Raw genomic sequence first — 228,668 nt, 5'->3', positions numbered from 1 at the left:
GGAGGCCCTCACGCACCTGAACCTCGACGACCCAAACAGCAGATCCCACTACGTCATCCCGCTGAATCGTGAAAACACTCGAACCATCGACCGGCGCGGCGGCACCGTGCTGCACTCGAGCCGCGTCAATCCCTCCAAAATACAAAAGCTGCCCGATCATCTCGTCGACAATGATGTTCCGGTCTCGCTTAGCACCGACGGCGGCGTCGCGACAAAGACGTGGGACCTCACCAGCCGGGTGCTCGCTAACCTTTCGGGACTTGGCATCGAACACCTGATCGCCATCGGCGGCGACGACACGCTCAGTTATGCGGCCAAGCTCAACGAACTCGGCGTCAAGATCATCGCCATCCCGAAGACGATGGATAATGACGTCCGCAACACCGAGTACTGCATCGGCTTCTCGACCGCGATCACCCGCGCCAGCGATGCCATCCAGCGGCAGCGCACCACCGTCGGCTCGCACGAGCGAATTGGCATTTTCCGCGTCTTTGGCCGCGATGCCGGATTTACGGCACTCTACACCGCGTATGCGACCTCGATACGATGCGTCATACCGGAGTATAGGGTCGACCTCGACAAGCTGATCCAGTTGCTCATCGAGGACAAGCGCGCCAATCCAAGCAACTACGCGCTGATCGTACTCAGCGAGGGAGCTCAGTGGGAAGGCTACAAGCTGCGGGAATACGGCGAGCCTGACGCCTATGGTCACCGCAAGAAGGCCAACGTGGCGGAATCGCTTGCCGACGAGATCAAGCAGCGCACCGGCGAGGAGACGATCACCTCCGATCTCACCTACGATCTGCGATCGGGCGATCCGGACTTCATCGACAAGCTTGTGGCCCTGACTTTCGGTAACATGGCCTACGATGCCATGCTGGAAAGCAAGACCGGCCTCATGTCGGCGCTGGTCGAGGGCCGCTACGACCTCGTGCCCATCCCTGACGCCAAGCTCGGTCCGCGCAAATTGGACGTTGCGAGCAGCTACAACACGGAGCGCTACCGCCCCCTCTACGCCAATAAGCAGGGGCTGCCGATCTTTCTTAACCGCGCGTCTTAGCGTGCCGGACCGGGCGAGCCCGCAGTAAGTCCAGCCGATGTCTGTTCTGCCGCTGAAAGCGGAAGTCAATTCAGAGGGCTCACGCTGACGGCCGCCAAGCTGGTCGAACCCGCTGCGCCACGCTGAGCGGCGAGCAGAAGGCGCGCTTCAACGCGCTGCAACAGGTCGCAAACCCGTGAGGCCAGCGCTCGTGACCGCCGTAGGTGCGCAGCACCTCGTCCATCGGCTTGCCCTACCAATTGTTGGAGAAGATCTCGATCTCCGAGAAGCAGGATTTCTCTTGAGGCTGCCTGCGTCGGAACATCGCAGCGCCGGCCGCCGCCAACAACGAACCATTGCGCCAACCATGCGTTGAAAATCGCGGGCGATTTCGAGCTGGGAGCACGATCATGCTTCCGCGTGGCGTTTGCTTGACGGCGCTTTTGGTTGGCGTCTCGATGCTGGCGACGAGCGTCGGCGCGTCCGCCCAGGGACACGGAAGAGGTGGACCACCGGGGCCGGCCGCAGCGCCGGCGGCCCGGCCGGCAGCGCCACCTGCGATGGCTCGACCGGCGGCGCCGCCCGCGATGGCGCGTCCCGCTGCGCCGGCATTTCATCCTCCGGCCATGCCGCAGCGACCGGCCATGGCGCCGAATCCGGCGCCTCGCATGACCTCACCGCCACCGCGCCCGGCCCCGTCCTTCGCTGCACCGCCACCGCGAGCCGCCCCGCACGTGGCGGCGCCGCGACCTGAATTCCATCGCGCGCCGGCAGCCCCGCAACGTCCGGCGATGGCACCGCAGCCGACGCCGCAGATCGCCGCCCCCTCGCGCCCAAGCGCACCGTCGGCCGCGAGCGTGCGGCCGGAACAGCCGCGCGAGACGCTGTCGCGCCAAGCCTCGGAACGCCAGGGCCGCATCGACCACCTGCAGCAGCGTGTGCAGACATTGCAGTCGCAAAAGCCGGAAGGCGCAAGAGCGCAACGCGAGCAGCAGCGGTTGCTGCAGTCGCAGAACAGGCTGCTGGAGCGCGAGCAGCTCGTACAACAGCGTGAGCAGCACGTCGAGCAGCGACAGCGCGAGATGCTGTCGCGCCAGACCGCGGAGCGCCAGACCCGCATCGATCGCCTGCAGCAGCGTGTGCAGACATTGCAGTCGCAAAAACCGGAAGGCGCACGCGCGCAGCGCGAGCAGCAACGGATACTCCAGACGCAGAACCGCTTGCTCGACCGCGAGCAACGCGCGCAGCAAAGCGATCTGGCGCGCCAGCAGAGGCTGGGACTGCAGGTCCCCGCTGCAACAGTTGCAGCGGCTGGCGCCGCGCGCGGGCGGTTTGGCGCGCACTTCCGCGAGCGGCCTCTTGCGCAAACCCAGGCGGCCCTCGTCGCCCGCCACGGCGGCTGGGCTCCCCGGCAGGCCTGGCGACACCGCCATCACGCGGTGTTCGTGGCATGGCTTGGGCCCGTGTTCTGGCCCTACGCCTATTCCGACATTTTTGACTACACGTTCTGGTCCTATGCCTACGAGCCCGGCTATTGGGCGTACGCGTATGACGACTTCGTCGACACCGTGTTCTGGGGTGGTGACAGCCCCTATTCCGCTTATGCCAGCACCAACCCGTTTGACTATCCGCAAGCCGGTGGCGGCACCCGCGCGCGCCAGCGCGCCAGCGTGAGCCCGCAAACGCTGCAGCAATTGTGCGGCACACCGGACAAGGGCGTCACTGCTTGGCCGCTCGACGATATCACGCGCGCGGTGCGGCCGACGCCCGAGCAACGCGCGCTGCTCGACGCGTTGAAGACCGCGGCGGCCAACGCTGCCGGTGTGTTCAAGGACTCCTGCGCTGATACTTATGCACTGACCCCGCCTGGCCGCTTGCGAGCGATGATGAACCGCGTCAGCGCGACGCTGGATGCTGTCAAGATCGTGCGACCGGCACTGGAGACTTTCTACAACTCGCTCAGTGACGAGCAGCAGGCCCGCTTCAACGCGCTCGGCCCCAACATCGGCGACCGCTCTCCTCGGCAGCAGGAAGCCGGTGCCCAGGAAGGCAGTGCCGAAGGCTGCGGCGATCCGAAGTCCGGCCTGACCCAGTTGCCGATCCAAAGGATCGAGGCTGTGCTCCATCCCGCGGGCAAGCAGAAGGAGGCGCTCGACCGTCTCGGCGAAGCGACGGCGAAGGGTGTTGAGGGCCTACAGGCAGCCTGTCCGAACGACGTGCCGCTGACGCCGGTCGGACGGCTGGAGGCGATGCAGCACCGGCTCGAGGCCATGCTTCAGGCAGCCAAATTGGTCGAGCCCGCCCTGGACGAATTCTATGCCACGCTGAGCAGCGAGCAGAAGGCGCGCTTCAACACGCTGCAACAGCTCGCAGGCCCGTGACGGCAGCGTCGCATTCTCTCGTTGCGATGTGAGCAGCGGCCGAGCGACGCGGGATGCCATCATCGCCCTGTTTCACAGTTCGACGAGAACATGCGTGTCCGGGCCGCTTCTCCCCGCGAAAAGTGCGGCGGCACGGAATGCAAACAACCGCCTCGTCTTGACCTCACGCGACGGAAATCGTCTTCGGTCCAGCGTCATTCGCGGTTGGGATCGCTTGGACCCGCTCTTTCTCATCCGCGCTATTGGTGTTGCATTGCTGGAAGTGAGCAGACAACTCAAGATCGGCCAGGTGGTCCCAGTATTCTGCTTCTGCGAGCAGCTTCCATTTGTTCATGCTGTTGTAAGCGGCCTGTTGGCGGCACAGCGAACCCATCGCACGCAAGCGCTGCACTCTCTCCACTGCCTCCACTGCGAACCTCCCTTCGCGCCAGCTTGTTTACAAGCGGATTTATGTTGTCACAATTTCGCAGATTGAATTGACGTTTGATAGTCCGGTGTTTGACGGTCAATCGATGATAGCGCAATCGTCTGACTTTTCGCTGATGTGAGCAGCTCCAGCCCTGAGAGCTGGTCGAGTTCTCAGCGCCGCAGCCCCTTCGGCCAGCGCCGTACGCGGGCACGCAACAAGACTGGCGTCGGATGACGGGTTCCCAAGTCGCAGATGCATTCCATTTCAGGACTGAAATCTTAATTGTCAGCGGCCTTCCCAGGATAGTGGTTAGCTGGCGATCAGACCGGGCCGGGCAAGGTTTGATCCCGAAACTATTTTGGCCCGGCACATTGGACTGCAAGACCGCCTTCGGGCGGTCTTTCCTTATCGCCGCAATAGAACGGGGCCGGGGCTGGATCACGCCGGGACCTCCGGCACGCCGATCACAACAATGGCCCCGACGATTGCACGTCGGGGCCATCCAAGATCATCAGGCGTGGGTACATCCGCCGTGCCTGCCGATCGTTGATGCCACTGATTACCGCATCCGATCTGGCGCAGACCGTGGCGAGGCTGCGGCATCGGGATGATATCATTCTGCCTGAAAGCTGACGGCTGTCCACCTCTCGTTGGTGGTACTCCAACCGGCTCGCTGTTAGGTGCGTCGCACGGACTGAATTCCAACCAAATCCAAAGCGCACAGCACCGCTGCGGTAGGCTGCTTCGTGTGGGCCGCCCGGGTTGGAAGCTGCGCCGACAGCGGTATCGTTCCGGCCGAGGCCGAGCGCCATCCGCTTGGTCGTAATGGATGCACATCAGGCCGAAGGCGACCGCTATTGAACCCGAAACGGACTCTTGTCAGGCACGAGTCGCGGTCCGAAAAGGGCCACAAGGAGACGTACTCAAGCGACGCCGCCGTCGGGGCCCTCAACCTAGCTGGCGCTTTTTTGAATGGCGGTTGGCAGCGTGTCGGATTTGTGCTTTTTGCAATATGCGACAACTTTTTCGGAATTCTTTTGCAGGCGGTCGTAGTCCAAAACGTTATTGTTTGCGGCCGCGTTATAGTAGCCGCTCATGAAATACCTTACGAAATCCCGGTCTGCTGAACCGTATCCTAGCCAATTTCCGCAAGTGATCTTGTTCATGTCCAGCTTGATCTGAGCCGCGGCTGGCGCTGAGGCCGCGCCTATCAAAATCACAGAAACGACAAGAGTCCTGCATTTCATAGCGATCCTCCAAAGTCCCGATCCGTCAATTTTTGCCTACCGATTGTTGCAAGCCATACATAACGCTTTCCGCCGGATGGTATTGGCACCATGCCTTTACGTTGGCGATATTCTGTTGATGCAAAGCAAGATCCACAAAGGTCCTGTTGTTCTGATAACTGAACCAACCGCTCATCCAGGCAGAAAACTTATCTGACTGTGACTGCGGCATAGCAAGATATTGGCTACATATGATCTTGCCCATATCAATGGTTACCTGCGCATTCGCAACGATTGGAATTATCGAGACAGCAAGCGTCAGACTGATCAATCTACATCTCATCGAGGTCATCCTTGATGCTGATCTACCGGGATCTGGAGAGGGCTGCCGCCACAAGGACGCAAGAGAACGGTCTCTCGCGCCGCTCATGTTGATCTGGATCAACACAAGTCCGCTTGGGGTCAATCGCGTCGGTTTGCCCCTCAGCCGGCGACTTCTGGTTCGCGCCGGAATCCGGACATGTCGCTGCGCCAACCGACAACGCGCCGCGACAGGTCACAGGCCCGTAAGGACCGCGCGAGTGGGAACTACACCACCGTCCTGTGCCGCTCGATGCAGGTGCGCAGCACCTCGTCCATCGGTTTGCCCCACCAGTCGTTGGAGAAGATCTCGATCTCCGAATAACCGGCATAGCCTTGCGCTTCGACAGCGGCGCGCGCCGATTTGATGTCGATGACGCCGTCGCCCATCATGCCGCGGTCGTTCAGGATGTCCCTGGTGGGCACCAGCCAGTCGCAGACATGGAAGGCCAGCAGGCGATCTCGGCCGGCGCGCGCAATCTGCTCCATCAGCTCCGGATCCCACCAGATGTGATAGACGTCGAGCGCGACGCCGAGCATGCCGCTGCGGCCGGGGTCGAGCCGATCGCAGATGTCGAGCGCCTGTTTCGTCGTGTTCACGCAGGCGCGGTCGGCCGCATAAGCCGGATGCAAGGGCTCGATCGCCAGCGGCAGCTTTGCCTGTCTGGCGTAGTCGAGCATCTCGGCAAGGGCTTCCTCGACCTGACCGCGCGCTGCGACGATGTCCTTGGACGCCTCGCTGCCCGGCCGCGAATATTGCGGCAGGCCGCCGGCGACGAGAACGATGCAGGGCGCGCCCAGCGCCTTGGCTTCATCGACACAGCGCCGGTTGTCGTCGCGCACTTCGCCCCGGCGCGATGCGTCCGAGGTGAACATGCCGCCGCGGCAATAGCCGGAGAGATCGAGCCCGGCGTCGCGCACCGCGCGCGCAGCGCGATCGAGACCGACGGAAGCGACCTGGTCGCGCCAGGGATCGATGGCGCGGATGCCATGCCTTGCACAGGCCTCGATGATCTCGACGAGGTCACCCTGCTTGCGGACCGTCGCCGTGTTGAGCGACAGCCAGCGATGGTCGGACGAGAAATCGCGCATCAGTCTTCCAGTCCGTGCGAGGCCAGCACGGTCTTCATCCGCCGCATCGCCATTTCAGGATTGACGAGCAGGCCGGCCTGATCGGCAAGCCGGAACAGCTCGGCCAGATGCAGCATCGAGCGCGCGCTCTCCTGTCCCCCGACCATGGTGAAATGATCCTGGTGGCCGTTGAGATAGGCCATGAACACGACGCCGGTCTTGTAGAAGCGCGTCGGCGCCTTGAAGATGTGGCGCGACAGCGGCACCGTCGGGCCCAGCACGTCGTGGAAGCCGGCTTCGTCGCCGGCAGCTAGCCGCGACAGCGCGTAGGACGCTGCAGGCGCGATCGCATCGAAGATGCCGAGCAGTGCGTGCGAAAAGCCCTGGTCGTCGCCGGCGATCAGCTCCGCGTAGTTGAAATCGTCGCCGGTGTACATCTTGATGCGCTTGTCCAGGCGCCTGCGCATGTCGATCTCGCGCTGCTTGTCGAGCAGCGAGACCTTGACGCCATCAACCTTGGCCGCGTTGTTGTTGATGATGGCGACCGCAACGTCCATCGCCTTGTCGAGGTCCTTGCTGCCCCAATATCCGGTCAGAGCGGGATCGAACATATCGCCGAGCCAGTGGATGATCACGGGCTCGCGGACCTGCGACAGCACGCGGTTATAGACCTTGGCGTAATCGTCGGCGCTGCGGCCGAGTTTTGCCAGAGCACGCGACGCCATCAAAATGATGCGGCCGCCGACCTTCTCGACGGCCGAGAGCTGCTCCTCATAGGCACGGATGACGTCGTCGAGGCTCTTCGCATCCTCGACAGCGAGATGGTCCGTACCCGCGCCGGAGAACACCAGTGCGTTGCGCCGCTTGGCGGCACCGACCGAACGCGTGATCAGCTCCAGCGAGGTCGGCCAGTCCAGCCCCATCCCGCGTTGCGCGGTGTCCATGGCTTCGGCGACGCCGAGGCCGAGGTCCCAGACGTGCTCGCGGAAGGCGATGGTCTTGTCCCAGTCGACGGCAGCCGAAAGCCAGGGATCATTGTCCGCAAAGGGATCGACAACCGTGTGCACGGCCGAGAACGCGATGCGGTTCAGCGTGCCTTCAAGTTTAGCGGGAAACGTTCGCGAGGCCGCGAGCCGGTAGGTCTCGATCGAACGATCCGCCTTCGGCAGTTTCAGGGACAACGACGACATCGGCTGGACGGGCTTGTTCATGACTTCGAACCTCTCTCCGTCATTGCGAGGAGCGAAGCGACGAAGCAATCCAGACTCTTGCCGCGGAGGCAGTCTGGATTGCTTCGTTTCGCTCGCAATGACGGCTCAACATTGAGACTTATCCAATCTACCTCAGGCCTTGATCGGGGCGACGTCGATCCAGCGCCGCTCCTTCCAGCTCTTGAGCGCGCATTCGGCAAGCTGCACGCCCTTGACGCCTTCGAGCAGCGTGAACTTGTAGGGCGCGTCCTCGTAGACGTGGCGGATGAACATCTCCCACTGCTCCTTGAAGCCGTTGTCGTAGGTGACGTTGTCCGGCAGCTTCTGCCAGTCGCCGTAGAAATCGTGCAGACGCTTCTCATCCGGATTCCACACCGGCCGGGGCGTCGCCTGCCGCGCCTGGATCATGCAATCCGACAGGCCTGCGACCGCCGAGCCGTGTGTGCCGTCGACCTGGAAGGTGACGAGATCGTCGCGATAGACGCGTGTCACCCAGGACATGTTGATGTGGGCGATGACGCCGCCCTCGAGCTGGAAGGTCGCGTAGGCGGAATCATCCGCGGTCGCCTTGTACTTCCTGCCCTGCTCGTCAAAGCGCTCGGGGATGTCGGTGTTGCCGATGCAGACCACGCTCTGGACGTTGCCGAAGAGGTTGTCGAGCACGTAGCGCCAGTGGCAGACCATGTCGAGGATGATGCCGCCGCCGTCCTCGTCGCGGTAGTTCCAGGACGGCCGTTGCGCCTCCTGCCAGCCGCCTTCGAACACCCAATAGCCGAACTCGCCGCGCACCGAGAGGATGCGGCCGAAGAAGCCGGAATCGCGCAGGAAGGCGATCTTCTTCAGGCCAGGCAGGAACAGCTTGTCCTGTACCGTGCCATGCTTGACGCCCTTGGCGTTGGCGAGCTTGACGACCTCGAGTGCCTCTTCGAAGTTCGTCGCGATCGGCTTCTCGCAATAGACGTGCTTGCCGGCATTGATGGCCTGGGTCAGAAGGCCGGGCCGCGCCTGCGTGGTCGCGGCGTCGAAGAACATGGTGTCGTTCTTGTCGGCGAGCGCCGCATCGAGATCGGTGGTCCAGCGCGCGATGTTGTAGCGCTTGGCGAGGGCTTCGACCTTGTCGGCGCTGCGGCCGACCAGGATCGGATCGGGCATCACGCGATCGCCGTTCTTCAGCCGAACGCCGCCCTGATCGCGGATCGCGACGATCGAGCGGATCAGATGCTGGTTGAGCCCCATGCGGCCGGTGACGCCGTTCATGATGAGGCCGAGGCGTTGGGTGGTCATGCCGATTGCTCCTGAAGTGATTTTGGCTGTTCGAGCGGGGCGAGCGCCGACCAGTCCGGATGGACCGACGTCGCAAAGCCCGTTGTGGTGAGCGATCCCGTCAGGAGATCGCCGTCGTGAATGGAGAGCCGGATGCCCCGCCCGGCATCGGCGTAGAGATCGGGATGCGCGGCGGCGAAGGCCGCAGCTTCAGCGGCGGGCGTATCGCCGAAGCCGTCGACATAGTGGTGGCCGTTGCGCTCGGCATGGGTGACGCCGATGAAGGCGCCGAGCGCGAGATCCTGCTGCACGGCAAGACCCGCCTGGCAGGTCAGGTCCTCGCCGGTCACGAAGAACCGCGCGCCGCCCGCGCTCCATTTCGCCGCGCGCGTCGCATTGACGATGGACTTGTAGAGGCCCTTGCAGGATTTCGAGGAGATGCCGCAATAGCCGAGCGCACGCGCCGCCGGGAAGGCATCGTAGGAATCATCGGCCTCGTCGATGATGAACCCGTGCGCCGCGAGCGAGCCAAGCGGCGACTGCCGGGTCATGTCGCGCGGCATCGGTTGCTCGACATAGAGCAGCCGTGACGCGATCGGTCGTAACGCTGCATCGTGGTCGAGCCGGTCGGTCAGCGCATGCAGTGCGGAGAGATCGGCATACTGCTCGTTGGCGTCGAGCGTCACCTTGCAGTCACGCCCCAGCGTATCGAGCTCCTTGCCAATACGCGTCAACCGGGCTGCATCAGCCACGAAATCCCCTGATAGCTTCAGCTTGAAGTAATTGGCACCGGCGTTCTCGCGCGCATCGGCCACACCGCCCTCACCTTCGACGGTATCGTCGAGGCCCACGGTGTGCCTGATGGCAACGCACGACAGCGGCTTTCGGCCCGCGAGAAACTGCGCGATATCCGTTTCCTTCAGGTCAGGCGACAGCCGCGCATCGATGCCGGCAATGTTGCCGGCCATCCCGTCGAAAAAGTTGGTCTCGGCGGCGCGGAGCAGCGCATCGAGGATCGCCTTGTCGATTTCCGCGGGGCCATAAGCCGCTGCAAGCGCCGGAATATTTTTCTTTGCACAAGTCGCGATCTGGGCACCGATGCACGAGGCATGCAGATCGAACGCCGCCAGGAATCCAGTCCGCGCGAGATAAAGGCCCCGCGCAATCTCCAGCGAGCGCCGCAGGCCGTCGACCGTCTGCGCCGGCGACAGCTCCGGCCGCTTGTCGAACCATTTTGGCACCAGCAGCTCGGCACTGGCGCCGACCGCAGCGCCCTTGCCCTCAACCTCGATCTCGACCCGCACGTACAACTGCGGCGTCGCGTTGATCGTGATCGCGCCGAAGCGGAACGGCCGCGCGAAATGCACGGGACGTTCGAAGAAAGCGATGTCTCGCAGCTTCAGGCGCGGCGCCATGATCGTCAGTCCAGTGCACCCTGTGAGAAGAAATGCTTGCGGATGCGTTGCACGAGCTCGGTGAAGACCGGATCGGCCATCACATCGAGCGAGCGCGGGCGCGGCAGCGGCACGTCGTAGATCGCCGCGATCGCGCCCGGCCGCTCGGTCATGACCAGCACGCGGTCGGCGAGGAACACGGCCTCCGGGATCGAATGCGTGATCAGCAGCACCGTCTTCCTGGTCTCGCGCTGGATCCGCATCAGCTCGACATTCATGCGTTCGCGCGTCAGCGCGTCGAGTGCGCCGAACGGCTCGTCCATCAGCATGATCTTGGGATCGTGCACCAGCGCACGGCAGATCGAGGCGCGCTGCTGCATGCCGCCCGAGAGCTGCCAGGGCAGCTTCTTCTCGAAACCTTCCAGGCCGACCAGCTTCAGCAGCGCCTTGGCGCGATCGAGATAGTGTTGTCGTGGCAGCCGCTTCATGTCGATCGGCAGCATCACGTTCGCGAGGATGTTGCGCCAGGGCAGCAGCAGCGCGTTCTGGAAGACGATGCCGACATTGCCGTGCGGCTTCGTGACCTTCTCACCCTCGACCAGGACCTCGCCTGATGTCGGCGGCAGCAGGCCCGAGATCAGCTTGAGCAGCGTGGACTTGCCGCAGCCGCTCGGGCCGACCACGACGAAGAACTCGCCGTCGTTGATGAGGAAATCGAGCGGACGCAGCGACGGCACGTCGCCGTCGCGCGTCCGGTAGGTCTTCGACACGCCGGATAGTTTGATGCCCGACGCATCGCCGGCAGCCCGGTCGCTCACCAGTCTCAGATGCGCGGCCTGCTGCACGGTTTCGCTCACGACTGCGGCTTGCTTCACGATCCGCTCTTCGGCAGATAATCGTTGGTGTAAAAGGCCTTCGGGTTGTCCTTGGCCTTGGCATCGAGCCCGCCATATTCAACCATCAGGTTCACGCTGTCGGTCATGTTCTGGTCGGTGACCTGGAACGGCCGCTTGCTCTTGGTCTCGGCGGTCCGGTAGAGCGGAATGGTCAACTCAAAGCCCTGCGTCAGCGTGTCGATCTTGCCGCCCTTGGGGTTGGCATCGAGGATCGACTGCGCGGCCGCCTTCGGCTCCTTCTCGGCGGCTTCGACCGCCTTGGTCGTCGCCGACATGAAGCGGCGAACGAGGTCGGCATTGGCCTTTACATAGTCGGAGTTGGCGATGATGCCGGAGGAGACCATGTTGATGCCGTAGTCGGCGAACTTGATCGGGAACACGTCCTTGCCGGTGGCGTCCTTGATCTTCATCGACTGGTCCATGACGTAGCCGAGCAGGAGATCAGCCTGGCCGTTGATGACGGCGTTGAGCTTGGTCTGGCCGTCGCCGGCGACGGTCTGGAAATCGCTCTCCTTCAGGCCGGTCTTCTTCAGGAACAGCGGCCAGATCTGGGTCATGGAATCGGCCGGCGTGATCGCCACCGTCTTGCCCTTGATGTCCTCGGGCTTTTTGATGTTCTTGTCGGCAAAACCCATGGCGGACATCGGACTGGTCTGCAGCAGCACACCGGTCGCGACGACGGGTGCGCCCTTGATCGCGGCGCGCATCATGGTGGGGACGTCGACATAGCCGAAGTCGGCGGTCTTGGCGGCGACGGCCTGCGTGGTCGCAGCCGAACCGCGGCCTTCCTGGATCTCGAGATCGATGCCTTCGGCGGCGTAAATGCCCTTGGCCTTGCCGTAATAGAACGGCGCGTGCTCGCCATAGACGTACCAGTTCAGCATCAGCACGACCTTGTCGGCTGCCTGCGCCGGCATCGCCGCAAACACCATCAGCGCAGCCGAGACAGCTCCTATCCACCGCTTCATTGTTTCTCTCCCTTGCCCTTGTTGCGTCGGCCGTTGATGGCCGTTCGTTGCCTTGGTTCTTGTTACGAGGCGAAAATCACGTCTTCACGCTGGCTGACATGCCAGGGAATGACCAGCTTCTCGATCCGGTCCACGATCCAGAACAGGATCACGCCGAGCAGCGCCAGGATCACCAGCGCTGCGAACATGGTCGGCAGGTCGAAGGTGCCGATCGAGCGCTGCATGACGTAGCCGATGCCGGAATTGGAGCCGACGAATTCGCCGACGACAGCGCCGACCACGGCAAGCGTGACCGACACTTTGAGGCCTGAGAAGATCGCCGGCAGCGCATGCGGCAGGTTCACCGCGCGAAACACCTGGAAGCGGCTGCCCTGCATGGCGCGGGCGAGATCGACCATGTCAGGATCGACCGATTTGAAGCCCTGCACGGCGGAGACCACCACGGGGAAGAAGCCGAGCAGGAAGGCGGAAATCACTTTGGGAATGATGCCGAAGCCAAACCAGACCACGAACAGCGGCGCGATCGCGATCTTCGGCACGGATTGCGAGAACACCAGCAGCGGATAGACATAGCTCTCCACCGTCTTCGAGCCCGCGATCAGCATGGCGACGGGAATGCCGAACAGCGCCGACAGCAGGAAGCCGCAGACGGTGGCATAGGTGGTCGGCCAGGACTGGCGCAGCAGTTCCGGCCATTCGGTGCGCAGCACGGCGAGAACATCGCCCGGCGCCGGGATCTGATAGGCGGGGATCTTGAACAGGCGGATCGCAAGATCCCAGGCGACGACGATGAAGACCAGGAACAGGAACGGCCGGACCCACGCCGCATTCAGCATCTTGGACACCGCACTCTGCGGCTTGACTTCAGCCACGTCTCGCTCCCGGCATTCTTCTTCGTTCGGGGGAGAAATTAACTCGTTGGATAAATACTGTCCAGAGCTTTCCCTGTGACGTTTTGTGCCGGTTCCCCGTCATGCCCGGGCTTGTCCCGGGCATCCACGTCTCTCCTACACGCAGACGCACGTGGATGGCCGGGACAAGCCCGGCCATGACGATTCTGGAAAGTCTGGAAGACTAAACCGTCTGCGCCACCGCGCTGCGCGACTTCGGCGCCTTGGCGATCTCGAACAGCGCGGTCGATCGCCCCGTCAGCGCGGCCAGCACGAGGCCGACCATGTGCGAAAGCCGCTCGTCCTTGGCGTCCTTGGCCAGCAGATCGCGGCCGAAGATCACGCTCAAAGTGGCCGAATTGGAGAGATAGAAGAAGCAGAGCCCGGCGATCGAGATGTAGAGCTGCACCGGATCGACCGCGACCTGGAAATCGCCGCTGTCGACGCCGCGCAGCACCACGGTGCGGATCATCTCGACGAAGGGCGAGTGCATCGACTTGACCTTGGTCGAGCGCTTGAGGTGCTTTGCGCGTGCGAGATTCTCGGTCTGGAGCAGCGACAGGAATTCCGGGTTGCGCAGGAAGTAGTTCCAGGTGAACTCGATCAGCCGGCGGATCGCTTCGGGCGGATCGAGATGCTCGAGATCGAGCCCCCGCTCCTCGCTGCGGATCTTGTCATAGGCGCCTTCGAGCACCGCGAGATAGAGCTCGTCCTTGTTGCCGACGTGATAGTAGAGCATGCGCTTGTTGGCGCCGGCCTTGGCCGCGATGCGGTCGACACGCGCTCCGGCGAGGCCGTGGGCCGAAAACTCCTGCTTGGCGGCTTCGAGAATGCGCAGCCGCATCCCCTCGGGGTCGCGCTGCCATTTCAGAGTTCGCTTTGCCTTCGCCAAACCGGTTGCTCGCTGGGTGGTCTCGATACGCGTGTAACACGCGGGCGAGCGTTTGAGAACGCAAGGATGTTTGCTCCGTCATTCCGGGATGGTCCGAAGGACCAGACCCGGAATCTCGAGATTCCGGGTTCGATGCTTTGCATCGCCCCGGAATGACTCCGTTCTACTCCGCCGGCTTCGGCGAGCGCTCCAGCAGCACCGTCTGGATCCCGCAGGTGCCGTTCCGCACCGTCATGATCCGCGTGCCCGGCTTGCGGCCGTTGCGCACCTCGGTGACGTCGAGGCCGGCGGCGAGCAGGCGGGCGCGGGTGGCGTCGATGTCGGCGACCCGCCAGCTCAGGCCCCAGAGACGGTCATGCAGGGAATCTCCGCCTGCCACGGGGCGGCGCACCACCTCGACGATGAGGTCGCCGCAGCGGAAGAACATCAGCTGGCCCCAATCCTGGTGCGAGCGGTCCAGTGCGAGATCAAGGCCAAGCCGCGCGCCATAGAGCGCGGCGGCGCGGTCGGAATCCTCGGTGGTGACCACGACGTGGTCGAGCCCATCGATCGGCGCGAGGTCGGTCGCAGCCGACAGCGGCCGCTCCTCGGCGAGCTCGAGGAAGAACATGCGCACGCCGCGCGTCAATTCGGTCGCGGCACGCGTGCGTTTCCAGTGCAGGACCGCGCCGCTCGCGACGTCGCTGCTTTCGACCTCGGCGACCGGATCAGGCCTCAAGGCCACCCGCTCCAGCCGCCGGTGCATCTTGCCCATGTCTGCGACACGAAAGCACAGGCTGGCGAGCACGCCCTCGCGGTCGTCGAGCAGCGCGCGGATCCGGTCCGCCGCAACGTTAAAGCCGCTCGGCGCCATCAGCTCGATCGTCATGTTCGCAAGCGTGAACAGCACGCGGTCGGCGCCCTCGCCGGAATTCTGCCAGGCCGGCGCGCGCCCGAGCAGCGTCTGATACGCCGCCTTGGCCGCACCGATATCCCTCACCAGGGCGACGACGTGATCGAGGCCAGTGATCATCATTCCCCCCTTGATCGACCTGGAACCATGTTCCGAAGGACGGCGTTTGTCCGGGCTTGGCATGGACCGGTGATGGTCGTATTCCGGCCCCATGCCGACCTCAAGCGCTCGGGCGGCAGATTTGCGAATAATTTCAGCGTCCCAAGAGCGGAACCGGTGTTAGAGTAAGCCCGCCGGCCGGGACCACCCAGCGCATCACGGACAACCAATGCAGGCTCTCTTTATCGGTCAGACCTATATCGACGTCGTCTTCATCACCGACCACATGCCGACCGGCGACGAAAAGCACGTGGCAACGGACTACGCGGTCTCCTTCGGCGGCAACGCGGTTACGGCGGCGTTCTGCTGCGCCAAGCTCGGCATCGTGCCCGATCTCATCGCCACGGCGGCCAATGACTGGCTGGGGCGCATGTTCCAGGACATGTGCGCGAAATACGCGATATCGCTGCACGGGCGGAAGGTGAACCAGTCCTCGCTGTCCTTCATCATGCCCAAGGACGGCAAGCGCGCCATCGTCCGCTGCCGCGACGACGAGCACATCCATCCATTCCCGATGCTCAATCTCGGCGGCTGCCGCGCCCTGCACATCGACGGCCATCAGCCCGATGCCGCGATCCACTATGCAAAGGTCTGCCGCGAAGCCGGCATCCTGACATCGCTCGACGGCGGCGGCCTGCGCACCAACACGCATGAGCTGCTCGCATTCATCGACGTCGCCATCGTCGCCGAACGCCTGTGCGAGCAGATGGACCTGACGCCCGAGAAGATGCTCGACTACCTCAAGAGCCGCGGCTGCAAGATCGGCGGCGTCACCATGGGTGAGAAGGGCCTGCTCTGGTACAATGAAACGGGTGCGGTCGAGGTCATGCCGGCGATGCCGATCCCGCGCGAGCGCGTGATCGACACCAACGGCGCCGGCGACGTCTTCCACGGCGCCTATGTCTATTCCTACCTCGCCCATCCCGGCAAAAGCTGGCGCGAGCATTTTGATTTTGCCCGCGCCGCCTCGACCTTCAAGATCCAGCGCCTCGGCAACGAGGCCGGGCTGCCGACCCTTGTGGACATCGCCAAAGTCAGGCACGAGTTCGAAGTCAGGGTCTAGACTTCGAAGAGGTTGTTATGGGGCGCGTCTTTATCGCCGGCAGCATCAACATGGATGTGGTGGCGACCGCCGATCGCCACCCGAAAGTCGGCGAGACCGTCGCCGGCCGGCAGGTGCTGTATTTTCCCGGCGGCAAGGGCGCGAACCAGGCCGTCGCGGCGTCACGACTCGGCGTGAAGACCACGCTGATCGGCCGGCTGGGCAAGGATTCGTTTGGCGCTGAGTTGCGGACGTTCCTCGGTGCGCAGGGCATCGATCTCGGCTCCGTCCGCGACGCCGACACGCATAGCGGCACCGCGATCATCACGGTCGCGGCCTCCGACAACACCATCGTCGTCATCCCCGGCAGCAATGCGCTGGTCAGTGCGGATGACGTCGCGGATGCGCCGCTGGCGAAAGGCGACGTCGCCGTCAGCCAGTTCGAGATTCCGCTGCCGACCATTGCCGCCTTCTTCCAGCGTGCCCGAAGCGCCGGCGCGACGACGCTGCTCAACCCGGCACCGGCGCAAAAGATGTCCTCCGAGTTGCTGGCGCTCGTCGACATCCTCGTGCTGAACGAGACCGAGCTCGGCTTCCTCGCGGGCGTCGAGCTTTCGGAGGACGATACTGCGGCGCGCATCATCGAGGTCGCGCGAAAACTTCAGGCGCGTGCGGACCAGACCATCTGCATCACGCTCGGCAAACGCGGCGTGCTCGCGCTGGCAGGCGGCGAGGAGTTTGCGGTGCCCGGCCGCGCGGTGAAGGCGGTCGACACCACAGGTGCCGGAGATTGTTTTGTGGGCGCGCTCGCGTCGCAGCTTGCGAGCGGCGTGCAACTGCGCGCCGCCCTCGCTTTCGCCAACGCAGCCGCCTCGATCAGCGTGCAGCGGATGGGCGCAGGTCCCTCGATGCCGACGGCCGCGGAAGTCGCCGCCGTCGTCAATGCCGGCTGATCAGGCCAGCGCGCTCTTCAGGTCGAAGCCGTCATCCGCGGCCTGCTCCGGCGTGATCGAGCGCTCCAGTCCGAACAGGCGGCGGCCGAACATGTGGTCGCCGGCACGGTTGACCGACTCGATGCCGAGCAGTCTGTCGCCCTTGTAGCAGAACGCCGAGAACGCTTTCTTCGCGGGATCTCCGCGCAGCACGACGCGGTCGTAGCCGGTGGTCAGCCCCGCCATCTGGAGCTTGTCGTCGCCCTGGTCGCTCCAGAACCAGGGATGGCTGTCGTAGGCCTTGCGGTCGCCGGTCAGCCGCGCTGCGAGGCAGCGGGCGTGATCGGTGGCGTTCTGCACCGATTCCAGCCGCTGCGATCCGCCAAAGCGCGGACTGGCGAACAGCGCGCAGTCGCCGATCGCGGAGATGTCAGGATCGGACGTCGAGAGATATTCGTCGACGATGATGCCGGCGGCGACGGGAAGCCCCGCCTCCGCCGCAAGCTCGATGTTCGGCAGCACGCCGACACCGACCACGACGAGGTCGGCCGGCAGATGCCTTCCATCGCTCAGGGAAACGCCGGTGACCTTGCCACCCTCAGCCTCGATCGAGGTCGCCTGCACACCGAGGTGAATGCGAATGCCGGCCTCGCGATGCCGCGCCTGAAAATACTCCGAGACCTCCGCCGTCACCGCGCGCGCCATCACGCGCGGGGCGAGCTCGAGCACGTCCACCTCGAGGCCCTTGATCCGCGCGGTGGCCGCGAATTCGAGGCCGATGAAGCCGGCGCCGATCACCACGACACGCGACTTCGACGGCATGATCTGTCGCAGCGCCTCGCTGTCGTCGAGGATGCGCAAGTATTTCACGTCGGGCAAATTCGCATTGGGCAAATCAAGCAGCCGGTTGCGCGCGCCCGTGGCCAGCACGAGGTGGCCGTAAGGCAGCGTCTCGCCCGATGCGAGATGCACCTTGTGGCCGGCGCGATCGATCGACACCGCGCGACCCGCGATCAGCTCGATCTTCTGATCCTGGTAGAATTTCTCCGGCCGGAACATCAGGCTCTCCGGCCCGGCCGAGCCCTTGATATAGGCCTTGGACAGCGGCGGCCGCTGATAGGGCAGATGCGCCTCGTCGTTGATCAGGCAGACGCGATCGGAAAAGCCCGCCTGGCGCAGGGATGCCGCGACCTGGTAGCCGCCATGGCCGGCCCCGACAATGATCACCGGACCACCCGTCATTGGAACAGCCCATTTCCGGAGACACGAGCGTCACCCATGTCGTCTCCTCTCTCGCTGATATTGGCTTGGCTTGCCCAGGAGGAGCCGGCGCTCGTGTCCGTTCCTAAACGAAGGCGGCCCATTTGAGCCCATCATTCCGTCCCGCGCAAGAGCGACATGCGGGGCACTGGCGGCCGGGGATTGTCACCCCCGACCTTCTGCGATTTAGTTGCAGCAACGACCTCATGCCGGGGATATTCCAGATGCCAGCTCCCGTCTCCAAACCCGACGATCCCGCCCTGCTGCGGATCGACGGCCCGATCGCAACCATCACGCTCAACCGCCCCGCCGCGTTCAACTCGGTCAACCTTGCAATCGCGCAGAAGCTCGAACAGCTCGCGACCTATCTCGAAGGCGCCGACGACATCAGGGTCGTCGTGCTCGAAGGAGAAGGCCGCGCCTTCTCGGCCGGCGGCGATCTGCAGACGATCGGCGCTGCGGCCGAAGCCGGCACGGTCACGCCGGTCGTCGGCGAGCTGCTGAAGCACTATCACGCCTTCATCGAGATCATCCGGCGGATGCCGAAGATCTCGCTGTCCAGCGTGCACGGCTCGGCGGCCGGCGCCGGCATGGGCCTCGCCTTCGTCACCGATCTCTGCATCGCCGCGGAGGATGCCAAGTTCACGCCGGCCTATGCCAAGATCGGGGTGTCGCCGGACGGCGGCTCGACGGTCGGGATCGTCGGTACGGTCGGATCGCGACGTGCGCTCCAGATCTTCCTGTCGGAGGACAATTTTACCGCGCAGCAGGCCCATGAATGGGGCCTGGTTGCGAAGGTGGTCCCCGCTGCGGAGTTGAAGGCCGCCACGCGAAAACTCGCCGAGCGCCTGGCGCAGAATCCGCCGGCGGCGATCGCCGGCACCAAGTCGCTGGTCTACCAGGCCGCGACCACGCCGGTGAAGCAGCAGCTCGATGCCGAGGAGCACAAGATCATCATGGCGATGAACACGGAGGATTTCCGCGTCGCCGTGAAAAAATTCACGAGCAAGGGCAAGTGAGCGCGCCGGCACCGGCGCGCTCGTTCTGCGGCCTGCGCCATGGCGCGACCGACTGGAATAGGCAGGGGCTGTTTCAGGGACGAACCGACAACCCGCTGAACGCGGACGGCCTTGCGCAGGCGCACGAGGCCGCGGACATGTTGCGCGGTACCGGCATCAGCCGAATCGTCGCGAGCCCGCTGGTGCGCGCGGCACGAACGGCCGAGATCATCGCGGACGCCATCTCGGTGCCGCTCTCGATCGACGACGGCATCATCGAGTTCGATTTCGGAAGCTTTGAGGGCCTCCCTGTCCGCGACCTCATGATTAAGCACGGCGTCAACTCGGCGACGGGCCTCGTCTCGATCCTGCCCGCCGACGGCGAAAACTGGGACGCCATGACCGAACGGTCGCTGGCTTGCGTCTCCGCATGGCTCGACCGTCATCCCGACGACGACTTCCTGTTCGTCTGCCACGACGCGGTGATGCAGGGAATGGCGAATTCGCTGTGCGGCAGCTATTTCAAGAACAGCCACGGCACGCCGTTTCGCTACCTCCGCGAAGGCAAGCAATGGCGCGTCGAGCAACTCGTCACTTAGGACAGATGTAGCCCGTCCCTGCCGGCGATTTGAAGCACCCGACCGACTCCGGCAGCACGTGCTGCGGCAGCCACAGCACCACGCTCGGGAAATAGATCGCAAACGCGATCGTGGCCAGGAACACCACATAGATCGGCAAGGCGGCGCGCAAGGCCTTGGCAAAACTGATGCCGACGAATTTCGAGGCCATCAGCAGCACCAGGCCGTATGGCGGCGTGATCAGGCCGAAGGCGAGCGTGGCGATCAGCACCACGCCCATGTGCACGGCGTTGATGTCGCCGGCCTCGGTCAGCGCGTTGACCAGCGGCATGAAGATGATGATGGTCGGCACCGGCTCGATGAAGTCACCGACCACGGTGAAGAGCAGCACCATCAGCAGCATGATCAGATGCGGATCGTTGCCGGCGATCGAGGTGATCCACTCGGCGATATAGGTCGCACCGCGCAGATAGGCGAGCATCCAGCCGAAGGCGTTGGCGGCGCCGATGGTGATCAGCGGCAGCGAGAAGATCAGGCCGGCGAGACAGAAATCGTAGGGGATCTTCCTGATATGGCCGCGATTGAGCGCGGGGATCACCACCACCACGATCCAGACCACGGCGACGACGCCGGCTTCCGTCGGCGTGAACCAGCCGGTGAGGATGCCACCGAGCAGGATGACCGGGATCATCAGCGGCAGCGCCGCATCGCCTGCGGCGAACGCTACCTGCCGCAGCGGCGCGCGTGGCTTACGCAAGCCGGAGGGGCCGAAGAAATAACAGTAGATCATCAGACCGAAGCCGATCATCAGCCCGGGCACCACGCCCGCCATGAAGAGGCCGGCGATCGAGACGTTGCCGACCGCGCCATAGACCACCGCCGTGATGCTCGGCGGCACCAGCGCGGCGATGGTCGAGGCGGACGCGATGATCGCCGCGATGAAGGCGGGCTCGTAGCCCTCGCGCTTCATCGGGCCGCCCAGCGCACGGCTCATCACGGCGACGTCGGCGGTGGTCGAGCCCGACATTTCCGAGAAGAACATGCTGAAGACGACGACGACCTGCGACAGCCCGCCCCTGATATGTCCGACCAGCGACACCGACAGATTTGCGATCCGCACCACCACATTGGCCGAGCTCATGAGCTCGCCGACCAGCAGAAAGAACGGGATCGCGAGCAGCGCTTCGGAATCGACGCCGTCGAAGATCTTCTGGATGATCGCGGCCAGCGAGACATCCGACAGGATCGCACCGATGAAGACGCCGGCCATCAGCGAGAACGGCACGGGCACGCCGAGATAGCCGAACGACAGGAAGCAGATCGACATCAACGCCAGGACAATTGGTGCGCTCACGGCTGCGCCCTCATCTGCACGTCCGTGATGACGGGCGCTCCGTCCTCTTCGGGCGGCTCGCGATGGTCAAAGCCGTTGCGCAAGCCGTTGACGAGCTGCTCGATGGTGAACAGGCCGATCAGCACGCCGGACAGCGGGATGATCGCATAGAGCGAGGCGATCGGAGTGCCCGACGGCAGGCGAAAACTGCCGAAGCCGCGAAGATAGTTCTGATAGCCGTACCAGACCAGGCAGAAGGCGACGCCGAGCACGACGAGACGAATGATCACTTCGACGATCAGCCGCGCCGTGCCGTGCATCGCTTCGGAGATCGCCGTGAGATAGAGGTGATCGTTGCGCCGGGTCGCCACAGCGGTCCCGACGAAGATCGCATAGATGAACAGCGTCGAGGTGACTTCCTGAAGCCATAGCCAGGGGTGGCCGATGGTGCGCGTGACGATGTCGGCGGTGACCGACAGCGAGAAGCCGAAGCAGAGCACGCCGCAGAGGATCATCAGCGCAAGCTCGAGCCAATCGAGCCAGCGCCATTTCAGGTGGCGTTGCCGTTGTACCAGCAGTTTGTCGGCGATGGCCATTGTTGCTCCCCGCTGCAGCTTTCCGTCATGGCCCGGCTTGTCCCGGCCATCCACGCACCTGGTGCGGGCTCGAAGGAAGAACGTGGATGCCCGGGACATCTGGCGCGAAGGCGCGCTTCGCGCTTCTGCCCGGGCATGACGACTTTGCTGGAACTAATTGACCGACCGGATCAAATTCTTGATCTTCTCGGCATGCGGGCCGAGCTCCTTGGCGAGCTTGTCGAGATAGGGATCGGCGATCACCGTGAAGCTCTTCTTGTCGACATTGTCGACGACCTTCACGCCCATCTTCTTCAGCTTCTCGGCCGCCGTGCGCTCAAGGTCGAACGCCTTCGCGGGCTCCTTCGTGCTGATCTCGTTGGCCGCCGCCTGCACCCATCCCTTCTGCTCCGCCGACAGGCTCTGCCAGAGCTTGTCGGAGATGAACACCAGCGCGTTGTTGGCTTCGTGCTCCGTGATGTTGAGGACCGGGGCAACCTCGTAGTGCTTGTTGACGAGGTAGACGTTGATGCTGTTCTCGGCGACGTCGACGACGCCGGTTTGCAAGCTCGTGTAGACGCTGCCGAACGGCATATGCACGGTCTGGGCGCCGTAGGCCGGGAACATCATATCCTCGGTCGCGGTCGCCTGGACGCGGATCTTCAGCCCCTTGATGTCGCCGACATTGTGGATCTCCTTCTTGGAGTACATGTGACGCACACCCTGCGAACCGGTCGCAATCACGTGCAGGCCCTGCGTGGTCTCGTCGATCATGGTCTTGAGCGCTTCGAACACGCGGGGATCGGCCAGCCCCTTGACCACGTGATTCTCGTCGCGGAACAGGAAGTGCAGCGACATCACGCCGGCCTGCGGGGAGATCGTCGCGGTGTTGGCCGAGGAGATGATCGCGAATTCGATGTCGCCGGCCTTCACGAGCTGGAGCACCTGCGGCTCCTGCCCGAGTTGCGCGCCCGGATATTGGTCGATGATCATGGTGCCCTTGCTCAATTCCTTGAGCTTGTCGGCAAAGAGGTCGCCCGCGATGGAATAGCCGGTGTTGCGCGGCTGATCATAGGCAAAGCGATAATGCTTCACCTCCTGTGCCCCGGCCCCGGTGACGAAAAGTACGGCGGCCATGGCCACCAACCCACGCATGGATCGTGCAATCATCGTTTCCCCCTGTTTTATCGCCCGCCGCTTGTGCGGTCTGAGCGGTCGTTCGGGTGGTTCGTCACCCCTTCCCAGTCTGCTTCCCAGTCCTCTGCATGAAATCGAAGTCGCAGCCCTCGTCGGCCTGCATGATGGTCTCGTTGAACAGCCAGGCGTAGCCGCGCCGCGCCTCGTCCGGCGCGGCGGCCGGCTTCAATGCGGCGCGCCGACGCTCCAGCTCGACGGCATCGACCAGCAACTCGATGCTGCGCTTGGCAACATCCAGACGGATCATGTCGCCGTTCTTCACCAGCGCGAGCGGTCCGCCGACGGCGGATTCCGGCGTGATGTGAAGCACGATGGTGCCGAACGCGGTGCCGCTCATGCGCGCATCCGAAATGCGCACCATGTCCTTGGTGCCGCCGCGCGCGAGCTTCTTCGGGATCGGCAGATAGCCCGCCTCCGGCATGCCGGGCGCGCCCTTGGGGCCCGCGTTGCGCAGCACCAGCACGTCGTCGGAGTTCACGTCGAGATCGGGATGGTCGACCCGCAGGGTCATGTCCTCGACGGATTCGAACACCACCGCGCGCCCGGTGTGCTGCAACAGCTTGGGGCTCGCGGCCGACTGCTTGATGACGGCACCGCGCGGGGCGAGATTGCCGTGCAGGACGGCAAGGCCGCCTTCCTTCTTGATCGGATTGTCGCGCGGACGGATCGCATCCTGGCCCGGCACGTCCTCCGCATTCGCGACGACATCGCGCAGCGTCTGGCCGCTGATGGTCTTCGCGTCGAGATCGACGAGATCGCCGAGTTGCGCCAGCAATTTCGGCACGCCGCCGGCGTGGTGGAAATGCTCCATGTAGTGCTCGCCCGACGGCTTGAGGTCGACCAGCACCGGCACTTCGCGGCCGATCTGGTCGAACACCTCGAGATCGAGGCGGTGGGGCGAGCGGTGCGCCATTGCCGTCAAATGGATCAGGCCGTTGGTCGAGCCGCCGATCGCCTGGAGCACGACCTGCGCATTCCTGAACGAGGCCGGCGTCAGCAATTCGCTCGGCTTCGGTCCCTTGGTCTTGGCCATCTCGGCGGCAACCCTGCCGCTCGCTTCGGCCAGGCGAAAGCGTTCGGCATGCGGCGCGGGAATCGTCGCGCTCATCGGCAGCGACAGGCCCATGGCTTCGATCATGCAGGCCATGGTCGAGGCCGTGCCCATCACCATGCAGGTGCCGACCGACGGCGCGAGGCGGCCATTGACCGCCTCGATCTCGGCATCGTCCATTTCGCCGGCGCGATACTTGCCCCAAAGACGGCGACAGTCGGTGCAGGCGCCGAGCACCTCGCCCTTATGGTGGCCGACGACCATGGGACCGACGGGAATGACCACAGTCGGCAAATCGGCGCTGATCGCGGCCATGACCTGCGCGGGAAGGGTCTTGTCGCAGCCGCCGATCACGATCACCGAATCCATCGGCTGCGCCCGGATCATCTCCTCGGTGTCCATCGCCATCAGGTTGCGCAGATACATCGAGGTCGGATGCGCGAAGCTCTCGGCGATCGAGATGGTCGGAAACACGAACGGCATCGCGCCCGACAGCATCACGCCGCGCTTGGCGGCCTCGATGATCTGCGGGACGTTGCCGTGGCAGGGATTGTAGTCGCTATAGGTGTTGGTGATGCCGACGATCGGGCGCTCCAGCGCGTCGTCGGAATAGCCCATGGCCTTGATGAACGCCTTGCGCAGGAACAGCGAGAAGCCGGCATCGCCATAGCTCGTCAGACCCTTGCGCAAACCACTCGTCATCATGCCACTCCTTACGTTGCCATTGTGGTACAGCCTGCCCCTCGATTGTCAATAAGATTGGTCCATTTCGTCGCACTTTCTGGCCTCTAGCGGCGCATACTGCACGAATTATTGACAATCCATCTCTTCCCTGCTCCACAAGGCGAACCGGCCGAAGCCGGAGGCTGAGGACATGTCCGACATTCGCACCGCTGAGGCACTGCCGGTCCGGCGCGACGATCCGGACAACGTCGTCGCGCGGCTGGAAGAGGACATCATCTTCGGCCGCCTGCCGCCGGGCGCGCGCCTCACCGAGGACGCGCTGATGTCGCGCTACGGCACCTCCCGGCACTTCGTGCGCCAGGCGCTGGTCGATGCGGAGCGCCGCGGCATCGTCCGCCGCGAGAAGAACGTCGGCGCCACCGTGCGGTTCTATTCAACCGAGGAAGTCCGGCAGATCTACGAGGTCCGCGAGATGCTGACGCGGCAGGCCGCGCTGATGATCCCGCTGCCCGCGCCGCAAGCCCTGATCGACGAGCTGACCGCACTGCAGCGGCAATATTGCGCGAAGGCCGATGTGCAGGATCTGCGCGGCATCCACGAGGCCAACGACGCCTTCCATCTCGCGCTGTTCTCGGCCTGCGGCAATCCGTATCTCGTCCGCTCGCTCCAGGACTACATGAACCTGACGCTGCCGATGCGCGCCAAGAACCTCGCCGATCGCGATGGCCTCGCGCAGTCGCGCCGCCAGCACGAGCTGATGATCGAACTGTTGAAGGGCCGCGACAGCTGGGCGCTGGCGCAGCTGTGCGTGGATCACATGCAGTTCAGCAAGGCGGACTATCTGGCAAGGATCGCGGGTGAGGAGACGCGGCGGTAGAGCTTCGCTTCGACGTCTCAGGAGCTCGCGACCGGCTGGCGCGCGACGAGGACTGTGCCGATACATTGCAGCACGATTTCGCGCTTTTGATTACGGAGATGGATCTGGTTGCGGACGACACCCCTGTCGGGATGCGACTTGGTTTCGCGCTTCTCCAGAATCGTCACATCAAGACCAAGCTCGTCTCCCGGGCGCACCGGCGTGGGCAACCTGAGTTCATCAAAACCGAGCCCGGCCAGGACACGAAGCGAAAACGGCTGTGTCTTGCTCAACAATGAAATGAGGATTGCGAAGGTGTGAGCACTTGATGCCGTCAACCCCGCAAAGACCGAGCGTGCGGCAGCTTCCTCATCTACATGGAAGGGCTGCGGGTCGAACTTCTTGGCAAATTCAATGATCTCGTCCTTCGATACCTGATACGGGCCCGCCGTCCGCAATCTGCCGACCTCAGCCTCGTCGAAATACAGGATGGCCATCAACGCCTCCCAAGCGCTGGCTGGATGTGATGCAACTCTACCCGTCCCACCGCTCAAGCTCCGCAGTTGGCGCGGATCGGCGCTAACGCACATGCACGTTCAGTACCGCCTCAGCAGACCGCGATCCACGCCGGCATCGCCATAGTCGGCGCAGGCCCTTTTCGGATCCCTGACCAAATCCGTCCGGACGCGCCTGAACGTCTTGGCGGCCGCGTCCGAAACCTCGGGACGAAATTTACCGGGATCGTAGCTCTCGCCGTCGCGGGCCTTGATGGCGGCGGCATAGGCGTCGATCATGGCCATCGCGGCCTCGGGGCTGCCGAGCAGCCGGGCGCCGAGCTGAACGCCCCCGGCGCCATCGACCTCGTAACCGTCGCATCGCTGCTCCAGCACGACGGATGCGGTCACGAGCTGGTCGAGGAATGTCGCCTCGGCATCGCTGAGGGCTGCGGCTCGCGCCGGTCCTGAAACGATCATCGCGAGCATTGCGACGGCTGATGGCGAGATTTTCAAGCGCGGCCCTGACGACCCATGACAAGCCCGTACAGGAAGAGGAGGATGATGGCTCCGACGACGCTGCCGATGAAGCCGGCGCCCTCCCCGAACCGATACCATCCCACGGCCTGGCCGAGCCACGTCGCGACGAATGCGCCGACGATTCCCAAAACCGTCGTCAGGATGAACCCCGAGGGCTCGGACTTGTCGCCGGGCATGATGAATTTCGCGACCACGCCGACGATAAATCCAATGATAATCGTCCAAAGGATACCCATGTCCATCGCTCCATTCGGTCGGTTTGCACATCAACGTCTGAAGGAATGCGTGATCGCTTGATGGGCCAGACGATCCCGGGAACGACGTTGATCTAGATCAATGGGCGGAAGCGGCCGGGCCGAAAGCTGGTGCCTGCTCTCTTGCGCGGGAAGGCGCTCAATGCGCTCCGCAATGCGAAGCGGATCAGTGCATGGCGATCATTGGCGAGATCACGCACACCACGACCTACCGCTATGCAAAGCCGGTGAGGTTCGGCACGCACTGGGCGATGTTCCTGCCGCGGCGCGGCGCCTCGACCCGGCTGCTTCGCTGGTCCGCTGCGACCAGCCTGCCGTCAAAGGTGCATTGGGTCACCGACTCCCGCTCCAATGCCGTCACGGTGATGGACTTCAGCGAACCCGGCAGCGAGCTGACATTCACGTTCAGGGTTCGTGGCGTCTATTTCGGCATCAAGGGTCTGGAGACATTTCCGCTGGAGCCCCGGGCCGAGGAGGTCCCCGTGCAGTACACCCCGGACGAATGGACCGACCTTGCCGGTTACCTGCGCCCGCATGCCGACGATGCAGACGGCAGTCATGCGGCGTGGACCAAGAGCTTCGTTGCCGGCGATCAGGATCGGACCGCCGACGTGCTGCGCCGAATGCTCGGCATGTTTCGCAGCGACTTCAACTATCGCGGCCGAGAGGCCGAAGGCACACAGTCACCCGGCGAAACGCTGCGCACGAAATCGGGCACCTGCCGGGACTTCGCCTGGCTGATGATCGAGACGTTGCGCCGGCTCGGCTTCGCCGCGCGCTTCGTCAGCGGTTATCTCTATGATGCGGCGCTCGATGGCGGCGCCGTGGGCATGACCGGCTCCGGCGCGACCCACGCATGGGTGCAGGTATTCCTGCCCGGCGCCGGCTGGCTGGATTACGATCCCACCAACAGCTTGAGCGCCGGCTTCGACCTCATTCCGGTGGCCATTGCGCGGCATCCGGGCCAGGCCGTGCCGTTGGCCGGCTCGTGGTTCGGCGATCCCGGCGACTATTTGGGCATGTCGATCAATGTCGCCGTCAACAAGATCGGCGAAATGCTCGATCCTTCGGAGGCGTAGGCTACCGAGACAGGCGCGGCGGTCGCTGACCATGGCATTTTATCGCAACAGCACGAAGGGACATGGGCCGCTCGACGCCGTCGCCGTCCCGTTTGAGGCCCTGAAGGGCAGGATCCGGCAACTTTACGAAGGCGACACGTTCGGCTGCATAAAATTCCGATACGCCCTGCTCGCGCTGGACATCGTCACGGTTCTGTTCATCATCGCGACCTCGTTCCTGCCCCGCAACAGGGCCATCGAGTCGCTCGATGTCGTGTTCGGCGTGCTGATCCTTGCGGATTTCGCCGCACGGATGATCATCAGCCGTCAGCCGCTGCATGACTTGGCGCGACTTTCGACCTGGACCGACATCGTCGTCATCATTTCGTTCCTTGCGCCGCTCGCCGGAGAGGCCGGCGGCTTCCTGCGCGCATTTCGAACATTGCGGCTGCTGCGCGACTACCAAATGGTGGCGCGACTCCGGATCGACAGCCCCTTCTTCCGGCGAAATGAGGAAGTGGTCTTTGCCGTCGCGAACCTCGGCGTGTTCATCTTCGTGATGACCGGGATCGTCTACGAGACGCAGAAGTCTCACAATCACCAGATCGCCAACTACGCCGACGCGCTCTACTTCACGGTCACCGCACTGACCACGACCGGCTTCGGCGACATCACCTTGCCCGGGACCGTCGGCCGCCTGATCACCGTCGTCATCATGATTTTTGGCGTGACCCTTTTCCTGAATCTCGCCAAGGCCCTGCTCGCGCCTTCCAAGGTGCGCTTCCCCTGTCCGGTCTGCGGCCTGCAGCGGCATGATGTGGATGCCGTGCATTGCAAGGCGTGCGGGACCATCTTGAACATTCCCGATGAAGGAATGGACTAGGCAGCATGCCGGCGAGCGCCCCGGAGAGGCCCCCTCACCTCATGACTGGGGAGAGGGGCATGGCATTTCAGCGCTTATTCCAATCAATGATCCGGCTCGCGTCGCCGTCGAACTCGTTGCTGCAGAAGGCGCCGCCCTGGTAATGGTCGCCGACCGGATCCGGCTTCAGCTTGGCCTGCTCGGCCATCGCGTGCTCGCGGAAATCCTCGGCGCGGCCGGTGGGGCGATAGCCGAATTCGTAGGCGCGGTGGTTGTCCCACCAGGCGCGCTCGTTGAGGGAGGCGCCGTAGAAGACCTCGAAATGGATGTCGGGATGTTCGAGCCCGATGCGGCAGAGCTGCACGAGGTCGTCGGGCTTCAGCCAGATCGAGAGCCGGCGCTGGTCGAGCGGCATGTCGCCGAAATTGCCGATGCGCAGGCAAGTCACCTTCAGGCCGTGCTTGTCGGCGTAGAGCGCACCGACGGCCTCGCCGAACACCTTGCTGACGCCATAACGGCCGTCGGGGCGCGGGGTGACGTCGGTCCCGATCTTGTGGTGGCGGGGATAGAAGCCGACGGCGTGGTTGGACGAGGCGAATACCACGCGCTTGACGCCCTTGCGGTAGGCGGCCTCGAACAAATTGTAGCCGCCGATGATATTGGCCTGGAGGATTTGGTCCCAGGTGCCTTCGACCGAATAGCCGCCGAAATGGATGATGCCGTCGACGCCTTCGCAGATCGCCTCGCACTGCGCGAGATCGGCGAGATCCGCCGCCTTGAATTGTTCGTTCGCGCCGAGATCGGCGGGCGGCTTGATGTCGGAGAGCAGGAGATCCGGATAGATCGGCGGCAGCAACTTTCGCAGGCTCGTGCCGATTCCGCCCGAAGCTCCCGTCATCAAAATACGCGGCATGTCTTCCCTCGCCTGTGGTGACCGATTTGCGGTCACATGTCTCTAATGATAGCAGGATTGTCCAGAGGGAACGAAACGAGAGAATCGACATGAATGAGGCATCGTCCCACTCCCCGGATTTTCGCCAAGGCTGGCGGCCGGCGACCTATTACCCCGATCCGGCGATAAAGGCGCTGGACCCCCGCTTCGAAAAATACTGGCTGAAGCTGTCGGCCGTGGAGCGGCTGGCGACCGGCCTGCGCTGGGCCGAGGGTCCCGTGTGGTTCGGCGACGGGCGATATCTGCTCTGCAGCGACATCCCGAACCAGCGCATCATCAAGTGGGAGGAGGAGACCGGCGCGGTCTCGAACTTCCGAAAACCCTCGAATTTCGCCAATGGTAACACCAGGGATCGCCAGGGCCGGCTGGTCACTTGCGAGCACGGCGGCCGTCGCGTGACCCGCACTGAGCATGACGGCGAGATCACCGTGCTGATGGATCAATTCAATGGCAAGCGGTTGAACTCGCCGAACGATGTCGTTGTTAAATCGGACGGCTCGATCTGGTTCACCGATCCGATCTTCGGCATCCTCGGCAATTACGAGGGCTACAAGTCCGAGCCCGAGATCGACATGAACGTCTACAGGCTCGACCCGGAGACCCGCAAGGCCACCGTCGTCGCCGAGGGTGTGCTTGGGCCGAACGGGCTCGCCTTCTCGCCGGACGAGAAAATCCTCTACCTCATCGAATCCCGCGGCGTGCCGACCCGCAAAATTCTCGCCTATGACGTTTCACCTTCCGGCGACAAGCTTTCGAACAAACGCGTCTTCGTCGATGCCGGCCCCGGCACGCCGGACGGATTCCGCGTCGACATCGACGGCAATCTCTGGTGCGGCTGGGGCATGGGCGATCCCGAGCTCGACGGCGTCGTGGTGTTCGCGCCCGACGGCGTCATGATCGGCCGCATCGCGCTGCCCGAGCGCTGCGCCAATCTCTGCTTCGGCGGCGTCAAGCGCAACCGCCTGTTCATGGCGGCGAGCCAGTCGATCTACGCGCTGTATGTGAACACGCAGGGAGCGTTGGGGGGATAGGCGCTCCCCAAGCGACGGTCCTGTAGGGTGGGCAAAGCGTAGCGTGCCCACCATTCCTTGCCGACTCGTGGTGGTGGGCACGTCGCTACGCGCCTTTGCCCACCCTACGAAATCTCTCCGCCGTCATTGCGAGCGAAGCGAAGCAATCCAGAATCTCTCCGCGGAGACAGTCTGGATTGCTTCGTCGCTGCGCTCCTCGCAATGACGGAACGAAAAACGCCGGAGCGGTTGCCCGCTCCGGCGCCGTGTTGTTCAGGCTAAGGCGCTTACGCCGCGTTGAAGCCCGCAACCGCCTTAACTTCGAGGAAGTCCTCGAGGCCGTACTTGCCCCACTCGCGGCCGTTGCCGGACTGCTTGTAGCCGCCGAACGGCGCGGTGCGGTCGTTGGGCACGCCCTGGAGATTGACGTTGCCGGCGCGGATCTGCCGGCCGACGCGCTTGGCGTTCTCGACCGTGTCGGCGGTGACATAGCCGGCAAGGCCATAGGGCGTGTCGTTGGCGATGTGCACGGCGTCGGCTTCGTCCTTGGCGCCGATGATGGTCAGCACCGGTCCGAAGATCTCTTCACGGGCGATCGTCATGTCGGGCGTGACGTCGGCGAAGATGGTCGGACGGACATAGAAGCCCTTGTTGACGCCTTCGGGCAGGCCCGGGCCACCGGCGACGAGCGTTGCGCCCTCGTCGATACCCTTCTTGATCAGGCCCTGGATCTTGTCCCACTGGCCGCGGTTGACGACCGGGCCGATGGTGGTGCCTTCGGCGCGCGGATCGCCCGCCTTGGTCTTGTCGGCGACAGCCTTCGCGATCGCGGCGACTTCCTTCATCTTCGACAGCGGCACGATCATGCGCGAGGGCGCATTGCAGGACTGGCCGGAGTTGTTGAACATGTGCATCACGCCGCCGGTCACCGCCTTCTGCAGGTCGGCGCCTTCGAGGATGACGTTCGGCGACTTGCCGCCGAGCTCCTGGCTGACGCGCTTCACGGTCGGCGCGGCGCGCTTGGCCACGTCGATGCCGGCGCGGGTCGAGCCGGTGAACGAGATCATGTCGATATCAGGATGCTCGCTCATGGCGGCACCGACCTCGGGGCCGAGGCCGTTGACGAGGTTGAACACGCCCTTCGGCACACCCGCTTCATGGAGGATTTCCGCGAAGATCAAAGCCGAGGTCGGCGTGAACTCCGACGGCTTCAGGATCATGGTGCAGCCGGCGGCAAGCGCGGGCGCGACCTTGCAGGCGATCTGGTTCAGCGGCCAGTTCCAGGGCGTGATCATGCCGACCACGCCGATCGGCTCGCGCAGCACCATGGCGGTGCCGACGGGCTCCTCGAAATGGTAGTTCTTGAGTACGTCGAGCGTGGTCATGAGATGGCCGAGGCCGGCGCCGGCCTGGAGCTTCTCCGCCATCGGCAGCGGCGCGCCCATCTCGTCGGACACGGCGGCGCCGATTTCCTTGAGGCGGCCCTTGTAGATCTCAATGACTTTGGTGAGCAGCGCGACGCGCTCCTCGCGGCTGGTCTGGGAGAAGGTTGCAAAGGCGCGCTTGGCAGCAGTGACGGCCTTGTCGACGTCAGCCTTGGAGCCCAGCGCAACCTCGTACATCGCCTCTTCCGTCGCGGGATTGACCACGGCGGTGGACTTCTTGACGGCGGGATCGACCCAGGCGCCGTCGATGTAGAATTGCATGCGATTGACCATCGTTAACCTCTTCTTGGGGGCTTGGAGGGGGCGTTTCGGCAGGCATCCTTGCACGAAAGCGCCGGCAATTGAACCCGCCATATGCGGGGCCAGCGTTGCGGCGGACGGAGGATATATGAGCCGATGGCGGGAACGAGGCAAGGCTCCCTCAGATGTCATTCCGGGACGCGCCCTTGGCGCGGGCCCGGAATCCATACTCCCGATCGTGGTTATGGAATCCGGGCTCGACGCTACGCGTCGCCCCGGAACGACGGGATAGTTACCTCGACTACACCGCCATCTTCCGGTGCAGCACCGGTGCGCCGGTGGTGAGACTTTCCGCCGCATCGATGATCGCATTCGCATCGATGCCGTAATGGCGGTAGAGGTCCGCGATGGTGCCGGTCTGGCCGAACTGCTCCACGCCGAGCGCCTCGGCGCGATGGCCGCGGACGCTGCCGAGCCAGCCGAGCGCGGAGGGATGGCCGTCGATCACGGTCACGATGCCGCAGTCGCGCGGCAGCGGCGCCAGCAGCTTTTCGATGTGGCTGAGATGCTGCACGCCGCGACGATCGCGCCGCAATTTCCGTGCGGCGGTCCAACCCGCATGCAGGCGATCCGCCGAGGTGATCGCGAGCAGGCCGATGTCGCGGCGGCTCTCGCCGATGAAGCCGGTCGCCTCGATCGCTTCGGGCGCGACCGCGCCGGTATAGGCGATCACGAGTTCGGCATTGGGCCCCGGCTTGCGCAGCCAATACGCGCCGTCGGTGATGCCCTGCGCAAGCTCCGGCGTCATGATCCGCTGCGCCTGCTCGATGCTGCGCGTCGAGAGCCGCAAATAGACCGAGCCACCCTCGCCCGGATCGCGCTGCATGTGATCGAAGCCCCACGCCATGATCACGGCGAGCTCGTCGACGAAAGCCGGCTCGAACGAGGCGAGCCCGTCCTGCGCCATGCCGATCAGCGGCGTCGCGATCGACTGGTGCGCGCCGCCTTCAGGCGCGAGCGTGATGCCCGAGGGCGTCGCTGCCACCATGAAGCGCGCGTCCTGGTAGCAGGCGTAGTTCAGCGCATCGAGGCCGCGCTCGATGAAGGGATCGTAGAGCGTGCCGACCGGCAGCAGCCGCTCGCCATTGATCTGGTGCGACAGACCGAGCGCCGAGAGCATGATGAACAGGTTCATCTCGGCGATGCCGAGCTCGAGATGCTGGCCCTTGGGCGAGAAGTCCCAGTTGAACGTGGAGGGAATTTTCTCGCTGCGGAATAAGTCCGCCTTCTCGCCGCGCGCGAACAGGCCGCGCCGGTTCACCCACGGACCGAGATTGGTCGAGACCGTGACGTCGGGCGAGGTCGTGACGATGCGCCTCGCCAGCTCGCTGTCGCCGCGCGCGATCTCGTTCAGCACGAGGCCAAAGCCCTGCTGGGTGGACATCTGCGGCGACGGCTTGAACGCGAGTTGCTGGGGCACCTCGATGACCGGCGCGGTCAGCCGGCGGCCGTCCCGGTTGAACGGCACGCGCGCGAGGAAGGCGTCGAGCTCGGCAGCGTCCTGCGCGAGGCCTTCGTACTTGTCCCATTCGTGGCCCGGACGGATGTTCTGGCTCTCGCGATATTTCTCCATCTGCGCGACCGTCATCAGGCCGGCGTGGTTGTCCTTGTGGCCCTGGAACGGCAGGCCGACGCCCTTGATGGTGTAGGCGATGAAGCAGACCGGGCGATCATGGTCGATGGATTCGAATGCCTCCAGCATGCTCGCCATGTCGTGGCCGCCGAGGTTCGACATCAGCGCCAGCAGCTCCTCGTCGCTGCGCCTGTCGATCAGCTTGGTGATCGGGCCCTGATCGCCGATCTCATCGTGCAGATGCTTGCGGAAGGCGGCGCCGCCCTGAAAGCACAGCGCCGCGTAGAGCGCATTCGGGCAATTGTCGATCCAAGCTTTAAGCGCCTCGCCGCCTGGCTCGGCAAAGGCTTCACGCATCAGGCGGCCATATTTCACGATCACCACGTCCCAACCGAAATTGCGGAACATAGTCTCGAACTTTTCCCAGAGGCCCTCGCGCACGACGGCGTCGAGCGACTGGCGGTTGTAGTCGACCACCCACCAGGTGTTGCGCAGGCCGTGCTTCCAGCCTTCGGCGAGCGCTTCGAAAATGTTGCCCTCGTCCATCTCGGCATCGCCGACGAGGGCGATCATCCGCCCCTCGCGGCGATCCTTCATCCAGCCATGCGACTTGACATAGTCCTGCACCAGCGAGGCGAACAGCGTCTGCGCGACGCCGAGGCCGACCGACCCGGTGGAGAAATCGACGTCGTCGACATCCTTGGTGCGCGAGGGATAGGACTGCGCGCCCTTGTACCCGCGAAAGTTCTCCAGCTTCTCGCGGGTCTGCCGGCCGAACAGATACTGGATGGCGTGGAACACCGGGCTCGCATGCGGCTTCACCGCGACGCGATCCTCAGGGCGCAGCACGCTAAAATACAGCGCCGACATGATGGTGGCGAGCGAGGCGGACGAGGCCTGGTGTCCCCCGACCTTGAGCCCGTCCGCATTGGCGCGGATGTGGTTGGCGTGATGGATGGTCCATGACGACAGCCACAGCGCCTTGCGGGCCAGCGCGGTCAATGTGTCCAGACGGGCGGTATCAACGGGCATGGCAATGGCTCCCGGAAACAGGTGATCACGATGATACGCCTGCGGACGGCGCCAAACTTCTCAATTTTTCGCGCCATGCCTCAAAATATTGGGATATCTTACCAATGGATCCTCACTTCAGACAGGTTTCATCCCAATGCCGGACCTCGACGCCATCGACCGGAAAATCCTCGCTTTGCTCCAGAACGACAGCCGGCTGACCATGCAGGAGCTGGCCGACAAGGTCGGGCTCTCGGTGTCGCCCTGCCATCGCCGAGTCAAGCTGCTGGAGGAGCGCGGGGTCATCAGCCGCTACATCGCCACCGTCGACCAGAAGGCGCTGGGGCTGCATGTCAGTGTTTTCATCTCGATCAAGCTGGCGCGGCAGAAGGAGGAGGATCTCAATCGTTTCGCCCGCGCGATCTCGAAATGGGACGAGGTGCTGGAGTGCTATCTGATGACCGGCAACCGCGACTATCTCCTGCGCGTGGTGGCGGCCGACCTCGCCTCCTACGAGACCTTCCTGAAGACCAAGCTGACCCGGCTCGACGGCATTGCCTCGATCGAGTCGAGCTTTGCGCTGAGCCAGGTCAAATATTCGATCGCCCTGCCGGTCTGACGGCGCCGCCGGCCTATTTCGGAACCGGTGTCACATGGGCGCAATAAACCCCGCCGATGGTCACGGGCGACAGGCACCCTGCCGAAAGAAGGACCCATGACCGCATCCGATCGCACCCCTGAAATGGCCAAACGCGAGCGCATCATCCGGGAAATGACCGACGATCTCGACGAAGAGCTGGAGATGGAGCTCGATGACAGCAGGCTCGACGAGCTGCTGGACGAGACGGACGCGCTCCGCCCGACGGTGGATCGCAGGCTCTATTTCCGGGAATTGCTCCGCCTCCAGGGCGAACTGGTCAAGCTCCAGGACTGGGTACAGAGCGAGAAGAAGAAGGTCGTGGTGCTGTTCGAGGGCCGCGACTCCGCCGGCAAGGGCGGCGTCATCAAGCGCATCACCCAGCGCCTCAATCCCCGCATCTGCCGTGTCGCGGCGCTCCCCGCCCCGAGCGAGCGCGAGCGCGAGCGCACGCAATGGTATTTCCAGCGCTACGTGTCGCATTTGCCGGCCGGCGGCGAGATCGTGCTGTTCGACCGCAGCTGGTACAACCGCGCCGGCGTCGAGCGCGTGATGGGCTTCTGCTCCGAAGAGCAGTACCAGGAATTCTTCAAGACGGTGCCGGAGTTCGAGCGGATGCTGATCCGCTCCGGCATCATCCTGGTCAAATACTGGTTCTCGATCACCGACGACGAACAGCAGTTCCGCTTCACCATGCGCATCAAGGATCCACTCAAGCAGTGGAAGCTGAGCCCGATGGACGTCGAGGCGCGCAGCCGCTGGGAAGCCTACACCAAGGCCAAGGAGACGATGCTGGAGCACACGCATCTGCCGGACTCGCCGTGGTGGATCGTCGACGCCGTCGACAAGAAGCGCGCCCGCCTCAACTGCATCGCGCATCTGCTCAGCCAGATGCCGTACCAGGAGGTCGCCCGCGTGCCCGTGGTGCTGCCGCCGCGCGTCCGCAACCCCGACTATCACCGCGGCCCGATTCCGCCGGAGATGTACGTGCCGTCGAAATACTGACGGAAGTCTCGCAGGGTGGGCAAAGGCGCAGTGCGCCGTGCCCACCACGCGTCCGCGTTCGTGGTGAGAATGGTGGGCACGCTTCGCTTTGCCCACCCTACGGCACCGTCACCGCCACGGCTGCACGATGATCTTGGTATGCGCCTCGGGGTTGGCGAGATCGGCGAACGCCTTCGCGACGCCGTCGATGCCCACTTCAGCGGTCACCATCGCGGCCGCATCCACCTGCCCTTCCGCGATCAGGCGCAATGACGCTGCGAACTCATCCGGCGTGTAGCCGAGCACATATTGGACGTTGAGCTCCTTCATGATGCCGAGCATGGGTTCGCTCCTGTCGGTCTCCATGCAGACGCCGACCACCACGATGCGTGCGTCACGCGGGGCGCCCTCGAACACCTGCTGCAACAGGCCGGGCACGCCGACGCATTCGAAGATGATCGCGGGCTTCAGCGCCGGCAGCATGGCCTGGAACGGCGGCCGCGCCGCCTTCTCGGCCTCCGACATCTGCGCGTGCTCGGCCCAGGTCGCGTAGGGCTGCGACACCCTGGGATCGACGACGATATCGGCGCCCAGCTTTGCAGCGAGCGCACGCCGTGCCGGCGAATAATCGGCGGCGACGATCGGGTGCAGACGCTTGATCCTCAGCGCTGCGATCACCGCGAGGCCGACCGGGCCGCAGCCGATCACGAGCGGTACCTCGCCGCCTCGGATGTTGGCTTTCGCCACGGCGTGGACGCCGACGGCGAGCGGCTCGGTCAGCGCCGCATGTTCGGGCGCGAGACCGTTGGGCACCTCAAGCAGCAGGGGCTCGCTGAGCAGCATCGCCTCGGCATAGCCGCCGATATTGTCGTTGGAATAGCCGATGCCCTCGATGCCCTGCGGCGTCACGAGCGCCGGGAGCGAGCAGACGCGGGTGCCGGGCTTGAGCTTGCGCGCGGTTCCGGGACCGTAATCGACGATCTCGCAGCAGAACTCATGGCCGAACACGACGTCGCGGGCGAGGTCCATCGGCTTGCGCCCGGTCTTCTTCGCCATCTCCACCATGCGGGGAGCATGCTGGCGCGCGTGCAGGTCGGAGCCGCAGATGCCGCAGGCGAGCGTCCTGACCAGCACCTGACCGTTACCGGGCTTCGGCTCGGCCATCCGGTCGACGACAATCTCACCGTTCCTGAAAATCGCAGCGCGCATCCGGCTCCTCCCGTGTTGTTGGAGCCGTTGATAGCACGAAGCGGAAGCCGCGAACTTGCGTCAAGGGTTCGGGGAACGCTCTTCCAGCACCAGCAGTTGGGCGCGGCGGATGCGCTCGCGATGGGCGATGTAGAGACCGCTGGCGACGATGAAGGCAGCGCCAGTGACGGTCCAGACGTCAGGCACTTCGCCGAACAGGAAGAAGCCCAGAATGCTGACCCACAGCAACTGTGTGTACGAGAACGGCGCCAGCACCGAGGCATCGCCGTAGCGATAGGCCAGCACGATGATCCACTGGCCCACGGTCGACGCGACGCCGATCACGATGCCGAGCCCGATCGCGGTCCAGCTCGGCGTCACCCAGACGAACGGCACCATCAGGCTGAGGATCGCAACGCCCGTGAGCGCCGAATAGGCCATGGTGGTGAGGACGGCTTCGCGCCCACTCATCATGCGCGTCAGGATCAGCGCAGCCGCCCAGCAGAACGCCGAGATGATCGGGAAGAACGCGGCGGCGTGAAACGCATTGGAGCCCGGACGCAGGATGATCATCACGCCGATGAGACCGATCGCGGTCGCGATCCAGCGGCGCATGCCGACCTTCTCGCTCAGGAAGATGATCGACAGCGCGGTGACGAACAGCGGCGAGACGAAGCCGGTGGCCGAGGCTTCCGCGATGGGGAGGAAACGGAGTCCGGTGATGAAGAACAGCGACGAGCCGAGCAGCGCCGCGCCGCGCATCAGCTGCAGGCCGAGGCGATCGGTGTGCATCGCATGCAGCGGCGAGCCCGGCAGCATCACCGGCGTGAACATCAGCGCGAACGTGACGAAACGGATCCAGGTGATCTCGATCGACGGCAGGCTCGTCGACAGATACTTCGCGGTGACGTCGGAACAGCCGAGGAATACCGTCGACAGCAGCACCAGCGCGATGCCTTTGAAGGGATGATCGACACGCGCAGGCGCGCGGCGAGCCTCCTGCTTCTTCTCCGGCACGGGCATGGGAATACTGTCGAGCCTTGCGGCTACGGCGGGCGGCGGTGTCACGGCTGGAACCTGGAAAAACGACGATTCGGGAACGGTCGTAAAAAACGACAATTGCGCCGCTTTCACAACTTCCGAAAACAGGATGCCGATATGCGCTGACGACCGCGCGTCAATACTCCATTAATAATAGGCGTTTGTGCACTACAGCATGGGCAGACTGCGCGGCTTCGGACCGCGCGGAAACACCGCATCGAGCGCCGAAATCTCCTCTTTCGTCAGCACGAGATCGCCGGCCGCCGCATTCTCGCCGGCATGTTCCGCGGACGAGGCCTTCGGGATCGCGAACACCGTAGTTGCACGGGTGAGGAAGCTCAGCGCGACCTGCCGCGGTGTCACACGACGCGCCTCCGCGATGCGTGCCAGCACCGCGCCTCCCTTGCTGTTGCTTGCGGGAAAATCGTCGTGGCCGAACGGAGAGTATGCGACGACGGCGACGCCATGCGTCTCGCACCACGGGATCACCGCATGCTCGATCGCGCGCTCCTTGAGATGATAGAGCACTTGATTGCACGCGATGCGGCCCTCGCCGGAGACGTCGAGAATCTCGTCGAGATCGTCGGCGTCGAAATTGGAGACGCCCCAGGATTTGATCTTGCCGGCCTTCACCAACTCCTCGAACGCGGCGACGGTGTCCTCGAGCGGATAGGAACCGCGCCAGTGCAGCAGATAGCAGTCGAGACGATCGGTCTTCAGCCGCCTCAGCGAGCGTTCGCACGCCGTGATGGTGCCGCCGCGCGAGGCGTTGCTCGGCAGCACCTTCGAAACCAGGAACACCTCATCGCGGCGGCCTGCGATCGCATCCGCGATGACGAGCTCGGCATCGCCGTACATCTCGGCGGTGTCGATGTGGGTCATGCCGAGATCGAGCCCGCGCTGAAGCGCCGCGACCGCGCGCTTGCGGTCGCCATGATCGAGATACCAGGTGCCCTGCCCGATGACGGAGACGTTCGCGCCGGTCTTGCCGAAGGGTTTTGTGTTCATGTCAAAGCTCACAATCCGCTGATATCCGCAACCAGCACGCTGCCGGTCCCTGACTCCGTGATATAGAGCCGATCCTTCTTCGCGCCACCGATGGCGACATTGGTGCAGCTCGGCCCCGCGCACGACTTGATCCGCGCGATCAGCTCTCCGTTCGGCGCGAACACGAAGACGTGGCCGAGCGAGGCGTGGCCGACGAACAGGCGACCGGCCGCATCCATGGTCATGCCATCAGGACCGCTGGTGCCGAACAGCGAGCAGAAGCGGCCGACCTTCGACACGCTGCCGTCCTTCATGAACGGCAACCGCCACACCGCATTGTCGCGGGTCATGGCGACGAACAGCACGGTTTCGCTGGGGTCGAGCACCAGGCCGTTCGGGCTGATGCCGGTGTCGAGCAGGCAATCGAGCCGGCCGCTCGGCGTCAGGCGATAAACACGGCCGCTTGGGTCGTGCAGGCCGGTCTGGCCCTGATCGGTGAACAAGATGTCGCCGTTGGAGGCGAGATGCAGATCGTTGCAGCCACGGAACGATTCCGAATTGCGAGCGGTCAGGACGGGCCTGATGCGCCCTGCCCCGGCGTCGAGCTCCATGATGCCGTGCATGTAGTCGGCCACGAGGATGCGGCCGTCGGCGGCGATCTTCAATCCGTTCGGCCAGCCGTCGTACTCGATCACAAGCGACCACGCGCCATCAGGCGCGATGCGGAAGATGCGGCCGAAGGGAATGTCGACGATGTAGAGGTTGCCGTCCTTGTCGAACGACGGCCCTTCGACAAAACTATCGGTCGGCACACCCGGGCGGTTGGCCTCCGCCCAATCGGTCCGCACGCCCTTGCGGCGGAATTGGTCCGGCATGGTGGAGAAGATCTTGGTTTCGATCAGGCGCGGCGGCGTTTCCAGGTACATCATTGTTGTTTTTGTGCATGTGGAGGGGGAGTGCGCGGGAACATAGGGCACAATCGCGGGCGCGTCGATTGGGCGAAGGGCATGGCTGCGTCCACGTCACTCTCGTGTCCCGGACGCGCTGCAGCGTGAAACGCTGCTGCGCAGAGCCGGGACCCAGAAAGGCCAAACACTCTGCTGCTAGATCGGCCCCGGCTCTGCAGCATATCACTTCGTGCTGCGCAGCGTCCGGGGCACGAGACCGCCTCCCAGCCTGGAGAGATCCCTACCCTGCCGCGACCTTCGCCTGCTTCACCCGCACTTCCGTCGTCGCGATCAGCCGCTTCAGCTCGGGGATACATGACCCGCAATTGGTGCCGGCCTTGAGCTTGGCGCCGATCTCGGCCGCCGTGCGCGCGCCGCTCGCGATGGTGTCGCAGATGGTGCCGCGGCCGACGCCGAAGCAGGCGCAGACGATGGGGCCGCTCGAGGCCGCGCCCTCCGTCGATTTGCCTGACAGCAGCATGCGGCGCTGCTCGTCGGTGACGTGGTCGGCCACGAACAGGCTCTTCACCACCTCCCAGTCGCCGGCATCATGCGCGGGGCCGACGAACAGGCAGGTCTCGATGCGGTCGCCTGCGAACGAGGCCGCGCGATAGACGCCGCCGCCGAAGTCGCGATAGTCGGCGACATCCTCGCCGGCGACGCCGTCGAGCCAGGCCGGCCAGCGCGACAGGTCCGCATTGTCGGCGAAGAGATAGCCGAAGCCGCCCGTAACCGTGACACGGGTCCACATCAGGTTCGGCGGCAGATCGAGCTGTTTGCGCGACAGCGCAAAGCCGCGGAAGACGTATTCATAAGGCGAGATCGCCGCCGGCGTGGCTTTCGACTCCGGCTGGCCCGAGAACGGATCGGTGAAGGACTGCACGAGCGCCCCGACGCGGCCGTGCGAGGCGTTCATCGCGCTCCAGTGGATCGGCGCGAACAGCGTGCCGCGCTGCTGACGATCACTGACGACGACCTTCAGGATGCACTGGCCGTAATCGGTGGTGATGCGGGCGTAGCCATCATGCAAGATGCCGTATTTGCTGGCATCATCAGGGTGGATTTCGACGAACGGCTCCGGCAGATGCGCGCCGAGACGCTGGCTGAGACCCGTGCGCGTCATGGTGTGCCACTGGTCGCGGATACGTCCGGTGTTGAGCCGCAGCGGGCGCGACGGTCCGGTCTCGCCGCGCAGTGACGGCACCTCCGGCGCGATGAAGCGGCCCTTGCCGTCATTGGTGAAGAAGCCGCCGCTCGCGAAGAAGCGCTCGCTCGACGCCTGACCCTCGCGCACCGGCCACTGCACCGGCTTCAACGCATCGAACGCTTCATCCGACAGCGAGGTGAGCCCGCTGATGTCAAAATCGCGGCTACCATCGTTCTCGAACGCCGAGAGCGCCGCATGCTCGCGAAAAATATCGGCGGCCGACTTGTAACTAAAGCTGTCGCCGAAGCCGAGCCGCTTTGCGGTCTCGCTGAGAATCCACCAGTCCGGCCGCGCCTCGCCCGGCGCCGGCAGGAACGAGCGCTGGCGCGAGATGCGGCGCTCGGAGTTGGTCACCGTGCCCGACTTCTCGCCCCAGGCCAGCGCCGGCAGCAGCACATGCGGGCCGGCCTCGACCGTGTCGTTGGAGAGCACGTTCTCGGAGACGACGAACAGCTCGAGCTTCTTCAGCGCCTCACGCACGAAATCCGCATCGGGAAGCGACACCGCGGGGTTGGTGCCCATCACCCACAGCGCCTTGACCTCGCCGCGGTTGATCGCCTCGAACAACTGCACCGCCTTCAATCCCTCATGAGTCGCGATGCGCGGCGCCTTCCAGAACCGCCGCACGCGATCGATGTCCGGCGGCGTGAAGCTCATGTGTGCGGCGAGCATATTGGCTAGGCCGCCGACCTCGCGGCCGCCCATTGCGTTGGGCTGGCCAGTGAGCGAGAACGGCGAGGCGCCCGGCTTGCCGATGCGCCCTGTGGCGAGATGGCAGTTCAGGATCGCGTTGACCTTGTCGGTCCCCTGCGCCGACTGGTTGACGCCCTGCGAGTAGAGCGTGACGACGCGCTCGGTGTCGCGGAACATCTTGAAGAAGGCGGCGACGTCCTGTTCGGACAGGCCCGTCGCCAGCGCGGTCGCGGTGACACTGCCGGCGATGTTGCGCGCGCGTGCCAGCGCGTCATCGAAGCCCGACGTCTTCTGCGCGATGTAATCCTGGTCGAGCGCGCCATTGTCGGCGAGGTGGACGAACAGGCCGGAGAACAAGGCGGTGTCGGTACCGGGCTTGAGGCCGAGGAACAGATCGACGTCGCTGGCGGTGTCGGTCCGGCGCGGATCGATCACGATCATGCGCGCGCCGCGCTCCTGCCGGTTCTTCAACATGCGCTGGAACAGCACCGGATGACACCAAGCCGCATTCGAGCCGACGAAGACGAGCAAGTCAGCCTGGTCGAGATCCTCGTAGCAGCCCGGCACGGTGTCGGCGCCGAAGGCGCGGCGATGGCCGGCCACCGAGGACGACATGCAGAGCCGCGAATTGGTGTCGACATTGGCCGTGCCGACAAAGCCCTTCAACAGCTTGTTGGCGACGTAATAGTCCTCGGTCAGGAGTTGGCCCGAGAGATAGAACGCGACCGCGTCGGCGCCGTCGCGCGCCACGATGTGCTGCATGCGATGGGCGACGTGGTCGAGCGCATCGCTCCAGGCGACGCGCTCCAGCACGCCCTTGCAGCGGATCATCGGATAGAGCAGCCGGCTCTCCAGCCCGATGGTCTCGCCGAGCGCCGAGCCCTTCGAGCACAGCCGGCCGAAATTGGCGGGATGATCCGGGTCGCCCGCGATCGCCGCGCCACCGTTGCCGTCGGGCGTCGCCAGCACGCCGCAGCCGACGCCGCAATAGGGACAGGTCGTCTTGGTGGCGCGGAGCGTGGGATCGATCGCCGTCATATCGAGCTGCCTTATCAAGCCGCCTTGGAGGGACGCGCCAGCGCGCGGCCGAACATCATGTCGGTGCGGATCGCCGTCACCTTGTCGCGATTGCGGATCAGCTCGAGATACCAGAGCGCATCGACGGTATCGCCGATCAGCACCGCGCCGGTGAGCCGGCCGTCGGCGATGACGAGCTTCTTGTAGGTGCCGCGCCTGCGGTCTGACAGCACCAGGCTCTCGCTGCCGTCCCCGCCCATGAAGTCGCCGGCGGAGAAGACGCTGACGCCGGAGACCTTCAGATTGGTCGAGACCACGCTGCCCTGATAGGCGGCGGGACGGCCGGCGAGATGCCGCGCCAGCACGCGCGCCTGCTCGTAAGCGGGCTCGACCAAGCCGTAGCAGGTGCCGCGATGCTCGGCACATTCGCCGAGCGCGTAGATGTCGGGCGAGGCCGTCTGCATCTCGTCATTGACGACGATGCCGCGGTTGACCGCGATGCCCGCCTCTTTGGCAAGCGCCACATTCGGCCTGATGCCGGCGGCGAAGATCACGGCATCCGCCTCGATGCGCGTGCCGTCGGCGAGCTCGACGGCTTCGACATGGCCGTCGCCGTGAATGCGGGCGGTGGAGGCATTGAGCAGGATGCGGATGCCCTTGCGCTCGACCAGCGTCTTCAGCAGGTCGGCCGCCGGCAGATCGAGCTGGCGTTCCATCAGCCGGTCCATCAGGTGCAGCAGCGTCACCGGCGCGCCGGCTTTCGCAAGGCCATAGGCCGCTTCGAGCCCGAGCAGGCCGCCGCCGACCACGACGACGCGTTTCTTCGCCGCAGCCAGCGTCAGCAGCAGATCGACGTCGCGCGTATCGCGAAAGGTGTGCACCCCGGTGAGATCGGCGCCCGGCACGTTGAGCCGCAGCGGCGTCGAGCCGGTGGCGAGCACGAGCTTGGAATATTCCACGCTCTCTTCACCTTCGATCTTGAGCTCGCGGCGGCCGGTGTCGATCTCGGTGACACGGTAGCCGTAGCGCACGGTGACGCCGCGATGGCGCCACCAGTCGGCCGGCCTCAGCTCGATCTCGTGCGAGCCGGTCTCGCCGGCCAGCACGGAGGAGAGCAGTACGCGATTGTAAGCGAGCCGCGGCTCTTCGCCGATCACCGCGACCGCGTAGCGGCCGAGCGAGGTCTTGGCGAGCTCGTCGACCAGACGCGCGGCCGCCATACCGTTACCGACGATGACCAGCGGTTCACTCACAAGGCATCTCCTATTCGGCGGCCTGCGCCTGTGCGCCGTAGGCCTCGGAAATCATGTAGCCGGACAGGACGCCGTAGGCGTCGGTCCAGGCCGTGGCGAGTTCGGGCGTCCAGGCCTCGCCGAGGCCCTTCTCGAGGGTCCAGAGCAAGGTCGCGCCGACCACCGGATAGTGCTCGGCCTTGGCGCCATAGGCGACGTGACGCTTGGCGAGCGCCGAGGCCGCGGGAAGGATCGTCTCGAGCTTCGACAGGCCGCCGACGACGGCGGCGAGCATGCCCATCAGCTTCTTGCGCTGCTCGGTCATGTCCTCGGGAAACATCGCGCGCACGGACGGCGCCACCTCGAACAGGCGATCGTAGAACAGCACCGCAGCGGCCTCTGAAATCGGCGCGACCTTGGAAAAGCTCTGCTGGATGAGGGTGATTTGCTCGGGCGTCATGATGTTCTCCTGTCTGTTTCGGTCTGCCTTTGTCCGCGCCGTTGCGAACAAGGTTCATGGGTCAAACGTCATCAGAGAGTCTTCTCCCCGCGTACGGGGAGAAGCGACATTCGTGCCAAACTCAGACTCGCGCTTCCGCGAGGCTTGACGCGCCCTCATCCTGCGGGCTGCGACGCAGGTAGAACCACCAGGTCAGTCCGAGGCAGGACGCGTAGAAAGCGAGATAGATCGCGAGCGCGAGCGACGGCCCACCGGTCATGGCGATCGACTTGCCGAAACCGGTCGGGATCAGATAGCCGCCGACCGCGCCGATCGCGCCGATGAAGCCGACCGCCGCACCGCTCTCGATGCTCGCGGTCTTCAAGGCCGCCGCGCGCGCCGCATCGCCCTTGCCGCGCACCCTGAACAGGTTCTGCTCGCGGAAGATCGAGGGGATCATGCGGTAGGTCGAGCCGTTGCCGATGCCCGTCGTCACGAACAGGATCAGGAACATCGCAAGGAAGCCGGTGAAGTCCTTGTGCCCGACGAAGTAGAGCACGCCGACCGTCGCCGCCGCCATCGCGATGAAATTCCAGAAGGTGAGGATGGAGCCGCCGATCTTGTCGGCGAGCAAGCCGCCGAGCGGTCGCGACAGCGAACCGACCAGCGGCCCGAGGAACGCGATCGAGATCGAGATCGCCGGAAACTGCGTCTTGATCAGCAGCGGGAACGCCGCCGAGTAGCCGATGAAGGATCCGAACGTTCCGATATAGAGGTACGCCATGATCCAGGTGTGCTTGCGCTTGACCACGGCAAGCTGGTTCTTGATCGACGCCTTGGCCGTGGTCAGGTTGTTCATGAAGAACACCGCGCCGAACACCGCGATCGCGATCGGCAGCACCCACATCAGGCCGGCGTTCTGGAGGAAGATGCCGTCGACGGGGGACGCCTGGAACAGGTTGATGACCGCGAGCGTCATCAGGATCGGGGTCAAGAGCTGCACGCTGGAGACGCCGATATTGCCGCCGGCCGCGTTCAGCCCCAGCGCCCATCCCTTCATCCGGTCAGGGAAGAAGAAGGAGATGTTGGTCATGCTGGAGGCGAAATTGCCGCCACCGAGACCCGCGGTCGATGCGATCAGCAGCATCAGCCAGAACGGCGTGTCGGGCTGGCTGACGAAATAGGCGAGCGACAGCGTCGGGATGAACAGGATAGCCGCGCTGAAAATGGTCCAGTTGCGGCCGCCGAAGGTGGTGACCGCGAACGTATAGGGGAAGCGCATCAATGCGCCGATCAGCCCCGGCACCGCCACGAGCTGGAACAGCTGGTCGGTGGTGTAGTGGAAGCCCGCCTGCGGCAGCTTGGTGGTGACGATGCTCCAGATCAGCCAGACGGAGAAGCCGATATGCTCGGCCACGATCGACCAGATCAGGTTGCGCCGGGCGATCACTTTGCCGCCCGCATTCCAGAACGCCTCGTCTTCGGGGCGCCAATCAGAAATCCACGTCGGATTTCGAGTCGGATTCGTCGTCATTGATAATCCCTTCTAGGCTCACCGCTGCGTCGTTGCAGGCTCAGCCTCCACGCGGAGGCGCGCGCCGAGGCCATGCCCCGGTGGCGAGTTCACGATGCTGATTGATGATGTTGAGGGACGTCGTCGTTGGCGTCGGAAAAGGTATTTCAATTTCCGTGCCAATTGCGCGCGTTCGGGAAATACAGGGAATTCAGGGGCTTGTTCGCATTGCCCGAAATTCTTCCAGGTGTATTTCGCTCGCAAATTTTGCGATTCGCTCAATCCTTGTGCGGCGCACAAGGATTGAGCGAGGTGTCGATTATTTAGGCGCGCGGATCTTCCGCGTTAAACCTTCGTTTACGCGGCCTCGACGAAGCGATGACGCTCGTAGAGGAATTCGAGCACGCGGTGGCGGCACTTCAAATAAGTGGAGTTGGTCGCGAGATCGAGCCGCTTGCGGGAGCGTGCGAGCGGCACCTCCAGCACCTCGCCGATGCGCGCGCTCGGCCCGTTCGTCATCATCACGATGCGATCGGATAGCAGCACCGCCTCGTCGACGTCGTGGGTGATCATCAGAATGGTGTTGCCGAGCTTCTGATGCAGCGCCATCACCGAGTCCTGCAGATGCGCGCGGGTCAGCGCGTCGAGCGCGCCGAACGGCTCGTCGAGCAGCAGCACCTTCGGTTCCATCGCCAGCGCCCGGGCGATGCCGACGCGCTGCTTCATGCCGCCGGAGATTTCCGAGGGACGCTTGTCCCTGGCGTGGGCCATCTGCACCAGGTTGAGATTGTGCATGACCCAGGCGTCGCGTTCGGCGCGGGACTTGGTCCTGGCGAAGACCTTGTCGACGCCTAGCTTGACGTTCTCGTAGACGGTCAGCCACGGCAGCAGGCTGTGGTTCTGGAACACCACGGCGCGATCGGGACCCGGCGAGTTGACCTCGCGGTTCTCGAGCAGCACGCCGCCGGTGGTGGCGCCGGTCAGGCCTGCGATGATGTTGAGCAGGGTCGACTTGCCGCAGCCGGAATGGCCGATGATCGAGACGTATTCGCCCTTCTCGATCGTTAGGTTGATGTCTTTCAGCACCTCCGTGGTGGCGGCGCCGCGGGTAAAGACCTTGTCGATATGGTCGAGCTTCAGATAGGCGGTCATGTGCCCTTCTCCCTCAGTTCTGCGCCGTGCCGCGGGTGACGATCTTGCCGAGGCCCGCGATCAGGCGGTCGAGCACGAAGCCGACGATGCCGACATAGAACAGCGCCAGGATGATCTCGCTGATATGCGAGGAATTCCAGGCGTCCCAGATGAAGAAGCCGATGCCGACGCCGCCGATCAGCATTTCGGCTGCGATGATGGCGAGCCAGGACAGGCCGATGCCGATGCGCAGGCCCGTGAAGATGTAGGGCGCCGCCGCCGGGATCATGATCTTGCCGAAGAACTCGAGCGGATTGAGCTGCACCACCGCGGCGACGTTGCGGTAGTCCTGCGGGATGTTGCGGATACCGACCGCGGTGTTGATGATGATCGGCCAGATCGAGGTGATGAAGATGACGAAGATCGCCGACGGCTGGCCGTCGCGGAACGCCGCGAGCGACAGCGGCAGCCAGGCCAGCGGCGGGATGGTGCGCAGCACCTGGAACAGCGGATCGAGCCCGCGCATCGCCCAGACCGACTGCCCGACCAGCACGCCGAGCGCGATGCCGGCGATGGCAGAGAGCGAATAGCCGAGCGCGACGCGCTGGAGACTGGCGGAGAGATGCCAGAACAGGCCCTTGTCGATGCCACCATGATCGAAGAACGGATCGAAGATCAGCTCCTTGGTGTCCTTGAACACCTTTGACGGCGGCGGCAGCGCCGAGCCGGCGCGGCGGCACACCAGCTCCCACACCAGCGTCAGCAGCGCGATCACCACCAGCGGCGGAATCACGCGCACGGCGGTCTCCCTCGCCATACGCGCGTAGGCCTCGCTGCGCGGCGGACGCTTGAGCGTCATCGCGACGACCGGCGCGGCGACACCCGCAGGCGTTGCGGTCTCAACCTCAATCTTCGTGGCAGGCATGTTCATTGAAAATCCCTCTCCGGCTTCAAAGGACGACGCGGCCGCCCGACGGCGGCCGCGGGCTCCATCAGACTTCGACGCGCTTGATCGCGAGCGATTTCAGATAGGCAGCCGGATTTTCGGGATCGAACACCTTGCCGTCGAAGAAGGTCTCCTTGCCGCGCGAGGTCGAGGCCGGGATATCGGCGGCCGCGACGCCAAGCGTCTTGGCCGCATCCTTCCAGAGGTCCTCGCGGTTCACCTTGGCGATCAGCGCCTTGGTGTCGAAGCCGGCCTCGTACTTGCCCCAGCGGATGTCCTCGGTGAGGAACCAGAGGTCGTGGCTCTGGAACGGATAGGAGGCCTGGTCTTTCCAAAACCGCATCTGCTGCGGCGAGTTGTCGACGACGCGGCCGGTGCCGTAGTCGAACTTGCCCTTCATGCGGTCGGTGATGTCCTCGACCGGGCAGTTGATCCACTGCCGCTTGGCGCAGATCACCGCGGCCTCTTCGCGGTTCTCGACCTTCTCCGCCCATTGCTGGGCTTCCATCACCGCCATCAGCAGCGCCTTCGCCGCCTTCGGATATTTGTCGACCCAGGCCGCGCGCATGCCGAACGATTTTTCGGGATGCTTGTCCCAGAGCTCGCCGGTAGTGATCGCGGTGTAGCCGATCTCCTGATGGATGAGCTGCAGGTTCCAGGGCTCGCAGACGCAGAAACAGTCCATAGTGCCAACCTTCATGTTGGCGACCATCTGCGGCGGCGGGACCACGATGGTTTCGATGTCCTTGTCGGGATCGATGCCGCCGGCGGCGAGCCAGTAGCGGATCCAGAGATCATGCGTGCCGCCCGGGAACGTCATCGCGGCCTTCACGGCCTTGCCGCCGGCCTTCTTCTTCTCCAGCGCCGCCTTGAAGGGCGCGGTGTCGATTCCGACCTTGAGGTCGGCATATTCCTTGGCGACCGAGATGCACTGACCGTTCAGGTTCAGGCGCGCCAGAATGTACATCGGCGTCGGCTGGTTGTTCTGCGTCACCTTGCCGGAGGAGATCAGGTACGGCATCGGGGTCAGGATGTGCGCACCGTCGATGCCGTTACCTTCGGAGCCGAGCACGAGGTTGTCGCGCGTGGTGCCCCAGGAGGCCTGCTTCTGCACCTCGACGTCGGGCATGCCGTATTTGGCGAAGATGCCCTTCTCCTTGGCGACGAACAGCGGGGTTGCGTCGGTGAGCGCGATGAAGCCGAGCTTGGCGCCCTTGACCTCGGGGCCTGCGTCCTGCGCGAAGGCGCCGGCGGGGAAATTCAGCTTGGCGGCGGCGAGAAGAGCGGTGGTGCTGCCGGCGGCCTTCAACAATTGACGGCGGCTCAGGCCCGAGGGCTGGCGGGTGCGCTTGGTCATAGGCAGTGTCGTCCTTTGCATCGTTGCAGAATTGATGGCGTCAGTGCGCGCGAGCGGCCCGTCCGTCCGTGACGCCAGAAAGAGGCGCATGCGAACGCATGGCGGGGGAGACCCCCGTCTGGTGGCGTCGGCAAATCGGATGAGAAGTCTCGCGGGACGGCTTCAATGGCGTCGGCTTGAATGATTCAAGCTTCATGCCAAGCCCGTCACTTCAAAAAATGTCGAAAAATGAATGGGTTATTGACGCCGCGCCAGACTGTCGCAGGACTGCTGCGCACGCGGAACTTGCGGATTGCTCATTCCTTGTGCGCCGCACAAATCTTATGCAGTCGCCCAAGCAAAAGGCCGTGCGTCCGCAAAAGCCGGATCAACGCGCGCAGCATCCGATTGATATCGCTCGACTTTTCCATCGCACCCACACGGCACGCAACTTGCTTCTTCACCGATGTCAACGAAGACTGCGGCTTGCCGCATTGTTGCAGCCTCTGGCGGCTGCATCCCGGAAGCTCAACTGCTTCGCGGCCCTCCCGGCTCAGTCCTCGTGACGCGATTCCCAAGGCTTCCAGACATTCCATAGCCCTCGTGCGCGGCAGAGCTGTCCGCACGGCCAATGATGTTCAGCTGCGCTCTCTCGGGCGTGTCGATCTCACTTACGAAGCAAAAGGAACCATTGATGTCGTATCTCGCGCCTTCGGAATTCGTCACCAAGATGGTGGATGCGGGCGAGTCCAAGATCTTCATGTCCACCCGGGATACTGCCATCCGCGCCTTCATGGCCGGCGCCATCCTCGCGCTCGGCGCATGGTTCGCCATCACCATCAACGTGAACACCGGCCAGCCGCTGATCGGCGCGATACTGTTTCCGGTCGGCTTCATCATGCTGTACCTGCTCGGCTTCGATCTGCTCACCGGCGTGTTCGTGCTCTCGCCGCTCGCCCTGATCGACAAGCGTCCCGGCGTCACGCTTGGCGGCGTGCTGCGCAACTGGGGCCTGGTCTTCGTCGGCAATTTCGCCGGCGCCTTCACCGTCGCCTTCATGATGGCCTTCGTGACGACGTTCGGCTTCACGCAAGACCCCGACAAGGTCGGAGCGGCCATCGGAAACATCGGCGAAGGCCGAACGCTCGGCTATGCCGCGCACGGCGCGGCCGGCATGGCGACGCTGTTCATGCGCGGCATGCTGTGCAACTGGATGGTCTCGACCGGTGTCGTCGGCGCCATGATCTCGACCTCGGTCCCCGGCAAGGTCATCGCGATGTGGATGCCCATCATGCTGTTCTTCTACATGGTGTTCGAACATTCCGTCGTGAACATGTTCCTGTTCCCGTCGGGCCTGATGCTCCATGCCAAATTCTCGATCATGGACTATCTGATCTGGAACGAGATCCCGACCGTGCTCGGCAACCTCGTCGGCGGCCTCGCCTTCACCGGCATGACCCTCTACGCCACCCACGTCATGACCAAGCCGAAGCGCCAAGTCGGCAAGGCCGCGCCGACCCGCGTTGCGGCCTGATACGTCTCGACAGAGGAGCCTCACCCGACCAGGGTGGGGCTCCCTTCGCCTGGTGATGACGATGACCCCCGGACTCCTGATCTCTGTCGGCCAGCACTCCGACAAGGGGCGCAAGCCCGTCAATCAGGATTTTCACGGCGTCCTGATTCCGGAAGAGCCGCTCCTCAGCCTGAAGGGCATCGCGGCCGTTCTCGCCGACGGCATCTCCAGCAGCACGGTGAGCCAGATCGCCAGCGAGTCGGCGGTCAAGAGCTTCCTGATGGACTATTACTGCACGTCGGAATCCTGGACGGTGAAGACCTCCGCCCGCCGCGTGCTGGACGCGACCAATTCCTGGCTGCACGCGCAGACGCGCAAGAGCCAATATGCCTATGACCGCGACAAGGGCTATGTCTGCACCCTGACCGCCATGGTCATCAAGGCGACCACCGCGCACATCTTCCACGTCGGCGACTGTCGCGTCTACCGCGTCGCCGGCAGGGCGCTCGAACAGCTGACCGACGATCACCGCATCATCGTGTCGTCGGAGCAGACCTATCTCGGCCGCGCGCTCGGCATCAATCCGCAGCTCGAGATCGACTACCAGACGGTCGAGATCGAGGCCGGTGACACCTTTATCCTGGCAACCGACGGTGCCTACGAATTCGTCGACCAGCGCTTCATCACCAGCGCACTCGGCGAGCACGCAGCCGAGCTCGACGGGGCGGCAAAGGCGATCGTCGAGGAAGCCTACCGGCGCGGCAGCGACGACAACATCACCGTCCAGATCCTGCGCATCGACGCGGTGCCGCAGCGCGAGCCGGCCGGCATCTTCAATCAGACGTCGCAGTTGCCGCTTCCGCCACTGCCGGAGCCGCGAGCGGTCTTCGACGGCTACAGGATCATCAGGGAAATCCACGGCAGCAGCCGCAGTCATATCTATCTCGCCGTCGATGTGGAGACCGAGGCGCCGGTCGCGCTCAAGCTGCCGTCGATCGATTTGCGCGACAACGCCGCCTATCTCAAGCGCTTCCTGATGGAGGAGTGGATCGCGCGCAGGATCGACAGCCCGCACGTGCTGAAGCCGCTGTCACAGTCGAGACGGCGCAGCTACCTCTACGTCGCGACCGAATTCGTCGAGGGGCAGACGTTGAAGCAGTGGATGACCGACAATCCGCGCCCCGATCTCGAAACCGTCCGTGGGCTGGTCGAGCAGATCGCCGCGGGGCTGCGCGCCTTCCACCGCATGGAAATGCTGCATCAGGACCTCAGGCCCGACAACATCCTGATCGACAAGACGGGCACCGCGAAGATCATCGACTTCGGGTCGGTCAGGGTCGCGGGCGTCGCGGAGGCGGCGCCGCAAGACGAGGCCGACGACATCCTGGGAACGGTCCAGTACACGGCGCCGGAGTATTTTCTGGGACAAGGCGGCTCGCCGCGCTCCGACATGTTTTCGCTGGCCGTGATCTGCTACCAGATGCTGACGGGAAAGCTTCCCTATGGCACCCAGATCGCCAGGATCCGGCGCAAGGCGGACGTGCGCAGACTGCAATATCGCCCGGCCGACGACGACCGCAACGTGCCGGCCTGGGTCGACGGCGCGCTGAAGCGCGCGCTCCATCCCGATCCCTACAAGCGGCACGAGGACCTGTCCGAATTCGTCTTCGAGCTTCGCACGCCCAATCCGGCCTATCTCGACACGCGGATCACGCCGCTCCTGGAGCGCAGCCCGCTGATGTTCTGGAAGCTGACCACGGCAGCGCTGGCGTGCGCCGTCGTGGTGCTGCTGGCGCTGCTGCACGGGCGATAGGGCGCAGACGTCCGCTTCTAGTGGCCAAGTGGAAACATTATCGTTCGTCAGAGCATTGCCGCTGGTGACCCATATGCGACATCGGCCAAATAGCCCAAACATCGCGCGATTAGCCGGGTTTAAAGGTTGATTGCGGCTAGACGTTTTTACGCTCGACTATGCCGTCGCGACGGCGTTGAATCGGCTACGCGGGCTCTTTTGTTTCAAGGAGGGAGGACCGAAAAGTGAAGACAACGATCATCGCACTTTGTGCCGCCGCTCTCATCGCCGCCGCACCAGCCGCGCTTGCGCAGGGTGTACCAGGCAAAGCACTTGGTCTGCAGCATAAGATCTCTAAGAGACATCACGCGGGCGTCACCGGCTACGCTCCGCTGCATGAGCCGCAAACAATGGGATCGAAGAAGGGCTATCCGGGAGCTTTCGGTTACGCGCCTAACGAACCCAGTCGTTTGGACAGAAATCTCGAAGCGTCCAGACAAGCTGGTGGTGGCGGCGGCGGTGGCGGAGGGAGTGGCATGTGACCCCACGCGCTGCACGAACCGACGGTATCGGTCCTGCTTGATCGGGACGCTCCGGGGGCGTTAAGGCCGGCTCGGCTCGCGTGTTCTTTATGTTCGCAGTATGTTTTTTGTTGGCCCAACCCGGACATCCAGCGAGGTCCGCTGTTGATCAGCTACCAGAAGCACAGCGGACGTCGCACGCGCCCTGACCACCGAGCGGCCGAATGTGCGCTCCAGCGGGGAGCTTTCACGCCGGCTCCTCGGCCTTCACCCCCAACGGCTTCGGCGCCATGCCGCCGCCTGGCTTGAGGTGGAATTCGTAGGTCATCAGATGCCACTGCCCGCTTGCCTTGGAGCCGTCGGGCATCGCGGGATCGTTGCGCGGCTCGACCTTGGCGACGAGGTCGTCCTTGACCCCGAACACCACGTCGGAATCGAGATATTTGTCGCCGTCCATGAAGACGTGGGTGATCAGCGGCTCATAGCCTTTCGCATTGACCAGGAAGTGCACATGCGCGGGCCGCATCGGATGGCGCTTGGTCTGCATGATCATCTCGCCGACCGGCCCATCGGTCGGGATCGGATAGCTGCACGGCAAAATGGTGCGGAAGAAGAAGCGGCCGTCGCTGTCGGTGATGAAGCGCGCCCGCGCCGAGGCACCGACCTCGTCGTAGTTCGGTTTCTGTGAATCGTAGAAGCCGTCATCGTCGGCATGCCAGACGTCGACGGGAACGCCCGCAAGCGGCTTGCCCTTGAGGTCGGTAACGCGGCTCTGCACGAACATCCGCTCGCCGGTCTGATTGTTCGGTGAGATGTCGGTGCCGTGGGCCGTGACCTTGTGCTCGCCGACATAGAACGGGCCGAGCACCGTGGTCTGGGTGGCGCCCTCGCGATCCCTGTGGTTGACCGCGTCGACCAGCATGGAGACCCCGAGCACGTCGGACAGCAGGATGAATTCCTGCCTTGTGTCGGTGCATTTGTGGCCGGTGCGGGTCAGGAAATCGATGGCGTATTCCCATTCCGGGAAGGTGAGACCGGTCTTGCTCACGTAATCGTGCAACGACTTCACCAATTCCTGGAGCAGGAATTTTACCCGCGCATCAGGCGTATTGTCGAAGCTCTTGACGACGGCTTCGGTGAGTTCGGTCTCGTTGAACTGGGTCATGGTGCGTTTGCCCTGAGTTTTCTCGTTGGCCCGGACGGGCTCCTTGGAGGCGTTCCAGAGTGCAGCCTACACCAGTCGGCGGGGCCGCGTTAAGCGCAACCGGCTTGGAATGGGGCCGGCATTTCGCTATCAACTTTCCGACAAAACGCCCGGAGGAACTGATGCTCGCCCCTACCCCCGCCTCGCCCGAATCCGTCGGCATGTCCAAGGCTGCGCTCGACCGCGTCGATGCGCATCTGAAGAGCCGCTACATCGATGCCGGCCGCTTTCCGGGCACGCACCTGCTGGTCTACCGCCGCGGCAAGGTCGCCCACAGCTCGGTGCAGGGCTTTGCCGACGTCGAGCGCAAGGCGCCGGTCAAGGACGACACCATCTACCGCATCTATTCCATGACCAAGCCGCTCACCAGCGTCGCCTTCATGATGCTGGTCGAGCAAGGCCTCGTCGCGATCGACGAGCCCGTCGCCAAATACATTCCGGAATGGAAGGATCTCGGCGTGTTCGTCGCCGGCACCGCGCCGGCCTTCCTGACCCGGCCGCCGTCCCGGCCAATGCTGATCGTCGACCTGCTGCGGCACACCGCCGGCCTCACCTACGGCTTCCAGCAGCGTTCCAACGTCGATGCCGCCTATCGCTCCGAGAAGATCGGCGAGGTCGAGAAGTCAGGCACGCTGCAGAGCATGATCGAGGCGCTGGCAAAAATTCCGCTGGAATTCTCGCCGGGCGACTCCTGGAATTATTCGGTGGCGACCGACGTGCTCGGCTATCTCGTCGGAAAGATCTCCGGGATTCCCTTCGAGCAGTTCCTTAAAACGCGCATCCTCGATCCGCTCGGCATGACCGACACCGATTTTCACGTGCCGGCCGCTAAGGCGCATCGCTTCGCGGCCTGCTATTCAGCCGATCCGGGTGGCGGCATGACCTTCCATGCCGGCCAACGCCGCGAGGGCCTGACGCTCCAGGACGATCCGACCAAGAGCTCGTTCCTGTCGCCGCCCTCGTTCATCTCGGGCGGCGGCGGGCTATGCTCGACGGTCGCCGACTATCTCACCTTCTGCCGCGCGCTGCTCAATGGCGGCGAACTGGGTGGCGTCCGCCTGCTCGGGCCGAAGACGCTGGCGCTGATGACGAGCAACCACATTCCGGGCGGACGCGCGCTGCCGGAAGTGTCGCGTTCGCTGTTCTCCGAAGCCACCTATAACGGCATCGGCTTCGGCCTCGGCTTCGCCGTGACCATGCGCCCGGCGGAGACGCTGATCGCCGGCAGCCCGGGCGAATATAATTGGGGCGGCGCGGCCACGACCTCGTTCTGGATCGACCCGGCCGAAGAGCTGATCACCATCTTCATGACGCAGGTGCTGCCGTCGAGCGCCTATCCGCTCCGGCGCGAACTGCGCAGCATGGTCTATGCCGCGATCACCGAGAGCAATCTGTAACGCAAATGAAGGGACCCCGCGGCCACCGGGCCGCGGGTCAGCTCACTTCAACATCTCCGGCACGATCAGGCGCGGCAGGAACAGCGACACGCTGGGCCAGATGATGACGGCTGCCAGCACGAGCAGCATCGGCACCAGCATGATCACCGTATCCTTCAGGGCGTAGCGCAGCCGCACGCCAGCGATCGAACAGGCGATCATCAGGCACAGTCCGTAAGGCGGCGTCACCAACCCGAAAGCCAGTGAGACGATCGAGATGATCGCAAACTGGACCGGATGCAGATCGACGGACCTGGCCAGCGGCTCGAGCACGGTGCCGACAATGACGATCGCCGGGATGGCATCGAGAAAGCAGCCGACGACCAGAAAGCAGAAGGCGATGAAGAAACCCGCTGTGACCGTGCCCATGCCCCAGGTCGAGACATTGGCCAAAAGCTCCTGCGGAATCTTGTAGTAGGCCAGCAACCAGCCGAATGCGCTCGCAGTCCCCACGCAGAACAGCGCAACGCCGGCAAGGCGTCCGGTGTCGAGCAGCGCCTTGTACAGTTCGCGCCAACCGGTCTCGCGATAGAAGAACGCCGACAACGCCACGGAATAGAGCACCGCAACGCAGGCGGATTCGGTCGCGGTGAACCATCCAAGCAGGATGCCGCCGACGATGATGAACGGCGTTATCAGCGCCGGTATCGACCGCCAGATCGCGCAGCGCATGTCCCGCCAGCTATCCTTCGGATAGGTCGGATAGCCCCGTCGCACGGCGTAGACATGCACGGTCGCCATCTGGGCGCCGGCAATCAGGAGGCCCGGGATGATGCCGGCCAGATACATCGCGGCGATCGACGTCGAGATCAGTCCGCCCCACACGATCATCAGGATCGACGGCGGGATGATGACGGCGAGCACCGCGGACACCGCGGTGATGGCGATGGAGAACGAGAGATCGTAGCCTTCCTTGGTCTGGGCATCGATGAAGATCTTCGACTGGCTCGCCGCATCGGCGGTCGAGGAGCCGGAGATGCCCGCGAAGAACACCGAGAGCACAACGTTGATCTGCGCCAGCGATCCCGGCCAGTGTCCGACCATCGAACGCGACAGCGCGACCAGCCGATCGGTGATGCCGCCGATGCTCATCAGATTGGCGGTGAGCAGGAAGAACGGCACTGCCAAGAGGATGAATGAATTGTAGGCGTTGAAGGTTTCCTGCGCGAGCATCATCATCGAGAGGTGAGGCTCGATCAAAAGAATCGGCACGCAGGCAAGGCCAAGTGCGAAGGCAACCGGCACGCGGACGACCAGCAGGCCAACGAAAACCCCGAACAGGACGATCGCCGCCTGTCCGGCGGACAGAACATTCCCGCTCATGGCTTCACCCCGACCAGAATCCGCGCTTCGTCGAGAATCTGCTCGCCCGCAAACACGATCCACGTTACGCCGGCCACCGGCCAGGCGACGTGGATCAGCCAGAGCGGCAGATCAGCCAGCTCCGACGTCCTGTTCCAGGCGAACCGCGTGAATTCGAGACCGGCCCACACAAATACAAATGCAAGCGCCAGCACGCCGAAACGGGCGAGGATTCGCACCAGAGCCTCCGACCGCCGTGACAGATCGGGCCAGACGTCAACCTCGAAATGCTGGGCCTCCCGGATGCCGACCATGGCGCCGATCATGATGGTCCAGACGAACAGGAAGCGCGCCATCTCCTCCGTCCAGATGTAGGAGGGAATGAGCGGGGTGTAGCGCGATATGATCTGCAGCGTCACCGGGATGACCAGAATGCCGACACAGGCCGCGAGCAGGATTTCGAGCAATTTCGCATAGGCCGCCGTTGCTCGGCGCCATAGCGACGGGTTCGCCGCAACAGGTATTTCGGTCATTGGAGCTCCGCGGTGGCAATCATCACCAAAGGGGCAAGCCGCAAGGCTTGCCCCGATATTGCGTCGGTAGACATGGAGAGGTCAGGCGACGTTGATCTTCTCGAAAATGCCTTCCGCGCCGATTTCCTTGGCGTAGGTGGCCATCACGGGGTCGGCGAGTTTCTTCATGGCGTCCCGCTCCTCGAACGGAACGCGCTTGAGCTTGCCGGCCTTCTCAAGCGTGTCGAGCTTGATCACCTCTTCGCTCGACTCCAGTTGACGGCCATAGTCGCCGGCTTCCTTGCCGGCCTTCATGATCGCGTCCTGCAAATCCTTCGGCAATGTCTTCAGCGTCTTCACCGAGAAGCAGATCGGCCGTATCGAGACGGCGTGCTGGGTCAAATTGAGATGCGGAGCCACTTCGTAGAACTTCATCGCCTCGACACCGGCGGCTTCGTTTTCGCCGGCCGATATCACACCGTTCTGGATCGCGTTGTAGATTTCGTTATAGGCGATCACCGTCGGGCTCATGCCGACCGCCGCAAAGGTCTTCGACCAGATCGGCGCGCCCTGCACGCGAACCTTGAGGCCCTTGAGATCGGCGAGATTCTTGAGCGGCTTGTTGGCGAAGATATTGCGGATGCCACCGCCGGAATAACCGATCAGGACGACCTCGGCTTTCGCCGCGACTTCGTCGGCGATCGGCGCCAGGATATTGGCTTCGACGACCTTGTTCATGTGATCGATGCCCTTGAACACGAAGGGCGCATCGATGAAGGGAGCCGCCTTGGCGAAGGTCGACATGTGAGCCGGCGAGACGATGCCGTAATCGACCGCTTTGCCCTGCGACATATACTCGAAATACTGCTTCTCGAGGCCGAGCGAGGAGTTCTTGTGCAGGGTGAAGTTGACGGGCTTGCCATAGTACTTCTTCACCAGCTCCTCGAACCGGATCAATGCCCGGTTGAAGGCGTGGTCGTCGTTGAACTGGACCGCGCCGTTCAGCGTGATCGGCGCTTGCGCCCTGAGGATCGACGGCATGCCAATCGTGGCCGCCGCAGTGGTCGCACCGATACCAGCGAGAAATGATCTGCGCTTCATCGTCTCCCCTCCCTGTGATGCTCCGCCCCTGTAACCGGGCCGTGAGCGCAGCCGGTACGCGGCCGGCATTCGGGGAGGGTATGAAAAACTGCGGCGGGACGGAAGCCAATTCGCGTGCCCTGGAGGTACTCTTCGTCGCAGGGCCATTTCTGCGCGACCTGTTGCACTGCAACTCGCGCGCCCCTGCCGGCGCGCGGCAGGCCGTATGGGCGGCCTGCCACTCTCGCAGGAGACGGAAGACGTGCGGACCTGCGCGCGGCCCGCCGGACGCGAAAATCGTGGCGCGGTGCAAGTCTCGCCCGTATGGTCTCCCCAAAATCATAATCCGGCGCCGCTGCGCTGGAACCGGGACGCCCGCGTTTGTCAAAGCTCACTCTGCCGGTCCGGCTCGCTCTTCTGGTCACGGGAACGATGTTGCCGCTGATCGTCTTTGCGGTTGGGATTGCCTATTCCAACTACCGCCAGGACCGCAGCGACGCGACACGACGCGTGCTGGAGACGGTGCGAAGCATGCGCCTCGTGCTCGATTCAGAAGTGCTGCGGATGACCGGCGGCTTGCAGGTGCTGGCGCTCAGCAACGCCCTGCAAAGCGGCGACTTCGACGACTTCCGCCGGCTGGCGACCGGGTTCATCAGCCAATATGGTGAGGACAGCGTCCTGCTGGTGGCGGATGGGAGCGGGCACCAGCTATTTTCGACCGTCACGCATGAAACGACAAACCTGCCGCCCCGCAACAATCGCGACATCGTCGAGCGGGTCTTTGCGAGCAAGTCGCCGCAATATTCCGACCTGTTCACCGGCTCGACCAAGAACCGGCCGATCGTGACCGTCGAGGTTCCCGTGCTGCGCAACGATGAGGTCGTCTACGCGCTCTCCTTCAGCCCGCCGATCGCGACATTCCAGAAACTGGTCGAGCAGCAGCGGCCGAACGATCAGTGGACGGTGTCGCTGCTGGACACCAAGGGTCGCGTGTTCGCGCGCGCGCCAAATCCTGCCGAGACGTTCGGCAAGCAGGCCTCCGGCGCGCTGAACGATGCGATGGCCCGGACGCCGGAGGCGACGCTCTCCAGCGTTTCGCTCGACGGCGTCGCGCTGTCCTCCGCCTATACGCGGTCACGGCTGACCGGCTGGACGGTCGTGGCCGGTGTCGCCGAGAGCTCGCTGATCGCCCCGCTCTGGCGCGACATCGCGATTACCAGCCTGATCGGCGGCATCCTGCTGCTGACCGGCCTGACCTTCGCGGTGCGGATGGCGACGACGATCGCGCGCGGCGAGATGCTGCACAATCTGCTGATCGAGGAGCTCAACCATCGCGTCAAGAACACGCTGGCCTTGATGCAGGCGATCGCGGTGCAGACCTTCCGAAGTTCAAGCCGGGACGAGCGGACCAAGTTCGAGGGACGGCTCGGTGCGCTCGCCGAGGCGCATAATCTCCTGAGCCAGGAGAAATGGGCGGGCTCGGAGCTGAGGGATGTGATCGCGCGCGTGCTCCAGCCGTTCCTGCTGAGCAATCCCGATCGCATCCGCATGGCCGGCCCCGCCGTGCCGCTGTCGCCGCGGCTCGCCGTGGTGCTGTCGATGATCGTGCACGAGATCGCCACCAACGCCGCGAAATACGGCGCGCTGTCGAACGAGACCGGCCGGGTCACGCTGGATTGGGAGGTCATCGCCGACACGCCGAAGTCGCGGCTGCGGCTGATCTGGAGCGAGATCGGCGGACCGCCGGTGACGGAGCCGGTGCAGCGCGGTTTCGGCTCGCGCCTGATCGAGCGCAGCGCGCGCGACCAGCTCGGCGGCGAGGCGACGGTCGACTTCCTGCCGCGCGGCGTCGTCTGCACGGTGATGTGCGTACTGGACGAAGCGCGGTGAACGGATTGAAGGAACATTGGCAATGAAGATCACCAAGGTGCGCTCGCACATCCTCGAAGCAAAGCTCTCGCAACCCTTCGCCTATTCGCGCGCCTGGTACGACACGCGCACCGCGATGCTGGTCGAGATCGAGACGGATGACGGCCTGACCGGCTGGGGCGAATGCTACGGGCCGGCGCGGATGACGGCGGCGGTGGTACAGAGCATCGCGCCCTGGCTGATCGGCGAGGATCCGCTGCGCACCGACGTGCTGTGGCAGATGGTCTACGCCCGCTTGCGCGATCACGGCCAGAAAGGTGTCGTGATCCAGGGCCTGAGCGGCATCGACATCGCGTTGTGGGACATCAAGGGCAAGCATTTCGGCGTGCCCGCGCATCAGCTCCTCGGCGGTGCCGCGCGCAAGGAGGTGGCCGCCTACGCGACCGGGCTCTACCGGCGCAAATCGGGCGATCCGCTCAAATACCTGCCGGAGGAAGCGGCCGGCTACGCCGCGGAGGGTTTCCGCGCCGTGAAGCTGAAGGTCGGCTTCGGCATCGCCGAGGATGCCGCGGTCACCCGCGCGGTGCGCGAGGCGATTGGCCCGGATGTCGCGCTGATGGTCGATGCGAACCACGCCTATGACGCCGTTGCGGCGATCCGGCTCGGCCGCCTGATCGAACGCTACGACATCGGCTGGTTCGAGGAGCCGGTGCCGCCGGAGGACGTCGCGGGCTATCGCGCAGTGCGATCCGCGCTGACGATTCCCATCGCCGGCGGCGAATGCGAGTTCACGCGCTTCGGCTTCCGCGACCTGTTCGCATCGCATGCGCTGGACATCGCCCAGCCCGACACCTGCGCGGCCGGAGGCCTCTCCGAATGCAAGAAGATCGCCGACATGAGCGAGGCGTTCGGCATCCGCTACAATCCGCATGTCTGGGGCACCGGGATTGCGATCGCGGCCTCGCTGCAGCTTCTCGCCGTGCTGCCGTCACACACACCGACCTCGCTTGCGCCGATCGAGCCGATGCTCGAATTCGACCGCACCGAGCATCCGATCCGGCAGGCAATCCTGAAGGAGCCGCTCGAGCACGAGAAGGGTGTCGTGCGGGTGCCCGACAGACCGGGGCTGGGCATCGAGATCGACCGCGAGGCGCTCGCGCGCTTCGCGGTGAGCTCCTAACCGATCGTCTGCAACGCCGGGAACGTCTCGAGCAGCCAGATGCTGACATTCGAGACCGCGCCGGTGAGGAAGCCGATGCCGGTGATCACCATCAGGACGCCCATGGCGCGCTCGACATTGACGAGTTGGCCCTTCATCCGCGCGAACAGCTTCGAGAACTGCTCGATCATCAGGGCGGCGATCAGGAAGGGAATGCCGAGGCCGGCCGAATAGACTGCGAGCAGGCCCGCGCCCTTCGTCACCGTCGCCTCCGCCGCGGCGATCGAGAGGATCGCGGCGAGGATCGGGCCGATGCACGGCGTCCAGCCGAAGGCGAAGGCGAGGCCCATCACATAGGCGCCCCACAGGCCGACAGGTTTGGGCGCGGTCAGGCGCCCCTCGCGCATCAACAGGCCGATCCGCGTCAGCCCCAGGAAGTGCAGGCCCATGATGATGATGACGATGCCGGCGAGGATCGACAGCTCGGCCGACCAGGCACGGATCAGTCCGCCGATCAGCGAAGCGCTGGCGCCGAGCGCCACGAACACCGTGGAGAAGCCGAGCACGAACAGGAGCGCCGACATCATGATGGCGCGCTTGGACGCCGAGGCCGGCTCCTTGTTCTCGACATGCTCGATCGTGGCGCCCGTGAGATAGATCAGATACGGCGGAACCAGGGGCAGAACGCAGGGAGAGAGGAAGCTGACGAGGCCGGCAATCAGCGCCGCCGGGATCGAGACATTTTGCATGATGCAGTCGGAGCCATCTCAGGCTCTTTGGCCGCGCGCCGGGAATGCGCGCGGGCGGGAGCCGAACCGGCTCTGGTGTAGCCGATGCCGGGGAATGCGCACAACAGAGGCGCACGAAACCAGGCTCCTCCCGATGCCGCCTGCGATCACAGATGCGGCATCGGGACGCGCACAAACCTCGCCAAAAAGCGAGACTCGGCGGCGCGGCTACTTCACCACGCGGAGCAGCGGACGCCGGGGCTGGTCCTGCGTCTGCTTGGAGGGGGGCTGCGGTTCGCTTCCAGCGCTCCGCAGCATTTCGTCGCACAGCGCCTTGAGATCGGCACTGTCAATTCCTTTGAGTTTCATCCGCACGTCGAGGATGACGATGGACAGCAGCTCGGCCGACTCGCGGTTGTTGCTCTCGTTGAGAACCTTGCGGCACTCCTCAAGCGTTTCCAACACCGACTGCAACTGTTCGTCTGAATGCGACACCGGCGTTCTTTCCGTTAGTTCGGCCTGCGAGACGTGTTTGTGGAAATCCCCTCGGCCCCCATGGGATACCGAGAATAACACGAGGCGCCGACGCCTCCGAACATGATTTCAGTATGATTTTGCCGGGAAACCGTGGTTCCCGCGAACATCGACCCGCTGCGCGGGACGCCATTATCGTCGTGGCCGGGAGTCGAACGCGCGGCATCGGATGATCGACCCATTCCGCGCGGCGATAGCTCGCGCGCAAGGACTGCCGTGACGGAAAGCGCCGACAATCCTGCAGCCATATTAGGGCTCGCAACGGAACTCACGCCACACCCCTCATTCCAACGACGGTCGCCCGATTCGATTCTCAGCCTTGGTAGCACTCGGATACCACCGATGAGGTGGTAACGATGGCGTTCAAAAGTCACCGTTCCCCAACCCGCAGTGGTTGTGGTTTGCGCCCAATTCTGCCAGTTTAGCAACCCGAAGGGACTTGTATGCACTCCTTGGCGGAAAGGGGCGTTCCACTGGAGGAACGCCCAAAGATCAACATCAGCGGCCTCTCCGATTGGGATGCGGCCCGCATATTCTTGGAAGTCGTTCGATGCGGCAGTTTTCGCTCGGCGTCTGAACGCCTGTCGCTGTCGATCAACGCCGTCCGCCGCCGGATTGATGATTTCGAGCGCCAGACCGGCACCACCCTGTTCACCCGCGACGTCCACGGCACGCATCTGACCGATGAAGGTGCACTGGTGGTCTCCGCCGTCGAGCGCATGGAGGCGGCTGCCTTCGACGTGCTGCGCACCAGCGATTCGACGGCCAACGCCCTGTCCGGCGAAGTTCGCGTGGCCGTCACCGAGGGTCTCGGGACGTTCTGGCTCGCCCCGCGACTGGTCGAATTCCAGCAGGCCTATCCGAAGATCCTGGTCGACCTGCACTGCGCGATGCGCTCGGCCGACGTCTCTCGTCACGAAGCCGACGTCGCCATCCATCTGTCGCGTCCCTCCGCGCTCGACGTCAAGCTGGTGCGGCTCGGCCGCATGCACCTGATGTTCTGGGCTTCGGAAAAATACCTTGAGAAACACGGCACGCCGCGCTCGGCGCTCGAATTGATCAAGCACCGCCTAGTGCTGCAATTCGCCGACCAGCTTGCCGCCAAGGAAACCTTCGAGAGCTTCTTCCCAGGCGTTCCGGAACGTGACCTGCTGGTCATGAAGACCAACGTCTCAAGCGCCAATTATTGGGCGGTCGCGAATGGCGCCGGCATCGGCGTATTCCCGAGCTACGCCATTGCGCTTGGCGGGAAGTTGATTCCACTGGAGGTCGAGCTGAACAGGCCGCTGGATATCTGGTTGTCCTACCACCCTGGTAGCGGCCGGATTCCCCGCGTTCGGCACATGATTGACTGGCTGATCGAGGCTTTCAATCCGGCGCGATTCCCGTGGTTTAAGGAAGAGTTCGTGCATCCGCATGAATTCAAGGACGAGTATATGGGCGAACCCCTGACCCAGCTCTTCGGGGGATTTTCAACCGAAGAACAAAGGTGAGAGTATGAAAACAGCGGCGAAAAGAATGAAGCAGCGCAGTGCCGGCAAGCCGGACATTGAGCTTGGCAAGCGGATCCGCCTGCGGCGCGTCGAGATGAAGATCTCGCAGGCCGAGCTCGGTGAGAAACTCGGCGTGAGCTTCCAGCAGGTCCAGAAATACGAGAAGGGCGTCAATCGTGTCGGCGCGGCTCGGCTTCAGCAGATCGCCACCGCTCTCGATGTGCCCGTGACCTTCTTCTATGACGGCGACAACAAGGCGCGCGAAGTCGAGAGCCTGCTGTTCCTCGATTCCGCCTTCAGCCTCCGCCTGCTGCGCGCCTACAGCAAGATCAAGGACCAGACGGTGCAGCGTCAGCTCGTCTCGCTGATGGAATCGATCGCAGCGAACGAGGCCTGAGCCGGGCTCTGACCTTTACCGCCGATGTTCAATCCGCCGCGTCACGGGGGCGCGGCCGGATTGAACGAGACCCAGTCCGCGCGCTTGCGCGCGGCTCTCCTTTCAGGGCGGCCAAGCCGCCCTTTTTTCTTGCGGATTTCTTGCTGCCGGTTTCCCGGCCCGCCATTGTCGCGGATTTCGCGAACCGATCCCGCCCCTGCCGCGACCCAATCGAGACGCCCCGCCTCGAACGCGCGGGCTTTCGACTGCCGTGCTTAGTGGGACCTCAACTCCTGGGCTCTAGCTTCTCGCCGATTTTTGCGAATCGGCGCGCGTGGCGCGGCGAGCGTGAATTGCCAATGCGAGCGCCCGTCCGGGCCTCGTCCTCGTGGGGAAGATGGGACACATGTCGAAACGCCATGCGATGATCGTTGCCGTCGGCGTGCTCGCGAGCGCTTCCGCGCTGGCGCAAACCGAAACCACGGGACAGGCGGGCCTCAGGCCGGCAACGGCGGCCGGTACGGTGCCGGCAGCGGCGAACCCGGCCCATGCCGCCGCGCCGAAGGCCTCCGCGCCCGCTTCGACGGCGGAGAGCCGCTCCGCCGCGGCGCTCGCGCTGACGCACGAGCCAACCTATGACGAGGGCTCGGCCCAGCGCATCAAGGATGCCGCGCTCAGCTACTCCGACCTTGCCGTGCGCGGCGGCTGGCCGACGATCCCGGCGGATGCCAAATTCGCGGCCGGCGTCCAGGGCGCCAATGACGATCTCTTGCGCAAGCGACTGATCCTCTCCGGCGACCTCGCTGCCGACAAGACGAGCGGCGCCTTCGACCAGGATCTCGCCGACGCCGTAAAACGCTTCCAGGCCCGCCATGGACTGGCGCCGACCGGCACGGTGACGCCGCGCACGGTCGCGGCGATGAACGTCTCCGTGCAGAAACGCATCCGGCAGCTGGAGGCTTCGCTCCAGCGGCTCGAGAACATGAATTTCGGCTTCGGCCAGCGCTATGTCGTGGTCAACATCCCCGCTGCGTTCGCCGAAGCGGTCGAGAACGATGTGGTGGTGCGGCGCTATCGCGTCATCGTCGGCAAGACCGAGAAGCCCTCGCCGACCCTGACGGCCCAGATCACCAGCGTCGTGCTCAATCCGACCTGGACGGTGCCGTCCTCGATCGCCAAGACCGAGATCTCGGCGCATATGCGCAAGGATCCGACCTATCTGTCGCGCATGCACATGGAGGTGCTCGACGCCCACGACAATCCGATCGACCCGCATTCGGTCGACTGGTCGGGCACGCACACGCCGAACTTCACCGTTCGCCAGCACAACGGCACCTTCAACGCGCTCGGCGCGGTGAAGATCGACATGCCGAATGCCTATTCGGTCTATATGCACGACACCAACCAGCGCAATCTGTTCAGCGACGACTACCGCTTCGATTCCCACGGCTGCTCGCGCGTCGACAATGTGCGCGATCTCGCCGCCTGGCTGCTGAAGGACCAGCCGAAATGGAGCCGCGCCGCGATCGATGCCGAGATTGCGAGTGGCCAGCACCTCGAGGTCGCCATGGCGAAGAAGGTGCCGGTGGCCTGGATCTACCTCACGGCATGGATGACCAAGGACCAGACCGTCCAGTTCCGCAACGACGTCTATAATCAGGACGAGCAGTTGCTGGAGGCCACCGCCGAAGAGGCGGCGTTCTTCAGCAATGCCGGCAGCCATCCCCTGACCGCTCACATGCACGTAACGCAGTAGAGCATGATCCGGAAACGTGTACGGCGGTTTTCCGAGAAGATCATGCTCAAGGAATAACCGCTTCTCGCGCCATGCAATCGCGGCACAGGCGGATGCAAAGCCGCGTCCCTCGTCGCGGTTGACCCGGGCCGCGCCCCGGCCGCACATTGCACCCGGCCTACGACAGCGAGCGCGCAATGCCTGACATGTCCAGCACGACCGAAATACACCATGCCGACGGCAGGATCCTCAAGCAGGTCATCGACGGCGTCGGCGTGATCACCTTCAACAATCCCGACAAGCGCAACGCGATGTCGCTGGAGATGTGGGAGGGATTTGGCGAGGCGCTGACGAGCCTGCGCGATGACGAGACGGTTCGCGTCGTGATCCTGCGCGGCGCCGGCGGCAAGGCATTCGTCTCCGGGGCCGACATCAGCCAGTTCGAGAAGACCCGCCACAACGCGGCGGCGTCCGAGGAATATGCCAAGCGCAGCGCCGCCCAGCGCGCACTGCTCGCCGACTATCCCAAGCCGACCATCGCCTGCATCGAGGGCTTTTGCCTCGGCGGCGGCATGCAGGTCGCGATGCTCGCCGACATCCGTCTCGCCGCACATGGCAGCCAGTTCGGTATTCCCGCGGCAAAACTCGGCATCGCCTACGGCTATGACGGCTTGAAGCATCTGGTGTCGCTGGTCGGCCCGTCCTGGGCCCGGCTTCTGATGTACACGGGCATGCGGATCGATTCCGCCGAGGCGCTGCGCATTGGCCTCGTCGAGCGCTTGTTCCCGATCGACGAGTTGTGGGGTGAGACGATGACGATCGCGCAGACCATCTCCGAGAACGCCCCGCTCGCGATCAAGGCCGCCAAGATCACCATCGCTCAGGTGTTGAAGGACGAGAGCCAGCGCGACCTGGAGGCGATCAAGGCGATCAGTCACGCCTGCATGGACAGCGCGGATTTTCGCGAGGGCCGGCAGGCCTTCATGGAAAAGCGCAAGCCGCAGTTTACGGGCAAGTAGCCTCGGCGTCCGGCCGCGCCAAACCAAGCAGCGCGAATGCGCTCATGCAATGACCTGACCCTGCCGATTGACGAGCAATACGGCTTGGATAGATCAGTGTCAGCATCGCTGACCAGCCTCTGAAAAATTATCGGAGTGGTCGATCGGAGGAAAACGGTCTACGTTCCGAGCGCTCGGTCGAATTGCGATGCGGACCTGGAGCCACCTCATGATCAAAACTCCAGTTGTTTTTGTTGTCAGAGCCGCGGCGGGATTTCGTTCGCGCACCCTCATCGGGGCAATCGGCTCCGTACCCAACTTCAGTAAAGCCCAACCGTCTATGTCATTTGGCGCGAACCGCCAACGGACTGCCGAGAAACACGTGATCAAACATGGCAACGGGAGAAACGCCTATGGGTATCAATCTAAAAAGCGCATGTGACGGGATTCTGCAAAAGGTCGTGACCGGCAAGGACCGCGTTCCCGGCGTGGTAGCGATGATCACGGATCGCTCGGCCAACATCTATGAAGGCTCGGCCGGCGAGCGCAGCCTCGGCGGACGCCAGGCAATGACGACCGATACCGTGTTTGCGATCTTCTCGACCACGAAGGCCATCACTGGCACGGCGGTCCTGCAATGCGTCGAGGACGGCAAACTCGACCTGGATGCCCCCGCCAAGAACTACGTGGCTGACATTGGCAAGCTCGAGGTGCTCACCGGGTTCGATGCCAAGGGTAATCCGAAACTGCGGGCTCCGGCGCGCGACATCACGACCCGGATGCTAATGCTGCACACCGCCGGCCTTGGCTACGATTTCTTCAACGCCAATTATCTTCGCTTGGCACAGGAGCGCGGCCAGCCGAGCGTGGTGACCTGCTCGAAGGCATCCCTGAACACGCCGCTACTGTTCGATCCCGGCGACAAATGGGAATATGGCAGCAACATCGACTGGGCCGGCCAAGTCGTCGAAAGCATCCGCGGCAAGCGCCTTGGCGAGGTGATGAGGGAGCGGATCTTTGCGCCACTCGGCATGGAGGACATCGCCTTTTCGCTGCCCCCCGCGATGCGTTCGCGCCTCGCCACGATCCACCAACGCGAAGCCGACGGATCGCTGACTCCCCTCCCCGATATGCAACTGCCGCCTGAGCCCGAGGTCCACATGGGCGGCCACGGTCTCTATGGCTCGATCGGCGAGTACATGAAGTTCATTCGCATGTGGCTGAACGACGGGGCCGGATCGCAGGGTCGTGTGCTCAAGAAGGAAACGGTCGAGGCTGCCGTACGGAACGGCCTGCAGGCACATCAGACCGTCACGATGCTACCCGGCATCATTCCGAGCCTGTCGAACGATGCCGAGTTCTTTCCCGGCCTGAAGAAGTCCTGGTGCTTGACCTTCATGGTGAACGACGAGGACGCGCCGACCGGCCGACCGGCCGGAGCTATCGGTTGGGCTGGACTCGCCAACACGTTCTACTGGATCGATCGCAAGAACGGGTTCGGCGGATATTGGGCGACGCAGATCCTGCCGTTCGGCGACCCGACCTCCTTCGGCGGCTACATGGAATTCGAGACTGCCGCCTACGCCACCGGCGAGGCGCGCGCCGCGGCGTAGTGCCGGGCGAGCGGCCTACCTGCGCCACGGCGCCTCCGCTTTCCAGACTCGATGGAGCGAGGGCGCCGTGAGCGCGGGCTTTCAGATGGCACGGAGCTTCTGTTCTGCTCCCGCAGGCCGGTGCCTTCACAAGGCGGAGAACCACTGAACACGAATGCACGGAGAATTCTCACAACGCGAGGCAGGTCATGACAAATATTGAATCCGCGCAACGAGCTGGCGCGAAAGCCGACTTCGATGCGATCATCATCGGCGCCGGGTTCTCCGGCATGTATATGCTGCATTCGCTGCGCGACAAGCTTGACTTGAACGTCACGGTGTTCGAGGCCGGCGACGGTGTCGGCGGCACCTGGTACTGGAATCGCTACCCCGGCGCGCGCTGCGACTCCGACAGCTACATCTACTGTTACACTTTCGACAAGAACCTGTTGCAGGAGTGGAACTGGTCCGAGCGCTACCCGGAGCAGGACGAGATCCTGCGCTACCTCGAGCACTGCGCCGAGCGCTTCGACCTGAAGCCCGACATCCAGTTCGGCAAGCGCGTCGTCGAAGTTCTCTTCGATGAGGACACTGAGCTGTGGACCGTACGCACCGACAAGGGCGACGCCGTGACGACGCGCTACGTCATCCCGGCCGTCGGTGCCCTATCGACCGCGAACGTACCACCGATCGAGGGGCTGAGCTCCTTCAAGGGCAAGTGCTACCACACGAGCCGGTGGCCGCACGATGGTGTCGACTTCACCGCGAAGCGTGTTGGCGTCATCGGCACCGGAGCCACCGCAGTGCAGGCGATTCCGGAGATCGCGCAACAGGCCAAGCACTTGACCGTGTTCCAGCGCACGCCGAACTTCTGCGTGCCGGCCCGCAACGGCCGTGTCGATCCCGAGGTCACCAGGGCGCGCAAGGCCGATTACGACGGAATCCGGCAGCGCATCAAGGATTCCTTCTTCGGGTTCGAGCTGAATTTCATACCGCAATCGGTGCTCGAGACGACGCCCGAGGAACGCGAGCGGCAGTTCGACAAGATGTGGGATGCGGGCGGCTTCGCCTTTTGGCTGGCGAACTATCAGGACATGTTCTTTTCCAAGGAGGCGAACGACGTCATCGCCGACTACCTCAAGCGAAAGATCCGCTCGGTCGTCAACGACCCGGCGATCGCCGAGAAGTTGACGCCCAAGTCTTACCCCTACGGCACCAAGCGCCAACCGTTGGACACCAACTATTTTGAGACCTTCAACAAGAAGAACGTAGCGCTGGTGGATGCGAGCACCGACGGTCCTATCGAGGAGATCACGCCGAATGGCATTCGAGCGGGCGGCAAGGAGTATCCGCTCGACATCATCGTCATCGCCACCGGCTTCGACGCGATGACCGGCCCGCTGAAGAACCTTGGCATCAAGGGTCGCGGCGGCCGGACGCTGGTGCAAGAATGGGCGGATGGCCCACAGACCTATCTTGGCCTGGCGATCGCCGGTTATCCCAACCTGTTCACGATCACGGGTCCGCAAAGCCCTTCGGTGCTATCGAACATGCCGGTCTCGATAGAGCAGCATGTCGAATGGATCACCGAATGCATCGCCCACATGCGAAGAAACAAACTTTCGACGATTGAGGCGAGCCCGCAGGCGCAAGACGCATGGGGCGCCCACGTCGCCGAAATCGTGAACTCGACCCTCATGCCCGGCACCAATTCCTGGTACATGGGCGCCAACATAGAAGGCAAGCCGCGTCGATTCATGCCCTATCTCGGCCCGGAGGGCGTGGGCGGATACCGCAGAAAGTGCGCCGAGGTCGCAGAGAAGGGCTACGAGGGCTTCGTATTCAGAAGCACTGGCCAAAGCGGGACCATGCACACGATTGCAGCCGAGTAGGCTCAACGAGTCATGACCGGGCGCCGCGTTCAATGTCGCGGCTCCCGTCATGGCCGCGCCGACCGGCAATGCGGCGCCGGCCGGGCCAATAGTCCGCGCGAGGCATCAATATCCCTCGCGCGGGACCCGCGAACATTACGCTGTCATGAGCCGGACGTTTTAACGACTAGCTTTATGTTAAACAGGTTGACGCCCTTGAATGGGTTCGGTGCGCTTTCAATCGTTCCCGTGCCCGTGGCGTTCGCATAGGAACCTGTGCCCGAAAGGATCGTGTATTCGCCCGTTGATTTGCCGTCTTTGGCCGAGCCGGTGTAACGCGCCGTAATCGAGCCGTCCTCGAAGGTGTAAGTGCTATAGCCAAAGAAGGGGCCCGCCCCCTTGAGCGAATCCGAAGCATTGACGAACTCTTTCACCCCGATACGACCATCGTTGAAGACGGCGACACCGAAGAATTTACCGGATACGACCGTCTGTCCTTCGACGTTTGCGGCCTCTATGACCTTAACGTCGATCGCCTTCGTGACGAGCTTGAACTCAAGCACTCGCTCACCGGCTACAGCGGTTGACGCCGCGACGGCCAATGCCACGCCAGAAAGGAAAAAGGTGAGAAACTTCCGCATAGGCTCCTCCTGCGCTTGGTGAAATCAAGTCAAGAAGTGCCAACGAGCTGTACATCATGCCCCGGCTCTTCGCGGCGGCACGAAAGAGAGCCCTCGGCGACGCCCCGGCGGCGGCTGAAGCTCTCTGGACCCCAAGGCGCGAACGCCGGGACGCAACTATAAGTCCTGAGCGATGGAAAAAAGTTCAGGTTTTCGCAGGGTATAATTGTATGCCCTCAAATAAGAGGGCTATGCAACCATCAGCTACGGTTCCGAAGGCGGGAGGTCCCCGAACACCTCGATCAGGCGAAAGCGCTCGCACATCAGCATCATGTCCTCACTGAATCGTCCGAGCCGGCCGAAATAGGTCCGATGGGCGTGACGCCAATAGGCAAGGCTTCGATCGCCTTCGCCCTCATCGTGCGCAAACGCGGCGTCGACGTCATTGAAGCGCCGATAGGTGATCTCGACGGATTCGATGACGCAGCGCGGTTCTCCGCGCCCGTTGAGCACGACCCAGCGCTCACCCGGCGTCGACGTGTTCGGTTCGTCCTCCGTGCTGCAAGTCGCGGTCTTGACGCCCTTAACGACGAGTTCGAGCAACTCATCCGCGAGCGCCGGACTGTCGCCGAAGGCAAAGGTCCGGAGATGTCGATAGTGTTCGGGGACTGGTCTGCTCATGATCGTCCAAACCCTTCAGGGGCAATGTCTTGCGACGCGGTGCCTCCTACAGCGCCGCCAGCACTGCCCTCGTGATGTCGGCCGTGCCATTGCTGCCGCCGAACTCCATCGGCTTGATGCCGTCGGCGTAGACCTGATCCACCGCGCGCTCGATCTGCTCGCCGGCTTCTGCCGCGCTCTCGACGCCGTGCTTGTCGGCGAGCCAGTCCAGCATCATCGCCGCCGACAGGATCATGCCGGTGGGATTGGCCTTGCCCTGGCCCATGATGTCGGGTGCGGTGCCGTGGCAGGGCTGGAACACGGCATATTTGTCGCCGATGTCGGCGGACGGCGCCATGCCGAGGCCACCGATCAGGCTCGCGGTGATATCGGAGACGATGTCGCCGAACATGTTTTCCATCACCATCACGTCGAAATCCCAGGGACGCTTCACCAGCATCGCCGAGCAGGCGTCGACATAGAGCCGGTCGGTCTTCACGTTCGGATGCTTCTTCTCGATCTCGTCGAAGATACCGCGGAAGAACGCAAAGGCCTTGAACACGTTCGCCTTGTCGACGCAGGTCAGCATCCCCGGCTTGCCGCGCGCCTTGCGCCGCTCGGCGAGGCGGAACGAGAACTCGAACAGGCGTTCGGAGGTCTTGCGCGTGATCACCATGGTCTCGCGCGCGTCCTCATGGGTGACGACACCCTTGCCCATCGAGGCGAACAGGCCTTCGGTGGATTCGCGGATCACGACGAGATCGATGCCGCGCTGGTCGGCGCCGACGATCGGGCTCGGCACACCCGGAATGAGCCGCGCGGGGCGCACGCCGGCATACAGATCGAAGATGAACCGCAGCTCAATCTGCGGCGCGATCTCGGTATTGTCGGGATAGCGCACCGACGGCAGGCCACAGGCGCCGAGCAGGATCGCGTCGGCCTCCTCGCAGAGCTTGATGGTGCTATCCGGCATCGACTTGCCGGTCGCGAGATAATTGTTGGCGCCGGCGGGCGCCTCGGTGAAGCGGAAGCTCAGGCCGGACTTCGCCTCGATCTTGCGCAGGACTTCGATGGCCGGTGCCATGACTTCGGGACCGATGCCGTCACCGGCGAGCACGGCAATGTGGAAGGCGTTGTTTGCGGACATGGGGGTTCCTGAGAGAGAGACGTCATTCCGGGGCGGTCCGCAGGACCGAACCCGGAATCTCGAGGTTCCGGGTTCGATGCTTCGCATCGCCCCGGAACGACGAATTCACTACGGCGTCAGCACCGTACGACCGACCACCGCGCCCTGCTGCAATTGCACCAGCGCGTCATTGGCCTTGTTGAGCGGCGCCTTCGTCACCGGGATCGGCGGCACGTTCTTCGCGCGCACGAGGTCGAGCAGCTCCTGCGTCTCGCGCAGATTGCCGACATAGCTGCCCTGGATCGTCACCGCCTTGATCGGGATCAGCGGCAGCGCCCAGGTCGCGCCGCCGCCGAACAGGCCGACGATGACGAGCTTGCCGCCCTTGGTCAGGCAATCGAAGCCGAGTTGCGTGGTCGCGGCGTTACCGACGAGATCGATCACGGCGCGGATCGGCCCGCCCGCCTTTTTGGCAAGCTGCTCCAGCGCGTCCGGCGCCTTGGGATCGACGGTCGCGAGCGCGCCGGCCTTTTCCGCGGCCTCGCGCTTCCTGGCGTCGATGTCGACCATGATCGCGCCCTTGCCGCCCATCGCTTTCAGCAGCGACAACGCCATCAGGCCGAGGCCGCCGGCGCCGAACATCACGATCGGCGTGTCAAAATGCTGCTCGACCTTCTTCAGCGCGCTGTAGGTGGTGACGCCCGAGCAGGCATAGGGCGCGGTCGTCGCGGGATCGAGGCCCTTCAGATTGAGCAGATAGCGCGGATGCGGCACCAGCATGTGGTCGGAATAGCCGCCGTCGCAATAGACGCCGAGCGAGCGCGGCGTCAGGCACATGTTCTCGTCACCGGCCAGGCACGTGGCGCACTTGCCGCAGCCGATCCAGGGATAGACGAGGCCGACATCGCCGAGCCTGAGATCGCCCTGGTCGGTCGGCTTCACGTCGGGGCCGAAGGCCGCGATTTCGCCGACCGTCTCATGGCCCATGGTCAGCGGCAGATTGATGCCGCGGTCCTTCAGCGACAGCGGCTTGCGGCCGTGGCCGAGATCGTAGCCGCCTTCCCAGATGTGGAGGTCGCTGTGGCAGACGCCGGCGGCCTTCACCTTGATCAGCACCTGCGTGCCCGACGGCTGCGGCGTGGCCTCGTCGAACTCCTGCAGCGGCGCCTTGAAATCGGCGACCTTGAAACTCTTCATCGGAATCCTCCCGGCATGCTTTCGTTCTCGGCCTCACCATGCCATGACCAGCGACGCCAGACAAACCGGTCTTAGTTCAGGCCTGCGGATGGTGGCAAGCCGCGAACTGGCCGGGCGCGACCTCGCGCAACTCCGGTATCTCCGCGCTGCATCGCTGGTCGGCCCGCGGGCAGCGGGTGCGGAAGCGGCAGCCGGACGGCGGCGCAATCGGCGATGGCGGCTCGCCGGTCGCCACACTCTCGACGGGACGCACGTCCGGATCGGGCACCGGGATCGCCTGCAACAGCAGGTCCGTGTAGGGATGCGCGGGCCTTGCGAACAATTGCTCCGACGGCCCGACCTCGCAAAGCCGGCCGAGATACATCACCGCGACGCGGTCGCTGACCGCTTTCACCACCGCGAGGTCATGCGCGATGAACAGCAGCGTCAGGCCGAAGCGTGCTTTCATCTCCTCGAGCAGATTGAGGATCTGCGCGCGGATGGAGACGTCGAGGGCCGAGACCGGCTCGTCGCAGACGATGAATTCGGGGTTGAGCACCAGCGAACGCGCGATGCAGATGCGCTGGCACTGGCCGCCGGAGAATTCGTGCGGCAGGCGGCCCGCCACGATGTCAGGGTCGAGCCCGACCGCGGACAGCACCTCGTGAACGCGTCGCTTGCGCTCCGTGGCATCCTTGACGCCGGCGATGATCAGCGGCTCGGCGACGATGTCGCCGATGCGCCGGCGCGGATTGAGCGAGGCGATCGGGTCCTGGAAAATCAGTTGCACGCGGCGGCGCATCTTGCGCAGCGCCTCGCCCTCCATCGCGGTGAGGTCCTCGCCGTCGAACAGCACGCGCCCGGATTTGGCGCGGCGCAATTGCAGCACCGCGCGCCCCAGCGTCGACTTGCCGCAGCCGGATTCGCCGACCAGCCCCAGCGTCTCACCGCGCGCGACCTGGAGGCTGACGCCGGAGACCGCGTGCACCGTCTTGTTGCCGAGACCATATTCGACGACGAGGTTGTCGACGTTCAGGAGCGGCTCAGCGGGCATGGCAAACTGCATCATGCGCCAATCCCCTCCGTCATCTGGATGGGATGGAAGCAGGCATAGAGATGATCAGGCATCTCCGCGCCCTTCAATTCGGGCTTGGCCTCGTGACAGAGCCCCGCGGCATAGCGGCAGCGTGGCGCAAACGAGCACCCCCTCAGCGGCCGGGTCGGATCGGGCGGACGGCCGGAGATGGCGGGCAGCGGCGTATGCGGCGCGGTCTCCAGCTTCGGGATCGCCGCCAGCAGCGCCTCGGTGTAGGGCATGTGCATGCGCTTGAACAACGCCCGCGTCGGCGCGCGCTCGACCACCCTGCCCGCATACATCACGGCGACCTCGTCGGCACGGCCGGCGACGACGCCGAGGTCGTGGGTGATGATGATCATCGCCATGTGGCGGCGGCGCTGCTCGCGTGCCAGCAGATCGAGGATCTGCGCCTGGATCGTGACGTCGAGCGCCGTCGTCGGCTCGTCCGCGATCAACAGTTTCGGCTCGCAGGACAGCGCGATCGCAATCGCGATGCGCTGGCGCATGCCGCCGGAACATTGATGCGGATATTGCGCGAGCCGCTGCTCCGGCGCCGGAATGCCGACGGCGGCGAGCAACTCGATGCTGCGCTTGCGCGCCGCCGGCGCATCGAGCTCGAGATGCTCCTGGATCGTCTCCATCAGCTGGGTGCCGATGGTCAGCACCGGATTGAGCGAGGTCATGGGGTCCTGGAACACGACCGCGAGGTCGCGCCCGCGCAGGCGCCGCAGGCTTTCGGCATCGAACCGCACCAGGTCCTCGCCGTCGAACATCACGCGTCCGGTCAGCTTCGCCTTCTTCGGCAGGAGTTGAAGCACCGCGCGCGACAGCATGGTCTTGCCGCAGCCGGATTCGCCGACGATGCCGAGCGTGCGGCCCGCCTCCAGCGACAAATCGACACGATCCACGGCGCGCAGATTGCCGCGCGGGGTCGGCAACTCGACCGCCACGTCCTCGATGGTCAGAAGCGGCCCGCTCACAGCGCCCCCTGACGCGGGTCGGTCAGCGCCCGCAAGGTGTCGCCGACCAGGTTGAAGGCCAGCACGGTCAAGAACAGCGCTGTTGCCGGCAGGAAGGCCAGCCGCGGCGCGACGTCAAGGCTGTCGCGCCCCTCGCCGATCATGCTGCCCCAGCTCGCCATCGGCGGCGGCACGCCGAGCCCGAGGAAGGACAGCGCGCCCTCGACCACGATGGTGACCGCGACGCCGAGCAGGAAGAAGGCCAGCAGCGGCAGGATCACGTTCGGCAGCAGCTCGCGCAGCAGGATGCGCGCATGGCTGGCGCCGAGCGCCTCGGCCGCGATCACGAACTCGCGCCGCGCCAGCGTCAGCGTCGCCGCGCGCGCCACCCGCATGAAGGCGGGAATGCCGAGCACACCGAGGATCAGGGTGAGATTGGGAATCGACTGGCCGAGATAGGCGGTCACCGCGAGCGCGAAGATCAGCGGCGGAAACGCCAGCAGCACGTCCATGCTGCCGACCACCAGCGTCTCGAACCGGCCGCGGAAATAGCCGGCGAGGAGACCAAGCGCGCCGCCGAGCGCAAGGCCGATCATCGGCGCGATCAGCCCGACCGTCAGCGAGACGCGCGCGCCAAAGATCAGGCGGGCGAATTCGTCGCGGCCGAGCCCGTCGGTGCCGAGCCAGTGTTCCCCGGAGAACGCGGCACGGCGCTCCAGCATGTCCATGTCTACAGGGTTCTGCAGCGGCAGCACCGGCGCAAGGATCGCGAGCGTCAGGACAATCGCGAGCCAGGCGCTCGCGAACCAGAACAACAGGCCGAGCTTGCGCCGGCGCCGAACCGGCTCGGAGACCACCTCGTCCTGCATCGACAGCTCAAGCGTGGCCATGGCGGATCCTCGGATCGAGCACGGCGTAAAGCATGTCGACGATGAAGTTGACGATGACGAAGCCACAGGCGACCAGCAGCACCACGCCCTGGAGGATGACGAGGTCGCGGGTGTAGATCGCGCCAACCAGCAGGCGGCCGATGCCCGGCAGCGCGAAGATCGATTCCACGATCAGCGTGCCGCCCAGCAGGCGACCGATATTGATGCCAGTGACCGTCACCAGGGTCAGCGACGACGGCTTCAGCGCATGCACGAACAGGATGCGCGCGGGCTTGAGGCCTTTTGCTTTCGCGAGCGCGATATAGTCCTCCTGCAGGGTCGCGATCATGTCGGAGCGCAACACCCGCATGATTCCTGGCCATTCTGCCAGCGCCAGCGTCAGCGCCGGCAGCACGAAGAAACGCAGGTTCGACAGCGGCTCCTCGGTGAACGGCACGTAGCCGGTCGCCGGCAGCCAGCGCAGCTCGACCGCGAACAGATAGATCAGCAGGATCGCCATCAGGAACGACGGCATCGACAGCATGGCGAAGGCACTGCCGGTCATGAAGCGGTCGAAGGCGCCGCCGGCGCGCGCGGCGCAGGCGATCGCGAGCGGCACGCCGATCAGGAGCCCGATGAATTCGGCCATCAGCATCAGCTCGAGCGAGACCGGAATGCGCTCGGCGACCGCCTGCAACACCGTCTGCCCGGTGCGGAAGGAGCGGCCGAGATCGCCCTGAAGGACGTGACCGAGCCAGCTCAGATAACGCCACCACAGCGGCTGGTCGAGCCCCATGTCACGGCGCAACGCCGCGACATTCTCCGGCGTCGCCTGATCGCCGAGGATGACATACGCAAGGTCGCCCGGCAGCAGCGAGGCGATCAGGAAGGTGAGCAGCGAGACGGCGAGCAGCACCGGCAGGATGGCAAGGAGCCGCCGCACGACGAAGTTCAGCATCGCGTGGTCATTCCAGCCAGGCGGTCGAGACGTCGATCACGCCATTGTACATTTTCGGAAAGCCCTTCAGCTTGGCGCTCGACAGCGCGTAATAGGTGTTCTGGAAGGTCCAGAACCAGATCGCCTCCTTGTTGATCAGGCGGCTGATCGCGCAATAATCCTCGATACGCGCGGCGGGATCGGCGGTGACGCGGGAGTGGTCGAGCAGCCGGTCGAGCTCCGGATCGGCGAAATTGGCCAGCGCCAGCGGGCTGCCGCTGCGGAAGTTCGCATACATCTGCGGATCGGGATCGGCGAGGTCGACAATGCGCCAGGGTATGAGCTGGAACTGACGCATGAAGGCGCGCGGCGGGATGGTGGCCTGGTCGACCTGCTCGATCTCCATATTGGCACCGACGCGCTTCCAGAATTGCTGAAGCACCTGGCCGATCATGCGGCCGCGCGGCGTTGCGGTCACCATCGTCTTGAACTCGACCGGCTTGCCATAGTCCTTGATCAGCGCCTTGGCCTTCTCCACGTCGAATGGCAGCGCGCCGTCGTCCTTGCACTTGACCCAGGAGCCGTCGCCGTAGGGATTGGTCGCGGGCCGGCTCAGGCCGTTGCTGATCGCCTGCGACATCTTCGGGCGGTCGATCGCCATCACCAGCGCCTGCCGCACGCGGACGTCGTCGAACGGCGCGACCTTGGTGTTGAAGGCATAGACCGCGGCGCCCGAGCCCTTGTAGGTATGCACGGTGAGCTTGGAGTCCTTCTGCGCCTTCATGATGTTGTCGGCGTCGTTCTCGTCGTCCCAGATGATGTCGGCCTCGCCCGATTGCAGCGAGGCGAAACGCGATTGCGCGTCGGGCAGCGGCTTCAGGATGATACGGTCGAGATAGGGACGGCCCTTGTTCCAGTAGTCCGGGTTCTTCTCCAGAACCATGCGGTCGCCGGCGGTCCATGATTTCAGGATGTAGGGACCGGTGCCGACGGGATTGCGATTGTAGTCGTCGCCCTTGGTCTTCCACGCCGTCGGCGAATGCACGACGTTGTTCTGGCTTTGGATGGTGTTTGTCGCCGGCAGGTTCACGGAAGGGTCGGTGAGATTGTAGACGACAGTATATTCGTCGGGCGCCAGCACTTCCTTGACGTTGGTGATGTAGAAGGCGCAGCGGCACTTGTTGGCGGGGTCCTTCTGCCGGTCGAAGTTCTCCTTGAAGGCTTGCGCATTGAACGGCGTGCCGTCGTGGAATTTCACGCCCTGGCGCAGCTTGAAGGTCCAGCTCTTGTAGTCGTCCGAATGGGTCCAGGAGACCGCGAGCTTTGGCGCGGCCTCGCCTTTGTCGTCGAGCGTGGTCAGCGTGTCGAAGATCGCGGCCGCAGCCGTGAAGGTCGAGGTGTCGTAGACGCCGACCTTGAGCGGATCGAAGCCCGTAATCTCCAGCTCCTGACCGACGGTGATGCTGCCGCCGGCCTTCTGCGCCTGTGCCGGCTCAGCCGGCGGAAGGAGAGCAAATGCCGCAACAAGGAAAATCGGCGCGTGCTTGCGCGCCGCGGCAGCAAGGTTCGTCATGGTTCCTCCCGGGATCCCTCGTCCGATGTTTCGGATCGTTGAATGACTCGGAGGCAAGCTTGGCGATAAATGCTCGCCACGGCAAGAGGAACACGCGAGAGATCAAACGCTGTAGTGGTGCTGCGATGCGCTCAGTTTGTCGCAGCCGTTTTGCCTGACGGAATTGGCGCATCGTCGGCGAGGCCGATCTCCTCGCGCAATGCGTCCGTGTGCTCGCCAAGCACGGCCATCGTCTTGGCGGGCGTGGTGTCGGCGCCCGACATCCGGAACGGCAGATTGAGCACCTGGAACGAGCCACCCTCGTCCTCCACGGACGAGAGCGCCTGCCGGTGCGCGAGTTGCGGATCGGCCAGCGCCTCGGACACGGTGCGATAGGCGGAGGCCGGCACGCCCGCCGCGCCAAGCGCGACGAGACACGCGTCGGTCGTGAGCGGCCGCGACCAGGCCTCGACGCCGTCCATCATGTCGGCCCAGTTCTCGCGGCGCGCGGCGTAGGTGGAGAAGCGCGGATCGGAAATCCATTCGGGGCGGCCGACTACACCCATCAGGCACTGAAACGTCTTCTCGCTCGCGACAGTGATCATGACGTAGCCATTGGCCGTCTCGGTCGGCCCGAACATCGGGCGCGGCGGTGGCTTCACCGCGAATTGCGAGCTCTGCAGCTCGATCACCGTCAAGGTCAGCATCGATTCCAGCATGGAGACGTCGATGTGCTGGCCCTGCCCGGTCACCGTGCGCTGATAGAGCGCCGACGCAATCGCACCGAAACCGTAGGTGCCGGTGACGACGTCGGCATGGTAGATGCCGCAATAGTCGGGACGGCTGCGGCCGGGCTGGTAGGCGAGATGCGCCATGTCGTAGCCGGAGGCCGCATGGATCACCGGCGCATAGGCCGGCAGCTCGGCCGAGGGACCGGTCTGGCCGTAGCCCGAGATCGAGCAATAGATCAGCTTGGGATTGACCGGGCGCAGGCGGTCGTAGTCGAGCCGCAGCCGGTGCATCACGCCGGGGCGAAAGTTCTCGACCAGGATATCGGCGGTCGCGGCGAGCCGGCGCACCGCCTCCTTGCCCTCCTCGGACTTGAGATCGAGCACGACGCTTTTCTTGCCGACGTTGAGCTGGCCGAATACGGTGCTGCACCCCTTGCGCAGCGGCGGCCGGGTGCGCATCGTCTCGCCGCCGTCGGTCTCGATCTTGATGACCTCGGCGCCCATGTCGGCAAGCATCCGCGCGCAGTGGGGACCGGCGATGGTGGTCGAAAAATCCAGGACCCTGAGGCCCGCGAAGGCCTTTGTCGTCGTCCCCTCATGCTTATCTGCTAACGACATGCCTGCTTACGCCCCCTCGGCCTCTTAGGAACTATCGAAGTTCTTTCTTTTTGATGGGCCGACCCTAGAGGGCGGCGGGTCAGTAGGAAAGTCTTTACCGAACGGACGCGTCTCGCGGGCGGGCTTGGGAATTCCAGGACAACTGGACCCGTTCTTGCATAGCAACAGACGGGATCGGAAGAGGGCAGCTGTTCTTGAGGGTCTTGTTCGTCACAACCGAGATGGACGATTTCGTCCGCGTTGGCGGACTCGGCGCCGTTTCCGCTGCCCTTCCCAGGGCGCTTCGCCCTCTCGCCGATATCCGGGTCATGTTGCCCGGCTATCGCGACATCATCGAACAACTCACGCATATTCAGATCGTTGGCCGCTGCCCGGCGTTTGCGGAGATGCCGGCCTGCTCGCTCGGGCGAGCTGCGACCAAGGACGGGCTGCCGGTCTATGTGCTGTTGTGCTCACAACTCTACGACCGGCCCGGCAATCCCTATGGCGACGAGTCCGGACACGACTGGCCGGACAACGACATCCGCTTTGCGCGCTTTGCCTCGGCAGCCGCTGAGCTGGCCATGGGCAAGCTGGACAAGAATTGGGCAGCAGACCTGATCCATGCCAATGACTGGCAGGCCTCGCTCGTACCGGCCTACCTCGCCTGGCGCGGGGCCAAGCTGCCGTCGATCCTGACCATCCATAACCTCGCCTACCAGGGACTCTTCCCGAAGGACTCGCTGCGGCGGATCGGCATCCCCGAGAGCTCCTTCCATATCGACGGCGTCGAATTCTACGACCAGCTCTCCTTCCTCAAGGCCGGGCTGGTCTATGCCTCGCACCTCACCACCGTCAGCGGCACCTATGCACGCGAGATCACGACAGAGGAATTCGGCTGCGGCCTCGAGGGCCTGCTTCGTGTCCGCTCCGACGCGGCCGAGCTCACCGGCATCCTCAACGGCATCGACGAGAGCTGGGACCCGCGCTCCTGCGCCCAGCTCGCCCAGCAATTCGGCGCCGGTGACTGGGTCGGCAAGAAGGCCAATGCGGATTACGTGCGCAAGCAGTTCGGGCTCGCGGTGTCGCGCGGCCCGATGTTCGCGATCGTCGCACGCCTCGTGCACCAGAAGGGTATCGACCTCGTGCTGTCGGCCGCCGACGAGATCATCGATGCCGGCGGGCAGATCGTGGTCACCGGCTCCGGCGAGCCGGCGCTCGAGCAGGCGCTGATCGACGCGCATCGCCGCCGCCCCGACGCGATCGGGGTTACGATCGGCTTCAACGAGGCCCAGGCGCGGCGCATCTTCGCGGGCAGCGATTTCACATTGATGCCGTCGCGCTTCGAACCGTGCGGCCTCAGCCAGATGTACGCCCAGCGTTTCGGCTCGCTGCCGATCGGTCACCAGACCGGCGGCCTCGCCGAGACCATTACCGACGGCGAGACCGGCTTTCTGTTCTCGCAGCCCTCGCGCGCGTCCTTCCTCGGCGGCGTCCGCCGCGCGTTCTCGACCTTCATGGCGCAGGACCAGCTCGACTCCATGCGTCGCAGCGCGATGGGACGTTCGTTCTCCTGGAGCATCTCGGCCGGCAGCTACAGCGCGCTGTATCGGAAGCTGGCATCGGTGTGAGGCAACCTCCCCGTCATTGCGAGGAGCGAAGCGACAAAGCAACCCAGACTGCCACCGCGGAGGATTCTGGATTGCTTCGCTGCGCTCGCAATGACGATGTGGAGAGATTGTGCATCTCACTCCCCTCTCGTGCCCCGGACGCAGCGCAGCGTCTCTTCGACGGTGCGCTGCTGAGCCGGGGCCCATGTCGCACCGAAGTCCGTGGCCCCTGGGTCCCGGCTCTGCGCCTCAACGCTCACGCGTTGCGGCTTGTCCGGGACACGAGTGTGAGATTTTGGGCCATCACCCCTTGCCGCGCACATCCATTTGCGGCCGCCCGATCCAGGCGCGATTAAGACACCTGGTCATCCAGTCGGGCTGCGGCTCGCCCCGCAGCCGTGCCTGCGCTTCCTGGTAGGGACCGACATAGCGCAGCCGGTCCGGCAATTTCGGATGGACGCGCCTGATCCATTTCAGCGCATTGTCGGCTGCCCTCTTGTCGCGCTCGTCGAATTCAAACCCGAAGCCCGCTCGCAGGCGCTCCGGCAACAGGCCCGCCGTGAGCGCGCGATACCATCGCGGTGGCCGCAGCCACGGACGGGCGCCGCCAAGGATCTGCGCGGCGATCTCACGCGCCGCCGGGCTGACGGTCAGCGTGTCCGATTGCGCCATCGCCGCGGTATAGGCCGCAAAGCCGGACCAGTCCGCGGGCAAATCGTCCGCCGTCAGTCCGAACAAGGCGCCGAACTTCCGGCTCTCGCTCCAGTAGCGCTCGCGCTCCTCCACTGAGAGCGGCGGCAGGACCAGGTCATGCGCCATCACCGCGGTCTCGACCAGCGTCGCATGAACCCAGCGCAACGACGGAATGTCGTTGGCGCAGTAGCGCGAGCCTGCCGCGAACGGGCCGACGGCCTCGGGCATCTCGCCGACGATCATGCTGTGGCGCCGATACAATTGCCGGGACGACAACTGCGCCCGGTCGAGCGAGCCGAACACCATGGCAAAGACGATGTCGAAGGTGCGATGGAAGCGGCCGATCGGATCGGCAAGGGTGCGCGAATGCTCCGCGATGGCGGCCGCGACCCAGGGATGCGCCAGCTGCAACAACAGCGCGCGGCCGGCGCCGAGAAAGATGACGGCCTCCCGGTCGATCCGCCATGTCACCGTGTCAGGACCGAACACGCCGGCAACCGGTCCCGCGGCTTCGGCGCGAACCCGATCGAGGGCCAATTCCAGATCGTTCCCGGATACCAACTGCAGGGCCTCTCAAAGGCGGACGACGGCCGACAATCCGCAGGGCCTGTGGCAATTCGATGAAAGCGGAGGCGGCCCTACTCCGCCGCCATCGGCATCTCGTCCATATGCTCGTGCAGCACCACGCCGGCGAGCGGATCGAATTCGCCGATCCACGGCTTTCGCGCCAGCACCGATTTCGTGTGAGCATAGCCAGCATGCCAGCGCCGCGTGATGCCTGACGGGCTGAAGTCGATGTCCTTGGTGTGGGTCTCGCGCTCTAGCTGCGGCGCCAGCAGCCGCACCACATGCATGCGGGTCGGACAGCCGTAGCTCATCAACTCCCTCACCGCGGGATCGTTGCGCTCGCTCTCGGGCAACCGCGCGGCAAGCTGGTTGATGACGTGGCGCAGGCGATGGGCCTGCTGCTGCCGCATGATCTGGCTCGCGATGCGGCTGGAGTACTGCACGTCCTTATGGCGGTTCAAGACCTCCGCCATCGTGGTCGGCTCGGCGCCGACGGGATTCCACAGGTGCACGGAGAAGATCAGCGAATCCCTGCGTGGATTGTCGTCGAACACGGCCTCCGTCGGCGTGTTCGACAGGATGCCGCCGTCCCAATAGAGCTCGCCATCGATGCGCACCGCCGGGAAGGCCGGCGGCAGCGCGCCCGAAGCCATCACATGCTTCACCGTCAGTTCGCCATCGCGGCTGTCGAAATAGCGCATTTCGCTGGTGCCGACATGAGCCGCACCGACCGTCAGTCGCGGCGCGCAGCGATTGGCCAGATCGAAATCGACCAGCTCGCTCAGCGTCTTCTCCAGCGGCGCGGTCGAATAGAAGCCGGCGTGATCGGCGCCCAGCGGATAGGAATCCCCGGCATGCGCCAGCGCATTGGGGCGGAAGAAACCTGGAATGCCGTGGGTCACGGTCGACCAATAGGCCAGCTTCTCGTTGAAGCCGGGAAACGCGGCGCGCCAGTCCCAAACCGGCGTCTGTTCCATCCGCTTCCAGAACTCCCTCAAGCGCGCCAGCCGGTGCTCCGGCGCGTTGCCCGCAATGAGGCTCGCATTGATGGCGCCGATCGAGGTGCCGATGATCCAGTCCGGCTCGATGCTGGCCTCGTGGAGCGCCTGGTAAACGCCGGCCTGGTACGAGCCCAGCGCGCCGCCGCCCTGAAGCACCAGGACGACCTGACCCGGCAGGTCCATACTCTTCCGTTGCCCGTTGTCCTGCATGCCGCTCATGTCTCGCTCCTGTCGAGGCTATCGTTATCATTCGTCAGGTGTAAGGCCATTGTTACGTCCTGCCATTCTCGGCGATCGTCGATCCTTTTGGAAATGCCGGCTGGCTTCCGAAACCATACGTACCCGCTATTGCCGCCAGGATATCATTCCCTGCGCCGATCGGTTAGATTTTCGGCCGATCTCGCTGGGAGCCGATCCATGGAAATGCACCAGGTCCGCTATTTCCTCGCGGTGGCGCAGCTCTTGAATTTCACGCGCGCCGCCGAGGAATGCAACGTGACGCAGCCCTCGCTGACGCGCGCGATCAAGCAGCTCGAGGCCGAGCTCGGCGGCGACCTGTTTCGCCGCGAGCGCCCGGCGGCCCAATTGACCGAGCTCGGCCAGCGCATGCGTCCGCTGTTGAAGCAGTGTTATGATGCCGCTGCCGGCGCACGCTCGCTCGCCTCCTCGTTCAAGAGTGGAGAGATCGGCGCGCTGCGCATCGCGCTGACGCATTCGATCGACCTCGCGCTGCTTATTCCGCATCTCAACGAGATCAGGCGCCAGTTCAACCGGCTCGAATTCCGCTTCCTGCGTGGCTCGAGCCGCGAGGTCGCGGAATTCCTGAAGAAAGGCGAAGCCGAGCTCGGCATCGCCGCCGAGATCGACGAGGCCTGGGAGCGGCTCGACGTCTGGCCGCTGTTCACCGAGACGTTCGATCTCGTCGTCAGCCGGGAGCACCGCCTCGCCGGCCACGATACGATCGAGCCGGACGATTTGCGCGCGGAGCAATTGCTCGGCCGCAATTATTGCGAACATTCCCGGCGCATCTCCGCGAGCCTGCGCGAACACGGCGTCGACGTCGATCACGGCCACGAGGTTTCGAGCGAGCGCGACCTGATCGAACTGGTCGAGGCCGATATCGGCGTCGCCATGATGCCGCACACCTCGCCGGTGCCGGACAGCCTGAAGCGTACCGCAGTCGCCGGGCTCGACGCGCGCCGCACGGTCAGCCTCTACGGCGTGGCAGGCCGCCAGCGCACGGCGGTCGCCAACGCCGTGATGCGCCTGCTGCGCGGCGCCGACTGGAGGTTGGTAGCGGGGTAGCTGCGAGAACAATCGCCGCCCTTCCTTCTCCCAAAGGGGAGAGGGGAAGAAAAGTGCCCGCCTCAGTTCTCGCGGCTCGCGTCTTCGAGCGCCGCAAGCAGATCGTCGATCTCCATGCGCTTGCGGAAATCGGGGTCGACGAAGCGCGCCTTCACGATCCCGTCGCGACCGACGACGAACACCGCCGGAATCGGCAGCATCCATCCGTTATTGCCGTGAAACTTCGCCATGTCTTGATAGGACAGCAATTGCTGGATCTCGGTGCCGAGCCAGATCGCGAGATTGAGCGACAACGCATAGCCGTTGTCGAGATCAGTCAGGATCGGAAACCGGGCATCGGCATCGTCCTTGAGTTGCTCGGTGAATTGTTGGGTCTCGGGCATGATCGCGACGATCTGGGCACCCGTCGCCCTGATGCGCGCTCCGGCCTGGGCCACCGCCCGCATGTTGAGGCGGCAAAAGGGACACCAATGTCCGCGGAAAAACATCACCGCGACCGGCCCCTGCTCCAGGAGCGCGGATAGCCCGACGAGACGCCCCGTCTCGTCAGGCAGCAGGAACGGCGGCATCGCATCGCCAGGGCGCGGCGCGGTCTCGCCGCCGCCGTTCCCGTTCAATCGCGTCACCAGGCGATCGACCGCCCCGCCATAGGCCGGGAAGACCTCGCGGCTGGCGTCGGCGTAGGCGCGGAGTTGCTCGTTCAGCGTTCCTTCCATGTCGCGGCAGCGCTGGAAAGCAGACCTGAGCCGCTCGGCGTCGGCTGGTGAGAGAGACGTCATCTTCCGCTCCGGCGTTCTGAGGGCGAATACTAGGTTCCAGGTCCGGCCGCCCGCAAGGGGCGGCCGTTGCGCGAAGGCTGTTTCAGTTCACGTAGAAATTGCCCGTGGGGTCCAGCCGGCCGGACGCGGAGTACAGCGTGCCGTTGTCCATGAAGAACACAGTGTTGTCGGGCACCTTCTTGGCGTGCTTCATCATGGCGTCGTGGTTCTTCTCGGCGGGGGCCATCGCCATCGCCGACATCTTGCCGGGACCGCCATAGACATAGGCCATGCCGGCCTTGAGATCCCAGGCCGCCTCCGAGAAGGCCGACGTGGCGATGACCGCGAAGGCGGCGGTGAAAATCAGGGTTTTGGACACTTTCGTCATGAGATGCTCCTCCGGATTGACGTGAACGCCCGCCAATCGGGCGCCCCGCCATCGGACGCCGGATATCCCGAAAGCGGAAATGCCGATGCCCAATCGGTTCGATAGCCGCCGCGCATCAACATAGCGCGGAGCTATCGCATCGAGAGCAAGCCGGCATTTCAGGATCGACGCGGTCTCGACGATGCTCCTGTCATCGCCGACGGCCATCACGGTTGCGGTCAACACAGGAGACTTCCATGTCTAGGCATTACACATTGTCGCGCGTGGTTTGGACAGGCGTCGCCGTTCTCGGGGCGCTGACATTTGCGACGCCGGTTTTCGCCGGCGAGTGCCCGGCCGACAAGATCAAGCCGAATGCACATCAGATGGTCGACACCAAGCCGGTCGGCGTCACCGATGTCACGCTCGGCGCGATCGACCTCGGCAAGCAGCCGGCGCATATCGAAGGCCGCGAACTGCGCTTCCGCAGGCTGACGATCGAACCCGGCGGCATCGTTCCCTGGCACAGCCATGACGATCGCCCGGCCCTGATCTTCGTGCAGCAAGGGGAGATCGTCGAATACGCCTCCAACTGCGTCGATCCGATCGTGCACAAGGCCGGCGACATCCGTCCCGAAGTGTTCGGCACCTCGCACTGGTGGCAGAACCTCGGCAAGGAGACGGTCATTCTCTATGTCGGCGATGTCCGCAGGGATCCCAACGATCATCACATGTAACGCGCGCGCTCGGCCCCGGCGCACGCGTGACCGGATGTGGCGTCCGGGAATCCCCATGCTGCCCGCATGCCGGGCGCCACATCCTCAACAGGACAAGCACGCCATGACTGATCTCTCCGCTCCCATCAAACCGGGCGCGATGACCATGGATGCGCATTCCCCGGGTCTCGCGCTTCGCTCGCTCGTGATCGGGCTCACCGCATTCCTGACCGTCGTCGATCTGTTCGCAACCCAGGCGATCCTGCCCTCCCTGACGCGCCACTACGGCGTCACGCCCGCTGCGATGGGTTTTGCCGTCAATGCCAGCACCTTCGGCATGGCGATAGCTAGCCTCGTCGTCGGCTTCTTCAGCCCGCACATCAACCGGCGGACCGGCATCCTGCTCAGCCTGACGCTGCTGGCGGTCCCCACCGGCCTGCTGGCGTCCGCGCCAAACCTTGCCGTCTTCACCGCCTTGCGGGTCGCGCAGGGGCTGTGCATGGCGTCCGCCTTCGCGCTCACGCTGGCCTATCTCGGCGAGCAATGCAGCGCCATGGACGCCGGCGGCGCCTTCGCCGCCTACATCACCGGCAATGTCGCCAGCAACCTCATCGGCCGGCTGGTCTCGGCGGCGGTCGCCGACAGCCTTGGCCTTGCCTGGAATTTCTATGTCTTCGCGGCCCTCAACCTGGCCGGCGCGGCGCTGGTCTATTTCACCATCCGGCGCGTGCAGCCGATGCGCGCCATGATGCCCGCGGCATCGCCACTCGAAGCCACGATCGCGCATTGGCGCAATCCACGGCTGCGCGCCGCCTTCGGCATTGGCTTCTGCATCCTGTTCGCCTTCATCGGCACCTTCACATTCGTCAATTTCGTGCTGGTCCGGCCACCGTTGTCTCTCGGCATGATGGACCTCGGCCTCGTCTATTTCGTCTTCCTGCCCTCGGTCGTCACGACCTTGCTGGCCGGCAAGGTGGCATCGCGTCTCGGCACGCGGCCGACGATCTGGGGCTCGCTCGTTGTCGCCGGGCTCGGCCTGCCGCTGATGCTGGCGCCGCATCTCGGCGAAGTCCTCACCGGAATGGTCCTGGTCGGTGTCGGCACCTTCTTTGCGCAGGCTGCCGCGACCGGCTTCGTCGGACAGGCGGCAACCGACAACCGCGGTGTCGCCAGCGGGGCCTATCTCGCCTGTTACTTCTGCGGCGGGCTGGTCGGAACGGCCTTGCTCGGGCGCCTGTTCGACAGCTTCGGCTGGCACGCCTGTGTCGCCGGCGTCGGCATTGCCCTTGCCGCGGCAGCTCTGCTCACCTTCAGCTTGAAGCGCTAGCGCTTGACCGGGGCGTCCTGCGGCGGCTCGTCGTCGGCGATGGCGCGCCAGGCCGCGCCGTCGAGATCGTCATATTGGCCGCTCCGCAGCGACCAGAGGAAGGCGACGAGACCCGCGCCTCCGAGCATCAGCGCCAGCGGCACCAGGATCACCAGGATTTCCATCACACGATCTCCCGCGAGGCGTTGCGGGCGCGCAGCGAATTCAGCATGACCAGGATCGAGGATCCGCTCATGGCGGCAGCAGCGATCAGGGGCGTCACCACGCCGCTGATCGCGACTGGCACGGCGAGGACGTTATAGCCGATCGCCAGCCAGAGGTTCTGCCGCATCAGGTGCAGCGCCTTGCGCGCGGAATCGATGGCGGCGACGACAGGTGCCAGCGGCCGGCCGAGGAAGACGAGATCGGCGGTCGCCTGACTGAGATGCGCAGCCGAGATCGGCGACATCGAGACATGGGCCGCGGCCAGCGAGGGCGCGTCGTTCATGCCGTCGCCGACCATCAGCACCTTGGCGCCGCGCCGCTTCAGCTCCTCGATCCGCGCGATCTTGTCGGCCGGCGTGACGCCGGCGCGCCATTCGGCGATGCCCAGCGCATGGGCCGCCGCGATCACCGCGGGCTCACGGTCGCCGGAGAGAATCTCGATGCCGATATTGCGCGCCTTCAGCGCCGCGATCACGGCCTGCGCGTCCGGCCGCAGACCCTGGCGCACCGACAGAATGAACCTTTCGTTGCCCCTGCTGAAAGCAACGATGGAGGCCTCAGGATCGAGCGTGGCACTGCCGACCAGCGCCTCGGCGCGGCAGAAGGACGGACGGCCAAGGCGAAGCTCGACACGATCCACCACAGCGCGCACGCCCTGCCCGGCCTCCTCGACTGCACCAACGATCGGCGACCTTGCACCCGCGGCCAGCGCAACGGCGGCGGCGACCGGATGATGGCTCGATAGCGCGAGGCGACCGGCGAGCTCGAAGATGTCGGCGGGAATGTCGGCCGCGTTCATCACCTCGAGATCGGGCAGCGTCAGCGTGCCGGTCTTGTCGAAGATGACGTGGTCGGCTTCGGCCAGCCGCTCGATGGCGTCACCTGAATTGAGCAGCACGCCCGCTTTGAACATCGCGCCCGAGGCTACCGTCTGCACGGTCGGGATCGCCAGCCCGAGCGCGCAGGGACAGGTGATGATCAGTACGGCCACGCCGGTCACGATCGCATCGTGCCAGCCGGCACCCGCAATGACCCAGCCCAAAATGGTGATCAGCGCCGTCGCATGCACCACCGGCGCGTAGAGCCGCGAGGCGCGGTCGGCGAGCCGCATGTACCGCGAGCGCGCCTGCAGCGCGTTGTCGAGCAGCCGCGTGATCTCGGCGAGCAGCGTCGCCTCCGACGCCGCGGAGACCCGCACCCGCAGCGTGCCGGAGATGTTCATGGAGCCCGCATAGACCGCCGTGCCCTGCTCCGCCGTGACATAGAGCGTCTCGCCGGTGATCAGGCTCTGGTCGATCTCGGAACGCCCCTCGATCACCGTGCCGTCGACGGCGCAACGCTCGCCGGGCCGCAGCAGCACGATGTCGCCGGGATGAATCGCCGCGACCGGGACCTGCGAAATCTCGTCGGGCCCGACGAACTTGGCCGCCGTCTCCGCCTTCAGCGCGGCGAGATTGCCGGCGACCGCGCGGGTTCGCCGCCGCATGTTCTGGTCGAGGAAGCGGCCGACCAGGAGGAACGTCAGCAGCATGATCGCCGCGTCGAAATAGGCGTGCTCGGCGTGATGGATGGTCTCGACCACGGACATGCCGAGCGCAAGGCACACGCCGATCGAGATCGGCACGTCCATGTTGGTGGTCTTGGCCGACAGCGCGCGCCAGGCGGAGCGGAAGAACGGCTGGCCGGCATAGGCCGCCGCCGGCAGCGCGATCAGCGCCGACAGCCAATGGAAGAAGTCGCGTTGCTCCGGCAGCATGTCCGAGACGTTGCCCGACCACACCGGGATCGACAGCATCATCACGTTCATGGTGGCGAACGCGGCGACGCCGAGACAGCGCAGCAGGAAGCGGGATTCCGCCACTTCCGTCGCTTCCGCGCTCTCGGTCTCGTAAGGATAGGCCTTGTAGCCGAGTTCCTCGAGCCGATCGATGAAGCGGGCCGGGTCGAGCGTGCCCTGCTTCCATTCCAGCGCGACGCGGCGGTCGGTCAGATTCACGCGCGCCAGCGTAACGTCGGGGATGGCCGACAACCCGCGCTCGATCTTGGCCATGCAGCCCGCGCAGTGAACGCCCTCGACCGCGAGATCGATGTGCTTGATGCCCTCGCCCGCGGCCCGGACGTAATGCGAAAAATCCCGCGTGACCTGCATGACGAATTCCCTCAGTTCAGGATCACGCGGTTGCGCGACATGAACACGCGTGTCCCTCGCGCCTCGCCCTCAATCACGAGATCCCACTGCCCCGGCGCAACCGACGTGGCATTGCCGCGATAGATGCCGATGCCGGCTTCCGACAGCTCGACTGCGAGATCGGCGCGCTTGTCGATCGGCCGCTCCAGGCGACCGCCGAATTTCAGGCCGCTCATCGGCTGGCCGTTCGCATCGTGCGCCTCGACCTGAAGCGTGGCAGCGCCATCGGCGCGGCGCTCGATATGGGCACTGACCTTCCAGCTGCGCTCGGCCTGGTCTTGTGCTGCCGAGATCTCGCGGTCGTAGGTGAGGCCCGCGGCATAGGGGCTATCGACATCGGTGCCGGGCAGCGTCGCGATCGCGAGCTTCATCATGGTCAGGTTGACGCCGATCACGAGCCCGAAGAAGGCGACCAGCATCAGGAACACTTTTGTTCCGGTCAGCGGCTTGGTGGCCATGGCAGTCTCCTGATCCTAGGGCGAGACGAAATTGTCGGTGGCGGTGGCGACTTCGCCGAGCCCGATGTCGGTGACGTGGAAGCGAACGGGGATAGACTTTTCCGGATTACTTTCCGCCGGCGCGGTGACCAGCAGGCGCAGCTCGCTGGTGGAGTCGCGCGGGATCACGATCATCGGCCTATCCGGCGTCACGGAATCGATACCGACGACATGCGTGGTCAGGTTGGCCGGACCGTTGGCGTCGATCGCGATGACGCGGTCATAGCCGCTCTTGTTCAGCAGCCGGACCGTATAGGCATTGCGGATCGAGCCGTCGCTGAGCCTGACCGCGACCGGGTTGCGGTCGTGCAGCACGTTGACGTCGAGCAGGCTGCGGGTCGCGAGCGTGTAGATCATGATGCCGCCGACCGCCGCGATGATCGCGCTGTAGGCGACGGTGCGCGCCCGGACGATGCGATAGACCGGCGCCTTGCCTTCCTGGCGGCGCTGGATGTTGATGTCGTTGTCGTAGCCGATCAGCCGCTTCGGCCGGCCGATCTTGGTCATCACGTTGTCGCAAGCATCGATGCAGAGCCCGCACTGGATGCATTCGAGCTGCGGTCCGTTGCGGATGTCGATGCCGGTCGGGCAGACCGCGACGCATTGATAGCAGTCGACGCAGTCGCCGACATGCTCGCCGAGTGCGCGCAGCTCGATCGCCTTCTTCACCGAGGTGCGCTTCTCGCCGCGGTCGTAGCGGTAGGTGACGTTGAGCGCCCATTCGTCGGTGAGCGCCGCCTGGATGCGCGGCCACGGGCACATATAGGTGCAGACCTGCTCGCGCATGAAGCCGGCGAGCAAATAGGTCGTCGCCGTCAGGATGCCGATCCAGATATAGGCGATGACAGGCGCCTGGAAGGTGACGAGCTCCTTCACTAGCGTCGGCGCGTCGTTGAAATAGAGCACCCAGGCGCCGCCGGTCCACCAGGCGATCAGGAGCCAGATCGAATGCTTGAGCACGATCTCGGAGATGCGCTCCAGCTTCATCGGATCGGACGATTTGTCCTTCTTCATCCGCTCGCGCCGGTCGCCCTCGACCAGCCGCTCGACGGCGTAGAACAGATCGGTCCACACCGTCTGCGGGCAGAGATAGCCGCACCAGATGCGGCCGCCGACCGAGTTCATCAGGAACAGCGCCACGGCGGCGACGATCAACAGGCCGGTGAAGTAGTAGACCTCCTGCGGCCACAGCTCGATGAAGAAGAAGTAGAAGCGGCTGTTGGGAAGATCGATCAGCACCGCCTGGCTGGGAGCACCGATGCCGCGATTCCAGCGCACGAACGGCAGGAAGTAGTAGACGCCGAGGCAGAACGCCATCAGGCCCCATTTGATCCGGCGGAAGGTACCGGAGACGCTCTGGGGATACACCTTCTTCTGGGCCACGTAGAGCGGCCCGTCGTCATCGTTCGATGTGAGGTCGTTCGGGTTCACGGTCTTGTTCATCGCCAAGAAGCTTCTCGAAAAGGTGCGATTAAACGTAGACCCGGCGCGAGCGCGTCAGTTGATCCAGCTCAAGCGGGGGCACCTTTGTGCGCCCCCGCTTGTCGCAAGCAGGCTATTTTCCACCGCCCAGCGAGTGGACATAGACCGCCATCGCCTTGATGGTGGCGGGATCGAGCCGCCCTTCCCAGGCCGGCATCACGCCGGCGCGGCCCTGGCTGATGGTCTCGATCAGGCTCGCTTCGTCCGAGCCGTAGAGCCAGATCTTGTCGGTCAGGTTCGGGGCGCCCATCTCCGGATTGCCCTTGCCGCCGTCGCCGTGGCAGGCGACGCAGTTCTCCGCAAAGATCTTCTCGCCCTTGGCGGCATCAAAGCCCTTCCGGGTCGAGAGGCCCGACAGCGAGCGCACATAGTTGGCCACCGTGACGATCTCGTCGCCCTTCAGCACGCCGTCCTTGCCGAAGGCGAGCATCTGCCCCTCATGCGCCTTGGCATGGCCGGAACGCGCGCCGAACCGGATGGTCTGCATGATCTGGTCGAGCGTGCCGCCCCACAGCCAGTCGTCGTCGTTGAGATTCGGGAAGCCTTTTGCGCCGGCGCCGCCCGAGCCGTGGCACGGCGCGCAATTGTCGCCGAACACGGTCTTGCCCTTGGCCCGCGCGAGCGCCAGCAAGGCCGGGTCCTTCTCGATGTCGGCGAGCGAAGCCGCACCCAGCGCCGCCATCTTGTCACCCCGGACCTTCTCGAGATTGGCGAGCTCGACCGCGACGTCGGCGCGCGAGGAATAGCCGAACAGGCCCGTGGTATTGCTGGAGATCAGCGGCCAGGCCGGATAGACGATCCAGTAGCCGATCGCCCAGACGATGGTGAGGTAGAATGAAATCACCCACCAGCGCGGCAGCGGCGTGTTGAGCTCCTTGATGCCGTCCCACTCATGTCCGGTCGTGGACTTGCCGGTGACGGAATCGATGTCGCCATGATGATCGGTCATGATCTCTTACTCCTCCCGCAACGGCAGACGCGCCGCCTCGTCGAAAGCGGCCTTGTTGCGGGGCCATAATGCGTAGGCGATGATCGCGAGAAAGATCGCGACGAACACCGGCGTCCAGATCGTGGTCACCAGACCGGACGCGAGATTGTCGAGTGTCAGGATGGCTTTCATCGGTGATGCCTTCTCAGCGAAGATTGGCTTTCTCGTTGTAGAGCTTGAAGTCGACCAGCGTGCCCAGCATCTGCAGATACGCGATCAGCGCGTCCATCTCGGTCGGCGTACCGGCCTTGCCGTCGAAATTGCGCACGACGGCCTTGGCGTAGCGCTTGCCGAAGGCGTCGGAGCCGGCATTGTCGGGATCGGCCTGGGCCTTCAGGTCGGCGCCCGCGTTGGCGATCTGGTCGTCGGTGTAGGGCGTGCCGATGGCCTTGAGCGTCTTCATGTGGTCGGCGATCGTATCGGGGTCGACCTCGGTCTGGCTCAGGAACGGATAGCCCGGCATCACCGACTGCGGCACGATCGCGCGCGGGTTGGTCAGATGGGTGACGTGCCAGTCGTCGGAATATTTGGCGCCGACGCGGGCGAGGTCCGGACCGGTACGCTTCGAGCCCCACTGGAACGGGTGGTCGTACATGCTCTCGGCGGCGAGCGAGAAGTGGCCGTATCGCTCGACCTCGTCGCGCAGCGGGCGGATCATCTGCGAATGACAGAGATAGCAGCCTTCGCGGACATAGACGTTGCGGCCTGCAAGCTCCAGCGGCGAGTAGGGCCTGACGCCGTCGACCGCCTCGATCGTGCTCTTGAGGTAGAACAGCGGCGTGATCTCGACGAGACCGCCGATCGCGATCACCAGCAAGATGCCGACGATCAGGACGATCGAGTTCTTTTCGAAGATTTGGTGGCGTGTCCAGAACGACATGGAAGGCTCCTCATTCCGCCGGCTGAAGCGCGACGGGCATCTGGACTTCCTGTTCGCCGACGCGAACGGTCATCCAGAGATTGTAGGCCATGATCAGCGCGCCGATCAGGAACAGCCCGCCGCCGGCGGCGCGGATGATGTAGAAGGGATGCATCGCCTCGACGCTCTCGATGAAGGAATATTCGAGGAAGCCGAGCGAGGTGTAGGCGCGCCACATCAGGCCCTGCAGGATGCCAGACACCCACATCGCGGAGATGTAGAGAACGATGCCGAGCGTCGCGATCCAGAAGTGCCAGTTGACGAGCTTCAGGCTGTAGAGGCCCTTGCGATTCCACACCCACGGCACCAGGCAGTACAGCGCGCCGAAGGAAACGAAGCCGACCCAGCCGAGCGCGCCGGAATGGACGTGGCCGATGGTCCAGTCGGTGTAGTGGCTGAGCGAGTTCACCACCTTGATCGACATCATCGGGCCTTCGAAAGTCGACATGCCGTAGAAGGCGACGGAGACCACGAGCATGCGCAGCACGGGGTCGGTGCGCAGCTTGTCCCAGGCGCCCGACAGCGTCATCAGGCCGTTGATCATGCCGCCCCAGGAGGGCATCCACAGCATGATCGAGAAGGTCATGCCGAGCGTCTGCGTCCAGTCGGGCAGCGCCGTGTAGTGCAGATGGTGCGGGCCGGCCCAGATGTAGAGGAAGATCAGCGCCCAGAAGTGGATGATCGACAGCCGGTAGGAATAGATCGGCCGCTCCGCGCGCTTCGGGATGAAGTAGTACATGATGGCGAGGAAGCCGGCGGTCAGGAAGAAGCCGACCGCGTTGTGGCCGTACCACCACTGGAACATCGCGTCCTGGATGCCGCCCCAGGCGACATAGGATTTCGAGCCGAACACCGAGACGGGGAGCGCGGGATTGTTGCCGAGGTGCAAGACCGCGATCGTCACGATGAAGGCGAGATAGAACCAGTTCGCGACGAAGATGTGCGGCTCCTTGCGCTTGATGATCGTGGCAAGGAAGACCAGCAGATAAACGACCCAGACGATGGTGAGCCAGAGGTCGGCATACCATTCCGGCTCGGCATATTCCTTCGACTGGGTGACACCGAGCAGATAGCCGGTGCCGGCGATCAGGATGAAGAAATTGTAGCCGATCACGACGAACCAGGGCGCGAGGTCGCCCGCAAGGCGCACCCGGCAGGACTTCTGCACGACATAGAGCGACGTGCCGATCAGCACGTTGCCGCCGAAGGCGAAGATCACCGCGGAGGTGTGCAGCGGACGCAGACGACCGAAGCTGGTCCAGGGCAGATCGAAGTTCAGTGCGGGCCACGCCAGTTGCGAGGCGATGATGAGGCCGACGAGGAAGCCGGCAATGCCCCAGAACATCGCCATGATCGCGGTGAACTTGACCGGACCCATATTGTAGTTGGGGCGGCCGTTGATCTCCGCGGGTGGCAACTCCGCCGGGCGGTCGAAGTAGCGGTTGACGATGCCAAAGACCACAGCCACGCTCGCCGCCGCGCTGAGCGCGGCGTGGAAAGCGAACGGCGTATCGAGCGCCTTGGCCGCGGCGATCACGCAGAGGAAGGCGGTGACCGCGAACACGACAGCCAGGCCGCTTTCACCTGCTGTCATCGATTTGGAGATGGAGGGCTGGGGCATCGCGGATTCTCTCTCGAAAGAACACGCCGCCAGAAACCACATTCATCCTCGCGGGGAATTGATTGAAATCAAGGGAGATGGATTTCTGTTAATGTGAGCCGTCGCGCTGCGAGTTGAAGTGCCCTCTCCCCTTGTGGGAGAGGGCAGCGACGACGGTGCGGCGACCTCATTCGAGTGAGGGGTTGGCTCCGCAGCGAAAGTCTTGCCGCGGAGAGACACCCCTCATCCGGCGCGCTACGCGCGCCACCTTCTCCCACAAGGGGAGAAGGGAAGAAGCACTCCTTCACTCCTGCGCCGTCGCCTTGAGCGCCTTGATGACGTCCTCGCGGGCTATGATTCCGACCAGCTTCTCGGCGCCGTCGAGCACGATGATACTCCTGATGCGGTGCTCGACCATGATCTGGAGCACGCGCGTCAGCCGCGTGTCGGGGCTGACATAGATGAACTCGGGCGTCATGACGTCGCCGATCCTGCGGCTCATCAGGTCGTGATAGCGCGGCAGCATCTGGCTCGGCGAGAACGCGAAACACTTCAGGATGTCGAACTTGGTGACGATCCCGACCACCTGCCCGTCGTCCTCGACCGGATAGGAGTTGAAATCATCACGCTCGAACATCTCGCTGAGCGTAAGCAGGTCCTGGTCGCGCCGCGCTGTCCTGACGTTGCGCGTCATGTAGCCGTCCACGGTCTGCTCAAGAAACTTGTACACGGCGTGTCCTCCTCGATTAGCTTTTTTTGGGCCGGGCGGCCGTCAGTGCGACAGCAGCACGCTGCGGGCGGATTGCGTGACCAGATATTCAGTGACGCCGCCGAGGATCAGCTCGCGAAATCGCGAATGACCATAGGCGCCCGCCACGATCAGGCCGGCCCCGACGTCGCCGGCGACCTGCTCCAACTGCGCGGCAGCGGTTGCGTTCCGCACGGCCTCCGAGACGCGAGCGCTCGCGGTGACGCCGTGACGGGCGAGCCAGGCGGCAACGTCGGTGACGCCGGCCATCACCGCCGAACGGTCGTCATCGCGCTCCGGAATCTCGACGATGGCGACGTCCCTCGCCTTGCGCAGCAGCGGCAGAGCGTCCGCCACCGCGCGCCGCGCCTCCGGCGTGTCCTTCCATGCCACCAGCACGCTGCGCAGATCGAGCCAGTTGACCTTATCGGGCACGACCAGAATCGGTCGGCCGGCCTGCATCACCAGATCCTTGGGGCTCACAAGCGAAAACGCATCGGAAAAGGCCGGGCTGTGCCCGCCGCTGACGACGATGTCGGCGCACCGCGCCTGCGCCAGCACGAATCGTGAGGGAAAATCCATGGCGCTGCGCCATTCCACGGGCCTGCTGCGAGTCCTGGTCGCGGCGCGGAATTCCGCCTCCAGAGCGGCGAGGCACCTCTTGACGGAGGCCTCCTCCTGATCGATCAGACGCTGGGCCTCGGCGCCTCCGATGAAATAAAGCGGCGGGGCGAACCGCGCCGCGGCGACCCCGACAATGGTGGCCTCGAATCGTTCGCCGAGCTCGCCTGCGGCCTGAAGACGCGCATTGTTGGGCTGATCCAGCGCCAGGCTGACCATCACTGTCGCGTATGTCATTAGGGCTCTCCGGGGCAATGAACTGCCGCAGAATCTAGCCTCGTCGCCACAAGGCAGGATGAGGTAGATCAAATCGCCGGACGCGGCCTTGAGCGAAATCCGCCAATGGAATCAGACATCCGAACTTGCCTCGGGCCGGTCCATGGGCGAAATTGCGGTCATGTTCGCGGCACCACGCCCGCCGCGCGAAGATGGGAGTCATCGCTTGTCGCCGACCCGCGTAACGCATCCGCCAGACGACAGTCGTGGCGAGCATTTCCGGGTCCGGATCGAGGGGTTCGGCGTCGGCACCTGGGATCTTGACCTGACGACGCGCGAGCTGGAGTGGTCGGAAACCGCGAGGATGCTGCTCGGTATCGAGCGGGGCCAGCCGGCAAGCTACGACCTCTTCCTGTCGCGCCTCGAGCCCGACGACCGCGCGCGCGTCGAGAACGCGATCAAGCAGGTCTCCGAGCATGGCGGCGGCTTCGACGTCTCCTTCAGGATTTCCGGCAACTCCGGCCGCGGCAAATGGATCAGGGCCCGGGCCGGCTTGATCCGAGACGAATCCGGCGTCGCGCGCCATCTCAGCGGCATCTTTCTCGATATCGACGAGGAGAAGCAGGTCGAGGAAGCCCTGCGCACGCGTGAGACCCACCTCCGCTCGATCCTTCACACCATTCCCGACGCCATGATCGTCATCGACGGTCGCGGCATCATGCAATTGTTCAGCACCGCCGCCGAGCGCCTGTTCGGCTGGTCCGAGCAGGAGGCGATCGGCCAGAACGTCAGCATCCTGATGCCGGAGCCCGACCGCACCCGCCACGACAGCTACATCGCGCGCTATCGCAGCACGAACGATCCGCACATCATCGGCATCGGCCGCATCGTGACCGGCAAGCGCCGCGACGGCACGACCTTTCCGATGCACCTGTCGATCGGCGAGATGCAGTCCGCCGGCGAACCCTATTTCACCGGCTTCGTCCGCGACCTCACCGAGCACCAGCAGACCCAGGCGCGGCTCCAGGAACTGCAGTCCGAGCTCGTCCACGTGTCGCGGCTGACCGCGATGGGTGAGATGGCCTCGGCGCTTGCCCACGAGATCAACCAGCCGCTGGCGGCGATCAGCAATTACATGAAGGGATCGCGGCGGCTGCTGGCCGGCAGCACCGATCCCAACACGCCGAAGATCGAAAGTGCGATGGATCGCGCCGCGGAGCAGGCCTTGCGCGCCGGCCAGATCATCCGCCGCCTGCGCGACTTCGTCTCCCGCGGCGAGTCCGAGAAGCGGGTCGAGAGCCTGTCCAAGCTGATCGAGGAAGCCGGCGCGCTCGGGCTCGCCGGCGCACGCGAACAGAACGTGCAACTCCGCTTCAACCTCGATCCCGACGCCGATCTCGTGCTCGCCGACCGCGTGCAGATCCAGCAGGTGCTGGTCAACCTGTTCCGCAACGCGCTGGAAGCGATGGCGCAATCGCCGCAGCGCGAGCTCGTCGTCGCCAACACCCGCGTCGGCGACGACATGATCGAGGTCGAGGTGTCCGACACCGGCTCCGGCTTCCAGGGCGACGTCATTCCTAACCTGTTCCAGACCTTCTTCACCACCAAGGAAACCGGCATGGGCGTGGGACTGTCCATCAGCCGCTCGATCATCGAGGCTCACGGCGGACGCATGTGGGCCGAGAGCAACCCATCGGGCGGCGCGACATTCCGCTTCACTCTCCCGGCAGCCGATGAGAATTGATCCATGACGACCAAGGGACATGTCTACGTCATCGATGACGACGAGGCGATGCGGGACTCGCTGAACTTCCTGCTGGATTCCTCCGGCTTCGGCGTCACCCTGTTTGACGATGCGCAAGCCTTCCTCGATGTCCTGCCCGGCCTCGCCTTCGGCTGCGTCGTCTCGGACGTGCGCATGCCTGGTATCGACGGGATCGAGCTGTTGAAGCGGATGAAGGCGCAGCAAAGCCCGTTCCCGATCCTGATCATGACCGGCCATGGCGACGTGCCGCTCGCGGTCGAGGCGATGAAGTTGGGGGCGGTCGACTTTCTCGAGAAGCCGTTCGAGGACGACCGCCTCACCACCATGATCGAGACGGCGATCCGACAGGCGGAGCCGGCGGCGAAGAACGAGGCGATCTCGCAGGACATCGCCGCCCGCGTCGCCTCGCTCAGCCCGCGCGAGCGCCAGGTCATGGAAGGGCTGATCGCGGGCCTCTCCAACAAGCTGATCGCCCGTGAATACGACATCAGCCCCCGCACCATCGAGGTCTACCGGGCCAACGTCATGACCAAGATGCAGGCCAACAGCCTCTCGGAGCTGGTCCGGCTGGCGATGCGCGCCGGGATGCTGAAGGATTGAGGCAGGTCAAAATCATTCTCCCGGGCCGTGCTAGCCAGATGGGATGATCGAGATCGGCTCGCACCATCAGCGGCTTCCAATGACGTCATCCGCAAAGCCCACCGTCTACGTGGTCGACGATGATGCCGCTGTGCTGGGATCCCTGCAATTCCTGCTGGAAACCGACGGCTTTGCCGTGCGGACCTTCAGGAATGCCACCGCGCTGCTGAATGCCAGCGGCGCGCAGGGGGCGGACTGCTACGTGATCGACTACAAGATGCCCGACATCAACGGCATCGAGCTGGCCGGCCGGTTGCGCCAGTCCGACGAGGGCACGCCCGTGATCCTGATCACCGGCTATCCCGATGGGAATATCTCGGCCCGGGCGGCCGCCGCAGGCGTCAAGGACGTGATCTTGAAGCCGCTTCTCGACGAAACCCTGGTCAAGTCCATCCGCCACGCCATCCGGGGCGGCCGCGGGAACTAGGGAAGTTTCGTAGCCCGGATTTCGCTTCGCTCCATCCGGGCTACGCGTTCCCGTGACCTAAGGGATTCTACGTAAGGGCCCCCCCTTAAGATATCTCGCGAAATTTTCGAAACGCCCGAACCCGCGTACCAAAGCGTCATCACAACGGAGATGGCGCAGATGCTGACCGAGACGCTCAACACCCAGGCGATCAACACGCAAGTCCGTGGCAAGATCGCTCCTGCCCATCCGGTCTCCGACCAGTTCGGCGCGATCGCCGGCCATGTCGGCCTCGTCGCCACGGAGTTCTCCTACCGCAAGGACGAGGAGATCTACGGCGAGGACGAGCCGGCCGAATATGTCTATCAGGTCGTCACCGGCGCGGTGCGCAGCTACAAGCTGCTCTCCGACGGCCGCCGCCAGATCGGCTCCTTCCATCTTCCCGGTGACGTGTTCGGCCTTGAATCCGGTCCCAGCCACCGCCTCGCCGCTGAAGCCATCATCGACACGACCGTGCGCCTGGTGAAGCGCGCGAGCCTGGAGAAGGCCGCCGGCACTGACGTGCAGGTCGCCCGCAAGCTCTGGGCCATGACCGCCGGCGAACTACGCCACGCCGAAGACCACATGCTGCTGCTCGGACGCAAGACCGCAATGGAGCGCGTCGCAACCTTCCTGCTCGAGATGGACCGCCGCCTTGCGGTAGCCGGCATGATGGCGCTGCCGATGTGCCGCCGCGACATCGGCGACTATCTCGGCCTGACGCTGGAGACCGTGTCGCGCGCGCTGTCGCAGCTTCACACCCAGGGCATTTTGGGATTTTCCGGCGCCCGCCAGATCGTGCTGCGCAACCGTCAGCGCCTGCACAATCTCGACGCCTGATCGCTTTTTTCCTCCCCACCCACTTGGCCGGCTGTTCAGCCGGCCATTTTCTTTGGCGCGACCATGCCGGTGCGCCGGGTTTCCGGCATCACAAAGAGGATCAGCAAAAGCCCGGTCGCGGCGACGCCGGACAGCCCGATGAAGGCGGTGGCATTGCCGAACTTGTCGCTGACATAGCCGCCGAGCGCCGTGCTCAAGGACGCCCCGATGCCGGTCGCGGTCCCGACGATGCCTTGCGCCAGATTGAAATGGCCGCTGCCGAAGGCGACGTCGGCCACGATCAGCGGGATCATCACCGCAAACACCGCCGCCGTGATGCCGTCGAACACCTGCACCGCGACCAGCAGATAGGGATCGCGCACGGTCGCAAACAGAAGGCCCCGGATCGTCAGCGCAGCGAATCCGATCAGCAGCAGCGGGCGCCGGCCCCAGAGCTGCGCCTTGCGCCCGACCGTCGGCGATAGCAGGGCCACGATCGCCTGCGGCACGACGATGCAGAAGGCGACGAGCACGGTTGCCCACTGGCTCGACCGCGCCGTCACCGCGCTCGCCATCAGCGGCATCATCGCGGCGTTCGCCAATTGCAGCAGCAGCACGCTCAGCGCGAAGACGATGAGCGGGCGTTGCCGGATCAGGTGCCAGATATTGGTGTCGCCCGGAACCGGCGCCTCGCGCGGCATCTCGCCGTGACAGCGTGCGATGTCCACTTCCTCCTCGCGGATGCGCGACAGCGCGATCAGGGTCGGAATCGCCAGCAGGAAGGTGACGAGGAACACCGAGCGGCTCGACAGCAGATAGCCGGCCGTGCCCATCACGGCTGCGGCGACGCCGTTGCCGAGGGACGCAAAGCGCGCATTGCGGCCGAGCCGCTCGCCGATCGCAAGCGGACCGACGAGGCCGAGGCTGATCGCCGCGATCGCCGGCCCCAGCACGCAGCTCGCTGCCGCATGCAGCGTGGCCGCGGCCACCACCACGGGGAAGATCGGCATCGCCGCGTAGGCGAGCGCGCAAAAGCCGATGGTCGCGATCGCAAGGGCTGCGACCAGCCGCTCGGATTTCGCGGCATCGATGATCGCGCCACCCGGCATCTGCCCGATCAGCGCGACGATGCCACCGATCGACAGCACGAGGCCGATCTCGACCTGGGTCCATTTCTGCGTCGTAAGATAGACCGCGATGAAGGGGCCGAACCCGGTCTGCACGTCGGCGAGGAAGAAGATGAACCAGTCGAGGCCGCGCAGGCTCTGGCGCGACGGCGCCGGAAGGCCCGCAGGCGGCGGCGCGGCGACGTTGTACCGTTCAACGCGGCTATCGCGATCTGCGTGGTTCGGCTTCCTCGACAACAGCACCGGCGGCCATCCCTCCCCGCGCCTCACTGAATCGCTTGCAGCGGCTGCAGGCTGCCGGACGCGCCGAGCACCACCATCGGCGTGTCTTCCTTGTATTCCGGCGCGGCTGCGACCTGCGCCTTGGTCAATTCCAGCGTGATGCTGTCCTTCTTGTTGGCAATCTTGCCGAACCGCATCGCGTTCCAGTCCACCACGATCTTGCGGCTGCCGACGCCGAGGAAGCCGCCGAAATCGATCACGGCGGCGCGCACATGGCCGGTGCGGTCGACGATGATGTCGACAATGCGGCCCATGTCCTCGTCGGCGGCGCTGCGCACGTCGCGGCCGAGCACGCCATGGGCGTCGCTCGCACCGATGATGGTCACGGACGGCGGCGGCGCGGCGTCCTTCGGCGTGACCGGCACGGTAGAGGCCGGCGGCTGCACCGTGGCCGGTGCGTTCGCTTCGCTGGGGGGCGTCGTTGGGCCCGCGGACGGTTCCTCCGCGGCACGCGATGCGGCGACCGTCAATCCCGCGACGATCGCCGCGCTCAGAACCAACCATCCGGCGGTACGCATGATACCCTCCTCGCAGGCGCCGCTAGCGCGCCAGCACGATCGAGACCTGGATCCGGCCGCGCGTGCGCAAGACCTCCAGCGCGACGTCGTCGCCGTGGCGGCTGACGCGCAGATCCACGCTGGAATTGCCCAGGCGCAGATCGCGCAGGATCACCTCGTTCAGGAACGCCGGCAGATGCGGATTGCGCAGGCGAATCTCGCCGCGCGCGACGTCGAACTCGATGCCGAGCGCGGCCTCCAGCAGCGTGAATGGCGTCGCGCTGGCCCAGGCCTGCGGCGCGCAGGCGACGGGATAGAGCGTCGGGCCGCGCCGCTTCTCGCGCCGGAAGCCGCAGAACAATTCGGGCAGCCGCCGCAGGTCCATGTAGGTCGCCGCGTCGAACAGGCCCTTGAAGACATGCGCCACCGAATGCTTGAGCCCGTAGCGCGCGAGCCCGAGCGCGATCAGCGCATTGTCGTGCGGCCAGATCGAGCCGTCATGATAGGACATCGGATTGTAGCGCACCTCGCCTTGCGCGACCGTGCGGATGCCCCAGCCCGAGAAGAAGTGCGGCGCCATCAGATCGGCGGCGACGAGACGTGCGCGGTCCTCGCGGATCATGCCGCTGAACAGCGCCTGCCCGGCGTTGGATGTCCGCACCTTGCAGGGCCGTTTCCTGCCGTCGAGCGCGAGCGCATAGGTACCGAGCTCCTCGCACCAGAATGCCTTCTCGAACCGCTCGGCCAGCGCCTTGGCCTCGGTCTCGAGCTTTTTGGCGAGGTCCGGCTTGCCGAGCCGCAACGCGCAACGTGCGGCGAGCTGCTTGGCGGCAAAGACGTAACCCTGCACCTCGGCAAGGGCGAGATTGCCTTCCGCAAGCTGGCCATCGGCATGGAAGATCGCGTCATACGAGTCCTTCCAGCCCTGGTTGGCGAGACCCTTTTCGGTGGCGCGCTGATATTCGACGAAGCCGTCCCTGTCGGGATCGCCGGGGCCGTCGATCCAGGCCAGCGCCGCCTCGATCGCCGGCCACAGCTCGGTCAGGGTCTTCTCGTCGCCGGTGCGCTCGAAATAGCTTCCGGCGAGCAGCACGAACAAGGCGGTCGAATCCACGCTGCCGTAATATTGCGCGAACGGCACCTCGCGGAGCGCAGCCATCTCGCCGCCACGCATCTCGTGCAGGATTTTTCCGGGCGCCGCATCGTTCAGCGGATCGACCGCCTCTGCCTGAAAATGCGCGAGCCGCCGCAGCACACCCTTCGCGACCCGCGGATCGATCCACAGCATCTGCAGCGCGGTGATCAGGCCGTCGCGGCCGAACGTCGTCGAGTACCAGGGAATGCCGGCATAGGGATAACGCCCCTGCGGCGTCTCCGTCATCAGCATGTTGAGGTCGGCCATGGCCTGGCACAGCACCTCGTTGAAGATGTTGTTCGACGTCTCGATGCTGGCCATGCCCGTGGTCGACTGGCGCATCTCGCGGCGATGGGCGAGCAGGCCCCTGAAAAAGCGCGCGGGCTTCTCCGCGATCGGCCGATTGCAGGACACCGCCACGAACAGCGATTTCGACTGATGCGGCTCCAGATCGAGCTGCCAGGTCGCGGCATTCACCGACAGCCGCGTCGGACGCGGGTCGAAATGCAGGCCGGTGGTACGCACGGCATCGTCAAGGCCGCGATAGTGGAACAGCACGTCGGTCGGCCCGAGCAACTTGCTGGTGCCCGTCCCGCGGTGGGGGCGCCGCTCGCCGCGCACCTCGAACAGATCGGCAAAGTCGCTGTCGAACAGCAGCGTCAGCTCCGGGCTGGCGCGACGGTCGCCATGGTTCTGCACGCCGATGCGCTGATAGGCCGTGCCGCGCCACAGGAAGATCGTGCGCACGATGTGCAGCAGGTCCTTCTGCAGCACGATGCGGCCCTGCCGATAGATATCGGGATTGGTGAGATCGACGGTCAGGGCCGAATTGTCGTCGCGAAGATTCGAGCCGAGCAGCAGCGGCTGGAGATCGTCGAGCACGAGCTCCAGCCGCGCCAGATAGCGCGTGTCGCAATTGAACAGGCCGTCCGGCCCGCCCGCGGAGGCGCCGATGTCGCCATGGCTGTCCAGCACGATGAAGGTGTCGTCGTGCTTGAGCGACCGACGGGGCCGCGCGGCGGGCCCCGTCATCGGAATGTAGAACGCCTGCTCCGCGACGGCCTCCTCCGTCTGCGTTACCGAGATGATCTGGGTTACGGCTTCGGCTGCCATGAGCTGCTCCCCTGCGGCCTATTTTTCGAACGCGACCAACGCAAACGCAACTGTTGGACTTACGCGGCGAACTTGGCGAGCCGGCTCATCTCCTGCGTCACCAGCTCACGGTAGGGGCCGTGGCCCTGCATCAGGCGGTCGGGCGCGCCGTCCTCGATGATCTTGCCATTCTTCAGCACCAGGACGCGATCGAAATTGCGCAGCGTCGCCAGCCGGTGCGCGATCGCGATCACGGTGCGGCCGCGCATCAGGCGCGACAGCGCCTCGCGGATCGCCTCCTCGGATTCGCTGTCGAGCGCGGCGGTGGCTTCGTCCAGCAGCAGGATCGGCGCGTCCTTCAGGAAGGCCCGCGCGATCGCAATGCGCTGGCGCTGGCCGCCGGACATCTTGACACCGCGGTCGCCGACCATGGTGTCGAGGCCTTCCGGCAGGCTGTCGATGAAATCGCAGCGCGCCGCGATCGCCGCGCGCAGCACCTCGTCGTCGGTCGCGTTCGGACGACCGTAGCGGATGTTCTCGCGAATGGAGCGGTGGAACAGCGAGATATCCTGCGGCACGACCGAGATGGCCTCACGCAGGCTCAGCTGGGTCACCTTGGAAATATCCTGGCCGTCGACGGTCACGCTGCCTTCGTCGACATCGTAGAATCGCTGCAGCAACGTGAACAGGGTCGATTTCCCTCCGCCCGACTGGCCGACCAGGCCGACGCGCTGGCAGGGCTGAAGCCGCAGGCTGAACCGTTCGAAGATCTTCTCGCCGCCGGGATAGCCGAAGGTGACGTTGTTGTACGCGATCGCGGCGCCGCTCTTCATCAGCGGCTCGGCCTCGGGATGATCGCGCAGTTCATGCGGCACGAGCAAGGTCGCGATCGCCTCGGTCAGGCGCGCGACGTGCTGGGTGACATCGACGAGCGCCACCGCGAGATCGCGCGTCGCATTGAGGATGGAGAGGCCGAGCGTACAGACCAGCACGACATCGCCGGTGGTTGCCTCGCCCTGCTGCCAGAGCGTGATCGCCCAGGCCATCAGCGCAACCGTCAGGACGACCGTCACGCCGGCATGCGTGAGCCGCAGCTTTTCCAGATAACGCAGGCTGCGGCCACGCGCGGTCAGTTCCCGGTTCACCGTCGCGTCGAACCGCTCGTGCTCATGGCCGATGCCGCAAAAGGCGCGGACCAGCGGCATGTTGCTGATGACGTCGATCATCTCGCCGTCGACGACGGCGGCCTTGTCGGCGAAGTCGTCATGCAGCGGCTTGCCGGCTGCGGCCAGATGGAACATCGCTATCACCATACCACCCGCGACCACGATCAGGCCGAGTGCCATATAGGGACTGACGGTTCCAATCAGACCGATGGCCGCAATTGTGGCGATGCACGGCGGCAACACATTCCAGACGAACATGTTCTCGACCGTGAACACCGCGTTCGAGGTGGCGGTGATACGGCTCGTCAGCATGCCCGGCATGCGATCCGAGAAGTAGCTCGGCGCATGTCCGGTCAGATGACGAAATATGTCACGGCGCAAATCGCCCGTGACACGAACGAAGGTGAAGCTCGCAGTCCAGCTCGCGATCCGCCACAGAAAATTATCGGCCGCGATCAGCGACATGAGTAAAATGAATGCCAGCCATACGCTGCCACCGTGCGAAGTTCCCGCGGACAGGCTGTCGACCAGGGATTTGACGCCGTATTGCGTACCGACGGAACAGGCAACGGCTGCAACGACAGCGGTCAGGATCACGAGATGCGATGCCGGCCGTCGTCGCAGATAGCGCAAGACAAAGGCAAATGGCCTGCGCGCGTAACCAGAAAGATGATCCATGTGACTGCGACCCCGTCGTATTGATTTCGATTTTTCTATTAGCCGATTGAACATCGACCGCTTCGCCTCGGTTCCCGGGCCGGGCCATCACGACATGCGGATGCGGACGATGTGAGAAGAGGAGATGGCAGCATCGCGGCCGACTGAAGTGTGTCCAAGAAGTAACGTTCGTTGAAGGAACTTCGCAATTGCGAGAACGTTCCCTCGTCTGGCATGCCGGTGCCGAGACACGGCGGGGGTTTAACTTCAATGATCACAGAGGAGATGGCGAGATGCGCATCGCGCAGGTAGCTCCGTTGACGGAGGCTGTTCCACCCAAGCTGTATGGCGGCACCGAGCGGGTGGTGCACTGGTTGACGGAGGAATTGGTTACCCTTGGACACGATGTGACCCTGTTCGCCAGTGGTGACTCGCAGACGTCGGCGAAGCTCGACGCATTATGGCCGCGGGCGCTTCGTCTCGACGGTTCCGTGCGCGATCCCAACGCCCTGCACATGGTGCTCCTGGAGCGCGTGCGGCAGAAATGTGACGACGAGGAGTTCGACTTCCTCCACTTCCATCTCGATTACTATCCGTGGTCCCTGTTCCACCGGCAGCCGACCCCGTTCGTGACCACGCTGCACGGCCGGCTCGACCTGCCGGAGCATCAGCCCGTGTTCAACACCTTCTCAAAGATGCCGGTGATCTCGATCTCGAACGCGCAGCGCAGGCCGGTGCCGCAGGCGAACTGGGTGACGACGATCCAACACGGCCTGCCGGAGAACCTGCTGACGCCGAAGCCCGCGAAGCAGGAATACCTCGCAGTGCTCGGCCGCATCGCGCCCGAGAAGGGTGTCGACCGCGCCATCAAGATCGCGATGCATTGCGGCATCCCGCTGAAGATCGCGGCCAAGGTCGATCGCGCCGACCAGGACTATTACGACGAGCTGATCAGGCCGATGATCCAGAACAATCCGCTGGTCGAGTTCATCGGCGAGATCGGTGACCACGAGAAATCGGACTTCCTGAGCAGCGCGCTCGGCCTCCTGCTGCCGATCGACTGGCCGGAGCCGTTCGGCCTCGTGATGATCGAAGCGATGGCCTGCGGCACGCCGGTCGTCGCCTTCAACCGCGGCTCGGTGCCCGAGATCATCGACGAGGGCCTCACCGGCTTCGTGGTCGAGGACATCATCAGCGCCGCCGGCGTCGTCAAGCGTCTGCCGCAACTCGATCGCGCGGCGATCCGCAAGCAGTTCGAGAAGCGCTTCACGGCGCGGCGGATGGCGCTGGATTATCTCGCTGCCTATCGCAGCCTGACGCAAGCGCAGGCGCCGCGGATCAAGCTGGTGAGCAGCGCGGAGTAGCAGCCAGAATCTCAGCTGTCGTTCCGGACAAGCGAAGCGCAGATCCGGGACCCATAGCCACAGGATAGCGTTTGGCGAAGACTCGGAGTTGCCTGTCTCGCGTCAAACTTCTCCCTGGGGTTATGGGTCCCCGCTCCCGTGCGCAATTGCGCACTAGGCGGGGACGACACTGAGTGTGTTGCAGAAGCGCCCTAACTCACCACCGCCCGCTTCGGCTCGACAATCTCGAACATGCGCGGGAATTCGTCCATCAGGCCCATCAGCTCGGCAAGCCGCATCGGGTTGCCCGCGAGCTTGATCTTGCCGGCGGCGACCGCTTCCGGAAAGCTCGTCAGTTTCGCGATGACCTCATCGAGCGTTGCGCGCGCGAGCGTGAAGCTGGCATCCGCATTTTCCGCCTGTACGCCTTCGGTATAGGTCAGCGCAGAGTTTTCCAAATTGAGCACGAAGATCTCGCCCGTATCCGAAAAACTCCAGTTCAGCACGATGTGCTTGCCCTCGGCCTTGGGGCCGTTGAGCCGAATGCCGAGCACGTCCCAAAGCTGCTCGGTGCGTAGCGCGGCCAGCGTCTCGCGCGGCATCGGCGGGCGCGGCGGCGTCTTCGGCATTCCCTGACGCAGCTCCTGCGCGCCGAACAGATAGGCGTTGCGCCAGGTCGAGCTCTCGGCGGCATAACCGAGCTGCTCGAGCGTATCCGCGAGCAACGCACGCGCCGCTTCATTCTCCGGCTCCGCGAAGACGAGATGGCCGAGCGCCTGCGCGACAAAGCGGAACTCGCCTTTGTCGAAGTCCTTGCGTGCACGCGCGAGGATGGCCTCGGCGCCGCCCATATACTCGACATACTTCTTGCCGGACTCGACCGGCGGCAGCGGATCGAGATTGACCGGGTTGGCATCGTACCAGCCGAGATATTTCTGGTAGATCGCCTTCACGTTGTGCCGGATATGGCCGTAATAGCCGCGGCCATGCCAGGCACCTTCCAGGCTCTTCGGCAACTGGATCGTCTCGGCGATCTCGGCGGCGGTGAGGCCGTGGTTCATCAGGCGGATGGTCTGGTCATGCGCGAACTTGTAGAGATCGCGCTGCTGCCGGATCATCGCGCCGATCCGCTCGCGCCCCCACACCGGCCAGTGATGCTGGCCGCACATCGCCTCCGCCTTGCCGTCCCAGAGCCGCAAGGCTTCGTTGAGGTACTTCGACCACGCCAGCGCATCGCGCACGTCGGCGCCGCGGAACGGCAGCAGATTGTGGAAATTGTGCGTGCAGTTCTCGGCGAGGTTCAGCAGCTTGTAGCGCGGGATGAAGAAGTGCATCTCCGCCGGCGCTTCGCTGTTCGGCGCCATCTGGAATTCGAATTCGACGCCGTCGATCACGCGCCTGTCGCCGGTCGCCATGATCAGGTCGGTCGGACGCAGCAGCGCGACCGATCCCGCTGCCATCGACTTGCCGAGGCCGCAATCGACCTGCCCTCGCGCCCCCTTGGCGAGGAACGGGCCGAACTGGTACTGCGCCCGGCGCAGCATCGCCGGTCCCGCGATGATGTTCTCGGAGACGGCGTGCTCCATGAACAGGTTCGGCGCAATGATCGGCACGCGCCCGGTCGCCAGCGCATCCTCCTCCAGCACGCCGCGTGCGCCACCCCAGTGGTCGGTGTGGGTATGCGTGAAGATGACCGCCGCGACCGGCCGCTGGCCGCGGTGCTTGAAGTAGAGATCGAGCGCGGCACGCGCGCCCTCGATCGAGGTCAGCGTGTCCACGACAATGACGCCGCTGTCGCCTTCGATAAGCGTCATGTTGGCGATATCGAGCCCGCGCACCTGGTAGACGCCGGGCACCACCTCGAACAGCCCATGTTGCATGTTGAGCCGTGACTGCCGCCACAGGCTCGGATTGACAGTCGGCGGCGCCTGCTCGGACGACAGGAAGCCGTAGGGCTTCAGGCTCCAGACCGTCCTACCTTGCGGGTTGGTGATCTCCGCGTTCTCGATCGTGCCGAGGAAGCCGCGCGCGGCATCGTCGAAATCCCGCGTGTCGGAAAACGGCAGCGCATTCAGCATCGCATCATGCTGCGCGATAACGGACGGTGTTGCGTCCTTCGGCTCGTTGCTGGTCATTCTTGTTTCCTCCCGGCCTGTTGCGGCCATCTAACCGCATCCGGCGGAGGATTGCCATCGCCGGTCGAGGAGGAATCCGTAGCCCGGATGGAGCGAAGCGCAATCCGGGCGCCTTCGAGCCAGATGCGAAAAAGTCCCGGATTGCGCTTCGCTCCATCCGGGCTACGGCTAGAAGAGAGACCCCAGCTCGTCTACGCAGCAAGCCCTTCGGCGAGCGGCCGGCCTGATGCGGTCGCATCCGCCATCCGCAAATCCCGCGCCAGCACATAGCCGCCGCGTTCCTGCTTGGCCCGATAGAGCGCCTTGTCGGACCGCGCTAGCAGCGCTTCCGCGGTGCGCCCGTCGTCCGGCGCGACGGCGACGCCGACGCTGACGCCCACCTCAATGACCTGTCCGTCGATATCGTAGGGCATGCTGATCGACTGCACGATGCGCTGCGCCATCGCTTCCGCATCAGGCGCCGCCCGCTGCACCAGGACGAACTCGTCGCCGCCCATCCGGACCACGAGGTCATCCTGCGCGGCGAGCGCCTTGAGCCGCCCGGCGACCTGCTTCAACAGTGCGTCACCGACAGGATGGCCGAACCGGTCGTTCGCCTCCTTGAAGCGGTCGAGATCGAGCGTATGGACGGCAATCATCCCGGCCGCCAGCATCTGCGGCAGGTCCGTGGCCAGCACCGAACGATTGGACGCGCCGGTCATCGGGTCCAGGCGCGACAGCTGCTCGAACTGCCGCTTGAGCGTGATCTGGTTGATCGAGGCGTTGAAGCTCAGCCGCACCATCTCGAAACTGGCGGCTACATACATCAGGATGAGGAGCCCGAGCCCGACATGGCGGAGATCAGGCTGCATGAAAGTAACAATCGCGGCGGGGGCGGCGATCGCGACGAGATCGAGCAGCGCCGCGACGGGACGCAGCGCCAGCCGCGCCACCACGCCGGCGCCAAAGCCGAAGCCGATGCCGATCGCCATCACGGAACAGAGCGCATCACCCAGCACGATGCTGCGCGCGGCAAACACGCCGAGCACCAAGGCCGTTACAACCGTGCCGGCGACATAGCGACGCTCCCAGCGCGCGGCCTCGGCCCGATTTAGCTGCGGCAGCTGTACGAGGCGGCGGCGGAAAGCAAAAATCTCGAACAGGCGGACAATGGCCACCACGACACCGGCGATCGTCAGGCCGGCCGTCACGATGTCCCCGGTCTCGTAGGTTGTGATGGCGCCAACCATCGCGAGGCAGGCGGCAGCAAGAATGTTGGGCATCGTCGTGCCGTGAAGGCCCGCGATGACTTCCAGATAGACGGCGTCAGAAATCGACGCCCGTCCGGATTCCATTCTGTTGAACAACGTGCCAGCCCCATCCGCTGGCATGGTTCTACCGCAGACACGTAAAAATGGGTTCCCAGCGCAGCGAGGGCTTTTGAGCGGACGGATTTACCGCGCGTTAGCTATGCCTTTCGTTCCGCTACATCCCCAGCAGCCTCGGCAGCCACAGCGACAGGCCCGGCCAGTAGGTCACGACAACCAGGAACGCTAGCATCGTCAGCAGCCACGGCCACACCGCGACCGTGAGCTCTGTAATGCCCATCTTGGCGATGCCCGAGGCGACGTAAAGGTTGAGGCCGACAGGCGGATGGCACAGGCCGACCTCCATGTTGACCGTCATCAGGATGCCGAAGTGGATCGGGTCGATGCCGAGCTTTACCGCCACCGGAAACAGGATCGGCGCCATGATCAGGATGATCGAGGACGGCTCCATCACGTTGCCGGCGAGCAGCAGCAGCAGATTGACGACGAGCAGGAAGCCGATCCAGCCGAGGCCCTGATCGATCATCCATTGCGCCAGCGCCTGCGGCACGTTCTCGTAAGTCATCAGGAACGAGAACAGTACCGCGTTGGTGATGATGTAGAGCAACATCGCCGACAGATTCGCCGACGACAGCAGCACGCGCGGCACGTCACGCAGCTTCAGATCCTTGTAGATGAACACCGCGACGATGAATGCGTAGACGGCGCTGACGGCGGCAGCTTCGGTCGGCGTGAACAGGCCGCTGTAGATGCCGCCGATCACAATCACGATCAGCAGGATTCCCCAGATCGACTTGCGGAACGCATCGAGTCGCTGCATGAACGTCGCCTTCGGCATGCGCGGATAGTCGTTGCGCCAGGCGCGGTAGAAGGTCGTTGCTCCCAGCAGGAAGGCGAGCACGAGACCCGGGACGATGCCGGCGATGAAAAGCTTGCCCACCGACGTATTGGTGGAAACGGCGTAGAGCACCATCGGGATCGACGGCGGAATCAGGATTCCGAGCGAGCCCGAGGTCGTGATCACGCCCGCACCGAATTTCCTCGGGAATCCCTGCACGATCATGGCAGGCAAGATCACCGAACCGATCGCCACCACGGTCGCCGGCGAGGAGCCTGAAATCGCGGCGAACAGCGCGCAGGCGACCACGCCCGACAAGGCAAGACCACCGTACCAATGGCCGACCAGCGAGGTCGCAAAATTGATCATCCGCCGCGCCACGCCACCATGAGTCAGGAAGTTGCCGGCGAGGATGAAGAACGGGATCGCCATGATCTCGAAATTCTCGATGCCGGTGAACAGCTTCAGCGCCACCGATTCCGTTCGCACGTCGGTCAGCGTAAACATGAAACTGAGCACCGTGAGACCGAGCGCGATCGAGATCGGCATGCCCGTGAGCATCAGCGACAGCAGCAGCGCGAACACGATGGCAACGCGCAGGCCCTGCGGCAGCGTGATGACGTGGCCTGCATGCGCGAAGCAGATCGCGACGATCAGGACGGGCAGCAACATCAGCACCCAGCCCATCGGGCTGCGCTCGTCGCGGACCACCTGACTGCGCGTGACCGGCGCCGGATGAACCGGGTCCGGCTCGACTCCCTCGACGCCGGCCATGTCATGATGCGGCAGCTCACCGGTGCGGTAGAACGACCAGGCGACCTGGAGGAAGCGGAAGCACATCAGGCCGGAGCCGAGCGGGATGGTCAGGTACACCATCCACATCGGCGCTTCGAGGTCGTTGGACTGCTGTCCGGTGTGCCACATCTGGTTGACGAAGGCGCCGCCGAAATAGGCAACGATCGCCGTGAACAGCGCACCGCAGAGCAGGCCGAACGTGATGACGCGCCGGCGCGAGCCGCCCGGCAGCACATTCACCAATACGTCAACGCCGACATGGATGCCGGTGCGCACGCCATAGGCCGCGCCGAACTTCGCCATCCAGATGAACATGTATATGCAGAGCTCTTGCGCCCAGGACAGGTCCAGCGCGGCAAGCCAGACGAATGCGGCGCGCGACGGAACCGAGATGAAGCTCAGGTTGCGAGCCTCCGCCCATTTGGCGATGTCGATCGAGAGTCCGGCCCCATAGCGGTGCAGCACGGCGACGAAGATGAGCGACGTTGCGGCCGCGATCATCGTCGCAATCAGCCACTCCTCGAGATGATCGAGAAAACGATTCAGCACTCGCAGCAACTTGGTCCCCCCAGCATCGGCTCGTCATTCAAGAGCGAAACGGCCGGGAGTGGGATCACCCCCGACCGTTCATGGTTGTTCTTATTGAACTCGCGCGTCAGTTCATCTTGACGTCGAGTTCCTTGGCGACGAGATCGAGCACCTCCTGCCCGACCCGGCCCTTTGCCCATTTGTAAGTCGGCTGCATCGCTTCCTGCCACGCCTTGCGATCGGCGTCAGTCAGATAATGCAGCTTGGTCTTGCCCGTCTTCTTGATCTCGGCGAGCGCGTCCTCGTTCTCCTGGTGCGCGATCTGGTTGGTGTACTCGGTTGCATCCACCATCGCCTTCTCGAGCTGGGTGCGGATATCAGGCGGCAGTCCAGACCAGAATTTCGAGTTGACGATCACGGCATATTGCAGATGCGCGTGATAGGACACGGTGATGTCCTTCTGCACCTCGTAGAACTTCTGCGTCAGATAGTTGGACGCGGTGTTCTCGCAACCGTCCACCACGCCGGTTTGCAGCGCCTGGTAGACTTCCGAGAACGCCATGATCTGCGGGATCGAGCCGAGGATGCGGAAATACTGGTCGGCGATCTTCGACCCGGAGATGCGGAACTTCAGGCCCTGGAAATCCGCCGGCTTCATCAGCGGGCGATTGGCCGAGAGCATGTGGAAGCCGTTGTCCCAATAGGCGAGCCCGGTGATTCCCTTGGTCTCGAGCTTCTGGAACAGCCATTTGCCGACCGTGCCCTTCATCGCATTGGAATAGGTGATGTCGTCCTTGAAGAGCCAGGGAAGATCGAGCGCCTCGAACTCCTTGATGCCGAGCGGCGCGAACTTCGCAGTCGAGGGTGCCAGCATCTGCACCGAGCCGAGCTGGAGCGCCTCGATCTCCTCCTTGTCCTTGTAGAGCGTGGAGTTCGGATAGACCTCGATCTTGACCTTGCCGTCGGTGTACTTCTCGGCAAGCTCCTTGAACTTCAGCGCGCCCTTGCCCTTCGGGGTGTCGTTGGCGACGACGTGGCTGAACTTGATGACGATCGGACTCTGGGCCTGTGCCACGGCTGGGGCCACGAGAATAGCTGCGGCGGCGACCGCAAGAAGCAGCTTGCGCATGAAGTAACCTCCCAACAACCTCTAAAACCGGGTTCTTTTTGTTTTGCAGCCCGGTTTGCAGCCCAGTAGTGGCAGCAATCCACCACCCGAACAACTAGACCTAAGCCCAATTTGCCACGGGCAAGCTAGCTTGACGGCTGTTGTCCGCGCAACCCGGGACCCGCTCCCAGTCCCGGGTTGCGTACGGTTCATGTCGCATTGCGGCAGTGCGATCAGCCCTTGCGCTGGGCGACCATGAACAGACGCCGGAACGGAAACAGCGTCTGCCCTGCGGCATTCTTCGGATAGGCCTTCGCCACCCGCTCACCATAGGCGGCCTCGAACGCGGCCTTCTCGTCGCCCTGCAGGATGTCGAGATAGCGCGTCAGCCAGGTCCCCTTGGTCCATTCCTTCACGGGATTGTCGCCTTCGAGCGCCTGCAGATATTCGGTCTCCCAGATGTCCACGTTCTGGGCAAGCGGCGCGAGCAAATCATGATAGAAGGCCGGCCCTTCGACCGGCGGCGGGGTCACGAGATGCTCGACCTTTGACCGCCACGGGCCGTTCAGCGCCGTCTCGCCGATCAGCACATGCGATGGCGCGAGGAAGTTGCGCGGCATCTGCACCGCAAGCATGCCGCCGGGCGCCACCTTCGCCATGACCGACGGAAACAGTGCTGCATGATCGGGCAGCCAGTGCAGTGCGGCATTGGAATAAATCAAATCGTATTGCCTGGCGGGGCGCCAATGGCCGAGATCCTCGTGCGACCATTCCACGTCCGGCGCCGCCTTGCGGCCGGCGGCAACCATCTCGGCCGAGCCCTCGACACCGGTCACGGTCGCGTCCGGCCAGCGCTCCTTGATCAGTTTTGTCACGTTGCCGGCCCCTGCCCCGAGATCGGCGATCGCGCGCGGGGCGAAATCCGGAATCCGCATCAACAGGTCAACGGCGGGCCGAAGCCGATGGCCGGAGAATTTCAAATATTGCTGCGGATCCCAGACCATTGCTCAACGCCTTTTCTTTTTCGTGTTTCCTTCGTCGAGGCTCTTGGTTACCACTGCTCGTCCCGCTCAGGCAATTCGCGAAGCCGGCGGGACGGGCAGGAAACGAACAACAAGACGCAAAAAGCAAACAAGAGAGCGTGTGACCATGGACCTCGGGCTCAAATCGAAAACCGCAGTCGTGACAGGAGCGAGCATCGGCATCGGCCGCGCCATCGCCAAGGGCCTGGCTGCCGAAGGCGTCCGCGTCGTCGGCGTGGCACGGCGCACTGATCTGCTCGCCGAGTTGGTGAAGGAAGTCGGCTCCGGCCTGATCACGCCGTTCGAGCAGGACGTGATGGCCAAGGACGCCGCGGAGAACATCGCGGCCTTTGCGCAAAAGGAGCTCGGCCATGTCGACATCCTCATCAACAATGCCGGCGGCAGCCGCCCGCTGCCGGTCGATGCGCCCGACAGCAAATGGGACGAGGCCATCGCGCTGAACTTCACCAGCTACCGCCGCATCGCGCATGCGCTGCTGCCGCAGATGATCGAACGCAAATGGGGCCGCATCGTCAACATCACCGGCAAGTCCGAGCCGGAAGGCCTCAACGCTGCGTTCGCCGCCAAGGCCGCCGTGCACGCCTGGGCCAAGGGGCTGTCGCGCGAGATCGGCGAGCACGGCATCACCATCAACTGCATCCCGCCCGGCCGCATCATGAGCGAACAGATCCGCCGCAACTACCCGCCGGATTATCGCGAGCGCTTTGCGGAGGAAGAAATCCCGGTCGGCTATTGGGGCGAGCCGGAGGACCTCGCGGCGCTCGCGGTGTTTCTGGCCTCACCGGTGGCGCGCTACATCACGGGCACGGTGATCCCGGTTGATGGGGGACTGCGGCGATATCAGTTCTAGGGCGAGGGCTCCCAAGTCTGATCAGTCCGCGAAAGCATGCCACGTCCGCTCTGTGCTCGGGAGTGCGACGATCAGGCTGCCTATTCATGGAGGAGCGTTTGCCAGTCGGAAGGCACGGCCTCGGCCGGTCCGGGCACCGGCTGGTCCAACGGACGCGAGTGAGGGCCTTGGAGCTTCGGGCCGGCGAAACTCTCTCCTGTGCGATAGTCGTAAAACCATCGTTCGCCCGGCTCGAAGCTCGTGATAACAGGGTGACCTGTCGCCGCGTTGTGTTTCGATGCGTGCTGGTTTGGTGACGTATCGCAGCAGCCGATGTGACCGCATTCGACACATCGGCGAAGGTGCAGCCACCACCCGCCCGCAGCCGAGCATTCCACGCAACCCGTTCCGGTTGGCTTGGCTGCGAGGTTGATGCCATCCCGCTCAGACTTCATAGGTCAACTCACTGGAAATGCTCGCGGTCACCACGGACGCATTCACGCCGAGATCTCCGCCATGTGCACATTTTGCCAGTGTTTTGCCGGACGGGTCAACATCGCGACGGCACGGAGCCTCTCGCGGGACAATTGGGGGCGCGTTCACACAAAGTTGCGGCTGCGATGCGCAGGCGTGACAAGAGGCATCGTTCGGCGACGAAAAATCGGCACATTCCAATCCCCAACAATCACCGCCCACGCTACAGCCACACCGCGGACAGCGGATGGACGAAACGTTCTGCCTATAGAAACATCACGGGCCTTTGCCAGTTCGTCACCGGAGGCGCGCAACATGAACATGTGGGATCGAAAATCGGGAGAGCATCAGCCCTGCTCTACCTGTTGCGGCACGTCCTCGTCGCGGCGCGGCTTTCTCGCTGGCGCCGGTGCGCTTGGCCTCGCCTCGGCCATTCCGACCGCTGCGGTACTCGGACAGACCAGGCCGGCGCTGATCGATACCCATCTTCATTTCTATCCGCCCGAATATCAAAGGCTCTGGCTCGGCTACGAAGACGCACGCAAGCAGCCGCACTTTCCCGGCCAGGTGGCCTGGACCCGCGAGAAGCTCGTCGAGGACATGGACCGCAATGGCATACGCACAGGCATCCTGTCGGTCGCCTCCACGCCCGGCGTGTGGTTCGACCTCGGGCCGGCGGAAGCCGGCCGGCTCGCGCGCGCCTGCAACGAGTACGCGGCGGACATGATGCGCGACCAGCCGGGCCGTTTCGGCCTGTTCGCGACCTTGTCGATGCAGGACGTCGATGCCACGCTCAGGGAGATCGAATATGCGTTCGACACGCTGAAAGCGGACGGGATCGGGCTGCAAAGCAGCTACGGCGACAAATGGCTCGGCAATGCCGCCTACAGGCCGGTGTTCGAGGAGTTGAACCGTCGCAAGGCGGTCGTTTATGTGCATCCACTGGTCGCGAGTTGCTGTAGTGGGCTCAGCGTCGGTACGTTTCCGGCGGTGATCGAAGTCCCGCACGACACCACACGCACCGTGACGAGCCTTCTGCTCAGCGGCGCATTCGCCCGCCATCGCGACATCAAATGGCTGTTCTCGCACGCCGGCGGCACGATCCCGATGATGGCCGGGCGCATCAATTCGTTCTATGGGGCGCGGCCCGACCTGAAGGAGTTTGCGCCGGAAGGAATCGAAGGCGAGCTACGCCGGCTTCACTACGACACCGCGAATGCGACTTTCGCGCCATCCATGGCCGCGCTGCTCAAGCTCGTACCCGCCTCCCAGATCACCTATGGCAGCGATTATCCGTATTTCGGCCTTGGCCAGTTCGCGCAATTGCAGAAGCTTGGCCTCCCGACAGAGGATCTCGATGCGATCGGCCATCAGAACGCGACACGTCTCGTTCCCCGGCTGCAGGGTTAGCGCATCATCCGGAAAAGCGTGGCACGGGCTTCGGCTGGGCCTTGCGGCGGCGCCGGAGGCATGGCGCCATAGACGCTGCTACGGCCTGCTTCGCAGTGAAGGAATGTTGCGGCGACCGCGTCGGAATACAATCGCGCCGAGGTCGGGCTCAGCCGATCGGCCGACAACAGCGCACCCGTCGCGACCAAAGCGGACGACAATGCGTTGAACAGTCCCTGAGAGGCAATCGGATCGAACGCCATCGCCGCATCGCCCACTGCAATCCAACCTTCGCCCGCAGCCTCCGAGAGGAGGCAAGCGGACGCGTCCACGCTGAGCAGTGCATCTCCAGCCGGTGCTCCGGATCTGCGAATGCGCCATATCTGCACACGCCCTTGCGGTCCACGGATGCGGTAAGACCAGGTCGGTCCATCGCTGCTGTATTCGAGCCACGATGCGGAACCGGCCGGCTCACCATCAGCCGCATCCTCGATCAGTTCGGCGACCATGCGATCCCGGGCGGCCACGCGCGCGCCCCGGCGCCGCGCAATCGCGGCGGCGCGCCCCGTTGCATCGACAACGATCTCCGCAAGGACGAGCTTCGTCTGAGCGCTATCACTCGCGCGACAGATAACGCCGCGGTCCGGCGTGACGCCGATTGCGCGCAGCCCGCAGAACGCAACCCCGACAGCGACAGCCTCGTCGCGAAGGCGTTCGTCGAAACGGGCGCGATCGACTACATACCCGACGCGGCAGGGATGACGCAGAAAGTCCTCGTAGTCCGACGCGCCCGAACGGTGTGTTCGCCGAATCCCGAGACAGGCTCGGGCGATCGTCGGATCGTCGAGCAGATGTTCAAGTCCTACCGCCGCGACAGTGGCGAGCGAGGCTGGAGCAAGGAGCTCAAGCCGCGTCGTCGGCATAACGCCGGAATCTGCGATAATAACCGTGCGGCCCCTAAGGGCCAGCAGGCGTGCGGCGGTCAAGCCGGCAGGTCCGGCGCCGACCACGAGACAGTCGGTGCGCAGCACGTCCAAGGTCAGATCTCGCCCGGGCGATAGGTCCGCTTCGGCGGGGGAGCCGTCTTGCGGGCGCCACGCCGCAGCGCCAGGCCCGCTGTCGTCTGCGGCAGGAAAAGGCTCTCCATGTCTTCGACCGCGTGGTACTTCGGATCGGCCGTGACATCGATCGGCCCGTTGCTGTCGCTGCGTCCCTGCTCGACGCGCAGATCCTGCACCGGCAGAGATGCAGGCGCGTTCTTCACCGGCAACACCATGCCGAGCTCGGACCATTCCGCAATCATGTTCGACAGGCGGTCATAGTAATCGTTGCCGCGGATGTCGCGCAGCCAGTCGACCCGGTTCATCAGGTGCTTGAAGGTCTGTTGTTGCGTCGCCTGGCCGAGAGGCGCGATGGCGGCCGCACGCAGATAGTTTCCATCCGCCAGAACCTGATCCGGGGCACGCGGTCCCCAGAACGTCGGCATCGACAGGAACGTCGACGGGAAGTAGTCCGCCGCCGAATTGCACGAGGTATGATCGGTCTGCCAGGGCACGCCGAGGAAACGGGTGAGGCAGCCTGCGGCAACACCGTCGTGTGGGCCGTTCGCGCCGGTGCAGACCGTCGGCGTGAGAGTACCCCCGAAGTCCTGCCGCGCTGGTTGCTCACCGGCCAAGACCTTCAGGCGATACGCCGATGCCCACATCAGCGGAATCCGCATCACCCATGTCATCTCCATCGCGGGATGGAATGGGCCGCCGAGACAATCGTGCAAGGATGCGCGCTCGAGATGCACGACCTGGACCTCGGGAGGCAGGGCAGAGAAGTCGTGCGGCTGCGCCGGTTGGTGCGACGGCCCGTCGGCATCGAATGTTCCAGCAGCCCAGCGCTTGAGGTGCGCGTACTGGGTCTTCGTCACGGCAAGCAGCGAATTCGAAGGCTTCGGCGGACCTTCGAAGAATTGGTCGACCGCATCGCCGAACACCTGCGCTATCTGGTCTTCGATCAGTGCGCCGCCCGCGCCTGGATCGCGAAACAACGCCAGCACGGCCGTGCGCCACGCCGCATTCGCAGCAGACGCGTCGTTGAGCTTGGCGAGGACTTGCGCATTCTGCGCGTCGAGCGGCGAGCCAAAACCATGAACGACGAAGAGCCCGTGGTTGACCCATTGCAGTCCGGTCAGGCGCTGAAAGATCGGTTGCACATCGTTGACGAACGAGGTCTTGACCGGTCGTGGAATCCAGCCCTTGTCGTAGAACACCTCCCGCACCACGTCGTCCATCGTTACGAGACCGAACAGCCCCGGCGCGTAATTCGGCGGCGTGACGCAGACGTAGCCGGGCTCCGCATCGATCGGTGCATGCCCCGCAAATGTCACTTGCGCCCGCACCGGCCCGTCGCTGACGTCATCGTGCCAACCTGGATTGTTGGCGAAAGTCAGGGGCCGTGTCCCTCTGCGGAACGGCTGCGAAACTCCGTTACCGCCGAGGAAGATCAGCCGTCCGTCGCCGTCGGTGCGAAGCTCGCCGAGATAGACGGATGAGCCCCAGAACGCGCCATCGTCCAGCCTGATCGGGCCAGCCCCCTGCCCCGCAATGCTTCGCGGGGTTGGCGTGATGTCGAGCTTCCACCTGGCGTCCCGCAAAACCAGCTCGCGATTTCGCTGCAACGCGCTCTGGCTGAGCGGGCCGAGGTCCATTGCCTGGTTGAACTCGTACCAGCCGGCCTTGAGGTTTGCGATGCAGACGCGCCACTCGATCTTCGCGGATGCAGCGGTCACCTCCTGCACGCTGCCGTCCTTATGTGGGCGTAGATGCGGAAGCGCGCGGCTTGCCGCTTGATCTCGCCGTTCGCGGTGCGAAAGTCCTCGACAAAGCGAGCCGGCTGCTCCGGCGTCGTGCCGGGCAAGCTCGGCGCACCGCCGATCAACTCGGGGCCGATGACGTAGTCGTCGGCGCCTTGGGCATTGCCGACACGGGCGACGCCGATGGGCGGATAGACTTTCAGCGCTGCAATTGCGTTCGGATCGATCATCGTCTGACCTCGGCATCAAAAGGGATTGTCCAAAAAAGGAGGCGGTCCTCGATCGGCTCGAACTCCGAACGTGGCGGCGCAGTGCTCTGCGGAGCAGCTGCGGCGCCGAGCCCACGGGACTGAAAGCGATGCAACATCGAACGTCCTCCGCGCCAATAATTCGTCGCAGAACTTGCTGAGCCGGGGCCTTTCGCGACCGGCACCGACAACAGGCTATGTCAACCGCGCTGCGTCCAAATGACTGATCCGCAGGGTTCGCTTGATTCAATTATAGCGGGTAGTATATTATCAATGTAGACTTAAAGTCCACGCGACAGAGCGAAGCTCGTGTTGCGGGTCATCAAAGTCGGAGCAACATCATGTGCATGATGTGCGTGCATCGCGGCTCGGGCGTTCCCAGACTCAAACCTCGCAAACGCCGCCCGCTCGGCCTTGCTCAGCCGCAGACCGGCGTGCAGGTGCGTGGCGTCGAGATCGTCCAGTGCGTTCAGGACGTGACGAATTCGGTGCCGCTGGTCGCCGATAAGGCGACGCTCGTTCGCCTCTATCTTGAACCGACTTCGGTGTCGCAGCCCGGTCAGATCACCGCGGAAATTGCGTGGAGCCGGAGCGGCGGAGGCGACACGTTCCTCCCGGCCCTCAACTCGCTTCGGGTGGACCCGGGTTCGCCCTTCAGCCTCCGCGAACAGCGGGAAGACATCGACAAGAGCCTGAACTTCCGCCTGCCGGCCGCAGCCATCGGCGCGGGCACACTCAGCTTGCGCATCAGCCGCATCTTTCAGCCCGGAGGCGGCGACCTTCCGGCGGCGGCGTTCAACATCGCGCCCGTAACATTCACGGCGGCGCCGCCGCTCCGCATCCGGGTGATCGGTCTTCGATACAGGGCCGGCCCCACGACCGTCACTCCCGCTGCGGTCCACTTTTCGTATCTCAGGTCGTTTCTCAACCGCGCCTATCCTGTCGCCGCGCTCGAATGGTCCCACATGGTGGTGGACGCGGATTTTGCCGCGCCGTTCAACGACTCGACGGTCGATCTCGCCAATGCCCAGATCGCCGCGCTGCGAAGCCGCGAGGTGAGCAGCGGCGTCGACCCGCGCACGCACTATTACGGTCTCGTCGACGATAACGCGTCCAACAACTTCATGCGAGGAAAGGCGTTCGCCATTCCGGGCACGGCCCAGCCGGACACCGTCGCTTCCGGACCCGCGGGCGTGCCGAACGGTTTTGCCGGCGATCGCGACGCGTCATATGCCGACTGGTACGGCGCACACGAACTCGGACATACGTTCGGCCGGTTTCATCCGGGTTTTCCCCCCAACGCGCAGGACGCGAGCGATCCGACATTCCCTTATGAGAACGGCTGTATCAGCAAGCCGGACAACAAATATGTCGGTGTCGACACCGGGGATCACGAACTCGGCTTGCCGGCCGCTGCGTTGCCGGGGCTCACATATCACGACGTGATGACCTATGCAGACAACCAGTGGCTATCGGCGTACACTTACCAGGCGATCATGACCCGGCTTTTGGAAGAGGACGCCCTCGGTCCGCCGGTCGCCTAGGAGGATCCGATGAAGACCGAAATCAAGACCGGATCATTCGTTCACGTCGTCGCCACCATCAACAAGACCGCTGGTGACGGCAAGATCATGTATGTGAACCCGTCGGTCTCCACCATCGCGTCGGACGCCGCCACCGACAAGGACGTGGAGCTCGTGGCCTACGACGACAAAGGCAAGGAAGTTTATCGGGAGCCTGTCGTCATTCGCCGGTCGTCTGCCGAGCCCGACCGGCCGAACGAGGTCGGTCTGATTCAGGCGGACCTTCCGCGGGTGAGCGGCATGAAGTCGGTAAGCCTCCAGCTCAAGGGGAAGGAGATCAGCCGGTACGAGGCCGGGGCGGCACCTCCCGGGCCGGCCGCAGGCGCCACCTTCGGACTTGAGCTCGCCGGGGCTGCGGCAGCCAGCCGGCGACCATTGAAGATCGACCAGCTCGGCGGATTGCAGCCCGTCGCCGGCGTAACCTACTCGGTCCAGGTCAAGCCGGACAACAGGTCGACGTGGGACACGATTGCAGTGAGTCGTCCCACCCCCGAGGTGGACGTCGATCGCAATCAGTTCGCCGGCGCCAAACGTGCCGCGGTACGCGTGTTGCGGACGACCGGATTCGACGAAGAAATCATCGCGGAAGACACGGTCGACTTGAAGTAGTCGGTTCGCAAGGAGCCTGCGCGTCCTTACCGACGGCATCGCACATTGATCCCGTCGAGGTCCGGGCCGGATACGCCGTCGACGCTTGATCTAGATCAAACCCGCCGCGGCAATGCCATCCCGGAATGGGTGCGGCCGCGCAGGAAGCGCCGCCCGCAAGCCAAGGAGATGATCGATCATGACATCCTCGAATTCCCTGCGTACCTTCGTTCTCGCCGGAGCCGGCGCCCTGCTATCAGGCACAATCGCTCAGGCAGGGCCGATCCCGACGCATCTTTCGACGATGAAATCGATGGTCGATCAGACCACGACTGAGGTGCGCTGGGTCGGCGGCTGGCGCGGCGGCTATGGCTATCGCGGTGTCGGCTGGGGTTATCGCGGAGGCTGGGGTTATCGCGGCTACGGCTATCGCGGCTACGGTTATCGCGGCCTCGGTTACGGTGTGGTCGCCGGCGCGGTCGTCGGCGGCGCAATCGCGCGGAGCGCCTATTACGGCGGCTATGGCGGGTCCTACGGTGGCTACTATGGCGGTTATCCCGCCTACGGCTACGGCTACCCGGCCGCATCGTATTACGGCTATGGCGGCGGCGACTATGGCTATGGCTATTTCGGCGACAATTGCGCGCCCTCCGGCAGCTACTGGGCCTACTAGCGGGAAACGGATTCGCCGCTTCGGAGGATGGCTCGCCGCGGTCCGCCATTTCCCGACGAGCCAATTCACCTCTGCGCCGGCGGGCGAGTGCACCTCATCCCTCGCCCGCCGGCGGGACGACATACAAGGTCAGCGCGAACACCGCGTAGATGAAGATCATCAGGGCGCCGACGAACCATGCCGAGCGTCCACTGGTGGTGATGAAGGTCGCCGTGACCGTTGCGATCATCACCATGGTGACGGCGCCGGGCCAGAACTGAAGGTTCATCGGGTCCGACGACATAGCTGAGCAGCACCAGCACTTTCCAATTTCAGGACAAGAACCGGAGTTCGACGCAGGGAGACGACGCCTAGACATTGCAGCGATCGCAAGCCGATCCATGATTCCTGCAAAAGAAAGGTGTTCTTCGATGAGCAAGCAAGATGATAACAAGGCCGTCGTCGGTCGTTGGTTCACCGAATTCTGGGGCAAGACCGTCAATCTCGGCGTCATCGACGAGATCGCCGCTCCCGACATGCTGCTCAAATATTCGCTGCATGAGCCCCGTCGCGGCCGCGCCGATATCAAGGCGTTCATGACCGACTTCCGCGCTGCGTTTCCCGATCTCAACTTCTGGGGCACCGCGGACCTGATCGCCGAGGGCGAATACGTCGTCGGTCAATGGGAAGGCGGCGGCACTCACACCGGGCCGGCGTTCAACGATTTCCTGGCCGGCCAATTGCCGCCGGCGACAGGCCGCAAGATGCACTTCACGGGCACCACGGTGCTGAAGGTGATCGACGGCAAGATTGTCGAGGAGATTGGCCTGGACGATGGCGTCGCCGCGCTGACGCAGCTCGGGTTGCTGAAAGCCGCGGCCTGATCGGAACGCTTCCGCACCACCGGTAGATCCGATGTCGTTGAACGAGGCCCGCACATCGTGTGGGCCTCGCCTGCTTTTGCAGCGCCAGACGGTGCCGTCGGAAATCGGGTGGCAGCGCCTCCGGTTATGTGGAAACTCCGGGCTATGACCGCAGCACCCATTCAGTTCCGGAAGCAGATGCCCCCGTCGGTCGCGGATGATCCGCGATGGGCCCGCATCCTCGCGCGCGACAAGGGCGCAGATGGCCAGTTCTGGTACTCGGTTTCAACGACCGGGGTCTATTGCCGGCCGTCCTGTCCGTCGCGCACCGCAAACCCGAAGAATGTCCAGCTTCACGACTGCCTGGCGAGTGCCAGGGCGACAGGATTTCGGCCGTGCCGGCGTTGCAATCCGGACGGGCCCTCGGTCGAGGCCGGGAATGCCACGCTGGTCGCCAAGGCGTGCCGCATCATCGAGGCCAGCGAGGAGGAGCCGTCGCTGGAGCAGTTGGCCGAGGCGGTCGGCTTGAGCCCCGGCTATTTTCATCGCGTCTTCAAAGCTGCCACCGGGTTGACGCCGAAGAGCTATGCCGCCGAATTCCGTGCCAGGAAGGTTCGTGAAGGTCTGGTGTCCTGCAATTCCGTCACTGAGGTAATGTACGACGCCGGCTTCAATTCGAGTGGCCGGTTCTACGAGAAGTCGACGGGAATGCTCGGCATGACGCCATCGCGATATCGCGCCGGAGGGGCCAACGAGGAGGTCAGGTTCGCGGTCGGTCAAAGTTTTCTCGGCCCTATCCTGGTCGCATCGAGCAGGAAGGGCGTCGTTGCGGTTCTTCTCGGGGATGACGCGGAGGAGTTGGTCCACGATCTTCAGGATCGCTTCCCCAAGGCGCGCCTGATCGGCGCTGACCATGACTATGAGGCGATGGTGGCGCAGGTGGTCGGCTTCGTCGAAGCGCCGGAGATCGGTCTCGATCTGCCGCTCGATATTCGCGGCACCGCGTTCCAGCAGCGAGTCTGGCAAGCGCTTCAGGACATTCCTGCAGGTAGCACCGTCCGCTATGCGGAGATCGCGCAGCGGATCGGAGCTCCCAACGCTGTGCGCGCCGTGGCAGGTGCTTGTGCGGCAAACAATATCGCGGTCGCGATTCCGTGCCACCGCGTGATCCGCAACGACGGATCGACCTCCGGATATGCCTGGGGCGTGGAGCGCAAGCGCGCCCTGCTGGACAGGGAAGCCTCGCGAGCCACCTGAACAGCGCCGCGCGGCAGGATGCCGTCGGCCCGCATTTGCTTCGCGAGTCATCGGAGATTTTCTCAGTTTGAAAGCAAACATCGGAGCTTGGACAGGAGCGCGTGCGCGTAGCTTCGATCATGAGGACAAATACTTGCAGCCTCTTGTCGATGCTGCGGGCACGGCGAGCGCGGCCAGTCCGATCATCGCCATTGAGGTGACGGATATCGAGAGCGTAGAAAAGCATCGGCACGCGGGCACAGCGTCGGCACTCCGCTTCTTCGCCTCAAATTCGAAGACGAGTTCGATTTGAGAGCAGGATCCGGAGTGGCCGCCGGCGGCGCCCCGTCCAAGCTACCCGTCTCGATGACAAGGGACCGGAGGAGCGATGTCGCTAGCCAGTTTCAACGCGATTGCAGCCGCGCGCGGCGATGGACTGGATCCGAAGCTGCGCGAGATGCTCGAGCAGACTGCCACGTCGCCACATGCCGAGATGGTGGTGCGGTCCGATGGAATGTTCCAGGCCGGACCGAGTCCGAGATCCGAACAAGCGGAGATGGTGTCGGCAGTTGTGGCCGGGCTACAGAGGCTCGTCGCGATCCGGACAACGTGAGGAGGACGTCAGAGCAGCGTAGCATTGTGCCAGTGTTTTGCCCGACGGGTCAACGTCGTCGCAGCACAGGATGTCGTCGCGACGCGCTCCGAAAATCCCTTATCGATCAAGGAGCCTTCTACTGTGCATGGGGTTGTTTTTCGAGTTTTTGTGTTGGCCCCCAAAAAAATCGCAGGCATCCGCGACGATGGCTCACTCCGCCTGCAAGATCTCCGCAATCGCAGCACCTGCCGCGATCGTGCCGAGCTTGCCGCCGATATCGCGCGTCGCCCTGCCCTCGCGAAGCGCCTTCGCCACCGCGGCTTCGATCGCACGCGCCGCTTCCTCGTAGCGGGCGGCGCCACTCTTCTCGCCATGCCAGGCCAGCAGCAACGCGGTCGACAGGATCAGCGAGATCGGATTGGCGACGTCCTGTCCCGCGATGTCAGGGGCCGAGCCGTGCGCGGCCTGCGCCATCGCGTAGCGATCACCGACATTGAGCGAGCCGCCGAGGCCAAGGCTGCCGGAGAGCTCGGCCGTGAGATCGGACAGGATGTCGCCGAACATATTGGTGGCGACGATGACGTCGAAGCGATCGGGGTTGCGCACCACATGCGCCATCATGGCGTCGACCAGGATGTCGTCGACCTCGAGGCCGGGATAGCCCTTCACCGCCGCGCGGCAGATGTCGAGAAACATGCCGTCGCCGAGTTTCAGCACATTGGCCTTGTGCACGATGGTCAGATGCTTCCGCCGCTTCATCGCCAGACGGCAGGCGGCGTGCGCGATACGCTCGCAGCAGAGGCGCGTGATCCGGCGCAGCGAGATCACGACGTCGGGCGTGACCAGCATCTCGCCATTGCCCTGCTCCATGTTGCGGTCGGCGTAGAACCCTTCGGTGTTCTCGCGCACGACGACGAGGTCGAACTCGCCGAGGCGGCCGGGCCGCCCCGCATAGGTTCGCGCCGGCCGGACATTGGCGTAGAGGTCGAGGCTCTTGCGAAAGTGCCTGGACGGATTGATCTCGCCATGCGCCTCGTCCTTGAAGTCGAAGGTCGCGGTCGGCCCCAGGATCAGGCCGTCGGCGGCGCGGACGATGTCGAGCAGCTCGGGGCGCACCGTCGTGCCGAACCGTTTCAGGCTCGCATGCCCGACCGCGTGCTCCTCAAGCCGCAAGTCGAGCTGGAAGCGCTCGGAGGCCGCGCGCAGCACACCCGATGTGGCGGTCGTGATCTCCGGTCCGATGCCGTCACCGGGCAGAACGACGATTTGCATGGTGATCCCCTTAGATTGCAGCAGCTGGCGCGATCATACGCCAGCCGCCGGCCGCATCGCCTGACCTTCGCGCATACACAGCATGCAAGCATATGCCTGTGGAAGCGGCCTTCGGCGTAGTACATGCCGAAAGTCCGCTTTCACCTCGCCGCCGGAGCAACGCGCCAGGCAATGACAATCACGTTACCTGCCGCCGCGCGCGAGCCCGACCATCCCATTGCCGACGGCCTTCCGGCCACGCAGCGGCGCTGGGCGATCGCCGCCATCTTCACCGCGCTGGCGATGGCCTCCCTCGACACCGCGATCGCCAATATCGCGCTGCCAGCCATTGCCGCCGATTTGCATGTCACGCCGGAGCAATCGGTCTGGGTCGTCAACGTCTACCAGATCGCGCTGGTGGCCACTTTGCTGCCGCTCGGTGCGCTCGGCGAGATCGTCGGGCACCAGCGCATCTATCTCGGCGGCCTGATCCTGTTCACCATCGCCTCGCTGTTCTGCGCCGTGGCATGGTCGCTGGACAGCCTGCTGGTCGCGCGCACGCTGCAGGGCCTGGGCGCCAGCGGCATCATGAGCGTCAACACGGCGCTGGTGCGCTTCGTCTATCCCGGCCGGATGCTCGGCCGCGGTTTTGGCCACAACGCGCTCGTGGTCGCAACCGCCTTCACCTTCGGTCCATCGATCGCCTCTGCCATCCTCGCATTCGGCCCGTGGCCGTGGCTGTTCGCGGTCAACATCCCGTTCGGTCTCGTCGCGATCGGCATCGGCTATGCGATGCTGCCGAAGACGCCGCGCGCCGATCACGGCTTTGATTTTCTCGGCGCGGTCCTGGCGTCCGCCTGCCTCGGCCTGTTCATCACGGGCATCGGCAGCGCCGCGCACAATCTATCGCCTGTCGTCGTGGGCATCGAGCTGATCACGGCCCTCGCCCTCGGCTTCATCCTGACGCGCCGGCATGCCGACCATCCCGCGCCGATGCTGCCGATCGACCTGTTCAGCCGGCCGATGTTCGCACTGTCGGCGGCGACCGCGGTGTGCTCGTTCGCCGTGCAGGGCCTCGCCTTCGTCTCGCTGCCGTTCTATTTCGAGGACGTGCTCGGGCGTTCGCAGGTCGAGACCGGCTTCTTCATGACGCCCTGGCCGCTGGTGGTCGGCATCATGGCGCCGATCGCGGGGCGCCTCTCCGACCGGCACGCGGTCGGCCTGCTCGGCGGCATCGGGCTCGTGCTGCTCGGCCTCGGCATGGCATTGCTCGCGATGCTCCCGTCCAATCCTGCCATCCCCGACATCATCTGGCGGATGGTGATCTGCGGCATGGGGTTCGGCTTCTTCCAGGCGCCGAACATGAAGGCGGTGATGTCGAGCGCGCCGCCGCACCGCAGCGGCAGCGCCTCCGGCATCGTCGCCACCGCACGCCTGACGGGCCAGACCACGGGCGCGGCGCTCGCCGCCCTCTGCTTTGCGCTGGCCGGCCATAACGGCGCAACCGTCGCGCTGGCCCTCGGCGCCGGCTTTGCCGCGCTCGGCAGCGTCATGAGCTTCTTGCGGCTGGCGGTGAAGTAAGCCTTCAGGCCAGGTGCCGGGCCGCGGTGGTGTCGAGCGTCGCAGCGGTCGGGATGACCGTCTCGTCATCGAGCGCGGCGAGGCGCCCGTCGATGGCTTCGATGACCTTGCGCGAGAACGGCCCGAGATGCGCATAGGCGGCAATCATCTGTACGGCAATGCGCGCCGATGAGGTGTCGCGCTTGGCGCAGTTCATGAAGGTCTGCCACAGCGGCCCGCGCGCTTCGGGAAGGGCGGTGACAACGCGGTGCACCGTCTCCATCGCCCCGACCCGCGAGCGGATGTCGCCCTCGGCGAGCTCGGGGCGCTGCCTGGATCGGTCGAGCAGCGTCATCAGGCGGTCAACGCGTCCTGCGTAGGCGGCGGGGCTGTAGATGTGCTCCAGCACCCGCTTGTAGTCCGTCAGGATGTCGCGCAACGGGCGGAGCGTATCGAAGTTGATGCCGTCCGTGCACTGATCGGCGCCGATGGTCGGCGCCAGATCGTGGCCCGGATGCAGCCGGCCTTCACGCTCGAGTCGGCGCGTGAGCTGCGTGTTCGGCAAGGCATAGAGCAGGCCGACCATGGCGACGGGAATGGCGGCCTCCTCGATGAAATCGATCATCGCCTCCGCCATCGAGACCTTCTCGCTGTCGAAGCCGACGATGAAGCCCGCAGTGACGAGCATGCCGGCGGCATAGATCTTGTGGATGCTCTCGGCGATGTTGCGCCGCGTGTTCTGCTTCTTCCGCATCGCGACCAGCGTTGCAGGGTCCGGACTTTCGATGCCGACGAAGATGCCGAAGAAATTGGCCGCGCCCATCAGCTCCAATAGCTCGGGATCGTCGGCCAGATTGACCGAAGCCTCGGTGGACAATTCGAAGGGATAGCCGTGTGCGCGCTGCCATTCGGCGAGCTGGGGCAGAAACTGCCTCAGCGACTTCTTGTTGCCGATGAAATTGTCGTCGACGAAGTCGAGATGGCCGCGGTAGCCCATGCGGTAGAGCGTCTCGAGCTCGACGAACATCTGCTCGACCGTCTTGGTGCGCGGTACACGGCCGTAGAGCTCGATGATGTCGCAGAACTCGCAGGTGAATGGGCAGCCGCGCGAATATTGCACACCGAGATAGAGATAGTCCTCGAACTTCAGGAGATCGAAGCGTGGCACCGGAGTCTTTGTCACGTCGGCCTGGAATTTCGGCGCAGTGAAGAGGCCGGAGCGGGCCCCGCTTTCCCAGGCCGCGATGAATTCGTCGATGACGCTTTCGGCCTCGCCGAGCACCCGGAAGTCGGCCCGTTCGTAGACATGGGGGCTCGACGTCGGATCGGGGCCGCCGACGACCACCGGCTTGCCGGCGGCGCGGCAGAGTTCGATCAGGCGCAGCGTATCGGCCTGCTGCGGCAGCATGCCGCCGGTGAAGACGACATCGGCCCAGGCGAGATCCTCGTCAGCGAGGGGCTGGGTGTTGCAGTCGATCAGCCGGACCGTCCAGTCCTTCGGCAACATCGCGGCCACCGTGATCAGGCCGAGGGGGGCTGCCGGGCGCCGGACGCCCATCAATTTGCAGGACTCACCAAAGCTCCAAAACGACTCCGCGAGGAAGAGCGGATAGAGCATCAGCACGTTGCAGGGGGTCGCCACGTTCATGGAACTCCTTTTGAATCGGGTGCACTGTAGCAAAGCGTTTCCGTCTTGCACCCCGGCAAAAGGGACAAACTGTCGCTGCAACGCAGCGCCGATCGGCCCTGGAACCGGCATTCACGTCGTCTCAAGCTGCGCACTGGCGCCGACGGAGGTGTCGCTAAGCCGCCTGGTCCTGAGCAGCTGCCGGCGGCTGCATGTAACACCACCCTGCCCACGATCATCCCCCGGCCGGGAAAATCTTCGTTGGCCACCCCTCGGACTATTGATTTGAACAGTTCCAATTTGCCAGACACATTGTTCCCTGAGTCTAATCGGTGGATTGGGCCAATAAGGGGACTTTGCGATGGCAAACCTAACAATCAACGGAAAAACCTTCACGCTCGACGTGGAGCCCGATACGCCGCTGCTCTGGGCGATTCGTGAGAATGCCGGCCTGACCGGCACCAAATATGGCTGCGGCATTGCGCAATGCGGCGCCTGCACCGTTCACATGGACGGCGTTGCCATCCGTTCCTGCGGGATTTCGGTCAGCGAAGCCGAAGGCAAGAAGATCACCACGATCGAGGGGCTTGGGTCCGGCGACACGCTGCACAAGGTGCAGGCAGCCTGGATCGCCAAGGACGTTCCGCAATGTGGCTATTGCCAGAGCGGCATGATCATGGCGGTGGCCGCGCTCCTCGCCGAAAAGCCGAAGCCGACCGATGCCGACATCGACGAGGCCATCACCAATATCTGCCGCTGCGGCACCTTCCAGCAGGTGCGCGAAGCGATCCACACGATCGCCAGCGCCTGAGGAGCCGCCCCATGAACAAGCATGTTTCTCCCAAGATGAACCGTCGTGCCTTCGTCATCGGCACCGCCGCTGTCGGTACCGGCCTCGCCATCGGGCTCGATCTCCCCTTCGGTGGCCCCGCCGTGGTCCGCGCGGCCGACGGCTCGCCGGAAGTCAACGCCTGGGTCGTGGTCAGGCCCGATGACACCGTCGTGATCCGCATCGCCCGCTCCGAGATGGGCCAGGGCTCGCTCACCGGCCTCGCCCAGCTGGTCGCCGAGGAACTCGAATGCGACTGGTCGAAGGTCACGACCGAATATCCGACCCCCGGCCAGAGCGTCGCCCGCAAGCGCGTCTGGGGCGATTTCTCGACCGGCGGCAGCCGCGGCATCCGCTCGTCGCAGGACTATGTCCGCAAGGGCGGCGCCATCGCGCGCGTGATGCTGATCGAGGCCGCCGCGAACGAGTGGAAGGTGCCGGCCTCTGAATGCACCGTCGCCAAGGGCGTCATCACCCACAAGGCGTCGGGCAAGACGACGACTTACGGCAAGGTCGCCGAAGCCGCCGCCAAGCTGACGCCGCCCGCGGACGTCAAGCTCAAGGATCCCAAGGACTGGACCATCGCAGGCAAGGGCCTGTTGCGGCTCGATACCGCCGACAAGACCACCGGCACGATGATCTACGGCATCGACGTCAAGCTGCCGGGCATGCTGAACGCCGCAATCAAGGACTGCCCGGTGTTTGGCGGCAAGCTGAAGAGCTATGACGAAGCCAAGATCACCGGCATGAAAGGCGTCAAGAAGGTCGTCAAGGTCGGCGACACCGCGGTTGCGGTCGTTGCCGACACCTGGTGGCACGCCAAGACCGCGCTGGAAGCGCTGCCGATCGTCTGGGACGAGGGCGAAAACGCCAAGGTCTCCAGCGAGTCGATTGCGAAGTGGCTGGCCGAAGGCCTCGACGACGCGCAGCCGGCCTATGTCGGCAACAAGAACGGCGACGCCAAAGCCGCGATTGCCGGCGCAGCGAAGAAGGTCGAAGCCGTCTACAACTACCCCTACCAGAACCACGCCACGATGGAGCCGATGAACGCCACCGCGCTCTACACGGCGGACAAATGCGAGGTCTGGTGCGGCACGCAGAACGGCGAGGCCGTCTTCGCGGCGGTGCTGGAGGCTTCCGGCCTGCCGGCAGAGAAGTGCGACATGTACAAGGTGATGCCCGGCGGCGGCTTCGGCCGGCGCGGCCAGACCGACTACGTCCGCCAGGCGGTCATGATCGCCAAGCAGATGCCGGGCACGCCGATCAAGCTGTTGTGGTCGCGCGAAGAGGACATGGCGCACGGCAGGTATCACCCGATCACCCAGTGCAAGATGACCGGCGCGTTCGACGCCAACAACAACCTGATCGCGCTGCACTACCGCCTGTCCGGGCAGTCGATCCTGTTCTCGCTCCGCCCCGAAGCGCTGCAGAACGGCATGGATCCGGCCGCATTCCAGGGCGTCGCCCAGTCCGGCGAAGCCGCGTTCGGATATTCGGTGCCGAACCTCCTGATCGAGCATGCGATGCGCAACCCGCACGTTCCGCCCGGCTTCTGGCGCGGCGTGAACGTCAATCACAACGCGATCTACATGGAATGCTTCATGGACGAGCTGGCCCAGGCCGCAGGCCAGGACCCACTCGAATTCCGCCGCAAGCTGATGGGCAATCATCCCAAGCATCTGGCGGTGCTCAATGCCGTCGCCGAGAAGATCGGCTGGGACAAGCCGGCGCCGCAGGGCGTCTATCGCGGCATCGCGCAGGTCATGGGCTATGGCAGCTATGTCGCCGGCGCCGCCGAGATCTCGGTGACCGACGGCAACAAGGTCAAGGTGCATCGCATCGTCGCCTCCACCGATCCCGGCTACGTCGTCAATCCGGCGCAGGTGGAGCGGCAGATCGCCGGCTCCTTCGTCTATGGCCTCTCCGCGCTGTTCTACGGCGGCTGCACCGTCAAGGACGGCAAGATCGAGCAAACCAACTTCGACACCTACAACTCGATGCGCATCAACGAGATGCCGAAGGTGGAATCGGTGATGGTGCCGAGCGGCGGGTTCTGGGGCGGCGTCGGCGAGCCGACCATCGGCGTCGCGGCGCCGGCGGTGCTCAACGCCTATTTCGCGGCGACGGGCAAGCGCATCCGCTCGGTGCCGCTGCGCGACCAGAACATCACCTTCGCCTGAGAAACGCCGCGGCGGCTGCAACGGCCGCCGCGGCATTTTTGCCTGGATGATCCTGATGACCACGCGCCCGGTGACACGGCGGAATGCCGTGCTCGGCATCACCGCGGCCGCCGCAACGCTGGCGCGGCCATCGGTCCTGCGTGCGCAATCGGCAGCACGTGTCGTCGTGGTCGGCGGCGGGTTCGGCGGCGCGGCCTGCGCCCGCGCGCTGAAACGCGCGCGTGAAGACCTGCAAATCATCCTGATCGAGCCCAGCGCGGTCTTCACCTCCTGCCCCTTCAGCAACGAGGTGATTGCAGGCCTGCGTGAGATCGACGCGCAGCAATTCGACTATGACAAGCTCGCCGCCGAGGGCATCACCGTGATCGGCCAGGCCGTGACCACAATCGAGCCGCAGCGGCGCGGCGTCGTGACGACCGACGGCGTCGCGCTGCCCTATGACCGTCTCGTGCTCTCGCCCGGCATCGACTTCCATTTCGAGGCCCTGCCCGGCTATGACGAGGCGGCATCCGAAAAAATGCCGCACGCCTGGAAGGCCGGCGCGCAGACGCTGCTGCTGCGCAGGCAGCTGGAGGCGATGGCGGATGGTGGCACGGTCGCCATCGCCATCCCGGCCAATCCCTCGCGCTGCCCGCCGGCGCCCTACGAACGCGCCAGCCTGATCGCGCATTACCTGAAGACGAAGAAGCCGCGCTCGAAGGTGCTGGTCCTCGATGCCAAGGACAATTTTTCGCAGCAGCGGCTGTTCGAGAAGGCGTGGAAGGAGCTCTATGGCGACATGATCGAGCGCATCGCGCTGTCACAGGGCGGTCGCGTCACCTCGGTCGATCCTTCGACAAGGACCATCATCACCGAGTTCGGCAACTACACGCCTGATGTCGCCAACGTCATCCCGCCGCAACGCGCCGGCCGCATCGCCGAGATCGCGGGCGCGGCGGATGCGACCGGCTGGTGCCCGATCGATCCCGTGACCTTCGAGTCGAAGCTCGTCCCGAACATCCATGTCATCGGCGATGCCTGCCTCGGCGGCGGCATTCCCAAATCGGCGTCGGCCGCGAGCGCACAGGGCAAGGCCTGCGCCGCCGCCATCCTCAACCTGTTCGCAGGCCGCGCGCCGGAAGCGCCGCGGCTGACCGGCATCTGCTACAACACCGCCGCGCCCGGCTACGGCTTCTCGCTCGCCGGCAATTACCAGCCCAGGGGCGACATCTTTGCCGAGGTCGAGGGCGGCGCGACCAGCCCGGTCGACGCACCGCGCGAGCTGCGCGCCCGCGAGGCGGCTGAAGCCGAGCGCTGGTTTCAAACCATCACGGCGGACACCTTTGGCTAGAGCATTCCTTCATACCGCGGCGCTGATCGCCGCCGGCCTTGCCCTGGCTTGTGGAGCAAGAGCCGACGAGCTCGTGCCCTACAGAATCATCGGTGACACCATTCCGGAGCCACTCACGGGCACGCCGGGCGATCCCGCGCGCGGCCGCGCGCTGGTGGTGGCGCGCACCACGACCTGCATCCTCTGCCATTCCGGTCCGTTCCCGGAGGTACGGTTCCAGGGTGATCTTGCGCCCGATCTCACCGGCACCGGGAACTGGTGGTCGGCGGGCCAGTTGCGGCTGCGGCTGGTCGATGCATCGCGCTACAACCCGCAGACCATCATGCCGTCCTATTACCGCAACGACGGGCTGGTCCGGGTCGGGCGCAATTTTGCCGGCAAGCCGATATTATCCGCCGCGGAGATCGAAGACATCGTGGCCTTTCTTGTAACGCTTCGGAACTAGCTTCATGCCGACCACGCGACGACAATTCCTCAGTATTGCAGGCGGCGCGACGGTCGCCGGGACGATTCCGATCGTCACGCTGCGGCCGCTGGAAGCGACGCCCGCGATGCTCAGCACCGCCATCCGCAACGTCGTCGGCGAAGCCCAGATTCGCACCGGCAAGATCAAGCTCGACATTCCGCCGCTGGTCGAGAACGGCAACACGGTGCCTATGACGGTGAGCGTCGCAAGCCCGATGACGGCAAACGACTACGTCAAGAGCATCCACGTCTTCAACGAGAAGAACCCGCAGCCGAACATCGGCAATTTCTATCTCAACCCCGCCTCGGGCCGCGCCCAGGTCTCGACCCGAATCCGGCTCGCCGACACCCAGAAGGTGGTGGCAATCGCACGCCTGTCCGATGACACGTTCTGGCAGGTCGCCGCCGACATCGTCGTGACGCTGGCCGCCTGCACCGAGGAGATGAACTGATGGCCGCGCTCATCAACGTTCCGGCAAAAGCCAAACGCGGTGATGTCATCGAGATCCGCACGCTGACCTCGCACATCATGGAAACGGGCTTCCGCCACACCGCGGACGGCGCGCTGGTGCCGCGCGACATCATCACGAGTTTTACGTGCCGCTACAATGGCACCGAAGTCTTCCGTGCCGACCTGTTTCCGGCGACCGCGGCCAACCCATATCTCTCCTTCTTCACGGTCGCGAAGGAGAGCGGCAAGTTCGAATTCGAATGGATCGGCGACAACGGCTATTCGTCGACCGCATCGGCCTCGATCACCGTCGAATGATCTTTTGGCGCGCGATAGCGGCGGCAACATTGCTGGCCGCGGCCCCTGCGCTGCTCGCCGGCGAAATTCCGCCGGACGCGCGCCGCTCCGGCTATTCGTTCATGGGGCCGGACACGCGCGCGATGCAGGATGACGACACGTCCAATCCGGGCATGCTTTTCGTGCTCGACGGCGGCGCGCTCTGGGCGAAAAAGGCCGGCAGCGCCGACAAGGCCTGTGCGGACTGCCATGGCGATGCAACGACCAGCATGAAGGGCGTCGCGGCGCGCTATCCGGCCTTCGACAAGGCGCTGGCGCGCCCCGTCACCCTCGACCAGCGCATCAACCTCTGCCGCGCCAATCATCAGCAGGCGCCGGCGCTGCCCTACGAGAGCCGCGACCTCCTGGCGCTGTCCGCCTTCGTCGCCCACCAGTCCCGCGGCGTCGCGATTACGGCCGGCGATGATCCGGAGCTGAAGCCTTTCGTGGCGCAGGGCCGCGACCTCTTCATGCAGCGCGAGGGCCAGCTCAACCTCGCCTGCACCAATTGCCACGACGACAATTTCGACAAGCGTCTTGCGGGCTCGCCGATCACGCAAGGGCAGCCGACCGGCTATCCGCTCTACCGCCTGGAGTGGCAGACGTTGGGGTCGATCGAGCGCCGGTTGCGCAGTTGCATGACCGGCGTACGCGCCCAGGCCTATGATTACGGTGCGCCCGAGCTGGTCGCGCTTGAACTCTACCTGATGTCGCGGGCGCACGGCCTGCCGATGGAGACGCCTGCCGTGCGTCCCTGAGTCCGCAGATTAGGACTAGGCAGGCGTTGCACGGCCGTTAGTATCCCTCCCAAACAAAATGAATCAGAGGGAGGGATTTTGACGTGGCCAAGCATAACATCTCGCGCCGCACGCTGTTGACGGGGACCGCCGCGGCCGGCGCGCTCAGCCTGACCGGACTACCGGCACGCGCCGAGGTCAACTGGAAGAAATATGCCGGGACCAAGCTGGAGGTGATCCTCGCCAAGGGTCCGCGCGGCGACAACCTGCAAAAAAACATCAAGGAGTTCACCGAGCTCACCGGCATCCAGGTGGAATCCGAACAGATCCCGGAGCAGCAGCAGCGCCAGAAGGTGGTGATCGAGCTGACCTCGGGGCGGCCGAGCTTCGACGTCGTCCATCTCAGCTATCACGTCCAGAAGCGGCAGTTCGAGAAAGCCGGCTGGCTCGCCGACATGACGCCCTTCATGAAGGATCCGACGCTGACGGCGCCCGATCTCGTCGAGAGCGATTTCTCCGCCGCCGGCCTGCAATACGCCAAGAACGACAAGGGCCAGATGCTGTCGCTGCCCTGGTCGGTCGATTACTTCATCCTCTACTACAACAAGGAGCTGTTCCAGAAGAAGGGCGTCGCGATCCCCAAGACCCTCGACGAGATGGTCGCGGCCGCCGAAAAACTGACCGACACCAAGGAAGGCACCTACGGTTTCGTCGGACGGGGCCTGCGCAACGCCAACATGACGTTGTGGACCAACTTCTTCCTCAACTATGGCGGCGAATTCCTCGACGCCAAGGGCAACATCCTGACCGACGGTCCAGAGGCCGTAGCCGCGACAAAGCTCTATCAGACGCTGCTGACGAAGGTCGCCCCGCCAGGCGTCGCCGGCTTCAACTGGATGGAGTCGATGGCCTCGTTCACGCAAGGACGTTCGGCGATGTGGATCGACGGCGTCGGCTGGGCGCCGCCGCTGGAGGACCCCGCCGCCTCGCGCGTCGTCGGCAAGGTCGGCTACACCGTCGTGCCGGCCGGACCGAAGGGGCAATATTCGGCCACCTATGGCGACGGCATCGGCATTGCCGCCGCCAGCAAGAACAAGGAAGCCGCCTATCTGCTCTGCCAGTGGGCGGTCTCGAAGCAGCAGGGCGCGCGGCTGTTGCAGGCCGGCGGCGGCGTGCCGTTCCGCAACTCGATCCTCGGCGATCCCGAGGTCCAGAACGGCGTGAAGATGCCCAAGGAGTGGCTGCAGTCGGTGATCGATTCCGCCAAGATCAGCAAGCTCGGTCTGCCCGTGATCATCCCGGTCGCCGAATTCCGCGATCTTGTCGGCGCCGCAGTCACCTCGACACTCGCAGGCACCGACCCCGCTACGGAATTGAAGAAGGCCCACGACCAGTTTCGGCCGATCCTGGAGCGCAGCGAAAAAGCGTGAGTGCGTTGACACAATCGACTCCGGCCGCGGCACGGTCCGATGCCGCGCCGGAGAAGGAATTGCGGCCGCCGTCCTACTGGCCGTTCGTGGTGCCGGCGCTGGTCGTCGTGGTCGCGATCATCATTTTTCCGTGGGCCTTCACGATCTGGATGAGCCTGAACGAGTGGAAGGTCGGCTCGCCGACGACCTTCGTCGGGTTCTCCAACTATCTGCGGCTGACGAGCGATCCGCGCTTCCTCGAGGCAGTGGGCCACACCTTGGTCTACACCGTGCTGTCGGTGGCGCTGCCCCTGATCCTCGGCACGGCCTCAGCCGTGGTGTTTCATCAGAAATTCGCCGGCCGCGGCTTTCTGCGCGGTATTTTCATCATGCCGATGATGGCGACCCCCGTCGCGATCGCACTGGTCTGGACCATGATGTTCCACCCGCAGCTCGGCGTGCTGAACTACCTCTTGTCGCTGGTCGGGATACCTGCGCAGCTCTGGGTCTTCCACCCCGCGACCGTCATTCCCTCGCTGGTGCTGGTCGAGACCTGGCAATGGACGCCGCTCGTCATGCTGATCGTGCTCGGCGGCCTCGCCGCCATCCCGACCGAGCCTTATGAAAGCGCGCAGATCGACGGCGCCAGCTTCTGGCAGGTGTTCCGCTTCATCACCCTGCCGCTGATCATGCCGTTCCTGTTCATCGCCGGCATGATCCGCATGATCGATGCCGTGAAGAGTTTCGACATCATCTTCGCGATCACGCAGGGAGGACCGGGCTCGGCGTCGGAGACGATCAACATCTATCTCTACAGCGTCGCCTTCACCTATTACGACCTCGGCTACGGCTCGGCGATCGCGGTGGTGTTCTTCCTCCTCATCGTCGCCCTCGCGGCCGTGATGCTCTATGCCCGCCAGCGCATGCTCTGGACCGAAATCGCGAGCGGCGCATGACCCCAGGTCGGATCAACCCAAGTCAAATCAACTTACGTCAGATCGTTGGCAGGATCGGTCTGTGGCTGTCGGTGTTCGTCATCGTGTCGCCGGCGATCCTGTTCTTCCTCTGGATGCTGTCGCTGTCGCTCAAATTCGAGGTCGACAATGCCGCCTACCCGCCGGTGTTCATCCCCGATCGCATCGCCTGGAAGAACTATGCCGACGTGCTCGCTTCCAACCGCTTCCTGACCTATTTCGTCAACAGCCTGATCGTCACCGGCAGCGCGACCGTGCTGGCCCTGCTCGTCGGCGTTCCCGCCGGCTACGGCATCGCGCGCATGGCCGCGCACAAATCCGCGATCGTGATCCTGATCGCGCGCATCACGCCCGGCCTGTCCTATCTGATCCCGCTGTTCCTGCTGTTCCAGTGGCTGGGATTGCTCGGCACGCTGGTGCCGCAGATCATCATCCATCTCGTCGTGACGGTGCCGATCGTGATCTGGATCATGATCGGCTATTTCGAGACCACGCCGCTGGAACTGGAGGAAGCCGCCCTGATCGACGGCGCCACGCGGTGGCAGGTCTTTCGGCACGTCGCCCTGCCGATCGCCAAGCCCGGAATCGCGGTCGCCTTCATCCTCGCCGTGATCTTCTCCTGGAACAATTTTGTGTTCGGCATCGTGCTGGCCGGACGCGAGACGCGCACCCTGCCCGTCGCCGTCTACAACATGATCTCGTTCGACCAGTTGAGCTGGGGGCCGCTGGCCGCGGCCGCGCTGATCGTCACTCTCCCGGTGCTGCTGCTCACAGTGTTCGCCCAGCGACAGATCGTTGCCGGGCTGACAGCGGGGGCGGTCAAGGGCGGGTAGCAAATGAAGCAGCCGGGCGACACGACATCGCCCGGCTGCGTTTCCGTTTTCCGAGACCTACTCCGCAGGCGCGGCGTGCAGCTCCGGATGGGCGGCATAGTGCTCGGTGGTGCCGAGCCTGCTGGCCGCGAACAGTCCCGCCGCCATCACCGCGTAGGCGAACGCCACCGCGGGCGTGACGCCGAAGCCGCCGCCGATACCGACGGCTTCGCCATGCATGAAGCCGAAGTAGGTGAGCACCGCACCGACCAGCGCGAAGGCCGAGGCCTTCTCGAAGTCGCGCTCGATGATGAAGACACCGATCGCACCGAGGATGAGGCCGCCGAGGATGGAACCGCCGCCCATCACCTCCAAGCCGTGATAGAACACGCCCTGCTGCGGCAGCGCGGCAATCGCGGCGGCCTTGACCGCGTCGGCCTTGTCGGCGGCGAGACCGCCGACAGAGGTCGCCGCCATCATGGTCGAGCCGAGCATCGTGTCGATCTGGAGCTTGGCCCAGGCGGCAAGATGCGGGGTCAGCGCCAGCACGATCGCCGGCGCGTGCTTGACCGGTGTGGTCTGGAACGCCTGCGCGCCGATCAGCATGCCGATATAGAGCAGGATCGGCGAGATCGCGACGACGGGCACGAGGGCCAGCAGCACCGAGATGATGCCGAACCAGGCCAGCACCACCACCATGATGCCGGTCGCAGCCGAATAGCCGATGCGGCCGCCCATCGCCTTCCAGCCGGGATGACCGATATAGACGGCGTTGATGAAGGGGTTGCCCATCAGGCAGCCGATCAGGCTGACGACGCCGTCGGCGGTGAGCACCCGCGTGGTCGGATATTCGTCGCCGGCCGCTTCCGCGCTCTCGACATTGTCCATGGCCTCGACGAGGTCGTAGATGCCGAACGGAATGGCGGTAACCAGGATGATGCCGAGGAATTCGAAGCCGGAGAAGACGTAGCCTACCGCCGGGATCGGCACCGAGAAGCCGAAGTTCGCGAAAGCGTCGCCGACGCCCTTGACGCTCAGCCCACCGAGACCGAGGCCGAACAGGTTCGAGCCCCAGGCGATGACCATGCCAACCGCGATCGCGACGAGGCCCGCGGGAATGCCGCGCCAATATTTCACGCCGCCGAACCAACTCACCAGGATGATGGCGAAGCAGACGAGACCGATCTGCGGCGTCATGTACATCTCTAACGCCGGACGCATCGAGATGAAGGTGACGGAGACGCCGGCGAGCGTGCCGAGCAGCGCCGCGCGCGGCGTGATCTTGCGGATGAACGGCGCGATGAAGCCGCCGATCATCAGGATAAAGCTCTGGAAAAACACCCAGACGAGGCCGGCCGACCAACCCTTGAGCGGATCACCGGTCTTGATCGTGATCGGCAGCATGATCACGAAGGTGACGATGAACATGTGCGGCACGCTGACGCCCGAGGGCAGTGCGCAGACATCGTTGCGGCCGGTCTTCTGCGCCAGCCGATAGGCGAGATACGCATAGTAGAAGGTGGAGAGGCACATCATCAGCCCGAGCGCGGGCAGGATGCGGCCGAACACGAGACTATCGGGCATCTTCAAAACGAAGCGCAGCAGGCCCGTGAGCACCAGCATGTTGACGAGGATGTTGGTGCCGAAGCCGAAGAACGCGTTCCAGTCGCCCGATGTCCATAATGCCGGCTTGAACTCGGACTTGCTCAGATCAGATCTGCCGGAAGTCCCCGTCAATGTGCTCATGATGTTACCCCTATGTGGTCGAAACCTTCATCGCCTCCAGTACTGCGGCTGAGTCCGCGACCCAGCCGAAGATGCCGCCCTGGGCCTTGATCATCTTCAGGCCCATCTCGTGAAATTCGGGGAAGTAGGATGCGCAGCCGTCCGAGATGACGACGCAGCGATAGCCGCGGTCATTGGCCTCGCGCACGGTGGTATTGACGCAAACTTCCGTTGTGACGCCACATACGAGCAGGTTCTCGATGCCGTATTTCTCCAGCACATCCGTGAGCTCGGTGGCGTAGAACGCGCCCTTGCCGGGCTTGTCGATCACGACCTCACTGTCGAGCGGATAAAGCTCGGGAATGATGTCGTGGCCGGCCTCGCCGCGAATGAGAATGCGCCCCATCGGGCCGGGATCGCCGATGCGCAAGGACGGCGCGCCGCGCTCGACTTTTGCGGGCGGCGCGTCGGACAGATCGGGCAAATGCCCCTCGCGCGTGTGGATCACCAGCATGCCGGTGTCACGCGCCGCCTTCAGCACCGCGCCGATCGGCTTCACCGCGCGCGCGAGCTGGCTGACATCGTTGCCCAGCGTCTCGCCGAAGCCGCCCGGCTCCATGAAATCCCGCTGCATGTCGATGATGAGAAGCGCGGTGGCAGGCCAGTCGAGCCTGATCGGCTCGGGCTCGGCGCTGATGACGCCCGGTGTCGGCTTGGTCGAGTTCAACATGACTCAAGGCCCCCGCGAGAACTCTCTTTGCCAGGAGTTCTGCAAACGCCGTGCCATTGTGTACAATTGCGGTGGCGCGCGGGCCACGAGGGAATTTGCTGCGCACTCAGAAGGTTACGTCAGCGGCTGACGGCTGCTTATTCCCTGTGCGACGGCTTTGCGACGTGCAGTTGCTTAAAGGATGAGCGCTCTCCGCTCGTCATTCCGGGGCGACGCGAAGTGTCGAGCCCGGAATCCATCGGGCGACAAAGTCCGCGGTGAAATGGATTCCGGGCTCGCGCTACGCGCGCCCCGGAATGACGAGAGAGTGTGTGCGACGCCTTGCCTCTACCGCCCAACCCCGTACAGCTGCCGATACTCCATCTCATACGGCGCATACGAATCCTTCAGCGTCGCCATGTTGAGCAGCATGGTGGCCACCACCGCGCCCGTCTTGCCGAACACGCGCGTCTTCACCCAGGCGCTCTCGGTGCGGCGGCTGCCGGAGAGCGCGACGACCTCACGCTCGATTTCGTACACCTCATCGACGAAGAGCGGTCCCTTGATCAGTCTGATCTCCTGGTCCGCGAACAGGCCGACCGCCGGCCCCTTGGCCGGCGGCGGATCGTCCTTGGAGCGGTACTGGAACAACACGCTCAGCATCTCCATCGGGATGATGGGCTTGCCCCAGGGATTGTCCGCTCCCGAATAGTAAGGCGAGTTCTCGGTGATGACGGCGAGCTTCTGCCGGAGAGAGAACGGATAAAGGTCGCCCATGTTCTGATCGAACGCCATCCGCACCGTCTGCCGTTTGCTCGTCTGGGCTAGCTTCACATCGCGCAGGATCACGGGATCGGCGAGCGGCTTGAGCTCGCCCAGGCGTGCCTCGAGCGCGGTTGCGACATGCGGCTCACCGACCGAGGCCGTGCCGCGCAGCACCTCGGTGCCGTCGCGCTTGACCATCTGGATCTGGCACTGGCTCGTGCCGGGCAGCGGCTTCGACAGGACCGCCTGCACCTCCTCGCCTTCGAAGCAGGCGTTGCGGTAATGCGCAGACAGGCAACCGCTCTCGAACCAGGCCTGCCCCCACAGCCGCGCGCCGAGCGGGGCGAACTGGCTGAAATGCGTCGGGCCTTCGATGGTGCCGCCCTTGAAGCCGAGCTTTTGCGCTGTGGCATCGTCGTGGATCGAGGCGTGCGCGTCGTAGACTTGCGCGTGAAGCATCTGGCGCGGCTGGCGCCAAGGGCCAATCAGCGCCTCGGCCGTCTCTGTAATCTCGGTGTCGAATGCGTTTGCAGCCATGGTGTCCTCCACAGGCAGCCATGACTAGCAGGAGCGCCACGGATGCGGCTAGCTGTATTGACTTCGCCGGCCCATGCTCTTGACTGTCACAATTCGCGTCGCGCCGCCGCTATCCCTCCCGCAGCGCAACCCCCCAAGCCGAACCAGAGACGAGGACTCCTGAAATGACGCTGATGCAGGTCGAGCTGGACGACAAATACCGGCTCGAATCGAAGCGGATCTTCCTGTCCGGCACGCAGGCGCTGGTTCGGTTGCCCATGTTGCAGCGCGAACGCGACCGGCTTCAGGGGCTCAACACCGGCGGCTTCATCTCGGGCTATCGCGGTTCCCCGCTCGGCATGTACGATCACGCGCTGTGGCGCGCAAAGTCGCACCTCCAGCAGCATGACATCGCTTTCGTCCCCGGGCTGAACGAGGACCTGGCGGCGACCGCCGTCTGGGGCAGCCAGCAGGTCGGCCTGTTCCCCGGCGCCAAGGTCGATGGCGTGTTCGGCATCTGGTACGGCAAGGGACCCGGCGTCGACCGCTCGGTCGACGCGCTCAAACACGCGAATGCGGCCGGCACCTCGCTCAATGGCGGCGTGCTCGCGCTTGCCGGCGACGACCATGGCTGCCAGTCCTCGACGCTGGCGCATCAGAGCGAGCAGGTATTCGCGGCGGCGCTGATCCCCGTGATCAATCCGGCGACACTCCAGGACTATCTCGACCTCGGCCTCTATGGTTTTGCGCTGTCGCGCTTCTCCGGCTGCTGGGTCGGCTTCAAGGCGATCAGCGAGACCGTGGAAAGCTCGGCCTCGATCGACAGCGATCCCGAGCGCATCCGGATCAAGCTGCCCGACGATTTCGAGATGCCGCCCGGCGGGCTCAACATCCGCTGGCCCGATCCGCCGCTGGACGCCGAGAGACGTCTGTTCGGCCCGAAGATGGCCGCCGTGCAGGCCTTTGCCCGCGCCAACCAGCTCGATCGCATCGTGCTCGATTCCAAGCCCGCGCGGCTCGGCATCGTCGCGACCGGCAAGGCCTATCTCGACCTCCGCCAGGCGCTGGCCGATTTGGGCATCACCGACAAGGATGCGCAGGACCTGGGCCTGCGCATCTACAAGGTCGCACTGACCTGGCCGCTGGAGGAAAGCGGCGCCAGGCGTTTTGCCGAAGGCCTTCAGGACGTGCTCGTGGTCGAGGAGAAGCGCGGCTTCATCGAAGACCAGCTGATGCGCATCCTCTACAATATCGATGCATCGAGGCGGCCGACCGTCACCGGCAAGCGCGACGAGCGCGGCGCACCGCTGCTGCCGAGCGAAGGCGAGCTGACGCCGACGATTGTCGCAGGCGCGTTGGTGGCGCGGCTGCGCAAGCTCGGGCATCACAGCCCGGTGCTGGAACAGCGCCTCGCCCGGCTCGAGGCCTTCGACAATCCCGTCACATCAAGCACGCAGATCAAGCTCGCGCGTACGCCGTTCTTCTGCTCGGGCTGTCCGCACAACTCCTCGACGCGGGTGCCCGAGGGAAGCCGCGCCATGGCCGGCATCGGCTGCCACGGCATGGCCCTGAGCATGCCGACCCGCCGCACCGATCTGATCTCGCATATGGGTGCCGAGGGCGTGAACTGGATCGGCCAGTCGCCCTTCACCACCGAGAAGCACATTTTTCAGAATCTCGGCGACGGCACCTACACCCATTCCGGCCTGCTTGCGCTGCGCGCGGCATCGGCCGCCGGCATCAACATCACCTACAAGATCCTCTACAACGACGCCGTCGCAATGACCGGCGGCCAGCCGGCCGAGGGCGCCTTCAACGTCGCGCAGATTGCGCACCAGGTCTGGGCCGAGGGCGCGAAGCGCCTGGCCATCGTCTCCGATGATCCCAGCAAGTACCCTGAGGGCAACTACTTCCCGCAAGGCGCGACCATCCATCACCGCCGCGAGCTTGATGCCGTGCAGCGCGAGCTGCGCGACATCAAGGGTCTCACGGTCGTCATCTACGACCAGACCTGCGCCGCCGAGAAGCGCCGCCGCCGCAAGCGCGGGCTCTATCCCGATCCCGCAAAACGCGCCTTCATCAACGAGCTCGTCTGCGAGGGCTGCGGCGATTGCTCACAGGCCTCCAACTGCGTCTCGGTGCAGCCGCTGGAGACCGAGTTCGGCCGCAAGCGCCAGATCGACCAGTCCAACTGCAACAAGGACTTTTCCTGCGTCGAAGGTTTTTGCCCGAGCTTCGTCACCGTGCATGGCGGCAGCCTGAAGCGGATGAAGACATCGGCGGTCGATTCCGGACAGTTGTTCGCCGACCTGCCGCTGCCTCCTGCCCGCGAACTCGAGGCGCCGTACAACATCCTCGTCACCGGCATCGGCGGCACCGGCGTCATCACCATCGGCGCGCTGCTCGGCATGGCCGCCCATGTCGACGGCCGTGGCTGCTCCGCACTCGACTTCACCGGCCTGTCGCAGAAGAACGGCGCGGTGATGAGCCATGTCCGCATCGCGCGGAGGCCGGAGGATATCTCTGCCGTCCGCATCACCACCGGCGGCGCCGACGTCATCCTCGGCTGCGACATGATCGTCTCGGCAGGTCCCTCCGCGCTCAGCCGCGCCGAACGCGGCGTGACCAAGGCCTACATCAACGCCGACCTGCAACCGACCGCGAGCTTCGTGCAAAACCCCGATCTCGACTTCGAGATGGGCACGATGCAGACCGTGCTGCGTGACGCAGTCGGCGACTCGAACCTCGACATCATCGATGCGACAGGCATTGCCTCGGCCCTGATGGGTGACAGCATCGCGACCAATCCCTTCATGCTCGGCTTCGCCTTCCAGAAGGGCGCGATCCCGCTGTCGCTGGAGGCCCTGCTCCGCGCCATCGAGATCAACGGCGCGGCGATCGAGATGAACAAGCTCGCCTTCACATGGGGACGGCTGGCCGCCCACGACATGTCGCGCGTGCGCAGCGTACTGCAGTTCAAGAGCCGCGCATCCGCGCCGACGAAATCGCTCGACGACGTGATCGCGACCCGCGCGGAGTTTCTGATCGGCTATCAGGACAAGGCCTACGCCGACCGTTACCTCGCAGCCGTGGCCAAGGTGCGCAAGGCGGAAATGGTCGCCTCGCCCGCCTCCACGGAGCTGACCGAGGCCGTGGCCAAGAACCTGTTCAAGCTGATGTCCTACAAGGACGAGTACGAGGTGGCACGGCTCTACACCGACGGCAGCTTCGCCAAGAAGGTGTCGGAGAAGTTCGACGGCGACTTCACGCTGAAGTACCACCTCGCCCCGCCGATCTTCGCGCAGCGCGACAAGACCACCGGACACCTTCAGAAGAAGGAGTTCGGCGGCTGGATGATCCACGCCTTCCGCATTCTCACCAGGCTGAAGGTCCTGCGCGGCGGCGCGTTCGACCCGTTCGGCCGCACCGAGGAGCGCCGGACCGAGCGGAAGCTGGTCGCGGATTATCTCGGCATGATCGATCAGCGGATGGCCGGGCTGAAGGCGGAGCAGATCCCGCTGCTGGCGCGGCTCGCACGCGTGCCAGAGACGATCCGCGGCTTCGGCCACGTCAAGGAAGCCAACATCAAGCTCGCGGCAGCCGAGACAGCGCGGCTGGAAGCCGAGCTGGAGAATAGCCGCTTTGCCGCGGCGGCGGAGTAGCGGTAGGACGCAAACTCTCTCCACGTCATTGCGAGGAGCTAAGCGACGAAGCAATCCAGAAACCCTCCGCGGAAACAGCCTGGATTGCTTCGCTGCGCTCGCAATGACGGAGATTGTGGACGAGCTCGCCACACACTCGACGTCATCGCCCGGCTTGACCGGGCGATCCAGTACTCCGAGACGGTTGTGGCTCAATCGATAGGCCCCGGCATACTGGATTCCCCGCCTTCGCGGGGAATGACAGCGGTGGAGGTAGCTAGACTGACGCTGCGGCGTTACTCGGCGCGACCGTCGCTCCCTCTGCCAGATGCCGCCCCGCGATATACCCGAACGTCAGCGCCGGCCCGAGCGTGATCCCCGGCGCCGGATAGTTGCCGTTCATGATCGACCCCATGTCGTTGCCGCAGGCGTAGAGACCCGCGACAGGCGTGCCGGCCTCGCGCAGCACGCGCGCCTGGGCATCCACCTTCATGCCGATGGCCGTGCCTAGATCGGCTGGATGGATGCGCATCGCGAAGAACGGCGCGCGGAGGATCGGCGCGACGCAGGGATTGGGCTTGTGGGTGGCATCGCCGAGGTGGCGCTGATAGATGGTGCTGCCGCGGCCGAATTCGGGATCGCGGCCCTGCTTCGCATCAACGTTGTAAGCTGCGATCGTCGCCGTGAGCACGGACGGATTGACGCCGGTTTTCGCCGCGAGCTGCGCGATGTCGGGAGCCTTGAGCAACTCGCCGCTCGCCACATGGCGCCGGAGGTTGAGCGTAAACGGCTTGATGCGGCCGAGGCCGTAGCTCCACAGGAACTGACGGTCGCAGACGAGATAAAACGGCCGGTCCGGCTCGCCATTGCCGTCGCGCAACATCGCCAGCACGAACTCATGGTGGGACAGCGCCTCGTTGACGAAGCGACGGCCGGCCGCGTTGATGGCGATCACGCCAGGCTTGGCGCGGTCGGTCGTATGCGGGAAAACACCTCGGCTGCCATCGGCGCGACGGAACAGCGAGGCCGGCACCCAATAGGCCGGGTTCGTCGCCTCCGCGTTGAGCGCGGCACCGGCCGTGGCCGCAAGCCGGAGCCCGTCGCCAGTGCCAGCGGTGCTGGCCGCCGAGACGAAACCAGCCGCGGCCGGGAAGAAGCGTTTGCGCAACACAGCGTCGTGCGAAAAGCCGCCGGTCGCAACCACCACGCCGCGGCGCGCGGAGATCAGGCGGTCGCGGGAGCCGTGGCGGATGACAACGCCGCCGACGCGATCGCCCTGCATCGACAGGTCCTCGACATCGGCGCAGAAGAGTATCTCGACTTGCCGCGCCAGCAGCGAGGCATAGAGCCGCGCCGCGAGCGCGTTGCCGAGATGCAGCGTCGTGCCGCGCCGATTGCGCAGCCGCTGCAACGCGTATTCGGAAACCAGCCGCGCCGCGCGCAAGGTCGAACGCAACGATGTTCCGGCCCGGCGCAGATGCGGGATGTCGAGGCGATTGACCATCATCCCGCCGAACAGCGTGAACTCCGGCAGCGGCGCACGCAGCCGCGCGAAAGGCGCGCCGAGCCGGGTGCCGTCGAATGCGACCGGCTCCAGCACGCGTCCGCCTGATGTCGCGCCCAGCCGCTCCGGATAACAGTCCGGACAGGCTTTCACCGGCTGGAGGCGCACTTCCGTGTTGGCTTCGAGATAGGCGACCGCCTCCGGCCCGCGCGCGAGGAAGGCGGCGCGCAGGCCGGCATTGGCAGGCTCCGGCACCGTGCTCGACAGATACCGGACCGCGTCCGTGATGCTGTCGGACAGCCCGACGTCCTTCATCTTGGGATTGGCGGGGATCCAGACCATGCCGTCGCACCAGGCGGTGGTGCCGCCAACGAACGCCGTCTTCTCGATCACCAGCACGCGCAAGTCTTCAGCGGCGGCCACCGCCGCAGCCGTCATCCCACCGGCACCGGCGCCGACGACAATGACATCGTAGGTCTCATGCGCCGGCATCATGCGGCAAGGGTCCGGGAACGAGGCATGACACCGTCATACCTCGCCCGGAGGCACCAACGCTAGCGCGCCGGCTTGCGCTCGATCGGGTCGATATCGATCGCCCGCAGGCGGCCGAGCCGCAGCACGTCCATGGCGAGCCGCCGGCCGATCCGGTCGCGGTCGAGCACGCGGATCAGATCGTCGACGCCGTTGATCTCGACACCATCGAGCTTGATGACGACGTCGCCGGGCAACAGGCCCGCCTTCGCCGCCGGTCCATCCGGCTCGATCTGCATCAAGAGCGCGCCCATCTTGTTGTCGACACCGGCCAGCACCGCGTGCCGCCGCGGCACCGGTGCAGTCTGCCCGGCGACGCCGATAAAGGCGCGGCGGACGTAGCCATGGCGGATGATCTCCGACAGCACGAACTGCGCGGTGTTGCTGGCAACCGCGAAGCAGATGCCTTGCGCGCCATTGATGATGGCGGTGTTGATGCCGATCACCTCGGCATTCGACGACACCAGCGGACCGCCGGAATTGCCGGGGTTGAGCGCAGCATCGGTCTGGATCACGTCCTCGATGGTGCGCCCGCTCACCGAGCGGATCGAGCGCCCCAGCGCCGAAACCACGCCGGCGGTCACGGTCGACTCGAAGCCGAGCGGATTGCCGATCGCGATCACGAGCTGGCCGCGCCGCAGGGTCTTGGAGTTGCCGAGCGCGGCATAGGGCAAGTCGCGTACGCCGTTGGCACGCAGCAGCGCGAGGTCGGTGTCGGGGTCGACGCCGAGCACCCGGGCCTCACCGACGTTGCCCTCGACGTCCCGCAGCCGGATCTCCTTGGAGGAACCGACCACGTGGCTGTTGGTGAGGACGAGCCCGTCCGGCGAGATCACGATACCCGAGCCGAGCCCGCCGCGCTCGCGGCCGTTCGGCACCTTTGGCCCGGTCTCGACGCGCACGACGGCGGGACCGACACGGTCGGTCACGCCGATCACGGCATTGGAATAGGCGTCCAGCAGGGCGCGGTCATCGACCGGAGCAGACGCTGTCGCTCGCGATGACGCGGCGTCATCGACGATGTCTGAGGTAAAATCCAGCATGGCAAGAGTCCTTGAGGCTCACACAGATGGTGGCCTGTTCCTGCCAGCGCAAGGGACCCCGCTTTGGGCGCAGGGCTAGACTGCCCAGGTGGCTAGGGCGCCCGCCGCAGCGTGCCTGCCCTCGCCTTGACCGGGTCGAGCAGCGACCAGTCGCCGTCGGGGAGCACGTAACCCTTGGGGAACGGCGCGCGCAGCTCGAGCCCGAGCGAGCGCAGCACCCGGTCGTCGCGGTAGTAGCATTGCAGGACGACGCGGACGAGCGTTGCGGCGGCCGCGCCGCCGGAGCTGCGGAACTCCTGCGCCACCGCATCGCGCCTGGCGGCATCGAGCTCGGCGAGCGGTTGGCCGGCGAGCCGGGCCAGATGGTCCAGCGCCGCCGTCACCAATTTGGTGTCGCGGCCCAGCGTCGTCAGAATATCGGTCTGGATCGCGGGATCGTCGGCGCCGGGCACCTTGTACTCGTCGCTCGCGGGCACGATCATCGCAGCGATGGTGCGGAGGTCGTTGCATTGGGCGCGGGTGAGTTGATTGTCTGCGGACATGACGGCCTCAGTCGAACAAGTTTGCGAGGCGCTGCTTCATCTGGTCGGCGATGTAGAGCGCGAGGGCCTGGATGGTGGACGTCGGATTCACGCCGCCCGAGGTGACGAAGATGCTGCCGTCGACGATGAAGAGATTTTTCACGTCGTGCGTGCGGCCCCATTCGTTGACAACGGAGCGTTCGGGGTCGGTGCCCATCCGCGCGGTGCCGAGCAGATGCCAGCCGCCCCACGGGATCGGCGAGTTGACGCAGATGTCGGTCGCCCCCGCCATTTCCAGAACCTCCCGGCCACGCGCGAGCGCATGTTCCATCATCTTCCGGCTGTTCTCGCTGATCGTGTAGTCGATCTTCGGCGCGGGAATGCCGTGGCTGTCCTTCATGACGGGATCGAGCGTGACCTGGTTATGCTCTTCCGGCAGGTCCTCGCAGATCGCGGAGAAACCCAGCCGATGACCATTGAGCTTGCGGAAGACGCTGTGATGATCGGCGCCCCACGGCAAAATGCCCTTCTGCTCGCTCACGACAGCCTCGAACACCGGTCCTGCTCCGCGCACGAACTGGACGCCGTAGCCGCGCACGAAGCCGCGCGACAGGTCGGTGTCGTACCACTCCTTGCTCCACAGACAGGTCGGCGGCGCGCGGTTGCTGTCGGTCGGCTCCTTCACATAGCCGTAGATCTGCGCATAGGGATGGAACATCAGGTTCTTGCCGACGAGACCCGACGAATTGGCAAGACCGTGCGGGAAGCGGTTGGATGCCGAGTTGAGCAGCAGTCGCGGCGTGCCGACGCCGTTGCAGGCGATGATGACGACATGCGCCGGCTGGAACTGCTCGACGCCGTCCTTGTCGTAATAGACCACGCCCGAGGCCATGCCGTTCTCGTCGGTGGTGATCTCCCGCACCCGGCAATGCGTGCGAAGCTCGACGCCGGCACGGATCGCCTGCGGCCAATAGGTAATGTCGGTCGAGGATTTTGCGCCTTGTGCGCAGGCCGGCGTGCAATGGCCGAGATTGATGCAGCGCGCGCGGCCCTCATAGTCTGTGGTCGCGACCGTCGTGTCCGACGGCCACCAGTGCCAGCCGAGCTCATTCATGGCCTTGCCGATGATCGCACCGGACAATCCGAGCGGCTGCTGCGGCATCGGTGGATACGTCAGCGGCGACAGCGGATCGCCTGATAGCCCCGACGTCCCCATGATGCGATCGTTCTCTTCGAAGAACGGCGTCAGCGCGTCGTAGTCGATCGGCCAGTCGTCGGCGACACCGTCGAGAGTCTTCACCTTGAAGTCGGAGGGATGCAGCCGCGGCCAGTGCGCGGTGTACATCACCGTCGAGCCGCCGACCGCGTTGTAGTTGACGACCTTGATCGGCGAATTGTCGTCGTTGATCGGATAGTCCTCGGGCCGGCCGCGGACATTCGGGCTCGACGACCACTCGCCGTAGAACTTGGCCTCCCAGTCGCGGCCCGTGCTGGGATATTCCGCCGGGTTCATCCAGCCGCCCTGCTCCAGGCAGAGAATGTGCATCTTGGTCTCGGCCAGCGACCACGCGATCGCGGCGCCTGAAGCGCCGGCGCCGATGATCAGGACGTCCACGGGGTCTTTCATCGAACTTTCTTCCTCCCGCCCTCGCCGCTTCAAGGGCGATTCGGCCTGCGCAGGGTTTTTGATCGTGCCGAACGATAGGGGCAGACCGGCCGGTCAGTAAAGGCTGGCCCGCGAATGTCGCACTTCGCAGGGCGCAGACCATTGGTATCGCGACCTTCGGATGCTAGGAACGAGGCGCCGGAGCAATCGATAGCGAGACGTTATGTCGTTTAGGAATAAATTTGCCGCCGCCCGCGCCTTCGCGCTTGTTTCGTTTCTCGCTCTGTCCGGGTTTCTGGCCTCGTCCGAGCCTGCGTCCGCGCTGACGGGGGCCGCGACCGTCCGGGACGCCAATTCGATCCAGCTCGGCGACGTCACCTACCGCCTCGACGGCGTCGACGCACCCGAGTTGGACCAGGTCTGCATCGACGATCACGCCGATCCCTGGACCTGCGGCATCGAGGCCCGCGACCAGCTGGCGAAGCTGATCAACAAGCGCAGCGTGCGCTGTGACGATGTCGGGCCGGAAAAGAGCTTCGGCAAACGGCACCGGGCGATCTGCACCGCCGAGGGCGACAAGGTCTCGTTGAACGAGCAGCTGATCAAGCTTGGCTATGCCATCGCCCGCGAGCCGATCAAGGCGAACGTCAAGCCTGCCGCGGCCGATGCTAAAACCGCGTCAGCCGGGATCTGGAAGGGCTGCTTTGTTGCACCGCAAGAATTCCGCATGGGCAAGAAGGACGGCGCGCTGCTGGGCGCCGCCTGCCGCGCCGACCGCGACAAGGAAATCCGCGCGGCGCTGTTTCCGGAGGAGCTGACCATGCCGCCGAGTTGCAGCATCAAGGGTAAGCTCGCCGTGCGTGCACGCGTCACCGGCAATATCGGCATCTATCACTTGAGGGGCTGCCCGAGCTATCCCGCGACCACCAAGCCGGACCGCTGGTTCTGCTCGGAGGACGACGCGCAGGCCGCCGGCTTCCGCAAGGCCTACAATTGCCGCCGGCCGAAATGAGGAAGCCCGTCACGAGCATGTGAGCGGTAGCCGGAGACAGTATTGATCCGGAATTGAACTCTCTCGGTGGTTGCCCCATCTAATATATACGCAAGCGCTTTGCGCGAGCGTTCCTTGGCAGCAATCCGGCTTCGGTCCGATTGCTTTGCTCGGGCGTTTCCTCCCTAGACTTGGGCCGCTTGTCACAACAAGCGGCTCTTCTTTTTTGTGCGGCCCTACTGCCGCATCATGATGTGGTCCATCGGCGGCATGTTCGCGTTCAGATGCCCCATGATCCAGACGGTGCCGCCAACGACCAGGAACACGACCAGCAGCCCGAAAGCGAGCGCCAGTACGTTGTTGGTGTTGTCGGGCCCCGTGGTGATGTGCAGGAAGAACACCAGGTGCACGCCCATTTGCGCGATCGCGAGCACGATCAGCGCGACGGGAATGGACGGCTCCCAGACCAGGTCGGTGCCGGCGATGAAGAAGGACATTGCCGTCAGCAGCAGAGCCAGACCGAGCCCGACCACGTAACCGAGGATCCGCTCACCGACACTATGTTGCTCCTCCTCGCCCGGTGCGAGGTCGTGCGCGGGCGGCACGTGCGTCTGATCGCTCATACGCTACCTCCAAGCAGATAGACGACGGAGAAGACCCCGACCCAGATGATGTCGAGCGCGTGCCAGAACAGCGCAAAGCAGTACATCCGGCGCATGATGTCGGCGCGAAAGCCCTTGGCGAAGACTTGAGCCATCATGGTGAGCAGCCACAGCACACCGGCGGAGACGTGCAGGCCGTGGCATCCGACCAGCGAGAAGAATGCGCTCAGGAACGCGCTGCGCGAGGGTCCGTAACCACGCGCCACAAGATCGGCGAATTCGCGGAACTCGATGGCGAGGAAGATGAGCCCGAGCAGGCAGGTCACGGCCATGCCGAGATAGAACCAGAACCGGTTGCGCTCGTCGGCTGCAATGCTGGCCATGCCGCAGGTGAAACTCGACAGCAGCAGGCAGACCGTCTCGATCGCGACATTCCGCTGTTCGAAAATCTCGGAGCCCTTGGGGCCGCCCGCGGTCTGGTTGACCAGCACCGCATAGGCCGCGAAGAAGCAGGAGAACATTACGATGTCGGAGATCAGGAAGATCCAGAAACCGTAAGCGGTCACGATGCGTTTCGGTGCAGGCCCGGGATGCTCGACGACGAGCCCGATCTGATGGGGATCGGCCTGAGCGTGGCCGACTGTTGCGGTCATCGACATCAGCTGCCCCCCGCCATGCTGACGAGGCTGCGCCGTTCCTCGAGATTGACGCGGTCGATCGCCGCGACCTCCGCTGCCGGGATGACATATTCGTCGTGGTCACGCCAGGCGAACACGACGAAGGTTGCGAACGCGCCGATGACGCCCAGGATCACCATCCACCAGATGTGCCAGATCAGCGCAAAGCCCATGACGGTCGCGAAGAAGGCGCAGACGAACCCGGTCGGCGAGTTCTTGGGCATCTCGATGTCGTGATATTCGGGCACGGTGTGATCGAGCGCTTGCTGCTGGGCGTGGACCTTCATGTCCCAATAGGCGTCCTCGCCGCGCACATCAGGGTGAAAAGCGAAATTGAAGACCGGCGGCGGCGACGAGGTCGCCCATTCCAGCGAGCGGCCGTCCCAGGGATCGCCGGTGCGGTCGCGCAAGGCCTCGCGATTGCGGATGCTGACCACGAGTTGCATGATCTGGCAGATCACGCCGATCGACAGCACCGCCATGCCGAATGCCGCAATGAACATCCATGGCCGCCACGCCGCGACGTCGTAGTGCTGCAGACGCCGGGTCATGCCGAGCATGCCGGCGGTGTAGAGCGGCATGAACGTGATGTAGAAGCCGATGAACGTGAACCAGAACGCCATCTTGCCCCAGCGTTCGTCGAGCCGGAAGCCGAACGCCTTCGGAAACCAGTATTCGAAGCCGGCAAAGGCGCCGAACAGCACGCCGCCGATGATAACGTTGTGGAAGTGCGCCACCAGAAACATGCTGTTGTGGAGCATGAAGTCGGCCGGGGGCACCGCGACCAGCACGCCGGTCAGGCCGCCGATGATGAAGGTGACCATGAAGCCGACCGCCCACAGCATGGGCGTCGCGAAGCGGATGCGGCCGCCATACATCGTGAACAGCCAGTTGTAGATCTTCACCCCGGTCGGCACCGCAATGATCATGCTGGCGATGCCGAAGACGGCATTGACGTCGGGCCCCGCGCCCATCGTGAAGAAATGGTGCAGCCAGACCATGAAGGAGATGACGCAGATCGCCATCGTCGCGAGCACCATCGAGCGGTAACCGAACAGCGCCTTGCCCGAGAAGGTCGACACCACCTCGGAGAAGATGCCGAAGGCCGGCAACACGAGGATATAGACCTCCGGGTGCCCCCAAGCCCAGATCAGGTTCATGAACATCATGACGTTGCCGCCGGCTTCATTGGTGAAGAAGTGGAAGCCGAGGTAGCGGTCGAGCAGCAGCATCGCGAGCGTGGCGGTGAGGATCGGGAACGCCGCGACGATCAGGAGGTTCGAGGCCAGCGTGGTCCAGCAGAACATCGGCATGCGCAGATAGTTCATGCCCTTGGTGCGCAGCTTCAGCACGGTTGTGACGAGATTGATGCCGGCGACCAGGGTGCCGACGCCGGAGATCTGGAGAGACCAGGCGTAGTAGTCGACGCCGACGCCCGGCGAATAGGACAGCCCCGACAACGGCGGAAAGGCGAGCCAGCCGGTGCGCGCGAACTCGCCGATCACGAGCGAGAGATTGACCAGCAGCGCGCCGGTCGCGGTCAGCCAGAAGCCGACCGAATTGAGCGTCGGGAAAGCGACGTCGCGCACGCCGAGCTGGAGCGGAACGATCAGGTTCATCAACCCGATCACGAACGGCATCGCCACGAAGAAGATCATGATGGTGCCATGCGCCGAGAAGATCTGGTTGTAGTGCTCGGGCGGTAGAAAGCCCTGTGACTGGTACGCCACCGCCTGCTGGACCCGCATCATGATGGCATCGCTGCCGCCGCGCAGCAGCATCACCGAGGCCAGCAGGATGTACATGACGCCGATGCGCTTGTGGTCGACGCTGGTGATCCATTCGTCCCAGAGATAGGGCAGATGCCCCTTCACCACGACCCAGACCAGCACGGCGAGGATCGCGACCAGCACCACACCGCCCGCAACGAGTGGAATCGGCTGGCCGAACGGGATCGCCGACCAATCGAGCTTACCGAGCATCATGGCCTCCACTGTGCGGGCGGCCGGCATCCGACATCAACTCCGGACCGGGGCCTGGCGGAATGTGCTGGGTCGCGATCAGATCGAACAATCGGGGATCATCGAGGCGAAAAGTCAGCCTGTTCTTTTCGGTGCCCTGCTGCATCAGCTTCTTGTAGCTGTCCTCGTTGAGCACGGCGTCGCTCTTCGCCGTGGCCGCCACCCAATCCGGAAAAGCGAGCGGCGAGATCACGTTGACGTCGAACAGCATGTCCGGAAAGCCGTCGCCGGAGAAATGCGCCGAGATCCCCTGCAGCTTGCCCTGATTGTCGGCGCGAAGGTTCAGCTTCGTCACCATGCCGTTCATGGTGTAGATCATGCTGCCGAGCTGCGGGATGAAGAACACGTTCATCACGCTCGACGAGGTCAGCTGGAAATTCAGCTCGGCCCCGGCGGGCACCGTCAACGTGTTGACGGTGGCGATGCGCTGGTCAGGATAGATGAAGAGCCATTTCCAATCGAGCGAGACGGCTTGAATCCTCACCGGGCTGCCGGTGCCGGGCACAGGCACTGCGGGATCAAGCCGGTGCGCGCCGATCCAGGCGACGCCGCCGAGCAGGATCACGGTGAGCGCAGGGATCGACCACACCACGATCTCGATCCGCCCGGAATGGACAAAGCCGGGCTGATAACGCGCCTTCGGATTCGAGGCGCGAAACCAGAACGCAAAGGCCAGGATCGCGAAAATGGTCGGCACCACGATCACGAGCATGATGAAGACGGAATCGACCAGGATGGTGCTGTTGGCGGCAGCCACCGGCCCTTGTGGATCGAGCAGATTCATCGGCAAGCCACTGGCGATTGGGAAACCCCAGGCGAGAGCCTAGCGTGGAAAAGCCCCCGCAACAAACGCAAGCTCGGCAAAACGGTTCCGCGATATGCCCGCTTAATCGCGCGCCGTGCCGCCCGACGGCATGCAATTCCGTGCGATGTCAATGACATCTGCGCGGGACCGCCGGCCTTCTCTCCTGTCAGGGCGATTGCTAATCTGCACGAAAATTATTGGGATGAAACGAGATGCAGGGCCCAGAGGACGATGCCGGCCTCGCCGGCAAGGTGGCGCTGATCAGCGGCGGTGGCGCCGCTGGCGACGGCATCGGCAACGGCCGCGCTGCAGCAATTCTGTTGGCCCGCGCCGGAGCAAAAGTGCTGGTGGCCGATCGCGACCTCAAACTCGCCGAGCGCACCGTGGAGATGATCACGGCCGGGGGCGGCACGGCGGCGGCGCATGGTGGCGACGTCACCAGTGAAGCCGATTGCAAGACACTGGTCGAGGCTACACTCGACCGCTGGGGCCGGCTCGATTTCCTCGACAACAATGTCGGCATCGGCAGCCGCGGCAGCGTGGTCGACGAGACACCCGAGCAGTATCGCCGCGTCATGCAGGTCAACGTCGAGACCATGTTCCTGCTCTCCAAGCACGCGATCCCCGCAATGATCAAGACCGCCAAGGGCGGCGCGATCGTCAATATCTCCTCGATCTCGGCGCTGCGGCCGCGCGGGCTCACGAGCTACACGACATCGAAGGCCGCCATCATCGGTCTCACGCGCGCCATGGCGGTCGATCACGGTCACGACAACATCCGCGTCAACTGCATCTGCCCCGGACCGATGTACACGCCGATGGTCTATGCCCGCGGCATGAGCGAACAGGCGCGCGCCAACCGCGCCAGGGCCTCCCTGCTCAAGACCGAAGGCACCGGCTGGGACGTCGGCCACGCCGTCAAATTCCTGCTCAGCAACTTTGCGCGCTACATCACCGGCCAGGTGCTGGTGGTGGACGGCGGCGTGACGCTGCAAGCGCCGGAACGTGAATCACAGGAACACTGAAAGGAACACGGATGGCCCGCCTGCCCTATCTCGAGGCCGACCAAGTCGCACCCGAATATCGCGACATGCTCAAGCGCAACACCAACCTGCACAAGCTGCTGGTCAACTCGCCGGAGATGGCGCGCGCCTTCAACGGCATCGGCGGCTATATCCGCTTCAAGAGCAAGCTCGATCCGCGCCTGCGGGAGCTCGCGATCCTCCAGGTCGGCTGGATGGAGAAGTCCGAATACGAATTCACCCATCATGTGAAGATCGGCAAGGAGTTCGGCGTCACCGACGAGGACATCACAGGCCTGATGGCGGAGACCGAGGGCAAGCCGTCGAAGCTGGAGCCGCTGGCAAAAGCGATCCTGAAAGGCGCCCGCGAGATGGTGCGCGAGCTCGCGATGTCGGACGCGACCTTCGCAGAGATCAAGAGAGATCTCTCCGACGAGCACATGGTCGATCTCGTGCTCACCATCGCCTTCTATTGCGGCGTGGTGCGCGTGCTCGCCACCATGAAGATCGACAACGAACCGTATTACAAAGAGGTACTCCAGCAGTACCCGATCCCGGGAGTGAAGTGACATGCGCTTGAAGGACAAGGTCGCGATCGTCGTCGGCGCCGGCCAGAGCCCCGGCGAAGGCATGGGCAATGGCCGCGCCACCGCGCTGACCTTCGCGCGCGAGGGCGCCAAAGTGCTGTGCGTCGACCATCACCTGGAATCGGCGCAGGAAACCGTCGATCTGATCGCAGCGGATCAAGGCACCGCCGCGGCCTTCAAGGCCGACGTGACCAAATCCGCGGACATCAAGGCGATGGTCGCGGATGCGCAGGCGCGCTGGGGCCGCATCGACGTGCTGCACAACAATGTCGGCGTCAGCCTGTCCGGGGGCGATGCCGAGCTGCTTCAAATCACCGAGGAGGCGTTCGACCGTGTCGTCGCCATCAATCTGAAGAGCTGCATTCTGGCAGCGAAGGAAGTGATCCCGATCATGCGCGCGCAAAGAAGCGGCGCCATCATCAACATCTCTTCGATGGCCGCGATCACGACCTATCCTTACGTCGCCTACAAGGCGACGAAATCGGCGATGATCGCCTTCACCGAACAGCTCGCCTACCAGAACGCCGAATACGGCATCCGTGCCAACGTCATCCTGCCCGGCCTGATGAACACGCCGATGGCCGTCGACACCCGCGCCCGCGAATGGTCCAAGCCCCGCGCCGAGGTCGAAGCCGAGCGCGACAGCAAGGTGCCGCTGCGCAGGAAGATGGGCACCGGCTGGGACGTCGCGAACGCCGCGCTGTTTTTGGCGTCGGACGAGGCGAATTTCATCACGGGCGTGACGCTGCCGGTGGACGGTGGCGCGAGTGTGAGACGGGGGTAGCACTCAACTCCGGACGTCATGACGATAAGTAGGTGAGGAAGCGCGGCGCCAATAGTTTGCTTCCGATCAAGACGAGAGCATCGACAACCACGACCGTCACCTTAATATCCAACCCCTTAGTCGACGCGGCGACCAAAAATGAAAAAGCCACAAGATAGAAAATGGTAGTCAGCATCAAAATAAGTCCGAGAAATCCTTGATCGATCCCGTACTCGGTGTCTCCCTTGAGAACAAAAAGCACAATGATGCCGATGGTGACCAGGAAAGCGACGCCTAGTCCGATGCTAAACCACTGCCAAGCCGCCGTAACCAACGGCTCAGTTGTCCCCAGTCCTTCCATTTTGCTCTCCCCCCAAAGAACGCTCTACCTTGGCTAGTATCAACTGTTGTTGCAAGTAGTTTCGGCGGCTTTCACCCGTTGTTAAGGGGTGTCGACAAGATAGCGACGCCATATCCAAAATTATGGGTGGCTCACCCGCCAGATCGTGCCGTTGCCATCTTCCGAGACCAGCAGCGCCCCATCCTTCGCGACCGCGACACCCACCGGCCTCCCCCACACGTCCGTGTCGCTCACGACAAACCCCGTGACGAAATCCTCGTACTCGCCCGTCGGCACGCCGTCCTTCATCCGGATGCGGATCACCTTGTAACCGGTGCGCTTCGACCTGTTCCAGGAGCCGTGCTCTGCAGCGAAGGCCTCGCCCTGATATTCCGGAGGAAACTGCGTGCCCTGATAGAACGTCATGCCCAGCGACGCCGAGTGCGGCTGCACCAGCACATCGGGCACCGTCACCTTGTCCTTCAGATCCGGCCGCGCGCCGATGTGGCGCGGGTCCTCGTTGCCGCCGATGTAGAACCACGGCCAGCCGTAGAACGCGCCTTCCTTCACGCTGGTCACGTAGTCGGGCACGAGATCGTCGCCGAGGCCGTCGCGCTCGTTGGTCGAACACCAGGGCAGCCCGGTCTGCGGCTGGATCGCAAGGCCGACACAGTTGCGGATGCCGGTGGCATAGATCTTCCGCTCCTTGCCATCGGGATTGAAGGCCAGCACGGTGGCGCGCTCGGTCTCGCTCGCCCAGGCCGCGCCAAGCGGTTGCGCCTTCGACCACACCTCCAACCCGCCCGGCGGCGTACCCATGCCCTCGGCGACATTGCTGAGAGAACCGACCGAGACCAGCATGCGCTTGTTGTCGGGCGTGAAGACGATGTCGCGGGTGGAATGGCTGCCGTCCTGCGGCAGGCTTGCCACGATCGTCTCCGCCCTGCCGCGCGCCTTGAGATCGCCGGCCTGATAGGGAAAGCGGACGACGCTGTCGGTGTTGGCGATATAGACCCATTGCGGATTGTCGCCGTTCGGAAAGAAGGCGATGCCGAACGGCCGTCTCAATCCGCTGGCAAACACCTCGTTGGTCGCGGCCTTGCCGCCATCCCCGGCGCGCAGCACGCGGATGGCGTCGGCCCGCGTCTCCGCGACGAAGACATCGCCGTTCGGCGCAACCCTCACGATGCGCGGTGCGCGCAAGCCTTCGGCGAACAGCTCGATCTTGAAACCTGCCGGCACCTGGGGCGTGGCCTCCGGCGGGCGCGACGCCACGCGCGCGGTGCTCGCAACCGACCGTGTCGCCCCGGGCCTGACGAGGTCCTGCGGCCGGATCAACCTGACCGTGCCCGGCTTGTCGGCCTGCCAATCGCCATAGGCGTCCTTGCCCTGCAGAACCGGCTCGGCCTGCGCGCTGGCAGCAACCGCGACCAGCAATCCCGCAACCGTTGCTGCGGACGAGATCCTGCTTTTCACGTCGTCTTCCTCCCAGCCTGCGCGTCCTGAACGTCGACGCTGATTGATCCGCAAATGTTCTGCCGCAGTTCAAACGCCTGCCGAATCCCACGTCAGCTCATGCCCGCACGATGTGCATCAGCCGCGGCCCATCGTACTGGAAAATGCGGCAGATCGGTGCGACACATTGTAATGGCGCGACCGCCGGTTGCGGTCATCAAAGCTGCGGCATCCAGGTCGCAATTGATGGGGTGATCATGTGGGGATCCATCATATCGGAATGGGCGAGCCTGCTGCTGCGCTGGCTGCACGTGGTGGCGGCAATCGCCTGGATCGGCAGTTCCTTCTACTTCATCGCCCTCGATCTCAGCCTGAAGCCGAAGACTGACCTGCCGGACGGCGTGCAGGGCGAAGCCTGGCAAGTCCATGGCGGTGGCTTCTACCGGATCATGAAATATCTGGTGGCTCCGAGCCAGATGCCGGAGGAGCTGACCTGGTTCAAATGGGAAGCCTACACCACCTGGCTGTCCGGCTTCGCGCTGATGGTGGTGGTGTACTATCTCGATGCCGACCTGTTCCTGGTCGACAAGTCGATTCTCGACCTCACACCAATCCAGGCCGGGCTGTTCAGCTTCTGCAGCCTGGCTTTGGCATGGCTGCTTTACGAGGCCGCCTGCCGCACCGGGCTTGCGCAGCGCGAGCTGCCCTTTGCCATCGGCGGCTATCTGTTCCTGGTCGCGCTCACTTACGCCTTCACCCACGTCCTGAGCGGTCGCGGCGCCTTCAACCAGATTGGGGCGATCATCGGCACCATCATGGTCGCCAACGTGTTCGCACTGATCATCCCGAACCAGAAGAAGATCGTGGCCAGCCTGATCGCGGGACAGGCGCCCGATCCGAAGCTCGGCAAGACCAGCAAGGAGCGCTCGGTCCACAACAACTACCTGACGCTCCCCGTCGTCGTGCTGATGATCAGCAATCACTATCCTCTGCTCTACGCGACGCGCTTCAACTGGATCATCGTCGCGATCATTCTGGCGCTCGGCCCCGTGATCCGCCACTTCTTCAACGAGCGGCACGCAGGGCGCAAATCGCCGTGGTGGGTGTGGGGTGTCGCCGCATTGGGCGTGATTGCGATCCTGTTGCTCTCCGCCGCCGGCCCCCGCGAGGTCAAGACGGGTGCGCTGTCGGCGCAGCCGACGCGCGCCAATGTCGAGGAGATCGTGATGTCCCGTTGCAGCATGTGCCACGCGGCCGAGCCGGTCTGGGCCGGCATCGTGACCGCGCCCAAAGGCATCTTGCTCGACGCGCCCGAACACATTCATCGCAACATTCGCCTGATCGGCCGCGTGGCGGCGTGGTCCAATGCGATGCCGCCGGGCAACATCACCGACATGACCAGCGAGGAGCGCGCCATCCTGGCCGCCTATATCGAGCAGGCGCAGTGACGCCATCACGCGTCGATACCGCATTTCGCGAAATGAAATTCCGCATCCGGCCCCGATTTGAAAATGACTTGATCGCCCATCCAGCGTAGACAGGGCCAGCGGCCGCTGGCGCGGTCCCGATCGAAATTTGCATCTGCTGCGGGGAAAGAACAGTGGCCCTCAAGAACATCATCGGTATCGACCACGCCGTGGTCATGGTTCGGGACCTCGACAAGGCCGCCGAAAACTACAGGCAGCTCGGTTTCACCCTGTCGCCGCGCGGCACCCACAGCGCGCATATGGGCACCGGAAATTACACCATCATGTTCGACCCCGACTATATGGAGCTGCTCGGCGTGCTGGTGGCGACCGAGCACAACGCACCTGCCCGCGCCTTCGTCGACAGGCACGGCGAGGGCATCGAGCGCATCGCCTTCACTGCGATCGACAGCGCGGCCGGCGCCGAGGAGATCCGTGCGCGCGGCCTGACGCCGATCGGCCCGACCGATTTCGAACGGCCGGTGACGCTGCCCGATGGCACGATCTCGGCGGCAAAATTCCGCACCTTCATGTGGCCGACCGCGGAGGCGCCCGGCGGCGTGCGCATCTTCGCCTGCCAGCACAAGACCCGCGAGACGGTGTGGATTCCTGAATTGATGAAGCACGCCAATGCGGCGAAACGGATCAGGCAGACGCTGATCGCAACACCCGAGCCCGCGCAGGATGCGGCGCATCTCGGCCGCCTGATCGACCGCGAACCGAAGGCGGAAGCCGACGGTGCAGTTGCCGTGCCATCCGGCGGTGACCGCGCCGACTTCGTCTATCTGACGCTGGAGCAGCTCGGCAGACGCTATCCCGGTGTGCCGCTCACGGGTCTTTCCGCGCGCGGCGGCGCGGCCCTGGTCCTCGTCAGCGGCGATCTCGCAGCCACCGAGAAGGCGTTGGGTCCGGCTGCGTTGCGCAGCGGGGCTGCGATCTGCGTGCCGCCGGCCAAGGCCAACGGCACCCTGCTCGCCTTCGTTGCCGGCTGATTTGAACTAATTCTTTAACGAGCGTTTACCGGGCAAAGCCTAGGATTTTCGGGCTTTCCACGCCGCCCGGAGCCAAGCGCATGTTCAAAGAGGAATCGCCGATCGCCTATGACGCGCCGGCCGAACTGAAGAAGTGGCCGTCGCTGAAAGGCGAGAGACAGAAGGACCGGGGTCCGCCTTATCTCGTCTACAACGGCACGCTCGCCGACTGCGTTCGCGTGCTCATGGATAAGCCGATCAAAGGCATCTCGCTCTACGACATCATGACGAAGCCGCAACCAGCGTTCGACCAGACCGTGCTGTCGCCCGGCGATGCCGCCGAGATCGCGATGCGCAAGGATTTTCCCAAGGACTAGTTCGAGGACTAATTCGAGGCGCGCTTGACGTTGTCGCCCAGCGTGCGCACGTCCCAATTGGTCAAGCTGATGCAGCCGTGCGATGCGGACCTGCTGACCTCGTCGGGCTCCGCCGTCCCGTACGCGTTCTCGCCGGGCGAGAACTGCGCACGGTCCAGCATAACCTGAAGCTTCGCCACGGATGCGCTGACATTGTCGGTCGCAGGCTGTTTTGCGGGACGCGCGGCATCGTTCACCGCGGTGGCATCGAGATTGCTCGCGAGCGCCGGACAGATCACGCACAGCGTCATCACCGCGCCAAGCATCCATCGCGTCATGTCGCTCGTCCCAATTCATCGCTCCGCGAAACCGCGGAGAGTTTCGCCGCGGGAACACCGTAGTAACACCGACGGAACCGGCGAGACCGCAGCTTTGCCGCAATCGGACGGTTAACAACTCCTTATTGCCGGGGCAGCGCCGGTCGTTCATCCCACAGTTCGAGGTTGTCCACGCAATGCGATTCGTCGTCGCGGCTTGCACCGCGTTTCTGATTCTGATGTGCGACCTCGATCCGTCGGCGTCCCGGCAAACACCAAGCTTCGACCACGCCGTTCTTCAAACCACCCAAGCCTCGCCACTTGTTCCGGTGGTCGAGCTCTTCCTCGCCAGCGTGCAAGCCATCGAGCTCGCCAATGCGCGCGCGGCCTATGAGGAGACACCCGAGTCGCCGCGCGTCGTCGACACGGCCGTGCGGGCGCCGGTTTCGCCGACCGAACGATTCTGCCACGCGCTTCGTGAAGCCGCCGAGGCGAGCGGCATTCCGGTGCCGTTCTTCGCGCGTTTGATCTGGCAGGAGAGCCGCTTCAAATCGAACGAGGTCAGCCAGGCCGGTGCACACGGCGTTGCGCAGTTCATGCCGGAGACTGCCGCCGAAGTCGGGCTCGACGATCCCTTCGATGCGATGAAGGCGCTGCCGGCCTCGGCCAGATTCCTGCGCAAGCTCCGCGACGATTTCGGCAATCTCGGCCTTGCCGCGGCCGCCTATAACGCCGGCCCCGGCCGGATCCAGAAGTGGCTTGCCAGGGAAAGCGAGCTGCCGCGCGAGACCCGCGACTATGTCCGCATCATCACCGGCACCAAGGCCGAGGACTGGACCGAGCGCGCGGAGGCGCTTGCGATCCGGATCGACCTGCCGCGCGAAGCCCCATGCGAAGGCATCGGCAGCCTGTCCAAGACAAAGGACGTCGCCTGGGTTCCGGTGAACCTGACGGCTTCAGCTGCCACCATCATTCGCAAGGGCGAGCAATTGGCGGCGCGTTTGACGGCCAACCGTGCGCGCAAGCGGCTTGCAACCTTGATCCGGAAGACCAGGCACGGCAAGGCGCGCGGCATGATCGCAGCGCGCGCTGCCGGAAAGAGCGCGAAGGCCCGCGCCGTGCGCCTCGCATCGAGCGAGCGCTGATCCGCCACCGCAAAGCGGATCCCTGTGAAGCCCCCTACTCCGCCTTGATGTTCGCGGCCGCGACGACCTCGGCAAGCTCCGCCGTCTCCTTCGCGATCTTCGCGGCGTAGTCGGCCGGGCTGAGCACGCTGACGACGCCTTGCGACTCCAGCCGCTCCTGCACTGCCGGATCCCTGGCGGCGGCGACGATCTCGCGGTGGAGCGTCTCGCGGATCGGCGCGGGCACGGCCTTCGGCATGAAGAAGCCAACCCAGAACGAGATGTCGAAGCCGGGATAGCCGGCCTCCGCGACGGTCGGCACGTCAGGCAGCGCCGGCAGCCGCTCGGCCGATGACACCGCGAGCGCACGCAGCTTGCCCGCCTTCACCAGCGGCACCGCGGACAAGGGATCGAACACTGCCAGCACCTCCTGCGCGAGGATGCCGACCTCGGACGCCGCGCCGCCGCGATAGGGCACGTGGATCAACTTGATGCCGGCCTTCTGGCTGAGCAGCTCCATGGCGAGATGGGCAAGGTTGCCGTTGCCGCCCGAGCCGTAGGCGAGCGCGCCGGGCGCAGCCTTCGCCGCCGCGACCAGATCGGCGACGGTGTTGATGTTGGTCGTCTTTGGATTCTCGGGATTGACCACGAGAACGAGCGGCGCCGAGATGACGGTGGTGAGCGGCGCAAAGTCCCCTTGCGGATCGTAGCGGGCATCCTTGAACAGCGTCTTGTTGAGCGTGATCGTGGACGAGTTGCAGGCGAGGATGGTGTAGCCGTCCGCGTCCGCGCGCGCCACGCCCTCGGCTGCGATCATGCCGTTGGCGCCGGCACGGTTCTCGACCACGAAAGGCTGGCCGAGCTTGTTGCTCAGCCGGTCGCCGACGATGCGCGCGACCACATCGACCGGGCCGCCCGCGCTGAAGCCGACCATGATCTTGACCGGACGCGCCGGATATTTCTGCGCGAGAGCCTCGGTCGTCACGCACAATCCGGCGACAATCGCCAGCAGGCGAAGCGTTCGTTGCATTCGTTCTCTCCCCGGACCCGCGCTGCCGCTTTTGCATGGTGCGGCGCCTCTGGAGATCATGATTAGCGGTCGTGCCGGATTTCGCAATCGCGTTTGCACGCCGGCATTCCGTCGCGCGGCACGCGAGAGCCGCATCCAAACAAAAAATGCGAAAACAACCCCATGCACAGTAGCCGGCCCCTGTCGGAACAAGGACTTGCACAGGACAGACGCCTTCGGATACCACGAAATGGAATTTGACACGTCGGGCAAAACACCGGCATGATGGCATCATCGCAACAATCGCCAGCGTCCATGCCGCCCGCTCCACGGGCGCCTCGCCGCGATCGCGCGTAAGGCTCTCATCGACATCTCGAAATTGGTAGTCGCGCGCAGCACGCGAGCGGTCGTTCGCGCCCCTGCGCCGGCAAAGGACACAACACATGACGACATCCCCAAATCGCCACACCACGCCGCCGGTCGCGGCAAACGATCGCAGCGACCCGGCTGCGAGCCCGCGCATCAAACTCTACAGGCGCCGCATTGCCATCGATCATCCGGACCCGAAAACCGGCGAACGGCTGCTGGCTGACGCGCTCGGTGCCGTCGACCGCGATGCGATGCACGGCATCCTGAAGCAATTGGTGAAGGCCAGCGTGATTGCGCAGAAGCCGGACGAGGCCAACCTCGCCTTCATGATCTCGATGATGAAGAGCATCGCGCCGCGGGACTCCATCGAGGCCATGCTGGCGGCACAGATGGTCTCCATTCACGTCCTGGCGATGCGCTGCGCCCATCGCCTCGCCTTCGCCGACGACATCCCGCGGCAGGACAGTGCCTCACGCGCGCTCGCCAAGCTGGCACGAATCTTTCCGGCCCAGATCGAGGCGCTCAACCGATACCGCAACAATGGCGAGCGGGCGATCACGGTGGAGAGTCTGACGGTGCAGGATGGCGCGGGAGCCACCGCGAGCCACGCCGTACAGCACGCGGACATGCTCGTAACGGAGCAAGACACCGGGGACACAACGATGTTGGCAGGATCGATCTCGCCTCGCGACGCCGGTGAAGGCGAACATGAACCGGTCGATGCCGCACAAGGCGCCAGCGCATGAGCGGCGATCACCCACGCAACATGGCTGCGATGCAGGCGATTCCGCGCTGCGGTGCCAGGACACGCAGCGGCACCGCCTGCCTCGCGCCGGCGGTGCACGGCAAGACCCGCTGTCGCATGCATGGCGGCGCCGCGAGATCAGGCGCACCGAGAGGAAATCAGAATGCGCGGAAGCATGGCCTATTCACGCAAGACCGGATCGCGGAACGAAGGGCGATGCGGGCGTTGCTGGGCGAGACGCGGAAGCTGCTGCAAGAGCTGGGGTAGGCTGAATAACCATAAACCCCGCGGCGTGATGCGACGAAGGCTACGTCTGCGTTGCCCCAATAGCGGCCAGGTTCGTGCGGATACGCAAGAGGTCGCGATGGGCCACAAGCCGACAATCGTGGCTGTCTAGCTGCCTTTCCCCTCTCGCTCAACGCGATTCGATCGGTTGGTATCGCTTTGATTTAAGGAATCCCGCCGAGAAGCTGACGTCCTCTTGCCAGCGCGGCAGCAACTCTCGGTAGAAGTTCAGGCGAACCGTAAAGCCATCAAATGGAAACGCCGTTTCACATAGCGCCCACGATCTCGGAGGTGTGATTGGGCGTGACGCGGAGTTGCGCGACACCTGTCTGAGGGCCGTGCCAAACTAACAACGTTTGCCCGTCGCTTCGGTGGAGGCAGTAATAAAACCTACGTCAGGCTTGAAACATTATTTTCCAGGGAGTGAATGGTGCAGCCGAACGATGATTTTCGCAGCGCTCCAGAATTGGATTATGACGGTTACATAGCTGCATCGCGCGAGATTTTTGGATGTTTTAGTTATGCTCGCGGAACCAACATCTTCGCAGGCAGGGTGCGCCCGCGGCGCGTCTTAGGGTTCGCTGCGGTGGATCTCGCCAGCGACGCTGTCCGCGTTGACCGGACGAAGCTCGACACTCGCCGTGACGACATGGACTATTACTTCGTCGGAGCTCAGCTGACGGGCGGATTGACGATCATTCAGAACGACCGAGTTGTAAATGCCGCTGCTGGCGAACTCGTCCTGCTCGATTCCACGAGACCCATGACATTAGTTCCGGTCCAGCAAGCGCAATGGTTTGGCTTGCAGTTGCCGCGCCAGAACCTGGTGTCGCATCTCGGCTTCGAGCCGCAAGGTGGCACGTGCGGTCGCGGGCAGGCGGCACGGATACTCAGTCAACTCGTTCTAGACCCCGTCGGCAATGTAGAACCGGCGGTCGCGTCGGCTGACGACTATATGCGTCTGGTGGTCTATGATCTCCTCGGTGCACTGTTTGCACCGCCCGCTCCGCTTTGCTCACGCCACACCGACAAACTGTTCGAGCGAGTCTGCGGCATGATCAAGGACCGCTATGCCGATCCGGACATCTCTCCGCGTGAGGTGGCTGCCGAGATTGGAATTTCGCTACGCTATTTGCAGAAGCTGTTCACGGCCCGAGGGTCGACATACACTCACTACATATCCTCGCTTCGTCTGGATCATGCGGCGCGTCTGATCGAGTGTCGCGCGTTGATGAAGACAGGTCAGCCTCTCAGCGATATCGCCTACGCCTGTGGCTTTCGCGATTACACGTATTTTGCGCGCGGATTCCGCCAGCGTTTCGGCACCGCGCCGGGCGCCATCGGAGCAGCGCGTCTCCGGTAACGACAACACACGAGCCCGCGCGGACATTGGGCAACATCGAAAGGCCCTCGACGAGGCGATGTGACCAGCAGGGTCAGCTTCTGGACCAACTGCCGACCCGTGGCGCTGCTCTGCTCGCCAATAATTACCCTTTAGATGGCTCTTGGTCTTCGCGCCTATCGCCTATCCAAAGAGCCCTCTTTGGGTTGATCCGGCGGGACGGCTATGTCGCTTGGGCCGGAGAGCGGACCCTAGAGGGGCTCCGGGATTTACTAGTTAGGTGGTTCGGACCGCCGGCGGTCGCATCGGGGAATATGTAGGATCGGCCGTCGGCGGCGCGCCAATGCGAGGCGCAAGGTCTGCCTTGGGTCACACCCGGGAGAACTCGGCCTGAGCATATCAAGTCTGCTTCATCCCCAAGGAGCGGACATCTAGCGGACATGCCGGGTCGACCGCTTGGGGCCAACAGGCGACATTCACGACCTTCCACGGCTTACATTTGGCTTATCAGCGGCATAATCTATCGGCTGTTGAGCGCCCCTCAGCGAGCAAGACCCCCGGGGGAATGGGCTGTGCGCTATCTCTTCGAGAACTACACATTTGACACGGATCGACGTGAGTTGCGTCGCGATGCCGAGATGATCCCGGTCGCGCCACAGGTCTTCGACCTGCTCGACTACTTGATCCGCAACAGGGATCGCGTCGTCAGCAAGGATGATCTCTTCGCTGCCATTTGGAATGGTCGTATCGTCTCGGAGGCCGCGATCACGACGCGCATCAATAGTGCTCGGACCGCGATTGGCGACACGGGCGAGAAGCAGCACCTGATCAAGACACTCCCGCGCAAGGGCTTCCGCTTCGTTGGCAAGGTTCAGGAAGCGTCAGGACCAATAGGCGATGCCTTTGGTCATGTGGAGCAGGACGACGAGGCCGCGCCGAGACCACCGCTTTCGCGACCCCGTCTTTCAATCGTTGTTTTACCCTTCGCCAACCTTAGCGGCGACCCCGAGCAAGACTACTTCGTGGATGGCGTAACCGAGAGCCTCACTACCGACTTGTCGCGCGTCAGGGGCCTGTTCGTTATCGGTCGCCACACCGCATTTTCCTACAAAGGTGAGCCAATCGACTTGAAGCAGATTGGCCGCGAGTTACATGTTCGCTATGTGCTGGAAGGCTCGGTGCAGCGGAGCGCGAACCAACTGCGGGTGAACGTGCAGTTTGTCGATGCCGAAACAGGCGCTCATCTTTGGGCTGACCGCTTTGACAAGCCGATCAGTGATCTCTTCGAGATGCAAGATGAAATCGTATCGAGACTGGCCAACGCGCTGAATTCTCAACTTATAGCCGCCGAGGCAAGGCGAGCGGAACACTCATTGCACCCGAGCGCTCTAGACTTGTATTTCCAGGGTATGGCTCGTTGGAACGAAGGCGTGACCCCAGCCCACATGGCGCAGGCAAGAAGCTTTTTCGAACGTGCCCTGGAGCTTGATCCAGACAACGTTGAGGCACTGGTGGGCATCGGAGCCGTCGATGTGACAAGCGCTGGCTTTTTTCTCGCCGGCAACCCGGACGCCCTTTTTGCTGCGGCCGAAGCGGCCTTGAACAAGGCGGTGTCCTTAGCACCGCAGCATGCCCCTGCTCACGCGTTTCTGGGGTCCGTCTTATGGTGCACCAAACGCGCGATGGAAGGTATTGCGGAATGCGAGCACGCATTGGCTTTAAACCCAAATTTGGCGGAGGCCCACGCTTTCATCGGCTGCGCCCAACCTTTTGTCGGGCGCGCTGAGGAAACGGAGGCGCATGTACACAAGGCAATGCGCTTGTCCCCTCGTGATCAAGGTGTACATCGATGGATGAGTTGGGTCGGTTTCAGTAAATTGCTACTTGGAGCCAACGCTGAAGCAGCGGCATGGCTTCGTCGAGCTCTGAATAGCAACCCGAACAATCCCCTGGCGCACTTGAACCTCGCCGCAGCGCTTGCTCATCTCGGGAGACTGGATGAAGCGCGGGCGTCCAAGAAGAAAGCGCTTGAGCTCAATCCAGCTCTCACCATTCGCTTCTTGAAGAGTATTCCATTTAGCGACGATCCGACGTTTCGCGAGCAAGCCCGGCGCATCACTCAGGGGATGCGTCTAGCCGGGGTGCCCGAGGAGTGATGTCTCCGTTGGGTCAAAAGCAGCGATCAAGGGCAAGCGCCGGTGTATCGGGTTTACCTCCGTCAGCTGACACGCTGAGACCTGAAGCACGGTTCGGCTCGACGATCGCATTCGCGATGTCCGGCCGCTTGAGGGACATACGAAGACCGGTCGGTCGACATTGGGAAGACGGCGGTTAGCCTCCGTCGGAGATGCTACTGGTCTTGATCCAAGGGCCAAGCGGCGGTCGTCAGACACAGCATGGCGGAGCCGATCGCGATGCCAACTAAACGCTCCAGCCCAGGGGTAATATCTGTGATCGGAGCTGGTCCCTGAACTAGGGTGATGAGAAGCCCGAGCGTGAACTGCGTTCCGAGATAGTTGATCTCCCGTCCTGTCTGGATTTGGTAGCCGATCCAGACGCCGGCAGCGAGGGTGAGCACGGTTACCGGCAATCCTGTGCCGAACAGGCCAATAGAGACAAGAGCGACCGCGCTACCAAGCAGGCATCCGAGCGCCCTGTGGGCTATCCTCTCGTAGATCGCAGCGTATCGGCGGTTCCCCACCGCGGCGGATGGGACGATCATGATGACGTACGATGTGACCGCAGTTTGCGAGAACTCCTCAATGCCGAACCACCGCCAGATGAGGGGGAGCAAGGCGACGGCCAGCGCCGCGCGTGTGCAATGCTCGACCAGCGGCCAATGCTCTCGCAGCCAGTCCTCATTCAACACATCACAAAGGCGTCCGCACCAGAGCCTGTCGTGAGCAGGTTTCTCCCCGCGGCCCTGCGCGTCCGAATATAGGCTTGCAACGACGAGGCATGTGCACGTTCCGACCGTAATCTCCGCCACCCGCGTGGCTGCGAAATGCACGACAGCGTCTGGCGAGGCGAGCGCCTCGGTGGTCACCATGCCGGCCGTAAGGCCAAAGAACAGCCATGCGTAACTGTAGCTGGTCACCAGCGACTGAAAGGTGCCGATCCATGACACAAGGAAGAGGAAAACCATCAACAGCAAAGGAGCATTCGCTGTCCTGGGCGCCAGCAAGAGTCCCAGCAGTGCTCCACCGGCAGTGCCCACGATGCGCATGAGCCCCCGCCGGAAGGTCTCGACGACGCTGCCACGCATCACCATGTAGGCGCTGAACGCCGCCCAGGAGAGATCATCGAGGTTGAGGACGGATGACGTTGCGACAGCGACCAACACTGACAGCACACGCTTTGCTGCCTCTCTGGCACGTGGGCCGTGAAGCTCTAGCGATTTGAGCTCACGCACCAGGGCTCGCGGTATGGGTCGGAGAGCCGATATCAGCAGCAGCATCGTCAGGATTCTCCTAATCAGTAGATGACCAGGACGCGGGCGTCGACGCCCATGAAGAGTTGGTCGCGCCCGGGAGATTCCAGCAGCGTGAATCGAACCGGAATCCGTCGTTGCAGGCGAATCCAGTTCACCGTTGGAGATACGTAAGGGACGAGTGTCTCGCTGCCTTGCTGGCGACTAATGCCGTGCGCCAGACCCTGGATGCGCGCGCGATAAAGATGCCAGGGATGGCTGTCGAGCCAGATCCAGGCGAGGCCACCAGGATGGAGGTGTCGCAGATAATATTCCTTGTAATTGGCAACGACGCGCCAGGCGTTTCCATCGACGACCGCAACAGCCGCCTGGCTTGTGGAAACCATGTCGCCAGTTTGAACGGCAAGATGCGTCACGTAACCATCGACGGGCGCCACGACCTTGGTGCGGTCCAGGCGCCATTCGGCGAGAAGACGTGCAGCGTGGGCCGATGAGACGGCCGCTTCATCAAGGCTGAGTGTCTCGTTCTCCTTCTGCAAGGCGGCTTCGGCGGCATGTTGCTGGGCCGCGCTTTGCTCCTCGCTGGTACGAGTCGTGTCGAGGGCCTGCGCGGAGATCGTACCGGACTGGGCAAGCGGCGTGTCGCGGCGCAGGTTTGCCGCGGCGAGCCTCTCGGCAGCACCCGCCGCTTCCTTCTGCGCCTGCAGAACCTGCGACTGCGCCCGGTCGACCGGCAGCTGGGCCTCAGTTCGCGCCTCCTCCGCGCGCGCTCGCTCGACGGCCAATCTGAACGGAACCGGATTGATGGTGAAGAGGAGCGTTCCTCGCTCCACCCATTCGTTGTCTTTTACATGAACCGCTTCGATCGGGCCGTTCACTTCCGGCGTAATCGATACGACATCGGACGTGACGTATGCGTCGTCCGTGTAAGCAAACAGATAGCCCGATAGACACCAGGCCAGGACAGTCGCTGCAACAGCGAGAAGAAACAGCAAGGTGCGCTGGCGTCGAGAAACCTTCGGAGATCGATCGAGTTCGGGTGCCGCGGACAGCGAAAGTGCAGCGACCGGAACGCGGGGTTCTTTGTCGCTGACCGACGGCTCAGGGATGGACTCGCTTTTCAAACTGACATTCAGGTGCTGGTCCAATTTCGATCATCCAGGTCAATCGGGCTCCGGGTAAGAGATATTTGATTTCAGTCGTTACGCAGTCAAATATATAGGGAGAACGATCTCGATAGCTTTTGGCACTGGCATGGAACTGCGCCACATCCGCTACTTCCTCGCGGTTGCCGAGGAACGAAACTTCACACGCGCTGCTGCGCGCGTTGGAATCGGGCAACCACCTCTGAGCCAGCAGATCAGAGATCTCGAGGCCGAGGTCGGCGCTCAGCTCTTCCGTCGCATTCCCCAGGGTGCGGAACTAACCGAAGCGGGGCGCGCGTTTCTGGAGACCGTGCAGGTCATTCCTCTGCAGGCGGAGCGCTCCATTCGTGCCGCGCAAAGGGCTGCGCGGGGTCAAATCGGTTCTCTCCGGGTGGGCTTTACCAGCTCGGCTCCGTTCAATCCCATTGTCACCTCGGCGATCCGATCGTTCCGGCGAGCTTATCCCGACGTGGACCTGACGCTGGAGGAAGCAAGCACATCCCGCCTCGTTGCCGGCCTTCGGGAAGGCGAGCTGGACGCAGTGTTCCTGCGCCCCGATGAGGGCGAGGACGATCTGCAGTTTCGGCGTCTCTCCAGCGAGCCGATGCTCGTGGCATTGCCCGCAAGCCATCCGGCGGCTAAGTCGACTGAAATCGATCTCATCAGGCTGAGGGCAGATCCGCTCATTCTGACGCCGCGCGGATCGGCCTGGTTTGACACCGTGATCGCGGCCTGTCGGCGGGCAGGCTTCGAGCCGACCCTCGGGCAATCCGCGCCTCAGATCAGCTCCGTGGTCAGCCTGGTGGCAGCTGAGCTTGGCTTTTCGCTGGTACCGGCGTCAATGCGGCAGCTTCACGTCACCGGCGTCACCTACCGTGCGGTCAAAGGTGAGGCTCCAATCGCGCGCCTGGCTCTGGCATTCCGGCGTGGCGAGACCTCGAAGATCGTCCGCAACTTCATTGCCCAGGCGGTGGCGTGAAGCAGGGAGACAGTCAGACGGGCCCTGCGCGTGCCGATGTCCTTTGCGCCCATCGCGGCGCCGCGCTCGCCGCCGTCGGCCCGGACGTCAAACAGTCACTCCGCCGCAAAGACCCTTGATTTCTTCCGGTCCAGCTCTTTGAAGACGTCCAGATCGCCGTCGTCGACAACGCCCTCTTCCTGAGAATCGCTTGCTGCGTGTCGTTTCGGGCTGAACCATTGCGAGACACGGTCCAGATAAAGATAGACAACCGGCGTGGTGAAGAGCGTCAGGACCTGGCTGACCAAGAGACCGCCGACCATGGCGTAGCCCAGCGGCTGACGCAGTTCCGAACCGGTGCCGTGGCCGAGCATCAGCGGCACGCCGCCGAGCACGGCCGCCATCGTGGTCATCAGGATCGGGCGGAAGCGCAGCAGGCAGGCCCGGCGAATGGCCTCGACCGGCGACAGGCCCTGATCCCGCTCCGCCGCGATCGCAAAGTCGACCAGCATGATGCCGTTCTTCTTGACGATGCCGATCAGCAGGACGAGGCCGATGAGACCGATCAGGCTGAAGTCGAAATGGAAGATCAGCAGCGTCGCCAGCGCGCCGACGCCGGCCGATGGCAGGGTCGACAGGATCGTCAACGGATGAATGTAGCTCTCGTAGAGCACGCCGAGAATGAGATAGACCACGATCAGCGCCGCCACGATCAGCAGGGGCACGGAGGACAGCGACTCCTGGAACGCCTTCGCCGTGCCTGCGAAAGTCGAGGTGATGGCCGCCGGCACGTTCATCTGCTGTTCCATCGCCTCGATCGCCTGGGTCGCCTGACCAAGTGCGACGTTGGGAGCCAGGTTGAAGGAAATCGTCACCGCCGGAAACTGGCCCTGATGGTTGATGGCCAGCGGACGCACTGGCACCGTGGTCCACTTGGTGAACGCCGACAGCGGCACCTCTCCCCCCGTCGTCGGGGAACGCAGATAGATCTGCTCCAGCGTGGACGGATTCTTCTGCAGCGAGGGCAGCACCTCGAGGACGACATAGTAGGTCGACAATTGGGTGAAGTAAGTCGCGATTTCGCGCTGCCCGAATGCGTCATACAAGGTCGCGTCGATCACGTCGGGCGTCAGCCCGAAGCGAGCGGCCTGATTGCGGTCGATCGACAGCGTCAGCGTCGTGCCCGACGTCTGCTGGTCGGACGCGACATCGCGCAGTTCGGGCATCCCCTTCATTCTGGCCAGCAGCTTCGGGGCCCATGTGTTCAGCTGATCCATGTCGGTCGACTGCAGGGTGAACTGAAACTGCGTACGGGACGCCCGGCCGCCGACACGTACGTCCTGCGCCGACTGGAGATAGAGCCGCGCACCCTGGACCTTCGCCGTCTGGACCTGAAGACGACGGATGACCTGGTCGGCCGAGTCGGTGCGTTCATCCCGCGGCTTCAACGTGATGTACATCGTGCCGTCGTTGAGCGTATTGCCGCTGCCGCCCATCCGCATCGCCATGTGGTCGATCGCAGGGTCCTTCAGCACAATCGCGCCGATCTCCTGCATGTGCTTCGCCATATCGGCGATCGACACGTCCTGCGACGTTTCGACGATTCCGGTGATCAGCCCGGTATCCTGCTGCGGAAAGAACCCTTTGGGGATGATCACGAACAGATAGACCGTCAGCGCGATCGTCGCGAAGAACACCATCAAGGTGATGAAGCGGAAACGCAGCACGAGGTCGAGGCCTCGCTCGTAACCGTTCACGAGGGCCTGGAACATCCGCTCGCTGAGCATATAGAGCCTGCCGTGATGCTCCTCGTCGTGCGATTTGAGGAAGCGTGACGCCATCATCGGCGTCAACGTCAGCGATACCAGGGCCGACACGGCGATCGTCATCGCGAGCGTCACCGAAAATTCGCGGAACAGGCGGCCGATGATCCCGCTCATCAGCAATAGCGGGATCAGGACCGCGATCAGCGAAATCGAGATCGAGATGATCGTGAACCCGATTTCGCTCGCGCCCTTGAGCGCGGCTGCCATCGGCGTCTCGCCCTCCTCGATGTAGCGGGTGATGTTCTCCAGCATCACGATGGCATCGTCGACCACGAAGCCGACCGCGATGGTGAGGGCCATCAGCGACAGATTGTCGAGGCTGTAGCCGGCGATCCACATCAGCGCGCAGGCGCCCAGCAACGCAAGCGGCACCGTGATCGATGGAATGATGGTGGCCCAGACGCTGCGCAGGAAGACGAAGATCACCATCACGACGAGGCCGATCGTCAGCAGCAGCGTGAACTGCACGTCCTTCACGGCCGCGCGGATCGTCTGCGTGCGGTCCGACAGCACCGAGACCTTGATGGCCGGCGAAATGCCGGCCTGCAGATGCGGCAGCTGCTTCATGACGCTGTCGACGGTGTCGATGACGTTGGCGCCGGGCTGCTTGAAGATGACCAGGAACACGCCGGGCTTGCCGTCAACCCAGCCGTACTGGGTATTGTCCAGCGGTGCACTCACGGCGTGGCCAATGTCGCCGACACGGACGGGACTGCCGTTCCGATAGGCGATGACGATGTCGTTCCAGGCCTCGGCCTTGGTGAATTGGTCGTTGGCATAGACGGTGTAGGTGCGCGTGTCTCCGTTGAGGGTTCCCTTGGGATTGTTGACGGTGATCACCGACAGCGGGGTGCGCACGTCCTCCAGCGACAGGCCCTTGGCGACCAGCTTGGCGGGATCGATCTGGACACGGATCGACGGCGCCTGCTGTCCACCGACGCTGACCTGGCCGACGCCGCTGATATGGCTGATCGCCTGCGCGAGCTTGGTGTAGGTCTCGTCGGACACCTGCGTCATCGGCAGCGTCGTCGAGGTGGCACCGAGCGTGAGAATGGGGGAGTCGGCCGGATTGACCTTTCGGTAGGTCGGCGCGCTCGGCATGTTCTTGGGCAATTGCCCGCTCGCCGCATTGATGGCGGCGAGCACGTCCGAGCCGGCACCGTCGATGTTGCGCGAGAGATCGAACTGCAGAACGATTTGGGTCGAACTGGTCTGGCTCTGCGACGTCATCTCGGAGACGCCGGGAATGAGCGCAAATTGCGATTCGAGCGGCTGCGCCACCGATGACGCCATCGTCTCCGGATCCGCCCCGGGAAGGCTGGCGGAGACCTGGATGGTGGGGAAGTCCACTTCCGGCAGCGGCGCCACCGGCAATTGCGGATAGGCGATGATCCCGACGAAGACGATGCCGACCATCAGCAGCGACGTCGCGATGGGGAGGCGAATGAAGGGAGTCGAGATACCGCCAGCCATGTCAGTCCGCCGATCCGGTCTTGGTTCCGCTCGTGGTTCCGTTCTTGGCCTGAGCGACCTCGGCGCTGGCATTTGTCGTCGGCGCAATCGAAGCGGCCGCGGGCGCTTCCTCGACCAGCGCGCCATCGAACAGGCGCGACTGCCCGGCCACCACGATCCTGTCTCCGACGTTCAGGCCTTCGGAGACCACGGCATTTGCGTCGCCGCTCTGGCTGACCTTGATCGGCCTGGCGCTGACCTTGCCATTGTCGCCGATCACATAGGCGAACAATCCCGACGGCCCGTGCTGCACGCCATCCTGCGGCACGACGACGACGTCCTTGCGCGTATCGATCAGCATCCGCGTGGTGACCGACAGGCCGGGCCACAGCGCGTTGTCCTTGTTGTCGAAGCGCGCTTTCAGGCTGATGGTCCCGGTGGCCTGGTTGACCGAATTGTCCATGACCACGAGCCTGCCTTGCGACAGTGTCCTGGTTCCGTCCGAGGTCAACGCCTCGACGGGCACGTCGCCAGCGTCAAAGGCCTTGTCGATGGCCTGCAATTGCTCTTCAGGCTCCGTGAACTGCACGGCGATCGGCTGCAGCTGGGCGATGGTGACGATCCCCGTCGTATCCGCGGCATGCACGATGTTGCCGGGGTCGACCAGCCGGAAACCCGTTCGTCCGCTGATCGGCGCCTTGATCGAGGTGTAACCGAGATTGGTCTGCGCATTGTCGATGGCAGCCTGGTCGCCCTTCACCTGCGCGGTCATCTGATCCACCAGGGCCTGCTGGGTATCGAGATTTTGCTGGGTCTCGAATTGCTGCTTCGCGAGCTTCTGAAATCGCTCCAGGTTCAACCGGTCGTTTCTCAGATTGGCCTCGTCCTGGGCCTTCTTCGCCACCGCCTGTTCGAGAGCCGCGGTAAAGGGGCGCTGATCGATCTCCAGAAGCGGATCGCCCTCCTTCACCATCTGCCCCTGCTTGAAGAACACCTTGGTGATCTGACCGTCGACACGGCTCTTGACCGTGACCGTCTTGAACGGCGAAACGACTCCGAGCCCGTAGGCGCGCACGGGAAAGTCGGCCTTCTTCACCACGAACGAGCTGACGGGAATCTTCGCCGCAGCCTGACTGGCAGCGCTTTGGGCGGCCGCCGCGGCTGGCTTGACGCCCCCGAGGAGCTCATACCATACGCCATAGGCCACCGCGGCTATTGCAAGGATTCCAAACAGCGCAACGCTGAGCTTCGGTCGCGTTGACAAATTGATGGCCCTCTAACTGTTTGTACCTGCCTTCAGACAAGCCGACTGATTGCAGGTGAAACCGCCGCCTCGCACCGGAAGTATCGCGGACAAAATCCCAGCGTCAAAATGACGATCGCGTGCGAGAATCTGTACAAATTTTCATGTTCGCTCGCTGCAAAACGCAATCGGTGAATCAAAGCCGTCCAATGACGGACAGGCAGAAACAAACAGAAACGAAAGACGTCAGAGGTCACCGCGGCATCACGCTGAATTGCGCCGGCGCTCGCGAATTTCAGGATCGCTCGCCTCACGTCAGGCCTTATCATTGAAATCCAGCGAGCGCTGCTTGATGGGAACGAGGCGCGAGATGAAGGCTGATCAACCGAAACACCGGGGAAATGTCGTACCGTTTCGAACGCGATCGGGAGGCGGCAGAGATCCGGTTGATGATGCACGGTCCGGCAACATTTTGCGCATGCTCGACCTCTCGAAGTTCGAACACCATCGCGCCGCTGTCGAGAATCGCCCCAGCATGCGTTCCAACATCGCGGCGATGGTCCTGCTCGGGCTTCTCGTATTCATCGCAACAGAGGACTTTTCCAGACTCGAGCAATCGAACCTGTGCTTCGATAAATCGGAATGCAGGAATTGAACGGCATTCGTCATTAACTGACGACGTAACGACGAATCGCAGTTTCAGCGGCATCGACACGGGGCCCGGCTCGATCAGCGGGGCTCCGGAAGACATAAAGCATCGCGCACCGGATCGGCCCTCCCCCATTGGCACCGTCCCGCCAATCGTGTAACCCGGCCGAAACCCTCGCCGGGACGGGACGCTGATGAGTGCGGTTGCCACTGATAACGCGGGAGATGGCACCCGCGCGCCGATCTTTGCGCTGCTTGCGCTCGCCTGCGGGCACATGCTCTCGACCCTGCTGCGCACGATTCCAGCCGTCAGCCTGGACCTGATGGCCGCGGATTTCCACATCGAGCCGCAGGCGCTGGCGAGCCTCACCTCGGTCTATCCCTTTGCCTTTGCCGCCGCACAGATCCCGGTCGGCGCGGCCATGGACCGCTTTGGCGTCCGGCCGGTGTCGCTGAGCCTGCTTATGGGAACCGTGATCGGCGCCATCGCGTCGGGATTCGCCACGGGGCCGGAAAGTTTCGCGGTCGGGCAGGTGATGCTGGGCATCGCGACATCGGGCATGCTGATGTGCCCGATGACGCTGGCGGCCAAGCAATTGTCGGCGGCGCGGTTCGGGCTTTGGTCCGGCGCGATCCTCTCGATCGGCAATATCGGCATGCTGCTGTCGTCGAGCCCGCTCGCCTTCGTGGTCGATCATTACGGCTGGCGCGCCGGATTCTGGATCTCGGCGCTCGGCGGCGTCCTCGTCGCGCTCGCGGTGTTCCTGCTGGTGCCGAGGCAGCCGGCCGAGCACAAGGACGAATCCTCGCCGCTGTCGCAGATGATCGAGGTGCTCAGGCTCGGACTCTCGCGCCCCCTGCGCGGCCTGATCGCGCTGGCGCTGGTGTCGCTCGCGACCTCGCTGGTGCTGCGCGGCCTGTGGGGCGGACCTTGGCTGATGGAGATCAAGGGACTGACGCGGGTCGAGGCCGGCAACCAGCTCGGCGCATTCACGCTGGCGATGATCGCAGGTCCCCTGTGCATCGGCATGATCGACCGCAGGCTCAGTCGCCGCCGCGAGCTGGTGGCGGGCACGCATATGGTCGGGGCGCTGCTGCTGGCGCTGATGGCGCTGGGGGCGCCGCATTATGCGGTCTCGCTGCTGTTCGGCGTGCCCGTGATGCCGCCGCAATACGACCTCGCGCTGTTCGTGCTCATCGGCCTTGCGACCTCCGCCCAGCCGCTGCTGTTCGGCATGTCGCGGCAGCTGGTCGATGCGCAAACGGCGGGCAAGGCGCTCGCGGCGATCAACCTCGCCTTCTTCCTCGGCGCGGCGCTGATGCAGTCGATGACGGGCGCGGTGGCAGCGTTCGCGGGGCTGCCGGCGGTGCTGCTGTTCATGGCGGCGGCGCTACTTCTGGGCGCGCTGATCTTCCTGGCCTATACGCGCACTACGTGAAGCAGCCTCGCGCAACAGCGCGGCGCAGCGGATGCTCCCGATTCTCCCTGTCGCGCCAGCCTCTGTGAAAAGTCGCAACCTGCAGTGGCCGTTATTTCCACTGTGACCCGGTGGTTACAGCCGCCGCGTGACTCGCCGGATATTGTGACCGGATCGCGAAGTCGGACAACTCACCAAGTGAAGTCGCTGGCCTGTGCGATGCCGACCCGCACGATGCGCTTCAGGCGCCATTGCCGTTAGTTGAAGGAAGATCCTCGCATGACCACCAAGATGCTTTTCAGCGCCATCGCGCTGACCGTTTCGACGTTGACCTCGGCCATGGCGGCGGACGTGTCGATGCCGTACAAGGCGGCGCCCGCGGCCGCGGCCTTCTCCTGGACCGGTTGCTATGTCGGCGGCAATGTCGGCGGCGGCCGCGGGGTCAACGAGCAGCAGCCCATCGTCGGGCAAGACTTCACCGCCAATCACAACAGCGGCTGGCTCGCCGGCGTGCAGGGCGGCTGCGACTATCAGGTCGGCTCCCTCGTGGTCGGCGTCGAAGGCCAGTTCGATTGGGCCGACATGAAGGACACCAGCACGACACTGATTCCGGGCGGTGCCATCGGCTTCCTCCTGACGACCCAGCTCGATCGCGTCGCTACCGCGACGGGCCGCATCGGCTACGCCTTCGATCGCGTGCTGTTTTACGCCAAGGGCGGCGCCGCCTTCGCCCGCTTCAACCATCAAATGACGCAGACCGATTTCGCTGCCCTCTCGGTTGATTTCAAGGGTTCGCGCGACGTGACCGGATTCGTCGTCGGTGCCGGCCTCGAATATGCGCTGCTGCCAAACCTGTCGCTGAAGGCCGAGTACAATTATTTCGACTTTGGCACGAACGGGTACACCCTGAACTGCTCCGGCAATCCCGGATGTGCCGGCGTTCCCTTCTTCCCGGCCAGCGTCCGGCAGAACATGCAAACCATCATGCTCGGCGTGAACTGGCGATTCAACACGGCTGGCGCGCCGCTCGTCGCGCGATACTGATTGGTGTGCCGAAAGCGTCGGTGGCGCGTCGTGTTCGGCGCGCCGCCGCAAACGGCCGCCGTGGCCTTATGCGGTCGTCCCTGCCCCGCCCTAAAACTCACCGGATAGTCCGAGAGGCCTTGCGAAACACGGCGCAGCGAAGGATGCTGACGCGTACCGTGCATCAAAGGACCATCTCATGCCTGTCGATACCAAAGCCGCCACCGACCGCCTCATGCGCTTCCTCGCCGTCGAGGGGGTCACCGGACAGGAGGCGGCGATCGGGCGGGAGCTCACGGCCGCGCTGAAGGAGAGCGGCGTGCCGGCCAAGGCGATTCGGCTCGACGACGCCAACACCCGCATTCCCGTGCCGACCGAGACCGGCAACCTCATCGTCGACCTGCCCGGCCGCGGCGCGCTGCACAACCAGCCGCGCATCATGTTCATGACCCACATGGACACCGTGCCGCTGTGTGCCGGCGCCAAGCCGAAGAAATCCGGCCGCAAGATCGTCAACGAGGCCAAGACCGCGCTCGGCGGCGACAACCGCTGCGGCTGCGGCGTGCTGGTGACGCTGGCCGCCGAGCTCGCCAAGCAGAAGCTCGATCATCCCCCGATCACGCTGCTGTTCTGCGTGCGCGAGGAGAGCGGGCTCTACGGCGCCCGCCACGTCAAGCTCGACGAGCTCGGCTCGCCGGCGATGGCCTTCAATTATGACGGCGGCTCGGCCTCCAACGTCATCATCGGCGCCGTCGGCGCGGACCGCTGGAATGTCGAGATCTTCGGCCGCGCCTCGCATGCCGGCGTCGCCCCTGAACGCGGCATCTCCTCGACCATGATCATGGCGCTCGCGCTTGCAGACGTGAAGGCCGGCGGCTGGTTCGGCAAGGTGGTGAAGGGCAAGAGCCAAGGCACCAGCAATGTCGGCCCCGTCACCGGCGGCGAGGGCCGCCCCGCGGGCGATGCCACCAACGTCGTCACCGACTACGTGCATGTGCGCGGCGAGAGCCGCAGTCACGACGGCAAGTTCTTCAAGGAGATCACCAAGGCCTACAAGGCCGCGTTCGAGAAGGCCGCCAAGAAGGTGACGAACGCGCAGGGCAAATCCGGCAAGGTCAAGTTCAAGGCCGAGACCGACTATTTTCCGTTCCGCATGAAGGACAACCTTCCGGTCGTCAAACGCGCGGTCGAGGCGGTGTCCGCGGTCGGCGGCACCCCGAACGTCCGCACCGCCAATGGCGGCCTCGATGCCAACTGGATGGTCCGCCACGGCGTTCCCACCGTGACCTTCGGGGCCGGCCAGAACGAGGCGCACACGATCGACGAGTGGATCAATCTCGACGAATACGACCGCGCCTGCGCGCTGGCCGTGCAGCTCGCGACGATGCGGTGAGGCGCGTGGTTCGGTTCGCGCTCGCGGGATTTGCGCTTCTGGCGCTTGCGAGCGCGGCTGGCGCGGAAGAGGACAACAGCGCCTTGCTGGTTGATCTCTTCGCAAAGATTTGCGCGCCCAAGCCGGCCAGGCCGAGCCAGGTCGAGCGCATCGCCAGGGGGCTGGGTTTTGTCAGTGACGGCGGCCCGATCACGGCCGAGATGGAACGCGGGCCTAAAATCGACATTCTCTACTCGGCGAAGCTGATCAGGCGCGGCGAGAGGCTCGGCAGCATGACGGTCTACTTCGCAGGACCTGACGATGGTCCGAGCGTGACCTGCAGCGTGTCGGCCGTCGGCGTCTCGGCCGACACGCTGCCCGGGTTGATCGAAACATCATTGAAGGCTCGTGAGCGGATCGACGAGCCGTCCAACGACGACAATCATCGTCGGGCGAGCTGGCATGTCGGCGCCGGCAGCGGCGAAGCGCTTGAAATGTCGGTGTGGCGAACGTCGCCGCATCGGGCCTCGATCAGCATCAATTATTTCGCCACCAAACGGTGAGCGGGATCACCCGCGCCGCGCGGCCTTGTTACGCGTTGCGGACGCGTCTGGCACATCTACAATGCTGCCTACCTTACGAACGACGAACCAAAAAGAAAAATCGGGAGCAAACATGCCGCGCATCACGAATATCGAATCCGCCCTTTACCGGATCCCCCTCCCCGTCACGCTGTCGGACTCCACGCATGGCGAGATCGCGGCGTTCGAGCTGATCACCTGCCGCATCCGCGATGCCGACGGCGCCGAAGGCGTCGGCTACACCTACACGGTCGGGCGCAATGGCGGGGCGACTGCGGACATCCTCAAACGCGAGATCCCGCCGCTGGTCGAGGGACGCGAGGCCGACGACACCGAAGCGATCTGGCATCACGTCTGGTGGGGCCTGCATTATGGCGGGCGCGGCGGGCCGGCCGTGCTGGCGCTGTCCGCGCTCGACATCGCGTTGTGGGACCTGAAGGCGCGGCGCGCGAAATTGCCGCTGTTCCGCCTGCTCGGCGGCTTCGATGCGCAGGTGCCCTGCTATGCCGGCGGCATCGACCTCGATCTCTCCGTCGAGGCGCTGCTCGCGCAGACCGACGGCAATCTCGCCAAGGGCTTTCGCGCCATCAAGATGAAGGTCGGCCGGCCCGATCTCAAGTCCGACGTCGCGCGCGTCGCGGCGATGCGGCAGCATCTCGGCGATGGCTTTCCGCTGATGGCGGACGCCAACATGAAATGGACGGTGGAGGACGCGATCCGCGCCGCCCGCGCCTTCGTCCCCTACGACCTCACCTGGCTCGAGGAGCCTGTTATCCCCGACGACGTGGCGGGCCATGCCCGCATCATGCAGGCCGGCGGCGTGCCGATCGCGGCCGGCGAGAATTTGCGCTCGCTGTGGGAGTTCAAGAACTACATCGTCGCCGGCGCGGTGTCCTACCCGGAGCCCGACGTCACCAATTGCGGCGGCGTGAGCGCGTTCATGAAGATCGCGCGGCTGGCGGAGGCGTTCAATCTCCCGGTCACCAGCCACGGCGCGCACGACATCACGGTGCATTTGCTCGCGGCATGCCCGAACCGCTCGTATTTGGAAGCGCATGGTTTCGGACTGGACAAGTATATCGAGCACCCGCTGGTGCTCGCGGACGGCAAGGCGCTGGCGCCGGACCGGCCGGGCCACGGTATTAGCTTCGACTGGAAAGGGCTGGCGAAGCTTTCGCCGTAGGGACGCATTGCTGCACGCGAGGCATTCCGAGGGGCTTGATGCGGCCGCCGGATATTCGGTTATGGTGGCGATAGCCGCCACCATCCGAGAGACGCCAGCCTTGACACCCGAGCTGCACCAGAAACTGACCCAGTGGCGCCGGCATCTGCATGCGCATCCGGAACTGGGCCTCCACGAGAAGGCCACCTCTGCCTTCGTGCAGGAGAAGCTCACCGAGCTCGGCATTCCCTTCGAGGCGGGCATCGGCGGCCACGGCGTCGTTGCGACGCTGACGCGAGGGGCGGCACAGGGCCGCGTCGGCCTGCGCGCCGACATGGATGCGCTGCCGATCACTGAGGACACCGGCCTGCCCTACGCCTCGACGACATCAGGCGTGATGCATGCCTGCGGCCATGACGGGCACACCGCCTCGCTGCTCGGCGCGGCCGCGCTGCTGGTGGCCGACACCAGCTGGAGCGGCACCGTCGACTTCATCTTCCAGCCGGCCGAGGAAGGGCTTGGCGGCGCGCGCGCGATGGTCGGGGCGGGCCTGTTCGACCGCTTTCCGATGACGCGGGTGTTCGGCTTCCACAACTGGCCGGGGCTCGCAGCGGGCACCATCGCGGTCCATGACGGCGTCGTGATGGCTTCCGGCGGACGCGTCAGCATCACCATCGACGGCCATGCCGGACATGCCGGCATGCCGCATCTGACCCGCGATCCCGTGATGGCGGCGGGACACCTGATCGTGGCGCTGCAATCGGTCGTGTCGCGCAGCATCGATCCGCTCGACACCGCCGTGCTCTCGCTGTGCACGCTCGAAGGCGGCACGGCGCGCAACCAGATCGCGGGACGCGTCACCATCGGCGGCACGCTGCGGTATCATCGCGACGCGGTGAAGGACGTCATCCTGGCGCGGATCGAACAGATCTGCGCAGGCATTGCGACGACCTTCGGCGTCAAGGTCACGCCCGAAATCGTCATGGGCGTCGGCGTGGTCGTCAACACGCCGGCCGAGGCGGGCCTGGCGCGCCTCGCCGCGGAGAGGGTGCAGACCGAGGTGCGACGCGATCTCGCGCCGAGCATGGCCGGCGAGGATTTCGCCTTCTATCTCAAGCAGTGCCCCGGCGCCTTCGCCTGGATCGGCAACGGTGAATTGCGCGACGGCGCCGAGCTGCACGGCCCGCGCTACGATTTCAATGACGCGATTCTGCCGGTCGCCTCCAGCTGGATGGCCGAGGTCGCCAAGGCGGCGCTGAAGTCGAACTGACCCCGAAAACGGCAGGGCCCCGGATTCCCTGCGCATGACGTCGGCCCTGCGCCGACCGTCCCGCCGCACTGTCCCACCGCCAATTTTTCTCCGGCCTGCAACCCTTTGAACTTTCAGCGGCGATGACTGCCCGCGCGGGCGCGTTGCAGCGCCGCACCGTCGCGCGCGCTTGACGCGGGACGTGCGGGCAGGAATAATGAAATTAAAGAACAATTGTTCGCATTCCGAACAATCTGCAGCGGGATCAAGCGGGCTCACGACACCGCATCCGCGTCACCAGAGGAAACGTCATCGATGCAAGCCATCTTCAATGGCGACAGCACGCTCATCGTCGCAATGATCGTCGCCTACATTGCCTTCACGTCCTGGCTCACGCTCAAACTGCGCAGCAGGACCAGCGATCAGTTCATGACGGGCGCACGCGCGATGCCGGCGGTGGTCGTCGGCGTGCTGATGATGTCCGAATTCGTCGGCGCCAAATCGACCGTCGGCACGGCGCAGGAAGCGTTCCAGTCGGGCATGGCGGCGGGGTGGGCCGTACTCGGCGCCTCGATCGGCTTCCTGCTGTTCGGGCTCCTGATGGTGAAGAAGCTCTACAGTTCCGGCGAATACACCATCTCGGCGGCGATCGCGCAGAAATACGGCAAGTCGACCATGCTCACGGTGTCGGTGATCATGATCTACGCGCTACTGCTCGTGAACGTCGGCAACTATGTGAGCGGCGCGGCCGCGATCGCCACCGCACTGCATGTCAGCATGCCCGTTGCGATGTGCATCATCGCCGTGGTCAGCACCTTCTACTACGTGTTCGGCGGACTGAAGGGCGTCGCCTGGGTGACGATCCTGCACAGCGCCATCAAGGTCGTCGGTATCGTCATCATATTTTCGGTTGCGATGTCGCTGACCGGCGGCATCGCGCCGATCCAGGCCAAGCTGCCCGCCTATTACTTCAGCTGGGACGGCAAGATCGGCTTTGCGACCATTTTCGCCTGGACCTTCGGCACCGTCGGCGCGATCTTCTCGACCCAGTTCATCGTGCAGGCGATCTCCTCGACGCCGAGCGCCGACGACGCGCGCAGGGCCACCTTCTATGCGGCGGCGTTCTGCCTGCCGCTCGGATTCCTGCTCGCCTTGATCGGCGTCGCGGCGAAATTCCTCTATCCCGACATGAACAGCCTCTACGCGCTTCCGGTGTTCTTGGAGAAGATGCCGCCGCTGGCCTCGGCCTTCGTGACGACCTCGCTCGTCGCCTCGATCTTCGTCAGTGTCTGCACGGTTGCGCTCGCGATCGCCTCGCTGGTGGTCCGCGACTTCTACGTCCCCTACTGGAAACCGACGCCCGAGCGGGAACTGAAGATGACCCGCCTGTTCTCGGTGGCGATCGGCATCGCGCCGCTGGTCTTCGTCTTCTTCATTCCTGAAATCCTCAAGCTGTCGTTCTTCACGCGCGCGCTGCGCCTGTCGATCACGATCATCGCGATGATGGGGTTCTATCTGCCGCTGTTTGCCAGCAACCGCGGCGCCACCGCGGGCCTGATCGGCGCGGCGATCTCGACGACGGCCTGGTACATGCTCGGAAACCCCTTCGGCATCGACAACATGTATGTCGCGGCCGCGACACCGCTGGTGGTGATGGCGGTCGAGCGCCTGGCGATGGGCCGCGCTCCGGCCGCCGCCGCGACGCCGCAGCCAAATGCATTGATGGAAAGGACATCGATATGATCACCGATACCGGGATCGTGACCACCGACGTCGGGATCGCCGCCGATGGCGTCGTTCGCCCGGCCGCCGGCGATCCCGACCGGTCCGACGCTTTCATTCCCTCGCCTTGCGTGCAGAACCACGCCGCCAATCTGATGCCGCTCGCGAACGGCGATCTGGCCTGCGTCTGGTTCGGCGGCACGCAGGAGGGCATGTCGGACATCTCGGTCTATTTTTCGCGCCTCGCGCGCGGCGCGACGCAGTGGTCTCCCGCCGAAAAGCTGTCCGACGACAGCGGACGTTCGGAGCAGAATCCGGTGCTGTTTCCCGCACCTGACGGCACGCTGTGGCTGATGTGGACGGCGCAGCTCGCGGGCAACCAGGACACCGCGCTGATCCGCCGCCGCCTCTCCCGCGACAACGGCAGGAGCTGGGGCCCAATCGAGACGCTGTTTCCCGAGCAGCGCGGCCGCGGCACCTTCATCCGGCAGCCGATCGTCGTGCTCGACAATGGCGACTGGCTGCTGCCGGTGTTCTATTGCCACAGCACGCCGGGACGGAAATGGAACGGTGACGAGGACACCAGCGCGGTGAAGATCTCGTCCGATTCCGGCGCGACCTGGCGCGACATCGACGTCCCCGGCAGCCGCGGCTGCGTGCATATGTGCATCGCGCGGCTCGACGACGGCTCGCTGATTGCCTTTTACCGCAGCCGCTGGGCGGACACGATCTATCAGAGCCGGTCCGCCGATCACGGCCGCACCTGGTCCGCGCCGGTCCAGACCGTGCTGCCCAACAACAACTCCTCGATCCAGGTCACGCGGCTTGGCAACGGTCATCTCGCGCTGGTCTTCAACGACTCCAGCGCCAGGGATGCAACCGGGCGCCGCCTCTCGCTCTATGACGAGATCGAGGACGATTTGCCGCCGGTGCTCGCCGGCGACGGCAAAAAAACGGATGAACGCACCGCGTTCTGGGGCGCGCCGCGGGCGCCGATGACGCTGGCCGTTTCCGCCGACGGCGGGCGGACATGGAGCAAGCGCAATGTCGAGACCGGTGACGGCTATTGCATGACCAACAATTCACGCGATCAGACCAATCGCGAACTGTCCTACCCTTCGGTCAAGGAGACCGCCGACGGGGCGATCCACATGGCCTTCACCTTCCATCGCCGCGCGATCAAATATGTGCGCGTGACCGAGCCGTGGGTGAAGCGCGCCATCCGGGGCTGAGACCATGGACAGGAGGCCGCACGCGCTCGTCACGGGCGCCAGCTCAGGGATCGGTGCTGCGATCGTCGAACGGCTGCTGCACGATGGCTGGCGCGTCACCGGCATCAGCCGGCGTCCCGCGCCATTCGACCATCCGGCCTTCGATCACCTCTCGCTCGATCTCGGAGAGGTCGGTGGCATCGCGAACGCCGTCGCGGGCATCGCGCCGACCGCGCTCGTTCACGCGGCCGGCATGCTCAAGGTCGGCGGCCTCGGATCGCTCGACCATGACGACGGCGCCGCGATGTGGCGGCTGCATGTCGATGTCGGCGAGCGCCTCGCCGATGCGCTGGCGCCGCGCCTGCCGCAAGGCGGGCGCATCATCTTCATCGGCAGCCGAACCGCGTCGGGCGCAGCCGGCCGCGGCCAATATGCCGCGACCAAGGCGGCGCTGGTGGCGCTCGCGCGATCCTGGGCCATCGAGCTCGCGCCGCGCGGCATCACGGTCAACGTCGTTGCGCCCGCCGCAACCGAGACACCGATGCTGAAAGACCCGACGCGCGCCAATGTCGCGCCAAAGCTGCCACCGATCGGCCGCTTCATTCGGCCGGAGGAAGTCGCGCACGCAGTGGCGTTCCTGCTTTCGCCGGAGGCCGCGGCCATCACCGGACAGCAGCTCGTCATCTGCGGTGGCAGTTCGCTCTGAGTTCGTGCGCCGTCAGGCTTCGCGGTATTCCAGCAGGATCAGCCCGACCAGGACGAAGGCGATGGGCCAGATCCAGGCCGCGCCCTGACGGACGCGGCCGTCCATGCGCAATTCGAGCCAGCGCGCCCATCCTGCCGTGACGCCGCACAGCGCCAGCGGCGTGTGACTCATCTCGATGAGGAGCTGGTCCTTGATGTTGGCGATCGCGTGGGAATGCGTCAGCAGCAGCGCCCCGCCGAGCGCCGTCGTCAGCGGGAATACCAGCGCCGCCGGCCCGGCCTTGCCGCCGCGCAGGCGCACGCGCCACTCGAAAATGCCGAACACGGCGATCAGCAGCACGAAGATGCGATGCTGCGCCACTTCCGGATCGCGCAGTGATTCGAAGAAGCCCGCCGGCCCGAGCGGCCAGGCCTGCTCGTCGGCGCGAAAGAACAGGAAAGCCGCCATGCCGAGAAACAGCAGCGGCCAGTGTTTCGCCCATCGCCCCCAGCGAAAATGCTCGATCACCGCGAGCAGTCCGATCAGCACCACGAAGATGCCGGCCCAATGGTGGTTGTACTCGGACCAGGCGATGTCTTCGGCATTGCGCGGCAGGATCGTGCCCTCGCCGGGAACGTAGGCGGCTAGCGCATTCGCGCGCCCGGCGTCCGCCAGGGTGATTTTGGCCTGGAGCTGCGCGACGGTGAGCTTGTCGTAACCAGGGCTGGCCAGGCGCGGCGGCCATTGCGGCGTGGCGCGCTCGACAATTTCGTGCCAGTTCAGGCGATCCTGCGCGAGATCGACGCCCGGCGGCAGCGAGGTCAGCGACGCGGCGGCGAGCAGGACGGTGAGACCGATGCCGATCTCGACCTCGGCGAAGCGTTTCAGCCGCAGGATCGGCGTAGAGGGATCGCGCCGCAGCCGCTCGACGAGGAAGTAGTTGCCTGCTCCGAGCGCCAGCAGCATCAGCAGCAGGCCGACTTTCGCCAGCGTCATGACACCATAGGCGGTGCCGTAGATCGCTTCGATCGAGCCGATATAGGTCACCGCCATCGTCACGCCGCCGGCGAGGATCGCGGCGACCGCGGCCATCGACATCAGCGAATAGCGCCGCGCGATGCGGCGCCAGTCGCCCGCGTCCTTGCAGCCGCTGAGCGCGATCAGGAAATAGGGCAGCCCGCCGATCCAGACACTCGCGCCCAGCATGTGACCGGCATCGGACAACAGCAGCGGCCAGCGGACGTCCGGCCGGCTGGCCGCGTGGGTCAGCCGGGTCTGCATCGCGAGAGCCAGCACGGCAAGTGCGACAAGGCCGATCGAACGCACGCGCGCGGGATTCGTCGCAAGGACAGCGATGCCGAAGGCGCAGGCTGCGATGACGAGGTCGGCCCGGCCGAAATCGGCACCGAGCGCTTCGCTCCACGCGACCTGGAGCGTCCCGACCAGCGCGGCCGCATTGAGCGCCAGCGAGGCGATGGTGAGGAGCGCCCATGCCAGCGCGCTGATCCTGAGAACCGCCCTGCACCGCTGCTCGATCGTCAGGCCGTCGCTCGTGAGCTGCGGCCGTAGCGGCGCCCACAGCAACATCCAGAACGCCAGACCGCCGAGCGTGAAGGACTGCGCGATGAGAATCAGGCCCCGCAGGACGACCGACAGATAACCGAAGATGTCGAGGAGCAGATACAAGGGCGCGGCGTCAGCGAACGTTGAACGGAATGTCGCCGCGCGTGATGTGCCCGTCGACGCTCAACACCTGCCAGCGCAGGCGCCACGCACCGCTCGACAGATGCGTTGCATCGGCATTGAGGTCGTCAACGGGCGCGTCGGCGGCCGGCGTCACCGCTTGCGTCACGCCGTTCGGGGCGAACAAGGTCAGCTTGGAGCGGGCATGATCGATCCGGCTGTTGAAGTGCAGGCGGATCGCCACCGCATCGCCGGATACGATCGCCCCCGCCGCTGGCGCGGACGACACGATGATCGCGTGAGCCGAGGCCACGTGCGGCCCGACAAGACACGACAGGACAAAGGCAGAGATCGCGATTCTGAAGGACGCGCCCATGGTGCTCGCTCGCAACCGGCAACTCTCACCTCACCCGCCGCTCGCGGCGTGTGAATGATGTGCGAACGTATGTTGGAACCGATTGCTCGTCCACAAGGGCGCGCGAGATTTGAATTCGGCCGCCGCGCATGGAAAGGCGTCGTCTGTTGCTCCTGCGACACACCGGGAAATGCCGCGCGAGCCGGGGCAGATCAGCTGATTGGGGCGGGAGCAACTTCAGCCAGATGAATGCCTCTCCCAAGCGCCTGAAATTGCTCCGGAAAACGGAGCGCCCGATCGGATCAGCCGCCGCTTGGCGAGCGCGCTCACAACATCGAGAGCGGCAGCGGCGATCAGCGCGCGGCCGCGATCCTGGCGCGGAAGATCTGTTGCCCCTGCATGATCTTGTCGAGCAAAGCATCGAGCGCCCAGAAGCGTTCACGGATGTCGAAATCGATGGTCCGGCTGTGGGCGCAGGCAAACGTGCCGAGCCTCTGATGGTACAGCTTGGCCAGCTTGGGATATCCCATCGGCTCAGCCATCGCGGCGAGCGCGAGGTAGACGGAGAGATCGTCCGCCAGCGCCGGATGCCGCGCGCTGTCGGTCAACAGCCATTTGTAGAGATCGGGATGGAAGTTCGTGAACACGCCGGTGAAGCCGGCGGATCCGCTTCTGATGGCGTCGAAGGCGATCGCCGCATTGGCATTGACGATGGCGAGCGAGGAATTCTTCGTCAGCGCCACGCGACGCTTCACGGTCTCGAGGTCGCAGGACACGTCCTTGAGGATCGCGAAGCGCCCGCTCTCGGCGCAGAACGCCAGCTCGTCGTCGGACATGAGCCGCCGGAACGGCGCGGGACATTCGTAGAGGCCAAGCGGGAGATCGGCGGGCAGCGCATCGAGCAGATGGCGCAGATGATCCATGAAGACCGTGCCGCCCTGCCCCTTCGGATCGAACCGGTTCGTCACCAGCACCAATCCGTCCACGCCGATCGCGGCGATGGCGGTCAGCTCGGTCACTTGATCGTCGCGGGATTCACTGACGTGGCCTGATGCGATGACAGGCACCCGGCCCGCCGCCTGCCGGACGACGAAACGCGCCAGCGCGACGCGCTCCTCGAGGCTCAAAAACTGCATCTCGCTCGACTGGGCCACGGCGAACAGCGCATCCGCGCCATTGGCGATGTACCATTCGACGAGGCTTTCGAGGCCCGCATAGTCGATCGCGTCGGCTTCGCTGAACGGCGTCAGCATCACCGGAATGATGCCCTTGATGGTTGCGGTCACAAATCGGCTCCCAAGACGTTGAATTCGGTGACAGGCAGGAGCCTGCCGCTCACGCGTCTTGCGACGCGTGAGCGTGGCTGTTCAGGCTGGCAGTCAGTTGCCGGCCACTTCCTTGATGCGGGCGATCATGTCGTCGACGGCCTTGTCGACCGGCACCTTGTTGGTGACGATGGCGTTCACGGCCTTCATCCAGACGTTCTCGTTGTTGAGAGTCGTGAACTTGTAGTTCTTGCTCATCTCGTAGCCGCCGACGCCGGCGAAGAACTGGTCGCGCACGGCGCGGCGATGAACGTCGCCGTCCCAGAAGGCGGACTTCTGCGCGGCCGTCTTGACCGGGAACCAGCGGCCGAGTGCGCCTTCGACATAGGGCTGGAGGTTCTCGTCGCGCAGCAGGAACGAGACGAACTCCTTGGCGCGGTCCTTGTTCTTGGCCTGCTCGAAGATCAAGCCGACCACCACGGAGGCGCGGGTGTGGACCGGCGTGCCATCCGGCTTGTTGGGCCAGACCATGGTGCGGATGCGGTCGTAATAGTTCTTCTTGGCTTCATCGCGCTGCTCGGCGGTGAGCGTCTCGTTGCCGGCATCGTCGAGCCATTTGCCGGGGAGCGAAACCGTCGAATTGTGCGTCATGATCGTCGTCTTGTTGTGGAAGGCGACGTTGTTGTCGGGATCCTTCCAGCTCGTCGCCGATTGCGGCGTGCAGCCTTTCGCGGCGATCTCGACATAGTCCGTCATGGCGGCGACGAGACCCGCCTTCACCTTGGGATCGTCGACCAGCAGCTTGCCGTTGTCGTCGACGAGCACGACGTTGTAGGCGTCCATGAACACCAGGAACGAGATGAAGCTGTCGGTGGCGTCGACGCCCATCGGATGGCCGATGCCGTAGATGCGCTTGCCGGACGCCTTGCGCACCGCCGGTTGCGCCTTGTCACACCAGAACGACCAATAGCCCTTCCAGTCCTTCGGGATGTCGGTCTCCTTGAGACCTCCCTCCTCCAGCATGTCCTTCCAATAATGCAGATGCAGCGTCGCCTGCTTCAGCGGGAAGGCGTAATAGGCCTTCGCCTTGGTCTTGTCGTTGTACAGCATGACCGTTTCGAGCGACTGCGGGGAGAACTCGCCCTTGATCGGCGCGAGCACGGAGCCGAGATCGACCAGCTTGCCTTCGGAGGCCCACTTGCCGGCGCCCTGAAAATGGTAGGTGTCCGCATAGGTGACGTCGGGCGGACTGCCGGCATCGAGCGCCGCCACCAGCTTCGGCATCATGTCCTGCGTCGCATATTGCGACAGCTCGACCTTGACCCCGGTCTTGGCCTCGAACTTCTTGACGACGGCGAGCAGCGCATCTTCCTCGGCCTTGTAGTAGCCCTTGTTCCACCAGACGACGAGCTTCTCCTCGGCGGCCGCGGGGCTCGCCGTTCCCATCATCGGCAGAAGCAGCGAAACCGCCATCGAACAGTTTCTGGCCCACCGCAAAACGCTATTCCGCATCGTCGTTTCCTCTCCGTCTCATCCGGCGAGGGGCCCGCCGGTTGCTCTCATGGCGTTTAAAACGCGCCCATGTAAGCGCTTACATATCTGGAGTCAAGCGGCCCTTTGAGAAGGAAGCAGCCCTCTTGGCGGGACGATGCGCGCTATCGAAGAGACGACCGCTCTGTGCGGGATCAGGCGTCCCTGGCGTGACCCGCGCTGTCGCGGATTTTCAGAACAGGCACGACTTCGCGGGACTGCGCCTGCGCTTGCCGGCCCGCGATCACCGCGAGGAGCTCGTTGGCCGCCAGGACACCGATCTCCTGATTGTCGACCTTCATCGTCGTGAGCCTGGGAGAAAAGCGCGATGAAATCGCAAGATCATCGAAGCCGGTGATCGAAAAATCCCCGGGCGCGTCCAGGCCGCATTCCCGCGCGGCCATCAACGCACCGAGCGCCAGATTGTCGTTGCCGCAAACGATCGCGGTCGGCCGAACGTCGACGGCTTGCGTCATCAATCCGGCAAAACTGGCCGCACCAAACTCCAGCGTCGAGGGACCCATCATCAGATCCTGTGCCGCGATCTCCAAACCCGCGGCCGCGAGCGCTTCGCTGACGCCGCGAAGCCTGTCCTTGACGCGGTCGTTGTTGGTGTCGGGCTGGAAGATGGCGGCAAACCGGCGATGGCCGAGCGACAGCAGATGCTCCGTCATGCGGCTGAACGCGGCGCGATTGTCAAAGCCGATGCACGGATGCGGTGACAGCCTGTTGTAGGAGTACGTCACCACATAGGGAATGCCACGCGAGTTGAGCGCGTCAAAAAGCTCGGAGGGATGATTTTCACCGACCACGGCAATTGCTTCCACACCGCGCGCAAGCATCGCTTCGGCCTGCCGCAAGCCCTCGTCCGGATCATAGTTCGAGCAGCCCAGGAACAGTGTGAAGCCGCGTTCGCTGAAGACGGTCTGCATGCCGCCGATCTGGTGGGCGAAGATTTCGTCGTCCAGGGTCGGGATGATGGCGCCGGCGATATGCGTCCGGCGCGACGCCAGCGCCCGTCCGGCAGCATTGGGAATCCAGTTCAGCGCGCGTGCGGCGTCCTTGACCCGCTGCCTGACCTCTTCGGACACCTTGTCGGGTTCGTTGAAGGCGCGCGAGACGGTCGCGGTCGAGACATTGGCCTTGCGGGCGACCTCCTCGAGCTTGACGCGGCCGCTGCCTCCACGCGCTCTCTTTGAACCTGCCACCATCCCCGCCATTTCGGTCAAACGCCTGATCGATCAATACCTTGCCATGGTATTGACGACCACCGGAGTCCTCAACGAAAATCTCCCGGCGAGGGACGCGCGTGCTTCCTAGACGATCCCGCCCTGCCGAAGCGCCGCAATCGCAGCCACGTCGTAGCCAAGCTCCGTCAGGACGAGGTCAGTGTGCTCGCCGAGCGTCGGCGGACGCGATGCGATCTCGCCTGGCGTTTCCGACAGCCGGACGGCAGCGCGGGCCACGGGTGCGCGTTGAGGCAGGCCGGGATATTCGATCTCCTGCATGAAGCCGGCGGCGCGAATATGCGGATGGTCCAGCGCCTGTTGCGGGCTGAGAACGGGCCCGGTCGGAATCATGGCCCTGCCCAGAGTATCGACAGCCTCCTGCGTGGTGCGCTCGGCGCACCAGCGCGCCATCCGCGCGCTGATGACGGGGCCGTTGTTGCCGCGGCTGATGTCGTCGGCAAAGCGCGGATCGTTCAGCCACTGGTCCTCCTCGCCCATCAGCTTCGCCCAGCGTTTGAACAGCGGATGCCCCGTGACCTGGCACAGCACCCAGCCGTCCTTTGTGCGGTAGATGTCGGCCGGTGCTGCGGTCTGACCGAGATTGCCGGTCGGAACACGGTTGACGTTGATCACGGCCTGCTCGATCAACGTGGCATTGGTGAAGGACAGCGCGGTGGCGAGCAGCGCGCCCTCGACGATCTGCCCGCGTCCGGATTTGCCGCGCTCCATCAGCGCCGCGAGCGTCCCGAACGCGCAATGCAGCGCCGTGCCGAAATCGACCCAGTTCACCGCGGCCCGATATGGCGGGTCCCCGGCACCGGTCATGTACACCGAGCCCGACATGACTTGGCCGACGCCATCGAAGCCGACGCGGTCGGACCAGGGCCCCGGCCCGCCGAACGCGGTGGCGGTCGTCAGGATGATGTCGGGCTTGATCGCCTTCAAGGAGTCGTAGTCGAGCTTCATCGCGCGCAGGGTCTGCGGCGGCAGATTGGCGACGACGACATCCGCGGTCGCGATCAGGCGGCGCATCACCTCCTGCCCTTCCGGCTTCATCGGATCGAGCGTGATGCACTTCTTGTTGCGGTTCACCTGAAGGAACAGCGCGCCTTCGCCGCCCTCGCCGACCGGCGCCACGAAGCGGTCCTCGCTGCCGTCGCGCTTTTCCACGCGGATGACCTCGGCGCCGAATTCGGCCAGCAAGGTCGCGCAATAGGGCCCTGCGATATAGCGCCCGAAATCGAGGACGCGCACGCCCTCCAAAACTCCTCCCATCGATCCCTTCCCGTATTCATATGTTCTCGTCAGATTACAGGGACTGGCTGCCACGGCAAGGCGGCAGAGAACATCATGCCCCTGCCCCTAAGATGTGATCGGCGAACAGTTTCGGCTGGCGGAAATTCTGCTTTAGTATTGCCCCGTCCGTCCCCCAGCCAGAGCACATCCATGCCGCAACAATTCGATCGATCCGCAGAAGATCTCGGCAACGCGATCCATTTCGAGCACGTCAACATCCAGGTCCCCGACCAGCGCCTCGCCACGCTGTTCTACGTGACCGGGCTTGGACTGACCCGCGATCCCTACCTGATGGTTTCCGACACCAACATGTGGATCAATGCCGGACGGAGCCAGTTTCACTTGCCGAGCGGCAGGCCGCAGGTGCTGCGCGGCCATGTCGGGCTGGTCATCGAGGGCCGCGAGGCGCTGCTGGCGCGGCTCGCGTCGGTCGCGAAGAAGCTCGAGGGCACGGCGTTCGCATTCGCCGAGCACAACGATCATGTCGAGGCAATCTGTCCGTGGGGCAACCGACTGCGCTGCTACGAGCCGGACGCCGCGCGCTTCGGGCGCATTGCGCTCGGCATTCCCTATGTCGAGTTCGACGTGCCGGAAGGCACCACGAAGGCGATTTGCGCCTTCTACCCCGAGATCATGGGCATGCCCGCAAGCTTGCGAAACGGCGACGGCCGGGTCGCCGCCGTGAAGACCGGCCGCGACCAGCATCTGTTGTTCCGCGAGACCGATCGGCCCCAGGGCGACTACGACGGCCACCACGTGCAGATGTACATCACCGACTTCTCCGGCCCCTACCGCAAACTCCTGGCGCGCGACCTGATCTCGCGCGAGGACAATCAATACCAGTACCGCTTCTGCGACATCGTCGATCTCGACAGCGGCAGGCATCTCTTCACGGTCGAGCACGAGGTCCGCAGCGCGACCCATCCGATGTTCATGCGGCCGATGGTCAATCGCAATCCGGCGATCAACAACCGCAATTACGCATTCGGCCACGATCGGTCGCTCTGGGCGATGGGGCTGGATCAATACGAGGGATAGGGAGCGGCGAACGCGCGCCTTGCGGCGCGCGCGATCCATGACGTCGGCCGGCCATCAGCAGCCACGGCAGATGATCAGCCGGCGGTCGATCTCCTTGTCGAGCCGCTGCAGCTCCGCATCTTCGGGCGAGGCTTGCGTCGACCCGGGCACGTCGCTGCGTCGCGGCTGCCGGTGACCGATGGGAGCCTGCCGGGACAGGTCCGCGAACTTCATTGCGTCCACACTGCCAGGCGAGGACATGATCACAGGCGTGCTTGCGCCTCCGGCAGCCCTGAGGCTGGAAACCGATCCGAACAGGAACGTAGCTGCGACGACGGTCACGCCAAGTCTGATTGACATCATCATTCTCCTATCGCGGTGACGTTGCGACGATGCGCATGCGATGGATAGGAGGTCCCGGCTACTCGACCATTTCGCCCGCGGCGACATCGCGTTACCATTGCAACCGCGATCGCCGATTGTCTGCGCCAGCTATGGATTCCTGTTTTGACGCGCTTTCTTTCTTCGCGCGAGCCGGTATCCGCTTCGCTCGAAAGCGCTCTAGCGCGCCGCGGCGGTTCGCCTCATCCGTCGTCGCGCGGCCGACGCGGCGACGCTCCGCGCCAGGACGCCGGCGAGCTCCGCCGATATCAGCGGGTGATGAACGAGCTCGGTGATCCCTGACGTCTCCAGCGACGGCACCGCCAGCTCGCGCGCCGAGGGGCTCGCCAGAATGATCGGCAAGGCCGGCGCCGCCGCGTGCAATGCCGCCGCCAGCTCGATCGAGGAGCCTCCGGGCAAGTGGCACACCAGCGCCGCATCGAAACGCGTTTGCGCGATGCGGCAGGCAGTGATCGCCTCCGCCAGCCTGGTGAATCCGACCGGCTCATAACCCAGCGCCGCGAGGATTTCCTCATGGCGCAACAGGCGACGGCGGTCGGTGTCGAGCACCAGCACCGTCTCGCCCGCACCACGGAACGCAAGATCGGGGCTGTGCTGAACCGGCACCGCCTCGTCGGGGTCGCCGGATGGCAGCCAGACGTCGAAGCGCGTGCCTGCATCCGGCTCGCTCTGCACGGCGACGGCCCCGCCGTAATGCTCCACGATCTCGCGAACGGTTGCGAGCCCCATGCCGTTGCCCTCCGGGCGCGTCGTGAAGAAGGGCTCGAAGATCCGCTCCAGCGTCGCCTCGTCCATTCCGGGCCCCGGATCGGTGACCGAAATCACGGTGAAGCGGCCGGGACCGACCTCACTGCGTCCGATCGACAATGGCTGTTGAAGATCGTGCACCTCGATGCCGAGTTCGATACAACCCGGCTCCGTCATCGCCTGTGCTGCATTGTTGCAAAGATTCAGGATCACCTGCTGCAACTGGGCGGGCTCGCCCATCACGGTGGCCTCTTCGGCCGACTCGTTCACCTCGAACTGGACGTGCGAAGGCAACGAAGCCGCCAGCAGCGATCTGGTTTCTTCGATCAGGGTCCTGACGCAGACACGCTCCCGCCTGCCCTCGCCGCGACGGCCGAAGCCGAGAATCTGTTCGACCAGTTCGCGCGCCCGCTCGCCGGCACGGCGGATCTCCGCAAGGCTGCCGGCCGGCCGGCCTCCCGACCGGATTCGCGCCTCAGCGATCTCGGCATAGCCGAGAATCGCGCCGACGATATTGTTGAAGTTGTGGGCGATGCCGCTGGCAAAGGTGCCGAGGGTTTCCATGCGGCGCGCTTGTTGCAGGCTCGCCTGCAAGCGCTCCTTCTCGCCTTCGAGCCGGACCCGGCGGATCGCGTTGCCGATGGCGTCGAACGCCATGCGAAACAGCGACACTTCGGACCAGTATTCGAGCGCCCCGGCCGGCACGGTGTCGAAGCCCAGGATTTCATCGCGATGTCCCCGCAACGCCGTCACGCACAGCCAGCCACCGACGCCGGCGTCCTCGAGCAGGTTCATCGTGTCGTCGGGATGGGCCGCCTTGACCTTGGGAATATAGACGACACCGCCTTCGCCACCGTCGAAGCGTGGCGCGAGGCTCAGCGCGCGATCCGGCCAACCCGGCTCGAATGCGATCCCGTCACGGGACCACCGATAGGTGCTTGTCGTCGTCCCGGTCACGCCGACGAAATAGGCGCGATCGGCACCGATGCATCCGGCGAGCTGTTGCAGCGCGGTCTCGACGTCGGCGGTGATCCTCTCGCGGCTCGAATCGATGAACCGCATCGAGATGCCGGCCATGACGTGCTCGAACGCCGCCCGGCGACGCAGCGTGACCGCACGCCGATGCAATAGCAATCCGAAATAGACCACACCGCAGAGCAGCAGCAGCGACGTCATGAACTGCAACAGGCGTACCCGGCGCGCCGACGCCCGCGAAGCGAGCTGACGCCTGGTGATCAATGCCAATACGGCATCTTGCTCGCGGTTGTTCGATTCGGCGACGAGCGTCTTCACGATCGTGTCGATGTCGGGCAGAAGGTCATGCAGCATCTGCCCGTGCATCAGCAACGCGCGGGCCGAATCCGCGTCCTGCGGCGGCGTTTGCACGAGCGACAGCTCTTCCAATCGATCCTGGACCTGGCGCGCCACGACGTCCGACGTATCGAGCGTCAGGCGCAGCATCGCTGCCGCCAATGCGGAGGCGGCCGTGACCAGCGCCCGCTGATCCGACTCGGCCAACTTGTCACTGAACAGACCGAAATAGGCAAAGGAGTTCTGGAGCAGCGCGTTGCGGCTCTTGAACCGTTCGACCAGGTCCTCCTGCCGAAGGGCGCGCGCCGACAGCACATCGATGGCCCTGGTCTCTTCGGCGTTGAGACCCGGCGTTTCGCGCAGCCGCGTCAGCGCGTCGTCATAGGCATTGGTCATCTGCACCAGCCTGTCATAGTTGCGCGACAGGCCGGCGCGCGCGGTCAGCACTTCCCTGGTCATCGCGCGTTCGAACCGGGTGAAGTCGCCAAGCGCCTGGAGCTGACGGTCGTAACGCACCGAATTGAAGTTCAGCCCGTTCAACAAGAGCCAGGTCAGCAGGGCCAGCACGCAGGTTACGCCGATCACGGCGGGGGCAAATTTCATGGGGAGCCTCCGACAGTCGCGCCGCGATAGGTGCCGGTCAGACTGTTCAGAAAGGCGACGATCGCCTTGACCTGCTTCGCCGTCAGCGTCGCGTTCAATTGGGCAAAGGCCATCTTGCGAACCGCGTCATCGAGCGTCGGCGCGCTGCCGTCATGGAAATACGGCGGCGTGGTCGCGACGTTGCGCAGGCTCGGCACGCGCAGAATCTTCGGCTCGGGCGATGCGAGCGGGTGGAATATGCCGTGGCGCTGGAACAGATTGCCGCCGACATTGACGCCCTGATGGCAGGACGCGCAGCCCAGCGATTTGAACAATTGGTAGCCGCCCAGCTCATCGTCCGACAGCGCCGCGGCATCACCCGCCAGCCAGCGATCGAACTTGCCGCCTGGCGTGACCAGCGTCCGCTGGAAGCTTGCGAGCGCATCGACGACATCGCCGCGCTCCGGGCGGTGGCCGTAGGCCGCGATGAAGCTCTCGCGCATGTCGGGATCGGCATTAAGCTTCTCTGCGATCTCGACCGAGCTGCTCGCCATGGTGCGCGGGCTTTCCAGCGACGACCTGGTATCGGCTTCGATGCTGCGCAATTTTCCTTCCCAGCCGAAGCGAAAGCTGAGCGGCGCATTGAAGACGGTGAGCGTGTTGAGTGCGATCTCCGCTCCGTCGGGGCCGACATCGTGCGGCCTCGGGCTCGCGCCGTTCGTCGCGATATCGTGACACGATGCGCAACTGCGTGAATTGTCGTGCGACAGCCTGCGATCGGAGAACAGCCGTTCGCCGAGCTTGACCTTCAGCGGGTCGATTGCCGGCGGCGCCGGAATGGGTGTGATGGGCTCATCCTTGCGGACCGACACCAAGGCGGGCTGCGGCTGCGACGGTGCGGGAGAGACCTTCAGAGAGCACGGCACAAGTGCGCAAATCACGATCGCGCAACGTCGAAGGCCGGCACCTCGTCCGGCCCCGAGAAATCTGGCGAACTGCTGCACGCCCAGCAATGTGGGGGTGAAGCGAGAATTGTCGCGTCTGCTCAAGGAGTTTTGATCGAAGCTGGATGAGGTCGCGAGAGTGGTGGTCGGCTTGGCGGTGCGAGATCGGAAGAGCCAGCTTGGATCGACATGAGCGACCGGCTCGCAGCTCGACAGAAGTCCAGCCCCACCAGGGCCATGCAAATCGCGTCAGCAATCACGACAATACCTCACCATCCGCTCGACTTCCGATCGGCCGTTGATCCCGATGTCCCGCAAGGTCCGATCGTCGAATTCCATCAGCCCTGCGACAGCCTTTCTGATTTCCCATTCCCGGCGCCAGTACGCCGGCAGGGCCATCACAGTCCCGAGAGCCGCACCGAGCGAGTGCAGCCAGCTGCGCGCCGGTCGTGCATCGCGCGGCGGGGCGCGATCGAACAGGACGATATTCCCACTCTTGCCGGCGCCATCGCTGGCGCTCTTCGCCGGCGCGGGCGGCGTGCGATCTGCCGAAGGCGGCCGGGATTCACGCACAGCGTCCAGCATCGCCTGAACCGGCACGGCCGCGGTCGGATGCAATGAGGCGCCGTAAAGGGCAAAGCCTTCCATCACGGACGCGAAGACGGCCCACCAGAATGTGGCGGCAGGTTGGTCTTGCGCGGCCGCCGGCGCGACCGGAGGCGAACCGATGTCGGGCAAGGAATGACCCGCGGCAACCGCACCGAGACGGACCATGCCGCGACCGTCGGATCGTGCGACCCAGTTCGCCCTGTCGAGTTCCATGTTACTCGGCAAGGCAACGCGGCTCACACTGTGAGAATACTTCTCCATCGCAAATCTCCCACACGCTGTTGGTGGGAGGCAATCTGACGGCCCGCTGTTACGCCAAGGTCACCGCCATCGGCAAAATGGCTACAATTGCAATCCGCCAATTGCTTCTAGAACGGATCGACCGGCACCGCGAAGACATAGCCGACGCCGCGCTCGGTCTGAATGACGCGCGGCGCGCTCGGATCGGTCTCCAGCTTGCGTCGCAGCCGCAGCACCTGGACGTCGATGCTGCGATCGAAAATATCCTCATGGATGCGGGTCGCCTGCAGCAGATGCTCGCGGGTCAGGGGGCGCTGCGGCGCCTCGAGAAAGGCCAGCAGCAGCGCATATTCACCCTTGCTCAAGGGCACCGGCGCTTCGTCGGGATCGGTCAGCTTTCGGCTGCGGCGTTCGAGTTTCCAGCCGCTGAAGCGATAGCCCCCGCGCTCGGGATCGCGGGCGCGCGCGGCCCGTCCCATCTCCTGCCGCCGCAACACCGCGCGGACGCGCGCCAGAAGCTCCCTCAGGGAAAATGGCTTGATGATGTAGTCGTCGGCGCCAAGCTCGAGCCCGACGATGCGATCGATCTCGTCGGGACGATGGCCCGTCGTGATGATGACCGGCACGTCGGAATGCGACCGGATTTCCCTCAATAGGTCCAGACCGTCATCCTGACCAAGCCGAAGATCGAGGATGATCAGGCTCGGCTGGCTGCCATCGAGGTAGTGGTTCAATTCCGATCTGTTGGAGGCCGCCCTTGTCGGGATATTGTGCTCCTCGAGATATTTGATCACCATTTGCCTTAGCGTCGGATCGTCATCGACGACGACGATGTGGCCAATATCTGCAAGCATTCCGTACTCTCAAAATTCGCCGTTCGCCGAGTGAGCTGTACTTAAAAAGTGCGAACGTCAACGTCCGGCTGTGGTGAAATGATATTATTTCGTCCGAATTGGAATCGCTCAAAATAGAACGGGATATCGGGGTCCATCGGCACACACTGAATCTATGTATGATGCCGTGATGACGCCGCAACAGGGTAATTCTGCGGCGAATTCCACCGGATGTCGCATACGTGAATAATTGTGATCCCAACGCTTGCTACTTTGGAGCGATAGGAAGCCTGCGGCCTGCGCTGTCGTTCAGCGCCTTGCCTCCACGCCGGGCGCGACCGTTTGCGGCTTCACGGAATCATCACGAGCCCGTTCACGGAATCATCAGGAGCCCGGCAGAGCCATCAGGTACTGGTAGATCGCGGCGAGATCGTCGTCATCCATCCGCCCGATCGGCCGCCACGGCATTTGCTCGCCGAGCCGATGCCCGCTCGGGTCAATGCCCGTGCGCATGGTGTCGACGAACTGCGCAAGGCTCCAGTTCTTGACGATACCGAGGTCTGGTCCAAGCGGCGGCAATTGTCCCGGCACGCCGCCGCCGAGATCCCTGCCGTGGCATTCGCGGCAATCCTGATAGGACAGCAGGTACTTGCCATAGAGCGCCGTCGGCGCCTTCGGCGGCGCGGTGATCACGCCGGTGAAGACGGGCTTCGCATCCGGCAACAATCCGGCGCCCAGCATCACGATGCCCAGCAGGCTGAAGCGATCCGGCGGATCCGGAGTCTGCGCACCGCTCGCGGGCAGGCTGCGGATGTAGGCGATCACCGCCCTGGTGTCGTCGTCACTGAGCCGGCCGGCATTGGTGAAGGACATGATCGCCAGCCAGCGTCCGCTCGCGTCGATCCCATTGCGAATGGCACGAAAGATCTCGCCGTCGGACCAATTCTTCAAGACGCCGGCGGGCGTGAGATTGGCCGGCACGAACGCGCCGATGGGAATCGGGAGATCCTTGGCGACGTCGCCGCCGCCGGTCAGCGTCCCGGTCTGCGAGTGACATGCGGCGCAAAAGCCGTCGGCCACGGCCCTGCCCCGGTCAATCTGGTCCGGTGTCGCCTCGATCCTCACATCGGGGACCGGTGCAGAACGGGCGCGTTGCCGGACGATACCGACCGCGGTCAAAGCGGCTACGCCGAACACTGAGACGGCCAGCATGGCCGTCAGCACCATGCCGCTCCACTTCGCCAGGGCAGATTTCGTCCGGGAGGCGCGAACGCCCAGCCAGGCCAGAAACGCGATGAACGCAACCATCGCAATCAGGGCGACAATATTTTCCATACCAGTCCTCAATGAATTGGGCGCGACCGGTGCCGCGCGACATCCGGATCGTCAAAAATCACTTTCGGCCGACGCCAACGCTCCAATATCTGCGAAGGCGTGCCATGCGGATGTGTGCCGGATTAGCAGCGCGGTGTTTCCGTGCCGTTTCATCACCCGCCGCTCGCGTTACAATTGTAATCCTGTGCCAGCTATCGGTCTCCGGCGCGATGTCACCGGTTTTTGCACCGGCCTTTTTGCCTGGCCTTGGCAGCGCCACGATGCGTTGCCGCCGTAACCATTTCCATTGCCGCCGGAAGCCGTGGCGTAACGGCGATCGCTTCAATTGCCTCTCACTCGACCGGACGCCCTGGGGCGACCGTGCATCGATCATCAAGAGGTCAACTCACATGAAGATTCTTATCGCTTCGACACCTGCGACGGGTCATCTCAATCCGATGCTGGCGATCACGCAAATCCTGCGTGGCGATGGTCACGAGATCGCTTTCCTGACGGGCACCGCCTTTCGTGCCCGCGTCGAAGCCAGCGGCGTGAAGTTCTTTCCCCTTCCCGAGGAAGCGGACTTCGATCCGAACGACGTCTTCTCGCGATTCCCCGAACTCAAGACCATTCCGCCGGGATTGGAGTGGTTCCGTGTTGCTTGCGAGCGCATCTTCGTCGACGCCATTCCGGCCCAACACCAGGGGCTGCGGCAAATCTTGCGGCAATTCCCCGCCGACATCATTGTCGCCGACGACATGCTGTTCGGTGTGCTGCCGATGCTGCTCGGACCGCGCTCGCAGCGGCCTCCCATCGCGCTCTGCGGAACCTCGTTTCTGCATTGGGCGCGCGAGGACGGCGCGCCCAATTTCCTCGGTCTGCCGCCGGCAACGAGCGACGAGGAGCGCGATCGCTATGCGGCCATGGCGCGGGACTTTGATGCCGCAGTCGATCAGCCGGTGTCAATGCGCCTGAACCGGGCGTTGAAGTCTCTCGGGGTCGGGCCGATCGCGATGCCGCTCTTCCATTCCGTGGTCGCTCTCGGCGATGCCTATCTGCAATTGTCGGTGCCGAGCTTCGAATTTCCTCGCGAAATTCCGCCCTCAGTGCATTTCGTCGGCACCCCGCCGATCATCGCCAACCAGGTCCCGCCGCCGCCCTGGGCCGAAGAGCTCGACGGATCGCGCAAGATCGTTCTGGTGACGCAGGGAACGGTGGCCAATCACAATTTCAATCTGCTGGTTGCCCCGACGCTGGCGGCCCTCGCGGACGAGGAAGACATCCTGGTGATCGTGACGGCAGGCGGCCGCCCGATTGACGCCATTCCCGGCAAGATCCCGTCGAACGCGCGCATCGCCAGCTATCTGCCGTTCGAGTGGCTGCTGCCGAACGTCGACGTGCTCGTCACCAATGGCGGCTATGGCAGCGTCAACCAGGCCATGAGCTTCGGCATCCCGCTGGTCACCGCGGGGCTGACCGAAGACAAGGCCGACGTCAACGCGCGGGTCGCATGGTCCGGGGTCGGCATCAACCTCGCGACCAACGAGCCGACACCGAAGGCATTGCGCGACGCGGTGCGGACGGTGCTCGATCAATCCCGCTTCCAGTCGCGTGCATCGCAGATCGCGGACGAATTCGCCGGAATCGACACGCGGGCCGAAGTCCTCCGGGTCATCGGCGAGCTCGTGGCCGACGAGAGCTCGCACACCGGCGCGATGGTGGCAAGCCGGGGGCGGCGCGCCGAACGGCGCGCGTAATCGCCAAACACGACGATGGAGGGCGGGCGACCGCGCCTCCATCACCTCATGCACATCGACCAAGCCGGAACCGGAAATCCGTCCATGCAAATCGACCCCGCATCCTTCGCCTTCACGCTGCTGCTCGGTTTTCTGGCGGCCGTGCCCTATTCCGGCATCGACATCAATCTGCCGGCGCTGGCAGCGACCGGCGCGACGCTCGACGCGAGCGCGTCGGATGTCGGGCTGACCATGAGCGCCTTCATGCTCAGCCTCGCCACCGCGCCGCTGATCTACGGACCTATCTCCGACCGCCTGGGCCGCAAGCCGATTCTGGCCTTCGGCCTCGTATTGTTCGTCGCCGCAAGCCTTGCCTGCGCGAAAGCGTCCTCGCTGCCGGTTCTGTTGCTGGGCCGCTTCGTCCAGGGCATCGGCGCCGCCGCCACCGCAACGACCTTTGCCATCATTCGCGATCTCTTCGACGGCAACGCCGCGCGAGGCAAGATCGCCAACGTCATGGTCACAGTCAATGTCGCGACCGTGATCGCACCGACGGCCGGCGCCGCCCTGCTGGCGATCGCCGGCTGGCGATCGATCTATGCCGCCCAGGCGGGGATCGGTCTCTTGCTGCTGGTCGTGGTGATGTTTCGCTTCGCGGAGACTGCGACGACCGACCGCTCCGGCCGTCTGGCGCTTTCGGCTGTCATCGACAGCTACCGCCAGGTGCTGACGCATCCGGTGTCGTTGCCTTTCATCCTGGTCGGCGCCGCGGGCGGCGCGACCGTGTTTGCCTACGTCACCGGCGCCTCGCTGTTCTTCGTCGGCGCCGTCGGACTGCGCCCCGAGCAATATGGCCTGATCTTCAGCGCATGCTCGGGGGCCGTCATGGTCGGCGCCTTTCTCGACGGCCAGCTCGGCCGGCGCGGCGTAGAGTCCGCCCGCATGCTCGCGACCGGGCTGGCGCTGTCGGCCGCCGCCAGCACCGCTCTACTCGCGATGACATTGGCCGGGTGGATGCCCACGTCACTCGTGGTTGCGCTGCTGATGGCGGTCGCACTCGGCTTCGGGTTCAGCGTGCCGAACGTGATGAGCGCGACGATGCAGCGTCTCCCGGAGATCGCGGGCGCCGTCAGCGCCGCCGCCGGAAGCATTCAGCTGACCGCCGGCGCAATATCGAGCGGGCTGGTCGCACTTCGCTTCGACGGACGGACCGCGTTGTCGATGACGGCGGTGATGGCGGCAACGTCGCTGCTCGCTCTGGTTCTGTATCTGCTAGTCGCGCGCCCCGCCGAGCGCCGCCTACCGTCGCAGACGATCGATCCCGGCGTGGCGGTCCGCAGCCCCACGAAGTCCTGATCCGTCGGGTTGCGACAAGACTTGGGCGGATAAGACTTGGGCGGACAAGACTTGGGCGAGAGGGATCGAACCTCCGAATTGCGGAACCAAGACCCGTTTGATTCCTCGACTATTTCAATCCGCATCTGGAACAAGCGGCGTGGCGAGCCCTGCCCTTATTCTCGCCGCCATCATCATTCAGGAACGCGCGCAGGGGGCGGGCTCCTCCAGGGGGCAGTTCCCAAAGGTTCTGCGTGATCATCCGACAATTAGTGCAACACGAAGTGATTGCGTCCCGCCGTGCACTCCTTGGCGGGCTTGCGTCGTCAGCCTGCGTCGTCGCGCTGGGCGGATGCGCCAGCCTGGGTGCTACCGGCGCACGCTACGACGCTTCGTCGCTTTCGGTCGACCCTACGTTGCTCGTCGTAACCACGCGCAAGCCAGTGAGCGGCGCCCGGGCGAAGCCGTGGTTCGGGCCGGAGCGGGCTTCTACGATGACCGTCGCACGAGCGAAGCTTGTGGCGCCTGGTGACAGCCGTTTCTCTCTCGCCGCAGCCGGACTTGACGATTGGCGTCTTGATGGGGTCGAGCCGGTATCGGGCGATGTCGGCAGTCTTGTCGCGCAGGCCGGCGGCGGACCAGATGTTCTCATCTACGTGCACGGCTTCAAGCAGACGTTCGAGACAGCGGCGCTCGATGCCGCGCATCTCTCCGATGGCATCAGGTTCCGCGGCCAGACGATGATGTTCTCCTGGCCCTCGAAGGCTGGACTGTTCGACTACGCCTATGACCGCGACAGCGCAATGTGGTCCCGTGATGGCTTCGAACGCGTGCTGCAATCCGTCGTGACGAGTTCGAGCGCCGGCCGCGTCCACATCGTCGCGCACAGCATGGGAACCATGCTGACGCTCGAAAGCCTGCGCCAGCTCTATGCGCGATCTGGTGACGCCGTTGCGGGCAGGATCGGGGCTGTGGTGTTCGCCGCGCCGGACATCGACATGGACGTGTTCTCATCGTCGATCAACCGCATCGGTCCGCTTTCGCGCAAGATCACCGTCATCGCCGCAACGAACGACCGCGCGCTGGCGTTGTCGGGACAAATCGCTGGTGGGATGACACGGGTCGGCGCAGCCGAAAAGACCGCCATCGAAGGGCTCGGGGTGCGCGTGGTCGATGCGTCCGAGGCAGGCTGGGGCGTTATCAACCACGACCTGTTCCTGTCGAATGCGGAGGTGCGCCAGGTGATCCGCCGCTCAATTGATACCGTGGCCGCGTGAATCTGGCGCGGCGGAAACGATATCGCCGATGCAGAGGGATCTTGGGGCTAGCTCTGACATCCCGTTGACAGGTTCAATGCCTTGAACAGGCCATCGAAGACACCTGACCGGCAGGGCTTGACCTCCGCGACTGGTCCGGCGCGCTGAGCATTCACAATTGCCTTGGACGTTCCCTGCCTGGGCCGAGGTCTGGGCAGCATGACCGCGAATTTTCTCCCGCTGGCGGCGCGCTGGCGTGGCGCGATGATCTTCAAAGGCTCTTGCGCAACAATCGCTGTTTGATCCGGCGGTGGCATCGGTTTGCTCAAGGAGACCGGCTGCGGAGGCGCTTCAAATTGCATGTGCGGGATTTCGAGCCGGTCTGCCGTCGTCAGCGTATCGGCTGAGACGCGTAACCCGACGGTCGCCTGAACGGGCGGCGCGTTCACAGGCTTTGTCATGCGCGGCGCCGTCTCGAGCTCCATCACCGCGAGTGTACCGAAGCCAACGAGGATGAGAGCCGCCTTCATCTGATTTTACGCTTTCCGAACGCGACGCCTCGTTCAAAGCCTGCCGAAAAATGAGCTCCCGTAAATCGGCGACCGATTGCAGACATCCAATAAGGCGGCTTGGCGGCAGAACTGAACCAGCCGGCGCGGCTACGGGACAAGATCAGAGACAGGGTTAACGCGGGTCATGCGAACCGGTCCTCATACGGAGTGCTCGCTGTCGCCCACCGACTGGCATCTGGGGCCCCCCTCGAGCTTGCAATGTGCTAATCTGAGGCGGCACTCAGCCTGGACGGTGCACCGTGACCGATGGTCGTCACCCGGCATGGACCGAGGAAAGCCGCCTCCGCGGTGCGCTCGACGACGTGATCATCATCCCGCTTGTTGTCGTCGCGCTCGCCACGAACAAGATCCTGCGTTTCGTTCTTGCGATCTTGATGCGGATGCTTGACTACGCCTTCCCTTTTGCGATGCAGATTGTCTGGCTTCCGCTGTTCGCGGCCAGGGTTGTCGGCGATGTCATCGTGACTGTCATCGATGGCGCGGTGCGCTTGCTTCCTCTATCCGCGGCGAAGCGTCGGCAGTGGGGTCGGTCGATTCGCCGAAACTGGTTGTGGTTCCGGCGGAAGATCAGCTATCGGGCGTTCGAGCAAGCGGTGCATGATGCCTTTGAGAGCGGCATGGCATGGGTATTCAGAACATGCCGACATCTCACGCCGACCGCCGCATTGCTCGTGATCCTGTGCGCGGTGCTTTGGCTGCCGATCTCTTTCGCGGCGGCAACGGCGATGCATGCGGTATTGTTTGCCAAGGTCACGTCCTGGCCAGCCTGGATGCAACTCCTGCATCCGCTCGCAACGGTCATCGCGAAGAGCAAGCTTCTGGTGCTACCGGTCTATCCGGCAGCCTGGCCCCAGGCCAGAAAGCACCCGCTCGTTCAGCTCATCTTCAGGGGCTATGACATCATCAAGCGCGCGCATCTGATCAGAAAGGTCGGCCTTCGCTATCGGCAGGCAGAGATCGCCGGGACCGCGGCGGTTGAGAGGCTCGAGCGCATTGCCGGCCTCACGTCGGCGGTGCGGTGGTTGCGCGAGGCACACGTCGCAGAACATCTCGGCGTCGAGAAGCCCACTCAGGAATTGCGTTCGTTCTTCGCGCGATGGTCCATCAAGTTCTCGGCTGAATATTACGAAGCGAAGGAACGGCAAGCCCCGGGCGTCCCATCATCAAACAGCAGCAAGCCGCAAACGCCGAGTTGATCATCAATCGCCAACGGTCCCACCGTACCGCCGTCGCTGCCCGATCTCCCTTCAACAGGCAGCGGACTGCGCCAGTTCCAAATAATGCAACGGAGAAGGCTATTTGACGAGCAATGGTCGCGCAAGCGCTTCGAGAGTGACTTTCTCCGAGGCACCGCGGCTGCTGCCATTAGCATGTACGACTAATCTCAACTTGTTACAGTCGAGCGTCCCGCGGCCATCGATTTTGCGTCGGGAATGGGGTGTCCTCATTCAGCCGCATCATTCAGCGGCGTGCCCATTCCAACCGTTCCGCCTTCCACCAACGCCCGGGTTTGCTGGGCGCTATATCCAAGTTCATTCAGGATTTCCTCGCTCTGCGCGCCCAGCGGTTGCGGAGCCAATCGTACGCCCGGCCGTTCACCATCGTATTTGATCGGATGGGTCGTCAGTTTGATCGGCTGGCCGCTCGCGGCGGATGCAATGGTCGTGATGTGGCCGGCCGCAACGACCTGAGGGTCGCGCGCCATTTGCCCGTAGTCGTTGACGGCGGCGAACCAGAAATCATGACTGGTGAGTCGCGCCTCGAGCTCAGCAACGCTGAACTTGGTCGTGTGTTTTGCGACCAATTTCGAAATCTCGCCCTTGCGCGAAAACAACTCATGTTCACCGATCTGCGCAAGCTCGGGACATTCCAACACCTCGGCCAGTCCTGCCAGCGTCACCCGCGAGAGCGCGATATGTCCGTCGGCAGCCGGGTAAATTCCATAAGGGGCCTGCATCAGCCAACCCGATACGTATTCTTCCTGCCGCATCGATTTCGGCGGGTGTTGGCTATTCAAATACGCGACGATGGCCTCGGTCTGAATGTCGATGGCGGCACCGAGCAAGGTTGCCTCGACTCGGCATCCCTGGCCGGTGCGCGCATGCCGAACCAATGCGGCCAAAATGCCATTGGCCAGCAATGCCGCGCCGTGATGGTCCACAGCAGAACAGCCGACGGCCCGCGCATCACCCTCACCTTTTCCGGTGGCCGCAGCCAATCCGGAGATCGCCTGCAGTAGCAGATCCTGCCCGGCTCGCTCCTTGTACGGTCCATCGACGCCATAACCCGTCGCCGACGCATAGATAATGTCCGGGCGCAGCTTTTTCGCGTCTTCGAATCCGAGACCTAAACGGTCCATCACGCCGGGCCGAAAGTTCTCGATCACGACATGCGATTGCGCGATCAGCCGATGAGCGATCTCGCGACCCTCGTCAGATCGCAGATTGAGCGCGATGCTTCGCTTGTTCCGGTTGGCGCAGGCAAATAGCATCGATTCGCCTTCGACGAAACTCTCGCCTCCGCTCCAATGCCGTTGAAACGCGCCATCTGTCTGTTCGACAGCCACCACGTCGGCACCGAGGTCGGCCAGAAACTGCACGCCCAGCGGGCCCATCAGGAAGTGGTGAAAGGCGACGATCTTTATTCCATCAAGCATCAGAGTCACTTTGCGATACTCCCTTCCATCGTCATCCGGCCGCACGCCGGATGACGCCCACGACTTGCCTCAGCTTCGTGGTACCCATTTCAGAATGTGCTGACCGACGGCGACGATCTTGCCGTTGTCATTGGTAATCGTGACGTCGGAGACAGCCCTGCGCTTCTCAAGATCGATGCTGGCGACTTCATACCTGACGGTGATGGTGTCGCCGATGAACACGGGCGCGATGAAGCGGATCCGGTCGTAGCCCAGCGACACCGGGCTTTCGGAAATGCTGTCCCGCGCCGCCCGCTCGGCGACCATCGTCGAGGTCGTCGACATGAAGCCGACCAGCATCGCGCCATGTGCCATCCGCTTTCCATAGGCGGTCCTGCGCATCTCGGCTTCGTTGATGTGGTTGGGCGAGAAGTCACCCGTCAAACCCGCATACAGATAGATGTCAGATTCGCTGATCGTCTTGCTGAACTCGGCAAAATCCCCGAGCTTGACGTAGAACTTTTCCGCCTCGGCACCGATATCCGACATTACGCAACCTTGGCGTAGGCGTTTTCGGCACGAAGGCCAGACAGATCGATGAAGTGCCTGACCTTCTCGATCTCCTCCTGGGTCAGCTTGACCAGCGGCGGGCGGACTACGGCCCGCTCGAGGCGACCGAGCATGACCAACGCTTCCTTCATGCGGTTGTGCTGATCGAACAGCGGCGAGTCGTAGAAGGCTCTCACGGTCGGGAAAATCCGATCGTTGACTTCACGCGCCTTGTCCATCTTGCCCGCCTGCACCGCCTGGAACAGCGCGACCTGCAGATTGGCGATGACGCTCCCTGCACCGGAGAGAATGCCCTGGCAGCCCAGCGCAAGCGATCCCAACAGCCAGGTGCTGTGCGTGGTCAGAACGTTCACCGGGTTCTCCAGAGCCGCCAGCTCGCGGATATGACGCTCGTGCACCTTGCCGTCGCCATACTGGTCCTTGATGGCGCAGATTTGCGGATAGCGCTGGCACAGTTCGAGCAGTGTCTCGAGCGGATAGCTGAGTCGGGACAAGAACGGATACTGGAACGCGATGATGGGCAGGTCGCTCGCGCCGCAGATATACTTGAAGTGCTCGATGATGCTCGCCGGCCTCATGTGGCCTTCGAGACCGAGAATATCGGGCGGGAAGACCAGCAGCGCGTCGGCGCCTTCGTCCTGGGCCATGCGCGCCAGTCTCGCAGCCTGCATGCTCGAGTTGGTGAAGACGCCGATCACCGTGGGCACGCGATCGCCGAGAACTTCCTTCGTCACCGCTGCCACGCGGCGTTGCTCGTCGAAAGTGAGCGAGGACACCTCGCCGGCATGACCGTTGGCACAGACCGCGCTGATGCCGGCGACGGAGGCAATATCCTTCAGGTGACCGCGAAACGCTGTTTCATCGATCGAAAGATCTTCCTTGAACGGTGTCAGGCATGCCGGAATGACGCCCTTGGCCGTGAATTTTGAAGTGTGAGACATGAGGTTCTCCTTGGTTCTAACGTCTGACGCCGGCCATCGAAATTCCGGCGATAACCTGTCGTTTCAGGATGAGAAAAACGATGAGCGCTGGAATCGTCGCCATGAACGATCCCGCCATCATCAGGTCGTATTGAATGTCTGACGCCGCCACGAGCGTCTTGAGCCCGATTGGGAGCGTGCGCACGCCCGAGCGCTGCAGCGCGACCAGCGACCAGAAAAACTCGTTCCAGGAAAAAATGAAGATGAAGATCGCGAGCGCGCCATAGGCCGGCAGCGAGACGGGAATGATGATGTGCCAGAGAATTCGCAAGTGACCGCAGCCGTCGATCTTGGCAGCCTCTTCGAGATCCGTCGGGATATTGATGAAGAACTGCCTTAGCAAGAACAGGCTCACCGGCAGCGCCGACAGCGGGAGCGCCACGGCCAGGAACGTGTTGAGGATCCCCATGTCCTTGACCAGGAAGAACAGCGGGATGGAATTGATCTCCCACGGAATGAACATGGCGCAGAGCAGGGTCGCAAACACTACGTCGCGCCCGACCCACCGCAGTCTCGCCAGCGAATAGGCCGCCAGTGTCGTCACCACGATGGTGATGACAGTCGCGAGCAGAGCGACCTGGAGCGAGTTCGCGAGCCAGAGGAAGAACGGCCGGCGATCCAACAGTGCCCAGAAATGCTCGAACGTGATCTGTGACGGCACCCAGTTGGGGGTAAAGCTCATGACCTCGGAGGTCGGCTTCACCGCCGTGATCGCCATCCAGATGATGGGGATGATCCAGACGAGCGCCAACGCATAATACGCAGCGCATTTCAGGGCTGAAATGGGATGCTTCATCAGTTGAGCTCCGAGCGCAGCCCGAGCCAGCGGATCATCGTCATGCTGATCGAGAACACGATCGCGAACAGGATGAAACCGACGGCGGCGGCCTGACCGAAATTGAACGACTCGAATGCCGTTCGGTACATGTAGAGCGCCAGGACCTCCGACGACGTTCCCGGGCCGCCATTCGTCATCACCAGAACCTGGCCCAGCATGCACAGCCCCGAGACCAGTGTGAGAATCCCAGCGAACAGAATGGTCGGCTTCATCAGCGGCAGCGTGATCAGACAGAACTGTTGCCATGGCGTCGCGCCGTCCAGCGTCGAGCTTTCATAGAGCTCCTCCGGAATAGCGTTGAGCCCCGCCCGGAAGATGATCATCCGGTATCCCGAGAGCCACCAGGCCGAGACAAAGGCAATCGTCGGAATCACAAGGTAGGGATTGTTGAGGAATTCGGGCGAAGGCAGCCCGACTGCACGAATGTAATACGGGATGATCCCGACATTCGGATCGAGCAGAAAGTTCCAGACGATGCCGACAACAGAAACGTTCAGCAAGTACGGAAAGAACAGCGAACCCTCGACAAAGCCCGAGCCCCGGAATTTCGCGTGCTTGAGCATCAGCGCGAACGCCATTCCCAAAATCAGCGTCAGCGGGATCGCCCAGGCCGCATAAATGAACGTGTTCTTCAGCGCGTTCAGGAAGCGGGCATTGCTGAACAGCTCGACGTAGTTGCCGAAGCCGATGAAACGGGAACTACCGAGCGGATCCCATTTATGCAGACTGATGTAGAAGCCGTAGCCGACAGGCAGGACTGCAAACGTCACCCACAACACGAGATAGGGCAGAAGAAAAAGGATGCCGGCAACCAGATCCCGCTTGTCGGCATCATTCGCAGAATTTCGCATCGCTCGACGCCGGACCCGGCGCCCCTCTGTTGTCAGGAAGCGGCCAGGACCTTGTTTACTTCGACTTCGGCCTTATCCAGGGCATCCTTGACGCTCATCGTCCCGTTGAAAGCCTGTTGCGTGAACGGTTCGACGGCCAGATCGACATCGGTGATTTTCGGATGGCGCGGTTCAGCCTGGATGATCCCCTTGGCCGCCGCGTCGGAGAACGTCTTGAGCTGCTTGGCCCACACCTTGCTCTCATGAAGCTTCGGATCGGAAATCGCAGCGTTGAGCAATGGCACGGCGCCGCCGAGCTGGCCCCAGGTCGAGTAGAACGGCAGAAAAGCCTTCAGGAACTTTGCGCTGGCCTGAAGCTTTGCGGCTGTCTCCTTTCCTTCCGGCTGCTTCGGCAGCACGATCAGGTGATAGCCGCCCCAGGAGACCTGCTTTTCGAAGAACTTGGGCGGCATGAAGCAGCCATAGTCGATCTTCGATTTCTCCAGCGTCAGATAGAACCAGGTGCCGTTTTGCAGCATGCCGAGCTCGCCGGCAAGGAACTGGTTGATGCCGTTGGTGCCCGGCTTGTTCCAGCCACGCTTTCCGACCATGTCGACAAGGTATTGCAGCGCTTCGCGCCCCTTGTCGGTGTTGAAGCTTGCCTTGCCGTTCTCGATGTAGGTGCCGTTGGCGCCCCATAGGAGCGCAAGCCAGGCGCGGCGGATGAAGCGGGTCTCACCGCTCAAGGCCGGATGGAAGGCGATCTTGCCGCTCTTCGTGATCGCTTCGCAGGCGGCCTCGAATTCCTCACGCGTCTGCGGAGCATGCTCGGGATCGAGCCCTGCTTTCTTGAAAACGTCCTTGTTGTAGTAGATGCCGAAACCATTCTGATCGAGCGGCAGGCCCAGCGGCTTTCCACCGACCAGCGAAATATTCCACTGCGCGAAGTCGGCCGGCTTGCCGATTTGATCGAGCAGATTGCCGCCGGGCGTATCGGTGATGTCGTAAAGGACCTTGGCGACCGACTCGTAGCGGAAGTCGTCGACAATGCCGAGTTGCGGCGCCTCGCCGGCGACGACCGAATTGTAAAGTTGGGCGTAATATTCAGTCCAGCCACCCTGGGTCAGGTCGATCGCGTAATCGGGATTGCTAGCCCGTATGTTCTTGACGATCGTTTCCATGGCGTCGGCGTCGCCGCCATGGAAGAGAGTGTTGAACCAGATTTTGGTAGAAGCAGCGGCTGCCGTTGGCGGCATACCCATCGCCCCTAACCCTCCCAGTCCAAGCAGGCTTGCCGTCTTCAGAAAATCTCGCCTGTCCACGACGCTTCCCTCCATTTTTGAATTTATTATGTAATGGATTACATCACTGGGCGACCCGCGTCAAGCATTGTGGTAAGAGTGCCGAACTGGCATCGAGATTCTCTCTATGAGCGAACGGTTGGTCGAAAAAAGACGGCGGCGGGCCGTCAAATTGACGGGCAGCTTGAACAACGCAACGACAAGCGACGTTGCGAGGCTGGCCGAGGTTTCGACCGCGACGGTTTCGCGGACGCTGAACACGCCCAACCTCGTCCGACCAGAAGTGAGAGAGCGGGTCGAAGCCGCGATTGAAAAGCTCGGCTTCATTCCGAACGATTCCGCGCGCGCCTTGCGGCAAAACAAGACGCGCCTGATCGGCGTAGTCGTTCCAACTCTCAGCTACGCGCTATATGCAGAGTTCTACCAGAAGCTCCAGGAAGCTTTGGCCAGGCACGGATTTTTCGCCCTGCTCGCCACCAGCGAATACGACCTCCATGTCGAGGCGGAGCAGGCCATTCGGCTCATCCGGCAGGGCGCGCAGGGCTTGGTGCTGGTTGGAAAGGTCCGCGAGAAGCGTCTGTCGGATTTTCTGGCTGCCTCGCGCGTTCCCACCGTCAACACCTATGTCGTCGATCCGACCGATAACACCAACAATGTTGGGTTCGACAACGTCAAGGCGATCGAGAGTGCAGTGGATCATCTGATTGCACTCGGGCATCGCCGCATAGCTATGCTTTCGGGCATTACAACGCGACGTAACGACCGCGCCCTGGCGCGGCGGCGGGGCTATGAAGCCACCATGCAGAGAAATGGACTTGAGACCGAAGGTTGGGTCGAGGAGGCGCCCTACACCATTGCAGGCGGCAGGTCCGCGCTGCGTAGCATGCTTGATCGTGCGCTCGAACCTACGGCGCTCGTTTGCGGCAGCGACATGCTCGCCATAGGCGCCTTGCAAGAATGCAAGACGCGATCAATCAACGTCCCAAAAGATCTGTCGATCATGGGCTTCGACGATCTGGAAATTGCGGCGCATCTCGACCCGCCGTTAAGCACGGTGGAAGTCCCCTCCAAGGAGATGGGCATTACGGCAGCCGAATGCATCGTCGGCCTTTGCCTGGGCACGGAGTTGCCGTCCCGAACCGTCTTCGAAACCGGCCTCGTCATCCGCAGCACAACAGCGCCGCCGCGCGCACCGTCGCGGTAGCGAGCCTATTGGGCGTCAGTTCATCCAAAGACCACCGGTTACGTTGATCGCTTGTCCGGTCATGTAGGCCGCATCATCCGACAACAGGAACAGGATGACACCGGCAACGTCGTCCGGCACGGCCATGCGGCCCATCGGGATCAAATGCAGCCGGTCCTTGGCAGTCGAAAGCCCGCGCGCCAGCGATTGCGCATCCGCTTCTGCTCTCATTTGAGTATGCTCGACCGGACCGGGGCAAACCGAATTTACGGTAATCCCAAGATCGGCAACCTCCTTCGCCAGGCTTTGAGTCAGACCGACGATCCCGAATTTCGAAGCCGCGTAAGGCCCGTGCCCGGCCATTCCGGCCTTCGCTAGCCAGGACGCGACATTGACGATGCGACCGCTTCGTTGCGCGATCATCTTGCGGACGACCGCTTGGCACATCAGAAACGTGCCATCGAGATTGACCGACAGGATCCGGCGCCAATCAGCGAAACTACATTCCGCGATCCGGTCGAGATGATCTATTCCGGCCGAATTGATCAGATAGTCAATTCGCGATGTGACCTTGCTGATTTGCTCGATCGACGATCGAACGCTCTCCTCGCTTCCGATATCCACGACAACAGCATGAAGCGGCTCGCCTTCGCTTGCTGCCTTCAAACGCGCCAGCGCCGCTTCGTCGCGGTCGAGCGCGAAAACTGCCACTCCCTGCGATAGCAGCCGCCTAACACAGGCCTTTCCGATCCCTGATGCCGAACCGGTTATGACGGCCACCTTGCGGTCCAACGATGTCATGGAAAGTTCCTATTTTGTAATGCATTACATTTCTAGTGGGATACTTGAGCATGAGCAAGCAGGAATCCTCTGAAAGTTTCAGCTTTACCGAAGCCGACAAGAAAGCGCGCGGATCTCAGCACAGAAGGAGTTGGCTCAGATCGCCGAGGTGGAGCAGCCCAGCGTGCGCTGTTCGCGCAGTCGCTGCCGCGGCATCTCCACCGCGAGGTAGTCATGCGCGACGTCGGCCGGCACACCATGCCGGCGCAACTCCGAGAGGATATAGTTCATGCCCGCAGGCGTGCAGTGATCGACGCCTCGCCTCTGGCGCTACAAAGTGATCCCCGCATGCCGATCCTTGAAAGGCTCACTGAGCAAGCCGGCCAGCCTTAAACCTTCCAGGATGCCCTCTAACCGCTGCTCCTGGATCATCGCGGCAAGCAGTGTGACGGCCCCGGCTCGGTCGACCGTGAAGCGAACCTCGCGGGAACGTTGGATCAAAACGTCGGCGAGACTTGGAATATCCACTTCGTGATGGCGCAGGGACGACACCGCCTCGTCCGCGAGATAGGTTGCCAAATCCGCATTCGGTATCGGTTCAGGACCGGTATCCCCTTCAACGCGTTCCGTGGCAGCGCGACGGATCAGCTTACTTTGCCGCTGCGTTTCCATCCAGAGCATGAATACCGCGTCCGCAAGCTTCTCGCGCGGCAGGGATCTTAGTGCGGCAATGCGGGCTTGGAGGTCCCCGGAACCTACCTGGCTGCCACGCGATCGCTGCGCGTTCGTCCCCGCCCCACTCTTTTGTTCTCGAACCATCGTCATGCCCTCCGGCGGAGCGATATATCCGCCGAGCGATCCGAGCGAAAGCGCAAACTGATGCGCCCGACCGCGATCTTGATAGCCGTCTGTCAGGAAAAGCAGATCCAAATCGATCATCGGTCACCGATGAAGAGTTGGCTGAAGCGATCCGGGACCGTTTCACTCACATGAACGAAATCGCCTATCGCGAAATGGTCAAGTTGGCGACCGAGGCAGCACTAGAAACCTACGATCGGGTCGTATCGTCCATCGTCAAGCGGTCGCGCGTTCGGCTGCGCAACTGAAGCCGCTTTGCACACTCGGAAGGTCGCTCTCTTGACTTGGCGCACATACCGTTGCGCCGCTTGCGGCCGGTGTCACGGCTCGGATGAGCGTGGACTCTCACTAGGGAAGCGACCCCGGCAGGGGCTGGCAAGCGCCGGGGCCGCTCCATCCCTCGTGAAGCACGCCCCGCCGAGCGCAAGCCAAGCATACTGGAGAAATCGATAAGGGAGGACTTTGTCGGCGCGGCAGCCTGTCGCACCAGACAGTTGACCTAAATCAACCCGCAAGCCTCGACCGATCTCTAGGTCAAGGTTCCTGAGGTTTTAGTTGTCCAGCGGTAACAGCTAGTCTCGTTCGTTACGCGACGCAGCGATTCTATTTGCGGCGCAAAAACCTCGGGCGTAGCTTTGTCGAAGCCGGGGCTGGATCATATTTCACGTATTTTTTTGACCCGGCGGGGCCGCAGCGTCGCAAGCCGCTGCGGCCTTTTTGCGAACAGGCTGCAACGGGCGAGCACCGTTCGAGTTGCAAGACGATGGTTCCGCATTGTCCACGGCCTGGCAACTGCACAAGCGATGGGCGACCACCAGGCTGCATATTCTTGACGACGCCGGTCACGGCGGTGGCAATGGGTTCATGCCTTCGATCTGACAAATATTCACGAACCTGACCTAGTGCGAGAAGCGTCGCGCACCTCCGTCAACGTGGATTACCTGGCCCGTGATGTAACGGGCAAGCGGCGAGGCAAGAAAGGCGACAAGCACTGCGAGATCTTCCGGCTCGCCGATATAGCCAGCAGGACAATTCTCCGCGACCCATTTGCGCTGAGATTCCTCGGTCGGCAATAATTTCTGATCGATCTGCTCGGAGTGAAGCCGGCCGGGCGGGATCGAATTGACCGTGATCCCATCCTTGCCGACAACACGGGAAAGCGACTTTGCCCAGATATGGGTGGCTCCATTGGGCGGAATGCCACCATTCAACGCCAGCGGCTCATCGCCTCCGGTCAGATTGATGATCCGACCGAATTTCTGAGCCTGCATCATGGGCACGAAGGCATGGGCGAGCTCCCGACCGGCATGAAAATTAAGCGCCATAGCCTCATCCCATTGCTGACGCGTGCCTAGGCCGTCGAAGGGCCGCGAACCGCCGGCATTGTTGACGAGGATGTCGAGGCGGCCGAAAGCGGCGAGCACTTCATCTCTGATACGCGCGGGCGCGTCATGCTGCGTGATATCTGCGACGATGATCAACGGCCGCTCGTATCCAGAAGCCGCGATCTCGTCCGCCGCAATTCTTAGGCGGTCTTCTCGCCGGGCCACGATGGCAAGGCGACACCCTTCTTCGGCAAGCATCTGCGCGATCGCACGACCGAGGCCGACGCTGGCACCGGTGACAAGCGCGACCTTGCCGGCGAGCTTGAGATCCATGGTTTTCCCTTTTTTGCCGTGACGAACTCAAAGTCCGAGATAGGCCTTTCTGACCCGATCATCGTTTTGGAGAGCGGCGGCAGGGCCCTCGATCGCGATCCTGGCGTGCTCCAGCACGTAAGCGTACTGCGCCTGCTTGAGGGCCAGGGCGACATTCTGCTCGACGAGCAGAATGCCGATGCCTTGTGCCACAATCTGGCCGATGACAGCCATGACCTGCTTGACCACAATGGGAGCCAGGCCGAGCGAGGGCTCGTCGAGCAGCAGGTAGCGAGGCCTCGACATCAGGCCGCGCGCGATTGCGCACATCTGTTGCTCGCCGCCAGACAGCGACCCAGCCTGCTGGCCAAGCCGCTCCTTTAACCGGGGAAAAATGGAAAGGACCCGGTCAAGCGCGTCCTTCTCGTGCCCCCTCGCCCGCGGCGCGTAGCTTCCGAGTTCAAGATTCTCGCGCACGCTCATGAAGGCGAAGAGTTGGCGACCCTGCGGAACATGGGCGATGCCCGCCTCGACGCGTTCATGAGCCGGCATACGCGTAATATCGATGCCTTCGAGCCGGACCGTACCGCTGGAGACATTCGCTTGCAGGCCGGAGATCGCGTTCAACGTGGTGGTCTTCCCCGCACCATTGGCGCCGAGCAATGCAGCAACGCTGTTGGCTGATACCGAACATGTGACGCCGCGTAATACGGTAACGTCGCCATAGCCGGCACTGAGATCGGTTACATCGAGCGCCATCAGTCGTCGCTTCCGAGATAAGCTGCCACTACAGCGGGGTCTCGCACCACTACCTCCGGCTTGCCCTCGGCGATTTTGCGTCCGTAGTCGAGCACTACGACCTTGTCGGCGAGCGACATCACGGCATGTAGATTGTGCTCGATCATGATGACGGCGAGACCGTCCTGATGCGCGAAGCTGCGGATCAAATGAATGCTCTCGTTGATTTCCGAAGCATTGAGCCCGGCGAGTATCTCATCAAGCAGTAACATCTTGGGTTCGATCGAGAGAGCGCGCGCGAGTTCTAGCCGCTTGCGGGACTCCAAGGTCAGACTGCCCGCCTGCTGGTCGAGCAACGAACGCATGCCGACGCGGCCGATGATCTCCGCGGCCTTTTCGCGTGCCGTCGCCAGCGGATAGTTCAGCAGCGCGCCGACGGTGACGTTCTCATGCACCGTCAGGCTGACGAGGGGCTTGACGATCTGGAACGTACGGCCAATGCCCGCGCGGGCGCAGACACTTGCAGAAGCACCGGTAATGTCCTGGCCGGCGAAACTGACGGTGCCGGAATCGGGCCCGAGTTGACCGCTCAGGATGTTGAACAGTGATGTCTTGCCGGCGCCATTGGGCCCGATGAGCCCAACGATCTCGCGGTCGGCGACATTCAGCGACACCTCGTTCACGGCGACTAGGCCGCCAAAGCGGCGTACAAGCCCGCTGGCGCGCAGCAGTTCCTCACCCACAGATCGGCTGGCCGTGTCCATCATGTGGGGCGCCATGCCTTGAGTGTGCCGACGATACCCCTGGGCGCCAACAGCACGGTCCCGAGAAGCACGGCGCCATAGATCATTAGCCGGGGCCCGCCGCCAAAGAACTGGCTCAGCACCCCGTCGAGCGGCGTCATCACCAGCGAACCCACGATCGGGCCGAGCGGTGTGCCAAGCCCGCCAATGATGCTCAGAAGCGCGATCTGCACTGAAATGTTGATCGAGAACACGCTCGGCGG

The 228,668-nt window shown here is 64.1% G+C and carries 209 protein-coding genes and 3 pseudogenes (2 of these 212 cut by a window edge); 85 read left to right on the top strand and 127 right to left on the bottom strand.

Going from position 1 to position 228,668, the window contains the following annotated elements; all coding sequences use genetic code 11:
* The 3 genes from AB7008_RS16440 to AB7008_RS16430 all read left to right on the top strand — a co-directional run.
* Positions 1 to 1,060, top strand: the 3' portion of a protein-coding gene (locus AB7008_RS16440; protein WP_248881961.1) for a 6-phosphofructokinase. The gene continues 128 nt to the left of window position 1, outside the view; only the last 1,060 of its 1,188 coding nucleotides appear in the window; its start codon lies beyond the left edge, outside the window; its stop codon occupies positions 1,058 to 1,060.
* A gap of 406 nt (positions 1,061 to 1,466) precedes the next feature.
* A complete protein-coding gene (locus AB7008_RS16435; protein WP_248881960.1) occupies positions 1,467 to 1,793 on the top strand; it encodes a hypothetical protein in 327 nt (108 codons plus the stop codon).
* Positions 1,794 to 1,830: 37 nt separating this feature from the next.
* Positions 1,831 to 3,420, top strand: coding sequence for a Spy/CpxP family protein refolding chaperone (locus tag AB7008_RS16430; RefSeq protein WP_304493297.1), 1,590 nt, complete (start codon positions 1,831 to 1,833; stop codon positions 3,418 to 3,420).
* Between the two features lie 163 nt (positions 3,421 to 3,583).
* Here AB7008_RS16430 and AB7008_RS16425 read toward each other — a convergent pair whose 3' ends face one another.
* From AB7008_RS16425 to AB7008_RS16370, 12 genes are all read right to left on the bottom strand, one after another.
* A complete protein-coding gene (locus tag AB7008_RS16425; protein ID WP_028157083.1) occupies positions 3,584 to 3,829 on the bottom strand; it encodes a hypothetical protein in 246 nt (81 codons plus the stop codon).
* A 953-nt stretch (positions 3,830 to 4,782) separates the two neighbouring features.
* Positions 4,783 to 4,995 carry an HdeA/HdeB family chaperone gene (locus AB7008_RS16420; protein ID WP_232208597.1) on the bottom strand — a complete coding sequence of 71 codons (213 nt, stop codon included), beginning with the start codon at positions 4,993 to 4,995 and terminating at the stop codon, positions 4,783 to 4,785.
* 106 nt (positions 4,996 to 5,101) lie between these two features.
* Positions 5,102 to 5,386 carry an HdeA/HdeB family chaperone gene (locus AB7008_RS16415; protein WP_232208598.1) on the bottom strand — a complete coding sequence of 95 codons (285 nt, stop codon included), beginning with the start codon at positions 5,384 to 5,386 and terminating at the stop codon, positions 5,102 to 5,104.
* 257 nt (positions 5,387 to 5,643) lie between these two features.
* Positions 5,644 to 6,507 carry a sugar phosphate isomerase/epimerase family protein gene (locus tag AB7008_RS16410; RefSeq protein ID WP_248881958.1) on the bottom strand — a complete coding sequence of 288 codons (864 nt, stop codon included), beginning with the start codon at positions 6,505 to 6,507 and terminating at the stop codon, positions 5,644 to 5,646.
* Positions 6,507 to 7,697, bottom strand: a complete 1,191-nt coding sequence (locus AB7008_RS16405) for a dihydrodipicolinate synthase family protein (RefSeq protein ID WP_248881957.1) — start codon at positions 7,695 to 7,697, stop codon at positions 6,507 to 6,509. Before AB7008_RS16405 ends, AB7008_RS16410 begins: the two co-directional genes overlap by 1 nt.
* A gap of 132 nt (positions 7,698 to 7,829) precedes the next feature.
* The gene (locus tag AB7008_RS16400) at positions 7,830 to 8,981 is read right to left on the bottom strand and encodes a Gfo/Idh/MocA family protein (RefSeq protein WP_028157078.1); all 1,152 of its coding nucleotides are present in this window, start codon (positions 8,979 to 8,981) and stop codon (positions 7,830 to 7,832) included.
* A complete protein-coding gene (locus AB7008_RS16395) occupies positions 8,978 to 10,375 on the bottom strand; it encodes a hypothetical protein (RefSeq protein ID WP_441259078.1) in 1,398 nt (465 codons plus the stop codon). Before AB7008_RS16395 ends, AB7008_RS16400 begins: the two co-directional genes overlap by 4 nt.
* Positions 10,376 to 10,380: 5 nt before the next feature.
* On the bottom strand, positions 10,381 to 11,229 hold the full coding sequence (locus AB7008_RS16390; protein WP_441259077.1) for an ABC transporter ATP-binding protein: 849 nt from the start codon (positions 11,227 to 11,229) through the stop codon (positions 10,381 to 10,383).
* On the bottom strand, positions 11,226 to 12,218 hold the full coding sequence (locus AB7008_RS16385; RefSeq protein ID WP_038956792.1) for an ABC transporter substrate-binding protein: 993 nt from the start codon (positions 12,216 to 12,218) through the stop codon (positions 11,226 to 11,228). The genes AB7008_RS16390 and AB7008_RS16385 overlap by 4 nt, the downstream gene beginning before the upstream one ends.
* A gap of 62 nt (positions 12,219 to 12,280) precedes the next feature.
* Positions 12,281 to 13,090, bottom strand: coding sequence for an ABC transporter permease (locus tag AB7008_RS16380; RefSeq protein ID WP_014496981.1), 810 nt, complete (start codon positions 13,088 to 13,090; stop codon positions 12,281 to 12,283).
* A gap of 202 nt (positions 13,091 to 13,292) precedes the next feature.
* Positions 13,293 to 14,000 (bottom strand): TetR/AcrR family transcriptional regulator, encoded by a 708-nt coding sequence (locus tag AB7008_RS16375; RefSeq protein ID WP_014496982.1) that lies wholly within the window; start codon positions 13,998 to 14,000, stop codon positions 13,293 to 13,295.
* A 163-nt stretch (positions 14,001 to 14,163) separates the two neighbouring features.
* Positions 14,164 to 15,012, bottom strand: a complete 849-nt coding sequence (locus AB7008_RS16370; RefSeq protein ID WP_441261212.1) for a VOC family protein — start codon at positions 15,010 to 15,012, stop codon at positions 14,164 to 14,166.
* Between the two features lie 208 nt (positions 15,013 to 15,220).
* Between AB7008_RS16370 and AB7008_RS16365 the strand changes: the two genes are divergently transcribed.
* Both AB7008_RS16365 and rbsK read left to right on the top strand, forming a co-directional pair.
* Positions 15,221 to 16,114 (top strand): sugar kinase, encoded by an 894-nt coding sequence (locus tag AB7008_RS16365; protein ID WP_014496984.1) that lies wholly within the window; start codon positions 15,221 to 15,223, stop codon positions 16,112 to 16,114.
* A gap of 17 nt (positions 16,115 to 16,131) precedes the next feature.
* On the top strand, positions 16,132 to 17,046 hold the full coding sequence (rbsK, locus tag AB7008_RS16360) for a ribokinase (protein ID WP_441259076.1): 915 nt from the start codon (positions 16,132 to 16,134) through the stop codon (positions 17,044 to 17,046).
* On the opposite strand, the gene AB7008_RS16355 is transcribed toward rbsK, so the two are convergent.
* The gene (locus tag AB7008_RS16355) at positions 17,047 to 18,267 is read right to left on the bottom strand and encodes an NAD(P)/FAD-dependent oxidoreductase (RefSeq protein WP_028157071.1); all 1,221 of its coding nucleotides are present in this window, start codon (positions 18,265 to 18,267) and stop codon (positions 17,047 to 17,049) included. It abuts the gene before it with no gap.
* Positions 18,268 to 18,509: 242 nt separating this feature from the next.
* On the opposite strand from AB7008_RS16355, the gene AB7008_RS16350 reads away from it, so the two are divergent.
* Together AB7008_RS16350 and AB7008_RS16345 are read left to right on the top strand one after the other, a co-directional pair.
* Complete coding sequence (locus AB7008_RS16350; protein WP_441259075.1) at positions 18,510 to 19,304, top strand: enoyl-CoA hydratase/isomerase family protein; 795 nt, start codon at positions 18,510 to 18,512, stop codon at positions 19,302 to 19,304.
* Complete coding sequence (locus AB7008_RS16345; protein ID WP_038931448.1) at positions 19,301 to 19,882, top strand: histidine phosphatase family protein; 582 nt, start codon at positions 19,301 to 19,303, stop codon at positions 19,880 to 19,882. Before AB7008_RS16350 ends, AB7008_RS16345 begins: the two co-directional genes overlap by 4 nt.
* Here AB7008_RS16345 and AB7008_RS16340 read toward each other — a convergent pair.
* From AB7008_RS16340 to AB7008_RS16325, 4 genes are all read right to left on the bottom strand, one after another.
* Positions 19,875 to 21,215, bottom strand: coding sequence for a TRAP transporter large permease (locus AB7008_RS16340; RefSeq protein ID WP_038956785.1), 1,341 nt, complete (start codon positions 21,213 to 21,215; stop codon positions 19,875 to 19,877). The two genes, AB7008_RS16345 and AB7008_RS16340, sit on opposite strands and share 8 nt — an antisense overlap.
* A complete protein-coding gene (locus tag AB7008_RS16335) occupies positions 21,212 to 21,790 on the bottom strand; it encodes a TRAP transporter small permease (protein ID WP_028157067.1) in 579 nt (192 codons plus the stop codon). Before AB7008_RS16335 ends, AB7008_RS16340 begins: the two co-directional genes overlap by 4 nt.
* Before the next feature lie 153 nt (positions 21,791 to 21,943).
* Positions 21,944 to 22,939 carry a TRAP transporter substrate-binding protein gene (locus AB7008_RS16330; protein WP_028157066.1) on the bottom strand — a complete coding sequence of 332 codons (996 nt, stop codon included), beginning with the start codon at positions 22,937 to 22,939 and terminating at the stop codon, positions 21,944 to 21,946.
* A 61-nt stretch (positions 22,940 to 23,000) separates the two neighbouring features.
* Positions 23,001 to 24,719 carry an IlvD/Edd family dehydratase gene (locus AB7008_RS16325; protein ID WP_304493288.1) on the bottom strand — a complete coding sequence of 573 codons (1,719 nt, stop codon included), beginning with the start codon at positions 24,717 to 24,719 and terminating at the stop codon, positions 23,001 to 23,003.
* Between the two features lie 172 nt (positions 24,720 to 24,891).
* On the opposite strand from AB7008_RS16325, the gene AB7008_RS16320 reads away from it, so the two are divergent.
* Complete coding sequence (locus AB7008_RS16320; RefSeq protein ID WP_304493287.1) at positions 24,892 to 25,578, top strand: GntR family transcriptional regulator; 687 nt, start codon at positions 24,892 to 24,894, stop codon at positions 25,576 to 25,578.
* A 17-nt stretch (positions 25,579 to 25,595) separates the two neighbouring features.
* Here AB7008_RS16320 and AB7008_RS16315 read toward each other — a convergent pair whose 3' ends face one another.
* The 3 genes from AB7008_RS16315 to AB7008_RS16305 all read right to left on the bottom strand — a co-directional run bounded on the left by AB7008_RS16315 (position 25,596) and on the right by AB7008_RS16305 (position 26,827).
* Entirely contained in the window at positions 25,596 to 26,054 is a 459-nt protein-coding gene (locus AB7008_RS16315) for a MaoC/PaaZ C-terminal domain-containing protein (RefSeq protein WP_028157063.1), read from the bottom strand.
* 99 nt (positions 26,055 to 26,153) lie between these two features.
* Positions 26,154 to 26,531: a hypothetical protein gene (locus AB7008_RS16310; RefSeq protein WP_225894998.1), complete on the bottom strand. Its 378-nt coding sequence runs from the start codon at positions 26,529 to 26,531 to the stop codon at positions 26,154 to 26,156.
* 32 nt (positions 26,532 to 26,563) lie between these two features.
* Positions 26,564 to 26,827, bottom strand: coding sequence for a GlsB/YeaQ/YmgE family stress response membrane protein (locus AB7008_RS16305; protein WP_028157061.1), 264 nt, complete (start codon positions 26,825 to 26,827; stop codon positions 26,564 to 26,566).
* A 191-nt stretch (positions 26,828 to 27,018) separates the two neighbouring features.
* Between AB7008_RS16305 and AB7008_RS16300 the strand changes: the two genes are divergently transcribed.
* The gene (locus AB7008_RS16300) at positions 27,019 to 27,924 is read left to right on the top strand and encodes a transglutaminase family protein (protein ID WP_441259074.1); all 906 of its coding nucleotides are present in this window, start codon (positions 27,019 to 27,021) and stop codon (positions 27,922 to 27,924) included.
* 31 nt (positions 27,925 to 27,955) lie between these two features.
* The gene (locus AB7008_RS16295; protein WP_304493285.1) at positions 27,956 to 28,786 is read left to right on the top strand and encodes a potassium channel family protein; all 831 of its coding nucleotides are present in this window, start codon (positions 27,956 to 27,958) and stop codon (positions 28,784 to 28,786) included.
* A 67-nt stretch (positions 28,787 to 28,853) separates the two neighbouring features.
* On the opposite strand, the gene AB7008_RS16290 is transcribed toward AB7008_RS16295, so the two are convergent.
* The gene (locus tag AB7008_RS16290; RefSeq protein ID WP_259224253.1) at positions 28,854 to 29,678 is read right to left on the bottom strand and encodes an NAD-dependent epimerase/dehydratase family protein; all 825 of its coding nucleotides are present in this window, start codon (positions 29,676 to 29,678) and stop codon (positions 28,854 to 28,856) included.
* Between the two features lie 89 nt (positions 29,679 to 29,767).
* Between AB7008_RS16290 and AB7008_RS16285 the strand changes: the two genes are divergently transcribed.
* Complete coding sequence (locus AB7008_RS16285) at positions 29,768 to 30,748, top strand: SMP-30/gluconolactonase/LRE family protein (RefSeq protein WP_028157057.1); 981 nt, start codon at positions 29,768 to 29,770, stop codon at positions 30,746 to 30,748.
* 266 nt (positions 30,749 to 31,014) lie between these two features.
* Here AB7008_RS16285 and AB7008_RS16280 read toward each other — a convergent pair whose 3' ends face one another.
* A complete protein-coding gene (locus AB7008_RS16280) occupies positions 31,015 to 32,445 on the bottom strand; it encodes an aldehyde dehydrogenase family protein (protein ID WP_028157056.1) in 1,431 nt (476 codons plus the stop codon).
* 268 nt (positions 32,446 to 32,713) lie between these two features.
* Entirely contained in the window at positions 32,714 to 35,077 is a 2,364-nt protein-coding gene (locus AB7008_RS16275) for a transketolase (protein WP_304493284.1), read from the bottom strand.
* Between the two features lie 136 nt (positions 35,078 to 35,213).
* Between AB7008_RS16275 and AB7008_RS16270 the strand changes: the two genes are divergently transcribed.
* Complete coding sequence (locus tag AB7008_RS16270; protein ID WP_014497003.1) at positions 35,214 to 35,675, top strand: Lrp/AsnC family transcriptional regulator; 462 nt, start codon at positions 35,214 to 35,216, stop codon at positions 35,673 to 35,675.
* A gap of 96 nt (positions 35,676 to 35,771) precedes the next feature.
* A complete protein-coding gene (gene ppk2 / locus AB7008_RS16265) occupies positions 35,772 to 36,698 on the top strand; it encodes a polyphosphate kinase 2 (RefSeq protein WP_441259073.1) in 927 nt (308 codons plus the stop codon).
* Positions 36,699 to 36,806: 108 nt separating this feature from the next.
* On the opposite strand, the gene AB7008_RS16260 is transcribed toward ppk2, so the two are convergent.
* From AB7008_RS16260 to AB7008_RS16210, 11 genes are all read right to left on the bottom strand, one after another.
* Complete coding sequence (locus AB7008_RS16260) at positions 36,807 to 37,886, bottom strand: zinc-binding dehydrogenase (protein ID WP_041955861.1); 1,080 nt, start codon at positions 37,884 to 37,886, stop codon at positions 36,807 to 36,809.
* A 60-nt stretch (positions 37,887 to 37,946) separates the two neighbouring features.
* Positions 37,947 to 38,888 carry a DMT family transporter gene (locus AB7008_RS16255; protein ID WP_304494148.1) on the bottom strand — a complete coding sequence of 314 codons (942 nt, stop codon included), beginning with the start codon at positions 38,886 to 38,888 and terminating at the stop codon, positions 37,947 to 37,949.
* 186 nt (positions 38,889 to 39,074) lie between these two features.
* Entirely contained in the window at positions 39,075 to 39,914 is an 840-nt protein-coding gene (locus AB7008_RS16250) for an aldo/keto reductase (RefSeq protein WP_304493283.1), read from the bottom strand.
* Positions 39,915 to 39,922: 8 nt separating this feature from the next.
* Positions 39,923 to 40,819 carry an SMP-30/gluconolactonase/LRE family protein gene (locus AB7008_RS16245; RefSeq protein ID WP_441261211.1) on the bottom strand — a complete coding sequence of 299 codons (897 nt, stop codon included), beginning with the start codon at positions 40,817 to 40,819 and terminating at the stop codon, positions 39,923 to 39,925.
* Between the two features lie 262 nt (positions 40,820 to 41,081).
* Positions 41,082 to 43,778 (bottom strand): molybdopterin-dependent oxidoreductase, encoded by a 2,697-nt coding sequence (locus AB7008_RS16240; RefSeq protein ID WP_441259072.1) that lies wholly within the window; start codon positions 43,776 to 43,778, stop codon positions 41,082 to 41,084.
* A 14-nt stretch (positions 43,779 to 43,792) separates the two neighbouring features.
* Positions 43,793 to 45,010 (bottom strand): NAD(P)/FAD-dependent oxidoreductase, encoded by a 1,218-nt coding sequence (locus AB7008_RS16235; RefSeq protein WP_080588497.1) that lies wholly within the window; start codon positions 45,008 to 45,010, stop codon positions 43,793 to 43,795.
* Positions 45,011 to 45,020: 10 nt separating this feature from the next.
* A complete protein-coding gene (locus AB7008_RS16230) occupies positions 45,021 to 45,449 on the bottom strand; it encodes a globin family protein (RefSeq protein ID WP_441259071.1) in 429 nt (142 codons plus the stop codon).
* A 121-nt stretch (positions 45,450 to 45,570) separates the two neighbouring features.
* Positions 45,571 to 46,962 carry an MFS transporter gene (locus AB7008_RS16225; RefSeq protein ID WP_441259070.1) on the bottom strand — a complete coding sequence of 464 codons (1,392 nt, stop codon included), beginning with the start codon at positions 46,960 to 46,962 and terminating at the stop codon, positions 45,571 to 45,573.
* Between the two features lie 336 nt (positions 46,963 to 47,298).
* Entirely contained in the window at positions 47,299 to 48,093 is a 795-nt protein-coding gene (locus tag AB7008_RS16220) for an ABC transporter ATP-binding protein (RefSeq protein ID WP_441259069.1), read from the bottom strand.
* 13 nt (positions 48,094 to 48,106) lie between these two features.
* Positions 48,107 to 49,003 carry a nitrate ABC transporter permease gene (ntrB, locus tag AB7008_RS16215; RefSeq protein ID WP_028157046.1) on the bottom strand — a complete coding sequence of 299 codons (897 nt, stop codon included), beginning with the start codon at positions 49,001 to 49,003 and terminating at the stop codon, positions 48,107 to 48,109.
* A gap of 61 nt (positions 49,004 to 49,064) precedes the next feature.
* Entirely contained in the window at positions 49,065 to 50,375 is a 1,311-nt protein-coding gene (locus AB7008_RS16210) for a CmpA/NrtA family ABC transporter substrate-binding protein (protein WP_039151511.1), read from the bottom strand.
* 673 nt (positions 50,376 to 51,048) lie between these two features.
* On the opposite strand from AB7008_RS16210, the gene AB7008_RS16205 reads away from it, so the two are divergent.
* From AB7008_RS16205 to AB7008_RS16195, 3 genes are all read left to right on the top strand, one after another.
* The gene (locus AB7008_RS16205) at positions 51,049 to 51,888 is read left to right on the top strand and encodes a formate/nitrite transporter family protein (protein ID WP_441259068.1); all 840 of its coding nucleotides are present in this window, start codon (positions 51,049 to 51,051) and stop codon (positions 51,886 to 51,888) included.
* Between the two features lie 55 nt (positions 51,889 to 51,943).
* Positions 51,944 to 53,680, top strand: coding sequence for a protein kinase domain-containing protein (locus AB7008_RS16200; protein ID WP_441261210.1), 1,737 nt, complete (start codon positions 51,944 to 51,946; stop codon positions 53,678 to 53,680).
* A 224-nt stretch (positions 53,681 to 53,904) separates the two neighbouring features.
* Positions 53,905 to 54,201, top strand: a complete 297-nt coding sequence (locus AB7008_RS16195; protein ID WP_441259067.1) for a hypothetical protein — start codon at positions 53,905 to 53,907, stop codon at positions 54,199 to 54,201.
* 226 nt (positions 54,202 to 54,427) lie between these two features.
* On the opposite strand, the gene AB7008_RS16190 is transcribed toward AB7008_RS16195, so the two are convergent.
* Positions 54,428 to 55,345 carry an intradiol ring-cleavage dioxygenase gene (locus tag AB7008_RS16190; RefSeq protein ID WP_441259066.1) on the bottom strand — a complete coding sequence of 306 codons (918 nt, stop codon included), beginning with the start codon at positions 55,343 to 55,345 and terminating at the stop codon, positions 54,428 to 54,430.
* Positions 55,346 to 55,506: 161 nt separating this feature from the next.
* On the opposite strand from AB7008_RS16190, the gene AB7008_RS16185 reads away from it, so the two are divergent.
* Positions 55,507 to 56,781: a serine hydrolase domain-containing protein gene (locus tag AB7008_RS16185; RefSeq protein ID WP_304493276.1), complete on the top strand. Its 1,275-nt coding sequence runs from the start codon at positions 55,507 to 55,509 to the stop codon at positions 56,779 to 56,781.
* A gap of 42 nt (positions 56,782 to 56,823) precedes the next feature.
* Here the strand turns inward: AB7008_RS16185 and AB7008_RS16180 are convergent, their stop codons facing one another.
* From AB7008_RS16180 to AB7008_RS16170, 3 genes are all read right to left on the bottom strand, one after another.
* The gene (locus tag AB7008_RS16180) at positions 56,824 to 58,143 is read right to left on the bottom strand and encodes a TRAP transporter large permease (protein WP_248881931.1); all 1,320 of its coding nucleotides are present in this window, start codon (positions 58,141 to 58,143) and stop codon (positions 56,824 to 56,826) included.
* Positions 58,140 to 58,655: a TRAP transporter small permease gene (locus AB7008_RS16175; protein WP_028157039.1), complete on the bottom strand. Its 516-nt coding sequence runs from the start codon at positions 58,653 to 58,655 to the stop codon at positions 58,140 to 58,142. The genes AB7008_RS16180 and AB7008_RS16175 overlap by 4 nt, the downstream gene beginning before the upstream one ends.
* An 81-nt stretch (positions 58,656 to 58,736) precedes the next feature.
* Complete coding sequence (locus AB7008_RS16170) at positions 58,737 to 59,735, bottom strand: TRAP transporter substrate-binding protein (RefSeq protein WP_028157038.1); 999 nt, start codon at positions 59,733 to 59,735, stop codon at positions 58,737 to 58,739.
* Positions 59,736 to 60,146: 411 nt separating this feature from the next.
* Here AB7008_RS16170 and AB7008_RS16165 point away from each other — a divergent pair, with 411 nt between their 5' ends.
* Both AB7008_RS16165 and AB7008_RS16160 read left to right on the top strand, forming a co-directional pair.
* On the top strand, positions 60,147 to 61,604 hold the full coding sequence (locus AB7008_RS16165) for a sensor histidine kinase (protein ID WP_441261209.1): 1,458 nt from the start codon (positions 60,147 to 60,149) through the stop codon (positions 61,602 to 61,604).
* Between the two features lie 22 nt (positions 61,605 to 61,626).
* Positions 61,627 to 62,763, top strand: a complete 1,137-nt coding sequence (locus AB7008_RS16160) for a mandelate racemase/muconate lactonizing enzyme family protein (protein WP_441259065.1) — start codon at positions 61,627 to 61,629, stop codon at positions 62,761 to 62,763.
* Here AB7008_RS16160 and AB7008_RS16155 read toward each other — a convergent pair.
* Both AB7008_RS16155 and AB7008_RS16150 read right to left on the bottom strand, forming a co-directional pair.
* A complete protein-coding gene (locus AB7008_RS16155; protein ID WP_014497032.1) occupies positions 62,760 to 63,491 on the bottom strand; it encodes a cytochrome c biogenesis CcdA family protein in 732 nt (243 codons plus the stop codon). The two genes, AB7008_RS16160 and AB7008_RS16155, sit on opposite strands and share 4 nt — an antisense overlap.
* Positions 63,492 to 63,698: 207 nt before the next feature.
* Positions 63,699 to 63,965: a hypothetical protein gene (locus AB7008_RS16150; protein WP_028152051.1), complete on the bottom strand. Its 267-nt coding sequence runs from the start codon at positions 63,963 to 63,965 to the stop codon at positions 63,699 to 63,701.
* A 482-nt stretch (positions 63,966 to 64,447) separates the two neighbouring features.
* Between AB7008_RS16150 and AB7008_RS16145 the strand changes: the two genes are divergently transcribed.
* From AB7008_RS16145 to AB7008_RS16115, 7 genes are all read left to right on the top strand, one after another.
* Entirely contained in the window at positions 64,448 to 65,497 is a 1,050-nt protein-coding gene (locus AB7008_RS16145; RefSeq protein WP_014497035.1) for a LysR family transcriptional regulator, read from the top strand.
* Between the two features lie 25 nt (positions 65,498 to 65,522).
* A complete protein-coding gene (locus tag AB7008_RS16140; protein ID WP_014497036.1) occupies positions 65,523 to 65,894 on the top strand; it encodes a helix-turn-helix domain-containing protein in 372 nt (123 codons plus the stop codon).
* A 385-nt stretch (positions 65,895 to 66,279) separates the two neighbouring features.
* Positions 66,280 to 67,629: a L,D-transpeptidase family protein gene (locus AB7008_RS16135; RefSeq protein ID WP_441259064.1), complete on the top strand. Its 1,350-nt coding sequence runs from the start codon at positions 66,280 to 66,282 to the stop codon at positions 67,627 to 67,629.
* Between the two features lie 176 nt (positions 67,630 to 67,805).
* A complete protein-coding gene (locus AB7008_RS16130) occupies positions 67,806 to 68,627 on the top strand; it encodes an enoyl-CoA hydratase (RefSeq protein WP_441259063.1) in 822 nt (273 codons plus the stop codon).
* A gap of 208 nt (positions 68,628 to 68,835) precedes the next feature.
* The gene (locus tag AB7008_RS16125) at positions 68,836 to 69,048 is read left to right on the top strand and encodes a hypothetical protein (protein WP_152621049.1); all 213 of its coding nucleotides are present in this window, start codon (positions 68,836 to 68,838) and stop codon (positions 69,046 to 69,048) included.
* Positions 69,020 to 70,219 carry a serine hydrolase domain-containing protein gene (locus AB7008_RS16120; RefSeq protein ID WP_441259062.1) on the top strand — a complete coding sequence of 400 codons (1,200 nt, stop codon included), beginning with the start codon at positions 69,020 to 69,022 and terminating at the stop codon, positions 70,217 to 70,219. The genes AB7008_RS16125 and AB7008_RS16120 overlap by 29 nt, the downstream gene beginning before the upstream one ends.
* Positions 70,220 to 70,407: 188 nt before the next feature.
* Positions 70,408 to 72,090, top strand: coding sequence for a flavin-containing monooxygenase (locus tag AB7008_RS16115; RefSeq protein WP_441259061.1), 1,683 nt, complete (start codon positions 70,408 to 70,410; stop codon positions 72,088 to 72,090).
* A 143-nt stretch (positions 72,091 to 72,233) separates the two neighbouring features.
* Here the strand turns inward: AB7008_RS16115 and AB7008_RS16110 are convergent, their stop codons facing one another.
* From AB7008_RS16110 to AB7008_RS16065, 10 genes are all read right to left on the bottom strand, one after another.
* On the bottom strand, positions 72,234 to 72,710 hold the full coding sequence (locus tag AB7008_RS16110; RefSeq protein WP_441259060.1) for a hypothetical protein: 477 nt from the start codon (positions 72,708 to 72,710) through the stop codon (positions 72,234 to 72,236).
* 243 nt (positions 72,711 to 72,953) lie between these two features.
* Entirely contained in the window at positions 72,954 to 73,370 is a 417-nt protein-coding gene (locus AB7008_RS16105; RefSeq protein ID WP_028157024.1) for an ASCH domain-containing protein, read from the bottom strand.
* 46 nt (positions 73,371 to 73,416) lie between these two features.
* Positions 73,417 to 74,496: an isocitrate/isopropylmalate dehydrogenase family protein gene (locus tag AB7008_RS16100; protein ID WP_441259059.1), complete on the bottom strand. Its 1,080-nt coding sequence runs from the start codon at positions 74,494 to 74,496 to the stop codon at positions 73,417 to 73,419.
* A 108-nt stretch (positions 74,497 to 74,604) separates the two neighbouring features.
* A complete protein-coding gene (locus AB7008_RS16095; RefSeq protein ID WP_028157022.1) occupies positions 74,605 to 75,672 on the bottom strand; it encodes an alcohol dehydrogenase in 1,068 nt (355 codons plus the stop codon).
* Between the two features lie 76 nt (positions 75,673 to 75,748).
* Complete coding sequence (locus AB7008_RS16090) at positions 75,749 to 76,720, bottom strand: ABC transporter ATP-binding protein (RefSeq protein WP_441259058.1); 972 nt, start codon at positions 76,718 to 76,720, stop codon at positions 75,749 to 75,751.
* Entirely contained in the window at positions 76,717 to 77,709 is a 993-nt protein-coding gene (locus AB7008_RS16085) for an ABC transporter ATP-binding protein (protein ID WP_441259057.1), read from the bottom strand. Before AB7008_RS16085 ends, AB7008_RS16090 begins: the two co-directional genes overlap by 4 nt.
* Complete coding sequence (locus tag AB7008_RS16080; RefSeq protein ID WP_028157019.1) at positions 77,706 to 78,578, bottom strand: ABC transporter permease; 873 nt, start codon at positions 78,576 to 78,578, stop codon at positions 77,706 to 77,708. The genes AB7008_RS16085 and AB7008_RS16080 overlap by 4 nt, the downstream gene beginning before the upstream one ends.
* A complete protein-coding gene (locus tag AB7008_RS16075; RefSeq protein WP_028157018.1) occupies positions 78,565 to 79,515 on the bottom strand; it encodes an ABC transporter permease in 951 nt (316 codons plus the stop codon). Before AB7008_RS16075 ends, AB7008_RS16080 begins: the two co-directional genes overlap by 14 nt.
* 7 nt (positions 79,516 to 79,522) lie before the next feature.
* Positions 79,523 to 81,067 (bottom strand): ABC transporter substrate-binding protein, encoded by a 1,545-nt coding sequence (locus AB7008_RS16070; RefSeq protein ID WP_304493267.1) that lies wholly within the window; start codon positions 81,065 to 81,067, stop codon positions 79,523 to 79,525.
* A gap of 131 nt (positions 81,068 to 81,198) precedes the next feature.
* On the bottom strand, positions 81,199 to 82,395 hold the full coding sequence (locus AB7008_RS16065; protein ID WP_441259056.1) for a CaiB/BaiF CoA transferase family protein: 1,197 nt from the start codon (positions 82,393 to 82,395) through the stop codon (positions 81,199 to 81,201).
* 194 nt (positions 82,396 to 82,589) lie between these two features.
* On the opposite strand from AB7008_RS16065, the gene glgA reads away from it, so the two are divergent.
* Positions 82,590 to 84,005, top strand: a complete 1,416-nt coding sequence (gene glgA, locus AB7008_RS16060; RefSeq protein WP_441259055.1) for a glycogen synthase GlgA — start codon at positions 82,590 to 82,592, stop codon at positions 84,003 to 84,005.
* Between the two features lie 282 nt (positions 84,006 to 84,287).
* Here glgA and AB7008_RS16055 read toward each other — a convergent pair whose 3' ends face one another.
* A complete protein-coding gene (locus AB7008_RS16055; RefSeq protein WP_441259054.1) occupies positions 84,288 to 85,238 on the bottom strand; it encodes an oxygenase MpaB family protein in 951 nt (316 codons plus the stop codon).
* 77 nt (positions 85,239 to 85,315) lie between these two features.
* Positions 85,316 to 86,464, bottom strand: a complete 1,149-nt coding sequence (locus AB7008_RS16050; RefSeq protein ID WP_304493264.1) for a patatin-like phospholipase family protein — start codon at positions 86,462 to 86,464, stop codon at positions 85,316 to 85,318.
* Positions 86,465 to 86,662: 198 nt separating this feature from the next.
* On the opposite strand from AB7008_RS16050, the gene AB7008_RS16045 reads away from it, so the two are divergent.
* A complete protein-coding gene (locus tag AB7008_RS16045; protein WP_304493263.1) occupies positions 86,663 to 87,550 on the top strand; it encodes a LysR family transcriptional regulator in 888 nt (295 codons plus the stop codon).
* Positions 87,551 to 87,612: 62 nt separating this feature from the next.
* On the opposite strand, the gene AB7008_RS16040 is transcribed toward AB7008_RS16045, so the two are convergent.
* Positions 87,613 to 88,329, bottom strand: coding sequence for a peroxiredoxin-like family protein (locus tag AB7008_RS16040; RefSeq protein WP_441259053.1), 717 nt, complete (start codon positions 88,327 to 88,329; stop codon positions 87,613 to 87,615).
* A gap of 82 nt (positions 88,330 to 88,411) precedes the next feature.
* A complete protein-coding gene (locus tag AB7008_RS16035; protein WP_038931403.1) occupies positions 88,412 to 88,696 on the bottom strand; it encodes a hypothetical protein in 285 nt (94 codons plus the stop codon).
* A gap of 236 nt (positions 88,697 to 88,932) precedes the next feature.
* Between AB7008_RS16035 and AB7008_RS16030 the strand changes: the two genes are divergently transcribed.
* Positions 88,933 to 89,412 carry a cupin domain-containing protein gene (locus AB7008_RS16030; RefSeq protein WP_441259052.1) on the top strand — a complete coding sequence of 160 codons (480 nt, stop codon included), beginning with the start codon at positions 88,933 to 88,935 and terminating at the stop codon, positions 89,410 to 89,412.
* A gap of 103 nt (positions 89,413 to 89,515) precedes the next feature.
* Positions 89,516 to 90,718: an MFS transporter gene (locus tag AB7008_RS16025; protein WP_441259051.1), complete on the top strand. Its 1,203-nt coding sequence runs from the start codon at positions 89,516 to 89,518 to the stop codon at positions 90,716 to 90,718.
* On the opposite strand, the gene ccoS is transcribed toward AB7008_RS16025, so the two are convergent.
* The 10 genes from ccoS to AB7008_RS15975 form a co-directional block, all read right to left on the bottom strand.
* A complete protein-coding gene (gene ccoS / locus AB7008_RS16020; protein ID WP_014497059.1) occupies positions 90,715 to 90,882 on the bottom strand; it encodes a cbb3-type cytochrome oxidase assembly protein CcoS in 168 nt (55 codons plus the stop codon). The genes AB7008_RS16025 and ccoS overlap by 4 nt on opposite strands.
* A complete protein-coding gene (locus AB7008_RS16015; RefSeq protein WP_441259050.1) occupies positions 90,882 to 93,071 on the bottom strand; it encodes a cation-translocating P-type ATPase in 2,190 nt (729 codons plus the stop codon). The genes ccoS and AB7008_RS16015 overlap by 1 nt, the downstream gene beginning before the upstream one ends.
* Before the next feature lie 11 nt (positions 93,072 to 93,082).
* Complete coding sequence (locus AB7008_RS16010) at positions 93,083 to 93,568, bottom strand: FixH family protein (RefSeq protein WP_441259049.1); 486 nt, start codon at positions 93,566 to 93,568, stop codon at positions 93,083 to 93,085.
* Positions 93,569 to 93,583: 15 nt separating this feature from the next.
* Positions 93,584 to 95,050, bottom strand: coding sequence for a cytochrome c oxidase accessory protein CcoG (gene ccoG / locus AB7008_RS16005; protein WP_441259048.1), 1,467 nt, complete (start codon positions 95,048 to 95,050; stop codon positions 93,584 to 93,586).
* 112 nt (positions 95,051 to 95,162) lie between these two features.
* Positions 95,163 to 96,038 carry a cytochrome-c oxidase, cbb3-type subunit III gene (gene ccoP / locus AB7008_RS16000; protein WP_041955896.1) on the bottom strand — a complete coding sequence of 292 codons (876 nt, stop codon included), beginning with the start codon at positions 96,036 to 96,038 and terminating at the stop codon, positions 95,163 to 95,165.
* 6 nt (positions 96,039 to 96,044) lie between these two features.
* The gene (locus AB7008_RS15995) at positions 96,045 to 96,209 is read right to left on the bottom strand and encodes a CcoQ/FixQ family Cbb3-type cytochrome c oxidase assembly chaperone (RefSeq protein WP_014497064.1); all 165 of its coding nucleotides are present in this window, start codon (positions 96,207 to 96,209) and stop codon (positions 96,045 to 96,047) included.
* Positions 96,210 to 96,222: 13 nt separating this feature from the next.
* Entirely contained in the window at positions 96,223 to 96,957 is a 735-nt protein-coding gene (gene ccoO / locus AB7008_RS15990; protein WP_041955898.1) for a cytochrome-c oxidase, cbb3-type subunit II, read from the bottom strand.
* A gap of 10 nt (positions 96,958 to 96,967) precedes the next feature.
* On the bottom strand, positions 96,968 to 98,617 hold the full coding sequence (gene ccoN, locus AB7008_RS15985; RefSeq protein ID WP_028157002.1) for a cytochrome-c oxidase, cbb3-type subunit I: 1,650 nt from the start codon (positions 98,615 to 98,617) through the stop codon (positions 96,968 to 96,970).
* A 283-nt stretch (positions 98,618 to 98,900) separates the two neighbouring features.
* The gene (locus AB7008_RS15980) at positions 98,901 to 99,326 is read right to left on the bottom strand and encodes a CBS domain-containing protein (protein WP_304493257.1); all 426 of its coding nucleotides are present in this window, start codon (positions 99,324 to 99,326) and stop codon (positions 98,901 to 98,903) included.
* A gap of 42 nt (positions 99,327 to 99,368) precedes the next feature.
* Positions 99,369 to 100,202: a universal stress protein gene (locus AB7008_RS15975; protein WP_304493256.1), complete on the bottom strand. Its 834-nt coding sequence runs from the start codon at positions 100,200 to 100,202 to the stop codon at positions 99,369 to 99,371.
* Positions 100,203 to 100,407: 205 nt separating this feature from the next.
* Here AB7008_RS15975 and fixL point away from each other — a divergent pair, with 205 nt between their 5' ends.
* The 4 genes from fixL to AB7008_RS15955 all read left to right on the top strand — a co-directional run bounded on the left by fixL (position 100,408) and on the right by AB7008_RS15955 (position 103,870).
* Positions 100,408 to 101,925 (top strand): sensor protein FixL, encoded by a 1,518-nt coding sequence (gene fixL, locus AB7008_RS15970; RefSeq protein WP_304494651.1) that lies wholly within the window; start codon positions 100,408 to 100,410, stop codon positions 101,923 to 101,925.
* Positions 101,926 to 101,928: 3 nt separating this feature from the next.
* Entirely contained in the window at positions 101,929 to 102,546 is a 618-nt protein-coding gene (gene fixJ, locus AB7008_RS15965) for a response regulator FixJ (protein WP_028150099.1), read from the top strand.
* A gap of 43 nt (positions 102,547 to 102,589) precedes the next feature.
* Positions 102,590 to 103,012, top strand: coding sequence for a response regulator (locus AB7008_RS15960; protein WP_041955905.1), 423 nt, complete (start codon positions 102,590 to 102,592; stop codon positions 103,010 to 103,012).
* A 159-nt stretch (positions 103,013 to 103,171) separates the two neighbouring features.
* On the top strand, positions 103,172 to 103,870 hold the full coding sequence (locus tag AB7008_RS15955; protein WP_041956095.1) for a helix-turn-helix domain-containing protein: 699 nt from the start codon (positions 103,172 to 103,174) through the stop codon (positions 103,868 to 103,870).
* 35 nt (positions 103,871 to 103,905) lie between these two features.
* Here the strand turns inward: AB7008_RS15955 and AB7008_RS15950 are convergent, their stop codons facing one another.
* From AB7008_RS15950 to AB7008_RS15935, 4 genes are read right to left on the bottom strand one after another with little or no spacing between them, the layout of a single operon-like run.
* Complete coding sequence (locus tag AB7008_RS15950) at positions 103,906 to 105,219, bottom strand: MFS transporter (RefSeq protein WP_028156996.1); 1,314 nt, start codon at positions 105,217 to 105,219, stop codon at positions 103,906 to 103,908.
* A 23-nt stretch (positions 105,220 to 105,242) separates the two neighbouring features.
* Positions 105,243 to 105,776: a PRC-barrel domain-containing protein gene (locus AB7008_RS15945; RefSeq protein WP_028156995.1), complete on the bottom strand. Its 534-nt coding sequence runs from the start codon at positions 105,774 to 105,776 to the stop codon at positions 105,243 to 105,245.
* Between the two features lie 22 nt (positions 105,777 to 105,798).
* Positions 105,799 to 108,003 carry an amylo-alpha-1,6-glucosidase gene (locus AB7008_RS15940; RefSeq protein WP_441259047.1) on the bottom strand — a complete coding sequence of 735 codons (2,205 nt, stop codon included), beginning with the start codon at positions 108,001 to 108,003 and terminating at the stop codon, positions 105,799 to 105,801.
* A 59-nt stretch (positions 108,004 to 108,062) separates the two neighbouring features.
* Positions 108,063 to 109,826, bottom strand: a complete 1,764-nt coding sequence (locus AB7008_RS15935; RefSeq protein ID WP_441259046.1) for an ABC transporter ATP-binding protein — start codon at positions 109,824 to 109,826, stop codon at positions 108,063 to 108,065.
* A 272-nt stretch (positions 109,827 to 110,098) separates the two neighbouring features.
* Here AB7008_RS15935 and AB7008_RS15930 point away from each other — a divergent pair, with 272 nt between their 5' ends.
* Entirely contained in the window at positions 110,099 to 111,169 is a 1,071-nt protein-coding gene (locus tag AB7008_RS15930; protein WP_041955908.1) for a glycosyltransferase family 4 protein, read from the top strand.
* Between the two features lie 191 nt (positions 111,170 to 111,360).
* Here the strand turns inward: AB7008_RS15930 and AB7008_RS15925 are convergent, their stop codons facing one another.
* The 6 genes and pseudogenes from AB7008_RS15925 to AB7008_RS15900 all read right to left on the bottom strand — a co-directional run bounded on the left by AB7008_RS15925 (position 111,361) and on the right by AB7008_RS15900 (position 118,863).
* The gene (locus tag AB7008_RS15925; RefSeq protein WP_441259045.1) at positions 111,361 to 113,283 is read right to left on the bottom strand and encodes an alkyl/aryl-sulfatase; all 1,923 of its coding nucleotides are present in this window, start codon (positions 113,281 to 113,283) and stop codon (positions 111,361 to 111,363) included.
* Positions 113,284 to 113,474: 191 nt separating this feature from the next.
* Entirely contained in the window at positions 113,475 to 114,629 is a 1,155-nt protein-coding gene (locus AB7008_RS15920) for a diguanylate cyclase domain-containing protein (RefSeq protein ID WP_441259044.1), read from the bottom strand.
* Between the two features lie 118 nt (positions 114,630 to 114,747).
* Positions 114,748 to 116,028: a TRAP transporter large permease gene (locus AB7008_RS15915; protein WP_244464060.1), complete on the bottom strand. Its 1,281-nt coding sequence runs from the start codon at positions 116,026 to 116,028 to the stop codon at positions 114,748 to 114,750.
* A gap of 219 nt (positions 116,029 to 116,247) precedes the next feature.
* Positions 116,248 to 116,724, bottom strand: a pseudogene (locus AB7008_RS15910) (TRAP transporter small permease); the annotation flags it as partial.
* 154 nt (positions 116,725 to 116,878) lie between these two features.
* Entirely contained in the window at positions 116,879 to 117,880 is a 1,002-nt protein-coding gene (locus AB7008_RS15905) for a DctP family TRAP transporter solute-binding subunit (protein WP_014497080.1), read from the bottom strand.
* A 212-nt stretch (positions 117,881 to 118,092) separates the two neighbouring features.
* The gene (locus AB7008_RS15900) at positions 118,093 to 118,863 is read right to left on the bottom strand and encodes a methyltransferase domain-containing protein (RefSeq protein WP_441259043.1); all 771 of its coding nucleotides are present in this window, start codon (positions 118,861 to 118,863) and stop codon (positions 118,093 to 118,095) included.
* Positions 118,864 to 119,008: 145 nt separating this feature from the next.
* On the opposite strand from AB7008_RS15900, the gene AB7008_RS15895 reads away from it, so the two are divergent.
* Positions 119,009 to 119,752: an SDR family NAD(P)-dependent oxidoreductase gene (locus AB7008_RS15895; RefSeq protein ID WP_028150112.1), complete on the top strand. Its 744-nt coding sequence runs from the start codon at positions 119,009 to 119,011 to the stop codon at positions 119,750 to 119,752.
* Between the two features lie 80 nt (positions 119,753 to 119,832).
* Here AB7008_RS15895 and AB7008_RS15890 read toward each other — a convergent pair whose 3' ends face one another.
* Positions 119,833 to 120,186: a UBP-type zinc finger domain-containing protein gene (locus AB7008_RS15890; RefSeq protein ID WP_080669535.1), complete on the bottom strand. Its 354-nt coding sequence runs from the start codon at positions 120,184 to 120,186 to the stop codon at positions 119,833 to 119,835.
* A gap of 334 nt (positions 120,187 to 120,520) precedes the next feature.
* On the opposite strand from AB7008_RS15890, the gene AB7008_RS15885 reads away from it, so the two are divergent.
* On the top strand, positions 120,521 to 121,615 hold the full coding sequence (locus AB7008_RS15885; RefSeq protein WP_441259042.1) for an amidohydrolase family protein: 1,095 nt from the start codon (positions 120,521 to 120,523) through the stop codon (positions 121,613 to 121,615).
* Here AB7008_RS15885 and AB7008_RS15880 read toward each other — a convergent pair.
* Genes AB7008_RS15880 through AB7008_RS15870 form a run of 3 tightly spaced genes read right to left on the bottom strand, consistent with a single transcriptional unit; the run spans position 121,612 to position 124,627 of the window.
* Complete coding sequence (locus AB7008_RS15880; RefSeq protein ID WP_441261208.1) at positions 121,612 to 122,625, bottom strand: NAD(P)/FAD-dependent oxidoreductase; 1,014 nt, start codon at positions 122,623 to 122,625, stop codon at positions 121,612 to 121,614. The genes AB7008_RS15885 and AB7008_RS15880 overlap by 4 nt on opposite strands.
* A gap of 8 nt (positions 122,626 to 122,633) precedes the next feature.
* Entirely contained in the window at positions 122,634 to 124,382 is a 1,749-nt protein-coding gene (locus AB7008_RS15875; RefSeq protein WP_441259041.1) for a LodA/GoxA family CTQ-dependent oxidase, read from the bottom strand.
* Positions 124,370 to 124,627: a LodA/GoxA family CTQ-dependent oxidase gene (locus AB7008_RS15870; protein ID WP_441259040.1), complete on the bottom strand. Its 258-nt coding sequence runs from the start codon at positions 124,625 to 124,627 to the stop codon at positions 124,370 to 124,372. The genes AB7008_RS15875 and AB7008_RS15870 overlap by 13 nt, the downstream gene beginning before the upstream one ends.
* 506 nt (positions 124,628 to 125,133) lie before the next feature.
* Between AB7008_RS15870 and AB7008_RS15865 the strand changes: the two genes are divergently transcribed.
* From AB7008_RS15865 to AB7008_RS15855, 3 genes are all read left to right on the top strand, one after another.
* Complete coding sequence (locus tag AB7008_RS15865) at positions 125,134 to 126,189, top strand: zinc-dependent metalloprotease (protein ID WP_248881889.1); 1,056 nt, start codon at positions 125,134 to 125,136, stop codon at positions 126,187 to 126,189.
* 9 nt (positions 126,190 to 126,198) lie between these two features.
* Positions 126,199 to 126,837: a hypothetical protein gene (locus AB7008_RS15860; RefSeq protein ID WP_028156983.1), complete on the top strand. Its 639-nt coding sequence runs from the start codon at positions 126,199 to 126,201 to the stop codon at positions 126,835 to 126,837.
* A 178-nt stretch (positions 126,838 to 127,015) separates the two neighbouring features.
* Positions 127,016 to 127,489: a hypothetical protein gene (locus AB7008_RS15855; protein ID WP_041955922.1), complete on the top strand. Its 474-nt coding sequence runs from the start codon at positions 127,016 to 127,018 to the stop codon at positions 127,487 to 127,489.
* Positions 127,490 to 127,583: 94 nt separating this feature from the next.
* On the opposite strand, the pseudogene AB7008_RS15850 reads toward AB7008_RS15855, so the two are convergent.
* Positions 127,584 to 127,791: pseudogene (locus AB7008_RS15850) on the bottom strand (calcium/proton exchanger); the annotation flags it as partial.
* A 108-nt stretch (positions 127,792 to 127,899) separates the two neighbouring features.
* Here AB7008_RS15850 and AB7008_RS15845 point away from each other — a divergent pair.
* The 3 genes from AB7008_RS15845 (at position 127,900) to AB7008_RS15835 (ending at position 130,180) form a co-directional block, all read left to right on the top strand.
* Complete coding sequence (locus tag AB7008_RS15845; RefSeq protein WP_304493249.1) at positions 127,900 to 128,352, top strand: ester cyclase; 453 nt, start codon at positions 127,900 to 127,902, stop codon at positions 128,350 to 128,352.
* Positions 128,353 to 128,496: 144 nt separating this feature from the next.
* Positions 128,497 to 129,588 carry a bifunctional DNA-binding transcriptional regulator/O6-methylguanine-DNA methyltransferase Ada gene (ada, locus tag AB7008_RS15840; RefSeq protein WP_304493248.1) on the top strand — a complete coding sequence of 364 codons (1,092 nt, stop codon included), beginning with the start codon at positions 128,497 to 128,499 and terminating at the stop codon, positions 129,586 to 129,588.
* 367 nt (positions 129,589 to 129,955) lie between these two features.
* The gene (locus tag AB7008_RS15835) at positions 129,956 to 130,180 is read left to right on the top strand and encodes a hypothetical protein (protein ID WP_304493247.1); all 225 of its coding nucleotides are present in this window, start codon (positions 129,956 to 129,958) and stop codon (positions 130,178 to 130,180) included.
* Between the two features lie 192 nt (positions 130,181 to 130,372).
* On the opposite strand, the gene AB7008_RS15830 is transcribed toward AB7008_RS15835, so the two are convergent.
* The gene (locus tag AB7008_RS15830) at positions 130,373 to 131,434 is read right to left on the bottom strand and encodes an isocitrate/isopropylmalate dehydrogenase family protein (protein WP_441259039.1); all 1,062 of its coding nucleotides are present in this window, start codon (positions 131,432 to 131,434) and stop codon (positions 130,373 to 130,375) included.
* A 171-nt stretch (positions 131,435 to 131,605) separates the two neighbouring features.
* Between AB7008_RS15830 and AB7008_RS15825 the strand changes: the two genes are divergently transcribed.
* Positions 131,606 to 132,994, top strand: coding sequence for an MFS transporter (locus AB7008_RS15825; RefSeq protein WP_441261207.1), 1,389 nt, complete (start codon positions 131,606 to 131,608; stop codon positions 132,992 to 132,994).
* Positions 132,995 to 132,998: 4 nt separating this feature from the next.
* Here AB7008_RS15825 and AB7008_RS15820 read toward each other — a convergent pair whose 3' ends face one another.
* Positions 132,999 to 134,621 (bottom strand): B12-binding domain-containing radical SAM protein, encoded by a 1,623-nt coding sequence (locus tag AB7008_RS15820; protein ID WP_041955932.1) that lies wholly within the window; start codon positions 134,619 to 134,621, stop codon positions 132,999 to 133,001.
* 340 nt (positions 134,622 to 134,961) lie between these two features.
* On the opposite strand from AB7008_RS15820, the gene AB7008_RS15815 reads away from it, so the two are divergent.
* The 10 genes from AB7008_RS15815 to AB7008_RS15770 all read left to right on the top strand — a co-directional run bounded on the left by AB7008_RS15815 (position 134,962) and on the right by AB7008_RS15770 (position 144,144).
* Complete coding sequence (locus AB7008_RS15815; RefSeq protein ID WP_441259038.1) at positions 134,962 to 135,411, top strand: (2Fe-2S)-binding protein; 450 nt, start codon at positions 134,962 to 134,964, stop codon at positions 135,409 to 135,411.
* Positions 135,412 to 135,422: 11 nt separating this feature from the next.
* Positions 135,423 to 137,609 (top strand): molybdopterin cofactor-binding domain-containing protein, encoded by a 2,187-nt coding sequence (locus tag AB7008_RS15810; protein WP_441259037.1) that lies wholly within the window; start codon positions 135,423 to 135,425, stop codon positions 137,607 to 137,609.
* A gap of 46 nt (positions 137,610 to 137,655) precedes the next feature.
* A complete protein-coding gene (locus tag AB7008_RS15805) occupies positions 137,656 to 138,939 on the top strand; it encodes an FCSD flavin-binding domain-containing protein (RefSeq protein WP_441259036.1) in 1,284 nt (427 codons plus the stop codon).
* A complete protein-coding gene (gene soxX / locus AB7008_RS15800) occupies positions 138,932 to 139,384 on the top strand; it encodes a sulfur oxidation c-type cytochrome SoxX (RefSeq protein WP_441259035.1) in 453 nt (150 codons plus the stop codon). Before AB7008_RS15805 ends, soxX begins: the two co-directional genes overlap by 8 nt.
* Positions 139,385 to 139,388: 4 nt before the next feature.
* Positions 139,389 to 139,856: a SoxY-related AACIE arm protein gene (locus AB7008_RS15795; RefSeq protein WP_248881882.1), complete on the top strand. Its 468-nt coding sequence runs from the start codon at positions 139,389 to 139,391 to the stop codon at positions 139,854 to 139,856.
* A complete protein-coding gene (soxZ, locus tag AB7008_RS15790; protein WP_248881881.1) occupies positions 139,856 to 140,173 on the top strand; it encodes a thiosulfate oxidation carrier complex protein SoxZ in 318 nt (105 codons plus the stop codon). The genes AB7008_RS15795 and soxZ overlap by 1 nt, the downstream gene beginning before the upstream one ends.
* Complete coding sequence (soxA, locus tag AB7008_RS15785) at positions 140,170 to 140,949, top strand: sulfur oxidation c-type cytochrome SoxA (protein ID WP_441259034.1); 780 nt, start codon at positions 140,170 to 140,172, stop codon at positions 140,947 to 140,949. The genes soxZ and soxA overlap by 4 nt, the downstream gene beginning before the upstream one ends.
* A gap of 83 nt (positions 140,950 to 141,032) precedes the next feature.
* Complete coding sequence (locus tag AB7008_RS15780; RefSeq protein WP_441259033.1) at positions 141,033 to 142,358, top strand: ABC transporter substrate-binding protein; 1,326 nt, start codon at positions 141,033 to 141,035, stop codon at positions 142,356 to 142,358.
* On the top strand, positions 142,355 to 143,293 hold the full coding sequence (locus AB7008_RS15775) for a carbohydrate ABC transporter permease (RefSeq protein WP_166350665.1): 939 nt from the start codon (positions 142,355 to 142,357) through the stop codon (positions 143,291 to 143,293). The genes AB7008_RS15780 and AB7008_RS15775 overlap by 4 nt, the downstream gene beginning before the upstream one ends.
* A gap of 26 nt (positions 143,294 to 143,319) precedes the next feature.
* Entirely contained in the window at positions 143,320 to 144,144 is an 825-nt protein-coding gene (locus tag AB7008_RS15770) for a carbohydrate ABC transporter permease (protein ID WP_441261206.1), read from the top strand.
* 57 nt (positions 144,145 to 144,201) lie between these two features.
* Here the strand turns inward: AB7008_RS15770 and AB7008_RS15765 are convergent, their stop codons facing one another.
* From AB7008_RS15765 to AB7008_RS15755, 3 genes are all read right to left on the bottom strand, one after another.
* Entirely contained in the window at positions 144,202 to 145,869 is a 1,668-nt protein-coding gene (locus AB7008_RS15765) for a regulator (RefSeq protein WP_441259032.1), read from the bottom strand.
* 10 nt (positions 145,870 to 145,879) lie between these two features.
* A complete protein-coding gene (locus AB7008_RS15760; protein ID WP_028156964.1) occupies positions 145,880 to 146,578 on the bottom strand; it encodes a cysteine hydrolase family protein in 699 nt (232 codons plus the stop codon).
* 327 nt (positions 146,579 to 146,905) lie between these two features.
* The gene (locus AB7008_RS15755; RefSeq protein ID WP_441259031.1) at positions 146,906 to 147,859 is read right to left on the bottom strand and encodes a hypothetical protein; all 954 of its coding nucleotides are present in this window, start codon (positions 147,857 to 147,859) and stop codon (positions 146,906 to 146,908) included.
* Between the two features lie 152 nt (positions 147,860 to 148,011).
* Here AB7008_RS15755 and AB7008_RS15750 point away from each other — a divergent pair.
* Positions 148,012 to 151,500, top strand: a pseudogene (locus tag AB7008_RS15750) (indolepyruvate ferredoxin oxidoreductase family protein); the annotation flags it as partial.
* Between the two features lie 256 nt (positions 151,501 to 151,756).
* Here the strand turns inward: AB7008_RS15750 and AB7008_RS15745 are convergent.
* From AB7008_RS15745 to AB7008_RS15730, 4 genes are all read right to left on the bottom strand, one after another.
* Positions 151,757 to 153,478, bottom strand: coding sequence for an FAD-dependent oxidoreductase (locus AB7008_RS15745; RefSeq protein WP_441259030.1), 1,722 nt, complete (start codon positions 153,476 to 153,478; stop codon positions 151,757 to 151,759).
* A gap of 59 nt (positions 153,479 to 153,537) precedes the next feature.
* Positions 153,538 to 154,557: a S1C family serine protease gene (locus AB7008_RS15740; protein WP_014497110.1), complete on the bottom strand. Its 1,020-nt coding sequence runs from the start codon at positions 154,555 to 154,557 to the stop codon at positions 153,538 to 153,540.
* Positions 154,558 to 154,649: 92 nt separating this feature from the next.
* Positions 154,650 to 155,099, bottom strand: coding sequence for a hypothetical protein (locus AB7008_RS15735; protein WP_028156959.1), 450 nt, complete (start codon positions 155,097 to 155,099; stop codon positions 154,650 to 154,652).
* Between the two features lie 7 nt (positions 155,100 to 155,106).
* Positions 155,107 to 156,705, bottom strand: a complete 1,599-nt coding sequence (locus tag AB7008_RS15730) for a GMC family oxidoreductase (RefSeq protein WP_028156958.1) — start codon at positions 156,703 to 156,705, stop codon at positions 155,107 to 155,109.
* A gap of 202 nt (positions 156,706 to 156,907) precedes the next feature.
* On the opposite strand from AB7008_RS15730, the gene AB7008_RS15725 reads away from it, so the two are divergent.
* Positions 156,908 to 157,696 (top strand): thermonuclease family protein, encoded by a 789-nt coding sequence (locus AB7008_RS15725; RefSeq protein ID WP_028156957.1) that lies wholly within the window; start codon positions 156,908 to 156,910, stop codon positions 157,694 to 157,696.
* A gap of 215 nt (positions 157,697 to 157,911) precedes the next feature.
* Here the strand turns inward: AB7008_RS15725 and cyoD are convergent, their stop codons facing one another.
* From cyoD to AB7008_RS15705, 4 genes are read right to left on the bottom strand one after another with little or no spacing between them, the layout of a single operon-like run.
* Positions 157,912 to 158,298 (bottom strand): cytochrome o ubiquinol oxidase subunit IV, encoded by a 387-nt coding sequence (gene cyoD / locus AB7008_RS15720; RefSeq protein WP_028156956.1) that lies wholly within the window; start codon positions 158,296 to 158,298, stop codon positions 157,912 to 157,914.
* Positions 158,295 to 158,936 carry a cytochrome (ubi)quinol oxidase subunit III gene (locus AB7008_RS15715; RefSeq protein ID WP_028156955.1) on the bottom strand — a complete coding sequence of 214 codons (642 nt, stop codon included), beginning with the start codon at positions 158,934 to 158,936 and terminating at the stop codon, positions 158,295 to 158,297. Before AB7008_RS15715 ends, cyoD begins: the two co-directional genes overlap by 4 nt.
* A complete protein-coding gene (gene cyoB, locus AB7008_RS15710) occupies positions 158,936 to 160,936 on the bottom strand; it encodes a cytochrome o ubiquinol oxidase subunit I (protein ID WP_441261205.1) in 2,001 nt (666 codons plus the stop codon). Before cyoB ends, AB7008_RS15715 begins: the two co-directional genes overlap by 1 nt.
* Positions 160,926 to 161,759, bottom strand: a complete 834-nt coding sequence (locus AB7008_RS15705; protein ID WP_028156953.1) for a ubiquinol oxidase subunit II — start codon at positions 161,757 to 161,759, stop codon at positions 160,926 to 160,928. Before AB7008_RS15705 ends, cyoB begins: the two co-directional genes overlap by 11 nt.
* A 233-nt stretch (positions 161,760 to 161,992) precedes the next feature.
* Here AB7008_RS15705 and AB7008_RS15700 point away from each other — a divergent pair, with 233 nt between their 5' ends.
* Genes AB7008_RS15700 through AB7008_RS15690 form a run of 3 tightly spaced genes read left to right on the top strand, consistent with a single transcriptional unit; the run spans position 161,993 to position 164,173 of the window.
* Entirely contained in the window at positions 161,993 to 162,805 is an 813-nt protein-coding gene (locus AB7008_RS15700; protein ID WP_304493234.1) for an SDR family NAD(P)-dependent oxidoreductase, read from the top strand.
* Between the two features lie 11 nt (positions 162,806 to 162,816).
* A complete protein-coding gene (locus AB7008_RS15695; RefSeq protein WP_304493233.1) occupies positions 162,817 to 163,371 on the top strand; it encodes a carboxymuconolactone decarboxylase family protein in 555 nt (184 codons plus the stop codon).
* 1 nt (position 163,372) lies between these two features.
* Positions 163,373 to 164,173 (top strand): SDR family NAD(P)-dependent oxidoreductase, encoded by an 801-nt coding sequence (locus AB7008_RS15690; RefSeq protein WP_304493232.1) that lies wholly within the window; start codon positions 163,373 to 163,375, stop codon positions 164,171 to 164,173.
* Between the two features lie 16 nt (positions 164,174 to 164,189).
* On the opposite strand, the gene AB7008_RS15685 is transcribed toward AB7008_RS15690, so the two are convergent.
* Positions 164,190 to 164,513, bottom strand: coding sequence for a hypothetical protein (locus AB7008_RS15685; RefSeq protein ID WP_014497121.1), 324 nt, complete (start codon positions 164,511 to 164,513; stop codon positions 164,190 to 164,192).
* Positions 164,514 to 164,633: 120 nt separating this feature from the next.
* Positions 164,634 to 165,968 carry a PQQ-dependent sugar dehydrogenase gene (locus tag AB7008_RS15680; RefSeq protein WP_304493231.1) on the bottom strand — a complete coding sequence of 445 codons (1,335 nt, stop codon included), beginning with the start codon at positions 165,966 to 165,968 and terminating at the stop codon, positions 164,634 to 164,636.
* A 236-nt stretch (positions 165,969 to 166,204) separates the two neighbouring features.
* Here AB7008_RS15680 and AB7008_RS15675 point away from each other — a divergent pair, with 236 nt between their 5' ends.
* The 3 genes from AB7008_RS15675 to AB7008_RS15665 all read left to right on the top strand — a co-directional run bounded on the left by AB7008_RS15675 (position 166,205) and on the right by AB7008_RS15665 (position 168,761).
* Entirely contained in the window at positions 166,205 to 167,395 is a 1,191-nt protein-coding gene (locus AB7008_RS15675; RefSeq protein WP_441259029.1) for a urate hydroxylase PuuD, read from the top strand.
* 152 nt (positions 167,396 to 167,547) lie between these two features.
* Positions 167,548 to 168,405 (top strand): VOC family protein, encoded by an 858-nt coding sequence (locus AB7008_RS15670; protein WP_248881866.1) that lies wholly within the window; start codon positions 167,548 to 167,550, stop codon positions 168,403 to 168,405.
* Positions 168,406 to 168,485: 80 nt separating this feature from the next.
* On the top strand, positions 168,486 to 168,761 hold the full coding sequence (locus AB7008_RS15665) for a hypothetical protein (protein ID WP_441259028.1): 276 nt from the start codon (positions 168,486 to 168,488) through the stop codon (positions 168,759 to 168,761).
* A gap of 8 nt (positions 168,762 to 168,769) precedes the next feature.
* On the opposite strand, the gene AB7008_RS15660 is transcribed toward AB7008_RS15665, so the two are convergent.
* The gene (locus AB7008_RS15660) at positions 168,770 to 169,078 is read right to left on the bottom strand and encodes a L,D-transpeptidase (RefSeq protein ID WP_441259027.1); all 309 of its coding nucleotides are present in this window, start codon (positions 169,076 to 169,078) and stop codon (positions 168,770 to 168,772) included.
* A gap of 176 nt (positions 169,079 to 169,254) precedes the next feature.
* Between AB7008_RS15660 and AB7008_RS15655 the strand changes: the two genes are divergently transcribed.
* A complete protein-coding gene (locus AB7008_RS15655) occupies positions 169,255 to 170,202 on the top strand; it encodes a lytic transglycosylase domain-containing protein (protein WP_441259026.1) in 948 nt (315 codons plus the stop codon).
* Positions 170,203 to 170,236: 34 nt separating this feature from the next.
* Here AB7008_RS15655 and AB7008_RS15650 read toward each other — a convergent pair whose 3' ends face one another.
* Positions 170,237 to 171,211, bottom strand: a complete 975-nt coding sequence (locus AB7008_RS15650; RefSeq protein WP_441259025.1) for a Bug family tripartite tricarboxylate transporter substrate binding protein — start codon at positions 171,209 to 171,211, stop codon at positions 170,237 to 170,239.
* A gap of 422 nt (positions 171,212 to 171,633) precedes the next feature.
* Here AB7008_RS15650 and AB7008_RS15645 point away from each other — a divergent pair, with 422 nt between their 5' ends.
* From AB7008_RS15645 to AB7008_RS15625, 5 genes are all read left to right on the top strand, one after another.
* Positions 171,634 to 172,305, top strand: a complete 672-nt coding sequence (locus tag AB7008_RS15645; RefSeq protein ID WP_441259024.1) for a hypothetical protein — start codon at positions 171,634 to 171,636, stop codon at positions 172,303 to 172,305.
* The gene (locus tag AB7008_RS15640; protein ID WP_441259023.1) at positions 172,302 to 172,571 is read left to right on the top strand and encodes an HGGxSTG domain-containing protein; all 270 of its coding nucleotides are present in this window, start codon (positions 172,302 to 172,304) and stop codon (positions 172,569 to 172,571) included. The genes AB7008_RS15645 and AB7008_RS15640 overlap by 4 nt, the downstream gene beginning before the upstream one ends.
* Before the next feature lie 445 nt (positions 172,572 to 173,016).
* On the top strand, positions 173,017 to 173,952 hold the full coding sequence (locus tag AB7008_RS15635; RefSeq protein ID WP_441259022.1) for a helix-turn-helix domain-containing protein: 936 nt from the start codon (positions 173,017 to 173,019) through the stop codon (positions 173,950 to 173,952).
* Positions 173,953 to 173,978: 26 nt separating this feature from the next.
* Positions 173,979 to 174,251 (top strand): aromatic-ring hydroxylase C-terminal domain-containing protein, encoded by a 273-nt coding sequence (locus tag AB7008_RS15630; RefSeq protein WP_347343425.1) that lies wholly within the window; start codon positions 173,979 to 173,981, stop codon positions 174,249 to 174,251.
* Positions 174,252 to 174,503: 252 nt separating this feature from the next.
* Positions 174,504 to 176,087 carry a winged helix-turn-helix domain-containing tetratricopeptide repeat protein gene (locus tag AB7008_RS15625; protein WP_441259021.1) on the top strand — a complete coding sequence of 528 codons (1,584 nt, stop codon included), beginning with the start codon at positions 174,504 to 174,506 and terminating at the stop codon, positions 176,085 to 176,087.
* Between the two features lie 194 nt (positions 176,088 to 176,281).
* Here AB7008_RS15625 and AB7008_RS15620 read toward each other — a convergent pair whose 3' ends face one another.
* Both AB7008_RS15620 and AB7008_RS15615 read right to left on the bottom strand, forming a co-directional pair.
* Positions 176,282 to 177,388, bottom strand: coding sequence for an FUSC family protein (locus AB7008_RS15620; RefSeq protein ID WP_441259020.1), 1,107 nt, complete (start codon positions 177,386 to 177,388; stop codon positions 176,282 to 176,284).
* A gap of 17 nt (positions 177,389 to 177,405) precedes the next feature.
* A complete protein-coding gene (locus AB7008_RS15615) occupies positions 177,406 to 178,509 on the bottom strand; it encodes an HlyD family secretion protein (RefSeq protein WP_441259019.1) in 1,104 nt (367 codons plus the stop codon).
* A 106-nt stretch (positions 178,510 to 178,615) separates the two neighbouring features.
* Here AB7008_RS15615 and AB7008_RS15610 point away from each other — a divergent pair, with 106 nt between their 5' ends.
* Entirely contained in the window at positions 178,616 to 179,485 is an 870-nt protein-coding gene (locus AB7008_RS15610) for a LysR family transcriptional regulator (RefSeq protein ID WP_441259018.1), read from the top strand.
* Positions 179,486 to 179,580: 95 nt separating this feature from the next.
* On the opposite strand, the gene AB7008_RS15605 is transcribed toward AB7008_RS15610, so the two are convergent.
* From AB7008_RS15605 to AB7008_RS15595, 3 genes are all read right to left on the bottom strand, one after another.
* Positions 179,581 to 182,763 carry an efflux RND transporter permease subunit gene (locus AB7008_RS15605; protein WP_441259017.1) on the bottom strand — a complete coding sequence of 1,061 codons (3,183 nt, stop codon included), beginning with the start codon at positions 182,761 to 182,763 and terminating at the stop codon, positions 179,581 to 179,583.
* A gap of 1 nt (position 182,764) precedes the next feature.
* Entirely contained in the window at positions 182,765 to 184,006 is a 1,242-nt protein-coding gene (locus AB7008_RS15600; RefSeq protein ID WP_441259016.1) for an efflux RND transporter periplasmic adaptor subunit, read from the bottom strand.
* A gap of 304 nt (positions 184,007 to 184,310) precedes the next feature.
* Positions 184,311 to 184,700 (bottom strand): hypothetical protein, encoded by a 390-nt coding sequence (locus AB7008_RS15595; RefSeq protein ID WP_248881854.1) that lies wholly within the window; start codon positions 184,698 to 184,700, stop codon positions 184,311 to 184,313.
* A gap of 127 nt (positions 184,701 to 184,827) precedes the next feature.
* Here AB7008_RS15595 and AB7008_RS15590 point away from each other — a divergent pair, with 127 nt between their 5' ends.
* From AB7008_RS15590 to AB7008_RS15550, 9 genes are all read left to right on the top strand, one after another.
* Positions 184,828 to 186,072, top strand: a complete 1,245-nt coding sequence (locus AB7008_RS15590) for an MFS transporter (RefSeq protein WP_441259015.1) — start codon at positions 184,828 to 184,830, stop codon at positions 186,070 to 186,072.
* 258 nt (positions 186,073 to 186,330) lie between these two features.
* On the top strand, positions 186,331 to 187,095 hold the full coding sequence (locus AB7008_RS15585; protein WP_304493217.1) for an outer membrane protein: 765 nt from the start codon (positions 186,331 to 186,333) through the stop codon (positions 187,093 to 187,095).
* 178 nt (positions 187,096 to 187,273) lie between these two features.
* Positions 187,274 to 188,467, top strand: coding sequence for a M20/M25/M40 family metallo-hydrolase (locus AB7008_RS15580; protein ID WP_028156933.1), 1,194 nt, complete (start codon positions 187,274 to 187,276; stop codon positions 188,465 to 188,467).
* A gap of 5 nt (positions 188,468 to 188,472) precedes the next feature.
* On the top strand, positions 188,473 to 189,009 hold the full coding sequence (locus AB7008_RS15575; protein WP_441259014.1) for a hypothetical protein: 537 nt from the start codon (positions 188,473 to 188,475) through the stop codon (positions 189,007 to 189,009).
* A gap of 112 nt (positions 189,010 to 189,121) precedes the next feature.
* Positions 189,122 to 190,210, top strand: coding sequence for a mandelate racemase/muconate lactonizing enzyme family protein (locus AB7008_RS15570; protein ID WP_304493215.1), 1,089 nt, complete (start codon positions 189,122 to 189,124; stop codon positions 190,208 to 190,210).
* 100 nt (positions 190,211 to 190,310) lie between these two features.
* Positions 190,311 to 191,459 carry an amidohydrolase gene (locus AB7008_RS15565; RefSeq protein WP_028156930.1) on the top strand — a complete coding sequence of 383 codons (1,149 nt, stop codon included), beginning with the start codon at positions 190,311 to 190,313 and terminating at the stop codon, positions 191,457 to 191,459.
* Positions 191,460 to 191,753: 294 nt separating this feature from the next.
* Complete coding sequence (locus tag AB7008_RS15560; RefSeq protein WP_304493214.1) at positions 191,754 to 193,181, top strand: sodium:solute symporter family protein; 1,428 nt, start codon at positions 191,754 to 191,756, stop codon at positions 193,179 to 193,181.
* Positions 193,178 to 194,392, top strand: a complete 1,215-nt coding sequence (locus AB7008_RS15555) for a sialidase family protein (RefSeq protein WP_304493213.1) — start codon at positions 193,178 to 193,180, stop codon at positions 194,390 to 194,392. Before AB7008_RS15560 ends, AB7008_RS15555 begins: the two co-directional genes overlap by 4 nt.
* 4 nt (positions 194,393 to 194,396) lie before the next feature.
* The gene (locus AB7008_RS15550) at positions 194,397 to 195,077 is read left to right on the top strand and encodes an SDR family NAD(P)-dependent oxidoreductase (RefSeq protein WP_304493212.1); all 681 of its coding nucleotides are present in this window, start codon (positions 194,397 to 194,399) and stop codon (positions 195,075 to 195,077) included.
* 12 nt (positions 195,078 to 195,089) lie between these two features.
* Here the strand turns inward: AB7008_RS15550 and AB7008_RS15545 are convergent, their stop codons facing one another.
* From AB7008_RS15545 to AB7008_RS15520, 6 genes are all read right to left on the bottom strand, one after another.
* Complete coding sequence (locus tag AB7008_RS15545) at positions 195,090 to 196,742, bottom strand: copper resistance D family protein (RefSeq protein ID WP_304493211.1); 1,653 nt, start codon at positions 196,740 to 196,742, stop codon at positions 195,090 to 195,092.
* Between the two features lie 10 nt (positions 196,743 to 196,752).
* A complete protein-coding gene (locus AB7008_RS15540) occupies positions 196,753 to 197,115 on the bottom strand; it encodes a copper resistance CopC family protein (RefSeq protein WP_304493210.1) in 363 nt (120 codons plus the stop codon).
* 332 nt (positions 197,116 to 197,447) lie between these two features.
* Positions 197,448 to 198,380: a dihydrodipicolinate synthase family protein gene (locus AB7008_RS15535; RefSeq protein WP_304493209.1), complete on the bottom strand. Its 933-nt coding sequence runs from the start codon at positions 198,378 to 198,380 to the stop codon at positions 197,448 to 197,450.
* Positions 198,381 to 198,473: 93 nt separating this feature from the next.
* Complete coding sequence (locus AB7008_RS15530) at positions 198,474 to 199,832, bottom strand: ABC transporter substrate-binding protein (RefSeq protein WP_304493208.1); 1,359 nt, start codon at positions 199,830 to 199,832, stop codon at positions 198,474 to 198,476.
* A 212-nt stretch (positions 199,833 to 200,044) separates the two neighbouring features.
* Positions 200,045 to 201,100: a LacI family DNA-binding transcriptional regulator gene (locus AB7008_RS15525; RefSeq protein ID WP_304493207.1), complete on the bottom strand. Its 1,056-nt coding sequence runs from the start codon at positions 201,098 to 201,100 to the stop codon at positions 200,045 to 200,047.
* A 105-nt stretch (positions 201,101 to 201,205) separates the two neighbouring features.
* Positions 201,206 to 202,393 (bottom strand): CaiB/BaiF CoA transferase family protein, encoded by a 1,188-nt coding sequence (locus AB7008_RS15520; RefSeq protein ID WP_441259013.1) that lies wholly within the window; start codon positions 202,391 to 202,393, stop codon positions 201,206 to 201,208.
* A gap of 171 nt (positions 202,394 to 202,564) precedes the next feature.
* Here AB7008_RS15520 and AB7008_RS15515 point away from each other — a divergent pair, with 171 nt between their 5' ends.
* Positions 202,565 to 203,452, top strand: a complete 888-nt coding sequence (locus AB7008_RS15515) for a VOC family protein (protein ID WP_441259012.1) — start codon at positions 202,565 to 202,567, stop codon at positions 203,450 to 203,452.
* Positions 203,453 to 203,506: 54 nt separating this feature from the next.
* On the opposite strand, the gene AB7008_RS15510 is transcribed toward AB7008_RS15515, so the two are convergent.
* The 6 genes from AB7008_RS15510 to AB7008_RS15485 form a co-directional block, all read right to left on the bottom strand.
* Positions 203,507 to 203,791: a hypothetical protein gene (locus tag AB7008_RS15510; RefSeq protein WP_441259011.1), complete on the bottom strand. Its 285-nt coding sequence runs from the start codon at positions 203,789 to 203,791 to the stop codon at positions 203,507 to 203,509.
* A 201-nt stretch (positions 203,792 to 203,992) separates the two neighbouring features.
* A complete protein-coding gene (locus tag AB7008_RS15505; RefSeq protein WP_304493204.1) occupies positions 203,993 to 206,494 on the bottom strand; it encodes a two-component system VirA-like sensor kinase in 2,502 nt (833 codons plus the stop codon).
* Positions 206,491 to 207,345: a cytochrome-c peroxidase gene (locus AB7008_RS15500; RefSeq protein ID WP_248881835.1), complete on the bottom strand. Its 855-nt coding sequence runs from the start codon at positions 207,343 to 207,345 to the stop codon at positions 206,491 to 206,493. The genes AB7008_RS15505 and AB7008_RS15500 overlap by 4 nt, the downstream gene beginning before the upstream one ends.
* A gap of 321 nt (positions 207,346 to 207,666) precedes the next feature.
* On the bottom strand, positions 207,667 to 208,287 hold the full coding sequence (locus AB7008_RS15495) for a DUF1127 domain-containing protein (RefSeq protein WP_248881834.1): 621 nt from the start codon (positions 208,285 to 208,287) through the stop codon (positions 207,667 to 207,669).
* Between the two features lie 107 nt (positions 208,288 to 208,394).
* Complete coding sequence (locus tag AB7008_RS15490) at positions 208,395 to 209,120, bottom strand: response regulator (protein WP_014497160.1); 726 nt, start codon at positions 209,118 to 209,120, stop codon at positions 208,395 to 208,397.
* A 363-nt stretch (positions 209,121 to 209,483) separates the two neighbouring features.
* Positions 209,484 to 210,434, bottom strand: a complete 951-nt coding sequence (locus AB7008_RS15485; protein ID WP_304493203.1) for a c-type cytochrome — start codon at positions 210,432 to 210,434, stop codon at positions 209,484 to 209,486.
* A 389-nt stretch (positions 210,435 to 210,823) separates the two neighbouring features.
* Here AB7008_RS15485 and AB7008_RS15480 point away from each other — a divergent pair, with 389 nt between their 5' ends.
* The 3 genes from AB7008_RS15480 to AB7008_RS15470 all read left to right on the top strand — a co-directional run bounded on the left by AB7008_RS15480 (position 210,824) and on the right by AB7008_RS15470 (position 214,761).
* The gene (locus tag AB7008_RS15480) at positions 210,824 to 212,170 is read left to right on the top strand and encodes a glycosyltransferase (protein ID WP_041955994.1); all 1,347 of its coding nucleotides are present in this window, start codon (positions 210,824 to 210,826) and stop codon (positions 212,168 to 212,170) included.
* Between the two features lie 84 nt (positions 212,171 to 212,254).
* Positions 212,255 to 213,505, top strand: coding sequence for a multidrug effflux MFS transporter (locus AB7008_RS15475; protein WP_304493202.1), 1,251 nt, complete (start codon positions 212,255 to 212,257; stop codon positions 213,503 to 213,505).
* Positions 213,506 to 213,738: 233 nt separating this feature from the next.
* Entirely contained in the window at positions 213,739 to 214,761 is a 1,023-nt protein-coding gene (locus AB7008_RS15470; protein ID WP_441259010.1) for an alpha/beta hydrolase, read from the top strand.
* Positions 214,762 to 214,808: 47 nt separating this feature from the next.
* On the opposite strand, the gene AB7008_RS15465 is transcribed toward AB7008_RS15470, so the two are convergent.
* The gene (locus tag AB7008_RS15465) at positions 214,809 to 215,270 is read right to left on the bottom strand and encodes a hypothetical protein (RefSeq protein WP_304493199.1); all 462 of its coding nucleotides are present in this window, start codon (positions 215,268 to 215,270) and stop codon (positions 214,809 to 214,811) included.
* A 281-nt stretch (positions 215,271 to 215,551) separates the two neighbouring features.
* Between AB7008_RS15465 and AB7008_RS15460 the strand changes: the two genes are divergently transcribed.
* Positions 215,552 to 216,508: a hypothetical protein gene (locus tag AB7008_RS15460; protein ID WP_304493198.1), complete on the top strand. Its 957-nt coding sequence runs from the start codon at positions 215,552 to 215,554 to the stop codon at positions 216,506 to 216,508.
* A 248-nt stretch (positions 216,509 to 216,756) separates the two neighbouring features.
* Here AB7008_RS15460 and AB7008_RS15455 read toward each other — a convergent pair whose 3' ends face one another.
* The 6 genes from AB7008_RS15455 to AB7008_RS15430 all read right to left on the bottom strand — a co-directional run bounded on the left by AB7008_RS15455 (position 216,757) and on the right by AB7008_RS15430 (position 222,487).
* The gene (locus AB7008_RS15455; protein ID WP_304494144.1) at positions 216,757 to 217,968 is read right to left on the bottom strand and encodes a CaiB/BaiF CoA transferase family protein; all 1,212 of its coding nucleotides are present in this window, start codon (positions 217,966 to 217,968) and stop codon (positions 216,757 to 216,759) included.
* 69 nt (positions 217,969 to 218,037) lie between these two features.
* Entirely contained in the window at positions 218,038 to 218,496 is a 459-nt protein-coding gene (locus tag AB7008_RS15450) for a MaoC family dehydratase (protein ID WP_304493197.1), read from the bottom strand.
* Positions 218,496 to 219,458: a dihydrodipicolinate synthase family protein gene (locus AB7008_RS15445; RefSeq protein ID WP_304493196.1), complete on the bottom strand. Its 963-nt coding sequence runs from the start codon at positions 219,456 to 219,458 to the stop codon at positions 218,496 to 218,498. Before AB7008_RS15445 ends, AB7008_RS15450 begins: the two co-directional genes overlap by 1 nt.
* A gap of 16 nt (positions 219,459 to 219,474) precedes the next feature.
* Positions 219,475 to 220,293, bottom strand: coding sequence for a carbohydrate ABC transporter permease (locus tag AB7008_RS15440; protein ID WP_441259009.1), 819 nt, complete (start codon positions 220,291 to 220,293; stop codon positions 219,475 to 219,477).
* A complete protein-coding gene (locus tag AB7008_RS15435) occupies positions 220,293 to 221,186 on the bottom strand; it encodes a carbohydrate ABC transporter permease (protein ID WP_028156561.1) in 894 nt (297 codons plus the stop codon). Before AB7008_RS15435 ends, AB7008_RS15440 begins: the two co-directional genes overlap by 1 nt.
* A 32-nt stretch (positions 221,187 to 221,218) precedes the next feature.
* Positions 221,219 to 222,487 carry an extracellular solute-binding protein gene (locus tag AB7008_RS15430; RefSeq protein WP_441259008.1) on the bottom strand — a complete coding sequence of 423 codons (1,269 nt, stop codon included), beginning with the start codon at positions 222,485 to 222,487 and terminating at the stop codon, positions 221,219 to 221,221.
* 106 nt (positions 222,488 to 222,593) lie between these two features.
* Here AB7008_RS15430 and AB7008_RS15425 point away from each other — a divergent pair, with 106 nt between their 5' ends.
* Positions 222,594 to 223,670 (top strand): LacI family DNA-binding transcriptional regulator, encoded by a 1,077-nt coding sequence (locus AB7008_RS15425; RefSeq protein WP_049826273.1) that lies wholly within the window; start codon positions 222,594 to 222,596, stop codon positions 223,668 to 223,670.
* Positions 223,671 to 223,685: 15 nt separating this feature from the next.
* Here the strand turns inward: AB7008_RS15425 and AB7008_RS15420 are convergent, their stop codons facing one another.
* From AB7008_RS15420 to AB7008_RS15410, 3 genes are all read right to left on the bottom strand, one after another.
* A complete protein-coding gene (locus tag AB7008_RS15420) occupies positions 223,686 to 224,450 on the bottom strand; it encodes an SDR family NAD(P)-dependent oxidoreductase (protein ID WP_028156558.1) in 765 nt (254 codons plus the stop codon).
* Between the two features lie 135 nt (positions 224,451 to 224,585).
* Positions 224,586 to 224,720: a hypothetical protein gene (locus AB7008_RS15415; protein ID WP_304493194.1), complete on the bottom strand. Its 135-nt coding sequence runs from the start codon at positions 224,718 to 224,720 to the stop codon at positions 224,586 to 224,588.
* A 39-nt stretch (positions 224,721 to 224,759) separates the two neighbouring features.
* The gene (locus AB7008_RS15410; RefSeq protein WP_304493193.1) at positions 224,760 to 225,368 is read right to left on the bottom strand and encodes a hypothetical protein; all 609 of its coding nucleotides are present in this window, start codon (positions 225,366 to 225,368) and stop codon (positions 224,760 to 224,762) included.
* Between the two features lie 17 nt (positions 225,369 to 225,385).
* Here AB7008_RS15410 and AB7008_RS15405 point away from each other — a divergent pair, with 17 nt between their 5' ends.
* Positions 225,386 to 225,535: a hypothetical protein gene (locus AB7008_RS15405; protein WP_304493192.1), complete on the top strand. Its 150-nt coding sequence runs from the start codon at positions 225,386 to 225,388 to the stop codon at positions 225,533 to 225,535.
* A gap of 651 nt (positions 225,536 to 226,186) precedes the next feature.
* Here the strand turns inward: AB7008_RS15405 and AB7008_RS15400 are convergent.
* The 4 genes in view from AB7008_RS15400 to AB7008_RS15385 are tightly spaced (at most 27 nt apart) and all read right to left on the bottom strand, a layout consistent with a single transcriptional unit that may run on beyond the window.
* Positions 226,187 to 226,945, bottom strand: coding sequence for an SDR family NAD(P)-dependent oxidoreductase (locus tag AB7008_RS15400; RefSeq protein WP_248881828.1), 759 nt, complete (start codon positions 226,943 to 226,945; stop codon positions 226,187 to 226,189).
* Between the two features lie 27 nt (positions 226,946 to 226,972).
* Positions 226,973 to 227,683 carry an ABC transporter ATP-binding protein gene (locus AB7008_RS15395; protein ID WP_014491742.1) on the bottom strand — a complete coding sequence of 237 codons (711 nt, stop codon included), beginning with the start codon at positions 227,681 to 227,683 and terminating at the stop codon, positions 226,973 to 226,975.
* Positions 227,683 to 228,429: an ABC transporter ATP-binding protein gene (locus AB7008_RS15390; RefSeq protein WP_304493191.1), complete on the bottom strand. Its 747-nt coding sequence runs from the start codon at positions 228,427 to 228,429 to the stop codon at positions 227,683 to 227,685. The genes AB7008_RS15395 and AB7008_RS15390 overlap by 1 nt, the downstream gene beginning before the upstream one ends.
* Positions 228,426 to 228,668: the end of a branched-chain amino acid ABC transporter permease gene (locus AB7008_RS15385; RefSeq protein WP_441259007.1), read on the bottom strand. Its footprint extends 639 nt past the window's final position; the window shows 243 of its 882 coding nt (coding positions 640–882); its start codon lies beyond the right edge, outside the window; it ends in the stop codon at positions 228,426 to 228,428. Before AB7008_RS15385 ends, AB7008_RS15390 begins: the two co-directional genes overlap by 4 nt.

The organism is Bradyrhizobium sp. 521_C7_N1_3 (assembly GCF_052075975.1).
GTDB lineage: Bacteria > Pseudomonadota > Alphaproteobacteria > Rhizobiales > Xanthobacteraceae > Bradyrhizobium > Bradyrhizobium japonicum.
The sequence above is the reverse complement of the archived record's forward strand: the minus strand, read 5'-3'. Positions and strand labels throughout refer to the sequence as shown.

What these genes read in the sequence shown, in the direction of transcription:
- AB7008_RS16430 (WP_304493297.1), top strand. Translation starts at nt 1,831, where the DNA reads ATGGCACCGCAGCCGACGCCGCAGATCGCCGCCCCCTCGCGCCCAAGC.
- AB7008_RS16420 (WP_232208597.1), bottom strand. Translation starts at nt 4,995, where the DNA reads ATGAACAAGATCACTTGCGGAAATTGGCTAGGATACGGTTCAGCAGAC.
- AB7008_RS16410 (WP_248881958.1), bottom strand. Translation starts at nt 6,507, where the DNA reads ATGCGCGATTTCTCGTCCGACCATCGCTGGCTGTCGCTCAACACGGCG.
- AB7008_RS16405 (WP_248881957.1), bottom strand. Translation starts at nt 7,697, where the DNA reads ATGAACAAGCCCGTCCAGCCGATGTCGTCGTTGTCCCTGAAACTGCCG.
- AB7008_RS16400 (WP_028157078.1), bottom strand. Translation starts at nt 8,981, where the DNA reads ATGACCACCCAACGCCTCGGCCTCATCATGAACGGCGTCACCGGCCGC.
- AB7008_RS16395 (WP_441259078.1), bottom strand. Translation starts at nt 10,375, where the DNA reads ATGGCGCCGCGCCTGAAGCTGCGAGACATCGCTTTCTTCGAACGTCCC.
- AB7008_RS16385 (WP_038956792.1), bottom strand. Translation starts at nt 12,218, where the DNA reads ATGAAGCGGTGGATAGGAGCTGTCTCGGCTGCGCTGATGGTGTTTGCG.
- AB7008_RS16370 (WP_441261212.1), bottom strand. Translation starts at nt 15,012, where the DNA reads ATGATCACTGGCCTCGATCACGTCGTCGCCCTGGTGAGGGATATCGGT.
- AB7008_RS16365 (WP_014496984.1), top strand. Translation starts at nt 15,221, where the DNA reads ATGCAGGCTCTCTTTATCGGTCAGACCTATATCGACGTCGTCTTCATC.
- rbsK (WP_441259076.1), top strand. Translation starts at nt 16,132, where the DNA reads ATGGGGCGCGTCTTTATCGCCGGCAGCATCAACATGGATGTGGTGGCG.
- AB7008_RS16355 (WP_028157071.1), bottom strand. Translation starts at nt 18,267, where the DNA reads ATGACGGGTGGTCCGGTGATCATTGTCGGGGCCGGCCATGGCGGCTAC.
- AB7008_RS16350 (WP_441259075.1), top strand. Translation starts at nt 18,510, where the DNA reads ATGCCAGCTCCCGTCTCCAAACCCGACGATCCCGCCCTGCTGCGGATC.
- AB7008_RS16335 (WP_028157067.1), bottom strand. Translation starts at nt 21,790, where the DNA reads ATGGCCATCGCCGACAAACTGCTGGTACAACGGCAACGCCACCTGAAA.
- AB7008_RS16330 (WP_028157066.1), bottom strand. Translation starts at nt 22,939, where the DNA reads ATGATTGCACGATCCATGCGTGGGTTGGTGGCCATGGCCGCCGTACTT.
- AB7008_RS16325 (WP_304493288.1), bottom strand. Translation starts at nt 24,719, where the DNA reads ATGACGAGTGGTTTGCGCAAGGGTCTGACGAGCTATGGCGATGCCGGC.
- AB7008_RS16320 (WP_304493287.1), top strand. Translation starts at nt 24,892, where the DNA reads ATGTCCGACATTCGCACCGCTGAGGCACTGCCGGTCCGGCGCGACGAT.
- AB7008_RS16315 (WP_028157063.1), bottom strand. Translation starts at nt 26,054, where the DNA reads ATGGCCATCCTGTATTTCGACGAGGCTGAGGTCGGCAGATTGCGGACG.
- AB7008_RS16310 (WP_225894998.1), bottom strand. Translation starts at nt 26,531, where the DNA reads ATGATCGTTTCAGGACCGGCGCGAGCCGCAGCCCTCAGCGATGCCGAG.
- AB7008_RS16305 (WP_028157061.1), bottom strand. Translation starts at nt 26,827, where the DNA reads ATGGGTATCCTTTGGACGATTATCATTGGATTTATCGTCGGCGTGGTC.
- AB7008_RS16300 (WP_441259074.1), top strand. Translation starts at nt 27,019, where the DNA reads ATGGCGATCATTGGCGAGATCACGCACACCACGACCTACCGCTATGCA.
- AB7008_RS16295 (WP_304493285.1), top strand. Translation starts at nt 27,956, where the DNA reads ATGGCATTTTATCGCAACAGCACGAAGGGACATGGGCCGCTCGACGCC.
- AB7008_RS16290 (WP_259224253.1), bottom strand. Translation starts at nt 29,678, where the DNA reads ATGCCGCGTATTTTGATGACGGGAGCTTCGGGCGGAATCGGCACGAGC.
- AB7008_RS16285 (WP_028157057.1), top strand. Translation starts at nt 29,768, where the DNA reads ATGAATGAGGCATCGTCCCACTCCCCGGATTTTCGCCAAGGCTGGCGG.
- AB7008_RS16280 (WP_028157056.1), bottom strand. Translation starts at nt 32,445, where the DNA reads ATGGTCAATCGCATGCAATTCTACATCGACGGCGCCTGGGTCGATCCC.
- AB7008_RS16275 (WP_304493284.1), bottom strand. Translation starts at nt 35,077, where the DNA reads ATGCCCGTTGATACCGCCCGTCTGGACACATTGACCGCGCTGGCCCGC.
- AB7008_RS16270 (WP_014497003.1), top strand. Translation starts at nt 35,214, where the DNA reads ATGCCGGACCTCGACGCCATCGACCGGAAAATCCTCGCTTTGCTCCAG.
- ppk2 (WP_441259073.1), top strand. Translation starts at nt 35,772, where the DNA reads ATGACCGCATCCGATCGCACCCCTGAAATGGCCAAACGCGAGCGCATC.
- AB7008_RS16260 (WP_041955861.1), bottom strand. Translation starts at nt 37,886, where the DNA reads ATGCGCGCTGCGATTTTCAGGAACGGTGAGATTGTCGTCGACCGGATG.
- AB7008_RS16255 (WP_304494148.1), bottom strand. Translation starts at nt 38,888, where the DNA reads ATGCCCGTGCCGGAGAAGAAGCAGGAGGCTCGCCGCGCGCCTGCGCGT.
- AB7008_RS16250 (WP_304493283.1), bottom strand. Translation starts at nt 39,914, where the DNA reads ATGAACACAAAACCCTTCGGCAAGACCGGCGCGAACGTCTCCGTCATC.
- AB7008_RS16245 (WP_441261211.1), bottom strand. Translation starts at nt 40,819, where the DNA reads ATGTACCTGGAAACGCCGCCGCGCCTGATCGAAACCAAGATCTTCTCC.
- AB7008_RS16240 (WP_441259072.1), bottom strand. Translation starts at nt 43,778, where the DNA reads ATGACGGCGATCGATCCCACGCTCCGCGCCACCAAGACGACCTGTCCC.
- AB7008_RS16230 (WP_441259071.1), bottom strand. Translation starts at nt 45,449, where the DNA reads ATGACGCCCGAGCAAATCACCCTCATCCAGCAGAGCTTTTCCAAGGTC.
- AB7008_RS16225 (WP_441259070.1), bottom strand. Translation starts at nt 46,962, where the DNA reads ATGACGACGAATCCGACTCGAAATCCGACGTGGATTTCTGATTGGCGC.
- AB7008_RS16220 (WP_441259069.1), bottom strand. Translation starts at nt 48,093, where the DNA reads ATGACCGCCTATCTGAAGCTCGACCATATCGACAAGGTCTTTACCCGC.
- ntrB (WP_028157046.1), bottom strand. Translation starts at nt 49,003, where the DNA reads ATGAACATGCCTGCCACGAAGATTGAGGTTGAGACCGCAACGCCTGCG.
- AB7008_RS16210 (WP_039151511.1), bottom strand. Translation starts at nt 50,375, where the DNA reads ATGACCAAGCGCACCCGCCAGCCCTCGGGCCTGAGCCGCCGTCAATTG.
- AB7008_RS16205 (WP_441259068.1), top strand. Translation starts at nt 51,049, where the DNA reads ATGTCGTATCTCGCGCCTTCGGAATTCGTCACCAAGATGGTGGATGCG.
- AB7008_RS16200 (WP_441261210.1), top strand. Translation starts at nt 51,944, where the DNA reads ATGACGATGACCCCCGGACTCCTGATCTCTGTCGGCCAGCACTCCGAC.
- AB7008_RS16190 (WP_441259066.1), bottom strand. Translation starts at nt 55,345, where the DNA reads ATGACCCAGTTCAACGAGACCGAACTCACCGAAGCCGTCGTCAAGAGC.
- AB7008_RS16185 (WP_304493276.1), top strand. Translation starts at nt 55,507, where the DNA reads ATGCTCGCCCCTACCCCCGCCTCGCCCGAATCCGTCGGCATGTCCAAG.
- AB7008_RS16180 (WP_248881931.1), bottom strand. Translation starts at nt 58,143, where the DNA reads ATGAGCGGGAATGTTCTGTCCGCCGGACAGGCGGCGATCGTCCTGTTC.
- AB7008_RS16175 (WP_028157039.1), bottom strand. Translation starts at nt 58,655, where the DNA reads ATGACCGAAATACCTGTTGCGGCGAACCCGTCGCTATGGCGCCGAGCA.
- AB7008_RS16170 (WP_028157038.1), bottom strand. Translation starts at nt 59,735, where the DNA reads ATGAAGCGCAGATCATTTCTCGCTGGTATCGGTGCGACCACTGCGGCG.
- AB7008_RS16165 (WP_441261209.1), top strand. Translation starts at nt 60,147, where the DNA reads ATGTTGCCGCTGATCGTCTTTGCGGTTGGGATTGCCTATTCCAACTAC.
- AB7008_RS16160 (WP_441259065.1), top strand. Translation starts at nt 61,627, where the DNA reads ATGAAGATCACCAAGGTGCGCTCGCACATCCTCGAAGCAAAGCTCTCG.
- AB7008_RS16155 (WP_014497032.1), bottom strand. Translation starts at nt 63,491, where the DNA reads ATGCAAAATGTCTCGATCCCGGCGGCGCTGATTGCCGGCCTCGTCAGC.
- AB7008_RS16145 (WP_014497035.1), top strand. Translation starts at nt 64,448, where the DNA reads ATGCACTCCTTGGCGGAAAGGGGCGTTCCACTGGAGGAACGCCCAAAG.
- AB7008_RS16140 (WP_014497036.1), top strand. Translation starts at nt 65,523, where the DNA reads ATGAAGCAGCGCAGTGCCGGCAAGCCGGACATTGAGCTTGGCAAGCGG.
- AB7008_RS16135 (WP_441259064.1), top strand. Translation starts at nt 66,280, where the DNA reads ATGTCGAAACGCCATGCGATGATCGTTGCCGTCGGCGTGCTCGCGAGC.
- AB7008_RS16130 (WP_441259063.1), top strand. Translation starts at nt 67,806, where the DNA reads ATGCCTGACATGTCCAGCACGACCGAAATACACCATGCCGACGGCAGG.
- AB7008_RS16125 (WP_152621049.1), top strand. Translation starts at nt 68,836, where the DNA reads ATGATCAAAACTCCAGTTGTTTTTGTTGTCAGAGCCGCGGCGGGATTT.
- AB7008_RS16120 (WP_441259062.1), top strand. Translation starts at nt 69,020, where the DNA reads ATGGGTATCAATCTAAAAAGCGCATGTGACGGGATTCTGCAAAAGGTC.
- AB7008_RS16115 (WP_441259061.1), top strand. Translation starts at nt 70,408, where the DNA reads ATGACAAATATTGAATCCGCGCAACGAGCTGGCGCGAAAGCCGACTTC.
- AB7008_RS16110 (WP_441259060.1), bottom strand. Translation starts at nt 72,710, where the DNA reads ATGCGGAAGTTTCTCACCTTTTTCCTTTCTGGCGTGGCATTGGCCGTC.
- AB7008_RS16105 (WP_028157024.1), bottom strand. Translation starts at nt 73,370, where the DNA reads ATGAGCAGACCAGTCCCCGAACACTATCGACATCTCCGGACCTTTGCC.
- AB7008_RS16100 (WP_441259059.1), bottom strand. Translation starts at nt 74,496, where the DNA reads ATGTCCGCAAACAACGCCTTCCACATTGCCGTGCTCGCCGGTGACGGC.
- AB7008_RS16095 (WP_028157022.1), bottom strand. Translation starts at nt 75,672, where the DNA reads ATGAAGAGTTTCAAGGTCGCCGATTTCAAGGCGCCGCTGCAGGAGTTC.
- AB7008_RS16090 (WP_441259058.1), bottom strand. Translation starts at nt 76,720, where the DNA reads ATGATGCAGTTTGCCATGCCCGCTGAGCCGCTCCTGAACGTCGACAAC.
- AB7008_RS16080 (WP_028157019.1), bottom strand. Translation starts at nt 78,578, where the DNA reads ATGGCCACGCTTGAGCTGTCGATGCAGGACGAGGTGGTCTCCGAGCCG.
- AB7008_RS16075 (WP_028157018.1), bottom strand. Translation starts at nt 79,515, where the DNA reads ATGCTGAACTTCGTCGTGCGGCGGCTCCTTGCCATCCTGCCGGTGCTG.
- AB7008_RS16070 (WP_304493267.1), bottom strand. Translation starts at nt 81,067, where the DNA reads ATGACGAACCTTGCTGCCGCGGCGCGCAAGCACGCGCCGATTTTCCTT.
- AB7008_RS16065 (WP_441259056.1), bottom strand. Translation starts at nt 82,395, where the DNA reads ATGTCGTTAGCAGATAAGCATGAGGGGACGACGACAAAGGCCTTCGCG.
- AB7008_RS16050 (WP_304493264.1), bottom strand. Translation starts at nt 86,464, where the DNA reads ATGAGCGGCATGCAGGACAACGGGCAACGGAAGAGTATGGACCTGCCG.
- AB7008_RS16045 (WP_304493263.1), top strand. Translation starts at nt 86,663, where the DNA reads ATGGAAATGCACCAGGTCCGCTATTTCCTCGCGGTGGCGCAGCTCTTG.
- AB7008_RS16040 (WP_441259053.1), bottom strand. Translation starts at nt 88,329, where the DNA reads ATGACGTCTCTCTCACCAGCCGACGCCGAGCGGCTCAGGTCTGCTTTC.
- AB7008_RS16035 (WP_038931403.1), bottom strand. Translation starts at nt 88,696, where the DNA reads ATGACGAAAGTGTCCAAAACCCTGATTTTCACCGCCGCCTTCGCGGTC.
- AB7008_RS16030 (WP_441259052.1), top strand. Translation starts at nt 88,933, where the DNA reads ATGTCTAGGCATTACACATTGTCGCGCGTGGTTTGGACAGGCGTCGCC.
- AB7008_RS16025 (WP_441259051.1), top strand. Translation starts at nt 89,516, where the DNA reads ATGACTGATCTCTCCGCTCCCATCAAACCGGGCGCGATGACCATGGAT.
- ccoS (WP_014497059.1), bottom strand. Translation starts at nt 90,882, where the DNA reads ATGGAAATCCTGGTGATCCTGGTGCCGCTGGCGCTGATGCTCGGAGGC.
- AB7008_RS16015 (WP_441259050.1), bottom strand. Translation starts at nt 93,071, where the DNA reads ATGCAGGTCACGCGGGATTTTTCGCATTACGTCCGGGCCGCGGGCGAG.
- AB7008_RS16010 (WP_441259049.1), bottom strand. Translation starts at nt 93,568, where the DNA reads ATGGCCACCAAGCCGCTGACCGGAACAAAAGTGTTCCTGATGCTGGTC.
- ccoG (WP_441259048.1), bottom strand. Translation starts at nt 95,050, where the DNA reads ATGAACAAGACCGTGAACCCGAACGACCTCACATCGAACGATGACGAC.
- ccoP (WP_041955896.1), bottom strand. Translation starts at nt 96,038, where the DNA reads ATGACCGATCATCATGGCGACATCGATTCCGTCACCGGCAAGTCCACG.
- AB7008_RS15995 (WP_014497064.1), bottom strand. Translation starts at nt 96,209, where the DNA reads ATGAAAGCCATCCTGACACTCGACAATCTCGCGTCCGGTCTGGTGACC.
- ccoO (WP_041955898.1), bottom strand. Translation starts at nt 96,957, where the DNA reads ATGTCGTTCTGGACACGCCACCAAATCTTCGAAAAGAACTCGATCGTC.
- ccoN (WP_028157002.1), bottom strand. Translation starts at nt 98,617, where the DNA reads ATGCCCCAGCCCTCCATCTCCAAATCGATGACAGCAGGTGAAAGCGGC.
- AB7008_RS15975 (WP_304493256.1), bottom strand. Translation starts at nt 100,202, where the DNA reads ATGACATACGCGACAGTGATGGTCAGCCTGGCGCTGGATCAGCCCAAC.
- fixJ (WP_028150099.1), top strand. Translation starts at nt 101,929, where the DNA reads ATGACGACCAAGGGACATGTCTACGTCATCGATGACGACGAGGCGATG.
- AB7008_RS15960 (WP_041955905.1), top strand. Translation starts at nt 102,590, where the DNA reads ATGATCGAGATCGGCTCGCACCATCAGCGGCTTCCAATGACGTCATCC.
- AB7008_RS15955 (WP_041956095.1), top strand. Translation starts at nt 103,172, where the DNA reads ATGCTGACCGAGACGCTCAACACCCAGGCGATCAACACGCAAGTCCGT.
- AB7008_RS15945 (WP_028156995.1), bottom strand. Translation starts at nt 105,776, where the DNA reads ATGCGTACCGCCGGATGGTTGGTTCTGAGCGCGGCGATCGTCGCGGGA.
- AB7008_RS15940 (WP_441259047.1), bottom strand. Translation starts at nt 108,003, where the DNA reads ATGGCAGCCGAAGCCGTAACCCAGATCATCTCGGTAACGCAGACGGAG.
- AB7008_RS15935 (WP_441259046.1), bottom strand. Translation starts at nt 109,826, where the DNA reads ATGGATCATCTTTCTGGTTACGCGCGCAGGCCATTTGCCTTTGTCTTG.
- AB7008_RS15930 (WP_041955908.1), top strand. Translation starts at nt 110,099, where the DNA reads ATGCGCATCGCGCAGGTAGCTCCGTTGACGGAGGCTGTTCCACCCAAG.
- AB7008_RS15925 (WP_441259045.1), bottom strand. Translation starts at nt 113,283, where the DNA reads ATGACCAGCAACGAGCCGAAGGACGCAACACCGTCCGTTATCGCGCAG.
- AB7008_RS15905 (WP_014497080.1), bottom strand. Translation starts at nt 117,880, where the DNA reads ATGCGCAAGCTGCTTCTTGCGGTCGCCGCCGCAGCTATTCTCGTGGCC.
- AB7008_RS15900 (WP_441259043.1), bottom strand. Translation starts at nt 118,863, where the DNA reads ATGGTCTGGGATCCGCAGCAATATTTGAAATTCTCCGGCCATCGGCTT.
- AB7008_RS15895 (WP_028150112.1), top strand. Translation starts at nt 119,009, where the DNA reads ATGGACCTCGGGCTCAAATCGAAAACCGCAGTCGTGACAGGAGCGAGC.
- AB7008_RS15890 (WP_080669535.1), bottom strand. Translation starts at nt 120,186, where the DNA reads ATGAAGTCTGAGCGGGATGGCATCAACCTCGCAGCCAAGCCAACCGGA.
- AB7008_RS15885 (WP_441259042.1), top strand. Translation starts at nt 120,521, where the DNA reads ATGAACATGTGGGATCGAAAATCGGGAGAGCATCAGCCCTGCTCTACC.
- AB7008_RS15870 (WP_441259040.1), bottom strand. Translation starts at nt 124,627, where the DNA reads ATGATCGATCCGAACGCAATTGCAGCGCTGAAAGTCTATCCGCCCATC.
- AB7008_RS15860 (WP_028156983.1), top strand. Translation starts at nt 126,199, where the DNA reads ATGAAGACCGAAATCAAGACCGGATCATTCGTTCACGTCGTCGCCACC.
- AB7008_RS15855 (WP_041955922.1), top strand. Translation starts at nt 127,016, where the DNA reads ATGACATCCTCGAATTCCCTGCGTACCTTCGTTCTCGCCGGAGCCGGC.
- AB7008_RS15845 (WP_304493249.1), top strand. Translation starts at nt 127,900, where the DNA reads ATGAGCAAGCAAGATGATAACAAGGCCGTCGTCGGTCGTTGGTTCACC.
- ada (WP_304493248.1), top strand. Translation starts at nt 128,497, where the DNA reads ATGACCGCAGCACCCATTCAGTTCCGGAAGCAGATGCCCCCGTCGGTC.
- AB7008_RS15835 (WP_304493247.1), top strand. Translation starts at nt 129,956, where the DNA reads ATGTCGCTAGCCAGTTTCAACGCGATTGCAGCCGCGCGCGGCGATGGA.
- AB7008_RS15830 (WP_441259039.1), bottom strand. Translation starts at nt 131,434, where the DNA reads ATGCAAATCGTCGTTCTGCCCGGTGACGGCATCGGACCGGAGATCACG.
- AB7008_RS15825 (WP_441261207.1), top strand. Translation starts at nt 131,606, where the DNA reads ATGACAATCACGTTACCTGCCGCCGCGCGCGAGCCCGACCATCCCATT.
- AB7008_RS15820 (WP_041955932.1), bottom strand. Translation starts at nt 134,621, where the DNA reads ATGAACGTGGCGACCCCCTGCAACGTGCTGATGCTCTATCCGCTCTTC.
- AB7008_RS15815 (WP_441259038.1), top strand. Translation starts at nt 134,962, where the DNA reads ATGGCAAACCTAACAATCAACGGAAAAACCTTCACGCTCGACGTGGAG.
- AB7008_RS15810 (WP_441259037.1), top strand. Translation starts at nt 135,423, where the DNA reads ATGAACAAGCATGTTTCTCCCAAGATGAACCGTCGTGCCTTCGTCATC.
- AB7008_RS15805 (WP_441259036.1), top strand. Translation starts at nt 137,656, where the DNA reads ATGATCCTGATGACCACGCGCCCGGTGACACGGCGGAATGCCGTGCTC.
- AB7008_RS15795 (WP_248881882.1), top strand. Translation starts at nt 139,389, where the DNA reads ATGCCGACCACGCGACGACAATTCCTCAGTATTGCAGGCGGCGCGACG.
- soxZ (WP_248881881.1), top strand. Translation starts at nt 139,856, where the DNA reads ATGGCCGCGCTCATCAACGTTCCGGCAAAAGCCAAACGCGGTGATGTC.
- soxA (WP_441259034.1), top strand. Translation starts at nt 140,170, where the DNA reads ATGATCTTTTGGCGCGCGATAGCGGCGGCAACATTGCTGGCCGCGGCC.
- AB7008_RS15765 (WP_441259032.1), bottom strand. Translation starts at nt 145,869, where the DNA reads ATGAGCACATTGACGGGGACTTCCGGCAGATCTGATCTGAGCAAGTCC.
- AB7008_RS15760 (WP_028156964.1), bottom strand. Translation starts at nt 146,578, where the DNA reads ATGTTGAACTCGACCAAGCCGACACCGGGCGTCATCAGCGCCGAGCCC.
- AB7008_RS15755 (WP_441259031.1), bottom strand. Translation starts at nt 147,859, where the DNA reads ATGGCTGCAAACGCATTCGACACCGAGATTACAGAGACGGCCGAGGCG.
- AB7008_RS15745 (WP_441259030.1), bottom strand. Translation starts at nt 153,478, where the DNA reads ATGATGCCGGCGCATGAGACCTACGATGTCATTGTCGTCGGCGCCGGT.
- AB7008_RS15740 (WP_014497110.1), bottom strand. Translation starts at nt 154,557, where the DNA reads ATGCTGGATTTTACCTCAGACATCGTCGATGACGCCGCGTCATCGCGA.
- AB7008_RS15735 (WP_028156959.1), bottom strand. Translation starts at nt 155,099, where the DNA reads ATGTCCGCAGACAATCAACTCACCCGCGCCCAATGCAACGACCTCCGC.
- AB7008_RS15730 (WP_028156958.1), bottom strand. Translation starts at nt 156,705, where the DNA reads ATGAAAGACCCCGTGGACGTCCTGATCATCGGCGCCGGCGCTTCAGGC.
- AB7008_RS15725 (WP_028156957.1), top strand. Translation starts at nt 156,908, where the DNA reads ATGTCGTTTAGGAATAAATTTGCCGCCGCCCGCGCCTTCGCGCTTGTT.
- cyoD (WP_028156956.1), bottom strand. Translation starts at nt 158,298, where the DNA reads ATGAGCGATCAGACGCACGTGCCGCCCGCGCACGACCTCGCACCGGGC.
- AB7008_RS15715 (WP_028156955.1), bottom strand. Translation starts at nt 158,936, where the DNA reads ATGTCGATGACCGCAACAGTCGGCCACGCTCAGGCCGATCCCCATCAG.
- cyoB (WP_441261205.1), bottom strand. Translation starts at nt 160,936, where the DNA reads ATGCTCGGTAAGCTCGATTGGTCGGCGATCCCGTTCGGCCAGCCGATT.
- AB7008_RS15705 (WP_028156953.1), bottom strand. Translation starts at nt 161,759, where the DNA reads ATGAATCTGCTCGATCCACAAGGGCCGGTGGCTGCCGCCAACAGCACC.
- AB7008_RS15700 (WP_304493234.1), top strand. Translation starts at nt 161,993, where the DNA reads ATGCAGGGCCCAGAGGACGATGCCGGCCTCGCCGGCAAGGTGGCGCTG.
- AB7008_RS15695 (WP_304493233.1), top strand. Translation starts at nt 162,817, where the DNA reads ATGGCCCGCCTGCCCTATCTCGAGGCCGACCAAGTCGCACCCGAATAT.
- AB7008_RS15690 (WP_304493232.1), top strand. Translation starts at nt 163,373, where the DNA reads ATGCGCTTGAAGGACAAGGTCGCGATCGTCGTCGGCGCCGGCCAGAGC.
- AB7008_RS15685 (WP_014497121.1), bottom strand. Translation starts at nt 164,513, where the DNA reads ATGGAAGGACTGGGGACAACTGAGCCGTTGGTTACGGCGGCTTGGCAG.
- AB7008_RS15675 (WP_441259029.1), top strand. Translation starts at nt 166,205, where the DNA reads ATGTGGGGATCCATCATATCGGAATGGGCGAGCCTGCTGCTGCGCTGG.
- AB7008_RS15665 (WP_441259028.1), top strand. Translation starts at nt 168,486, where the DNA reads ATGTTCAAAGAGGAATCGCCGATCGCCTATGACGCGCCGGCCGAACTG.
- AB7008_RS15660 (WP_441259027.1), bottom strand. Translation starts at nt 169,078, where the DNA reads ATGACGCGATGGATGCTTGGCGCGGTGATGACGCTGTGCGTGATCTGT.
- AB7008_RS15655 (WP_441259026.1), top strand. Translation starts at nt 169,255, where the DNA reads ATGCGATTCGTCGTCGCGGCTTGCACCGCGTTTCTGATTCTGATGTGC.
- AB7008_RS15650 (WP_441259025.1), bottom strand. Translation starts at nt 171,211, where the DNA reads ATGCAACGAACGCTTCGCCTGCTGGCGATTGTCGCCGGATTGTGCGTG.
- AB7008_RS15645 (WP_441259024.1), top strand. Translation starts at nt 171,634, where the DNA reads ATGACGACATCCCCAAATCGCCACACCACGCCGCCGGTCGCGGCAAAC.
- AB7008_RS15640 (WP_441259023.1), top strand. Translation starts at nt 172,302, where the DNA reads ATGAGCGGCGATCACCCACGCAACATGGCTGCGATGCAGGCGATTCCG.
- AB7008_RS15635 (WP_441259022.1), top strand. Translation starts at nt 173,017, where the DNA reads ATGGTGCAGCCGAACGATGATTTTCGCAGCGCTCCAGAATTGGATTAT.
- AB7008_RS15620 (WP_441259020.1), bottom strand. Translation starts at nt 177,388, where the DNA reads ATGCTGCTGCTGATATCGGCTCTCCGACCCATACCGCGAGCCCTGGTG.
- AB7008_RS15610 (WP_441259018.1), top strand. Translation starts at nt 178,616, where the DNA reads ATGGAACTGCGCCACATCCGCTACTTCCTCGCGGTTGCCGAGGAACGA.
- AB7008_RS15605 (WP_441259017.1), bottom strand. Translation starts at nt 182,763, where the DNA reads ATGGCTGGCGGTATCTCGACTCCCTTCATTCGCCTCCCCATCGCGACG.
- AB7008_RS15590 (WP_441259015.1), top strand. Translation starts at nt 184,828, where the DNA reads ATGAGTGCGGTTGCCACTGATAACGCGGGAGATGGCACCCGCGCGCCG.
- AB7008_RS15585 (WP_304493217.1), top strand. Translation starts at nt 186,331, where the DNA reads ATGACCACCAAGATGCTTTTCAGCGCCATCGCGCTGACCGTTTCGACG.
- AB7008_RS15580 (WP_028156933.1), top strand. Translation starts at nt 187,274, where the DNA reads ATGCCTGTCGATACCAAAGCCGCCACCGACCGCCTCATGCGCTTCCTC.
- AB7008_RS15570 (WP_304493215.1), top strand. Translation starts at nt 189,122, where the DNA reads ATGCCGCGCATCACGAATATCGAATCCGCCCTTTACCGGATCCCCCTC.
- AB7008_RS15560 (WP_304493214.1), top strand. Translation starts at nt 191,754, where the DNA reads ATGCAAGCCATCTTCAATGGCGACAGCACGCTCATCGTCGCAATGATC.
- AB7008_RS15555 (WP_304493213.1), top strand. Translation starts at nt 193,178, where the DNA reads ATGATCACCGATACCGGGATCGTGACCACCGACGTCGGGATCGCCGCC.
- AB7008_RS15550 (WP_304493212.1), top strand. Translation starts at nt 194,397, where the DNA reads ATGGACAGGAGGCCGCACGCGCTCGTCACGGGCGCCAGCTCAGGGATC.
- AB7008_RS15540 (WP_304493210.1), bottom strand. Translation starts at nt 197,115, where the DNA reads ATGGGCGCGTCCTTCAGAATCGCGATCTCTGCCTTTGTCCTGTCGTGT.
- AB7008_RS15530 (WP_304493208.1), bottom strand. Translation starts at nt 199,832, where the DNA reads ATGGCGGTTTCGCTGCTTCTGCCGATGATGGGAACGGCGAGCCCCGCG.
- AB7008_RS15525 (WP_304493207.1), bottom strand. Translation starts at nt 201,100, where the DNA reads ATGGTGGCAGGTTCAAAGAGAGCGCGTGGAGGCAGCGGCCGCGTCAAG.
- AB7008_RS15520 (WP_441259013.1), bottom strand. Translation starts at nt 202,393, where the DNA reads ATGGGAGGAGTTTTGGAGGGCGTGCGCGTCCTCGATTTCGGGCGCTAT.
- AB7008_RS15515 (WP_441259012.1), top strand. Translation starts at nt 202,565, where the DNA reads ATGCCGCAACAATTCGATCGATCCGCAGAAGATCTCGGCAACGCGATC.
- AB7008_RS15510 (WP_441259011.1), bottom strand. Translation starts at nt 203,791, where the DNA reads ATGTCAATCAGACTTGGCGTGACCGTCGTCGCAGCTACGTTCCTGTTC.
- AB7008_RS15505 (WP_304493204.1), bottom strand. Translation starts at nt 206,494, where the DNA reads ATGAAATTTGCCCCCGCCGTGATCGGCGTAACCTGCGTGCTGGCCCTG.
- AB7008_RS15495 (WP_248881834.1), bottom strand. Translation starts at nt 208,287, where the DNA reads ATGGAGAAGTATTCTCACAGTGTGAGCCGCGTTGCCTTGCCGAGTAAC.
- AB7008_RS15490 (WP_014497160.1), bottom strand. Translation starts at nt 209,120, where the DNA reads ATGCTTGCAGATATTGGCCACATCGTCGTCGTCGATGACGATCCGACG.
- AB7008_RS15485 (WP_304493203.1), bottom strand. Translation starts at nt 210,434, where the DNA reads ATGGAAAATATTGTCGCCCTGATTGCGATGGTTGCGTTCATCGCGTTT.
- AB7008_RS15480 (WP_041955994.1), top strand. Translation starts at nt 210,824, where the DNA reads ATGAAGATTCTTATCGCTTCGACACCTGCGACGGGTCATCTCAATCCG.
- AB7008_RS15475 (WP_304493202.1), top strand. Translation starts at nt 212,255, where the DNA reads ATGCAAATCGACCCCGCATCCTTCGCCTTCACGCTGCTGCTCGGTTTT.
- AB7008_RS15465 (WP_304493199.1), bottom strand. Translation starts at nt 215,270, where the DNA reads ATGAAGGCGGCTCTCATCCTCGTTGGCTTCGGTACACTCGCGGTGATG.
- AB7008_RS15455 (WP_304494144.1), bottom strand. Translation starts at nt 217,968, where the DNA reads ATGCTTGATGGAATAAAGATCGTCGCCTTTCACCACTTCCTGATGGGC.
- AB7008_RS15450 (WP_304493197.1), bottom strand. Translation starts at nt 218,496, where the DNA reads ATGTCGGATATCGGTGCCGAGGCGGAAAAGTTCTACGTCAAGCTCGGG.
- AB7008_RS15445 (WP_304493196.1), bottom strand. Translation starts at nt 219,458, where the DNA reads ATGTCTCACACTTCAAAATTCACGGCCAAGGGCGTCATTCCGGCATGC.
- AB7008_RS15440 (WP_441259009.1), bottom strand. Translation starts at nt 220,293, where the DNA reads ATGAAGCATCCCATTTCAGCCCTGAAATGCGCTGCGTATTATGCGTTG.
- AB7008_RS15435 (WP_028156561.1), bottom strand. Translation starts at nt 221,186, where the DNA reads ATGCGAAATTCTGCGAATGATGCCGACAAGCGGGATCTGGTTGCCGGC.
- AB7008_RS15425 (WP_049826273.1), top strand. Translation starts at nt 222,594, where the DNA reads ATGAGCGAACGGTTGGTCGAAAAAAGACGGCGGCGGGCCGTCAAATTG.
- AB7008_RS15420 (WP_028156558.1), bottom strand. Translation starts at nt 224,450, where the DNA reads ATGACATCGTTGGACCGCAAGGTGGCCGTCATAACCGGTTCGGCATCA.
- AB7008_RS15415 (WP_304493194.1), bottom strand. Translation starts at nt 224,720, where the DNA reads ATGAACTATATCCTCTCGGAGTTGCGCCGGCATGGTGTGCCGGCCGAC.
- AB7008_RS15410 (WP_304493193.1), bottom strand. Translation starts at nt 225,368, where the DNA reads ATGATCGATTTGGATCTGCTTTTCCTGACAGACGGCTATCAAGATCGC.
- AB7008_RS15400 (WP_248881828.1), bottom strand. Translation starts at nt 226,945, where the DNA reads ATGGATCTCAAGCTCGCCGGCAAGGTCGCGCTTGTCACCGGTGCCAGC.
- AB7008_RS15395 (WP_014491742.1), bottom strand. Translation starts at nt 227,683, where the DNA reads ATGGCGCTCGATGTAACCGATCTCAGTGCCGGCTATGGCGACGTTACC.
- AB7008_RS15390 (WP_304493191.1), bottom strand. Translation starts at nt 228,429, where the DNA reads ATGATGGACACGGCCAGCCGATCTGTGGGTGAGGAACTGCTGCGCGCC.